Source organism: Streptomyces longisporoflavus (assembly GCF_014649775.1).
Classification (GTDB): domain Bacteria; phylum Actinomycetota; class Actinomycetes; order Streptomycetales; family Streptomycetaceae; genus Streptomyces; species Streptomyces longisporoflavus.
This window is the reverse complement of the sequence record NZ_BMTR01000009.1, coordinates 56342-284131: the sequence shown is the minus strand read 5'-3', so window position 1 is coordinate 284131 and position 227790 is coordinate 56342. Positions and strand designations below refer to the sequence as shown.

Genomic DNA, 227790 nt, shown 5'->3' with positions numbered 1-227790 from the left:
GAGGTGTTCAACCTGCCCGGCGCGGGCGGCACCGTGGGCCTGAGCCGCCTCGTCGGCGAGCACGGCAACGGCAAGCTCGCGATGTCCATGGGGCTTGGCGTCGTCGGCGCCGCACGCTCCAACGACTCGCCCAAGACCCTCGCCGACACCACGCCCATCGCCCGCCTCACCGAGGAGCCGGACGTCGTCGTGGTCGCCAAGGACTCCCCGTACAAGAACATCAAGCAGCTGATCACGGCCTGGAAGAAGAATCCGGGCAAGCTTCCGGTCGGCGGCGGCTCGTCCCCCGGCGGCCCCGACCACCTCGCCCCGATGCTGATGGCACGCGCCGCCGGGATCGCCCCGAAGAAGGTCAACTACGTCCCCTTCGACGGCGGCGGCGAACTCCTCGCCTCGATCCTCGGCAAGAAGGTCGCCTTCGGCGTCTCGGGCGTCGGCGAGTACCTCGACCAGATCAAGTCGGGCGAGCTTCGCCTGCTGGCCACCACCGGACCCAAGCGGGCCAAGGGCCTGGACGGGCCGACCCTCAAGGAGTCCGGCTACGACGTGGACTTCACCAACTGGCGCGGCGTCGTCGCCCCGCCCGGCCTCTCCGACGCGGAACGCAAGAAGCTCACCGGCCTGGTCACCAAGCTCCACGACTCCCCGCAGTGGCGCGAGTCCCTCAAGACCAACGGCTGGGACGACGCGTTCCTCACCGGCGACAAGTTCGGCGACTTCCTGGCCGAACAGGACAAGAGCGTGGTGTCCGTGCTGAAGGAGCTGGGACTGTGACGACGACGACCGACACCCCGCCGACCCCGCTGCCCCCGCCCGAGGGGAGCGGGAGCGGCCGCCGCGCCTGGCTGCGCGAGCACTCCGAACTCGGCGTGTCCGTCATGCTGCTTGCCCTCGGCGTGCTCGTTCTCGGTGACGCGCTCACGATGGACGTCGAGATCGCCCAGCGCGGCCCGATCGGCCCCAAGACGGTCCCGATCGCCGTGGGCATCGGCCTCCTGGTCGTCGCCGTCCTGCTCGCCGTCGACGTCCTGCGCGGCGGCCGCGGCGAGGCGGAGGGCGGCGAGGACATCGACCTGTCCGAACCCGCCGACTGGCGCACCGTGCTGCTCCTCGCCGGAGTCTTCCTCGGCGCCGCCGTCCTCATCGAACCGCTCGGCTTCCCCGTCGCGGGCGCCCTGCTCTTCTGGGGCGCCGCCTACGCGCTCGGCAGCCGCCATCTTGACCGCGATCCGCTCATCGCGGCAGTGCTCTCCCTGCTCACGTACGTCGTCTTCAACAACCTGCTCGGGGTGCCGCTGCCCGGCGGGCCGCTGATGGGAGTGCTGTGACATGAACGCCTTCAACTCCCTGATGGACGGCTTCGGCACGGCCCTCACCCCCGTCAACCTGCTCTGGGCCGCCGTCGGCGTGCTCCTGGGCACAGCGATCGGCGTCCTGCCCGGCATCGGCCCAGCGATGGCGGTGGCCCTGCTGCTCCCCGTGACGTACGGCCTGGAGCCGACCGGCGCGTTCATCATGTTCGCGGGCATCTACTACGGAGCGATGTTCGGCGGCTCCACGACCTCGATCCTGCTCAACACACCAGGTGAGAGCGCCGCGGTGGTGGCGGCGATGGAAGGCAATCCGATGGCCAAGTCCGGCCGGGGCGCACAGGCGCTCGCGGCCGCCGCCATCGGCCACTTCGCGGGCGGCATCATCGGCACGATCCTCCTGGTGGCGCTCGCGCCGACCGTCGCGGACCTCGCGGTCGACCTCGGGGCGCCCGACTACTTCGCCATCATGGTCCTCGCGTTCATCGCGGTCACCTCCGTGCTCGGCTCCTCGCGCGTACGAGGACTCGCCTCGCTCCTCATCGGCCTCACCCTCGGCCTGGTCGGCCTCGACCAGATGACCGGGCAGCAGCGCCTGACCTTCGGCTCGCTCCAACTCGCCGACGGTATTGACGTGGTGATCGTCGCCGTGGGCCTCTTCGCGATCGGCGAGGCCCTGTGGGTCGCCGCCCACCTGCGGCGCACCAGCGGCGAGGCGATCCCGGTCGGCCGCCCCTGGCTCGGCAAGGCCGACGTCAAGCGCACCTGGAAGTCCTGGCTGCGCGGCCCGTTCATCGGCTTCCCGTTCGGCGCGATCCCCGCGGGCGGCGCGGAGATCCCCACCTTCCTCTCGTACGTCACCGAGAAGCGCCTGTCCAAGCACAAGGACGAGTGGGGCAAGGGCGCGATCGAGGGCGTGGCGGGCCCCGAGTCGGCGTCGTCGGCATCGGCGGCCGGCACCCTGGTCTCGATGCTCACGCTCGGCCTGCCCACCACGGCGGTGGCGGCGGTCATGCTCGCGGCCTTCCAGCAGTACGGCATCCAGCCGGGCCCGCTCCTCTTCGAGCGCGAACCGGACCTGGTGTGGGGCCTGATCGCGTCCCTCTTCGTGGGCATGGTCCTGCTCCTTGCCCTGAACCTGCCGCTGGCCCCCGTCTGGGCGAAGTTGCTCCGCATCCCGCGGCCCTACCTCTACGCGGGCATCCTCTTCTTCGCCGCGGTCGGCGCGTACGCGGTGGGCGGCGAGGCCCTGGACCTGGTGATCCTGCTGATCATCGGCCTGATCGGTTTCGGCATGCGGCGCTACGGCCTGCCCGTCCTGCCCGCGGTCATCGGCGTCATCCTCGGACCCAACGCCGAGCAGCAGCTGCGCCGCGCCCTGCAGATCAGCGACGGCAGCGTCAGCGGCCTGGTCGACACGCCCTTCTCGATCACGGTGTACGCGGTCATCGCGCTGATCGTGCTGTGGCCGCTCCTGAGGAAACTGCTGGTGCGGGGACGGAGGAGTGACGCAGACGTAAAGGCATGAGCCCGCTCGCACCCGACGCCGTCCGCCCCGCCACCGCCGCCGACGTTCCCGCCGTGCAGGCGGTGACGGAAAACCCTCTGGCCGGTGATCGCTGTCGCGCGGCGTCCGGCGTCGTCCGCGCGCCGGATCTCACCCGTCGGGCCACCAGGTCCGCTGGATGTCCTTGCGGACCTCGGGGCGCTCGCGAAGCCGTTCGCGCTCCTCGGACTTCTCCCGGATCTGCCGATTGGTGGGCTTACCGACGGTCTTGTGCACGGTCACACGGCGCATGGCTGCCTCCCTGTACTACCGATGTCCAAGGTGGGACGTCTGTAGACCTCTGCCGGGAGGGTTTCTCGTCGAACATGGATTGTCAGTGGCGGGTGTCACCATCACCGGATGACGATCGAGCGCGACGAGGCCCTGCCCGCACCCCGCCGGCACAAGGAGGTGGTGGACGTCCACCTCATCGTCCGCCGCGGCGACGAGGTGCTCCTCACCCGCCGCGCCGACACCGGGTACGCCGACGGCCTGCTCCACCTCCCCTCCGGCCACGTCGAGCCCGGCGAGGACGTCCGTATGGCCGTCGTCCGCGAGGCCCGCGAAGAGATCGGCCTCGCCCTCGCCCCCGGCGACGTCACCGCCGAACTGGTCCTCCAGCACCGCGGCCCCGGCGAGGAACCCCGCATCGGCTGGTTCTTCGAGACGGCGTACGGCACGGGCGGAGAGCCCTTCAACGCCGAGCCGGACAAGTGCGCCGAACTCACCTGGCACAGGACGGACACGCTCCCGGACGACATGGTGGCGTACTGCAGGGCGGCCCTTGAGGCCTGGCGCTCGGGGGAGCGGTTCGCCCTGCACTGGCAGGAGGAGGGGGACGCGGTGGAGTTCGCGAGTGGCGGGGCCAAGCGGAGTGTCGCGCTCTCGTCCGCGCGGGGCGCGCACCACGTGGAGCTCTGGGTGCCCGACTTCGCGGCCGCCGAGGCGTCGTGGGGCTGGCTGCTCGGAGAGCTGGGGCATGTCCGCGAGCAGCGGTGGGAGCGCGGTGGGAGCTGGCGGCGGGGCGGGGCGTATGTGGTCCTCGAGCAGTCGCCGGACATGCGGGGCGGGCGGCACGACCGGCTGCTGCCCGGCCTGAACCATCTGGCGTTCCATGTGGCGAGCGGGCCGGAGCTGGACCGCATCGTGGCCGAGGCTCCCGGGCACGGGTGGTCGTTGCTCTTCCCGGAGCGGCATCCGTTCGCGGGCGGCGGGGAACACCGCGCGGCGTATCTGGAGGACGGGGCGGGATTCGAGGTGGAACTGGTGGCCAGGGGGTCGCGGACCGGGTGATCGCGGACCGGGTGATCGCCGGACGAGCCGGTTCTCCGGGCCCGTCCGGCGCGGACGGCGGTCCTAAGGCGCGAGGCCGGGGTCCGCGTCCGACAGGGACCGGGCAGGGGACAGCAGGGTTCCGGCGCGGGCCAGGTCTTCCAGTGTGTTCAGGGCGGACAGGGCCGCGGACGCCGCCCCGGGGTCCCTGCCCGCGAGGCCGCTCCCGGCGAACTCGTCCTCGTCCAGGCGCAGGATCGTCGCGCCGTCCGCCGAGCACCACAGGTCGAGGTCCAGGTCCTCCACCGTGAGCGTGGCGCCGTCCCGTACCGCGGGGCGCGTCACGTCGCAGTACCAGCCCTTCAGGACGCCCGCCGGGGTGCGGACCTCCTTCACGGCGTACCAGCGGTCGCGCCAGTAGTGCTCCGTGAAGACATCGCCGGGCTCGAAGCGTACGAAGCCGAAGTCCCGGACCCCGGCCGCCGCCCACGGGGCGCGGACCGTCACCTCGGTGCCGTCGTCCGCGACGACCTCCGCCGGATAGCGGATCTTCGTGCGTCCCGCCTTGGTCAGGACCACTTCGACCCTCTCGGCCGGCGTCTTCTCAGCCGAGGCTTCGGACATGGCGTACCTCCGTCGCGCAGATCTCGTAACCGAACCACTTGTTGATCGCCAGCATCGGCTCGTTCCCGGCGTCGTTGCCGGTGAACGCCTCGGCGTAGCCGGCGGCGCGTGCCCGGTGCAGGGAGTCGTTCTTGGCGAGCTTGGCGAGGCCGCGCCCGCGGAACGCGCGCGCGGTGCCGGTCATGCCGCTCGCGTAACGCGCCGCGTCGTCCGTGCGGGCCAGGGTGAACGCGGCGGGACGGCCGTCCACCACCGCCACCGAGGTCAGTCCGCGGTCCACCAGGGGGTGGTTCCAGGTCTCGGCGAGCCAGTGCTCGTAGTCCGTGAACTCCGCTGCCACATCGCCCGGTTCGTCCGCGACGGTCTCCGCGTCCAGGTCGAAGAGGGCACGCGGGTCGTCCCCGAAGTCCGCCCCCGTGCGCAGCTCCACTCTGGCGGGCGGCTCCTGGCGCGGCGGCAGCGGGCCGCCGGCCAGGTCGAGACGGAGGAAGTGGGCCGAGCGGCTCGCGCGGTAGCCGCGCCGCTCGGCGAAGGCGCGGTTCGCGGGGTCGTCGAGAACCCAGGAGAAGACCGTGACGGCACCCTCGCCCGCGAGGTACTCCTCCGCCGTCCGCAGGATCAGCGAGCCCGCCCCGAGCCCGCGCCGCCCTGGCAGTACGTAGACGTTGGCGAAGCCCTGGCCCGGCTCGGGGCTGTCGTGGGCGATGCCCACCTGCGCGGTGCCGATGATCTCCCCGTCGGCCTCGGCCGCCAACTGGCGGTAGCGGGAGCCGGGATGGGCGTGCGCCAGGTCGAACAGGACCGAGTCGGCGGTGGCGAGCATGGCGGGTACGCAGGCCCGGCGGACGGCGGCGAACGCCTCGGCGTCGGACGTGTTGCCGGGGCGCAGGGCGCGGACGAGGACGGTCATGGGGCCGCACGCTACGCGCGGGTGCGTCGGGGTGCCTCTTATTTTCCGTGGGTGCGGGACAATCGCCGCGTGACGTTGAAGATCGAGATCGACAGTGGCGCCGGCCCGGGCGGAGCGCCCCCCTACGAGCAGGTGCGGGCCCAGATCGCCGAACAGGCCCGGAGCGGCGCGCTGCCGGTGGGGTACAAGCTGCCGACCGTGCGGGCGCTCGCCGGGGAGCTGGGGCTTGCCGCCAATACGGTCGCCAAGTCCTACCGGCAGCTCGAGACGGACGGGGTGATCGAGACGCGGGGGCGCAACGGTACGTTCATCGCCGCCGCGGGGGATGTGGTGGCGCGGGAGGCCGCGGCAGCGGCCCAGTCCTTTGCCGGGCGGGCCCGCCGACTCGGTCTGACCGAGGACGAGGCGCTCGCCGTCGCGCGGGAGGCTCTGCGGGCGGCCTACGGGGACCCGGGATGAACCTGCCCCGGGCGGACGCGGCACGTGACGCCCGGTCAAACGCCCGCCCGCGGCGAGGGACCGCTACAGGTAGAGCCCCGAGTCCGCGCCTTCCCGGGGATCCGGGACCGACGTAGGGGCCGTACCGCGCCGCAACGCGTACAGCTCCGCCAGCGTCGCACCCTCGCGCGGGACCCCCTCCTCCGTGCCGAGCCAGTCGATGGACTCGGCGCGGGTCAGGCCCCCGACCTCGATACGGGCGAGACACCGGCCGGGCCTGACCACGGCGGGGTGGAGCCGCTCCAGATCCTCGTTCGTCGTGACGCCCACCAGGACGTTGCGACCCTGCCCGAGCAGCCCGTCCGTCAGGTTCAGCAACCGCGACAACGCCTGCCCCGCGGTGTGCTTCGCCTCGCCCCGGATCAGCTCGTCGCAGTCTTCGAGGAGCAGCAGCCGCCAGCGGCCCTTCGCCGTGCCGTCCTCCTCGCCGATCGCGATGTCCATCAGATAGCCCACGTCGCTGAACAGCCGCTCCGGGTCCAGGACACAGTCCACCTGGCACCAGTCGCGCCAGGACCGCGCGAGCGTCCGCAGCGCCGACGTCTTGCCCGTGCCCGGCGGACCGTGCAGGAGCAGGAGGCGCCCCGAGATGTCCTCGGGGCCCGTCTTCATCAGGGAGTCCATGGCCTCGGCGACCGGCGCGGTGTAGTTCTGCCGCACGTCCTGCCACGTACCCGCCGAGATCTGGCGCGTGGTGCGGTGCGGACCGCGCCTCGGGGACACGTACCAGAACCCCATGGTCACGTTCTCCGGCTGGGGTTCGGGCTCGTCCTGCGCGCCGTCCGTCGCCTGCTTCAGGACCTTGTCCGCGAGATCGGCGGTCGTCGCGGTCACCGTCACGTCCGCGCCGTGCTTCCAGCGGGAGACCAGGAGCGTCCAGCCGTCGCCTTCGGCCAGCGTCGCGCTGCGGTCGTCGTCGAGGGCCGCGCGCAGCACCGTCGCTCCCGGCGGGAGCAGGGAGACGCCGGGCTTGACGCGGTCGATGTTGGAGCTGTGCGAGAAGGGCTGCTCGCCGGTGGCGAAGCGGCCGAGGAAGAGGGCGTCCACGACATCCGACGGGGAGTCGCTGTCGTCTACGTTGAGCCGGATCGGCAGGGCGTCCTGGGGGTTCGCAGACATGCCGCCATGATCCGGCACGTATGTGCACTCGTGCATCCCGGTTTACGCACTCCGCATCGCTACGCGACCTGTCGTATCGCCAACCAACCCGGTTACGATTGCCCTTGATGGGACGTCATGGGTGGAATTCGGGGGCACAGCGGTGGCGGCTCATCGCGCTGCTCGGAGTAGGCGTGGCCGCACTGGCCCTGATCCTGACCGTCGTCACCACGCTCCCCGGTGACGACACGGGCACCGAGGGCACCACACGCGACGGGGACAAGGTGCACGGCACCCCGGCCGTCCCGCCCGGCGACGCGAAACCGGCCGTCGGCTGGGGCTTCACCCACACCCAGTACAGCGCGGACGAAGGCGGCGAGGCGGCCACGCGGCGCGCCGAGGAGATGCTCGCGGACCAGCCGCGTCCCCTGCCGCAGATCCAGCACATCATGGGCTGGGGCGCGGGCAACCCCGAGCCCGTCAAGGGCCGTTACGACTTCTCGGCGATGGACAGCCGGATGGACTTCATCCGCGCCACCGACGGCACGCCGGTCGTCACCCTGTGCTGCGCCCCGGACTGGATGAAGGGCGGCAAGCCCGGCGCGGACAACACCGACTGGAGCCAGCAGGCCCTGGAGACCGCCCCTGAGCGCGCCCACTTCAAGGACTACGCCAAGCTCGCGGCGACCGTCGCCAAGCGTTATCCGGACGTACGGCACTTCATCGTCTGGAACGAATTCAAGGGCTTCTGGAACAGCGAAGAGGCCCGCTGGGACTACGAGGGTTACACCGATCTCTACAACCTCGTCTACAAGGAACTCAAGAAGGTCAACAAGGACATCCTGGTCGGCGGCCCCTACCTCGTCATGGACAGCGTCGACCCGCGCCAGACCGAGGGGGCGTCGACGGAGGTCGAGGGCGCCTGGGGCCGCATGGACCAACGCGTGCTCGACGCCTTCGACTACTGGAACAAGAACAAGGCGGGCGCGGACTTCGTCGTCGTGGACGGTTCCAGCTACACCGTGGACGACGAGATGCTCCCCGACGAGTTCAAGGCCACCGACAAGCTCACGGCGGTCGGAAAGTGGGTCCGCGAACGCACCGGCGACCTGCCCCTGTGGTGGGCCGAGTACTACGTGGAACCGGGCGACAGCAACGACGACCGCGACGACTGGTCCGAGCCGCACCGCGTCGCCGTGCAGGCCTCGGGTCTGATGGCGATGGCGCGCGGCGGCGCGAGCAGCGGCTTCTACTGGAACCCGCAGAAGAGGGGCGAGGACTGCGCGGGCTGTCTGTGGCGCTCCACGGAACTCGACGACGGCGGCACGGAACTGCCGATGCTGGAGATGCTCTCCCGGTTCAGCGCCGCGTTCCCGCCGGGCACGCAGTACGAGAAGGTCTCCGTCGCCGCCGACGACGTACCGAACGTACGTGTCCTCGCGGACCAGGACACGGTCCTCGTCGTGAACACCCTCGACCGCCCGATCAGCGCGAAGATCGACGGCAAGAGGTTCCCGATGAAGGGGTACGGGGTGAAGTGGCTGAAGCGTTGACCCGCGTCAGCCGCTCCCGCCCGCGCCCCCACCGCAGCCCCCGCCCCCGCCAGAGCCCCCGCTCCGCCGCCGGGAAGAACGTCAGGCCATCGTCAGGAACCGCTGGATCAGCGAGGCGAGCAGCACCGCGAGCAGCGGCAGCGAGAACCAGAAGCTGCTCTGCAGCCAGCGCAGCTGCCGCACGCTCGGCTCCACCGCCACCCGCACGACCTCACGGGTGAGCAGCAGCAGGATCACCGCGATCGCCGCGAGCGCGCCGACCACCGACCAGGGAGTCCAGGTCACCTGCGGGCCGATCGGGCCCGGATCGGCCTTCTCGACCTGGCCGTTCGGCTGCTTGCGCAGGGTGTAGAGGGTCGCGTCGTCGTTCGTGAGGACCTTCTTCAGCTCCTGGCGGTTGTCGAGGTTCGTGATCAGCCGGGAATCCCAGGACTTCGGGTAGCCGACGTCCATCTGGAGGTAGACCGTCTGGCTCTTGTTGATCATCAGATACGAGTTGGGGCCCGCGTCCTTGAGCGCCTTCACCAGGCTGGAGACCAGGACGGGATCGGCGGGGGCGAGGGTCGGGACGTACTCCACCTTCTCCATGTCCCGGGTGCCCCAGGGCATCGCGGGCGTCACGTTGTTGATCGTGTCGTCGCTCATCCACAGGAGCCGCACCGTCGGGTCGTCGTGCTCGTACACGTAGTCCATCGCGGCGATCTCCCCGGCCCGGGTCCGCTCGAAGGGCTCGTTGCCCCAGCGCGCCACCAGGAAGCCGCCCATCAGGACGAGCCCCGCGAGGAGCGCGGCGAGCGGCGCCAGGCTCACCCGGTCGCGGTCCCGTTCCTTCGCGGTGATGCCCGCGCGCGGGAAGAGCGCGAGACCGGCGAGCAGGGCCGCGCCGGGCAGGGCGAACATGAAGACGCGCAGCGCCATCTCGCCGCCGTACGACTGCATGCCGAAGCCCAGGAACGGCACGAAGGTCAGGACGAGCAGCGAGCGCTCGGTGTACTTGTGGTCGCGCCGGCGCCACCAGCCCCAGCAGGCGAGCGCCATCACGCCGCCGGCAAGGGCCACGCGCGCGTAGAGCACGAGTTGATGGGTCGAACTGCCGCCCTCGATCCGGCCCGACACCGACGAGGTCACATTGCCGCCGACGCCGCCGATGCCGCCGAACAGCTCGTCGAAGTGCCCCGACCAGTACGGCTCCGCGAGGAAACCGAGCCATACGGCGACGAAGACCGCGAAGAGGATCGGAAGGCCGCGCAGCTCCGAGCGGCCCACCAGGACGAGCGCGGCGAGGACGCCGAGCATCACGAACGGCGTGAGCTGGTGTGCCGGGACCGTCGCCGCGAACAGGGCGATCAGGATCACGAGCAGCACCGCGCGCTGGCGCCGGTCGGCGGGCTCGACCTCAAGCTCGCCGGGGCGGCGCTTGGCCCACAGCACGTGGGGCGCGCGGAACCACACGAGGAGCACCGCGACGAACACCAGATAGAGCAGGTACGTGAAGCCCTGCGGGGAGAAGTAGTCCTGGCCGACCCAGCCGCTCAGGGCGAAGATCCACACGCCGGCCCACTTGGCGCGCCACGACGCCCGCATGGCGCGCACGAGCAGCAGCATCGGGGCGAGGTAGAGCAGTTGCATGGCCAGCGGCCACCAGCGGATGACCTCGGTCATGTCCGAGACGCCGCACGCCTTCGCCACGAACGTGGCCGCGGCGAAGAACCCGGGCCAGCTCCAGCGCGCGTCCAGGTCGGGCACCGCGGAGCCGGTCCTGTCGATGTACTCCATGAAGCCGAGGTGCTGCCAGGCCGTCGCGAACCGCGGTTCGTTCTCCAGCACGGCGGGCAGCGCGTGCAGGCACACCACGGTGGCGACCAGGGTCGTCAGGAGCAGGGCCTGGTGCGGTCGTTCCGTCCAGAGCAGCGAGGCGAAGACGACGACGAGCAGCGCGGCCCCGAGCAGGGTCGACATGGGCAGGACGGAGATGAGCCCGAGCCCGCCCATGTCGTCCAGGTCCGCCTCGGTGATGCCGAGCGCGGGCAGCCAGTAGAGGGTGAGCGCGAAGGCCAGGAACAGTGCCATGAAGAGGGTGCGGCGCCCGGGGAACGGCTTCGGGGCGGCGGGTCCGGGTGGGGCCTGCGGCACGCGTGCGTCGGTGCCCGGCTCCTCCGCGGGCGCCGTCACGGCCGACGACACCGAGGGGGGAACCGGCGGAGGCGGTGCCGGGTCCCGCGGCTTGACCGGCGTTCTCAGCGCCCAGGTCGGCCTGCGCTCCACGTCGTCCACCTTGACCCCCTCGTCCCCCGTACCCGCGGGCTTCCCGTCAGCGGGTTTCCCGGCAACGGCCCGCCCCGAATCGCCGGTCCTCCCCGCGGCGGCCCTCCCGAAGGCCGGCGTCCCGGCAGCCGGTGTCCCCGGCCCCGGACGCATGTCCGGCCTGCGCTCCGGATGCTCGAAGTCGGTCTGCACCGCCAGTTGAAGCGTGTCCGAGTCCAGCGTCTCGCGCAGCGCCCAGGCGGGCCCCCGCCGCTCCTTGTGCTGCCCCGGCTCCACGGCGGGGGGCGGGGGCGCCGCCTCGGGCGTCCCCAGATCGGCGAGATCGCCGTCCGGTGCCGCGTCGGACGGCTCGGAGGAGGGAGCTCCCCGCGCCACCCGGTACAGCTTCGGCGCCGCGATGGCCACGATCACCGCGAGGCTGGAGATCTCCGCGACGCCCGCCCCCGTGAGCCCCATCCGCGGCAGCAGGATCAGCGTGAGGCCGAGCACGAGGACGCACAGCAGGCCCTGCATCCAGGCGATCCCGGACGTACGGCTCTGCGCGCGCTGCACCGCGAAGTACGTCTCCATGACGACCCGCAGCGCCGCGCCCACCGCGAACCAGCGAAGCAGCGGCGTCGCCGCGTCCGCGTACCCCTGGCCGAAGACCCGCAGGACGTAGGGCGCGCAGACGAAGAGCAGGCCGCACACCGGCAGCATGATGCGCGCCATGCGGCGCAGCACGGCCCTGGTGTTGGCCGCGAGCCGCGCCGGGTCGTGAGCGCCCTCGACGGTCAGCGACGCGCCCATGTTGATGGCGAGGAGATTGACCGTGCCGCCGATCGTGGTGGTGATGTAGAAGTACGCGTTGTCGACCGAGCTGACCTGCGAGGCGACGATCACCGGCACGAGATAGACCACCGCGAGCGAGAAGAGCGAGCCCGTGTAGTCGCCGGCCAGAAAGCGCCCGATCTCGCGCAGCGTCGGCGGCTGCGCCTTGTCCCTGGTCGCCTCCACGTGCCGTGGCACGAGGCGCCGGAACACCAGCCAGCCGAGCGGGACCACCGACACCGCGATGGCGGCGACCCACGACACGAAGACGCCCGCCGTCGGGATCGCGGCGGCGATCGCGATGAGCAGGCCCAGCTTGACGACCGAGAAGATCGTGTTGCCGACCGGCACCCACAGAGCGCTGCGCAGCCCCGTGAGGACCCCGTCCTGCAAGGTGAGCAGCGACCAGGCGATGACCGCGGCGACGAAGCCGAGACCGTGCAGCGGGCCGTGCAGGAATCTGTACGAGGGCCCCCACAGATCGAGCGTGAGCAGGAAGATCAGCGCGGCGCACGCGACGACCAGCGAACTGCCCGCGTAAGTACGGAAGATGAGCCTTCCCGTGGCGCGCCCCGCGACGGGTATGAAGCGGGCGAGGGCCCCCATCAGCGTGAGGGCGGTGAGCCCCGCGAGGAACTTCATGGCGGCGATCGCCGCCGAGCCCTGACCGACCGCCGACTCGGAGTAGTACCGGGCGGCGGCCAGCCAGAAGCCGAGACCGAGCACGCCGGAGATGCCGGTGTTGAGCATCAGGGCGTAGGCGTTGCGGAACAGCGGGCTCCCGCCGTCGGAGCCGCCGCCCCTGCCGGGCAGGCGTAACCTGCGCGGCCTGCCCGGCTTGCCGGACGGCGGCTGCTGTTCGGTCGCGGGAGACCCGGAGACGTCTGCCCGGGCGGTCGACGTGTCAGACACGGGTACGAGTTGCCTTCCGGCGGGCCTGTCGTGCTCTGCGGACCACGGCGTATCCCTTGGTGAGGGCGCGGTCCCTGGCGAAATTCCGGGTGATCGCGCGGCCCTCGACGAGCCGCTCGAACTCGTCGATGCCGGTGGAGTGCCGGACGGTCACCCGCTTCAGGGCGTACGGCCCCTGGGAGCGGCGCGCCAGGCCGTTGTTGACCGCGAGCGACTGGGCGAATCCGGCGCCGCGCACCGTGCGGCGCACCCGGCGGCTGGAGTAGCCGTACGGGTAGGCGAAGGAGACGGGGCGGGTGCCGAGTTCGTCGGTGACGATCTCCCGGCAGCGCAGCAGCTCGAACCAGAGGTCGTCGTCGTCCAGCTGGTCGAGCTCCGGGTGGGTGTGGCTGTGGCCGCCGATCTCCGTGCCCGCCGCGGCCAGTTCGCGCACCTGGTCCCAGTCGAGCATGAGATCGAGGCCGCCGCCGGTGTCGTGCGCCCCGCGCAGCCAGCCCGTGGAGACGAAGAGCGTCGAGGCGAAGCCGTGCTTGGCGAGCACGGGCAGGCCGTGCCGGTGCACGCCTTCGTAGCCGTCGTCGAAGGTGATCAGGACCGGCCTCGTCGGCAGCGAGCGGCCGGGAGTACGCCAGATCGCGCCGAGTTCGGCCGTGGTCAGCGGCGTGAACCCCCGCTCGCCGAGCAGCTCGAGCTGCTCGGCGAAGGCCTCCGGGGACACCGAGAGGTCCCGGGTCTGCCGGGTCGGTGCGGGGGAGATGGAGTGATACATGAGTATCGGAACCGGCGCGCTCATGACGGCCCCCCTCGGCCGATCGGTGCCGTGCTCATGCCGCAGCCCCCTCACCGTCCGCTTCCTCCCCGGTCCGCACGACCGGGGTCCCGGTCTCCGCGACCGAGAAGGTGGTGCCTCCCCTGCGCGCGCGGACACTGCCGAGGACGTACCCCCCGGCCGCCGCGACCACGCCCGCCACAATGGCTCCCGCGCGGCCGGCGCCGCCCGGACGCGCGAGCAGCGCGTCGCGCAGCCCGCGTCCGACGCCGGCGGGCAGGACACGCGTGGTGTAGCGCCGCTCGGACTCAAGGCCCTTCCCGGCGCCGACGCTCCGGGCCACGAGTGCCTTGGAGAGGCCTTCCGCGTACGTCCGCGTGCGGAAGTAGTCGAAGCGCTGCCGCGCCGCGGGAACCCGGTGGTGGATCACCGCGCGGTCGTCGATGAGCAGGATCGCGTCCGGTCTTGCCCGGCTGAGCCGGATGCACAGCTCCGTCTCCTCGCCGCCCAGCGGCCGCTTGTCGCCGTCGCGTCCGATGCCGGTCGCGAAGCCGCCCGCGGCCTCGAACGCGGTGCGGCGGAAGGAGGCGTTGCCGCCCAGGACGTTGCGCACCCGCACCCGGCCCGCGGGCAGCCCCTTGTACGTGCAGCCGACGACCCAGTCGAACTCCTCGGGGAACCAGGCGGGCCTGCGCCCGGAGTCCCAGGCGGGCAGGGTGCGCCCGCCCACCGCGAGGACCCGCGGGTCGGCGTACCCCTCGGCGAAGTGGCGCAGCCAGTCCCGCTCCGCGACGGCGTCGTCGTCGAGGAACGCGATGATCTCGCCGCGGGAGGCGGCGATCCCGGTGTTGCGGCCCGCGGAGAGGCCGCGGGGGCCCGCGTTCGCGAGCACCCGCACCTGCCCGGTCTCCTTGTACTCCTTGGCCAGCCGGTCGAGGAGCGGGGCGTTGTGGTCCACCACGAGCAGCGTCTCCAGGGCCGTCAGGGACTGCGCCCGCACCGAGGAGACCGCCGCGAGGATGTCCTCCCAGCGGTCTTCGGTGTAGACGCAGATGACGACCGAGATGCCCGCCACCGTGCTTCCCCCGTGCCGGTCGGGAGCGCTCAAGACGCCTCTCCCTGACGCGTGCGGAAGGGAACGCCACGGGCGCGGCGCGGCTGTCCGCGGCGGTTCGAGCGCTCCGTGAGGATCACCTTCAGGACCCGCAGACCGTCGCGCACGGCGCTGAGGTTGCTGACGCCGTGGATGCGCAGGTACTCGTGGCTGGGGATCTCCTGCACCTTGAGCCCGGCCTTGACGACCCGGATGTTCATCAGGGTCTCCACCTCGAAGCCCGTGCAGTCGAGCTCTATCTTGTCGAGGCAGTGCCGCCAGAACGCGTTGTAGCCGTAGCACAGGTCGGTGTAGCGGGCGCCGAACTTGGCGTTCACGACGGAGCACAGGACGTGGTTGCCGAGCTTGCGGATCGGCGTCATGTCGTCCGTGGCACCGCCGTTGGCGAAGCGCGATCCCTTGGCGAAGTCCGCGCCCGAGACGAGGGCGGAGACATAGCTGACGATCTCGTGCCCGTCGGCCGAGCCGTCCGCGTCGACCATCACGATGATGTCGCCGGTGCACGCCTCGAATCCGGTGATCAGGGCGTCGCCCTTGCCCTTGCCGAGCTGTCGGACGACCTTCACGTCCGGCCACAGCTCGCGGGCGACGGCGACCGTGTCGTCGGTGGAATTGCCGTCTACGAGCACGACTTCATGGATCCAGTCGGGCAGTGTCTTGAAGACGTACGGAAGATTCTCCGCCTCATTCATCGCGGGAATCACGACACTCACCGGCGGTGCGATCGCCAGGTGCGTGGAAATCGGCCGGTAGTTTACGGCCGGCGGCGGATTGTCCAATGGGTCTTGGCCCGGCTCGGCGGCCGGGCGCACAGCGGAACTCATGAGTCTGATCCCTCTCGTCCGGTGGACCACCCACCCCCGGGCGGTCCGGCTATGTATCCGGTTCGAAAGGGGGGTTCTCACTTGTGCATGACGAAATAGATCTCCGTACATGCCGAAGTGGGCTGGCATTGCGCGGGACGTGACTCGGCGATGATTCAGTGACCGAGCACGGCACCCCCCTACCGCGCCCCGCGCCGGCCCCATCGCGATCTTGAGCCCTCCCCTAGATCGCATTACGTGATGGGCCGATGCGGGTGGATGTAAGACGGTATTGATGATTGAGACCTTATGGCAAGACCTGGAACGTGGCCTCACGTTTTTAATGATTTGGCCGGTCTTGGCGGGCACATGCGGAGTGCTCTGTTCCTACCCGGCCTTTATTCCTTCTTTCTTGATCGTATTTTTCCCATCTGTTTCAGCAGCTTGTCCGCCGGCTCAAAGAATTCCGGCCGCGACAAGACCGTGTTGCGCAGCGCCCTGACCGGAGCGCGCCGCGCCCGGTAGCCGATCGCCGCCGGATGGCGCAGAGCCACCCACCCCTCGGACACGGTGAGTTCGCGTGTCTTGAGGGAGTCCTTGTACTGCTTCTGGCCCCGTCCGAGATCGAGATACGCGATGCCGTCTGCGGCGGCGGCCTCGGCCATGCGCAGATGCATGATCAGACCGGGCGAGTATTTGGCGTACTGCGGGTCGTAGGCCGGGAACCACTGGGCGATGACCCGTTCGGAGCGCATCCCGAAGTGCGCGGCGACCGGGATCTCGTCGACGTAGAGCACGGAGAGCAGGCCGGCGAACTGATCGAACCGGGTGTGGAAGAGCTGCCCCACGAGTTGCTTGATCCAGGGCTGCGAGAAGCGGTCGCTGCGGCCGGTCCTGCGGTACTGGGCCGACTTCCACTCCATCAGGGTGCGAAGGACGGCGGGGTCGCGCTCGTCGTGGACGTAGCGGACGGTGCCGTGGTCGCGGCCGAGCCTGCGCTCCTTGGCGAGGGTCGAACGGGTGAACTTCGGCGACTTCGCCTTGAGCTGGCCGAGATACGCCTCGTACCCCTGATCGATGTCCATGACAGGGGAGGCGAAGGAGCCGGAGGCGCCCGCCTCGAACGGCCCCTGGCCGCCGGCCAGATGGTCGAACTCGTACATCGCGAGCCCGCAGGCCCGCAGCAGCTCTCGCGCGTCCCAGGTGAAGCCGGGCCGGTGGACAAGGCCCTGGCAGTCCGAGACGCCGAGGCCGATGGCCCGGCCGACGCCGGTGATGGATCTCTGGAACGGGAAGAACGCCGCGGGCTCGCCGTCCTCGCGCGCGACCGCGATCCGCACCCCGCGACGGCAGCGGGCCACCGCGAGAGTGAACTCGGGGGAGAGGAAAGGATTGGCCAGCTCCGGCGAGCCGTGGAGGTGCGCCTTGGACTGCAGCGCCGTCCAGACCGCCCGGTCCGCGGCGGTGAGCTCTCCGGGGCGGTGCACGGTGATGTCCACGTCAGGGGGTCCGCCTCGTCGGGGTACGGCGTCGCAACCTCCGTACCAGTACCAGCAGATGGATGAGGGTGCCGATCACGGTGATGGCCGCGACCCCGCCGCGCACCGACCACACGTGCAGCGCCAGCATCGCCTGGGCCACCAACAGGTTGACCGCGACGGCCCCGGAAACGGAAGCCAGGATCCGGCCCCATGGCTCGAGCCCGCGCAGCGCGGCGGCTATGGCGGTGGCCGGAGCGGCAAGCAGGAAGAACAGGGTGAAGGGGGCGCGCAGCGGCGTTTCGATGTCCGTGAGCGCGAGCACCAGGCCGACCGCGCCGACCGTGACGGCCGTGCCCGCGAGCAGTGGCAGCGCGTCCTCGTGCCGGATCGACGGGCCCCCGGAGCCGCGTCCGGTGTCTGATGACGGTGCCTTGATCCTGATCGTCTGCATTGGCGACTTTGCCCCCCGACGCGCCGGATGCCGGGCTTCAATGTCGCGCAGTCGACGGCGGCGCGTCAAGATGCGGAGGGGGTGTGCAGATGTTCCCATTCGGGGTTTGAACGGGACGACAACTCGCCGTGCCAGCAGGGGAATTGCAGGCGAACACGTTGACATGAACACTATCGGCGGCCGGAGGGGAGTGGTACCAAAGTCGTGGCAGAAATCCTGCTAAGGGAGGTTCCATGAGATTGTCCCGAATCACGGCATACGCTTCCTCACTCCTCCTCACCACCGCCTTCGCCCTCACCGGGGCCACAGCGGCACAAGCGGACCCATCCGACCGGCAGGCCGCCGCCACCGGCTATGTGGCACTCGGCGACTCGTACTCGTCCGGTGTCGGAGCCGGCGGATACGACAGCGGCAGCGGCGCCTGCAAGCGCACCCCGCGCGCGTACCCCGCGCTCTGGGCGGCGGCGAACTCACCCTCAAGCTTCCACTTCACGGCTTGCTCGGGCGCTCGTACGGGTGACGTCGTGGCCAACCAACTCGGCCCCCTCGGCTCGGGAACGGGCCTCGTCAGCCTCTCCGTCGGCGGCAACGACGCCGGCTTCGCCGACGTCATGACGACCTGCGTCCTGCAGTCCGAGAGCAACTGCCTCGCACGCATCGCGACGGCGCGCAGTTACGTCCAGACGACGCTGCCCGGCAACCTCGACAAGGTCTACACGGCGATCAGCGCCAAGGCACCGGCCGCCCGGGTCGTCGTGCTCGGTTACCCCCGCTTCTACAAGCTCGGCGGCGGCTGCCTCGCCGGGCTCTCCGAGAAAGAGCGCAGCGCCATCAACGACGCGGCCGACTTCCTCAACTCCACCACGGCCAAACGCGCCGCCGACCACGGCTTCGCCTTCGGCGACGTGACCACCACCTTCACCGGGCACGAGATCTGCTCGGGCTCCCCGTGGCTGCACAGCGTGAACTGGACCAACATCGGCGAGTCCTACCACCCCAAGGCCGCGGGCCAGTCCGGCGGCTACCTACCCGTGTTCAGGGCGGCGGCGTCCTGACCCGCTGAGTTCGGCGCATAGGAGGAGGAGCCCCCGCCCGTCGTCAGGGTCTCCTCCTCGCACGTCACCGCATACGCGACGGAGTTGGAGGAGGCCTTCACCGGGCTGCGCACCTCCACGCCGATCGAGTTCTCATACGTCGTGCCCGGCTCGCCCGCGACCGTCTCCGTGTGCTGCACCTGCTTGGTCTTGCCGCCTCCCGACGCGAAGCTGAGCTGCTTCCAGCCGGGGTCGCTCGGCTCGCCCGACTTGGTCACCCAGCGGTAGTCGACGGTGACCGGTACCCGTCCCACGGTGAACGTCGCGGTGAACGAGGGGGCTTGCCCGGCGGCGGGCGGACAGGCGCCGTTGTACTGCGTGTGCGAGCCGACGACCGAGATTTTGACGGTCGGCGGCGTGTGCGTGGTCGACCCTCCGCCGTTGCCCCCGCCTCCGCCGTTCGTGGAGCCGCCGTCGCCGCTGCCGCCGTCCGACCCGCCGTCGCCGGACCCGCCGTTGTTCGAGCCGCCGCCGTCGTTTCCGCCCGACGTGTTGTCACCGCCGGTCTTTCCCCCGTCGGAGCCGCCGTCCGAGCCTCCGTCGTTGCCGTTTCCTTCGTTGCCGCCGCTTCCGCCGCTGCCTTCGGAGGCACCGCTGCCGTTTCCGCCCCCGCCCCCGCCGTCGCGGTTGATCAGCGCGTAGGCGAGCCCGCCCAGAGCCAGTGCGAGGGCGACCAGGCCCGCGGCGAACACGAGGACCGAGCGGCGCGAGCGCGTCGGCGGGACGGTGGTGGTCGTGGTGACGACCGGTTCCTGCTGGCCCGGTAGTGGCGGAGGCGGCGCGGGGTATTGCTGTTGCTGCTGTGACGTGACGGTCGGCATGTACGGAAGGGGCGTCTGGACACTGGGAGTGCCGCCGGCCGCGACGAGCCGCAGCTGGTTCTCGGCCTCCGCCGCGGAGATCCGGGCGGCCGGGTCCTTGCGCAGCAGCCCCTCGATGGCCGGGGCCAGCGGGCCCGCGTTCCGGGGCGGCGGCAGCTCCTCGTCGACGACCGCCCGCAACGTACTGAGCGGGGTGTCCTGCCGGAACGGCGAACTGCCCTCCACCGCGGCGTAGAGCAGGACGCCCAGCGACCACAGATCGGACTCGGGGCCCGGCTTGCGCCCCAACGCCCGTTCCGGGGCGAGGAATTCGGGCGAGCCCACCACCTCGCCCGTCATGGTGAGCGCCGAGCTGCCCTCCACCACGGCGATCCCGAAGTCGGTGAGGACGATCCGCCCGTCGTTCGCGACCAGTACGTTGCCGGGCTTGACGTCGCGGTGCAGTACCCCGGCCTCGTGGGCGGCCCGCAGGGCGGCGAGCACCTCGGCGCCGATGTGCGCGGCGCGCCGGGGCGGCATCGGCCCCTCCGCGTCGAGGACGTCGGAGAGCGAGAGTCCCCGCACGATCTCCATGACGATCCACGGGCGCCCGTCCTCGCTCGCCACGTCGTAGACCGTCACGACATTGCGGTGCGGGATGCGGGCCGCGGCCCAGGCCTCCCGTTCCAGGCGGGCGTACAGCCGCTCGACGTCGGCGGCCGGCAGCCCGGCGGGGGCGCGCACCTCCTTGACCGCGACCTCGCGGCCGAGGACTTCGTCGCGGGCCCGCCACACCGTGCCCATGCCGCCCTCGCCCAAGGGGGCGAGGAGGCGGTAGCGCCCTGCGATCACACGCTCGTTCCCGCTCACGGGCGTCCCCCATCCGCAGCCGTGCGATTCTCCACAAAACTACCTCAACCGAGCGCTGTTGCCGCCCCCTTGAACACCAATCCACACCCGAGGGCGACCACGACACAGGCGGAGCCGAGCGGCAGGAACCGCCGCGTGGCCCGGTGCAGCCACCGGGGCCCGCGGACCACCCGCCGTCCGGCGATGGATCCGACCCGCACCACGAGGATCCCCGCCGCCGTCAGCGTGACGGCGAGCCCCACCCCGTACGCGAGGACGAGCAGCAACCCGAACCAGGCCTCGCCCAGGGCGGCTGCGCCGACGAGCACGACGACGGCGGACGGGCTGGGCACCAGACCACCGGCGAAGCCGAGGAAGAGGGCGCCGCGCAGGGTGGGCGGCGCGTGCTGATGATCGTGCCCGTGGTGAGGCCCGTGCTCGTGGTGATGCCCGTGCCCGTGGTGATCACTGTGCCCGTGGTGATGGTGCCGATGGTGTTCGCGCCGCCGCCAGGCTCTGCGCAGGAGCAGGGCTCCCGCCCCGGTGACGAGAACTCCGCTGACCACTCCGAGCCAGGCGATGACGGACGGGGCGGCGACCGAGCCGCCCGCCACGAGCAGCCCGAGGGCGGTCACCCCCAGCGTGTGCGTGACGGTCACGGAGGCCGCCAGGGGGAGGACGTCGCGCAGGGAGGCATGGCCCCGCGCGGCGGCGGTGGCGGCCATCAGCGTCTTGCCGTGCCCGGGCGCGAGGGCGTGCAGCGCCCCGAGCAACAGGGCGGTGGCCAGTGCGAGTCCGGCGAACGCGGGGGTGAGGTCGTGCCGGGCGACGAGGCCGGTGAGGGCCTGCGTCCACCGGTCCGCGCCGCGCGGCAGCACGGACGCCGGTGCCTCCGGACGCTCCTCGCTCAGGGCGGGGCCGCCGGGGGTGACGCGCAGGGCCGCGGCGTCCTCGCCGGGCGGCGAGTCGAGCAGCCTCTCCGGATAGCGGGTGAGGCGCTTCGACACCGACGTCCGCGGTACGTCGGACGCGCTCAGGGTCATCCGGTCGCCCCGCGCGGTGACTTCGCGCCAGCCGGGGCCCGGCTGTCCCGCTGCCTCGAAGCGGGCGGCGAACTCGGTGCCCCGGGGGAGCGGGGCACCGAGCTCGCACTCCACGCGCAGGGTGGGCAGTCCGGCCTGCCCGTCCCGGCGAACCGCCCGGGCCCGCTCCACGCGGAGTTCCGCCGCTCGCCCGTCCACCCGCAGCAGGCTGCCGCGGGCGGCGTCCGCACACCGGCCTTCGGCCCAACTCCGCATCCCTGCGCGCTTGATGCGGGGCCCGGCCTGGGTGGCGGGGATCTCGGCGAGGTCCTCGACGTGGTCGACCCGCAGGTGCCCGGGCCTCACCACGAGTCCGTCGTACCGATTGACGGTGAAGTTCCCCAGGGGATGGGCGTGCGCCTCGGCGGCGGGCAGCAGCGTGATCATGAGTGCCGCGAGCAGAGCGGCCCCGCGGCCGACCGCCCGCCACTTCACAGCGGCCCCGCGACGCCGGTACCCCGAGCGGACATTTCCCGCCCACCCAGCCGATTGCCCCGCGACGAGACACCGCCCCCACAGACGAAGCAGACCCGCGCCCGCACACCCCCGGCATCGAGATGCGAGGGTCGGTATGGCGGGGACGGGCATCCCGGCGCGCCCCCGCCCCCACCACGACGCAAAAGTGACCTCACGACCCTCCCCCCGTTTCCCTCGGTGCTCGCGCCGCCGCCGTCGGAGAGAACCCGGGGTTCAAGTCCAGCGCCGCCGACTTCCAGCGACGGGCTGCCGACGCGTGGCCCGTCGCCCCCTCGATCACACCCCGGTGGTGCATGAAGGAGGCCTCGCGGAACCCCGTGGCCGTGGACCGGCGTGCGTACGGCAGGGCCTCCTCGGAGCGGCCGTCGACGTGCAGGGCCCAGGCCAGCGCGTCCGCGGTGTGGACGGTGTGCCGCCGCCCCCACTCCGCCCGCGCAGCCCGCAGCGCCGCCCTCCGCTCGGCCCGCGTCCCGTGATCCGTCAACGCCACCGCCGCGTCCAGATCCGCGTTCACCCCGTTCGCCCGGGCCAGGGAGACCCACGCGGAGACCAGCCCGTACTGCTGCCGGGCCTTCGCCGCGTCACCCCGCCCGGCCCGCGCCTCGTACAACTCACCGAGCGCGACCAGCGGCCCCGGCAACGGCGCCCGCGCGACAACCTCCCGCAGCCCCCGTATCGCCCGCTCCGTATCACCCTGCCCCGCCCACGCCCGGGCCCGGCACTCCAGCGCGGGAAGATGCGAGGCATCGGCCCGCAACGCCTTCCCGCACTGCTTCAGCGCCTCCCCGTACTGCCCCTGACGCCAGGCGAGCTGCCCCAGGGCAGTGGCGACGTACGCCACGTCCCCGCCGCCGGACCCCGCACCCGCACCGGAGCCGAGCGCCAGCGACAGTGCCCGCCGCGCCCCCGCCACATCGCCCCGCAGCTCCCGCACATACGCGTACCGCGTGAACACCGGAACCCCGGGTCGCCGGGCGTCGGCCTCGTCAGCGGCCCGTGCGGCGGCGCCGTACCGCCCGAGCTCGACCAGCGCGTCGATCCGCGAGGCCAGCGCTCCCTCGCTGCGCGGGTTCACGTCGAGCGCGGCCTGCGCGTACCGCAGCGCCCCCGCGAAGTCGTGCCGGGCGGCGGCCAGCGCGGCCCGCCCCGCGAGACCCGCGTCGTTGCGGGGCCGGATCTCCAGGGACCGGTCGAGGGCGCGCGCCGCCTCGCGGTACCGCGACGGGTCACCCCGCGTGCGGGCCTGCTCGACATAGGCGGTCCCCAGCGTCGCCCACGCCCCGAAGTCGCGCGGCTGGTCCCGCAGATGAGTTTGCAGGGCCTCCACACCGCGATCCAGGTCCGCGCCTCGCAGCGCGCCCGGCGCCACGGCGACGGACGACGACGACGGCGACCGGCCGGGCCCGTCCGCGCCGCCGACCACGACGGCACCCCCGGTGATCGCGAACGCGAGAGCGACGGCCGCCACCACGGACCGGCCGGCAGGACGAGGCAATGCCATCACTGGACCTTCCACGAGAAGTCAAGAAGAAGTCGATGAGCCAGGAGGGAAGGAGTGGCGCGGCCCGCAGGGGGATTGGTGCGGGCCGCGCCGGTCATGGGCGGGGAGGAGGGATCAGCCCAGCGCCCCGCGGGCCCCGCGCCTGCGCCACCACGCGAGCCCCAGCCCGACGAGGAGCACACCGGCCGCCCCCGCGGCCGCGGAAGCGATCAGTACGGCATCGGTGTCCTGACCGCCGCCGGAGTCGGGCCGCCCCGGCACCGCTCCGCCGTTCAGCGCGTCACGCGCCGCGCTGTTGTCCGCGTCGCCGCCCTTGGCCAGCGGCCCGCGCGAGCCCGACGTGGGCAGCGCCACGTACGGGAAGGTCCCGCCGAACTTCCGGTCGTTGACGTTCACCGCGTCGCCCAGGTCGTTCTTGTTCCCGACGAGTTCGCCCTCGACGGCCTGCAGTTCGATGTCGACGACGTCATCGGCGAGCCGCCGCCCGTTCGGGAACCCGGCGTTGTCGCCGTCGAGCACCCCGAGCCGCTTCGGCGTGTCCGCCGGCTCGACGGACGTGTTGAGCCGCAGTGCCTCGGCGGGCCGGACACCGGGCGGCTGGTTGAGATCCTTCACGCCCGTCAGGAACACCGACACGAGGTCGTCGCGCGGCTCGGCGGGAGCCTTCAGCTTGTAGATCTTCTCCAGGAGCTTCGGCAGCTCGGGCTTGGTCACGTACTTCAGGAAGTCCGCGTCGTTCCAGGGCGAGGACGCGTTGAACTTGTCCTTGTCCTTCTGCGGCACGACCACCTCGTTGACCAGCGGATTGCCCATCCGCGAGACCTGCGTCCACTTGCCGCCCGCGGTCTTGCGCTGGGTCGTGGACCAGATGCCGACGGTGGGCTGCTTCGCCGACTGCCGTATGCGGGAGGTCGGCACCTGAAGGGCCAGGGAGTTCACGTTGTAGCCCTTGAGGGTGTCCCTCCCGACCTCCGACAGGTCGCCGCCGTACAGCAGGTCGAACACCCGCAGATCCAGGAAGAACGGATCGTCGGCCTGCCCCGCGAACGTCGAGCCGCCGCCCTTGACCGGCGTCACGGACTGGTCGCGCAGCTTCTTGTAGTCCGGCATGGAGGCCTTGCCGACGTGCGACGGCGCCGCGGGCACGTCGTCGGCGACGGTCGTGGTCGAGACGACCTTCTGGTCCTTGAGCTTGATCAGTTCGAGGTCGTACGTCTGCGTCACGTTGAGGTCGGGATCGTCGAGGCTCGTGACGGGCCCGGTGTTGTAGAGGAACGTGTCGCCGTTCTTGGTCTTCGTGTCGAACGTCCACCGGTAGAGAAGGTCGCCCTGCGCGTCGCCGTCGCTGTCGATGTGGACGTCGTACTGGGCGTCGTCGGCCCACGGATAGAAGTTGGGACCGCCCGCCGGCTCCTCGAAGGGCAGCCAGTTCGCAACGATCGTCGTCGAGTCGGGCTTGTCCGGGCTCACGAACGCGTACACGTCCGTGTTGTCGTACTGAGGCTGCCCCGAGATCAGCGGGGCCTCCCGGTGGCTGGCGGCGCCCGCCTGCCCCGGTTCCAGTGCCGTCACGCCGGCGGCTGCGAGCCCCCCGGCTGCCAATGCGCCGCAGACGAGCGCGGCGAGAGAGCGCCTGCTGCGCCGCCCCGTCCGGCTCTTGGCGGTAGCTGTCATCGCGTCCGTCCTCAACTCTCCTTGCGCGACCCGGCGCCGTGCGCGGGGACCGCCTGACGAACGCCATTCGGGACGGCGGGCCCTGCGGATTGCCCCTGTTCCCAATCCGCTGCGTCCCCCCGCCCCGAATCCGTGGTCGACCGGACAGGGAGTGACCCGGCCCCGGAAGAGACGAGCCGCCGGGGACCGGCAGGAGGGGACGAGGGGACACGCATGGAGCCCGACGAACTGCTTCCACTGGTCGCCAAGGGCGACCAGCGGGCCTTCGAGGAGCTGTACGGCCTGGTCTGCGGACCGGTCTACGGACTGACCCGGCGCGTCCTGCGCGACCCGGCGCAGTCCGAGGAAGTGGTCCAGGAGGTGCTGCTCGAACTCTGGCGGACGGCGGGCCGCTTCGACCCGGCGCGCGGCAGCGCCCTGTCCTGGATCCTCACGCTCGCCCACCGCCGGGCGGTGGACCGGGTGCGCAGCGTCCGCGCGGCGAACGACCGGGAGCGGCGCGTGGCCGAGCGCGGCGAGGTCCCCGCCTTCGACCAGGTCGCCGAGGCGGTCGAGGGCAGGCTCGAACGGGAGTGGGTGCGCCGCTGCCTCAGGCGCCTGACCGACATCCAGCGCCAGGCCGTCACCCTCGCCTACTACGACGGCTATACGTACCGCGAGGTGGCCCGGCGTCTGTCCGTCCCGCTCGGCACCGTCAAGACGCGGATGCGGGCCGGACTGCTGCGGCTGCGCGAATGCCTGGGCGCGGCGCCGGGCGGCGCGGCATGAAGCACACCGTGATCCGGCGGGTGCACTCGCTGGCCGTCCCCTACGCCCTGGACGCCCTAGCGCCCCGCGAACTGCTCCGCTTCGAGCGGCATCTGCCCCGCTGCACGCCCTGCCTGGCGGAGACCAGGGAGCTGGCCGAGGGCGCCGTACGACTGGCGCGTGCGGCGGCGGCACCGCCACCGCCCGGACTGCGCGAGCGGGTGCTGACCGCCGTACGCGCCACGGAGCAGGAGCCGCCCCCGCGGGCGCCCGTGATCCCGAGCGCGCCCCCGCGCGCCCATGTGCTTCATCTCCCCGCCGCTGCCGTCGCCTCCGTCACCGCGCTCGCGGCGTCGGTGTTGTTGGTGTTGTCGGTGTTTCTCGCTCGCCAACTGACGAGCGCCGAGGACCGACTCGACCGGGAGCGCGCCGGGGCACGTGAGATCGCCCACGTCCTCGCTGCTCCGGACGCCCGCGCGGCCGGGGAGCGGGACGCTTGGGGGCGCGGCATCGGCGTCGTGGCGTCGGAGTCCAGGCGGCGCGCCGTGGTGACCGTCACGGGGCTCGGGCCGCCACCACCGGGGCGCGTGTACCAGTTGTGGCTCGTGCGGCCCGCCGCCGCGCCCCGCTCCATGGGGCTGATCGACGGCGAAACGCCCGTGATCGTCTCCGGTGTCAGTGCGCCCGGTCGATCACTGGCAGTGACCATCGAACCCGACGGAGGCTCAAAGCGGCCCACTTCTGCCCTTCTTGTCCAACTCACCCTGGAATCAGTCGGATTCGGAGAGTAATCGTCAACCTCCTTACGGGGTAGGTGAATCCCGTGACCGGGATACACGAGTGTCGTGCGGGGGCGATAGGGTTAACCTGCCCTGGGCCGGGTGCCCTCGTACGGGTGGGGAGTGACATGGAACAGATAACGGTGCGCAGCAGGGCGCGTGTCCCTGCGATCACCTGCGGGAGCAGCGCGTCCAGCTCGCGTCTCGACCGCCATCTCTCAGTGCTGGGCGGTCCCGCCGTTCCGCAGCGTGAGGCGGCGGAAGCGACTCTGCTGATGCGTGAGCTGACCTCACGGGGTGCGCATGACCACAGCGGCCGAGGTGCACGTGTGCGAAGGGTCTCCCTCTTCGCTCCCTTGCGCAGGCTGCGGCGGTCACTTTTTGGGGGTCGCTGACCACGGGTGGTCGGGGGTTCGGTCGCCGCTCAGCGGCGGATTTGCTCCCATCCACCCGCCCCTTCCCTCTTTCCCTGCTGTACGCGTCACTCGTCACGCCCCCCTGCCATAACACCCGTGTCACGCACACCTGTTGATGCCGCAACTATCCGGCCCCGGCCACGGGGTGCGCCACCGGCCGGGATCAGATGAGGGCGAACTGGCCGCCGGGGCCCTCTTCGTGGTGGTCCAGGACTGATGCCGGGCGGCGCGCGGCGTCGGGCGCGGGAAGCACCCCCGCGTGACGCAATGCTTCCGGGGTGATGCGGGGGCCGAGGTCCGCGGTCAACTCGGCCAGCAGCGGCCGGAGTTCCGCGAGGAGCGCGAGCACCGTAATCAGTTCGAGGAGTTCGGACGTCCACGTCTGCGGCCACTCCGCGGGCCTGACCGCGTCGAGCGTGCCCGCCTCGCCCGCCGTCATGCGTCGCTCGAACCACAGTTCCAGGACCCGGACCCCGCTCACTTCGAAGTCCCACGCCTCCCGCGGCACCGGTGAGATGCGGCCCTCGTCCACGCACAGCGCCTCCTCGTCGGCGTCGTACGACAGCTCCGCGGGGCGGGCGGGCAGCGGAGCCCGGACGTAGGGACGCCGCCCGCCGGGGAGCTTCGGGCGTGCGCCGTCGCCGCGGGCCTGGAGCGCGAGGACGCGGCGCCCCAGCTCCGTACCCCGCGCCCAGACCCCGGCGTCGGACGTCAGCGGCACCCGGCACCCCGCCGGGGATGCCTGCGCCACGGCCAGCGTCCAGGCCGCCAGATCGCCGGCTCCGACGTCCTGGCCGAGCGTCGCCGAGAGGTGGGCGAGCAGGCCCGGAGCCACATTGGGTTCGAGTCCGCCGGGGCGGCGGAACAGCGGACGGATGCGTCCCGGCCGGCCCGCGGGGGAGCGGCCGTCGGGCAGTACGGCGGAGGCGAGCACCGCGGGCCCCGTGGTGCCGGTGACGTAACCCTGCTCGACGAGGAACAGCTGCCCCTCGCCCGCGACCCGCCACAGCTCCGGGCGCGCGGCGTCGATGAGCCGGTGGTCCGGGATCAGCCACTGCTCGTCGAAGGGGCCGTGCAGGACGCGTACGGGATCGGGGCAGGGGCCGGTCTCGGCGGCCAGGGGCAGTGTGCTGGCCTCGTGGCCGGGGAGTTGGGCGACCGCTGTGTGCAGGGTGCGGGAGCGGGAGGGGGAGAACAGGCGCTCGCGCTCCTCCGTGTCCGCCCGCAGGAACGCGGTCCAACGGGCTCTGAGGGATGCGGCGTCCGGTCCCATCGGCCACCCGCGGCCCGGCCGGAGCGGTGCGACGGACCACGGCATCAGGTCGGCGAGCAGCGCCGCTTCGTCGTGCGTCACGCCCGGCATCGTACGTCGAGACCCTTACGTCGCGTCGAGGGTGACCGTGAAGGAGAAGCGGTCGCCGCGGTAGTGGATGCGGGCGACGTCCAGGGCGCGCCCCTGATCGTCGTACGTGATGCCCGTGTAGTGCAGGATCGGGCTGAGCAGCGGCACTTCGAGGAGGCGGGCCGTCTCCGGGTCGGCGAGCGTGGCCTCGACGGTGTCCGTGATGCGGCTGATGCGGACGCCCACGACGTCGCGCAGCACCTTCGTCATGGGCCAGCGCGCCAGATCGTCGAGCTCGACGCGCTCGGCGAGCTCGGGGCGGATGTAGTTATGGGCGTGATTGGTCGGTTCGCCCGTCTTCTCGTCGCTGCGCAGCCGGTGGTACGTCGCCACCTCGGGCAGATCCGGGAAGTGCTCGGCGAGTTCGCCGGAGACCGGAGCCGTGCCGTGTGCGAGCAGTTCGGTGCTCATGCCCGACTGCTGGGCCACGATCGCGTCGACCGAGCCGAGCAGCCGGACCGGCGAGCCGCGCCGGGCGCTCGGCTCGATGAACGTGCCGCGCCGCCGGTGCCGGCTGATCAGGCCCTCGTCCTCGAGCTCCTTGAGCGCCTGGCGCATGGTCAGGACGCTCACCCCGTAGTGCCCCGCCAGCTGCTCCTCGGTGGGCAGCCGGAGCGGGGCGTCGGGTGTGCGGCCGAGTATCGAGGCGCGCAGGGACTGCGACACCTGATACCAGAGCGGCAGCTTGCGATTCAGGACGATCGAGTCCGGGGCGAAAGCGGTCACGGTCTCTCCGAATGAGTCAATCAGTCCGCATCGGCAGCGAAACGGGATCAGTTGCCCGATCAGTTTCGAAAATGGCGCTCCAGACCCTCCCACACATCGTCGTATCCGCGCTGCAGATGGGCGGCCTGAGCTGCCTGTTCCGTGGCCGTCACCGGCCAGCGTGTCTCGAACATGAAGGCAAGCCCGTCGTCGATCTTCTGCGGCTTCAGCTCGGCGGCCGAGGCCTTCTCGAAGGTGTCGCGGTCGGGGCCGTGCGCCGACATCATGTTGTGCAGCGACCCGCCGCCGGGCACGAAGCCCTCCGCTTTCGCGTCGTAGGCGCCCTCGATCAGGCCCATGTACTCGCTCATCACGTTCCGGTGGAAGTACGGCGGCCGGAAGGTGTCCTCGCCGACCAGCCAGCGCGGCGCGAACACCACGAAGTCGACGCCCGCCAGCCCCGGGGTGTCGGACGGCGAGGTGAGGACCGTGAAGATCGACGGGTCCGGGTGGTCGTAGCTGATGGTGCCGAGGACGTTGAAGCGGCGCAGGTCGTACACGTACGGGACGTGGTTTCCGTGCCAGGCGACGACGTCGAGCGGCGAGTGGTCGTAGGTCGCCTTCCACAGGTTGCCGCAGAACTTGTTCACCACCTCCACCGGGCGCTCGTCTTCCTCGTACGCGGCGACCGGAGCCCTGAAGTCCCGCGCGTTCGCCAGGCCGTTCGCGCCGATCGGGCCCAGGTCGGGCAGCTGGAAGGCCGCTCCGTAGTTCTCGCACACGTACCCGCGGGCGGTGTCGTCGAGCAGTTCCACCCGGAAGCGCACCCCGCGCGGGATCAGCGCCACCTCGCCCGGTTCGGCGCGCAGCAGCCCGAACTCGGTGCGAAGGAGCAGGCCGCCCTGCTCGGGGACGACGAGGAGTTCGCCGTCCGCGTCGCTGAACACCCGATCCGTCATGGAGGAGTTGGCGTGATAGAGGTGCACGGCCATGCCGGTGCGCTGGGTGGCGTCGCCGTTGCCGCCCAGTGTCCACAGGCCCGCGAGGAAGTCCGTGCCGGGGGCGGGCCCGGGGAGCGGGTTCCAGCGCAGGCGGTTGGGGTCGGGCGTCTCGGTGAACGGCGCCGTGCGGATCGCGCCGTTGTCGGTGCGGGTGAACTGCGGGTGCGCGGCGGAGGGGCGGATGCGGTAGAGCCAGGAGCGGCGGTTGTGCGCGCGGGGCTCGGTGAAGGCGGTGCCGCTCAGCTGCTCCGCGTACAGCCCGAGGGGTGCGCGCTGGGGGGAGTTGCGGCCGTGCGGCAGGGCGCCGGGCACCGCTTCGGAGCTGTGTTCGTTGCCGAAGCCGGAGAGGTACGTCAGTGCCTCCGCCGTCTTGCGCGCGCCGTTCGCGTCCGTACGGTCCGCGTCGCTGGTGTTGTCCCGGCTCATCATCGCTCCCTCGTCAACGATTCCTATGGGACACCGTAGGATTCGCGTTTTCCTTCCGCAAGGGGGATCCATGGATGTGAACGATGCTCTACTCTCCCGGGGGTGTCCCACCGTGATCGGCAGAAGCCCCCGCCGCCCCCGAAGACCCTGCGCCGCGTGCCCGTGCAGGAGCGCAGCGCCGAACGTCTGAGCCGCATCCTCGACGCCTGCGCCGAGGTCCTCGACGAAGTCGGCTACGAAGACCTGAGCACCCGTGCCGTCGCCCTTCGCGCGGGCGTACCGATCGGCTCGGTCTACCGCTTCTTCGGCAACAAGAGGGCCATGGCGGACGCCCTGGCCCACCGCAACCTCGACGCGTACGGAGAGCGCGTGGCGGCGCGTATGACCGGGGTGGAGCGCGGCGACTGGCGCGGGGCCGTCGACGCGGCCTTCGACGAGTACCTCGCCATGAAGCGCACCGTTCCCGGTTTCGGGCTGGTCGACTTCGGCATCCCCTCGGCCCCCGACGCGATGCCCGACGCCAACTCGGACGTCGCCGAGCGGGTGGCGGGACTGCTCGCCGCCCACCTCGACAGGGCCCTCGACGAGAAGCTGCGGCGCATCGTGCTCGTCGGCGTCGAAGCCGTGGACGCGGTGCTCCAACTCGCCTTCCGCGCCGATCCGTCGGGCGATCCCGCCCTGATCGACGAGACGCGTCACCTGCTGCACTCCTATTTCGCGGGCGCGCTGGACTGAACCCGATTCCCGCAGGGTCCTGACGGCATGCATACCGGTCGGTATGGTGAGAGCGCACGTGCGCTGTCGCCGCCGCCCCGGAGGGTCTTCCATGCCCAGCACCGCCCTGCGTATCTGCCCCCTCTGCGAAGCCACCTGCGGGCTCACGCTCACCGTCGAAGGCAGCCGGGTCACCGGTGCGCGCGGGGACCGGGACGACGTCTTCAGCCGGGGCTTCATCTGCCCCAAGGGCGCCTCCTTCGCGGAGGCCGACGCCGACCCCGACCGCCTGAAGGGACCGCTCGTACGCAAGGACGGCGTCCTGCGGGAGGCGACCTGGGACGAGGCGTTCGACGCCGTCGCCGCCGGGCTGCGCCCCCTGATCGAGCGGTACGGCGCGCAGGCGGTCGGCGTGGTCCTCGGCAACCCGAACGTGCACACCATGGCAGGCGGCCTCTACCCGCCCGTACTGCTCGGCTCCCTCGGCACCCGCAACGTCTTCACCGCGAGCACCGTCGACCAGATGCCCAAGCACGTCTCCAGCGGGCTCCTCTTCGGCGACGCCTTCGCCATCCCCGTGCCCGACCTGGACCGCACCGACCATCTCCTGCTGCTCGGCGCCAACCCCCTGGACTCCAACGGGAGCCTGTGCACCGCCCCCGATTTCCCCGGCAAGCTGAAGGCGCTGCGCGCGCGGGGCGGCACGCTCACCGTCGTCGACCCGCGCCGCACCCGCACCGCCAAGCTCGCGGACCGGCACCTCGCGATCCGGCCCGGCACGGACGCGCTGCTGCTCGCGGCCATGACCCACGTCCTCTTCGAGGAGAAACTCACCGATCTCGGCGCGCTCGAAGAGCAGGTGGAGGGGGTCGAAGACGTACGCGAGGCCGTACGCCACTTCACCCCCGACGCCGTCGCCGCGGCCTGCGACGTGCCCGCCGACACCATCCGCGCCCTCGCCCGCGACCTCGCGGCGGCGCCCACCGCCGCCGTCTACGCCCGGGTGGGCGCGAGCACCGTCGCCTACGGCACGCTCACCAACTGGCTGGTCGACGTCCTGAACGTACTGACCGGCAACCTCGACCGGCCCGGCGGCGCCCTCTTCCCCCTCTCGGCCACCGACCGCGAGCCCCGCCCGGCGGGCCCCGGCAAGGGCTTCGCCCTCGGCCGCTGGCACAGCCGCGTGAGCCGGCACCCCGAGGCCAAGGGCGAACTGCCGATCGCCGCGCTCGCCGAGGAGATCGACACCCCCGGCGACGAGGCGATCCGCGCGGTCGTGGCCGTCGCGGCCAACCCGGTGCTCTCCGCGCCGGACGGCGACCGCCTCGACAAGGCCCTGGCCTCGCTCGACTTCATGGTCAGCGTCGACCCGTACCTGAACGAGACCTCCTGCCACGCACACGTGATCCTGCCGCCGCCCCCGCCCTCCCAGAGCCCGCACTTCGACTTCGCCTTCAACGGCTTCGCCGTACGCAACCAGGTCCGCTACACCCGCGCCGCCCTGCCCCTCGCGGACGGCAGGATGCCCGAGACGGAGATCCTGGCCCGGCTCGTGCTCGCCGGAAGCGGTATGCACGGCGCCGACCCGGCGGCCGTCGACACCATGGTGATCGACCGGACCCTCGGCAAGGCCGTCACCGAGCCGCACTCGGCCGTGTACGGCCGTGACCCCAAGGAGCTGGCCGCCCTCCTCACCGGCGACAGCGGCCCCGAGCGGCGGCTCGACCTGATGCTGCGGCTCGGCCCGTACGGCGACGGATTCGGCGGGCGCGGCGACGGCGCGGTCGGGCTCACCCTCGACCGGCTCCTCGACCGCCCGCACGGCATCGACCTCGGCCCGCTGCAATCCCGGCTCCCGCAGGTGCTCAAGACACGCAGCGGGCGTGTGGAGCTCTTCCCCGCACCGATCGCTGACGACCTGCCCCGCCTCACGGACGCGCTGCGTGCCACGCCGGACGAGCTCGTCCTCGTGGGACGGCGCCATCTGCGCTCCAACAACAGCTGGATGCACAACGTCCGCACCCTCACCGGCGGCTCCAACCGCTGCACCCTGCACGTCCACCCCGAGGACGCGGCCCGCGCCGGCCTGGAGAACGGCGGCCACGCGCGCGTGCAGGCCGCCGGCGGCTCGCTCGTCGTCCCCGTGGAGGTGACCGACGCCGTGCGCCCCGGAGTGGTCAGCCTGCCGCACGGCTGGGGCCACGACCGCCCCGGCACCCGCCTGGCCGTCGCGGCCGAGAACCCCGGCGCCAACGTGAACCAGCTCCTGGACGGCACGCTGCTCGACCCGCTCTCCGGGACGGCGGTGCTCAACGGCTTCCCGGTGTCGCTGACGGCCCTGACGGACCTCGCGCCCACAGCAACTCGTTGACCTGGAGTTTTGCGCTTATTGCTCACACGTCAACATCTTGTTAACGCTCGAGAACGGGTCCTAACGTCAACCGGACCGCCAGACCTGGTGGGAGTTCGATGGTGAACGTTAGGTAGCCCCCATGCTGACAATCCTCGGATTCGTCATGATCGCCACCTTCCTGGTGCTGATCATGATGAAGAAGATGTCGCCGATCGCGGCACTCGTGCTGATCCCCGCGCTCTTCTGCGTGTTCGTAGGAAAGGGAGCCCATCTCGGGGACTACGTCCTCGAAGGCGTCGGAAATCTGGCGCCCACGGCGGCCATGCTCATGTTCGCCATCGTGTACTTCGGCGTGATGATCGACGTCGGCCTCTTCGACCCGATCGTCCGGGGCATCCTGCGCTTCTGCAAGGCGGACCCGGTGCGCATCGTCGTCGGCACCGCCGTGCTCGCCGCGATCGTCTCGCTCGACGGCGACGGCTCGACGACCTTCATGATCACGGTCTCGGCGATGTACCCGCTCTACAAACGCCTCAAGATGAGCCTCGTCGTCATGACGGGCGTCGCGGCCACCGCCAACGGCGTCATGAACACGCTGCCCTGGGGCGGCCCGACGGCCCGCGCCGCGACCGCCCTCAAGGTCGATGCCGCCGACATCTTCGTCCCGATGATCCCGGCGCTCGCCATGGGCCTCGTGGCCGTCTTCCTGCTCTCCTACGCACTGGGCCTGCGGGAGCGCAAGCGGCTCGGCATGCTCTCCCTGGACGAGGTCCTGGAGAAGGAGACGGCGAGCGAGACGGTTCTGGTGGGCGCGGGCGGCGGCACCGGTGACGGGCGCACGTCGCTCACCAAGAAGACCACCGGGGGAGCGGGCTCCGGCACGGACGCGGACGCCGCTTCCGGAGGCGCTGCTTCCGGTGGCGCTGCCTCCGACGACGCCGACGAGGACGAGGGTTTCCAGGGGCTCGACCCGAACCGCGCCACCCTGCGCCCCAAGCTCTACTGGTTCAACGCCGGTCTCACCGTGGTCCTGCTCACCGCCATGATCATGGAGTGGCTGCCGATCCCGGTCCTCTTCCTGCTCGGCGCCGCGCTCGCCCTCACGGTCAACTTCCCGCACATGCCCGACCAGAAGGCCCGCATCGGCGCCCACGCCGAGAACGTACTCAACGTCACCGGCATGGTCTTCGCGGCCGCCGTCTTCACCGGAGTCCTCCAGGGCACCGGCATGGTCGACAGCATGGCCAAGTGGCTCGTCGACGCCATCCCGGAGGGCATGGGCCCGCAGATGGGCCTGGTCACCGGCCTCCTGTCGCTGCCGCTCACCTACTTCATGTCGAACGACGGCTTCTACTTCGGCGTCCTGCCGGTCCTCGCCGAGGCGGGCCAGGCGCACGGCGTCGGCACCCTCGAAATCGCCCGCGCCTCGATCGCGGGGCAGGCGCTGCACATGTCGAGCCCGCTGGTGCCCGCCGTGTACGTCCTGGTCGGCATGGCCAAGGTCGAGTTCGGCGACCACACCAAGTTCACCGTCAAATGGGCCGTGCTCACCTCGCTCGTGGTGCTCGGCTCCGGCATCCTCTTCGGCATCATCTGATGCCATCGACACCGGGCCGGGCCTGGTTGCTGCGCCTCGTCATCGCCTTCAGCTTCGCGCAGGGGGCGGTGTCGATGGCGCGTCCGGCCGTTTCCTACCGGGCGCTGTCGCTGGGCGCCGACGAGCGGGCGATCGGTGTCATCGCCGGTGTGTACGCCCTGCTTCCGCTCTTCGCGGCCGTGCCGCTCGGGCGCAGGACCGACACCGGGCGGTGCGCGCCGCTGCTTCCGATCGGTGTCGTCCTGATCTCCGGCGGGTGCGCGCTCAGCGGTACGGCGGGGTCGCTCGGCGCGCTCGCCGCCTGGAGCGGTGTGATGGGCCTCGGGCACCTCTGCTTCGTGATCGGCGCCCAGTCGATCGTCGCCCGGCAGTCCGCCCCCGACGAACAGGACCGCAACTTCGGGCACTTCACGATCGGCGCCTCGCTCGGACAATTGGTCGGACCGATCGCGGCGGGGTCCCTCATCGGGGCGGACATGGGCCGTACGAGCGCTCTCGCGCTGCTGGTGTCGGCGGGGGTCGCCGCGGTCTCGTTCACTTCGCTGTGGCGGATCGAGCATGTGCGGTCGGCGGCGCCCGGCGCGGGGCGGGCGGGTCCCAAGGTGCCGGTGTTCGGCATTCTGCGTACGCGTGGTGTGCCCGCGGGGATCTTCATCAGCCTCGCGGTGCTCTCCGCCACGGACATCCTCACCGCCTATCTGCCGGTGGTCGGCGAGCACCGGGGCATCGCGCCCGCGACGGTCGGGGTGCTGCTCTCGCTGCGGGCCGCGGCGACGATCGCCTGCCGGCTCGTGATGACGCCGCTGATCAATCTGCTCGGGCGTACGGCGCTGATCGTCGTCACGTGTCTGCTGGCTGCCCTGTTGTGTGCGGGGGTCGCGCTGCCGGTGCCGGTGTGGGGCCTCGGGGTGATGCTGGTTCTGCTCGGGTTCTGCCTGGGGGTCGGGCAGCCGTTGTCGATGACGACCGTCGTGCAAGCCGCCCCGGACGGGGCACGGTCCACCGCGCTCGCGCTGCGACTGACCGGAAATCGGCTCGGGCAGGTGGCCGCGCCCGCCGGAGCCGGGTTGATCGCCGGGGTGGCGGGAGTTGCCGCGCCCTTCGTGATGCTCGGGGGCCTCTTGCTGGTGGCGGCCGGGTTGGGGCTGAGGCGTAGCCCTGCGGGGCATTCCCCGACCCCGCCCCTTCCCGAAGCTGAGGGCTCCGCCCCCAGACCCCCGCTCCTCAAACGCCGGAGGGGCTGAACCCCACACCTTCCCGCGCCTTGCTGTCCTTGGCGGCGAAGTCCCGGAAGGGCTCCGGAAATTATCGGTCGATGCGTACGCTCCTGGCGGGAAAGGGAGTTCGGGGGCGGTATGGCGGCAGGTCAGATTCGCGGCGCCGTGCTCGCGCGCACCACCAGCTCCGTGGCCAGCTCGATCCGGGGCGACGCGGGCTCCTCGCCGAGCGCGAGGCGCAGCACCGTGCGGGCGGCGAGTTTCCCCATGTCCGAGAGGGGCTGGCGCACGGTCGTCAGCGGCGGAGCCGACCAGCTGACCTCCGGCAGATCGTCGAAGCCGACCACGCTGAGGTCCTCGGGCACCCGCAGACCGCGCCGCCGCAGGGCCTCGATCGCGCCGAGCGCCATCTGGTCGCTGGCGGCGAAGAGCGCGGTCGGCGGCTCGGCGAGGGCGAGCAGTTCGCCCGCCCCGGCGAACCCGGACGCGTGGTAGAAGTCGCCCGGCACGATCAGCGTGTCGTCCACGGGCACCCCCGCGCTCTCCAGCGCCGCGCGGTAGCCGTCGAGCCTGGCACGGGAGCACAGCAGCCGCGGCGGGCCCGCGATGAAGCCGATCCTGCGATGGCCCAGGGAGAGCAGATGCTCCGTCGCGGCCATACCGCCGGCCCAGTTGGTGGCGCCCACGGTCGGTGCGTCCAGGGCGGGGGAGCCCGCCGGGTCGATCACGACGAGCGGCACGCCGAGCCGCCGCAGCTCGTCGTGGAGCACCGGTTCCAGGACGGAGGTCACCAGGATCACGCCGTCCGAGGCGCGGGCCCGCAGGTTCTTCATCCACTGCCGGGCCGAGCCGGACGCGCCGTGGATCGCGGAGACCACCGTGCCCGCGCCCGCCGCGTGCACCACTTCCTCGACGCCGCGGATGATCTCCACGGCCCAGGGGCTGTCGAGGTCGTTGAAGACCAGGTCGACGAGGGCGGCGCGGCTGCCGGGCGCGGTCGCCCGCCGCTCGTAGCCGTGCTCGCGCAGCAGGTCCTCGATGCGCGCGCGGGTCTCCTCCGACACGTCGGACCGGCCGTTGACCACCCGCGACACGGTCGGCACCGAGACGCCCGCCTGCCGGGCTATCTCCGTGATGGTCACCTTGCTCTTCGACCGGCTCACTTCCCACCTCCGTCGTACTCCGTCGGAATCTTTCAGCAGCCTTCCGGAACACCGGAGTTGAGGTGAAGCCTAGAGGAGAGGGCCGCCGGACGAGCGGACGCACGGAAGTTCCCCGGAGGCGCCGGCTGCCTCCGGGGAACGGGGTACTACGGGACAAGCGGGGCCGTTACGGGACGATCTTCAGCAGCCTGTTGGGCGAACCGCTGCCGGGGCTGGTGACCTTGCCCGTCGTGGCGCCGTTCACCAGCGCCGACGAGACCTGCGCCGGCGTGGCCGAGGTGTGGCCCGCCAGGTAGACCGCGGCGGCACCCGCGACATGCGGGGTGGCCATCGACGTACCGGAGATGGTGTTCGTGGCGGTGTCGCCGGTGTGCCAGCCCGCCTTGATGGAGACGCCCGGCGCGAAGATGTCCAGGATCGAGCCGTAGTTGGACCAGCTGGCCTTCGCGTCCGTGTTGCTGGTGGCGCCCACCGTGATGGCCGCGGGGACCCGCGCCGGGGACGACGAGGAGGCGTTGACGCCCTCGTTGCCCGCGGCGACCGCGTAGCTGACGCCGTCGGCGATGGAGTTCTTCACCGCGTTGTCCAGCGAGGTGGAGGCGCCGCCGCCGAGCGACATGTTGGCCACGGCGGGGGCGCCCGCCGCGTGGTTGCTCGTCACCCAGTCGATGCCCGCGATGACGCCGGCGGTGGTGCCGGAGCCGTTGTTGTCGAGCACGCGGACGGCCACGATCTTGGCCTTCTTGGCGACGCCGTACGTCTTGCCCGCGATGGTGGTGGCCACGTGCGTGCCGTGGCCGTTGCCGTCCTGGGCGGTGTTGTCGCGGTCGACCGCGTCATAGCCGTTCACCGCGCGCCCGCTGATCTCGGAGTGCGTGATGCGCACGCCGGTGTCGATCACGTACGCGGTGACGCCCGAGCCCGCGGTGTCCGGGTAGGTGTAGGTTCCGGACAGCGGCAGGCTCGTCTGGTCGATGCGGTCCAGGCCCCAGGGGGCGTTGGACTGGGTCGCGTCGGCCTGGACCCGCTGGTTCTGCTCGACCGTCGCGACCGCGGGGTCGGCGGCGAGGCGTCTCGCCTCCGCCGCGCTCAGCTTCGCGGTGTAGCCGTTGAGCGCGGACTTGAAGGTCTTGTGCACCGAGCCGCCGTACTCGGATATCAGGCCCTTGCCCTTGGCCGAGGTGGCCTTGAGGCCCGAGTCCTTCTTCAGCGTGACGATGTAGCTGCCCTGTACGGCGTCGGCCGAGCCGGCTCCGATCACGGTGCCCTCGGTGGGGGCGGCCTGGGCCGGAAGGGCGGTGACCGCACCGAGCAGAGTGGCGGCGGTGGCGGTCGAGATCGCCGCGGCGATCACAGTCTTCTTGCTGCGCAGCATTGCCATTACGAGGGAGTCCTCCTCATAGGCGTGCGCGCCCCGGGTCGGGCGGCGCAACTGTGGGGGCGTGTGCGTGATCGCACACACAGCCGGGAGCGGAGCGTTCCGCTCTCGGCGCGAACAGCAGAATGGCGGCTCTACGTGCGTAGATCAAGAGAAATGGCGCCTTGGCATGTGTCTGTCACATGCACGAAATCGAACTTCGGAAGAACCCGTGGGGGGTAGGTGTCGTGGCGCGGCGTATGTCCCCCGTCCCGACGCCCCTGGTGCCAAAAAACTATCAGCGCTAGTTTGGGGTGCGGACGCGGCGCGGACGCCCATCCGACACGCAGACCCGAGGAGAGCGATGAAGGCCCACGACGGCATGTACATCGGCGGCGCCTGGCGGCCCGCCGCCGGTACGGAAACGATCACGGTCCTCAACCCGGCCGACGAGCAGCCGGTGGGCGAGGTCCCCGCCGGTACGGCCGAGGACGTCGACACGGCGGTACGGGCCGCCCGCGAGGCGTTCCCCGCCTGGGCCGCGACCCCGCCCGCCGAGCGCGGCGCGCTCATCGGCGCGCTCCGCGACCAACTGGTCGCCCGCAAGGACGAGATCGCCGAGACGGTGACGGCGGAGCTCGGCTCGCCGCTCCAGTTCTCGCAGATGGTGCACGCGGGCGTGCCGATCCTGGTCGCGGGCTCGTATGCCGAGCTCGCCGCGACGTACGCCTTCGAGGAGAAGATCGGCAACTCCACCGTCTACATGGAGCCGGTCGGCGTGGTCGGCGCGATCACGCCCTGGAACTACCCCCTCCACCAGATCGTCAACAAGGTCGCCCCCGCGCTCGCCGCGGGCTGCACCGTGGTCCTCAAGCCCGCCGAGGACACCCCGCTCACCGCCCAGCTCTTCGCCGAGGCCGCGCACGAGGCGGGCATCCCCGCCGGCGTCTTCAACCTGGTCACGGGCCTCGGCCCGGTCGCGGGTCAGGCGCTCGCCGAGCACGAGGGCGTCGACCTGGTCTCCTTCACGGGATCGACGGCGGTCGGCAAGCAGATCGGCGCCATCGCGGGCGCGGCGGTCAAGCGCGTGGCCCTGGAGCTCGGCGGCAAGTCCGCCAACGTCATCCTGCCCGGCGCCGACCTGACCAAGGCGGTCAAGGCGGGCGTCGCCAACGTCATGTCCAACTCGGGCCAGACGTGCAGCGCGTGGACCCGCATGCTGGTGGACTCCGCGCGCTACGACGAGGCGGTGGAGCTCGCCGCCGAGGCTGCCGCCAAGTACGGCTCCCGCATCGGCCCCGTCGTCAACGCCAAGCAGCAGGCGCGCGTACGGGGTTACATCGACAAGGGCGTCGAGGAAGGCGCGCGCGTGGTGGCGGGCGGCTCCGAGGCGCCCCGCGAGCAGGGCTACTACGTCCAGCCGACCGTCTTCGCCGACGTCACCCCCGAGATGACGATCGCCCGCGAGGAGATCTTCGGCCCGGTCGTCTCGATCATCCGGTACGAGGACGAGGACGAGGCCCTGCGCATCGCGAACGGCACCGTGTACGGACTCGCGGGCGCCGTCTGGGCGGCCGACGACGCGGAGGCGATCGCCTTCGCCCGCCGCATGGAGACGGGCCAGGTCGACATCAACGGCGGAAGCTTCAACCCCCTTGCCCCCTTCGGCGGTTACAAGCAGTCAGGAGTGGGCCGCGAACTGGGTCCGCACGGACTCACCGAGTACCTCCAGACGAAGTCCCTGCAGTTCTGAACCCTCCGCCGGCACTCTGTGCCCGCCCCGAAGGAGTACGTCACCGTGGTCCGCGCCGCTGTTCTGCCCGCCGTCGGCTCTCCTCTGGAGATCACCGAGATCGACCTGCCCGAGCCGGGCCCCGGCCGGGTGCGGGTGCGTCTCGCCGCCGCCGGGGTCTGCCACTCCGACCTGTCCTTGACCAACGGCACGATGCGGTTGCCCGTGCCCGCCGTGCTCGGGCACGAGGGCGCGGGGACCGTGGTGTCCGTCGGCGAGGGGGTCACGCACGTCGCGCCGGGTGACGAGGTGGTGCTCAACTGGGCACCGTCCTGCGGGGATTGCCACCCCTGCTCGCTGGGTGAGGTGTGGCTGTGCGTGAACGCCCTCGCCGGTGCCGCCGACGTGTACGCTCACCGCGCCTCGGACGGCGCGGACCTGCACCCCGGCCTGAACGTCGCCGCGTTCGCCGAGGAGACGGTGGTCGCGGGCAACTGCGTGCTGCCCGCCCCGGCCGGCATCCCCCTCACGGACGCCGCGCTCCTGGGCTGCGCCGTGCTCACCGGGTACGGCGCCGTCCATCACTCCGCGCAGGTCCGCGAGGGCGAGACGGTGGCGGTCTTCGGGGTCGGGGGTGTGGGCCTCGCGACGCTCCAGGCGGCGCGGATCGCGGGGGCCTCGCAGATCATCGCGGTCGACGTGTCCCCGGAGAAGGAGGAGTTGGCGCGTTCCGCGGGGGCCACGGAGTACGTGGTCGCCTCCGAGAAGACGCCCAAGGACATCCGCAAGCTGACCGGCGGGCACGGCGTGGACGCGGCGGTGGAGTGCGTGGGGCGCGCGGTGACCATCCGTGCGGCCTGGGAGTCCACGCGGCGTGGCGGGCGTACGACGGTGGTCGGCATCGGCGGCAAGGACCAGCAGGTCAGCTTCCACGCCCTGGAGATCTTCCACTGGGGCCGGACGCTTTCCGGGTGCGTGTACGGCAACTCCGACCCGGCGGTGGACCTGCCGGTTCTGGCGGAGCACATTCGCGCGGGGCGCTTCGACCTGAGCGGCCTGGTGACCGATCAGATCGCGCTGGAAGGAATCCCGGCGGCCTTCGAGAACATGATCGCGGGTAAGGGGGGCCGGGCGCTGGTGGTGTTCTAGCCTCCGAAGACACGGGACGGGCTGAGAGGTTCAGCCCGTCCGGCGTTTGAGGACGAACTCGGCGGAGCCGGTGATGACGGCACGCAAGGCCCCCGCGCCCGTGCAAACCGTTGACCACATACCCACCGGTCGGTACGGTCCCTGGAATCACACGCCCACCCCCTGTCCCGTCCCCGGACCCACCGGAGTGTGCACCCCCATGGACCCCGCACCGACCTCCACGTCCCCCCTCTCCGCTCCCGCTCCTGCTCAAGCACCGGCGGACCCCCACCGCCGCAAGGTGGCCACCGCCGCCGCTCTCGCCTCTGCCGTCGAGTGGTACGACTACTTCGTCTTCGGCATCGCTGCCGCCCTCGTCCTGGGCGACCTGTACTTCCCCTCCGGCAGCTCGTCCGCCGGAGTCCTGGCCGCGTTCGCCACGTTCGCGGTCGGCTTCCTGGCCCGCCCCGTCGGCGGCATCATCGCGGGCCACCTCGGCGACAAGCGCGGCCGCAAGCCCATGCTGGTCCTCGCGCTGACCCTGATGGGCCTCTCCACCACCGGCATCGGCCTGCTCCCCACGTACGACACGGTCGGCATCGCCGCGCCCGTCCTGCTCGTCGCCCTGCGCGTGCTCCAGGGCATCGCGGTCGGCGCGCAGTGGGGCGGGGCCATGCTGATGGCCACCGAGTACGCCCCCGAGGGCAAGCGCGGCCTCTACGGCAGCCTGGTCCAACTGGGCGTCCCCATCGGTGTGGTGACCGCCAACACCGTCTTCCTGGTCGCCGGCGCCGTCACCAGCGAGAGCACCTTCGAGTCGTGGGGGTGGCGGGTCCCCTTCATGGTCGGACTCCTCGTGCTCGTACTCGCCTGGTACATCCACACGCGCGTGGAGGAGACGCCGGAGTTCCGCGAGGCGGAGCGGGCGCTCGCCGAGAAGGAGAAGAGCCACAAGGCCGCGGGCGGTGAAGGGGGCAACTCGCCCCTGCGCACCATCCTGCGCCACCACCTCGGCACGGTCTTCCTGGCCGGCGGATCCTTCGCCGTGAACACCGCGACCTTCTACATCATCATCACCGGCGTCCTCGACTACACCACCCGCGAACTGGACATGAAACGCAGCGCGGTCCTCACCGTCTCCCTCTGCGTCAGTCTCACCCAGCTCGCCCTGATCCCCGCGTCCGCCGCGCTCTCCGACCGCATCGGACGGCTGCGGATCTACGCGATCGGTGCCGCGGGGCTCGCGGTCTGGGCCGTGCCGATGTTCCTGCTCATCGACACCGGTTCGCTGCTGTGGCTGGCGGTCGGCACGTTCGTCACCAGCTGTTTCCTCAGCGTCATGTACGGGCCGCAGGCCGCGCTGTTCGCCGAGTTGTTCACGGCCGAGATGCGCTACACGGGAGCCTCGCTCGGCTACCAGATCGCGGCCGTGTTCGGCGGCGGGCTCGCGCCGTTCGTGATGGTGCTGCTCCTGGAGGCGACGGGCACCTCGATGGCGGTCTCCGCGTACATCATCGGGCTCGCGGTGATCGCCCTGATTTCCATCAAGGTGCTTGCGGAGCGGGCGCGTTCCCGCTGACGTGACCGGTCGGGAACGACACGTCCGGCGCCGTCTCCTCCGACGGCGCCGGAGCCGTCGTACGCAGCCGAGAGAAGGACTTGGCCGCCGCCAGGAACGCGAGCGTCGTCAGGACGAACGGCCAGGTGAACGTGTGCCCGCCGGAGGGTGCGAGCAGCGCCGACATGGCCGAACTGACGGCGGTGGCCGTGGCGGCGCCCGCAGTCGCGTACACGAGCGTCGCACCCCGCGCCGGAAGGAAGACCCCGCACAGCGCCAGCGCGACGAGCACCGAGTTGTATCCCATGGTGCCGTCCGCGATCTGCGCCGCGGGCGCCCCGAGCGCCCACGCCGTACCGATCCCGACCGCGCTGCCGAGGCACGCCACGGCCCCCGCGCGGCGGCTCGCGACGAAGAGACCGGCGAGCAGCACCGCGCCCACGTACCACTGCGGCATGAAGAAGATCTGCGCGAAGTCGGCGAAGAACGCCCGTGCCAGGTCGGCGGGTTGGAGCGAGGTCGGGCCCGTCGCCGCGCGCGTCAGCGCGGCGAGCGCGTCCCCGTGGTGCCAGACGCGCTCGAAGCCGGGTGCGGCGATGGTCGTCGCGCTCGCGAGCAGGCAGTACGGCAGGGTGAGCGAGGGCAGGTCCCAGACGGCAAGGAGATTGACCGCCGCCGCCGTCACGACCGTGACCACCACGCAGCCCGCGAGGGCGAGCGCGGCCGTGGACAGGTGCCCGGCGCCCAGGAACACCGCGAAACACAGGGCGGTGAGGCAGGCGTTGAAGCCTTCGAGCCCGGTCGCGACGCGGTCGCCCGGCGCCCCGAGCAGTCGAGCGGTGGCCGTGCCGACCGCCGTGCCCGCGAGCCCGTACAGGCCGTACTCCCAGCCCGCGGCGAAGAGCGCCACGCAGAAGACGGCGCCCGCTGCCGTGCTGGGCAGGAAAGTGACCTGGGCCTGGCCGCGCAGGACGTGAGCGGCGAAGGACCGCGCGGCGGGCATCCCCCTGGCTCCGAAAGGCAGTGCTCTGGCATCCGTTGAGTGCCGCACGGCTCACTCCCGTGTTACGTCCATGTTGCGCCCGGCAAGACGGATGCACCTTACATCTAGTTACTGGGGCGCGGCGATACCGAGGTGCGTCTCCAGGGCCCGCGCGCCCAGCGGCGTCACCTTCACCGCCCGCTCCGAACCGATCCGCACGCACCAGCCGGTCTTCAGCGCGTGCCGGCACAGCGCCGCGCCCGCGACCCCCGCCAGATGCGGCCTGCGCTCCGTCCAGTCGAGGCAGGCGCGGGCCAGCGGGCGCCTGCCGGAGCGCTCGAGGCCGATGCCCAACTCCCCGAACCAGCCGATCCCTTCGTCGGTCAGGGCGAACCCCGCGTCCTGCCGCAGCAGCCCGTGCTCCGTCATCGCCAGGGTGATCGTGATCCCCAGACGCCCCGCCAGATGGTCGTAACAGGTGCGGCCCCGCGCCATCGCCCCTCGCGCCCCGGCCTCCCGCAGCGTGCGCGGCGGCCGGGGCGCGGTCCCGTCCTGCCGTACGTACGCGGTCAGATCCTCCACCAACTGTGCGACGCGTGCGTCGGCGAGGCGGACGTAGCGGTGCCGACCCTGGCGCTCCTCGGCGAGCAGTCCGCCCGCGACCAGCTTCCCCAGGTGCTCGCTCAGCGTGGACGCGGCGACCCCCGCGTGCCGCGCGAGCTCGCCCGCGGTCCAGGCCCGGCCGTCGAGCAGCGCGAGCAGGCAGGCGGCGCGCGTCTCGTCGGCGATGAGCCCGGCGAGCGCGGCGAGGCGGGGCGTTGCGGGGTCCGTCATGGGTCAAGCATGCGCCGTGGACCGTTCGGCCGGCGCCGAACCGTCATCCGCTGACGGCGGCCACCTGCTCGTACTGGAGCGCGAGCCCGTCGAGCAGCGCCCGCAGGCCCGCCTCGAAAGCCCGCTCGTCGATCTCCTGCTGGCGCTCGGCGAGCAGGTGGGCCTGGCCCAGGTGCGGGTAGTCCGCGGGGTCGTACGCCGCCTCGTCGTCCACGAAGCCGCCGGCGAAGGAGCCGAGCGCCGAGCCCATGATGAAGTAGCGCATCAGCGCGCCGATCGAGGTGGCCTGCGCGGCGGGCCAGCCCGCGTCCACCATCGCCCCGAACACCGCGTCCGCGAGCCGGAGGCCGGCCGGGCGGCGGCCGGGTCCGCTCGCGAGCACCGGAACGATGTTGGGGTGCAGTGTGAGCGCGGCGCGGTAGGAGACGGCCCAGTCGTGCAGCGCCGTCCGCCAGTCGCGCTCGTCGTCCGCGTCGAACATCGACAGATCGACCTGCGCGCTCACCGAGTCCGCGACCGCTTCCAGGATCTCGTCCTTGGTGTGGAAGTGGTTGTAGAGCGAGGGTCCGCTGACCCCGAGCTCGGCGGCGAGGCGGCGCGTCGAGACGGCGGCGAGGCCCTCGGCGTCCACGAGCGCGCGCGCCGTCTCGACGATGCGATCTCTGCTGAGGAGGGGCTTGCGCGGTCGGGCCATGCGGCACATAGTAGGGCTGCCGCAAGAAACTAGCAGTGCTAATTTAAATCCGGTCCCCCGAGTCGATCCGAAGAGGTGCCCCCGATGAACCTGGAGCTCAGCGAGGAGCAGTCCGCCGTCCGGCAGCTGGCCAAGGACTTCGTCGCCCGCGAGATCGCCCCGCACGTCGTCGAGTGGGACCGCGCGGAGAGCGTCGACCGCTCGATCGTGAAGAAGCTCGGCGAGGTCGGCTTCCTCGGGCTGACCATCGACGAGGAGTACGGCGGCTCGGGCGGCGACCACCTCGCGTACTGCCTGGTGACCGAGGAGCTGGGGCGCGGCGACTCGTCCGTGCGCGGCATCGTGTCGGTCTCCCTCGGTCTGGTGGCCAAGACCATCGCGTCCTGGGGGAGCGAGGAGCAGAAGCGGCAGTGGCTGCCCGGGCTCACCGCCGGGGAGCTCGTCGGGTGCTTCGGGCTCACCGAGCCGGGCACCGGGTCCGACGCGGGGAACCTCTCGACGAAGGCCGTGCGCGACGGCGACGACTTCGTCGTCAACGGCTCCAAGATGTTCATCACGAACGGCACCTGGGCCGACGTCGTGCTGCTCTTCGCGCGGACCAACGACGCACCCGGCCACAAGGGCGTCTCCGCCTTCCTCGTGCCCACCGACACCCCCGGTCTGAGTCGCCGCACGATCCACGGCAAGCTCGGCCTGCGCGGCCAGGCCACCGCCGAGCTGGTTCTCCAGGACGTACGCGTTCCGGCGTCGGCGATGATGGCCCCCGAGGGCAAGGGCTTCTCGGTCGCCATGTCGGCGCTGGCCAAGGGCCGGATGTCGGTGGCCGCCGGGTGCGTGGGCATCGCGCAGGCCGCCCTGGACGCGGCGGTGACGTACGCGGGCGAGCGCGAGCAGTTCGGCAAGTCCATCGCGGGCCACCAGCTGGTGCAGGAGCTGATCAGCGACATCGCGGTGGACGTGGACGCCGCCCGGCTCCTGACCTGGCGGGTCGCCGATCTCATCGACCGCGGGCAGCCCTTCACCACGGAGTCCTCCAAGGCCAAGCTGTTCGCCTCCGAGGCGGCGGTGCGCGCCGCCAACAACGCGCTCCAGGTCTTCGGCGGCTACGGCTACATCGACGAGTACCCCGCGGGCAAGCTGCTGCGCGACGCGCGCGTGATGACCCTCTACGAGGGCACGAGCCAGATCCAGAAGCTGGTCATCGGACGGGCGCTGACCGGGGTCTCCGCGTTCTGAGTACCGGGAACCGAGTACGGGAACTGAGTACGCGAGCTGAGTACGGGGGCGGATGTGGCGTGGCCGCTCTCGGGTGAAGCTCTGACCATGAGTGAGACACCGGTCAAGCAGCAGAGCAGCACCGCCTACTACGGTCAGGCGATCGCGTCGTTCGCCGTGGCGCTCGGCGCGACGGCGATCGGCATCTACAGCCTCGACGTCAGCGGCTGGATCCGCGCCTTCCTCGCCATTTCCGTCCTGTACCTGACGACGTCCGCCTTCACCCTCGCCAAGGTCATCAGGGACAAGCAGGAGGCCGGGCAGATCGTCAGCCGGGTGGACCAGGCCCGCCTGGAGAAGATTCTCGCCGAACACGACCCGTTCAAGCCGGTGGCCTGACCGGCGTCCTAAGCGCTTGCTCACCGTCAGGGGTATGGTGTCCTCCCGACGGGCGGAAGGAGCGTGGACGATGAGCACGGCGGAGAAGACCGAGGGCGAGGACCTGCCATGGGGCGAGGTCACGCCTGATGCGGCGCGGCGGCTGCTGATCGCCGCCGTCGAGGCCTTCGCCGAGCGCGGGTACCACGCGACGACGACCCGCGACATCGCGGGCCGGGCCGGCATGAGCCCGGCGGCGCTCTACATCCACTACAAGACCAAGGAAGAGCTGCTCCACCGCATCAGCAGGATCGGCCACGACAAGGCCCTGCGGGTCCTGCGCACCGCGGCGAACGGCCCGGGCAGCGCGGCGGAGCGGCTCGCCGACGCCGTGCGCTCCTTCGTCCGCTGGCACGCCGACCACCACACCACCGCGCGCGTGGTCCAGTACGAGCTCGACGCGCTCGGCGAGGAGCACCGTACGGAGATCATCGCGCTGCGCCGCCAGTCGGACGCCACCGTGCGGGACATGATCAACGAAGGCGTGCGGGCCGGGGAGTTCGACGTTCCCGACGTGCCGGGCACCACGCTCGCCGTGCTCTCGCTCTGCATCGACGTGGCCCGCTGGTTCAACGTCGCGGGGCAGCGGACGCCCGACGAGGTCGGCGCGCTCTACGCCGACCTCGTGCTGCGCATGGTGGGAGCCCGGCAGCGGGGCTGAGCCCCGCCGCCCCCCGCGGGGGCGGCTCAGAAGTAGTAGCGGGAGACCGACTCCGCGACGCAGGCGGGCTTGTCGCCGCCCTCGCGCTCGACGGTGACCTTGGCCGTGATCTGTACGCCGCCGTCCTTGGTCTGCTCGACCTCCGTGAGCACGGCGGTCGCCCGCAGCCGGGAGCCCACGGGCACCGGAGAGGGGAAGCGGACCTTGTTGGTGCCGTAGTTGACGCCCATCTTCATGCCCTCGACCCGCATGACCTGCGGCACCAGGCTCGGCAGCAGCGACAGCGTCAGATAGCCGTGCGCGATCGTGGTCTTGAAGGGACCCCGGGCCGCCTTCTCCGCGTCCACGTGGATCCACTGGTGGTCGCCCGTGGCGTCGGCGAACAGATCGATCCGCTTCTGGTCGACCTCCAGCCAATCGCTGTGCCCGAGCTGCTCGCCGACCCCGGCACGCAGGTCGTCGGGCGACGCGAAGATCCTCGGCTCTGCCATGTCCCTGGCCTCCTCAAAGTAATCGAACTAAGCGCTTGCTCAGCATGCTGTGTGCGCCGTCGTGTGTCAACGGACAGACAGTGAGGGACGGCGGGCCGGCCATTAGGATCGGCGGGGTGCCCCAGATCCCAGAGAAGATCCACGAGCTCACGGTCGGCCAGCTCTCCGCCCGCAGCGGCGCGGCCGTGTCCGCACTGCATTTCTACGAGTCCAAGGGTCTGATCTCCAGCCGCCGCACATCGGGCAACCAGCGCCGCTACCACCGTGACGCGCTGCGCCGCGTCGCGTTCGTCCGCGCCGCCCAGCGCGTCGGCATCCCGCTCGCCACGGTCCGCGAGGCGCTCGACTCGCTCCCCGAGGAGCGCACGCCCACCCGCGAGGACTGGGCGCGGCTCTCGGAGACCTGGCGATCGGAACTGGACGAGCGCATCAAGCAGTTGGGCCGGCTGCGCGATCACCTCACGGACTGCATCGGCTGCGGCTGCCTCTCCCTGGAGAACTGCGTGCTCTCCAACCCCGACGACGTCTTCGGCGAACGCCTCACCGGCTCCCGTCTGTTGCCGGAGCGCCGCACGAAGTCGTGATGCGGTCGCGATGCGGGGGTGCCGTCGGAGAGGCTCCGGCGGCACCCGCGGGGATTACTCGTACTCCGTGCCGCCCTTGCGCGTCAGGTACGCGGGGCTGACCGCCTTGGCGATCGCGCGGCCCCCGGTCACGGGCGAGTACCGCTCGGTCGCGGGGCGGATCACGACCCCCTCGCGCAGATGCAGGTCACGGCCCGAGACCGTCTCCCGCCCGGAGGCGAGTTCCAGGACGCGCGCGGAGTCGTACGGGCCCTCGTACAGGCGCGGGACCAGCGGCAGGGCGCCGTCGAGCACGACCGCGGGGTCCAGCCACCGGACCTCGCCGTCGATCTCCGCACGTACGTCGAAGACCGCGTAGCCCAGCGTGTCGCGACGCCCGTCGGCCCCGTACGTCAGGTCCTGCACCCCCGCTCCGTACACCTCGCCGAAGATGCCGACCCGGCGCGCCCCGAGCCGCTTCGCCAGCGCGGCAGCCGCGTCCGCCGCCCCGTGCCCGCGGACCGCGCGCCAGTAGAGATTGCGCTCGTCCTCCTTCAGCGCGAGGGACTTGGAGCCGAAGCCCTTGGAGGACACATGCACCCGGCCGCCCTCGTCCGCGACGTACGTCAGCAGGCAGGCGGAGCCGTGCAGCTTCTCCGTGACGGTCACCGGCTCGCCGGGCGCGAAGATGTCCGGGTAGCGCTGGATGTTCTCGATGTCGACCCAAGGCAGCAGATCGGGCGCGGACTCGACGTCGCCGTTCATGGTGGGCGGGATCGGCGGCACCCACTTCACGACGCCGAGCCGCTCCGTGAAGTCGGTGCCCTGCGCCGCGGCCCGCACCAGGTCGACGTCCGCCACCGCACGCGGCCTGCACACGATGCCCTGCGACAGCTCGCCCCGCAGCCGTACAGCCTTCACCCGGTCCGACTTGCCGCCCGCGAGCCGCCCGGTGAGCCCGAGCTCCTCGATCAGCTCCGCGGGAAGCACGGACTGCTCGGGGATGTAGAGGGCCACGTCGCCGGTGCGGTACGCGCCCTTGGCCACCACCGCGCGATACAGGCCCACCTGGGCGAGTTCGAGGGCGTCGGCGTTGGGATGCTCGTGGATGGTCAGTACTTCGGCGGTGACGCGCAGCGTCGACATGGCTCGGACTCTCCCGGTTTCCGCGTACCGCGTGGGTACGTACACACGTCTGTCATCGACCTCGACTGTGCCGACGACAAAGCGCTGGAGCGAGCCATTTTGTGGCTGGTAGCGTCACGCGGGCGCGCTCAGCAGGGACAGCGCCGTCGTCACCAACTGGGCGTTCGACGTGGCCCGTTCCCCGTCCGGAAGCATCAGCGTGTCCTCGAAACCGATGCGGGTCGCGAGCCGCAGGCGCCCCGAGAGGCGCAGCACGGGCCAGGTGCCGCCCTCCTCGCCGTGCAGCAGTACGGGGCGGCCGTGCGCCGTGCCGATCGCCCCGAGGAGGGCGCGGGCCGAGTCGCGTGCCGTGGCGGGGTCGGGGTCCGTCACCTCCGCGAGGACCCGCAGGACGCGCGGGCCGAGCGCGGACGCCGTGAAGCGTTCCGCGCCGTCCGTGCCGGACCAGATGCCCGCCTCCACGCCCACCCCCCGCTCCAGGAGCGCCGCGGCCACCGCCTCCGCGCCCGGTTCGTGCCAGTTGACGGACGCGTGGTCCGGCAGGACCGACCACGCGCGGATCTGCGCCACCCGCCGCTCCGGGTCCCGCTCGGCCCACGCGCCGGTGGTCACACCGACGGGCACGGACGTCACGGACCGGACCGCTTCCAGCGCGGCCGCGACCGCTCTTGGCGTCAACGTGTCTTGCCCGCAGGGGGACTTGGGGTGTACATGGACATCCCGGGCGCCGACCGCGACGGCCTGCGCCACGGACTCGGCCATCGCCCCGGGCGACAACGGGATCAACGCACCATCGCCCGCGCCGCGGGCGCCGTTCACACATACCTGCATCACCACAGGACAGCACAGCCGACGACACAGGGGGAGGGCCGATGGGAATCGCCATCTGCTCGTTGAAGTGGGACGCCGCACGCACCGGGCCGCAGAAGATCAAATACGACAGCGACGGCTACCACCTCGTGCGTTTTCCGTACGAGCACGCTGAGGAGTCGTACGACCCGTGGCACATGCACGATCCCGCCAAGGGCGCCACCAGCCCGTCCCGGTTCCCCGACCCGCGCTCCGGGCTCATATGGCCGAGCCACGACGGCTGGGGCACCCTGTCGGCGATGATCTTCTGGGAGCCGAACTCCCGCGCCACCGAGCACCGCGCGCGCTATGTGCGCGATCCGCTCGGCGACTCCACGGGGTACGACTCCACGGCCACCATCGACTGGGCGACCACCAGGGGCGGGCAGTACCGCACGCACACCTGGCAGATGTTCGTCCACCCGCGGACACCGGTCGGCCTGAAGATATCGGCACGCGGCGCGGGCGACGTGAAGATCGCCGCGCCGCTCATGTTCGCCGAGTTCAAGCTGGCCATACAGACGGACGTGGTGAGGCCCTAGCCGCCGGGAGCGCGTCTCCCGGCGTCACGCGGACACCAGGGGCCGTTCCCGCAGCGAGCGCGCCCGTGCCATCGCCGCGGGCGTGAGCACCGGGTCCGGCACCACGATTCCGCAGCCCGTGCAGACGGCGCCCGAAGAGGGCTCGTGCGCCAGGCCGTGCGTCCAGACGAGACCGGAGCGGGTGCACACCGGGCAGACCGTGCCCGGCTCCCGCTCCAGCGCCGCGATCAGCCGCCTCAGGACCTCGGCGAGCGGTTCGGAGGGGTGGACACCGGGGTCGTCGCACCAGGCGACCCCGAACCCTCCCCAGGTGCAGCGGTGCCAGTCGTCCACGCTGCCGGGCCGGCGCAGCCCGTCGTGCTTCTCCTTGCGGCGGCGCTCCGCGAAGCCCTGCTCGTAGGCGAGCCAGACCGCTCGCGCCGCTTCCAGTTCATCGAGCGCGGCCACGAGCCGCGCCGGGTCGGGCGACCGGTCCTCGGGCCCGAAGCCCGCCCGGGAGCACAGATGGTCCCAGGTCGCCCGGTGGCCGTAAGGGGCGAATCTCTCCAGGCACTTGCGCAGTGAGTACCGTCGCAGTGCCAAATCGCTCAGCGGATCACGCACCTGTCTCGCGAGACTCCGGAATCCGGCCATCGCCCTGCACCTCCGTCGCACGTTCTCGGACGTTGCCGAGTAGACGTATCGACTTGCGATTCGGCTCCCTCGGTATCCATTCGATTTTCGATGGACGACATAAGACGGCGGTGAGCTGTAGCTATGTGGCGGTTCTGAAAAAGCGACGCATGCTCATCTTCCCGGTTCGGCAACCCGCCAGTAACCTCCGCCTCAACTCCACCCCACAGGAGCACAAGCGGAGCCCAGAGGAGCACACATGCGACGACGCATCGTCCGGCTCAGAACCCTCACCGCCACAGCGGCACTCGCGCTCGCCGCCTCCCTCCTCACGCCGCAGCCGGGGAGCGCCGCCGACGAACCGCCACCGGCCGCCGACTACTGCGAGGGGCAGTGCGCGGACATCCTGCCACCCGGCGCGAACGGCAACGCCACGCTCGCCGAGATACTCGCCCACCGCGTCTTCGGTACTCAACCGGCGCACGCGGACGACCAGTTGGGCCCGTATGACGCGCTCTCCGCAGGCTATCCGTCCCTCACCGACGACAAGCTGACGGAGTTCTTCAACGACGCGTCCTTCGGCGTACGCGACGGCCAGGTCGCCTCCGTCACCAAACCGCGCGACGACGTGACGATCACCCGGGACAAGAAGTACGGCATCCCGCACATCAAGGGCTCCACGCGCTACGGCACCGAGTTCGGCGCGGGCTTCGCGGCCGGCCAGGACCGGCTCTGGCTCATCGACCTGTTCCGGCACATCGGCCGCGGCCAGCTGACCTCCTTCGCGGGCGGGGCCCTCGCCAACCAGGGCCTGGAGCAGCAGTTCTGGCCGCAGGCCCCGTACACCGAGAAGGACCTGGAGAAGCAGGTCGAGTACATCAGGACGACGCAGGGCGAGCGCGGCAAGCAGGCGATGGAGGACGCGCAGGCCTATGTCGACGGGCTCAACGCCTACCGCGTGAAGTCGAAGAACGGCCGCTACTTCCCCGGTGAGTACGTCCTCACCGGAAAGATCGACGCGATCACCAACATCGGCGAGATCGAGCCCTTCAAGGTCACCGACATGATCGCGCTCGCGTCCGTCGTCGGCGGGCTCTTCGGCAACGGCGGCGGCGGAGAGGTCGACGCCGCGCTCTCGCTGCTCAAGGCCCAGGAGAAGTACGGCGTCGAGAAGGGCACGAAGGTCTGGGAGTCCTTCCGCGCCCGCAATGACCCCGAGGCGGTCCAGACGATCCACGACGGCACGAGCTTCCCGTACGCGGGCAAGCCGGAGAACGCGCGCGGTACCGCGATGCCCGACCCCGGCTCGGTCGAGCGCGAACAGCTCGTGTACGACCGCGAGGGCGGGGCCAAGACGGCCGCCAAGGACCCGGTGAAGGCACCCCGGAAGCTCAAGCCGCTCCAGGGGATGTACGACAAGGGCGTCCTGCCCTCGGATTTCTTCAAGCGGGACGGCCAGAGGAAGGGCATGTCGAACGCTCTCGTCGTCTCCGGGAAGCACACCGCGAGCGGCAATCCGGTCGCCGTCTTCGGCCCGCAGACCGGCTACTTCGCCCCGCAGCTCCTCATGCAGCAGGAACTCCAGGGCCCCGGCATCAGCGCGCGCGGCGTCTCCTTCGCGGGCGTCGGCATGTACGTCCAGCTGGGGCGCGGCCAGGACTACGCCTGGTCGGCGACCTCCGCAGGGCAGGACATCACCGACACGTACGCCGTCGAGCTGTGCGAACCGGGCGGCGGCGCCCCCACCAAGCAGTCCGCCCACTACCTCCACCACGGCACCTGCACCCCCATGGAGAAGATGGAGCGCAAGAACGCCTGGAAGCCGACCCTCGCCGACTCCACGGCCGCGGGCTCCTACCGCATGCAGGTGTTCCGCACGAAGTACGGCGTCGTGACGCACCGCGCGAGCGTCGAGGGCAAACCCGTCGCGTACGTCTCGCTGCGCTCCACCTACCGCCACGAGGCCGACTCGATCATCGGCTTCCAGATGCTGAACGACCCCTCGTACGTCAAGGACGCGGCCACCTTCAAGAAGGCCGCCGAGAACATCAGCTACGCCTTCAACTGGTTCTACGCCGACTCGCGCGACACCGCGTACTACAACAGCGGCGCCAACCCCGTGCGCGCGAAGGACATCGACCCGGCCCTGCCCGTCAAGGCACAACAGGCGTACGAATGGCGGGACTTCGACCCGGAGAACAACACCTCGGCGCAGACGCCGGCCGCCGAGCACCCGCAGTCCGTCAACCAGGACTACTACATTTCCTGGAACAACAAACAGGCCAAGGACTTCAGTGCGGCGGGCTTCGGGCTGAGCGCCGTGCACCGCGGTGACCTGCTCGACGGACGGGTCAAGAAGCTCACCGAACGGGGCGGCGTCACGCGGGCCGAGCTGACGCAGGCCATGTCCGAGGCGGCGGTCACCGACCTGCGCGGCGAGCAGGTGCTTCCCGAGCTCCTGAAGGTGGTGCGCAGCAAGCCAGTCACCGATCCGCGCCAGGCCGAGGCCGTACAGCGGCTTGAGGCCTGGCAGCGGGACGGGGCACAGCGCAACCAGACGGCGGCGGGCTCCAAGAAGTACGCCCACCCCGACGCCGTACGCATCATGGACGCCTGGTGGCCCCTCCTGATCGAGGCCGAGTTCAAGCCGGGCATGGGCAAGGATCTCTACGACTCGCTGACGGCGCAGCTCGGCACCGACGAGGCGCCGTCGGCCGGGCACGGCCCGACCGGCGCGCACGCCGGATCGGCCTTCCAGTACGGCTGGTGGGGCTTCGCGGACAAGGACCTGCGGTCCGTGCTCGGCGAGCCCGTGAAGGGCGGGCTCGGCGAGAAGTACTGCGGCGCGGGGAAGCTGGACGCGTGCCGTGACGCGCTCCTGACCACCCTCACGCAGGCCGCCGCCAAGCCCGCGAACGAGGTCTACCCCGGCGACGAGAGCTGCTCGGCGGGCGACCAGTGGTGCGCGGACTCGGTCATCCACCGGGCGCTCGGCGGCATCACGCACGGGCCGGTCCAGTGGCAGAACCGGCCCACGTACCAGCAGGTCGTCGAGTTCCCCCGGCACCGCTAGCGGCAGGGGCGTTCAGCGACGGGCGATCCGCCCTGCGGCGAACACGACACGCGCCAGTTCCTCGTGGCAGATGTCGCTGTGCGCGCCGGAGGGCGGACCGCCGCGCCGCACCACGGCCGACACGTCGACGCTCACGCACCCCTTGGCGGGGATGGCCCGGCCCAGCTTGACGCGCTTGGCGCCGTCCACCGCCCGGATGCCGTCGTACCCGATGGCGCCCCAGCGTTCCCACAGACCGAGGAAGGTCGAGGAGTCCCCGGCGAGCTTCGACGCCAGGGGGTAGATCTTGCCCAGGGCGTCGTCGTGGCGGGAATGGCAGGACACCAGCGGGCCGTCGATCCGCCGCTGCATTCCGTTGAGGGCGCCGCTGCGGGAGGGGGCGTGCGGCAGGCGCTTGGAGAACGCGTAGTGCGAGAAGGCCCCCTGGAGCAGCGTCGTGGACTTCACGGTGCGCACCGGAGCGGGCATCCCGCGCAGCGCGTACGACACGAGCCGCGCACCGAAGCTGTGCCCGATGAGATGCACCCGCACGTCCGGCGCCTCGCGGGCGAGCAGCCCGATCGCCGGACCGAGGCCCAGCTGGCCGACCGATCCCGCCCGGCGCTTCATGGCGTAGTAGCTGGCCTGGCGCAGGAGTTCGTGCGCCCCGTTCCACAGGCGTTTGCGCAGGCTGCCGAAGAGCTCCTGCTGCCCGGTCTCCTCCATCGCGGCGGCGAACACCTGGCACACCTCGACGGCGTCGTCGGTGAGCATGGCGGGCTCGCCCGTCCAGATGTCGTTGGCGAAGCGCTGGGCCGCGCTGTTCTGGTGCACGGCCACCAGGTTGCGTACGAGGCGTCCGTACTCGTAGAGGCGCGTGGGCACCTCGGAGCGGTCGGCGAGGAGCGCGCCGATCCGTCGCAGTTCGGCTCCGCCGTCGGGAAACGTTCCTGCAAGCAGGCGCATGGTCGGTTCGTCGAGCAGGGGGCCCGCGCCCGGCACGGGTCCGGGACCGGTGGCCGTCACCGAGGGTTCGAAGTCGGGGATGCGTTCGTCGGGGAAGCGGATGGCGGGCCAGAGCACGCCCACATAACCCAGGCGCACGCGCGGGCCCGCGAGTTCCCGGCACGGCGCGAAGAAGCGCCGGTAGAGGTCGGTGGCCATGTCTTGGTCGTTGTTCCAGCCGTGCGCCAGGACGAGGAGATCGGTGATGCGCTCGCGGCCCGCCTCGGCGAGGAGGCGGTCACGCTGCGTGGTGTTGACGTCCCCGTCGGCGTCGAAGGTCAGTTCCCAGTAGGGCTCCACGCGGTCATCGTCCTGCGGCGCCGGTGTACTGACCAGATGTCCCGCAGGGGAAGCTACGCCAGTTCCCGCTCGCGCGTTTCCGGCAGCGCGAGAACACACACCAGGGACACGACCGCCATGGCGCTCACGTACCAGCCCACCGAAGAGGAGCCGAACGCGGACTGCAGCCGGGTCGCCACCAGCGGCGAGACCGCGCCGCCGAGCACGCCGCCCAGGTTGTAGGCGAGCGAGGCGCCCGAGTAGCGCACGTTCGTGCCGAACAGCTCCGGCAGGTAGGCGCCCATCGGCCCGTACACCACACCCATGCAGAACAGCGCGCCGCCGAGCGCGAGCGCCATGAGCACCGGCTGCTCGGTGTCCAGGAGCGGGAAGAGCACCAGGCCCCACACCACCGCGAGGCCGGCGCCCGCGAGGACCAGTTTGCGGCGGCCCGCACCGTCGGAACGGGTCGCGGCGAGCCAGGTGCCGGCCGCCAGGAAGAGACAGGCGATCAGGGAGAGGCCCAGCATGGTGTTGCGGGAGACGCCCAGGGTGCCGGTGGAGTAGGCGAGGCAGTACGTCGTCGCCGTGTAGAAGAGGCCGTACGCCACGATCATCCCGCCCGCGCCGAGCAGCAGTTCGCGCGGGTGGCGCCGCAGGACGTCGAGCGTGGGGACCTTGCTGGCCTCCTGCGCCTCCATGACCTTCGCGAAGACCGGCGTCTCGCTGATGCGCAGCCGTACGAAGAGCCCGACGCCGACGAGCAGGAAGGAGAGCAGGAACGGCACGCGCCAGCCCCAGGAGCGGAACGCGTCGTCGGACAGGACGGAGGAGAGCAGCCAGAAGACGCCGGTCGCCGCGAAGAACCCGACGGACGGGCCGAGTTGCGGGAAGGCGGCATACAGCCCGCGCTTCTTCTTGGGCGCGTGCTCCACCGCGAGCAGCGCGGCCCCGCCCCACTCGCCGCCGAGGCCGATGCCCTGGAGGAAGCGCAGCAGGATCAGCAGGACCGGCGCCCAGACGCCCAGCGTGCCGTAGCCGGGCAGGAGCCCCACCAGCGCCGTCGAAAGCCCCATGAGCAGCAGCGAGGCCACGAGCACCGACTTGCGCCCGACCCGGTCGCCGAAGTGCCCGAAGACCACGGAGCCGATGGGCCGCGCCGCGAACGCCACCGCGTAGGTGGAGAAGGAGGCAAGGGTGGCGTTGACGGGGTCCAGGGTCGGGAAGAACGCCTCGTTGAGGACGAGGGCCGCCGCCGTGCCGTAGATGTAGAAGTCGTAGAACTCGATGGCAGTCCCGATGAAGGACGCCACGGCCACCCGGCGCATGCTCTCGGGGCTGCCGCCGTCGCCGGCCTCGCCGCCTTCTCCCCGGACCTGCTGCTTCTCTGCTGCTGTCGATTCGCTCCGCACGACCGGCACTGTCGCGTTAGATGTAGAGGGCAGTCAATACCCGGGACGGTCTGTCCCGGGTATTGAGACTCGGTCGCCGCGGCTGCTTCACCGGGACTGGCGGCGGGCCGCCGTGACGTCGTGCAGATGGACGAGGACGTCGTGCGAGGGAGCGAGCCGGATCTTGTAGGGCCCGTCCGGATACGCCGTGCCGATGCTCCGGGTCGGCCGGCCCTTGGCGAGCCACGTGCGGGCGGCGGCGGGAGCGGTCCGCATGTCCAGGAAATAGTCGTCGTGACGCACCTTGTCGAGCGTGTACTCGTTCATGCCGCGCGTCGCCGCGCCCACCGAACGCGGCTTCCACACCTCGGACTCCGCGCTCTGCGCCATGAACGACCCGCGCTCGAAGGTGAACCCGACGCTGACGTACCGCCCGCCGAGCCGGTCCCGCAGAAAGGCGCCCTGCATCTTCGGATAGCGCGGGTCATAACTCTCGTACGAAACATGGGCGTTGTGGGCCGAAAGGAGCACCTTGTCGCCGGTGTGCCGCTGCCACCAGGCGGTGTTCTGCGCCATGAGGCGGTCGCGGAAGAGCATGGCGTCCTTCTGGCCCTCGGGGGTGTCCAGGGGAAAGGCGTAGATCGTGGCGGTCTGTGAGACGGACCGGGCGTGGTGCAGCGCCATGGTGTACTCCCGGTCGGCCGACCGGGGTCGCAGGTCCTTCAGGAGCCCCAGCGCCTCCCGCGCCTTCCCGGCCAGTTTCCGCCGCTCCTCCAGGGGCCTGGCCATGTACGTGTCGCCGTCGGCGAGGCGGCGGATCGGCGCGTAGAGCTCGTCGATCCGGAGCAGCAGGGCGGGCTCGTGCGCGCGAACGTAGTCCTCGATCCCGTCGAACAACTCATGCCCGATCTCCGGGTAGTTGAGGTCGTCGCCCATGAAGCGCAGCCGACGGTCCGGGTGCTTGTCGTTGTACGCGCGCATCCACGTCAGAAGCCCGACGTACTCCTCGGTGTCCCAGGGCGTCTTGGCCAGCTCCTTGTGCACGAGCGCGCGCACGTCTCCCTCGCCCCCGCGCACGTACGCGTCGAACCGCAGCCCCGTGGTCCAGCTGACCTCCTGCGCGAAGGTGGTGAACCCCTTCTCCTCCACGAGATAGCGGAACACCCGGTCCTTCATCGTGAAGAACTCGTGCGAACCGTGGGTGGCCTCGCCCAGGCCCACCACCTTGGCGTCACCCACCATCCGGCCGAGCGGTCGCAGGTCCTTCGCGGAGCCGCCGGGGTCGGTCGAGCGCAGGGGATGGGCGGCGCGTTCGATCGCCCGGACCGGGTCCGCGGGGGCGGCCCGGGCCGTCTGGGGTGCCACAAGCACCCCGAGGCCGAGCGTGCCCGCCAATGCCAGGGGGATGGTGCGCCGTGCCGCCGATGTCATCAGGGACCTCCTCAACTCGGGTGCGGGGAGCTGGAGATCACGATTCCGGACCGCGGCGGGCACCTGCCATCCGGCAGGCACCCCTCTCGCCGGTGGGGACTGCCCCCTGCCGGTCGTGCGGGCACCGGCCGCGCACGCTCTACCGGTAGTGCGGGTACCGCCCGCGCACGCTCTACCGGTAGTGCAGATACCGCCTGCGCACGGCGCGGAAGCGTGCGAGGTCGTCCTGCCAGGCGGCCACCACCTCGTCCGTGCCCGCGCCCGCGTCGATCATGGTGCGCACCCGCGTCGTGCCCGTCAGCTTGTCGATCCAGTTGTCGGAGCGCCAGGCGAAGCCGCTCCACGCCTTCTTGGCCGTCACCAGGAGCGCGATGCCGGTGCGCACCGGGTCGTACGCCTCGCGGTCGTGCACGTGCAGCTGGACGCCGCCGATCGTCTTGCCCTGGAACTTGGAGAACGTCGGCGCGAAGTACGCCTCCCTGAAGCGCACGCCGGGCAGACCGGCGTCATTGGCGGCGACGGCCCACTTGCGGTCGATGCCCTCCGCGCCGAGCAACTCGAAGGGACGGGTCGTGCCGCGCCCCTCGGAGAGGTTCGTGCCCTCGAAGAGGCAGGTGCCGCTGTAGACCAGGGCGGTCTCCGGCGTGGGCATGTTGGGGCTCGGCGGCACCCACGGCAGCTCGGAGGCGTCGTAGAAGTCCGAGCGCTTCCAGCCCGTCATCCGTACGGTCTCCAGCTCCACGGGGCGCTCCAGGAACTCCCCGTTGAAGAGCAGCGCCAGCTCCGTCACCGTCATCCCGTGCGCCTGCGCTATCGGCTGCCGCCCGACGAACGTGGCGAACTCCTTGTGCAGGACGGGCCCGTACGCGCCGCGCCCCGTCACCGGATTCGGCCGGTCCAGGACCACGAAACGCTTGCCCGCCAGCTCCGCCGACTCCATGCAGTCGAAGAGCGTCCAGATGTACGTGTAGAAGCGCGCGCCCACGTCCTGGATGTCGAAGACGATCGTGTCGACCCCGGCGGCCGTGAAGATGTCGGCGAGCGCCTTGCCGCTCTTCTGGTACGTGTCGTAGACGGGAAGGCCGGTCGCGGGGTCGTCGTAACGCCCTTCGGAGCCGCCCGCCTGCGCCGTCCCCCGGAAGCCGTGCTCGGGGCCGAACACCGCGACCAGGTCCACGCGCTCGTCGGCGTGCATGACGTCGACGATGTGGCGCACGTCCCTGGTGATGCCCGTCGGGTTGGTGACGACGCCCACCCGCTCCCCGTCCAGGAGCGCGTAGCCGTCGGCGGCCAGGCGCTCGAAGCCGGTGCGCAGCCGCCGCCCGCCGGCTGAACCGCCGGGGCCGCCCCCGCCTCCCGCGGCGGACGCGGGGACCGCCGATGTGAGGGCCGTGGCCGTGGTGGCGGCAAGGAGGCCCCGTCTGGACAGGCTGCCTCGGGACAGGTTCATGCAGAGACCTCCGTGAGCGCGGTGGCTGTCATGGCCACGCACGCTAGCGCGCGGACCCCGCGCCGGGGAACGAACCCGGCGGCCCGACCCTCTTCCATCCGAACATACCGACTGGTTAGTCTGCGACCACATCTGCGACCACAGCGGAGCCGCAGTCGAAGGAGACTGATCGTGGAGAGCCTGCAGGACAAGGGAGTTGTCGTCACCGGTGCCGGAGGCGGGATCGGGGCCGCGCTGGCCCGCCGGTTCGCCGCCGCCGGGGCGCGCGTCGTGGTCAACGACCTGGACGCCGTCAAGGCCAAGGCGGTCGCCGACGAGATCGGCGCCGTCGCCCTGGCCGGAGACGCGTCCACGATCGTGCCGGCGGCCAGAGAGGCCCTGAGCGGGACCATCGACGTGTACTGCGCCAACGCGGGCCTCGGCTCCGGCGGCTCCGAGGCCGCCCCCGAGGAGGTCTGGGCCACCGCCTGGGACGTCAACGTCATGGCCCACGTCCGGGCGGCGCACGCGCTGATCCCCGAGTGGCTGGAGCGCGGCAGCGGCCGCTTCGTCTCCACCGTGTCGGCGGCGGGCCTGCTCACCATGATCGGCGCCGCGCCCTACAGCGTCACCAAGCACGGCGCGTACGCCTTCGCCGAGTGGCTCTCGCTCACCTACCGCCACCGCGGGATCGACGTCCACGCGATCTGCCCGCAGGGCGTGCGCACCGACATGCTCGCCGCCACCGGCACCGCGGGCGACCTCGTGCTCACGCCGACCGCGATCGAGCCGGACGCCGTCGCCGACGCGCTCTTCGCCGGGATGGCGGAGAACCGCTTCCTGATCCTGCCGCACCCCGAGGTCGCCGAGTACTACCGCATTCGCGCCGCCGAGCCGGACAAGTGGCTGACCGGCATGAACCACCTCCAGCAGAAGTGGGAGGCGGCGGAGCGGTGAGCGATTCCTCCACGGCCGCCGGTGCCTCCATCTACGCCGCCAAGCCCTGGCTCGACCGGCTCTCCGAGGCCCAGCGCGCCCCGATCGAGCCCGCGGCCTCCGTCGTGCACGCCTTCCGTGCCTCGGTGCTCAGGGCCCCCGAACACACGGCCCTCGCCTATTTCGACGGTCGCCTGAGCTACCGCGAGGTGGACGCACTCTCCGACTCCGTCGCCGGGTACCTCGCCGCGCGCGGGCTGGCGCGGGGCGACCGTGTCGCGATCCTCCTGCAGAACACCCCGCACTTCGTGATCGCGCTGCTCGGCGCGTGGAAGGCGGGCGCCACGGTCGTGCCGGTCAACCCCATGTACAAGTCGGCGGAGGTCGGGCACGTCCTCGCGGACGCCGACGTGACCGCGCTGATCTGCTCGGACCGCGCCTGGGAGACGTATCTGCGCGAGACGGCCGCGGCCTCTCCGGTCCGCGTCGTGCTCACCGCCTGCCAGCTCGACCTGCAATCCCGCAACGACACCCGCGTCCTCGATTTCGAGCGCCTCCCGCAGGCCGCCGACGCCGACGACCTGGTCACGGTCGCCCGGCAGGGGCTCGCGGCGCCCGGAGACCGGGTGCTCGGTCCGTCCGACGTCGCCCTGATCAGCTACACCTCGGGCACGAGCGGCACCCCCAAGGGCGCCATGAACACCCACGGCAACATCACCTACAACGCCGAGCGGCAGCGCACGGGCTCCGGCATCCCGGAAGGCGCCTGCTACTTCGCGATGGCGCCGCTCTTCCACATCACCGGCATGGTCGCGCAGGTCGCCGCCTGTCTGACCAACGCGGGCACGCTCGCGCTCGCGTACCGCTTCGAGGCCGGGGTCGTCCTCGACGCCTTCGCCGAGCACAAGCCGGCGTACACGGTCGGCCCCTCCACGGCTTTCATGGCGCTCGCCGCCCACCCCGCCGTGACGCGGGAGCACTTCGACTCCTTCCTGATGATCTCCTCGGGCGGCGCGCCGCTGCCGCCCGCCCTGGTCGAGAAGTTCCGCGCGGGCTTCGGCCCCTACATCCACAACGGCTACGGACTCACCGAGTGCACCGCGCCCTGCGCCTCCGTGCCGCCGGGCCAGGAGGCGCCGGTCGACCCGGTGTCCGGCACGCTGGCCGTCGGTGTGCCCGGCCCGGAGACGGTCGTCAGGATCGTCGACGACCTGGGCGCGGACGTCCCCTTCGGCGAGCAGGGCGAGATCACCGTGCGCGGGCCGCAGGTCGTGCCCGGCTACTGGAACCGCCCGGACGCCACGGACGAGGCGTTCCCCGGCGGCGAGCTGCGCACCGGCGACATCGGCTTCATGGACGCCGAGGGGTGGCTCTATGTGGTGGACCGCAAGAAGGACATGATCAACGCGTCGGGTTTCAAGGTCTGGCCCCGTGAGGTGGAGGACGTCCTCTACAGCCACGCGGCCGTCCGCGAGGCGGCCGTGATCGGTGTCCCGGACAGCTACCGCGGCGAGACGGTCAAGGCCTTCGTCAGCTTGCGCCCGCAGGCCGACGTCGCGCCGGACGACCTGGCGGCGTACTGCAAGGAACGGCTCGCGGCGTACAAGTACCCCCGCGCGGTCGAGATCCTGCCGGAGCTGCCGAAGACCACAAGTGGGAAGATCCTCCGGCGGGAACTGCGTTCCCGCAACGACGCGGGCTCTCGGCACGACGAGAGCCAGTAACCCCGAAAGGCAGGTGGCGGCAGTGGCAGCCAGGACGACGGACGGTGACGGCACGCCCGTCCCGCAGCGGCTGCTCGCCGCCGCCACGCGGCTCTTCGCCGACCGCGGCTACGACCGCACGTCGGTGCAGGAGATCGTGGAGTCGGCAGGCGTCACCAAAGGCGCGCTGTACCACTACTTCGGCTCCAAGGACGATCTGCTGCACGAGGTGTACGCGCGTGTCCTGCGCGTCCAGCAGGAGCGGCTCGACGCCTTCGCGAACGCCGACGCCCCCATCGAGCAGCGGGTGCGGGACGCGGCGGCCGACGTGGTGGTCACGACCATCGACAACCTCGACGACGCCTCGATCTTCTTCCGCTCCATGCACCACCTGAGCCCCGAGAAGAACAAGCAGGTGCGCTCCGAGCGCCGCCGCTACCACGAGCGGTTCCGCGCCCTGATCGAGGAGGGCCAGGACGCCGGCGTCTTCTCCAAGGCGACCCCCGCGGACCTGGTGGTGGACTACCACTTCGGCTCCGTCCACCACCTGTCCACGTGGTACCGCCCGAACGGCCCGCTCACCCAGCAGCAGGTCGCCGACCACTTGGCGGACCTGCTGCTGAGGGCGCTGCGGCCGTAGCGGCCCCTACAGGTACTTCTTCAGCTCCCGGCGGGCCAGCGACCGCTGGTGCACCTCATCCGGGCCATCCGCCAGACGCAGAGTCCTCGCAGACGCCCACAGCTCGGCGAGCGGGAAGTCCTGACTGACACCGCCCGCGCCGTGCAGCTGGACGGCCTGGTCGAGGATGTCGACGACCGTGCGCGGGGTGGCGATCTTGATGGACTGGATCTCCGTGTGCGCGCCCTTGTTGCCCACGGTGTCCATCAGCCACGCGGTCTTCAGGACGAGGAGCCGAAGCTGCTCCACCGCGACCCGGGCGTCGGCGATCCACTCCTGTACGACACCCTGCTGGGCCAGCGGCTTGCCGAAGGCCGTACGCGCCACCGCACGCCGGCACATCAGCTCGATGGCACGCTCGGCCATGCCGATCAGGCGCATGCAGTGGTGGATGCGGCCGGGGCCGAGCCGCGCCTGGGCGATGGCGAAGCCGCCGCCCTCCTCGCCGATCAGGTTGCTCACGGGGACCCTGGCGTGGTCGAAGACGACCTCCGCGTGCCCGCCGTGGGAGTGGTCCTCGTAGCCGTACACCTGCATCGCGCGCCGCACCTCGACACCCGGGGTGTCGCGCGGCACGAGCACCATGGACTGCTGACGGCGCGGGTCGGCGCCCTCGGGGTCCGTCTTGCCCATCAGGATGAAGATCTGGCAGTCCGGGTTCATGGCCCCGGAGATGTACCACTTGCGCCCCGTGATGACGTACTCGTCACCTTCGCGCTCGATCAGCGTGGTGATGTTCGTGGCGTCGGACGAGGCCACCTCCGGCTCGGTCATCGCGAACGCCGAGCGGATCTCGCCGGCGAGCAGCGGCTCCAGCCACTGCTTCTGCTGCTCGGCGTTGCCGAACTGGGCGAGCACCTCCATGTTGCCGGTGTCCGGGGCCGCGCAGTTCAGCGCGGTGGGCGCCAGATGCGGGGAGCGCCCGGTGATCTCGGCGAGGGGGGCGTACTGGAGGTTGGTGAGCCCGGCGCCGTGCTCGGCGTCGGGAAGGAAGAGGTTCCACAGGCCCTGCTTGCGGGCCTCGTTCTTCAGCTCGCCGACGATGGCCGGGGTGTCCCAGGGCGAGTCGAGGAGAGCGCGCTGCTCCTCGGCGACCTTCTCCGCCGGGTAGACGTGCTCGTCCATGAAGGTCAGGAGCCTGTCGCGCAGCTCCTCGGTGCGGGCGTCGAATGCGAAGTCCATGGCTGTCTCAGCCTTCCTGTCGTCCCTGGAGGGTGGTGAGGCCGTGCTCGATGAAGACGGGGACCAGCTCCCCGATGCGGTCGAAGCCCGCGCCGACCGTCTGGCCGAGCGTGTACCGGTAGTGGATGCCCTCCAGGATCACGGCGAGCTTGAACCACGCGAACGCCGTGTACCAGGAGACCGCGGAGACGTCGCGCCCCGAGCGCGCGGCGTACCGCTCGACCAGCTCGGCGGCGTCCGGGTGCCCGGGTGCGCCCGCCGTGGTGCTGATGGGGGAGTCGGGCAGCTCCAGCCTGGTGCTGTACATGACGAGCAGACCCAGGTCGGTGAGCGGATCGCCGAGGGTGGACATCTCCCAGTCGAGGATCGCCTTGATCCGGTCGTCGTCGCCGATCAGTACGTTGTCGAGGCGGTAGTCGCCGTGCACGACGGTGGCCGCGGGCGACGCCGGCAGCCGCCGGCCCAGAGCGGCGTGCAGCTCGTCGATCCCCGCGAGGTCGCGGTTGCGCGAGGCGTCCAACTGCTTGCCCCAGCGGCGCAGCTGCCGGTCGAGGAAGCCGTCGGGGCGCCCGAAGTCACCGAGGCCGACCGCTCCGGGGTCCACGGAGTGCAGGTCGACGAGGGTGTCGACGAGGCCGGTGACCGCGGCCCGGGTGCGCTCGGCGCCCAGCGGGGCAAGCTCCTCGGCGGTGCGGTACGGAGTGCCGTCCACGAACTCCATGACGTAGAAGGACGCACCGATCACGGCGTCGTCCTCGCAGAGCAGCAGCGGCGCCGGTACCGGCACGTCGGTGCCGTGCAGCGCGCTGATCACCCGGTGTTCGCGCTTCATGTCGTGCGCGGTCGCGAGCACGTGCCCCAGCGGTGGCCGCCGTACGACCCAGCGCGTCGCGCCGTCCGTCACGGCGTACGTGAGGTTCGACCTGCCGCCCTCGATGAGCCGGGCGGTGAGCGGCCCGCCCACGAGGCCCGGCCGCTCGCGGTCCAGATGGCCGCGCAACTGGTCGAGATCGAGGCCTGGTGGATGGTCTGAGCTCATCTTCGCTCCTGGTCGGACGGTCGTCGTCGGATGCCGCGCTGCGTCGCGCTGACGTTCATGATGCCGACCAGTCGGTATGTAGTCCAGAGCGCAGGGCGAACGTGATCGGGGTCGCGGTGGCGCCAGGCCCCCCGGGCAACGACCCCCGGACAAGACGATCCCCCGCCGCGGACCGCCGGTCGGCGCCCGCGCGGGGGAAGTCGGCGACGAGCCTCAGTGATCGTCCCAGTGGCCCTCGTGCGCCGCGTGCCGGTGGCCGTCGTGGACGTAGTCGACGTGGTCCCCGTGCAGCACCGAGGCGTGCCCGCAGCCCTCGCCGTGCTTGTGGTCGTGGCCCTCGTGGACGGCGTGCTCCGCGGGCTCGCACTCGTCCCAGTGGCCGGAGTGCAGGCGGTGCATGTGACCGTCGTGCGCGTAGTCGACGTGGTCGCCGTGCGGCACCTCGGCGTGTCCGCAGGCCGGGCCGTGGACGTGCTCGTGTACGGGGTGTTCGTGGTGGAGCGTGGTCATGGCGCGTGCACCTTCTGTGGGAGCTGCGGTAGGGGGGTGACCCTCTCAGGCTAGTACTCGATGCCCGTTTGATGGGGATATGGAAGCCTTGTTGATGTTTCAGCTTCCGACCACCGCCCCACCCCCACGCGGGCCGTCCCACGAAGGCGCTCCCCATGAAGCCGATACCGAAGCCGACACCGAAGCCGACCCCATGAAGGCGATCAGCTACCTCCACTACGGAGGACCCGAAGTCCTGGAGTACGGCGATGTGCGCGATCCCAAGGTCGGCCCCGACTCCGTCCTGGTGAAAGTCCGCGCCGCGTCGGTCAATCCCGTCGACTGGAAGTGCATGGCCGGTCACCTCGACGCCATCCTCGACCCCGTCTACCCGGTGATCCCCGGCTGGGACGTCGCGGGCGTCGTGGTGCAGCCGGGCGTCGCCGTCCCGGAGTACGCGGTGGGGGACGAGGTCATCGGTTACGTACGCGAGGACTTCCTCTCGCGCGGCACCTTCGCCGAGTACGTCGCGGCCCCGGTGCGCACCCTCGCCCGCAAGCCGCGCAACCTCACCTTCGAGGAGGCGTCCGGTCTGCCGCTCGCCGGGCTCACCGCCTTCCAGGTGATCACCAAGACGCTCGCGGTGACGGAGGGCGACGTCGTCCTCGTGCACGCGGCGGCCGGCGGGGTCGGCTCGATGGCCGTCCAGCTCGCCCGGCACGCGGGCGCCCGCGTCATCGGCACCGCGAGCGAGCGCAACCACGACTTCCTGCGCGAACTCGGCGCGGAACCCATCACCTACGGCGACGGCCTCATCGAACGGGTACGGGCCCTCGCCCCGGAAGGCGTGGACGCAGCCTTCGACACGGTCGGCGGCGACACCCTCAGGGCGTCCGCCGCGCTCCTGGCGCCCGGCGGCCGTCTCGCGTCGATCGCGGACGGAGCGGTGATAGGCCTCGGCGGCCACTACTGCTTCGTGCGGCCGGACGCCGACGACCTCCAGCGCCTCGCGCAGCTCGCGGAGCAGGACGTCGTCACGGTCCACGTCTCCGAGACGTTCCCGCTGGAGCGGGCGGCGGACGCCTACCGCCTGAGCGCGGAGGGGCGTACGCGCGGCAAGATCGTCGTCACGGTGGACTGGACGTCCGAGGACGGGCCCGCCGGGCACTGAGGGCGCTGTGGGGATCGTGTGCTCAGAACACCATGGCCGTCGCGCACACCGCGAGCGCCATCGTGCACAGCGCGGCCGTCGCCGCGGCCCGCGCAGGGAGCCGCGACGGCCGGTTGGTGGCCGCGAGGTCGGTCATCCTGCGGTGCGCCACACCCAGGAACCCGAGCCACAGCAGCAGACAGAGGGCGCAGGCGACGACGGCCACCGCGCCGGTGCCCTCCTGCAACGCGGCCCGCGCGGCGAGGACCGCGGCGACGGTGCAGGACAGGGTCGTACGTCGCCACGCGAGCCGCGTGCGCTCCGGCTGCAGCCCCGGATCACGCTCCGGCACCCGCACGTCGCCCCGGTCCGTCACCCCTCCCACCCGAAGAGCACGACGACGACCATGGCGAGCGCCACGACCGCCACGGCCAGGCTCAGGACGGTCGGAAAGCGCGAGACGGGCAGATCCTCGCCGCGCCGCATCGCCCGTTCGCAGCGCACCCAGTGATTGACCGCGCGCAGGGAGCTGAGCACGCCCGCGGCGAGCAGGGCGAGGGCGAGCCCGATGCGCCACCCCCAGCGCAGGTCCGGCAGGAACTGGTCCACCGCGAAACCGCCCCCGATGAGGGCGAGCGCCGTCCGCAGCCAGGCGAGGAAGGTGCGTTCGTTGGCGAGCGAGAAGCGGTAGTCGGGGGTGTCGCCCTCGTCCCGGATCCGCTCGGGCGCGAACCACAGGCGAAGGCTTTGTACGAAATTGCTCACCAGCCGACCCTAGCTGGCGCGATATTCCCGCAGCCGCTCGTACGCCGCGAGCCCGTCCGGCACCCACGCCCACTCGCCGAGCCGCTCCGCCAGCTCCTCCTCGCTGAGGAAGGCGTGCCAGGCGACCTCCTCGACCTGCGGGTTCACGGGCAGGTCGCAGCGCACTTCGTAGAGGTACGACCACCAGGTGTGCCCCGCGCCGTCGTCGTAGAGGAACTTGAACAGCGGCGTGGGGCGCGGGAGTCCGTCGACCCCGAGCTCCTCCTCGGCCTCGCGCAGGGCCGCGTCGTCGTAGGACTCGCCGGCGCCGACGACCCCGCCGACGAACATGTCGTACATCGAGGGGAAGACCAGCTTGGTCGGGGTGCGCCGGTGCACGAAGACGCGGCCCTCCGCGTCCCGCGCCTGGACGAACACGCAGCGGTGGCGGAGTCCGCGCGCGTACGCCTCGCCGCGCGGGGCCTCGCCGACGACCTCGTCGTTCTCGTCGACGATGGAAAGGATCTCTTGGCTGGGGTCGGGCACGGGCCGGCTGTTCGTGGTCATACGGGAATCCAACCCCAACTCCGGACCGCCGGTCTCACTGACCCATGACGTACTTCACCGTGGGCCCCGCGGTCCAGCCGCCGTCGACGGCGAGCTCGGCGCCGGTCACGTACGACGCGGCGTCCGAGAGCAGGAAGATCATGGCGCCCGCGATCTCGTGCGGTTCGCCGACCCGGCCCATCGGGGTGTTGGGGTACTTGCCCTCGCCCTTCTCGATGCCCACCTGCGCGGTCATCGGGGTGTACGTCATGCCCGGGTGGACGGAGTTGACGCGGATGCGGGCGGTGCCGAGCTCCACGGCGCCGGTCTTGGTCAGCCCGCGGACGCCCCACTTGGAGGCGCCGTATCCGGCGGTGAGCGCCAGGCCCATGAGTCCGGCCGCCGACGAGATGTTGACGATGGAGCCGCCGCCGGCCTCCTTCATGGCCGGGATGACGCTCTTCATGCCGATGAAGACGCCGGTGAGGTTGATGTCGACGACCTTGCGGAAGTGCTCGACCGACTCCGACTCCAGGAACTGGCCGGTGGATATGCCGGCGTTGTTGACCAGGCCGTGCACCCCGCCGAACTCGCCGACCGCGAGCTCCACGACGCGCCGCCAGTCCGCCTCCGACGTCACGTCGTGGCGGGCGAAACGGGCGCGCTCGCCGAGCTCGGCGGCGGTGGCCTCGCCCTCCTTGTCCAGGACGTCGGTGAGGACGACGTTGGCGCCGGCGGCCACCGCCTGCCGCGCGGCCTCGGCGCCCAGGCCGCGGGCGGCGCCGGTGATGATGACGGTCTTGCCGGTGAGGTCGTGCGCGTCGCTCATGGTTCTCTCCGTGGGGCCGGGGCCCGCAGCAGGGCCGTGGTGGTTTCTACGAGGTCGGCGAGGAACAGTTCCTCGCCGGTCAGGGGGGTGGTGCCGGCCAGGTACTGCCCGGCGCGGTCGGCCATGGCGGCGCCGACGAGGGTGAGAACCAGGTCGAGCCGTTCGAGCCGGACCGGTTCCGGCAGCGAGCTGAGGCAGTCCTCGGCGCGGCCGATCAGCTCCCAGTAGACGGTGCCGTCGATCGTGGGGTGCGGAGTGCGGGTGCGGACGCCGCTCTCGTGGCTGAGCTGGGCGGAGATGCGCAGACAGCGGCGGCCCCGCTCGGTGCGCAGCTCGCTGGCCTCCGCCGCCACGAGGGCGGAGAGCAGCCCGCGCAGTCCGTCCGGCGCCCGTTCCAGCTCGGCGGTGAGCACCTTCTCCGTACGCGTCTGGCGCTCGGCCATGACGGCGTCCACCAGGGCGGCGCGGCTGCCGAAGTGGTACTGCACGGCCGAGGGGTTGCTCTGCCCCGCGAGCCGGACGATGTCCCGCAGCTGCGCGCCGTGCACGCCTTGGGCCGCGAACACTTCCTCGCCCGCGCGGATCAGTTTGTCGCGGGTCGCGGGTCCTGAGGTCCTGGCCATGAGCGCATGGTAATGCTGGCCATTATTAAAAGCGAGGCAGTGATCTTGAGGTTCCGGGGCCCAGACGGTTGACGCCGCTCCCGCGGTTACTCAGGATCTGAACTCACCAGTAAGTCCCTGCTGAGGAGGAACCCCCGGATGGCCCACGACGCAGACGTCATCGTGATCGGCGCGGGTCTCGCGGGCCTCGCGGCCACCGCGGAGCTCGTCGACGCGGGCCGCCGGGTCATCCTCGTCGACCAGGAGCCCGAGCAGTCGCTCGGCGGCCAGGCTCACTGGTCCTTCGGCGGGCTCTTCTTCGTCGACTCCCCGGAGCAGCGCAGGCTCCGCATCAAGGACTCGCACGCCCTGGCCCTCCAGGACTGGATGGGTACGGCCGCCTTCGACCGCCCCGAGGACCACTGGCCGCGCAAGTGGGCCGAGGCGTACGTCGACTTCGCGGCGGGCGAGAAGCGATCCTGGCTGCACCGGCAGGGGGTGCGCTTCTTCCCCGTGGTGGGCTGGGCCGAGCGCGGGGGTTACGACGCGCAGGGGCACGGCAACTCCGTGCCGCGCTTCCACATCACCTGGGGCACCGGTCCCGGCCTGGTCGCCCCCTTCGAGCGCCGGGTCCGCGAAGGCGTCGCCCGCGGCCTCGTCCAGCTCAAGTTCCGCCACCGCGTCTCGGGCCTGTCCCGCAGCGCGGGCAGCGTCGACACCGTCACCGGCGAGATCCTCGAACCCTCGGGCGTCGAGCGCGGCAAGGCCAGCAGCCGCGAGGTCACCGGGTCCTTCGAGTTCAGGGCCCAGGCGGTCATCGTCACCTCCGGCGGCATCGGCGGCAACCACGATCTCGTACGCGCCAACTGGCCCGAGCGGCTCGGCACTCCGCCCGAGCGGATGGTCTCCGGCGTGCCCGCGCACGTCGACGGCCGGATGCTCGGCATCACCGAGGAGGCGGGCGCGCGCCTCATCAACCGCGACCGCATGTGGCACTACACGGAGGGCATCCAGAACTGGAACCCCATCTGGGACAACCACGGCATCCGCATCCTGCCCGGCCCCTCGTCCCTCTGGCTCGACGCGCGGGGCGACCGCCTCCCCGTGCCGCTCTTCCCCGGCTTCGACACCCTCGGCACGCTCGAACACATCATGAAGTCGGGTTACGAATACACCTGGTTCGTGCTCAACCAGCGCATCATCGGCAAGGAGTTCACGCTCAGCGGCTCCGAGCAGAACCCCGACCTCACCGGCAAGTCCGTGCGCGGCGTCATCGACCGGGCACGCGCCGACGTGGCCGCCCCGGTGAAGGCGTTCATGGACAACGGCGCCGACTTCGTCGTGGAGAAGGACCTCTCCTCCCTGGTGCGCGGCATGAACGCGCTCACCAAGGAGCCCCTCATCGACGAGACCGCGCTGCGGCGCACGATCACCGCCCGCGACCGCGAGATCGCCAACCCCTTCACCAAGGACCTCCAGGTCACCGCGATCCACGGCGCCCGCAAGTTCCTCGGCGACCGGCTCATCAGGGCCGCCGCCCCGCACCGCATCCTCGACCCCAAGGCGGGCCCGCTCGTCGCGGTGCGGCTCAACATCCTCACCCGCAAGACCCTCGGCGGCCTGGAGACCGACCTGTCCTCGCGCGTCCTGGCCCAGGGCGGCGAACCACTGCCCGGTGTGTACGCGGCGGGGGAGGCGGCCGGTTTCGGCGGCGGGGGAGTGCACGGCTACCGCTCGCTCGAAGGCACCTTCCTCGGCGGCTGCCTCTTCTCGGGGCGCACGGCGGGCCGCGCCGCCGCCAAGTCGGTGAGCTGAAGGGCGTGTTCGCCGCGGCACGGTGTGATCGCCGCCGCTTGTCCGAATCGTGTCCTGGCGGGTAACCCCGCAGGTCGGGAGTGAATTCCGTAGATTTTGAAACGAGTTGGTGAAGGGCTTGGCCGAGGGCTGACCTTGACTGGAGGGCTACCGACCGGTTTGCTGTGCGTGATCATCCGTACGCGAGCCGCGCCGGGGAGGAAGTCCCGCGGTGTCACCACCCCCACCCCCCCTGGGCCGATCCCGCAAGCGGGCGGCCCACGCCTTCGACCCCGCGCTCGACGACGCCGAACTCGCGGGCGCCCGCACCGCACTGACCCAGGGCCGCTGGACCGAGGTCCGCGCGCTGCTCGCCGCGACCGGCGACGACTGGGACCGCAGGGGCCACCGCTTCGACGTACTCGCGCAGGAGCCGACCGCCGCCGCCTGGGTCCGTGACTGGCAGCTCGCCGAGCCGGAGAGCACCGACGCCGTCCTGCTGCTCGCCTACGCAGCCGTGCACCGCGCCCTGCGCGGCAAGGGACGCTCGGAGAAGGCCAGGGACGCCTGCCGTGAAGTGGCCGCACTGCTTCCCGCCGACCCCACGCCGTGGCTCGCGCTGCTGACCCTGGAGCGCTCCCTGGGCCGCGAGGAGGACGTGGTCCGGCTCTTCGACGCGGTGCGCCACCGGCACCCCGAGCACCACCACGCCCACCACCTGATGGTGGCCAGGCTCGCCGAGCGGCGCCCCGCGGCGGGGCAGGACCCGCTGCACGAGGTGTACGACTTCGCCGCCTGGGCCGCCGAACAGGCGCCGCAGGATTCGCCGTTGGCGGTCCTGCCCGTCGTCGCCCACGCCGAGCGCTACCGCGTCCTCGCCACCGCGGGCAGCGAGCCCGCCGACCCCGTGGCCTCCGGGCACTGGACCGGACGCCGGGCCCGCCAGGTCATGAAGGCCGCCTTCGACTGGTGGCTGGAGTGGGAGATGCCCGGCAGCCCCGGGAACACGGACCACCCGCGCTGCCGCGTCGACCTCAACTTCCTCGCCCACGCCAAGTTCTGCGAGGGCAGGGCGGCGGAATCGGCCGCGCTCTTCCACCGCATCGGACGCCACGCGACCCCAGCCCCCTGGTCGTACCCGGACCGGGACCCGTACAAGGCGTTCACCGCCGCGCGCGGCGCCGCGCTCGGCTCCGCCTGACCCACCGCACACCGACCGGCCCACCCGAAAGGACAACCGCGCCATGGCGACGGGCAGTTCGAGCAGCACGAGCGACACAAGACCCGCGAGCGAGGCCGCCGGCGGCAGCGGGATCAGTACCTACAAGGGCCAGGAGACGGCACTGCGCGCGGGCCGCCTCGGTACGGCGGGTCTCCTCCTGTCCGTGCTCGCGGCGACCGGACCGCTCATGGTCGTCGCCGGTGTCATGCCCACCACATACGGCGTGATGGGTGTCGTCGGACAGCCGCTGCTCTTCCTCATCCTCGGCGTGGTCCTCGGCCTGTTCAGCTTCGGCTACGCCGAGATGAGCCGCCACGTCCACAACGCGGGCGCCTTCTACGCGTACATATCGAGGGGCCTCGGCGGGACCGCGGGCGCGGGTGCCTCGCTCGTCGCGCTCGTGGCCTACAGCGTGCTGCAGGCGGGTCTCTACGGCCTTCTCGGCTTCGAGGTCTCCGGGCTCCTGAACACGTACTTCGACGTCGAAGTCGCCTGGTGGATACCGGCACTCGTCACCGTCGCCGTCGTCGCCGTACTCGCCTGGCTGAAGATCGACCTGAACGCGCGCGTGCTCGGCGTGCTGCTGCTGATCGAGGTGGCGCTCGTCGTCATCTTCGACATCGCGGCCATCGCGGACCCGGCCAAGGAGGGCCTGTCCCTGCACGCGTTCAACCCGGAGACCCTCACCGGCGCGGGCGTCGCCACCTCGCTCTGCTTCTGCATCGCCGCCTTCACCGGCTTCGAGCAGGCTCCCGTGTACGCGGAGGAGACCAGCCGCCCGCAGGTCGTCGTGGCCCGCGTGATGTTCTTCGCCGTCGGCTTCGTCGCGGTCTTCTTCGCCATCAGCTCCTGGGCGCTGACGGTCGCGGCGGGCCCCTCCGGCATCGTCCCCGCCGCACAGGAACAGAGCGCGGGGCTGCTCTTCGGGCTCACCGAGTCCCGGCTCGGCGGTACCTTCACCGACGTACTGCACGTCCTGTTCGTGACGGGCATGTTCGCGGCGATCCTCTCCTTCCACAACGTGGTCGCGCGCTACGCCTTCGCCATGGGCCGCGAGGGCCTGCTGCCCGCCGCCTTCGGCCGGACGAACACCTCCACCGGCGCCCCCGGCACGGGTTCGCTGCTCCAGACGATCGTCTCCGTCGTCGTCGTGATCGCGTTCGCGGTGACCGACGACGGCGAGTTCGGCGACCCGACCGCCCCGGTCCTGCACCTGTTCACCTGGGGCGGCAACGTCGGTGCCCTGGGCGTCATCCTCCTGATGGCCACGGCGTCCGTCGCCGTCATCGTCTTCTTCGTACGCCGGGGCGCGGCGCGCGTGCAGGTCTGGCGCATCACCGCGTCGGCGCTGGCCGCGGTCGGCCTGCTCGTCATCGCGGGCTACACCATCAAGGACTTCGACGTCCTGGTCGGCGCGGGCCCCGGCTCCGCGCTCAGCTGGGTGCTGCCCGGCATCATCCTGCTCGCCGCGGTGATCGGCGTGGTCTACGGCGCGATCCTGCGCTCGACCAAGCCGGAGGCGCACGCGCGGATCGGCCTGGGCAACGAGGCGTTCCAGCTGGAGAAGGCGGCCGAGGAGCCGCCCGGCCAGGTGTGAGGACCGTCCGGCCAGGTATGACGAAACGCTGACGGACACCCGCGGCCCCTGTACCCCCGGTGCCGCGGGTGCTCGAATCGGAGGGTGACGACTTCCCCTCCGCACCGGCCCGAAGAGGACCGCGGCGGCGCCCCTGTCGGCCGCCGCCTGGTCCTGGGCATGCTCGGCCTCGGCATCGCGGGCGTGGCCGCCGCGCCGCCGCTCCAGCGGGGCCTGGAATCCTTCCTGGGCGCCGCGTCCGACAAGGACCCCACGGGCCTGACGGACCTGCTCCCCAACGGCGGCGGCTTCCGCTACTACTCCGTCGCCGCCTCCGTCCCGCACAAGAGCGCGTCGACGTACCGCCTGAAGATCGACGGCCTGGTGGACCGCCCCGCGACGTACTCCCTCGCCGAGCTGCGCTCCCTGCCGCAGACCCGCATGGTGCGCGACGTCCAGTGCGTGACCGGCTGGCGGGTTCCGGGCACCCCCTTCGAGGGCGTATGGCTCTCCCGCCTCCTGGACGCGGCAGGGGTACGCCCGGCCGCCCGGGCCGTCCGCTTCACGTGCTTCGACGGCACGTACAGCGAGAGCCTGACGCTGAAGCAGGCCCGGCGGAAGGACGTCCTGGTGGCCCTGCGCATGCAGGACAAGGACCTGGCCCACAGCCACGGCGGGCCGGCCCGCCTCTATGTCGCTCCCATGTACTTCTACAAGTCGGCGAAGTGGCTCTCCGGGATCACGCTCACCGACGAGGTGGAGCCGGGCTACTGGGAGAAGCGGGGCTATGACGTCGACGCGTGGGTGGGTGATTCCAATGGCAGGGACGACGAGCCCACGGCTTGAGGCGGCCGCGGCACGGGTGCGCAGGTTCAGCCCGGCCGAGCGGTGGGTGCACCGCATGACGGCGATCCTGATGGGCGTGTGCGTGGCGACCGCCGCGTGCCTGTACGTCCCTCAGCTCGCGGAGCTGGTGGGCCGCCGCGCCTTGGTGGTGACCGTCCACGAATGGTCGGGCCTGCTGCTCCCGGCCCCGTTCCTGGCGGGCCTGGCGTCCCGCGCCTTCCGCGGCGACCTGCGCCTCCTGAACCGCTTCGGCCCGCACGACAGGGCCTGGCTGCGGCGGCGCACCCGGCGGGCGGGCAAGTTCAACGCGGGCCAGAAGCTGTATGCGGGCTGGCTGGCCGGAGCGGTCCTGGTGATGCTGGGCACGGGCCTGCTGATGTGGTTCACGCACCTGGCCCCCCTGTCCTGGCGTACGGGAAGCACGTTCGTCCACGACTGGCTGGCCCTTGCCCTGGGCGTGGTGATCGCGGGCCACGTGGGCATGGCGTGGGCGGACCCGGAGTCGAGACGGGGGATGCGGACCGGGTCGGTGGACCCGGAGTGGGCGGAGCAGGAGCATCCGCTGTGGCGTAGGTAGACGCAGATGCCGGCCGGGCTGGATCAGCCCGGCCGGCATCTTTCAGCCTGTCCGGCGTTTGAGGACGAACTCGGCGGAGCCGGTGATTGACGGCAACCAAGGCCCCCGCGCCAGCGGGTTTTCGGGAAGGGGCGGGGTTGGGGAAAGAGAAGTAGCTCTGACCCCGCCTAAATGACAAGCGAAAGCAACAGCACCAGCCCACCCGCGACAACGGAGATGATCGTCTCCATCACGGACCAGGTCTTGATCGTCTGCCCGACGCTCAGCCCGAAGTACTCCTTCACCAGCCAGAACCCCGCGTCGTTCACGTGCGAGAAGAAGAGCGACCCGGCCCCGATGGCCAGCACGAGCAGCGCGGTGTGCGAGTCGGACATGTCCGCGGCCAGCGGAGCCACGAGCCCGGCGGCCGAGATGGTCGCCACCGTCGCGGACCCCGTGGCGAGGCGGATCACCACGGCGATCAGCCACGCGAGCAGGAGCGCCGGAATCGACCAGTCCTCGGAGATCTCCAGGACCATCTGACCGACACCCGAGTCGATGAGGGTCTGCTTGAAGCCACCGCCCGCACCCACGATCATCAGCACACCGGCGATCGGCGCGAGCGACTTCTCGACGGTGGTCGAGAGCCGGTCCTTCGTGAAGCCGGCCGCACGGCCGAGGGTGAACATGCCCACGATCACCGCGGCGAGCAGCGCGATCAGCGGCGAGCCGACGACGTCGAAGACCCGCTGGACGGTGTGGTCGGGGTTGTCGACGATGATGTCGACAAGCGCCTTGGCCAGCATCATCACGACGGGAAGCAGCACGGTCGCGACCGTCACGCCGAACCCGGGACGCTTCTCCAGGTCCTCGGAAGGACGCTGCGGCATCATCTTCTCGGGGGCGGGGACATCCACCCACTTCGCCGCGTACTTCGAGAAGACGGGGCCCGCGATGATCACCGTAGGAATGGCGACGAGCACACCGAGAGCGAGAGTGATGCCCAGGTTGGCGTCCACCGCGTCGATCGCGACCAGCGGGCCGGGGTGCGGCGGGATGAGCCCGTGCATCACGGACAGACCGGCCAGGGCCGGGATGCCGATCCGCATCAGCGAGTAGTTGCCGCGCTTGGCGACCATCAGGACGACCGGGATCAGCAGCACGATGCCGACCTCGAAGAACAGCGGAAGCCCGATCACCGAGGCGATGAGGACCATCGCCCAGGGCATCGCACGCCCACCCGCCTTGGCTAGGATGGTGTCGACGATCTGGTCCGCGCCGCCGGAGTCGGCGAGCAGCTTGCCGAGGATCGCGCCGAGAGCGATCAGTACACCCACGCCCGCGACCGTGTCGCCGAGACCCGCGGTGAAGCTTTCGATCGTCTTGTCGAGCGGGGCACCCGCGAAGGCGCCGAGGGCGAGCGACCCGATGGTCAGGGCCAGGAACGCGTGCAGCTTGAACTTCGTGATGAGCAGAACGATGACGGCGATGCCCGCGAGAACGGCGATGCCCAGCTGGGCATGGCCAGCGGAGGTGATCGGCTCGGCGGCGTCCGCTGCCAGCATCTCAACGCTGAGACTGGTCACGGTGTCTTCCTTGAACGTCAGGGGAGGGGGGTGCGGGGGTGCGAGGGGTTCGGGGGCGCGAGGGGAGGCGCCTACGGGGAACTACCGGTCGAGCGCGCCCAGCGCCTCGAAGGCGCGCTCGCTGATCTCTTCCGGACTGCCGGAGACGTCGACCGCGACGCCCGCCTCGTCCGCGCCGAGCGGCTGAAGCGTGGCGAACTGCGAGTCGAGCAGGGCCGTCGGCATGAAGTGGCCCTCGCGGTGCGACATCCGGTCCTCGATGAGGGCCCGGTCGCCGGTGAGGTGGACGAAGACGATGCCGGGGGCCTCGGCCCGCAGGCGGTCGCGATAGCTGCGCTTCAGCGCCGAGCTGCTGACCACACCGCCGAGCCCGGCCCTGCCGTGGGCCCAGGCGCCGATGGCATCGAGCCACGGCCAGCGGTCGTCGTCGGTCAGCGGGGTCCCGGCCGACATCTTGGCGATGTTCGCAGGGGGGTGGAAGTCGTCGCCCTCGGCGTAGGGAACGCCGAGCTGTGCCGCGAGCAGGGGACCGATCGTTGTCTTGCCGGTTCCTGCCACGCCCATCACTACGACGACGTGGGGGGTGCTCATCGCTGTCGTGCCTCGCTGTCTTCTTCGACATCGGTCCGGGAACGAGCCACGGGACGGGGGAGGCCCGTGGCTCGTTCACGTCACTGAAACCTATTAGGTCTGACAAATTCAAGAGTCTGTGACACAAAAGTCTGACTTTTTGTTCCCGAGGGCCGCCGCATACCCTGACGTCATGACCGCACAGGCCCGTGGGCTGCACGCTCGTGTACTGGAAAGCCTCGGGCCCGCCATCACCGGCGGCGAGTACCCGCCGGGCAGCGTGTTGCGCACGGACGAGCTGGCCCAGCGGTTCGAGGTCTCACGCTCCGTCGTACGGGAAGCGGTGCGGGTCCTGGAGTCGATGCACCTGGTCGAGTCCCGGCGCCGGGTCGGTGTGACCGTACTGCCCACGGCCGAGTGGAACGTCTACGACCCGCAGGTCATCCGGTGGCGTCTGGCCGGCGCCGACCGGCCGCGCCAGCTGCGCTCCCTCACGGTCCTGCGCTCGGCGATCGAACCCGCCGCCGCGGGCCTCGCCGCCCAGCACGCCACCCCCGAGCAGTGCGCGGCCCTCACCGAGTGCGCCCTCGGCATGGTCGCCACCTCGCGGGGCCAGCAGCTGGAGGGCTACCTCTTCCACGACGTCAACTTCCACCGCATCGTCCTGAACGCGTCGGGCAACGAGATGTTCGCCCGCCTCGGCGATGTCGTCGCGGAGGTCCTCGCGGGCCGTACCCACCACCAGGTCATGTTCGAGGACCCGGACCCGGCAGCCGTCACCCTGCATGTCAGGCTCGCGGAGGCGGTGCGCGAGGGGGACGCCGCCGCCGCGGAGGCCATTACGCGGGAGATCGCAGTGGGGGCGCTGCACGAGCTGGACATTCTCGCCCCGTAGTGGACGCCTCCTTCCGGGGCTCGGATGCCTTCCGCGGGCGCGTCGTGGCTGGTCGCGCAGTTCCCCGCGCCCCTGCGGGGCGCTCCTCCCCCCGTCGTCGGGGACAATGGTCCGCATGTCCCGACGCGCCCCCCGTGCCCAGTCCTGCCCCTGCGGCCACCCCGAGCCGTACGAGAAATGCTGCGGACGGCTGCACCGGGGCGAGGCCGTGGCCGCCGTGCCCGAGGAGCTGATGCGCTCCCGCTACTGCGCCTTCGCCGTCAGGGACGAGGCGTATCTCCTGCGCACCTGGCACCCGCGCACCCGGCCGCCGCGCGTGGAGTTCGACCCGGGGCTGCGCTGGGTCGGCCTGGAGATCCTGGACACCGCCGACGGCACCGCGTTCCACACCACCGGCACGGTCGAGTTCCGGGCCCGCTACACCGACGGCGGGCGCAAGGAGTCCCTGCACGAGCGCAGCCGCTTCGAGCGCCTCGACGGGGCGTGGGTGTACGTCGACGGCGCCTTCATCGCCTAGCTCGCCCGGCGCGCCTCGGCGGACCCGTCACGGACCGGCCATCGGCGTACTCGGCTCCCGGGGCTGCTGTGAGAGGAGACTTCGGGAGGGACACCCGGACGATCACCCGATCCGCGCCGCTCGAACGCCCCGGTACGCCCGACGGGCCCGAATACCCTGCCTTGCCTGCCTGTTCGACGTACGCAGCTCACCCCGCACATAGGCGAGAACCCGCGCTGCGGCCGTCCCGCGCCGCCAGTAGCGTCCAAGGGCCTGTCCCGTCCCGTACGCCTGCGTGCGAAGGAAGAGCCTGATGGCCGACAGCGGAGAGTACGAGCAGACCTACGAGCGCTACGCGGGCGGCAGCCCCGAGGCGGAACACCGCCTCTTCGAGCGCCTGGCCCGCGAAATCATGAAGGTCCAGGCGAAGAACCGGCGTGCGGCCGGCGCCGGTTCCCTCGCGCGCACCCAGCACGCCAAACCCGCGCTCGGCGTGGAGAACGCCCGCCTCACTTTCCACGACGACCTGCCCGAGGCCCTGCGCGGCGGTTTCGCCCAGCCGGGAGCCGAGTACCCGGCGACCGTGCGGCTCTCCAACGCCGGCGGCACCCGGCAGCCCGACGCCGCGGCCGATCTGCGCGGCGTGGCCGTGCGCGTGACGGTGTCGGACGAGGAGAGCCACGACCTGCTGGCCACCAACTTCCCGGTGTCGCACGCCCGCGACGCCCGTGAGTTCGTCGCCTTCGCCAAGGTCATGGCGGGCGCCACCAGTCGGCTGCAGAAGGCCATCGGCCTGTTCGTGAAGCTCCCGCTGGCCGTCGGCCTCTCCACCGCGACCCGCATGCGGCGCAACATCCAGTCCGCCACCCGGCACACGGTCAACAGCCTGGCCAGGGAGACGTACTGGAGCCGCGGCGCCATCCTCTGGGGCGAGGCAGGACCGGTCCGCTACCTCCTGCGCCCCGTCGTGGGCAGCGCCCCCGAACCGAAGCCCGAACGCCGCGACCCCGGCTTCCTCCACCGCGAACTCGCGCACCGCCTGGTCACCTCGGACATCGCCTTCGACCTGTGCGTCCAGCGGTACGTGGACGAGAAGCGCACGCCCGTCGAGGACGGCTCCGTGGAGTGGAGGGACACCATCACGCCCGCGGTGCCCGTCGCACGCCTCACCGTGCCGCGCCAGGACCTGGCCACCGTCGAGGCCATGGCCGCGGCCGGGCGGGTCGAGGAACTGGCCTTCAACCCCTGGTACACGACCGAGGAGTTCCGCCCCCTCGGCAACCTCAACCGGGCCCGCAAAGCCGCGTACGAAGCCAGCGCCGCCCACCGCAAGGGCCTGCGTTTCGACACCGCGGAGCCGCTGCGCAACACCGTCCTCGGCATCCCGGTCGGACGTTTCTTCGGCGCGCTCAACCGCTATGTGCCGTGGCACAGGCTGCCGGTGTCGGCGAGCCTGCTGAACCTGGTCTTCCTGCGCAAGGTGCTGCGGCGCCTCAACCTCATCGACACCGACGTCCACGAGGCACCGCCGAAGGCCGTCCCCGTGCCCGCGCCGGTCGACGAGCGGCTGCGCACGGCCCGGTCCTACGACGGGTCGTACAACGACCTCTCCGCGCCCTCCATGGGAGCCGTGGGCGCTGCCTTCGGACGCAACCTGAAGCCGGACTACCGGCCCGACCTCTTCGACACCCCGAACCCGGTCACCGTCAGCCGCACGCTCCTGCAGCGCGAGACCTTCGTGCCCGCGACCTCGCTCAACATCCTGGCCGCGGCCTGGATCCAGTTCCAGGTCCACGACTGGGTCAACCACCGCCGCTACCCGGCGGGCACCAAGTCGGTCGAGGTGCCGCTGCCGCCCGGCAGCATCTGGCACAACACCCCCGGCGGGCCCGCCGAGAACGTGATGCGCTTCGCCGAGAACGAGGGCATCGAGGTCCCCGGCAACCAGCCGCCCATCCTCTTCGCCAACAGCGCGTCCCACTGGTGGGACGGCTCGGAGGTGTACGGCGCCGACGAGCAGACCGCGAGGTTCCTGCGCGAGGCCGACGGCAGCGCCGACCTGCGCCTGGAGGACGGCCACCTGCCCCTCGGCCCCAACGGCGTCCCGCTCACCGGCTTCAACGAGAGCTGGTGGCTCGGCCTCAGCGCCATGCACACGCTCTTCGCCCGCGAGCACAACGCGGTCTGCGCGGCCATGCGCCGCGAGTACCCCGCGATGAGCGAGGACAGCATCTATCACGCGGCGCGTCTGGTCGTCTCCGCCCTCATCGCCAAGATCCACACGGTGGAGTGGACCCCGGCGATCCTCGCCACCGAGGCCATCGACCTGGGTCTGCACACCAACTGGGAGGGCCCGCCGGACAACTGGCTGAACAAGCTCGGCCTGTGGCTCCTGGAGGCCCACTCGCTGACCGGCATCTCCAAGACGCTGCCGGACCACCACGCGGCGCCGTACTCCCTCACCGAGGACTTCGTCACCGTCTACCGCATGCACCCGCTGATCCCCGACGACTACGTGATGCGCGAGCACCACTTCGGGCGGCCCCTGGAGACCCTCGGCTTCCGGGACATCCAGGGCGTCGCGGCCGAGGCCGCCATCCGCAAGACGGGCCTCGCCGACACCCTCTACTCGTTCGGCATCGCCCACCCCGGCGCGATCACCCTGAACAACTTCCCGCGCGCGCTGCAGAACTTCGAGCGCGACGGCGAGATCATCGACCTGTCGGTCGTCGACCTCGTGCGCACCCGCAGGCGGGGCGTGCCGCGCTACAACGACTTCCGCGCCGGCCTGCACAAGCCGCGCATCAGCCGCTTCGAGGACCTGAGCCAGGACCCCGGGACCGTCGCGCGCCTCAAGGACGTCTACGACTCGGTCGACGAGATCGACACCGTGGTCGGCCTGTTCGCCGAGAACCCGCCGACCGGCTTCGGCTTCAGCGACACGGCCTTCCGCATCTTCATCCTGATGGCCACCCGGCGCCTGCAGAGCGACCGCTTCCTGACCGTCGACTACCGGCCCGAGATCTACACCCCGCTGGGCATCGACTGGGTGGAGCGGGGCGGCATGAAGTCCGTCATCCAGCGGCACGCCCCGGACCTCGCGGGTCTGCTGCCGCGCGGCGCGAGCGCGTTCGCCCCGTGGAGGCAGGTGCAGCCGATGCGGGACGGAGGCACTGATGCCGCAGGCTGACGGCGGCTCCGGCGGCCGGGCGGACGGGCACCACCCCGGCCTCGCCGACCTCTTCGCACGACCGCTCCTGGAGACGGTCTGGCGCCGCCGCACCCACCGGGTGAGCCGCGGCGCCACCGTCCCGGCGGGATCGATGAGCTACGTCTCCAAGGAAGCGCCGCAGCCGCTGACCGAGCTGGAGGAAGCGGTCCTGATCGCCCTCACCGGCTGCACCGGGCTCACGATGCCGGACCGCCCCTTCGACGATCCGCGAGACGGCAAACCGATCATGGCGAAGCCGAACCTGACCATGGCGGGACGTACGGCGGGCAGCCCCGACAACGCGCAGGGCACGCACTTCTTCCTGATCAACGACACCGGCACGTACTACCTGCGGAAGCTGCCCCCGGCGCCGGAGGAACCCTTCGACGGCCCGACCCTGACCGCTCGCGCACGGGAGGCCAAGGTCAGGGTCCTCGACCACCGTCTGGACGTGGCGGAGGGCCTGCGCGACTTCCCGGCCTACCTGGACTCGAACCGCTTCCTGTCCAACCTGCCCGGCACGACGGTCCTCTTCCCGGTGGTGGACCTGTCCCACCAGTACATCAACGCCGTGATGTATCTGCTCACCCAGCCGGACGGGGCGCGGCCCACGCTGGTGGACGACCGGAACTTCTACCGTCCGGCGGGCGTGAAGAAGTGGGTCAAGAACGGCTTCCTGAACGGGAAACTGAAGCTGCCGCTGGGCGCGCTCGGCCCGCTGCGCACCCAGATCGAGGCCGACCTGCTGCTCCAGAACCTGATGCTGGTGGCCGAGGCGATGGGCCTCGGCGCCTGGATCCACGCGTCCGTCAACCCGCAGATCGCCCTGGGCGACCCGAAGTTCTCCCGCGTCTACGGCAGGATGCTCGGCTTCACCTTCGTCACCCCGCGCTGGCGCCCGGCCGACGTGTGGCGCTGGCACATCCCGCTCCCCAAGTACGCGAACGTACGCTCGCACCCGGTGGGCCTGCGGGCGCCGGACGGCGAGCCGCTTATCTCCGCGACCTGCCCGCCCGCGTTCGCGTCGATGTCCGACGCGGTGGACGCGGTGATCCGCGAGAAGTTCGGCCCCGGCGGCGTCTACGGCGACAAGGACGTCTTCAGCCGCATCTACCGCGAGGACTACGGCCGCCGCTACCTCGCCGAGGCGAGCGAGTACGAGGAACGGGTGGTCGAGTGCGCCCGCGACATCTGCACGTACATCCTGCGCACCCACCGCCGCTTCCCCGCGCACACGGACGCGATCCACGTCCCCGGGATCTGGCTCCAGGCGCATCACGTGGAGAACGAGTACTACGACAGATTCTTCAACAGCGGCCTGACCCCGGCACACCGGCGGCACGAGGAGCTGTGGGACGGCTAGGGGGCCCCTGACGGGTCCGGCCGCCTTTTGACGGGCCCCGTTCGGCGGTACGGCGGACTGCCTCCGCGGCGATTGCGGGTAGGCGATCCGACATGCCCCAAGCACCCGGTACGCCCGATCGCGGCGGCCCCGCCCAGCACGGCCGGTGGTTTCCGCGCCCGGACCGGCGGGCCCCGGCCCCGCTCGTGGGCCTCGCCTGGAACCGCGGCCGCGAGATGGAGCTGATGCACCGCGCCATGGGCTTCGCCGCGCTCAGCTTCCTCACGCTCGTGCCCCTCCTCGTGGTCGTCGCCGCCGCCGATCTGGCGAGGGGAGAGGGCTTCGCCCGGTGGCTGGTGCAGGGTCTCGGGGTCTCCGAGGTGCCGGAGGAGGAGATCAAGAAACTCTTCGGCGCACCGGGCCAGGCTCTGCAGCGGACCACGGCGCTCGGCCTCGGCGCGCTCGCGGCATTCGGCGTGACCTTCGGGTCGGCCGTACAGACCGGCTACGAGCGGGTGTGGGACCTGCCCGCGGCGCGCTGGCACACGATGTGGCGGCACGTGGTCTGGCTGGCGGTGCTGGTCTTCTTCCTGCTGCTCTTCGTCACGACGCCCACACCGGAGGAGTCGTCCGCCGCGGAGACCGCCCTCGTCACCACGGCCGACACCATCGGCGTCTTCCTCTTCTTCTGGTGGTCGCAACGCTGGCTGCTCTGCGGCCGCCTCCGCTGGCGGGCCCTGGCCCCCGGAGCCGCCGCGACGGCCCTCGGCCTGCTGGGGCTGCGGGTCTTCTCGCAGTTCGTCTTCTCACCGCTGATCGCGTCGAACGCGGTGACGTACGGCCCGTTCGGCACCGTGCTGATCCTGCAGTCCTGGCTGGTGGGCGTGGGCTTCGTCGTCTACGGCGGAGCACTGGTGGGCCGCCTCGCCCACGAGCGGTGGGTGCGGCGCGGGCTGCCGGGCTACGGGGAGGACTCAGGCGACTGACGGCGACTGCCGGGGGGCAACGCAAACGGTGCCGGCCGAAAGTCGGCCAGCACCGGCTGTGTACTGATTGCTCTGCGTTGTGTCCGAGGGGGGACTTGAACCCCCACGCCCGATAAAGGGCACTAGCACCTCAAGCTAGCGCGTCTGCCATTCCGCCACCCGGACCGGTGGTCTGTCGCGGTTTCCCGCGGCGACGTGGAAAACCATAGCAAACATTCGGGGGCCTCCGTTCACACAGGTCAGGTGCGTGAACGGCGTATGTCGACGGGTGCCCGGCCTTGGGCGTCGGGGGTGGGCGCGGGAGGATGAACGTGACCACCAGCAGCGATAGCGGGAGGAACCATCGTGAGCGAGTCGAGCAGGGCCGACAGGGCGGGCGACGCGGACCGGGCGCGGACCGTCACCGGTGAGGACGAGGTCGTCGATCTCTGCCGCGATCTGATCCGCATCGACACCAGCAACTACGGCGACCACTCGGGCCCGGGCGAGCGCAAGGCGGCCGAGTACGTCGCGGAGAAGCTCGCCGAGGTGGGGCTCGAACCGCAGATCTTCGAATCGCACCCGGGCCGGGCCTCCACGGTCGCCCGCATCGAGGGCGAGGACCGCTCCCGGCCCGCGCTGCTCATCCACGGCCACACCGACGTCGTACCGGCGAACGCCCAGGACTGGACGCACCACCCCTTCTCCGGGGAGATCGCGGACGGCTGTGTGTGGGGCCGCGGCGCCGTCGACATGAAGGACATGGACGCGATGACCCTCGCGGTCGTCCGGGAGCGCATGCGCACCGGGCGCAAGCCTCCGCGCGACATCGTGGTGTCGTTCATGGCCGACGAGGAGGCCGGCGGCACGTACGGCGCGCGCTACCTCGTCGACAACCACCCGGAGCTCTTCGAGGGCGTCACGGAGGCCATCAGCGAGGTCGGCGGCTTCTCCTACCAGGTCAACGAGGACCTGCGGCTCTACCTCATCGAGACGGCCCAGAAGGGCATGCACTGGATGAAGCTGACCGTGGACGGCACCGCGGGCCACGGTTCGATGATCCACAAGGACAACGCCATCACCGAACTGTCCGAGGCGGTCGGCCGGTTGGGGCGGCACGAGTTCCCGGTGCGGGTGACCAAGACGCTGCGGCACTTCCTGGACGAGCTCGGCGACGCCCTCGGCACCGAGCTCGACCCCGAGAACATGGACGAGACGCTCGCCAAGCTCGGCGGCATCGCCAAGCTCATCGGCGCCTCGCTCAAGAACACCGCCAACCCCACCCAGCTGGGCGCGGGCTACAAGGTCAACGTCATCCCCGGGCAGGCGACCGCGCACGTCGACGGCCGCTTCCTGCCGGGGTACGAGGAGGAGTTCCTCGCCGACCTGGACCGGCTCCTCGGCCCGCACGTCAAGCGCGCGGACGTGCACGCGGACAAGGCCCTGGAGACGTCCTTCGACGGCGCGCTCGTCGACGCCATGCAGACGGCGCTCCAGGCCGAGGACCCGATCGCCAAGGCCGTGCCGTACATGCTCTCCGCGGGCACCGACGCCAAGTCCTTCGACGACCTCGGCATCCGCGGCTTCGGCTTCGCGCCGCTGAAGCTGCCGCCGGAGCTGGACTTCGCGGGCATGTTCCACGGCGTGGACGAGCGGGTGCCGGTGGACGGTCTCAAGTTCGGTGTGCGCGTGCTCGACCGGTTCATCGACGCGTCCTGAGACGCGCCCCGGAGCGCGCCCCGAGGGGAAACTCCAATAATCGTCAGCGCGTGCGTACTTGACTGAAAAGAGTGAAAGGAACAATAGGCTCGTAGCTCCGTCACCCCCTCCTCGTTACAGGTGATGCGGTCCGCGGCTGGGATCGCATTGCCAACAAGGAGGAAAAATGATCAAGAAGATCGTCGCTGCTGTGGCTGCCACGGGTGGTCTCGTGCTCGCGGGTGCGGGTATCGCTGCTGCCGACGCCGGCGCCCAGGGTGCCGCCGTGAATTCCCCCGGCGTGCTCTCGGGCAATGTCGTTCAGGCGCCCATCCACATTCCGGTGAACGTCTGCGGCAACACGGTCTCCGTGATCGGGCTGCTGAACCCCACCTTCGGCAACGCCTGCGTCAACAAGTGACGTTGCTGTGCCTCACCCCATGAGGGGCTGAGCCCGCCGGTCCCGGAGTGCGCCCCATGCACTCCGGGACTTTCGGGCATTCCGTGTACGCGTCGTGGGGGGCGTACGCATTCCTGAAGGTCACAAGACAGGGAATACCTATGCGACAGGTCACTCGAAAGGGCCTGATCACGGTGGCGGCCGCGACGGGCGTACTCGCCATCAGCGGTGGATACGCGCAAGCCGACTCGGGCGCCGGTGGGGGTACATCGGATTCTCCGGGCGTACTCTCCGGCAATTCGGTCCAGCTCCCGGTGCACGTGCCGGTGAATGTCTGCGGCAACAGCGTCAACGTCGTCGGGGTGCTCAACCCTGCGATGGGCAACAACTGCGCCAACACCTCCGACGGGGGCGGCAACGGCTCGCACAAGCCCTCGGGCGGCGGATCCTCGGCGCACGGGCACAGCAGCGATTCGCCCGGCGTCGGCTCGGGCAACGACGTTCAGCTGCCGGTCGACGTGCCGGTGAACGTCTGCGGAAACAGCGTCACCATCGTCGGTGTCGGCAACGCGACCGCCGGTGACGACTGCGTCAACGACTCGGGTGACGCGCAGCCGCCGGGCGGCGAGAACCCTCCCGGGGGGCCGGAGCAGCCGCCGGGTGGTGAGAACCCTCCCGGGGGGCCGGAGCAGCCGCCGGGTGGTGAGAACCCTCCCGGGGGGCCGGAGCAGCCGCCGGGTGGTGAGAACCCTCCCGGGGGGCCGGAGCAGCCGCCGGGTGGTGAGAACCCGCCCGGGGGGCCGGAGCAGCCGCCGGGCGGCCCGCAGCAGCCCGAGCATCCGGGGAAGCCGGAGCAGCCGGGGAAGCCCGGGGAGCCCGGGCAGCCCGGAACGCCGGGCGAGAAGCCCTCGGACGACCGGGCGATGCCGAACCAGCCGGGGTCACCGAACGAGCCGGGGACCCCGAACCAGCCGGGGGCGCAGATCATCGCGCAGCCGAAGGGCTCGGAGACGCTCGCTCAGACGGGCGGCGAGCTGCCGATCGGTGTCGTGCTGCCGGTGGGCGCGGGCATGCTGCTCGCGGGGACGGTGCTCTACCGCAGGGCGCGGTCGGCCGCCTGATCCGGGCGGATACCGCCGCTTGATCCCGTACGTAGAACGGAGGGTGTCCCGCTCGGCGGGGCGCCCTCCGTTCCGCTGTTCCTTTCGTTTCCCCGCTCGCTCCCTCACGTCACCAGGTGGCCCGCAGCTGGCGGATGATCCGCCGCTTCAGCCGCACCCTGCGACTGCCGTCCGCGTGCAGGCTGAGACGGTCCAACTCCCAGTGTCCGTACTCCGCATGGTCCGTCAGCAGGCGCGTCGCTTCCTTGCGGGTGACCCCGCGCGGCACATACACGTCGACAAATTCGTATTCCGGCATCGCATCTATTGTGCAAGTACGGGCCCGCTACGGATAGCGTCTGCACTATGTCTGATGCTGCGCAGCCAACCGCTGCCGAGGTACGCGCCGCCGCCGAGGCGGTCAAGACCGCGCTCGACCGTCACCTTGCCGCGGTCGAACGCAGGTCGGGGGAGGACGACCCGGCCGTCTATGAGGCGTTCAACGAGCTGGCCGCCGCGGCCGAGGAGTACGACGAGCTCCTCTACGACCGATACGACGAGGTCACCCCCTTCGAGATCCCCGGCTCGGACAGCGATGTGCTGCCGCCGTACCAGGGCCCGGAAGAGGCGAACGCGCTGAGCGTGCTGATCCGCAGGGACTACGCGGTGGCGGAGCCGCAACGGCTCCTCGCGCAGGCCCAGCGGGTCGCGGACCTCGACGCGGACGCGGTGGACGGGAGTCCGGCCGCGGAGGCGGCGGGCAGCAGCGTACATGCCGCGCTCGGAGTCCTCTTCGGGGAGTTCGAACCGGACGAAATCGCCTCCCGGCACAAGGAGTTCGGCCTGGAGGAGGGCGACTCCACGCTCTGGGTCACCGCGGCGGACGAACCCGCGGAGCCGGGGGAATGGCTCGACACCCCCTTCGACGCGGCGGACCCGCACCGGGTCGTGTGCCGCTTCGACGTCAGCGCGGTCTTCGACGACGAACGGGACGACGATGATCGCGTCGGCCCCGTCGGCGCCGATGTCCGTGTGCGCGTCGATCCCGACGCGGTGGCGGTCCTCGGGGAACTCGACGATATCGACGAGGCGGACGACGTGGACGACGTGGACGTCGTAGATGTCGCGGATGTCGTGGACGTAGACGACGACAGAAGCCCCTTGGACGCCGATCGCTGACCCCCGCAGGCGTGTGGAGCGGCCCCTGCCGGCCGCCCCACCGTCTCCGTGGCCCTGTGCGCGGGGCGGGCACGGAAGTGCGGGGCGGTCCGGGGGCGGCTCAGGGCGTGGCGGGGGCCTCGGGCCGGGTCAGGGCGTGGTGGGGACCTGGGGGCGCAGGAGGGTCTGGAGGCGGGTCGTGCGGGGCTTCGGGGGGATCTCCGACACCGCGCGCGGCAGCGCCTGCTCCGCGCCCTGGACCACCGACAGGTGCCGCTCGCCGCGGCCGAACGCGGTGTAGACCCAGGGCCTGCTCAGGGCCGCGGTCGCGTCGCCCGGCAGTACCACGACCGCCGCGGGCCAGCTCAGGCCCACGGCCTGGTGCGCGGTGAGCGCCCACGCGTGCCGCACCGTCTGCTCGACCTGCTCCTTCGGTACGACGACGGGGGCGCCGTCACACTCCAGGTGCAGCCCCTCCGCGTCGGCCCGCACGACCCGGCCCGGCGTCGTGCGCCCCGGCGCGGGGACGTGGGCGACGCGGTCGCCGGGGTCGAAGCCGCCGAACCGGCCGGGGCCGGGGTTCAGCCGCTCCTTGAGCGCGGTGTTCAGCGCCCGGGTGCCCGCGGCGCCGCCATGTCCGGGAGTGATCACCTGGGTGTCCTGCGGCGGCACCCCGATCGCGCGGGGCACCGAGTCCGCCACGAGCTGCACCGTGCGGTGGACCGCCTCGCCCGCGTCGCGCACGGGGACGATCACGACCTCCTTGCCCGGCGCCTCGACCTGGTTCAGCTCGCCGATGCCGATGCCGGAGACCAGTTCCCCGATGGGGCCGGGGTCCGGGACGCGCGAGACGACCTGCGGGCAGCAGCGCGCCGCGAGGAGGTCCGCGAAGACCCGGCCGGGGCCCGCCGACCACAGCAGTCCCGGATCACCGCTGAGCACGAGACGGGCGCCGTCCGGCAGGGACTCCACCAGCATCGCGGCGGTCTCCACGTCCAGCTGCGGCGCGTCCAGGACCACCAGGAGGTCGAGCGCGAGTGCTCCGTCCCTGTCGCGGCCGGGGCCCTCGGCGCCGGAGAGCAGCCCCGCCACGGTGGCGGTGCCCGCCTCGTCCGAGCCGATGAGTCCGGCGACGCGCCCGCGCCCCGCGGAGCTGTGCGTGGCCGCCCATACGCGCAGGCCCAGGCCCGCCGCGGCAGCCGCAAGGGCGGCGGGCTCGGCGCGTGCCGCCTCGCCTCCGGTGTGCAGGACGAGTCCGTGCCCCGCCACCGCGCGGATCAGCTCGGCGGTGGAACCGGACGCCTCGCCCGCGGCGGTCTCCCAGTCTGTGGCGGGTGAGCCCGGACCCTCGTCTTTGGACAGGGAGTTGATCACTCGGGCGAGGCCGTCGGCGAGGCTCTCCTCGGCGAGCGCGTACTGCTCGAGGCCGACCAGGACACGGACCGGCTGTTCGGCCTCCGCGCCCTCGCCGTCGCCCTCTTCCTGTACGGGGGCCGGGGCGCCCGGTGTCTCGACGGCGTCCTGGAAGACCAGGATGTCGCCCTCCGCGATGGCGCTCTGCACCGCCGCGTCCGGATCGGGCACGGCGCGCTGACCGAGCGCCGCGGTGAGCGCCGCCGCGTCCAGGGCGGTGTGCCCCGCGACAGCCGCCTGCTCCAGGAGCCAGGCGGTGATCGCGCGCCCCCGCCGCTCGTCGTCGGGCCCGCACTCGGCGCCGAGCAGTGCCCGCGCGAAGCCGTCGGCCTGTTCCGTGCGCACGCCGCCGACCCGCAGCAACTGCCAGGGGTCCTCCCGCAGCAGGGCGTCGGCGCCTTCGCCGAGCGCCGCCGCCGTCCGCTCGGCGAGGGCGGCAGGCGCCCCGCCTTCGGCGAGCACGGCACGGACCGCGCCCACGGCTTCGTCGCCGGGTCCCGACGGGGCCGGGGCGACGGGCTGCGGCCGGCGCACGGGCTCGGGCGCGGCCTTGCGCGGCGCGGGTCCGGGCTCGCTGAAGGCGCTGTCGACCGGCTTCTCGCCGCTCTCCACCGCGCGCACGGCGGCCAGGAGATCGGCGGCCGTGCCGCTCAGCTTGGCCCCGGCGTCGACCGGCCCCTGCTTGGCGGCCTTCCGCTCGGCGATCCGCTCCCGCAACTCCCGCTGCGCGGCGATCTCGGCCTCGGTCTCCGAAAGCTCTTTGCTCTCGGCGGCGGCACCCTCGACGGCATCGGTTGCGGCGGAGCCTTCCGTCGCGGCCGTCGCTTCGGTCTCCGGTACGGCGGGAGCCTCCACGTGTTCCGCGGAAGGGGACTGCGGGCGGTCCTCGGTCTCGGCGGCGTCGGGACCGGCGGAGTCTTCCGGCCCGGGCGTCGCTCCGGTCTCCGGTACGGCGTGAGTTTCCGCCTGCTCCGCCGACGCGGTCTGCGGGCGGCCCTCGGCCTCGGTGGCGTCGACCTCGGCGGAGCCTTCCGTCGCGGCCGTCGCTCCGGCCTCCGGTACGGCGGGAGCCTCCGCGTGTTCCGCGGAAGGGGACTGCGGGCGGTCCTCGGTCTCGGCGGCGTCGGGATCGGCGGAGTCTTCCGGCCCGGGCGGCGTGCCGTCGGGGGCGGCGGTGTCGGGGTCGGCCGCGTCCCCGGCCTCCGGTGTGACCGCCCCGGTCTCCTGTGCGGCAGCGGCTTCCGCTTCCTGCGCGGCAGCGGTTTCCGGCTCCGTACTCACAGCGTGCTCCAGTCGTGATCGGGGTAGCGGTGCACGGGCGCCGACACATCGTCGAGCGCCTGGCAGATCTCGTCAGGAAGACTAAGGGTCTCCACTGACAATGCGGCCGTGAGCTGCTGCGCGTTGCGCGCGCCGACGATCGGCGCGGTCACTCCGGGGCGGTCCCGCACCCAGGCGAGGGCGACCTGGAGAGGCGTCGCCGCCAAGCCGTCCGCGGCCGTGGCGAGCGCGTCGACGATGCGGCTCGCGGCATCGTCGAGGTAGGGCGCGACGAACGGCGCGAAGTGCTCCGAGCCGCCGCGCGAGTCGGCCGGGGTCGAGGTGCGGTACTTCCCGGTGAGCACGCCGCGGCCCAGCGGCGACGAGGGCAGCAGGCCCACGCCCAGGTCCATCGCCGCGGGCAGCAGCTCCCGCTCGACGCCGCGCTGCAGCAGGGAGTACTCCATCTGCGCACTGGCCAGGCGCGTGCGCGTGCCCGGCGCCGCGAGCTGCCACGTCGCCGCCTTGGCCAGCTGCCAGCCGGAGAAGTTCGAGATGCCCGCATAGCGCGCCCGGCCGCTGCTGACGGCGATGTCCAGGGCCTGGAGCGTCTCTTCCAGAGGCGTACTGAGGTCGAAGGCGTGCAGCTGCCACAGGTCCACGTAATCCGTGCCGAGGCGGGCCAGGGACGCGTCGAGCGCGGACAGGAGGTGGCCCCTGGAGCCGTCGAAGCGCCGGTCGGGGTCGGGCACGCTGCCCGCCTTGGTCGCGACGACCAGATCGCGGCGCGGAACGAGCCGTTCTATGAGACGGCCGAGCAGATACTCCGCCTCCCCGTCGCCGTACACATCGGCCGTGTCGACGAGGTTGCCGCCGGCTTCCCAGAACACCTTCAGCAGGTCGGCGGCGTCGCTCTCCTGAGTGTGTCCCCAGGTCAGGGTGCCGAGTCCGATCCGGGACACGCGAAGGCCGGTACGGCCGAGATGCCTCTGCTCCATGGGCGCTGAGATTACTGGCCGTGCTCCGGCGGCGTGAGGGGCTGTGGACAAACCCGCGCCCGTGGACAACCCGGCCACCCGCGCGCCCGCCGCTGACGGCGCGCCGAGCCACGCGCTACAGTCCCCGGCACAGGTACGTTACTGCTCAGTAAGGGGATTCGGCCATGCAGCTCGGGATCAACCTCGGCTACTGGGGCGCGGGGATGGACGCGGACAACCTCGCCGTCGCCAAGGAGGCCGACAAGCTCGGCTACGCGGTCTGCTGGGCCGCGGAGGCGTACGGCTCGGACGCCGCCACGGTGCTGTCCTGGGTGGCCGCGCAGACCGAACGCATCGACATCGGATCCGCGATCTTCCAGATCCCGGCCAGGCAGCCCGCGATGACCGCGATGACGGCTGCCACGCTCGACTCGCTCTCCGGCGGCCGCTTCCGCCTCGGCCTCGGTGTCTCCGGGCCGCAGGTCTCCGAGGGCTGGTACGGCGTCAAGTTCGACAAGCCGCTCGCCCGCACCCGCGAATACGTCGAGATCGTCCGCAAGGCGATGACGCGCGAGCGCCTCAGCTACGAGGGCGAGCACTGGACGCTTCCGCTGCCGGACGGACCGGGCAAGCCCATCAAGCTCACCGTCCACCCGCAGCGCGAGCACATCCCGCTGTACGTCGCCGCGATCGGCCCCAAGAACCTGGAGCAGACCGGCGAGATCGCCGACGGCGCCCTGCTGATCTTCCCCTCGGCCGAGCACCTGGAGGAGACCGCCGTCCGCCACCTGCGCGCCGGGCGCGAGAAGGCGGGCAAGACGATGGAGGGCTTCGACGTCGTCCCGACGGTGCCGCTCGCGATCGGCGACGACGTCAGCGCCCTCGCGGACATGTTCCGCCCGTACACCGCCCTCTACGTGGGCGGCATGGGCAGCCGCAAGCAGAACTTCTACAACCAGCTCGCCCAGCGCATGGGCTACGAGAAGGAAGCCGCCGAGATCCAGGACAAGTACCTGTCCGGCGACAAGGACGGTGCGGCGGCCGCCGTGCCGCGCGAGCTGATCGACTCGACCACGCTGCTCGGCTCCGTGGACCGCGTCGCCGAGCGGATGCAGGCCTACGCGGCCGCCGGGGTCACCACACTCACGCTGGCGCCGGCCGGCTTCACGCTCGAGGAGCGGATCACGGCCCTGCGCGCGGGTACGCAGGCGCTGGAGCGCGCCGGTCTCGCGTAACAGGAGGGGGAAGTTCTGCGGCCGTGGTGGGGGCTCGGGGGTCTTCCCCGCCACGGCCGTCACGGAGCACAACGCGTCGCGCGGCCCCTCGGTTACGGCCCCGTCCGGGGCAGCTGTCCTTCGTTTGGCGGAGCTGTACCTGACAGCTGTTGCCACACTCGTGCCCGCGCATTTGACTTGCTCTTTGCGGAGTCCGCGCGGTGTTCTCGCGGAGGGCATGGAGGTGCCAGTGATGCTTTCGGCCAGGAGTGTCTTCGAGGAGATCCTCGACAACGACGAGTCGTTCCGGCTCTTCTGTTCCATCGCGGCCAGCGGGGAGACACAAGGCGGCTGGGAGAACGGGCGCATCGCCGCGCTGCTCCCGGAGGGACGGCGCGCGCTCGGCCCCAAGGTCGCCCGGCACGGCGCCGACGAGGACAAGCACGGACGCATCTTCAACGCCCTTCTCAAGAAGCGCGGCCTCGAGCCCGTCCCGGTGCCGCCCGAGACGGACTACACGATGCTCCTGGAGCGGCAGGGGATCGGCCTGGCCCACGACAAGCTGCGCCGCGAGGAGCCGTTGACCGAGCGGGACGTCGTCGTCTACCTCTCGCACAGCCGCGTCACCGAGCAGCGCGCCGCCGACCAGATGGACATGCTGGTCACGTACTTCGGCGACCACCCTGAGGTCGGCAAGGCCATCAGGATGATCTGCCACGACGAGGAGAACCACCTGGCCTACTGCCACGAGGAGTTGCTGCGCCTCGCGGCCGAGGGACACGGGCGGACGATCCTCGACGCCCTGCACGAGTGCGCCCGTGCCGAGACGCGCGTGTACCGGGACGTGAGCCTCGCCGTGATGGGCCACATGGGACGCATCCTGAACTGGCCGAAGCCCAAGTCCGCCGCGCTCGCCTCGGGCATCCGCGCCATCTCCGCGTACGAACGCCTCGGCGGCTGGCGGCGGATGGTGTCCCTGAAGATGCCCGAGCGGCGCGACGCCCTCGGCGGGCCCGCCGAGCCCGCGCCCGGCTTCGCCTGAGCGCGGGGCGGCCCGCCCGCTAGAGCCAGCCGCGGCGCTTGAACAGCTGGTAGAGGAAGACCTCGAGCGCGGCCATCAGGAGGATCACGGCGGGGTAGGCCCACACCCAGTGCAACTCGGGCATGTGGTCGAAGTTCATGCCGTAGACCCCCGCGATCATCGTGGGGACGGCGGCCATGGCCGCCCACGCCGAGATCTTCCGCATGTCGTCGTTCTGCCGCACGCTCATCTGCGCCAGATGCGCGGAGAGGATGTCGGAGACCAGGCGGTCGAGGCTGTCCACCCAGTCGTTCACGCGCGTCAGGTGGTCGCTGACGTCCCGGAAGAACGGCTTCGCCGTGTCCTTCACGAAGGGCACGTCCGGAGCGAAGGGCCCCGTTCCGGAGAGGCGCATCATGGGCATCGCCAACGGACCCGTGGCGCGGCGGAACTCGACGATCTGACGCTTGAACCGGTAGATCCGGGACGCCGTGTTGCGGCTGCCCCCGCTGTCGGGCGAGAAGACCTCCGCCTCCAGCTCCTCCAGGTCGGTCTGCAACTCGGCCGCGACGTCGAGGTAGTGGTCGACCGTGGCGTCGGCGACCGCGTACAGGACGGACGTCGGGCCGTGCCGCAGCAGGTCCGGCTCCGCCTCCAGGCGATGGCGTACGGCGCCCAGGGGCGAGCCCTCGCCGTGCCGGACCGTCACCACGAAGGCGTCGCCGATGAAGACCATGACCTCGCCCGAGGAGACCGCGTCGCTGTCCGGCTCGTACACGACCGGTTTCAGGACCACGAAAAGCGAGTCGTCGAACACTTCGAGCTTGGGCCGCTGGTGGGCCTTCAGGGCGTCCTCCACCGCCAGCGGATGCAGCCCGAACTCCTCGCTGACCTCGTCGAACTCCGCTTCCGTCGGTTCGTGCAGGCCCACCCAGACAAAGGCGTCCCCCGCCGTACGCGCCTGGTCGACGGTGTGCGAGAAGTCCTCGCCGCACTCGGTCCGGCGCCCGTTCCGGTACATCGCGCAGTCCACGATCACGGAGCGCATTCTCCCCGACCTGGGCTCGGGGCGCACCCCGTCGGCGGCTTAGGCTGGCTCGCATGCCCACGCTGATCCTCGTCCGGCACGGACGATCCACCGCCAACACCGCGGGTCTGCTCGCCGGGTGGACCCCCGGCGTGGCCCTGGACGAGCGCGGCGCCGCACAGGCCGCGGCGCTGCCCGGACGCCTCGCGGACCTGCCGCTCGCCGAAGTCGTCGCCAGCCCGCTCCAGCGCTGCCAGGAGACCCTCGCGCCGCTGCTCGCGGCGCGCCCGGAACTGCGGCTGCACAGCGACGACCGCATCGGGGAGTGCCACTACGGAGACTGGTCCGGCCGCAAGCTGGCCGAGCTGTCCGACGAGCCGCTGATGGAGGTCGTACAGCAGCATCCGTCGGCCGCCGCCTTCCCCGGCGGCGAGTCCATGCGGGCCATGCAGACGCGCGCGGCCGAGGCGGTACGGGAGTGGAACGCGCGCGTGGAGCGCGACCACGGCCCCGACGCCGTGTACCTGATGTGCTCGCACGGCGACATCATCAAGTCGCTTGTCGCGGACGCCATCGGACTGCATCTGGACCTCTTCCAGCGCATCTCCGTGGAGCCCTGCTCAGTCACCGTCATCCGCTACACGCGGCTGCGGCCCTTCCTCGTGCGCCTCGGGGACACCGGCGACTTCGGTTCGCTCGCTCCCCGCGCGGAGCCGTCCGGCAGCGACGCGGCGGTGGGTGGCGATGGGGGGGCGCCGTGATCGTCGCCCGAAGTAGGGTGCATTCGTCGCGTACGAACAAGCGCAAGTGATCAATCGCAGTCGATCCCAATGGAGACAGGACGTGTCGCGTCAGGTGTTCCTCTACGACCCGCCGGAACGCTTCGTGGCCGGAACGGTCGGGCTCCCCGGCCGGCGTACCTTCTTCCTCCAGGCCTCCGCCGGAGTCCGGGTGACCAGTGTCGCCCTGGAGAAGACCCAGGTGGCCGCGCTCGCCGAACGCATGGAAGAGCTGCTCGACGAGGTCGTGCGCCGCAGCGGCGGCAACACGCCGGTGCCCGCCGTCGCCTCCGCCGACGTCACCGACAGTGCGCCGCTCGACTCGCCCGTCGAGGAGGAGTTCCGCGTCGGCACGATGGCGCTCGCCTGGGACGGCGACGAGGAGCGGATGATCGTCGAGGCGCAGGCCCTCGTCGAGCTGGACGCCGAGTCCGACGAGGATCTCGCGGAAGCCGAGGAAAGGCTTCTGCAGGACGAGGAGAACGGGCCGCCGATGCTGCGCGTGCGGCTCACCGGGGCGCAGGCGCGCGCGTTCGCCAAGCGCGCCCTCGACGTCGTGAACGCGGGGCGGCCGCCGTGCCCGTTGTGCAGCCTCCCGCTCGACCCGGAAGGACACGTATGCCCGCGGCAGAACGGATACCGGCGGGGCGCGTGAGCGTCGCCTCCGGCACCGACGTCATGGAGCTGCTCACCCGGGGTGAGCTGACCGTGCGCGGGCGGATCCGCGAGGCCTCGAACGCGGTGCTCTACTGCTCCGTCTCGTACGACGGCCGGGAAGCCGCCTGCGTCTACAAGCCGGTCGCCGGTGAGCGTCCCCTGTGGGATTTCCCCGACGGAACACTCGCGCAGCGCGAGGTGGCGGCGTACGAGGTCTCCGAGGCGACGGGGTGGGGCCTTGTCCCGCCGACCGTGCTGCGGGACGGGCCCGCCGGCGAGGGCATGTGCCAGCTGTGGATCGAGGGCTCCGACACGGACCCCGAGTCCGCCGAGGACGGCGGGGAGCTGCTCGCCCTCGTCGAAGGCGCGGAGCCCGGCGAGGGCTGGAAGGCGATCGGCTTCGCCGATGTGGGGGAGGGACGGACGGCTCTTCTCGTGCACGCGGACGACGAGCGGCTGCGGCGGCTCGCCGTGCTCGACGCGGTGATCAACAACGCCGACCGCAAGGGCGGGCATCTGCTGACCGATGCCGGCCGGCTGTACGGGATCGACCACGGGGTCACGTTCAACGCCGAGGACAAGCTGCGGACGCTGCTGTGGGGGTGGGCGGGGGAGCCGCTGACCGCCGAGGCGGTGGGGGTCCTGGAGTCCCTGCGGGACGGCCTCGCGGCGGATGCGCCGCTGGCCCTGCGCCTCGGGGAGCTCATCACGGGCGCCGAGGTGGACGCGGTCCGCGCGCGGGTCGCCGCGCTGCTGGCATCCGGAAAGCATCCCGTACCCGGCGGGGAGTGGCCAGCCATTCCGTGGCCGCCGGTTTAGCCCTGGCGTGGGTGGCGGGTTGGCTCTGCCGGGTCTGCCGGGGCGGCCCTGCCGGGTTCTGTTTGCGTACCGCCGGTTCGCCTGTGCCCTGCGGCTTCGATTGCGCCCGGCACTCTGCCTTCCCCGAGATCTCGGCTTCGCCCGATCAGGGGAGGCAGCCCGAATGCTCTGCGGGACGCCTGTCCGCGATGAGGCGGAGGGGGGTTGTCGGGTCTCGATGCGAGGGGAACAGGCGGGTGGGCGGGAGGAAAATTTCCGGCCCTCGGGGGTGTGGCTGCTGGTCCGAGGCGTTCCCGACCGGATAAACCTAGATCCCCCGCTCGTATGCGGACGCTCCGTCCGGTTAGGCTCATGGCATGCATGCCTGGCCCGCTTCTGAGGTCCCCGCCCTGCCCGGCAAGGGCCGCGACCTCCGGATCCACGACACCGCGACCGGCGGTCTCGTCACCCTTGACCCCGGTCCCGTCGCCCGTATCTACGTCTGCGGCATCACTCCGTACGACGCGACCCACATGGGTCACGCGGCGACCTACAACGCGTTCGACCTCGTGCAGCGCGTGTGGCTCGACACCAAGCGGCAGGTTCATTACGTCCAGAACGTGACCGACGTGGACGACCCGCTCCTGGAACGCGCCACCCGCGACGGAAAGGACTGGGTCGAGCTCGCCGAGGGCGAGACCGCCCTGTTCCGCGAGGACATGACCGCCCTGCGGCTGCTTCCGCCGCAGCACTACATCGGAGCCGTCGAGGCGATACCCGGCATCGTGCCGCTCGTCGAACGCCTCCGGGACATGGGCGCCGCCTATGACCTGGAGGGTGACGTCTACTTCTCCGTCGATTCCGACCCCCACTTCGGTGAGGTCTCCGGCCTCGACGCCGCCGCGATGAAGCTGCTCTCCGCCGAGCGCGGCGGTGACCCGGAGCGTCCGGGCAAGAAGGACCCGCTCGACCCGATGCTCTGGATGGCGGCCCGCGAGGGCGAGCCGAGCTGGGACGGCGCATCCCTCGGCCGTGGCCGCCCCGGCTGGCACATCGAGTGTGTGGCCATCGCCCTCGACCACCTGGGAATGGGCTTCGACGTGCAGGGCGGCGGATCCGACCTGGCGTTCCCGCACCACGAGATGGGCGCCTCGCACGCGCAGGCCCTCACCGGTGAGCACCCGTTCGCCAAGGCGTACGTCCACGCGGGCATGGTCGCCCTGGACGGCGAGAAGATGTCCAAGTCCAAGGGCAACCTCGTCTTCGTGTCGAAGCTGCGGCGGGACGGCACCGACCCGGCCGCCATCCGCCTCGCGCTCCTGGCCAACCACTACCGCGCGGACTGGGAGTGGACCGGCTCCGTCCTGACCGAGGCCGAGGAGCGGCTCGCCCGGTGGCGTGCCGCCGTCTCACGCCCCGACGGCCCCGGCGCCGGGGAACTGGTCGAGGAGATCCGCGAAGCCCTCGCGAACGACCTGGACTCTCCGGCCGCACTCGCCGCCGTGGACCGCTGGGCCGCCCGCCAGGACGCCGAGGGAGGCACGGACGAGGGCGCCCCCGGCGTCGTGTCGCGCGCCGTCGACGCACTGCTTGGCGTGGCCCTGTAGGCACCGAGCCAGACAGCGGCGCCGGGCGGGGAGGTCTCCGCCCGGCGCCGCCGTCTGTTCACGCTTCACGCGACGGCGGTGACCGTCACTTGGTGACCACGATGGCCAGCAGGTACGCGGGGTTGTTGGTGTCGTAGTAGCCGATCACCGTCTGCCCGAAGGCGAACGCCTCCTGGACCTCGTCGTGGGTCTGCGGGCTGGGGTTGACGAACACCCGCCAGTCGTTGTCGACGAACAGATGGAGCATCGAAGCCTGGCCGGGGAGGGGCTGGACGACGTCCCAGAACGACGTGGCGACGTTCGAGGCGAGCGCCTGCGTGGAGATCTGGGGCGCCCGGGCCTGCGGGACCTGCTCCTGGCCGAACTGCTGGAGCAGTTGCTGGAACGGCTGCTGCCGGCCGAGCTGCTGCAACTGCTGGTGCAGTTGCGGCGGCACGTGCTGCGTGCCTTGCTGCCCCTGCATGCCCGGCATACCGGACGTGCCCTGCATGCCCTGCTGCCCCTGCATGCCCGGCATACCGGACGCGCCCTGCATGCCCTGCTGTCCCTGCATCCCCTGCATGCCGGACATGCCCTGCCGGCCGAACGGCTGCTGGCCGGCCTGCTGCCCGAACTGCTGCTGCCCGAACTGCTGCGGCGGCGCGGTACTCGGTTCCTGCTGCTGACCTTGCTGCTGTGCCTGCTGCTGGCCCTGCTGGGGGCCGAACTCCTGCTGAGGTCCGTACTGCTGGCCTTGCTGTTGCACGGGACTCATGTACGGGGTGGTGCTCATGCGGGTGCCACCTTCCCTCAATGGTTGGGGTGCTTCAGCGATGCGCGTGGTGCTCCGGCGTCACGCGTCACGCGGGTGCCTCAGCCCGTGACGACCAGGCCGACGACCTCGTCGTCCGAGAACCAGACGCGTACGTCGGGGTGCCCGCCCGCGAAGGCGGCGTGCACCGCCTGACGGATGTCGGCGGACGGGTTGTTCAGGTTGCGCCACTCGCCGGCGACGAAGAGCCGCAGGCGGGGCGGGAGTTCGCGGGGATAGGGGATCAGCTCGTCCCAGTAGCGCTCGGCCTGCCCGGAGCCCACCGCCGAGGGCAGCAGGTTCGTGACCGCCGACCTGATGTCGGGGCGGTTGCCGATCCGCTGGGAGGCGGGCCGGCCCGGCGCGTCCTGCTGCGGTGAGCCCGTCGAGCGCAACATCGCGCGCGCCCGGTCCGGCGACATCAGCTGCTGGCCCGCGGCCTTCAGCATGCCCTGCAGACAGGCAAGGGCGCCGACGACGACCGGCGAGGCGGACGAGGTGCCGGAGAACGTGTCCGTGTACCAGGCGATCTCCTCGGCGCCGCCCTGCAGATCGCCCGGCTGGTTCCAGGAGCCGCCGGTCGTGGTGGTCTCGCGACCCCAGCCCTGGGCGTCCACGCGGGCGCCGTAGTTGGAGAACGCCAGGCGCGAGCGGTCGGGGCCGTGGTCGCGGCCGTGCGTGCCGGGCGGCGGTGCGCCCGCGCCGACCAGGACGGCGCGCGAGGGCCGGTTGGAGGGGTTGAAGGGGTTGCGCCAGTACCCGGGGAACTCGTCGGGCCTGCGCTCGTACACCGCGTCGTCCAGGGAGTCCGCGCCGTTGCCCGCCGCTTCGACGACGATGACGCCCTTCGCGGTGGCGTGGCGGATCGCCGCGTAGTCGTCCGGCCACCACTCGAGCGCGATGTAGCCCCGCTGGTCGTCGCGCGGCTCGAAGTCGAAGCGCGGTCCCGGCCGGTGCAGTTCGATCAGCACGATGTCACCGGGGCCGAGCCGCTCCGCCGCCGCGTGGATCGTGGCCGCGGTGCCGAGGGGCTGGAAGGAGGCCGCCGCGGTCGTGGCCTCGGGCGCGATGCCGCTGATGCCCATGTGGTTGCGGTCGCCGCCGATCACGCCGATCACCGCGGTGCCGTGATTGCGCCAGGCCAGGTCCTGGATGGGGGCGCCGATGACCACGCCGGAGAGCTTGCCGGTCAGGTCCTCGTGACCCAGCTGCCAGGCGCCCTCGATGTCGATCACCGTGATGCCCTCGCCGGAGCCGCCGAGCCGCTGCCACGCCCAGTGCGCGTCCACGCCCTCGGGCGCCGGGCGCAGATAGCCCTGGCGGCCGGTGAAGTCGGGGGTGACGGGGGCGCCTTCCTTGCGGTTTCCGCCCTCGCGGATGTCGGGCGAGTCGATCGTCGCCGGCACGGCGCCCGGTTTGACGTACGCCGTGTCGATCCCCGGCAGCGCCGCCATCCGCGAGCGCAGCTCCGGGGCCCTGCTCTCGCCGCCCCGCACCCGGTAGAAGAGCGCCAGGTCCGGCAGGTCGGCGCCGTCGTCCGTGCCGGCGCGGTCACGGGCCGCGGAGTGCAGGCGTTCCTCGTTGCCGAACAGCGGCTCCAGGGTGAGCTGTTCGTCGCCGAGGAACATGTTCAGGGCCGATACGTCGGAGCCCGCCGCCGAGCGGACGCCCTCGCTCCCGGCACGCAGCCGGGCCTCGGGCCGCGCGACGACGATCAGCTCCTGCTCGGACGCACGGTAGGTGAATCCCGCCCCGTCGGGGCCGGGGCCGCTTTCTCCCGGTCCCCCTGCGGGCGTTACCTGGTCGGTCATCGCTTCACCGCTCCCTTCGGTCCTGGGGATGCCGTGCTGTGCGCTGTGGCCGCGCACTCCGGGGCACACCCTGCTACCGCCGGGCGGGCTCGTCCACCCCCTTTGCCCCAACTACGTTTGAAATCAAGGCTTTGAGGGAACCCCGTGCAATTCGTCCGGAAGGAGATGTCACGCCTGATACCGGCCATACGCCACCGGGCACAGAGCAGTGACGGGGTAAAGCAGTAACGGGGCGGAGCAGTAACGGGGCAAAGCTGTGGGGCGGCATCCCTCCGGATGCCGCCCCACACGATGCCGTCGCTCTCGTCAGTCCTCGCGGTCCTCGGAGGAATCAGACGGTCCGGATTCGCCGCTGCTTTCCTCGTCCAGCTCCGGCCCCGGATGCGGTTCCGGCTCCTGCCGCTGCTCCTGCACCGGCTCTTCCGGACCCGGGCCCGGCTCGGTGCGGGGCTGCCGCTTCGGCGGCCGTGTGCGCTCGCCGCCGTCCGTGGCGTGTCCGCCCGCCTGCGGCGGACCGCCGCCGCCGTCGCGCCGCCGCAGATAGCGCTCGAACTCGCGGGCGATCGCCTCGCCGCTCGCCTCGGGCAGCTCGGCCGTGTCCCGCGCCTCCTCGAGCGACTGGACGTACTCGGCGACCTCGCTGTCCTCGGCCGCCAGCTGGTCCACGCCCACCTGCCAGGCGCGGGCGTCCTCGGCGAGGTCGCCCAGCGGGATCCGTAGCCCGATGAGGTCTTCGAGGCGGTTCAGAAGCGCGAGGGTGGCCTTCGGGTTCGGCGGCTGCGACACGTAGTGCGGGACGGCCGCCCACAGGCTCACCGCCGGGACGCCCGCGTGCGTGCACGCCTCCTGGAGGATGCCGACGATGCCCGTCGGGCCTTCGTACTTGGTCTCCTCCAGGTCCATGGTGCGCGCCAGGTCCGGGTCGGAGGTGACGCCGCTGACCGGCACGGGGCGGGTGTGCGGGGTGTCGCCGAGCAGCGCGCCCATGATCACCACGAGCTCCACGCCGAGCTCGTGGGCGAAGCCCAGGATCTCGTTGCAGAACGACCGCCAGCGCATCGACGGCTCGATCCCGCGGACCAGCACGAGGTCGCGCGGTTTGTCGCCGCCCACGCGGACCACCGAGAGCCGGGTCGTCGGCCAGGTGATCTTGCGGACGCCGCCTTCCAGGAAGACCGTGGGGCGGTTGACCTGGAAGTCGTAGTAGTCCTCGGCGTCCAGTGCCGCGAAGACCTCGCCCTTCCACTCCTTGTCGAGATGCGCGACCGCGGTGGAGGCGGCGTCGCCGGCGTCGTTCCAGCCCTCGAACGCGGCCACCATGACCGGGTCGACCAGCTCGGGAACTCCCTCGAGCTCGATCACCCAGGCCTCCTTCCGATGTCCTTTACGTACGCCCCAACCTTACGGCGTCCGGCGGGGCCCTCCGCAGCCCCCTCGCGGGGGCTCCGGTGACCGGATCACTGCCCCGCGGGAGGCCGGCGCACTCCCTCGGCGCCCTGCTTCACAGCGTGGAACGCAGCCACTGCTCCACGCTCGCGATGTGCACCGTCGCCCACGACCTGGCCGCCTCGGCGTCGCGGTCGCGCAGTGCGGCGAGGATCGCGCGGTGCTCGTGCAGGGTCCTGCTGACCGCGTCCTCCTGGGTGAGGCCGCGCCAGATGCGGGCCCTGGTGGTGGGCCCGGAGAGGCCGTCCAGGAGGGAGCAGAGCACGGAGTTGCCCGACGACTGGACGATGCCGCGGTGGAACTCCAGGTCACAGGCGACCAGTTCCTCCACCGACGGCGCCGCCCCGAGGGCGTCCAACTGGGCGCTCAGCACGTCGAGTTCGGCCTCGGTGATGCGGGCGCTGGCCATGGCCGTGGCGGCCGGCTCCAGGATGCGGCGCACCGCGAGGAACTCGAGGACCGTGTCGTCGCGGTGGAAGTCGACGACGAAGCTCAGCGCCTCCAGAAGCAGCTGCGGGTCCAGGCTCGTGACGTACGTGCCGTCGCCCTGGCGTACGTCGAGGATGCGGATCAGCGAGAGGGCGCGTACCGCCTCGCGCAGCGAGTTGCGGGAAAGGCCGAGGTCGGCGGCGAGTTCGCTCTCTTTGGGCAGTCGGTCGCCGGGGCGCAGCGCACCGGAGACGATCATGCCCTTGATCTTTTCGATGGCCTCGTCGGTGACAGCCATGGGGACCTCGCCTCGCAAGCCAGAAGACATCCGATGTATCGGACGAGTATGGCTTGTTCCCGCGCTGTCGTGCACGAGGTCCCGCGAATACCTACTTCTCCCGGGGCCAAGATCTCCGTACACCGGCTCGGCCGAGCTCGTCCTCAAGCGCCGGACGGGCTGAAATCCAAGCGCCGGACGGGCTGAAGCGCCGTAACCGCACCGCTACCCGAACCGCTCGATGCGGATGCGGTCGACCGGCTGGCCGCCGGTCACCAGTAGTCGCGACGCGTGCTCGGCGAAGCCGTTCGAGCCGCAGATGTATGCCTCCCAGCCCCCCGGCGGCTGCCCGGCGCCGAGCAGTGGCGCCAGGTGCTCTGCGCTCAGCCTGCCCTCCGTCCGCGTAAGGACGACCGTGGTCTCGTCGCCGTACTCGTCCGGATAGATCAGGTCCTCCTGCGTACGCGCCGAGACCAGGAGCCGCAGCGGCACCGGACGCGCCGCTTCCCGCCAGTGCCGCAGCATCGACATCAGCGGAACCACACCGGAGCCCGCCCCGAGGAGCAGCGCGGGACGGTCGCCCGGCCAGGCGAAGAAACCGGACAGCGGCCCCCGCACCTCCACCACGTCACCGACGCGCGCGACCGTGTGCAGATGCCCGGACACCTCGCCGCCCGGCACGTGGTCCAAAGTCAGCTCGATCTCGCCGCCGCCCGGGCCCGCGTCCCGGGGAGGAGAGGCGATCGAGTAGTGGCGCTGGGCCACGTACCCGTCCTGTGCCGTCAGCCGCAGCATCAGATGCTGGCCCGGCAGATGCCCGTGCCAGTGCGGCACCTTGAGACGGAAGCTCGACACCGTGCCCGCCGCGTTCTCGCGCCGGACGTCCACCACCACCGCCCGCTGCCACTGGGCCGCGGCGCGCTCGCTCACCTCGATCCGCCCCGGCACGGCGAACCGCGTCGGGGGGACGAAAGTGCCGGTCAAGTCGGTCACGGAGTCAGTCACCGGCGTAACGCTCCTCGCGCCAGGGGTTTCCCCGGTGGTGGTAGCCGTTCTGCTCCCAGAAGCCGGGCTCGTCGTGGTCCAGGAGCCGCAGGCCCGCCACCCACTTCGCGCTCTTCCAGAAGTAGAGGTGCGGGACGATCAGGCGTGCCGGGCCGCCGTGCTCGGGAGGCAGCGGGCCGTCCCCGTACTCCCAGGCGATCCACGCCTTGCCGCCCGTCACGTCGGAGAGAGGCAGGCTCGTGGTGTACCCGGTGTGCGAGTACGCGACGACGTGCGTGGCCTCCGTGCGCGGGCCCGCTGCCTCCAGGAACGCGTCCAGGCTCACCCCGCCGAAGCGCACCCCGAACTTGGACCAGCTGGTCACGCAGTGGATGTCCCCGCGGTACTCCGACGCGGGCAGCGCGTGCGCCTCGTCCCATGTCCAGGTGCGGGGGGACGTGACGAGGCCGTCCACGCGGAACGTCCACTCCGCCGCCGTCAGCTGAGGGGTCACCTCGGCGGACAGGACGGGCCAGCCGTCCGCCGCGTCGTACTGCCCGGGAGGCAGTCGCGGGTCGCGGTCGGCGGCGCGGGCGCGGCCGGTGAAGCCGCGGGTGGGTTCGATGGTCATACGGTGCTCGTTGTCATGCGGTGCTCGTTGTGCTGCGGTGCTCGTTGTCGTGCGGTGCTCGATGGTCATACGGTGCTTGCCGCTTCGGAGGTGCTTGTCCTGCTCGCGGGGACGGGTGCCGCGCAGGCCGCCGCGTCCCGCAGGGCTCGCAGCGCCCGCCGCTCGTCCAGTGTCTCCAGCGTACGGCCCCGCATCAGGACACGACCGTCGACCACCGTGTCCCTGACGTCGGAGGACGCTGCCGCGTACGCCAGCATCGACCACGGGTCGTGCCGCGGGGCGAGATGCGGACGGCTGAGGTCGAGGACGATCAGGTCGGCTCGCTTGCCCCGCTCCAGGGAGCCCAGCTGGTCGGCCAGGCCGAGGGCCCGCGCGGACTCGACGGTCGCCATCCGCACGGCCTGCTCGGCGCCGACCGCGGTCGGGTCGCCGCCCGCCTTGTGCACGAGCGCGGCGAGCCGCACCGCGCCGAGGAGGTCCAGCGTGTTGGAGCTCACCGCGCCGTCCGTGCCGAGGCCCACCGTGACGCCCGCCTCGAACAGGTCGGGGACGCGCGCTATGCCGCAGCCCAGCTTCAGGTTCGACACCGGGCAGTGCGCGATCGCCGTACCGGTGCGGGCGATGGCCGCTATCTCCCCGTCCGTCAGGTCGACCGCGTGGGCGAGCAGCGTGTCCGGGCCGAGAATGCCGAGCGAGTCGAGCAGCTCCACGGGGCGCATGCCGTGCTGCTCGGTGACCATCTCCACCTCGCCCGCGTTCTCGGCGGCGTGCAGGTGCAGCAGGGCGCCGTGCTCGCGGGCGAGCGCGCTGATCGCCGTCAGCTGCTCGGGCCCCAGGGTGTACGCCGAGTGCGCGAAGATCACCGGGCGGGTGCCCGGCGCGGGGGTGCGGGCGGCCAGGTCCGCCGCCGCCCAGCCGAGCCGGTCGGCGTAGGCGCGGCCGTCCGGCGGTCCCGGTACGTCCATGAAGGTGGGCCCTGTCAACAGCCGCCATCCCGCGTCGCGTGCCACCGCCTCGGCCGCCTCGTGGAACCAGTACATGTCGAGGGCGGTGGTGACCCCGCCCCGTACGGACTCCGCGATCGCGCCCCGGATGCCCGCCTCCACCGTCTCCGGCGAGAGGCCCGCGGCCTCGGCCGGGATCACCCGCGCCAGGAAGCCCTGGAGCGTGACGTCGTCGGCGATGCCGCGGAACAGCGTCATCGCGAGGTGGGTGTGCGTGTTGATCAGACCCGGCAGGACGAGACAGCCGCGGGCGTCGAGTTCGTCGGCGGCGTCGTAGGCGGCCCGCAGCCGCTCGGCCGGCCCACCTCGACGATCCGGCCGTCGCGGACGGCGACGGCACCGTCGGGCACGATCGTGCCCGACGCGTCGACGGTGAGGATGTCGCCGCCGTGCACCAGGAGATCCACGGAGCTTGAGCTGCCCCGGTCCCGGGCCGGCAGGTCAGTGGGGTGCATCGGTTCAGATCTCCGTGAGGTGGTTCGAGTACGGCTCCGGTGCACTGCCGCGGCTCGGTGCCGTGTCGCGGGTCAGTGCTCCGTCGCGGGCCGGTGTGCCGCCGCGGGTCAGTGTTCCGTGGTGGGTCAGTGTTCCGTGGCGGCCAGCAGGCGCAGGGCGTCCAAGGTTATCCGGGCGCCCCGGCGGACTCCCTCGGCCACCACATCGCGGTGCGGGTCGTAGCCGCCCGTCGAGAGCGGGGCTTCCTCGTCGACGAGTTCATCGGCGTTGGCACCGTCGACGACCAGCGCGCCGCCCGCCGTGAGGCCGTGCGTGGACGCGAAGACGTAGAGCGCGGCGACCTCCATCTCGATGGCCGCGATTCCGGCCGCCGCGTACGCCTCGCCGGGCAGCGGCAGAAAACCGGGCTGGAACGCGGCCCGCGTCCACACCACGCCGCGGTGGCAAGGGGCGTCGGCCGCGCGGGCCGCCCGCTGGAGCGCGATGACCGCCTCGGGGGCGGCGAACGCCGGGTACTCGGCGGGGATCAGCTGGTGGGTCACGCCGTCGTCGCGTACCGCCGCGTCCGCGATGACCAGGTCGCCGTCGCGGATGCCGGGGCGGATCGCGCCCGCCGTGCCGAGCCGCAGCATGGTGGTGACGCCGGCCGCGGCGAGCTCCTGGAAGAGGAGCATCGCGCCGGGCGCGCCGACGCCGTGCGAGGCGACGACGACGGGGGTGCCCTGCCAGGTGCCGGTATAGGTGCGGTACTCGCGCTGGTACGACACCTCCTTCGCGTCGTCGAGGAGGTCGGCGACGGCGGTGGCGCGCGCCGGGTCGCCGACGACGACCGCACGGGTGGGCAGGCCGGTGCGGGGGACGCGGGTGATGGGCAGCGCGTCGGTGAGCGTACGGGCGTCCGTCGTCATGAGGGGGTTCTGCTCCTACCGGGGGCGGCTCGCGGCGCCTGCGGGCGCGTCAGAAAGAGGGGCGACCAGGCCACCACGTACGGGCCAGGATCGTAACGCGCGGCCCGCCGGCGCCTGCGCGCGGCGTCCGCGAGCGGGGGACGGCGACCCACCGGCGCGCCCCCGGTGAGCCGCTGCCGCCGTTTCGGTCCGGGCCGTCCGGTGGCCACCTGGGCCGGGGTACGCCGAGGGGTGTCCCCGAGCGGGGGCGGGGCAGCCCCGCGGCGGGCCACCGGCGCGGCCTCCCCGGCGAGCCGCTGCACCGTCTCGGTCCGGGCCGCCCCTGGCACGCCGAAGGGCGGCCCCGAACGGAGCCGCCCCTGCGTCAAGCCATTCCTACTTGCCGTCGAGCACGTCCTGGACCCTGGCGCGGACGTCGTCCGTGGCAAGGCCGCGGATCGTCAGCGTCGTACGGCGGCGCAGGACGTCGTCCGCCGTCTCGGCCCACTCGTGGTCACGGGCGTAGACGACCTGGGCCCAGATCTCCGGGGCGTCCGGCGAGACGCGCTCGGCGAGCTCCGGGTTCTCGTTCGCCAGGCGGGCGATGTCGAAGGAGAGCGAGCCGTAGTGCGTCGCCAGGTGCTTGGCGGTGTCGGCCGCCATGCGCGGGCCGGGGGCCGGGCCGTCGACCAGGAGACGGTGCGCGACCGCGCGCGGGTTGGCGATACCGGGCAGCGGAAGCCGCTTCTGCAGCTCGGAAATCGGCTCGTAGTCGTCCCCGAGCGGGTGGCCCGGCAGCGACTCCAGCTTCTTCATGACCGTACGGCCGATGTGGCGGAAGGTCGTCCACTTGCCGCCCGCGACGGAGAGCATGCCGCGCGCGCCCTCGGTGACGACGGTCTCGCGCTTGGCCTTCGACGTGTCGCCGGGACCGCCGGGCAGCACGCGCAGACCCGCGAAGGAGTACGTGATCAGATCACGGGACAGCTGCTGGTCGCGGATGGAGAACGCGGCCTCGTCCAGGATCTGCGCGGTGTCGGCCTCGGTGACGCTCACGTCGGCCGGGTCGCCCTCGAACTCCTCGTCCGTCGTGCCGAGAAGGAGCATGTCCTCCCACGGCAGGGCGAAGGTGATGCGGTACTTGTCGATCGGCGTGGCAAGCGCGGCCTTCCAGGGGGCGGTGCGCTTGAGGACCAGGTGCGCGCCCTTGGAGAGGCGGATGGAGGGCGCCGCGTCGGGGTTCTCCATCTTGCGCAGGTGGTCGACCCACGGCCCGGTCGCGTTGAGCACGAGACGGGCGTTGACGCCGAACTCGTCACCGCTCATGCGGTCCTTGAGCTCCGCGCCCGTGACCCGGCCGCTGGTGAAGCGAAGGCCGGTGACCTCGGCGTGGTTGAGGACGACGGCGCCGGCCTCGACGGCCGCGCGGACCGTCATCAGGGCCATGCGGGAGTCGTTCATCTGGTCGTCGCCGTAGACGGCGACGGCCTTGAGGTTGTCCGTGCGCAGCTCCGGGACGTCCTGCGCGGCCTTCGAGGGGCTGAGCAGGTGGCCGACGCCGTCGCCGAAGGCGGACAGCGCGCTGTAGGCGAACACGCCCGCGCCCAGCTTCGCGGCGCCGTGCGGGCCGCCCTTGTAGACGGGCAGGTAGAAGGTGAGCGGGTTCGCCAGGTGGGGGGCCACCTGACGGGAGACCGCGCGACGCTCGAAGTGGTTCTCCGCGACCAGCTTCACCGCGCCGGTCTGCAGGTAGCGCAGACCGCCGTGGAGCAGCTTGGAGGAGGCGGAGGAGGTGGCGCCGGCGAAGTCACCGGCGTCCACCAGGGCCACCCGCAGTCCCGACTGCGCGGCATGCCAGGCGGTGGAGATGCCCAGGATCCCGCCGCCGATCACCAGGAGGTCGTACGTCGCCTTGGAAAGCTGCTCCCGGGTCTCGGCGCGGCTCGGGTTGGAACCGGCAGCCGGATGCGTCCCGAGGGCAGGGACGCTCTGCAGGGTGGTCATGTTGATTTACTCCTCGCCACTTTCGTCGAGCCAGCCCATGGAACGCTCTACGGCCTTGAGCCAGCTCTTGTACTCACGGGCGCGGGTGTCCGCGTCCATGCGGGGGGTCCATTCCGCGGCCCGGCGCCAGTTGGCGCGCAGCTCGTCGGTGCCGGACCAGAAGCCGACGGCGAGACCGGCGGCGTAGGCGGCGCCGAGGCAGGTCGTCTCGGCCACCATCGGGCGCACCACCGGCGCGTCGAGGAAGTTCGAGAGCGTCTGCATCAGCAGGTTGTTGGAGGTCATGCCGCCGTCGACCTTGAGGGCCGTGAGCTCGACGCCGGAGTCCTTCGTCATGGCGTCGGTGATCTCACGGGTCTGCCAGGCCGTGGCCTCCAGGACGGCGCGCGCGATGTGCGCCTTGGTGACGTACCGGGTGAGGCCGGCGATCACACCGCGGGCGTCGGAGCGCCAGTACGGGGCGAAGAGGCCGGAGAAGGCCGGTACGAAGTACGCGCCGCCGTTGTCCTCGACCGAGGACGCGAGCGTCTCGATCTCGGCGGCGGAGTTGATCAGACCCATCTGGTCCCGCATCCACTGCACGAGCGAACCGGTGACGGCGATGGAACCCTCGAGGGCGTAGACCGGCTTCTGGTCGCCGATCTGGTAGCCGACGGTGGTCAGCAGGCCCGAGTAGGAGTTGATGGCCGACTCACCGGTGTTCATCAGCATGAAGGTGCCGGTGCCGTACGTGGACTTGGCCTCGCCCTTGGCGAAACAGGTCTGGCCGAAGAGGGCCGCCTGCTGGTCGCCGAGCGCGGAGGCGACGGGGATGCCGGGCAGGAGGTCGCCGAGCTTGCCGCCGGTGACCTCGCCGTAGACCTCGGCGGAGGAGCGGATCTCGGGGAGCATCGCCATCGGCACGCCGATGGACTCGGCGATCTTCTCGTCCCACTGCATCTTGTGCAGGTTCATCAGCATGGTGCGCGAGGCGTTGGTGACGTCGGTGACGTGCTTGCCGCCGTTGACACCGCCGGTCAGGTTCCAGATGACCCAGGAGTCCATGGTGCCGAAGAGGATGTCGCCCGCCTCGGCGCGCTCGCGAAGGCCCTCGACGTTGTCGAGCAGCCAGCGGGCCTTGGGACCGGCGAAGTAGCTGGCCAGCGGCAGGCCCGTCTCGCGGCGGAAACGGTCCTGGCCGACGTTGCGGCCGAGCTCCTTGCACAGGGCGTCGGTGCGGGTGTCCTGCCAGACGATGGCGTTGTGCACCGGCTCGCCGGTGTTCTTGTCCCAGAGCAGCGTGGTCTCACGCTGGTTGGTGATGCCGATCGCCTTGATGTCCTCGTGGGTGATGCCCGCCTTCGAGATGGCGCTCGCCACGACTTCCTGGACGTTGGTCCAGATCTCGGTGGCGTCGTGCTCGACCCAGCCCGGCTTCGGGAAGATCTGCTCGTGCTCCTTCTGGTCGACCGAAACGATTCGGCCGTCCTTGTCGAAGACGATGCAGCGGCTGGAAGTGGTCCCCTGGTCGATGGCCGCGATGAAGGGGCCTGCGGTGTGTGCGTCGGTGGTCACGGTGTGCTCCTGGTCTTCTTGGCTCGGCGGTCTGTCTCAGACGGTCATCGGCGGCGTTCGCGGTCCTACTTGAACGCGAGGTTGTAGAGGCCGCCGGCGATGGCGCCGCCGATCAGCGGACCGGCGACCGGCACCCACGCGTAGGCCCAGTCGGAGCTGCCCTTGTTCGGCAGGGGAAGCACCGAGTGCACGATGCGCGGGCCCAGGTCACGGACCGGGTTGATGGCGTAGCCCGTGGGGCCGCCGAGCGAGAGACCGATGCTCACCACGACGAGGGCGGTGATCAGCGCGCCGAGCGTGCCGAGGCCGTTGCCGTCGTCGTTCAGGCCCTGGGTGAGGATCGCGAGGACGAGGACGACCGTCGCGATGATCTCGGTGAGCACGTTCTGCGCGTAGTTGCGGATCTCGGGTCCCGTGGAGAACACGCCGAGCACGGGGCCGGCCTTCGGCGCGGCCTTCTGGTCCACCAGGCCCTCCTCCATCGGCTGCGCCGCGAGGATCTCCGGGTCGGTGAGGTGCGCCTTGAACTGGCCCAGGTAGGTGAGCCAGACCAGGACGGCGCCGATCATCGCGCCGAGCAGCTGGGAGGCGAGGTAGAGCGGGACATCGCTCCACTTCGTGCCGCCCTCGATGGCGAGGCCGATGGTGACCGCCGGGTTGAGGTGGGCGCCCGAGACGCCGCCTGCCAGGTAGGCGCCGGTCAGCACCGCGAAGCCCCACCCGAAGGTGACCGCGAGCCAGCCGGCGTCCTTGGCCTTGGAGGCCTTGAGCGTGACGGCGGCGCAGACACCACCGCCGAGCAGGATGAGAATGGCGGTACCGATGGTCTCGCCGATGAAGATGTCGGAGCTGGACACCCGCGACTCCTTTGTCCTTCGTCCAGGGGAAGGCGAACCCCGGGTCCCTCCGGTGGTCCGCGACCTCAGGTGAGGTCGTTGCCGGCCCTTGGCCTTGTCACACTCTAGCGCGTAATGCCGGTAGGTGTTCGACAATGCCGACCGATGGACGCGAGTCTCGCCCCGTGGTTACTTGCCCGTCAAGAGTTCTGTTATTGAAAACACGATCGTTATTGATCGTTTCGGGCTATCGGTGGAGGCAGCGGTCGCCGCCGGGCGAAATGTGGTGCATTGATCGTCGCGCAGAAGAATGCCCCCTGCATGTCGAGCAGGGGGCGCGTGCGGCTGCGGGCGGGCGGCGTCGGCCGGAGGCGGACGGGCGGCGTCGGCTTGGGGGCGGACGGGCCTAGAAACGCCCGGCGCCCAGGTCCCGCGACACGGCGCGGGCGCAGTCCCGTACGGCCGCGATCAGATCGGGGCGCAGCTCGCCGTCCCTGCGGACCCGCTCCACGGCGCCGGTGATGCCGACGGCGCCGACCGGCATGCGGCGCCGGTCGTGGATGGGCGCGGCGACGGAGGCGATGCCCTCCCACGTCTCCTCGACGTCGGCGGCGTACCCCCGCGCGCGGGTGAGATCCAGGATGCCCTCGAAGGCCTCGGGATCCACCAGGGTGCGCGTGGTGAAGGCCTGCCAGTCGGCCTCCGCGGCCTCGCTGTGCGCCACCGGGTCGTAGGCGGCGAGCACCTTGCCGAGCGCCGTGGAGTGCAGCGGCTGCATCGCCCCCACCTCCAGGACCTGGCGGCTGTCGTCGGGCCGGAAGACGTGGTGCACGATCAGAACGCCCTGCTGGTGCAGAACGCCGAGATAGACGCTCTCGCCGCTGGAGCGGGCCAGGTCGTCGGTCCACACCAGGGCGCGGGCCCGCAGCTCGTGCACGTCGAGGTAGCTGTTGCCCAGGCGCAGCAGCTCGGCGCCGAGCTGATAGCGGCCCGACGCGGAGTCCTGCTCGACGAAGCCCTCCGCCTGCAGCGTGCGCAGAATGCCGTGGGCCGTGCCCTTGGCGAGGCCAAGAGCGGACGCGATCTCCGAGAGGCCGAGCCGTCGCTCACCGCCCGCGAGCAGCCGCAGCATCGCGGCAGCCCGCTCGAGCGACTGGATGTTGCGTGCCATCGCAGCCCCTTCCTCCGTCCCTCTGACTCCAACGCTGATCCAACGCTGACTCCAACGTTCGACAATGCTGAACACTATCGGTCGTTGTCGACCTCCCGCGACAGAGCGGGCAGCGGTGTTTCTCGCCGTTTTCCGTCCTGCACCGAATCACACCCCTCAAGAGGGGGCGGACGGGGGCGGGGCGTCCGCCCCGTGAACACTCGCGCGCTGTCGACCTTCGTCCCGCTACCCTGACCGAGTGCGCCTTCCTCCGAAGCGCAAAGCCGACAGCCGTCGCACCTCTGGGAGCTCATTCATGGCCTCGTTGCCTACCCCCTCGTCCGGTTCCTCGAACAGCTCGAACGGAACCCGAGCCGATGCCCTCCGCGAAGCCCTCGCCACCCGCGTGGTGGTGGCCGACGGCGCGATGGGCACGATGCTCCAGGCCCAGGACCCCACTCTCGAGGACTTCCAGAACCTCGAGGGCTGTAACGAGATCCTGAACGTGACACGCCCGGACATCGTCCGCTCGGTCCACGCGGAGTACTTCGCGGTCGGCGTCGACTGCGTCGAGACGAACACCTTCGGCACGAACTTCGCCGCCCTGAGCGAGTACGACATCCCCGAGCGGAACTACGAGCTCTCCGAGGCCGGCGCCCGCATCGCCCGCGAGGTCGCCGACGAGTTCACCGCGTCGACCGGGCAGCAGCGCTGGGTCCTCGGCTCCATGGGCCCCGGCACCAAGCTGCCGACCCTGGGCCACGCCCCGTACACCGTGCTTCGCGACGCCTACCAGACCAACGCCGAGGGCATGATCGCGGGCGGCGCCGACGCCCTCCTGGTGGAGACCACCCAGGACCTGCTGCAGACCAAGTCCGCGATCCTCGGCGCCCGCCGCGCCCTGGACGCCACCGGCGCGAACCTCCCGCTGATCTGTTCGGTCACCGTCGAGACCACCGGCACGATGCTGCTCGGCTCGGAGATCGGCGCCGCGCTCACCGCCCTGGAGCCGCTCGGCATCGACATGATCGGCCTGAACTGCGCCACGGGCCCGGCCGAGATGAGCGAGCACCTGCGCTATCTCGCCCGCCACTCGCGCGTGCCGATCTCCTGCATGCCCAACGCGGGCCTGCCGGTCCTGGGCAAGAACGGCGCCCACTACCCGCTGACCGAGGCGGAGCTTGCCGACGCCCAGGAGACCTTCGTACGCGAATACGGCCTCTCCCTGGTCGGCGGCTGCTGCGGCACGACCCCCGAGCACCTGCGCCAGGTCGTCGAGCGCGTGCGCGGCATGGAGACGGTCCGCCGCGAGCCGCGCCCCGAGCCGGGCGCCGCCTCGCTCTACCAGACCGTGCCCTTCCGCCAGGACACCTCCTACCTGGCCATCGGCGAGCGCACGAACGCCAACGGCTCGAAGAAGTTCCGCGAGGCCATGCTGGAGGGCCGCTGGGACGACTGTGTGGAGATGGCCCGCGACCAGATCCGCGAGGGCGCGCACATGCTCGACCTGTGCGTCGACTACGTCGGCCGCGACGGCGTCCAGGACATGGCGGAGCTCGCCGGGCGCTTCGCCACCGCCTCCACCCTGCCCATCGTCCTGGACTCCACCGAACTGCCGGTCATCCAGGCCGGGTTGGAGAAGCTGGGCGGCCGTGCCGTCATCAACTCCGTCAACTACGAGGACGGCGACGGCCCCGAGTCCCGCTTCGCGAAGGTCACCGCACTCGCCAGGGAGCACGGCGCCGCGCTGATCGCGCTGACCATCGACGAGGAGGGCCAGGCCCGCACCGCCGAGCACAAGGTCGCCATCGCCGAGCGGCTCATCGACGACCTGACCGGCAACTGGGGCATCCACGAGTCGGACATCCTCATCGACTGCCTGACCTTCACCATCTGCACCGGCCAGGAGGAGTCCCGCGGCGACGGCATCGCCACCATCGAGGCGATCCGCGAGCTCAAGCGCCGCCACCCGGACGTGCAGACCACCCTGGGCCTGTCGAACATCTCCTTCGGTCTCAACCCGGCCGCCCGCGTCGTCCTGAACTCCGTCTTCCTCGACGAGTGCGTCAAGGCGGGCCTGGACTCGGCGATCGTGCACGCCTCCAAGATCCTGCCGATCGCGCGCCTGGACGAGGAGCAGGTCAAGGTCGCCCACGACCTGATCTACGACCGCCGCGAAGAGGGCTACGACCCCCTGCAAAAGCTCATGGAGCTCTTCGAGGGCGTCAACATGAAGTCCATGAAGGCGGGCAAGGCCGAGGAGCTCATGGCCCTGCCGCTGGACGAGCGCCTCAAGCGGCGCATCATCGACGGCGAGAAGAACGGCCTGGACGCCGACCTCGACGAGGCCCTGCTGACCCGCCCGGCGCTCGACATCGTCAACGACACCCTCCTTGAGGGCATGAAGGTCGTCGGCGAGCTGTTCGGATCCGGCCAGATGCAGCTGCCCTTCGTGCTGCAGTCCGCCGAGGTCATGAAGACCGCCGTCGCCCACCTCGAACCGCACATGGAGAAGTCGGACTCCGAGGGCAAGGGCACCATCGTCCTGGCCACCGTCCGCGGCGACGTCCACGACATCGGCAAGAACCTCGTCGACATCATCCTGTCCAACAACGGCTACAACGTCGTCAACCTCGGCATCAAGCAGCCGGTCGCCGCGATCCTGGACGCCGCCGCCGAGCACCGCGCCGACGTGATCGGCATGTCCGGCCTCCTGGTGAAGTCGACCGTGATCATGAAGGAGAACCTGGAGGAGCTCAACCAGCGCAAGATGGCCGCCGACTTCCCGGTGATCCTCGGCGGCGCCGCGCTCACCCGCGCGTACGTCGAGCAGGACCTCCACGAGATCTACGAGGGCGAGGTCCGCTACGCCCGCGACGCCTTCGAGGGGCTGCGCCTGATGGACGCCCTCATCGCGGTCAAGCGCGGCGTCCCCGGCGCCACGCTGCCCGAGCTCAAGCAGCGCCGCGTGGCCAAGCGGGACACCCCGGCCCTGGAGGTCACCGAGGACGAGGGCCCCGCGCGCTCGGACGTCTCCACCGACAACCCCGTCCCCACCCCGCCGTTCTGGGGCACCCGCGTCGTCAAGGGCATCCAGCTCAAGGAGTACGCCTCCTGGCTGGACGAGGGCGCCCTGTTCAAGGGCCAGTGGGGCCTCAAACAGGCCCGGACGGGTGACGGGCCCTCGTACGAGGAGCTGGTGGAGAGCGAGGGGCGGCCCCGGCTGCGCGGCTGGCTGGACGAGCTGCACACCAAGAACATGCTGGAGGCGGCCGTCGTGCACGGCTACTTCCCCTGCGTCTCCAAGGGCGACGACCTGATCATCCTGGACGACCAGGGCAACGAGCGCACCCGCTTCTCCTTCCCGCGCCAGCGCCGCGGCCGGCGCCTGTGCCTCGCGGACTACTTCCGCCCGCAGGAGTCCGGCGAGACCGACGTGGTCGGCCTGCAGGTCGTCACCGTCGGCTCGAAGATCGGCGAGGCCACGGCCGAGCTTTTCGCCGCCGACTCCTACCGCGACTACCTCGAACTGCACGGCCTGTCCGTGCAGTTGGCCGAGGCGCTCGCCGAGTACTGGCACGCGCGGGTGCGCGCCGAGCTCGGCTTCGGCGGCGAGGACCCCGCCGACGTCGAGGACATGTTCGCCCTGAAGTACCGCGGCGCGCGCTTCTCGCTCGGCTACGGCGCCTGCCCCGACCTGGAGGACCGCGCGAAGATCGCCGAGCTCCTTGAGCCGGAGCGGATCGGCGTGCAGCTCTCCGAGGAGTTCCAGCTGCACCCGGAGCAGTCCACGGACGCGATCGTCATCCACCACCCCGAGGCGAAATACTTCAACGCGCGCTGAGCGGGCAAGTCGTACACTTGTCGGTCCAGTGCAGGCCGGTTGCCAACCCTGTCAAAAGGGCGCAACCGGCCTTTCCGTCCCTCATGGAGGTGTGCCCGGATGACCAGTACGGTTCCCGCGCTCGATACCCGAACGGCCGAAGGCAGCGACCTGCAGGCGGTCCTCCTCGACATGGACGGAACCCTCGTGGACACCGAGGGATTCTGGTGGGACGCGGAGGTCGCGGTGTTCGCCGCACTGGGCCACAGACTCGACGAGGCCTGGCGTGATGTGGTCGTCGGCGGCCCCATGACGCGCAGCGCCGCCTTCCTCATCGAGTCCACCGGCGCCGACATCACGGTCCCCGAGCTGACCGTGCTGCTCAACGACGGCTTCGAGGAGCGCATCGGGCGCGCCCTGCCGCTGATGCCGGGGGCCGCGAGGCTCCTTGCCGAGCTCGCCGCGCACGAGGTGCCCATGGCCCTGGTCTCCGCCTCGCACCGGCGCATCATCGACCGCGTGCTCGACTCGATCGGCTCCCACCACTTCGCGCTGACCATCGCGGGCGACGAGGTGACCAGGACCAAGCCGCACCCCGACCCCTACCTCCTCGCGGCGGCCGGAGTGGGCGCGGAACCGGCCAGATGTGCCGTCATCGAGGACACCGCGACCGGTGTCGCGGCGGCCGAGGCGGCGGGCTGCCGTGTCGTCGCGGTGCCGTCCGTCGCGCCCATCGCCCCGGCGGCGGGCAGAACCATCGTGCCGACCCTCGAACACGTCGACCTGCCTTTCCTGCAAGGCCTGATGGCCGGAAAGCGCTGAACGGTTGAAGATGTGACCTTTCCCACTCCAAGGGGGGTCGACAGTCGATCGGGGCTGTGCGGGAGTGGCGATTTGCGCGAGTTGTTCGGTGGCGTTGTGTCCTGATTAAGGGGAACCTCACGAAACCTTCCCGTGTCGGGGTATCGGTGCGTCCGCGCCCGGTTTCGCTGTGTGATGGGGGGTCAACTCCGGTGCTTACCGGCCCGCCTGGCGGCGCGGACTAATGTCTTCGCGAGAACATCGCCACACCCCACGGACCGAACTGACCCCACCCCTCGTTGTCGGTCCGGACGGGACCAACAGCTCTGGAGAACGTCGAGCATGAACCGTAAGACTTTGGTGCTGCCGGCCGTCGTAGGTCTGCTCGCTTCGGCGCTCGCGGCCTGCGGAGGGGCGGGCGACGACGGGGGAGACGACGCGATCACCGTCGGCACCACGGACCGGTTCGCCACCTCACCCGAGATACCGGCGCCCTTCGATCCGGCCTACGCCTATGACGCGGGTTCCTGGAACGTCGTGCGCCAGACGGTCCAGACGCTGATGGCCGCCCCGCGCGGCGGCGGCGAGCCGGAGCCCGACGCCGCCGAGAAGTGCGGCTTCACCGACACCGGCAACGAGCGCTACGAGTGCACGCTGCGCAAGGACCTGAAGTTCGCCGACGGTGAGCCGCTGACCGCGGCCGATGTGAAGTTCTCCATCGAGCGGGTGCGGGACATGAAGATCAAGGACCCCAGCGGCTCCGCCGGCATGGTGTCCAACGTCGACGCGATCGAGACCGAGGGCGACCGCAGCGTCGTCTTCCACCTCAAGAGCCCCGACGCGACCTTCCCGTACAAGCTGGCCACGCCCATCGCGGGCATCGTCAGCTCGGACCACTACGCGAAGAACAAGCTGCGCGACGGTTTCGACCTGGACGGCTCGGGCCCGTACACCGCCAAGCAAGAGGTCGAGGGCAACAAGCTCGTCAAGACAACGTTCTCCAAGAACCCCAACTACAAGGGTGTTCTCAAGCCCAAGAACGACAAAGTCGAGATGCGCACCTACGAGTCCGCCGACGCCATGGGCAAGGCCCTGGAGAGCGGCGACCTCGACATGATGACGCGCACCATGTCGCCCGAGCAGATCAAGACGCTCAAGGAAGACACGAGCGACAACATCGAGCTGGTCGAGACGCCCGGCCTCGAGATCCGCTACCTCGGCTTCAACACGGACGCCACCACCGTCAAGTCCAAGGCGGTCCGCCAGGCCATCGCGCAGCTCGTCGACCGCGGCGCCCTCGCGGCCGGCGTCTACGGCGACGCGGCCGAGCCGCTCTACTCCCTGGTGCCGGCCACGATCACGGGCCACACCAACTCGTTCTTCAACCAGTACAACGACCCGAGCGAGACCAAGGCCCGCACACTGCTGCAGAAGGCCGACATCAGCACGCCGGTCAAGCTCACCCTGCACTACACGACGGACCACTACGGCCCGGGCACCAAGAAGGAGTTCCAGCTCCTGCAGAAGCAGCTCAACGCGAGCGGCCTGTTCGACGTGTCGATCAAGGGCACGGACTGGAACACCTTCCGCCCCGCCGAGCAGAAGGGCGCGTACGACGTCTACGGCATGGGCTGGTTCCCCGACTTCCCCGACGCCGACAACTTCCTCACGCCGTTCCTCGACAAGGACAACATCCTCGGCTCGCCGTACGTGAACAGCACGATCAACGACGAGCTGCTGCCGCACTCGCGTCGTGAGGCGGACCGGCTCACCGCCTCCAAGAGCATCAAGAAGGTCCAGGACATCGTCGCCGAGGACGTGCCGGTGCTTCCCCTCTGGCAGGGCAAGCAGTACCTCGCGGCCCGGGACGACATCACGGGTGTCGAGTGGGCGCTCAACTCCTCCTCGAACCTCCAGCTGTGGGAGCTCGGCCGCGGTGTGAGCGGCTGACCTCCGCGCACACCGTTGTACGCCCCGCCGGGCTTCGCTCCACCGATACACATCAACGACAAGGCACGTTCGTGAATTTGCGTAACCAGTGGCTGGCCCTCCCCCTTACGGGAGGGCTGGCCGCCGCCCTGCTCACCGGCTGCGGCACGGAAACGGGTGGCGCGGGGGAGAACGAGGACGCGGTGGTGATGGGGATGTCGGACGACGTCCTGGCCACCGACCCGGCATCCGGCTATGACCCGGGGTCATGGCTCCTGTTCAACAACGTCTTCCAGTCCCTGATGAGCTTCCCCAACGGGGCCACGGAGCCGCAGCCCGAGGCCGCCAAGGAGTGCGGCTTCACCGGCTCGAAGACCAGAGTCTTCGAGTGCACGCTGCGCGACGGCCTGAAGTTCAGCAACGGCAACGCACTGACCTCGAAGGACGTCAAGTACTCCTTCGACCGCATGATGAAGATCAATGACGACGCCGGACCGGCGCTCATGTTCCCGATGCTCGACCGCGTCGAGACACCGAGCGCCAAGAAGGTCGTCTTCAAGCTCAAGTACGCCGACGCCACCTTCCCCAGCAAGATCGCGTCCGGTGCGGGATCCATCGTCGACCACGCGTCGTACGACATGGACGGGCTGCGCGAGGACGGCCAGGCCACGGGCTCGGGGCCGTACAAGCTCGACTCGTTCGACGACGGTCAGGCGGTCTTCTCGGTCAACCCCGACTACAAGGGCACCGCCAAGGTGAAGAACAAGGGCGTCACCCTCAAGTTCTTCCACGACGACCAGAAGGGCCTGAAGAAGGCGCTCCTGAACGACGAGATCGACATCGCGTACCGAGGTCTCGCCGCCCACGACATCGCGGAGATCGAGCAGGACACCTCCGACGCCAGCCAGGGCATCGACGTCGTCGAGGGAACGAGCGCCGAGGTCCAGCACCTGGTCTTCAACATGAAGGACCCCGTCGCGGGCAAGCTGGGCGTCCGCAAGGCCATGGCCTACCTCCTCGACCGTGACGCCCTGGTCCAGGACGTCTACCGGGACACGGCCACGCCGCTGTACTCGATCGTCCCGGCCGGCATCGGCGGCCACAACACCGCCTTCTTCGACACCTACGGCGCCCGCCCGCAGCGCTCCAAGGCCGCCGCCGCCCTGCGCGCGGAGGGCCTGACCGGCAAGGTCAAGCTCACGCTCTGGTCCACGCCCTCGCGCTACGGCCCGGCGACCGACCAGGAGATGAAGGCGATCGCCAAGCAGCTCAACGCGAGCGGCCTCTTCGACGCCGAGGTCAAGTCGGTCGCGTTCGGCCAGTACGAGCGGGACATCAAGTCCGGGAAGTACGGCGTGTACGTCAAGGGCTGGGTGCCGGACTACCCGGACCCGGACAACTTCACGCAGCCCTTCTTCGGCAAGGGCAACGTCCTGGACAACAACTACCGCAACAGCGAGATCACCGGGAAGATCATCCCCGGCACCGCCGCCGAGACGGACCGCACCAGGACCGACGGGGACTACTCGAAGCTCCAGGACATCGTCGCCGACGAGCTGCCGATCCTGCCGGTCTGGCAGGCCAAGCAGTACGCGGTCATCAGCGACGACGTGTACGGCGTGGAGTCGTGCCTCGACGCGTCGACGGTGTTCCGCTTCTGGGAGCTCAGCAAGGCCTGACCGACATGCATGAAGGCGGCCACCCCTCCCGGAGGGGTGGCCGCCTTCATCTGTCCTGCCGCACCGGTACTACCCGGTGTCCTGCTGTACCGGTACTACTGGGCGCCGGGGCGCACCAGACCGCTCTCGTACGCGTACACCGCGGCCTGCACGCGGTCGCGCAGCCCCAGCTTCGTGAGCACATGGCCCACATGTGTCTTGACGGTCGTCTCGCTCACGAACAGGTCCGCCGCGATCTCCGCGTTCGACAGGCCGCGCGCCACCAGCTTGAGGACCTCGACCTCCCGCTCGGTGAGCGTGTGCAGGGTGTCCGGCACCGGCTCGTCGCCCGAGGGGAGATGCCCGGCGTACTTGTCGAGGAGCCTGCGGGTGATGCTCGGCGCGAGCATCGCCTCGCCGGACGCGACCACGCGGATCGCCTGCACCAGTTCATTCGCCGGGGCGTCCTTGAGCAGGAAGCCGCTGGCCCCCGCGCGCAGCGCCTCCACCACGTACTCGTCGAGGTCGAAAGTGGTCAGGACGAGGACCTTCGCCGGTCCGTCCCGGCCGGGCCCGGTGATCTGCCGGGTCGCCTCGACACCGTCCATCCTCGGCATACGGATGTCCATCAGGACCACGTCCGGCTGCAGTGCCCGCACCTGGTCGAGAGCCTGCAGGCCGTCCCCGGCCTCCCCGACGACCGCGACGTCCTGCTCGGCCTCCAGGATCATCCGGAACCCGGTGCGCAGCAGTGGCTGGTCATCGACCAGTAGGACACGGATCGCCACGTAACTCTCCTTCGCTAGCCCGGGGCCATTCTGCCCTGCGTGCCCTCCTCGGACTCGGGCACCCTCACCGCAAGGGGGTACGGCGGGGGAGTCCCGCCGAATTCCGGACATACGGCCTGGTGGTCGCACCAGCCGCAGAGCTTCGTCGGCCGCGGCCGCCAGTCACCCGTCTCGGTGGCGAGCGTGATCGCCTCCCACAGCGCGTGCAGCTTCCGCTCGACCTGCTCCAGGTCCTCGATCCTCGGGTCGTACGTGATGACGTCGCCGCTGCCCAGATAGACGAGCTGGAGACGGCGCGGGACGACACCCTTCAGACGCCACACCACCAGGGCGTAGAACTTCATCTGGAAGAGCGCGCCCTCGGAATACTCGGGGCGCGGGGCCTTGCCCGTCTTGTAGTCGACGATCCGCACCTCGCCGGTGGGCGCCACGTCCACGCGGTCGATGATGCCGCGCAGCTTCAGGCCCGACTCCAGCTCCGCCTGCACGAACAGCTCACGCTCGGCGGGCTCGAGGCGGGTGGGGTCCTCCAGGGTGAACCACCGCTCGACCAGCTTCTCCGCGTCCGCGAGCCAGCGCGCGAGCCGCTCCCCTTGCTCGTCGCCCGCGAACAGCTCCGTCAGCTCCGGTCTGGCCTCGCGCAGCCGGTCCCACTGGCCAGGGATCAGCGACTTGGCGCTCGTCGCCGTCCGCTCGCCCGCGGGCGCGTCGAAGAGCCGCTCAAGGACGGCGTGCACCAGCGTGCCGCGGGTCGCCGCCTCGCTCGGCTTCTCGGGCAGCTTGTCGATCACCCGGAACCGGTAGAGCAGCGGACACTGCATGAAGTCACTGGCGCGCGAGGGCGAAAGAGACGCCGGACGCGCGGCCGTCACGGCACCGTCGGTGCTTGTTTCCATGAGGTAAGACCCTACGACCCGCCACTGACAACGGCCGCATACCATCGACGGCAGACCCTCTCGCCCTGCATGATCGTGCGTGTACCGCGCCGGACAGGGGCGAGGGACGCTTCGAACAAGGGGACATCGTGGACGAGAGCGCCGGGAGCGGCAGGCCGCAGCCCGACGGGACGGACGGTCGGCGGCCGGATGCCGCCGACGGCTCCGGCCACCCCGAAACGCCACGTCCGGCGGACACGGCCGGCTCCGGGAGCGGTGCGGCCACCGGCAGCACGGCCGGTGCCGATGGCGCCGCCGGCACTGCCGGGTCCGGAAACGGCGGGGAGGCGACGCGCCCCGGGGGCGAACCCGGCGGGGACGCCGACCGCCTCACCAAGGCCCCGCAGGCCTCCCGGCCTCCGCAGACCCCACAGCCCCCGCACGACACGCCGGGGACGACAACGAACGACACCCACCCCCAGTACGCGCACGCCACCCACGGCCCCGCCCCGAAGACACCGCCGCCCGACGGGAAGAAGGGGCCCGGGGGAGGGCTGCTCATGGGGCGCCCCTTCGGCGTGCCCGTGTACGTGGCACCCAGCTGGTTCCTCGTCGCCGCCCTCATCACCTGGGTCTTCGGCGGCCAGCTCGACCGCGTCCTGCCCGAACTCGGCGCCGCCCGCTACCTCGTCTCCCTCTTCTTCGCCGTCGCCTTCTACGCCTCCGTGCTCGTCCACGAACTGGCGCACACCGTCGTCGCCCTGCGCTACAAGCTGCCGGTGCGCCGCATCCAGCTGCAGTTCTTCGGCGGCGTCTCGGAGATCGAGAAGGAGTCCGAGACGCCGGGACGCGAGTTCGTCCTGGCCTTCGTCGGCCCGCTGCTCTCCCTCGTGCTCGCCGGCCTCTTCTACGGGGCCATGCGCCTGGTGGAGCCCGGCACCGTACCCGGCGTCCTGCTCGCCGGACTGATGATCTCGAACCTCATCGTCGCCGTCTTCAACCTCCTGCCCGGCCTGCCCCTGGACGGCGGCCGCATGCTCCGCGCCGTCGTCTGGAAGATCACCGGCAAGCCCATGAGCGGCACCGTCGCCGCCGCCTGGGTCGGCCGCGCGCTCGCCATCTCCGTCCTCATCGGCCTGCCCATCCTCAACCAGTCCGGCGCGCTCGGCGGCGAGACGCAGGAAATCGGCGGCATGGACACCGTCACGGACGCCCTGCTTGCCGCCATCCTCGCCGCGATCATCTGGACCGGCGCCGGAAACAGCCTCCGCATGGCCCGCCTGCGCGAACACCTGCCCGAGCTCCGCGCCCGCGCCCTGACCCGCCGCGCCGTCCCCGTCGAATCCGCCACGCCGCTCTCCGAGGCGCTGCGCCGCGCCAACGACGCCGGGGCCCGCGCCCTGGTCGTGGTCGACGCCGACGGCGACCCGATGTCCGTGGTCCGCGAGGCGGCCATCGTCGGCGTGCCCGAGCACCGCCGCCCCTGGGTCACCGTCAGCGGTCTCGCCCAGGACATCACGGAGGGCATGCGGATCTCCGCCGAGCTCGCCGGCGAGGAGCTCCTCGACACGCTCCGGGCGACGCCCGCCACGGAGTACCTCGTGGTCGAGGCGTCCGGCGAGATCTACGGAGTGCTCTCCGCCACCGACGTGGAGCGCGCCTTCGTCAAGGCCATGGCCCGCCCCAGCTGACGGCCGCACCCTGGTCTCCGGGCCCCGCGGGGGCCGGTAGGCTGTTCACATGTCCGAACCGACCGGTGCCGCCCGCCGACGCGGGCCCTTCAAGGTCGGGGACCAGGTTCAGCTGACCGACCCCAAGGGCCGCCACTACACGTTCACGCTCGAGGCCGGGAAGAACTTCCACACCCACAAGGGTTCCTTCCCCCACGACGAGCTGATCGGCGCTCCCGAGGGCAGCGTTGTCCGCACCACGGGGAACGTCGCCTACCTCGCGCTGCGCCCCCTGCTCCCCGACTACGTCCTGTCCATGCCCCGCGGCGCCGCCGTGGTCTACCCCAAGGACGCGGGGCAGATCCTGGCCTTCGCCGACATCTTCCCCGGCGCCCGCGTCGTCGAGGCGGGGGTGGGCTCGGGATCGCTCAGCAGCTTCCTCCTGCGCGCCATCGGCGACGAGGGGATGCTGCACTCGTACGAGCGCCGCGAGGACTTCGCCGAGATCGCCCGGCAGAACGTGGAGCGCTACTTCGGCGCCCCGCACCCCGCCTGGCAGCTCACCGTCGGCGACCTCCAGGACAACCTGAGCGACACCGACGTCGACCGCGTCATCCTCGACATGCTCGCCCCCTGGGAGTGCCTGGACGTCGTCTCCAAGGCGCTCGTCCCCGGCGGCATCCTCTGCTGCTACGTGGCGACCACCACCCAGCTCGCACGGACCGTCGAGTCCATCCGCGAGATCGGCGGCTTCAACGAGCCGACCGCCTGGGAATCGATGATCCGCAACTGGCACGTCGAGGGCCTCGCCGTCCGCCCCGACCACCGCATGATCGGGCACACCGGCTTCCTGCTCACCGCCCGCCGCCTCGCGGACGGCGTTGAGCCGCCCATGCGCCGTCGCCGCCCCTCCAAGGGCGCCTACGGCGACGACTACACGGGCCCGAACGCCGACGGCGGCACACCCCGCGCCGAGCGCTGACGGCGCCGCGGGTGCCGGCATCCGCGTACAACCGATGAACGCACGGGCGCCGCCGCCGAGTTCCCCACTTCGAACGGGGAACTCGGCGGCGGCGCCTTTTCGTTCACCGGCCCCGGTGTTCCGCCTCACTGTGAGGTATGGCACGATGCTGGCCACCTCCCCCACCGGCACAGCCCTCACAGGAGACACTCCTCGTGCAGCACCCAGCCGTCCCGGAACTGGCACACAACTCCACCCGCCCCATCCACTGGCTGGCCACAGCGGCCGCGCTCGCCGCCGTCATCGCGGGCTCGTCCTTCCTGCAGCCCGACCCCGCGAACGCCGCACAGGCGGGCTCCGGTCCGTCCGGCAGGACCGCGGCGGCGGCCCCCGCGCCGCCTCCGGACGCGGCCGCCGTCACGTACCCCATCACCTGCGGCAACGTGAAACCCGTGGTCAAGAAGAAGGCCACCGGAGACCTCGACGGGGACGGTTCCCCCGAGACCGTGGCCGTGGTGCACTGCGCCGCCGGTTCCGGCACACCGCCCGACGGCGTGTACGTCGTCACGCGCGCGACGGGTGGCAAGTCCCGGGTCGTCGCCACCCTCGTCGACCCCAAGGACCGTCAGAACGTCAGCGACTTCGCCGTACGCGCGGGCGTGATCACCGCCACACTCCACGGGTACTCGTCACCGGACGTGCCCAGCTGCTGCCCGGACCTGAAGGATGAGGCCAAGTGGCAGTGGAAGGACGGCACGTTCGCGCGGTCCGCGCCGGCCGGAGCGCACAGCGTGTGACCCGAAAGGCAATGAACAAGGGCCTGTACCCGCCGTCGACCGGCGGGTACAGGCCCTTGTTCGCGGCCCGGTCACGGCGTCATGCCGCGTCGGGGCCGTAGACCTCCACACTGTCCGAAACGCGGCGCACGTGGATGCAGTCCCCGGGGCACTCCTTGGCCGAGTCCGCCACGTCACGCAGAAGCGTCGGCGGAACGGGTGTTGTGGCGCCCGGCGTCTGCAGGAGCTCGTCGTCGCCGCTCTTCACGTAGGCAAGGCCGTCGATGTCCAGCTCGAAGACCTCGGGCGCGTACTGCGCGCAGATGCCGTCGCCGGTACAGAGGTCCTGGTCGATCCAGACCTCAAGGAGATCGCGGCCCTCGGGGTCGGCCCCAGCCTCGTTCTGCACGGTCATCTCTCCTGCCGATCGCTGCGTCGAGCCATCGACTTGCGGGCAAGTCGGGCCAGCTCTGACGGGTGTTGAACGCTTCGACGATACAACCGCCCGCTTTCCGATGTTGTTGGGTGGGTATCCCCCTGATGTGAGGGAGAGCGCAAGGGTGAAGATCGGACACACCTCGACCGTCTTTGTGATCTAGGGGTTTCAATCGACACCCACCCAGGTAGGGTCTGGAAGCGTCCAGCTCCCCTTGGAGGAGGTGAGGACCGTGGCAGCCCACGACGACGACATCAACCGCGGCATCCGGCCGGGACGAGGGTCTGAGGACCCCGCCGGTCAGGTTGCCTATCTCGAGCAGGAAATCGCCGTCCTGCGACGCAAGCTCGCCGACTCTCCGCGGCATACGAGAATTCTCGAAGAGCGGATCGTCGAGCTGCAGACAAATCTGGCCGGCGTGTCCGCGCAGAACGAGCGGCTCGCCAACACGCTCCGTGAGGCCCGCGACCAGATCGTGGCCCTCAAGGAGGAAGTCGACCGGCTCGCGCAGCCGCCGGCCGGCTTCGGAGTCTTCCTCGAGGCGAACGAGGACGGCACGGCCGACATCTTCACCGGGGGCCGCAAGCTCCGGGTGAACGTCAGCCCGGGCGTGGAGCTCGAAGAGCTCAGGCGCGGCCAGGAAGTAATGCTCAACGAAGCGCTCAACGTGGTCGAGGCCATGGAGTACGAGAGCGTGGGCGACATCGTCACCCTCAAGGAGATCCTCGAGGACGGCGAGCGCGCCCTGGTGGTCGGGCACACCGACGAGGAGCGGGTGGTCCGGCTCGCCGAACCACTCCTCGACGTCACCATCCGTCCCGGCGACGCACTGCTGCTCGAACCCCGTTCCGGCTACGTCTACGAAGTGGTTCCCAAGAGCGAGGTCGAAGAACTCGTCCTCGAAGAGGTACCCGACATCGGCTACGAGCAGATCGGTGGTCTGGGCAACCAGATCGAGCTGATCCGCGACGCGGTCGAACTGCCCTACCTCTACCCGGACCTCTTCAGGGAGCACGAACTGCGGCCGCCCAAGGGCGTCCTGCTGTACGGGCCTCCCGGTTGCGGCAAGACGCTCATCGCGAAGGCCGTCGCCAACTCCCTTGCCAAGAAGGTCGCCGAGGTGACCGGACAGGCGTCGGGGAAGAGTTACTTCCTCAACATCAAGGGCCCCGAGCTCCTCAACAAGTACGTCGGCGAGACCGAGCGCCACATCCGTCTGGTCTTCCAGCGTGCGAGGGAGAAGGCGAGCGAGGGCACCCCCGTCATCGTCTTCTTCGACGAGATGGAATCCCTCTTCCGCACCCGCGGATCCGGTGTCAGCTCGGACGTGGAGAACACCATCGTCCCCCAGCTGCTCGCCGAGATCGACGGCGTGGAAGGCCTGGAGAACGTCATCGTCATCGGTGCCTCCAACCGTGAGGACATGATCGACCCGGCGATCCTGCGGCCAGGACGTCTCGACGTGAAGATCAAGATCGAGCGTCCGGACGCCCAGGCGGCGAAGGACATCTTCGCCAAGTACCTCACCGAGCGGCTCCCGCTGCACGCGGACGACCTCGCCGAACACAGCGCCGACCGGCGCACCACCGTGGACGGCATGATCCAGTCCGTCGTGGAGCAGATGTACGCGGAGTCCGAGGAGAACCGCTTCCTCGAGGTGACGTACGCCAACGGCGACAAGGAAGTCCTGTACTTCAAGGACTTCAACTCCGGCGCCATGATCGAGAACATCGTCGGGCGTGCCAAGAAGATGGCCATCAAGGCCTTCCTCGACGCCGACCAGAAGGGCATCAGGGTCGCTCACCTCCTGCAGGCTTGCATCGACGAGTTCAAGGAGAACGAGGACCTGCCCAACACCACCAACCCGGACGACTGGGCCCGCATCTCCGGCAAGAAGGGCGAACGGATCGTGTACATCCGTACGCTCGTCACCGGAAAGCAGGGCGCGGACACCGGACGCTCCATCGACACGGTGGCGAACACCGGTCAGTACCTGTAGAAGACAGGGCGGCTGCGGGTGTCCTTCACGGGTACCCGCAGCTGTCTGTTTTTCAATGAAGGCAATGATCTCCCCACCAGCGCAAAGGCGCTCTAGGCTCTTCGGTACCGCCGAGTCGCGCAGTGCGGGGACGGGCACCGCACACGCACCGGAGAACCAGCGGTACTTGAGCGCCGTTCCCGAAGGGGAGCGCCGCCGGGCAAGGAGGGCCGCATGACCGTACGGCGAGTAATGGGCATCGAGACGGAGTACGGCATCTCCGTCCCCGGCCACCCGAACGCCAATGCCATGCTCACCTCGTCCCAGATCGTCAACGCCTACGCCGCGGCGATGCACCGGGCGCGACGCGCCCGCTGGGACTTCGAGGAGGAGAACCCCCTGCGGGACGCACGGGGCTTCGACCTCGCTCGTGAGACCGCCGATGCCAGCCAGCTCACGGACGAGGACATCGGTCTCGCCAATGTGATCCTCACCAACGGGGCGCGCCTCTACGTGGACCACGCGCACCCCGAGTACAGCTCACCCGAGGTCACCAATCCCTGGGACGCCGTCCTGTGGGACAAGGCCGGCGAACGCATCATGGCGGAGGCGGCCGAGCGGGCCGCGCAGTTGCCGGGCGCCCAGCCGATCCACCTCTACAAAAACAACACCGACAACAAGGGCGCGTCGTACGGCACGCACGAGAACTATCTGATGAAAAGGGAAACCCCCTTTTCGGACATCGTGCGCCACCTGACGCCGTTCTTCGTCTCCCGGCAGGTCGTCACGGGCGCGGGCCGCGTCGGCATCGGCCAGGACGGCCACGAACACGGCTTCCAGCTCAGCCAGCGCTCCGACTACTTCGAGGTCGAGGTGGGCCTGGAGACCACACTCAAGCGGCCCATCATCAACACCCGGGACGAGCCGCACTCCGACGCGGAGAAGTACCGCCGTCTGCACGTCATCATCGGCGACGCGAACCTCTCCGAGATCTCGACCTATCTCAAGCTCGGCACCACGTCGCTGGTCCTCGCCATGATCGAGGACGGCTTCATCGCGGTGGATCTCGCCGTCGACCAGCCCGTGCGCACCCTGCACCAGGTCTCCCACGACCCGACGCTCAAGCGCCTCATCACGCTCCGCAGCGGCCGAACACTCACCGCTGTACAGCTCCAGATGGAGTACTTCGAGCTGGCCCGCAAGTACGTGGAGGAGCGCTACGGCTCGGACGCCGACGCGCAGACCAAGGACATCCTCAGCCGCTGGGAGGACGTTCTGGGCCGTCTGGAGAGCGACCCGATGAGCCTGTCCGGAGAGCTCGACTGGGTGGCGAAGCGGGAGCTCATGGAGGGCTACCGCCGCCGTGACAGCCTCGACTGGGACGCGGCCCGGCTGCACCTGGTCGACCTGCAGTACGCGGACGTACGGCCCGACAAGGGCCTGTACAACCGTCTGGTGGCCCGCGGCAAGATGAAGCGGCTCCTGGAGGAACCTCAGGTCGAACGCGCCCAGACGAAGCCTCCTGAGGACACGCGCGCGTATTTCCGCGGCCGCTGCCTGGAGCAGTACGCGGACGACGTGGCCGCGGCCTCCTGGGATTCGGTCATCTTCGACCTGCCGGGCCGCGACTCCCTCCAGCGTGTGCCCACACTGGAGCCGCTGCGCGGGACACGGAACCACGTGAAGGAGCTCCTGGACCGCTGCCGCACGGCAGAGGATCTGGTACGGGTGCTCTCCGGAGGCTGAAAGACCCGGCGTGTGGGAATCATCGAGGTGGTGCCCGGACGTTGCAGTAACTACGGGGCCGATGTCAGACCTGGCTTATAGGGTCTGATCAAGTGCATCGAACCGAACGAGCGGGGTGAGGTAGATGGCGACCAAGGACACCGGCGGCGGACAGCAGAAGGCGACGCGTTCCACCGAGGAGGTCGAGGAGCAGGCAGCGGAAGCACAGGGTTCCGAGGACCTCAAGGAGCGCCAGGAGAAGCTGAGCGACGACGTGGACTCCGTCCTGGACGAGATCGACGACGTGCTCGAAGAGAACGCCGAGGACTTTGTCCGGTCCTTCGTGCAAAAGGGCGGGCAATAACGGGCATGACGGGCGAGGCCATGTGCGGTGCCGGCAATGCGTGACGGATTGCCGGGCCGCCGCCCAAGCGCCTCGGCCGCACATGTGGATCACCGCCAAGAGGCGGGTAGGGTCCCTGACGTACTGTGCTTCAACTGCAATCCGGCCATCGGCAAGTTGGGGGTCCATCCCGACACCGTCCGCCGTGCGGCCGCATACGTGGAAGGAAACGCGTGGAAGCCAACACTCGTAGCACCGGGCGTCTACCGGCTGCCTTCCTGACGCCCGGGTCCTCGTCCTTCATGGACTTCCTGTCCGAGCACCAGCCCGAGATCCTGCCGGGCAACCGGCAGTTGCCGGCCACGCAGGGTGTGATCGAGGCGCCGCACGGCACGACGATCGTCGCGGTGACGTTCCCCGGTGGCGTGGTGCTCGCCGGTGACCGGCGGGCGACCATGGGCAATGTCATCGCCCAGCGCGACATCGAGAAGGTCTTCCCGGCCGACGAGTACTCGGCGGTCGGCATCGCCGGCACCGCCGGTCTCGCCGTGGAGATGGTCAAGCTCTTCCAGCTGGAGCTCGAGCACTTCGAGAAGGTCGAGGGAGCCACGCTCTCCCTGGAGGGCAAAGCGAACCGTCTCTCCACGATGATCCGGTCGAACCTGGCAATGGCCATGCAGGGCCTGGCCGTTGTCCCGCTCTTCGCCGGGTACGACGTGGACCGCGAGAAGGGGCGCATCTTCAGTTACGACGTCACGGGCGGCCGTTCCGAGGAGCACGGCTTCGCGGCCACCGGCTCCGGTTCGGTCTTCGCGCGTGGTGCGATGAAGAAGCTCTACCGCGGCGATCTGACGGAGGAACAGGCGACGACGCTCGTCATCCAGGCGTTGTACGACGCCGCGGACGACGACTCGGCGACGGGTGGTCCGGACGTGGCTCGCCGGATCTATCCGATCGTGACCGTGATCTCCGACGAGGGGTTCCGGAGGCTGACGGACGACGAGTCCTCCGAGATCGCCCGCTCGATCCTCGAGCGGCGCCTGGAGCAGCCCGACGGCCCGCGGGCCTCGCTGCTCTGATCGATCCGTATTCGCCACTGACTGAGTCACTGACAGAAAGGGACGGATAGCCGGTGTCGACGCCGTTCTATGTCTCACCCCAGCAGGCCATGGCCGACCGGGCGGAATACGCCCGCAAGGGCATCGCCCGTGGTCGCAGCCTTGTTGTGCTGCAGTTCGCCGATGGCATCGTGTTCGTCGGCGAGAACCCGTCCCGTGCGCTGCACAAGTTCAGCGAGATCTATGACCGGATCGGCTTCGCGGCCGCCGGCAAATACAACGAGTACGAGAACCTGCGCATCGGCGGCGTGCGGTATGCCGACCTGCGAGGTTACACCTACGACCGTGACGACGTGACGGCCCGTGGTCTGGCGAACGTCTACGCCCAGACTCTCGGCACGATCTTCTCGAGCCAGGCGGAGAAGCCGTACGAGGTCGAGCTTGTCGTCGCCGAGGTGGGTGCCACGGCGGACGCCGATCAGATCTATCGCCTGCCGCATGACGGTTCGATCGTGGACGAGCACGGCTCGGTCGCGGTCGGCGGCAATGCCGAACAGATCAGCACGTTTCTCGATCAGCGGCACCGTGACGGGATGTCGCTCGCCGAGGCGCTGAAGCTGGCCGTGCAGTCGCTGTCCCGTGACACCAACGGCACCGAGCGGGAGATCCCCGCGGAGCGGCTCGAGGTGGCGGTCCTCGACCGTACGAGGCCGCAGCAGCGGAAGTTCAAGCGGATCGTCGGACGGCAGCTCGCGCGGCTGCTCGAAGGCGGCGCGTCGGCGCCCACGGACGCCGCGTCCGACAACGAGGAGCCGGAAGCCGAATCGGGGTCCGGCCAGGAGTAGTCCGGATTTGTCGTGCGCCCTCTGTCCCGGCCCTGCGGCCGGGACAGAGGGCGCACGCGTGCGTGTAGGGGTCAGCGGGCGGCGGGGGCCGTCGAGCCGCGGATCACCAGTTCGACGGGGAGGGTGTCGGTCCGGGGCGTGCGCCCGTCCAGGACGGCGAGCAGGGACGTCATGCCGTGTTCGCCGAACCGTTCGGCCGGCAGCCGCACGGTGGTGAGTTCGGGTTCCACGGCGGTCGCCAGGGTGAGGTCGTCGAAGCCGGTCACCGAGAGGTCCTCGGGCACGCGCAGGCCGAGGCGGCGGGCCGCCTTGCAGGCGCCGGCGGCGAGGATGTCGTCGTCGCAGACGAGTGCGGTGGGGCGGGGCCCGGGGGCGCGGAGGGCGGCTTCGGCGGCCGTGCGGGCGTCGTCGACGGTGAGGAGCGCCCGGACGGTGCGTACGGCCGCGTCGGTGCCCCTCAGCGCCGTGGCGAGGGCCTCGGAGCGCACGTCGAAGGTCCAGGAGTCGACTCCGGCGGCGAGATGCAGGAATTCGCGGTGGCCCAGGGCGAGGAGGTGCTCGGTCGCCTGGCGCATGCCGTCGCCGATGTCGAGGTTGACGGTGGCCGCGCCGAGGCTGCCCGCCGGATCGCTGTCGAGCATGACCAGGGGGAGTTCGTCGCCCTGGATGGTGGCCAGCGCGTCGGAGGCGATGGAGGAGGCGAGGATGCCGTCGAGGGCGGCGCGGCTGGAGTCGAAGGGATCGCGGGCGGGGCCGATGCCGTCGGGGGAGGGGTAGAGGACGACGCCGAAGCCGTGCTCGGCGGCGACGCGGGCGGCGCCGGTGTAGACACGGGCGAAGAACTCGTTGGTGAGGGCGGGGACGACCAGGAGCGCTGTCCTGGTGCGGCCGAGGCGGAGGTTGCGGGCCGCGAGGTTGGGGCGGTAGCCCAGTTCGCGGGCGGTGGTCCGTACGCGCTCGGCGGTGCGCTCGGCGACCCGGCCGCGCCATTTGTCGCCGAACACGAGGGAGACGGTGGCCTGGGACACCCCGGCGGCCCGTGCGACGTCGCGGCTCGTGGGGCGTGGCCCCGCGGCCTCGTGCTGTGGCCCGGCCACTCCTGGTACCTCCCCGGTCGGCTCCGCGGGGGCGTTTTCCGGATGGACCCGCGGTGAGCGCTCATGGTACGTATGACGCTAGACGTTATACGTAAAACCTCGGCGCGTCGGTGCAGGGGGAAGGGGCGGGAAGCATGGCTGCCGGATATGCGGAGATCCTCCGGACGAGATACGCGGCACGGTTGCTCGCGGGCACGCTGGTGGGCCGGCTGCCGAACGCGACCGCCCCGATCGCCATCGTGCTGTTCATCCGCGCCGAGGGCGGGACCTACAGCCTGGCCGGCGCTCTCGCCGCGGTGTACGGCGTGGCCAACGCGGTGGGGCAGCCGCTGCTCGGCCGCCTGGTGGACCTCTGCGGACAGCCGCGGATCCAACTCCCCGCGGCGGTCGTCTCCGCCCTCGGCATGGCCGCCTTCGCCTTCACCGGTCCGGATTCACTGGCTCTCGCGTACGTGTCCGTGGGCGTGGCGGGTCTCTTCACGCCGCCCCTGGAGGGGGGCTTGCGCGCACTGTGGCCGAGCGTGCTCGGCAAGGAGGGACAGGTGCACACGGCGTACGCCATGGACGCCATCGCCCAGGAGGTCATGTTCACCGTCGGACCGCTGCTCGTCACGGGCTGCGTGGCGCTCTGGTCGGAGCAGGCCGCGCTGCTCGTCGTGAACGCCATCGGTGTGCTCGGTGCCCTCTCCGTAGTGGTGTCCCAGCCCTCGCGCGCGTGGCGCTCGGCGCCCCGGGGGGCGCACTGGCTCGGCGCGCTGCGCTCGCCCGGGCTCATCGCGCTGCTCGGCGCGTTCCTCTTCATCGGCATGGCCCTCGGCTCCATCACCGTCGCCGGTGTCTCGTACGCCGACGGAAACGGCGGCGACGCGGTGTACGGCTGGCTGATGGCGGCGATCGGGCTCGGCGCCCTCGTCGGCGGCTCCGTGTACGGGGCGCGGCAGTGGGCCGGCGTCCCGGAGAAGCGCCTCACCGTCCTGGTGGCCCTGCTGGCCCTGTGCTACTGGCCGTTGACGCTGACGCCGGGGGCCGTGGCCATGACGGCGCTCGCTGCCGTCGCCGGCCTCTTCCTCGCCCCCGCGCTCGCGTGCGCGTTCATCATCGTCGACCGGCATGCCCCGCGAGGCACCGTCACCGAGGCGTTCTCCTGGCTCGTGACGACGTTCGGGGTCGGCGCGTCGCTCGGCACGGCGGTGGCGGGCCCCGTCGTCGAGTGGGGCGGGACCGTGTGGGGCTTCGCCGTTCCCGGCGCCGCGGGCGCCGCCGCTCTGCTTGTCCTGCTGGCCACGGCGCGGGTACTCGTGCTCCCCGCTGATTCGGCGGTCGTTGCGGGTTCATCGGAAAATGATCGAAACGGTGCCGTCGAACCCGGTTTCAGCGCAGGGCATCAGGCGTAATGTTCAGTCATGGACCGCCGCATTTTCGGGCTGGAGAATGAGTACGGCGTCACGTGCACGTTTAGGGGACAGCGCCGTCTGTCGCCTGACGAGGTGGCGCGCTACCTCTTCCGCCGTGTTGTCTCATGGGGCCGCAGCAGCAACGTCTTTCTGCGGAACGGCGCCCGCCTCTATCTTGACGTCGGGTCACATCCGGAATACGCGACACCGGAATGTGACAACGTGACCGAGCTGGTCACGCACGACAAGGCGGGCGAGCGCATTCTGGAAGGCCTGCTCGTCGACGCCGAACGCCGCCTGCACGAGGAGGGAATCGCGGGCGACGTCTATCTCTTCAAGAACAACACCGACTCGGCGGGAAACTCCTACGGCTGCCACGAGAACTATCTGGTGGCCCGGCACGGGGAGTTCTCGCGGCTCGCGGACATCCTCATTCCCTTCCTCGTCACGCGACAGCTGCTCTGCGGCGCGGGCAAGGTGCTGCAGACTCCGCGCGGCGCCGTGTACTGCGTCAGTCAGCGTGCCGAGCACATCTGGGAAGGGGTCTCCTCCGCGACCACCCGCTCCCGGCCGATCATCAACACCCGCGACGAGCCGCACGCGGACGCCGAGCGCTACCGCAGGCTGCACGTCATCGTCGGTGACTCGAACATGTCCGAGACGACCATGCTCCTGAAGGTCGGAGCCACCGACCTCGTCCTGCGCATGATCGAAGCGGGCACGGTGATGCGGGACCTGACCCTGGAGAACCCGATCCGGGCCATCCGCGAGGTCAGTCACGACATCACGGGCCGCCGCAAGGTGCGCCTGGCCAGCGGCCGTGAGGCCTCCGCCCTCGAAGTCCAGCGCGAGTACTACGAGAAGGCCGTGGACTTCGTGGACCGCCGCGGCATCCGCACGGGCACGGTCGAGCAGGTCCTCGAACTGTGGGGCCGCACGCTCGACGCGATCGAGGCCGAGGATCTCGACCGCATCGGCACCGAGATCGACTGGGTCATGAAGTACAAGCTCATCGAGCGGTACCGCGCGAAGAACAACATGACCATGTCGCATCCGCGGGTCGCGCAGATAGACCTCGCGTATCACGACATCCACCGACGTCGCGGGCTGTACTACCTCCTGGAGAAGAAGGGCCAGGCCGCCCGTATCTGCAACGACTTGAAGATCTTCGAGGGCAAGTCGGTGCCCCCGCAGACCACTCGCGCACGGCTGCGCGGCGACTTCATCCGCCGGGCCCAGGAACAGCGCCGCGACTTCACGGTCGACTGGGTGCACCTCAAGCTCAACGACCAGGCGCAGCGCACCGTGTTGTGCAAGGACCCCTTCCGGTCGGTCGACGACCGGGTGGAGAAACTGATCGCCGGTATGTAACCCCCGATACAGGAGAGGCGTTGCGGGAACGCAACGCGGGGCGCCGTACGTTCCTCGTACGGCGCCCTTCTCCATGCGTAGAGTTGCGCGCACGCCCACCGACAAGATCGACCGATACGAGGCCCCCACCGTGCGCCGACGCTCACTTCTCCTTGCTGTTCCGGCCGGCCTGCTCACGCTGGCCGGCTGTGGCGACGACAAAAAGGCCGACAAGGCCAAGCCCAGCGACAGTCCGGCCCCTTCCAACTCGACCTCGGCCGCGCCGACGGCGAAGATCGTGGACGGGCCGCTGCCCGAGATCACGAAGGGGACGAAGTTCGGTCAGAAGCCGACCGTCGCCAAGGGGCCCGGCAAGCCGTCCTCCGACCTCGCGGTCAAGACCCTGGTCGAGGGCAAGGGCGCCGAGGTGAAGAAGGGCGACTACCTCCAGGCGAACTACCTCGGTCAGATCTGGGCCACGGCCAAGGTCTTCGACAACTCGTACGACCGCGGCAACCCCACCGTCTTCCCGATCGGCGTCGGTCAGGTCATCCCCGGCTGGGACCAGGCCCTGGTCGGCAAGAAGCTCGACAGCCGCGTGCAGCTCGCGATCCCGCCGAAGATGGGTTATGGCACCGAGGGCAACAAGCAGGCGGGCATCAAGGGCACGGACACCCTGGTGTTCGTCGTGGACCTCGTGGGCACCTTCAGCAACAAGAGCTCGGCCAAGGGCAAGGAGGTCGCGCAGTCCAACATCGACCTGCCCAAGGTCGGCACGAACACGGACGGCAAGGCTCCCTCGATCGACGTCCCCAAGAAGGACGCCCCCAAGAAGCTCGTGGCGAACTACATCCTCGAGGGCGACGGCGACGAGATCAAGGAGACCGACAGCCTCCTGTGCCAGTACAAGGGCGTGCTGTGGGCCGACGGCAAGGAGTTCGACTCCTCGTACAAGAGCGGCCAGCTCGCCTCGTTCCAGCTTGCTCAGGTCGTCAAGGGCTGGGCGCAGGGGCTGACCGGCAAGAAGGTCGGCAGCCGCGTCCTGGTCGTCGTCCCGCCCAAGCTCGGGTACGGTGACCAGCCGCCGCAGGGCAGCACCATCAAGAAGGACTCCACGCTGGTCTTCACCGTGGACATCCTCGCGAAGATGTAAGACTGTGCCCGCCGGCATTCGTATCAAGCAGGAGCATTAAACGTGAGCATCGAGAAGCCCGAGATCGACTTCCCCGACGGTCCGGTCCCCACCGACCTCGAGATCGTGGACATCTGGGAGGGCGACGGCCCGGAGGCCAAGGCCGGCGACACCGTCCAGGTCCACTACGTGGGAGTTTCCTTCTCCAGCGGTGAAGAGTTCGACGCCTCCTGGAACCGCGGCAACCCGCTCGCGTTCCAGCTCGGCGCCGGTCAGGTCATCGCAGGCTGGGACCGGGGCGTCCAGGGCATGAAGGTCGGCGGCCGCCGCAAGCTGACCATCCCCTCGCACCTGGCGTACGGCGAGCGGGGTGCCGGTGGCGGCCGCATCGCCCCCGGCGAGACGCTGATCTTCGTCTGCGACCTCATCGCCGTCTGAGCGACGACCGAGCGACGATCGGGGGCAGGGTCTGATCAGATCCCGCCCGTCGAGGCCCATGCCGGTTCCGGCATGGGCCTCGGCTTTTCCCACGACACCCCGGGGCGGTACGGTCGGCGGTCGGAAGTCATGTTGAGAAAGGGCGTCGATGGCCATTGCCAAGGCCGAGCGGCTGATGAACCTGGCGCTGTGTCTGCTCGGGACGCGGCGGCCGCTCAGCAAGCGCGAGCTGCGCGAGTCCATCGAGGCCTATCTGGAGGCGGGGTCCGACGACTCCTTCAACCGGATGTTCGAGCGCGACAAGGACGATCTGCGCGAACTCGGCCTGGTCATCGAGACGGTGGAGAACCTCGACGGCGAGGTGGGCTATCTCGCGCGCCGCGACAGCAACCGCCTGCCGCCCATCACCATCGACGCAGAGGAAGCCGCCGCGCTCGGCCTCGCGGCCAAGGTCTGGCAGCAGGCCCGCCTCGCCGGAGCCGCCAGCGGTGCCCTGCAGAAGCTGCGCGCCGCCGGACTGCCGGAGGACGTCGATCCGTACGAGGCACACAGCGCCCTCGAACCGCGCATCCCCGTGCACGAGGCCTCCTTCGAGCCGCTCATGCTGGCCTGCCGCGACCGCCGCCCCGTCGTCTTCGACTACCGCAAGGCCACCGCGGCCCGCCCCGAGCAGCGCCACGTCGAGCCGTGGGCGCTGGAGTGCTGGCGCGGCCACTGGTACCTCGCGGGCTGGGACCGCGACCGAGGCGCCGAGCGCGTCTTCCGGCTCTCCCGGATCACCGGGAAGGTCCGCGCCCGCGCCGGCAAGTTCACCGTCCCCGTCCCGGACGTGGTCACGGTGCGCGAGACCGTCGCCGGCTGGGCGGGGGAGAGCGCCGACCGCTCCGCGCTGATCAGACTGCGTTCGGGCGCGGGCTACCCGCTGCGCGCCAAGGCCGCCCGCATACGTGCGGCGGGCGAGGGGTGGGACGAGTTGGAGATTCCGTACGGGCACGGGCTCGATGCCTGGCTGGTGGAGTTCGGGCCCGACGTGGTGGTGCTCGAGCCCGCCGAGCTGCGGGCCGACGTCGTGGACCGGCTGCGCGCCGTGGCCAAGGGCTGAGGGGGACACAGATCATGGCCACGAACGCCATCGACCAGACCCGGCGGATGCTCTCCCTGGTCACGTACCTCCGCGAGCGCCCCGGCGCCCACGTCAGTGACGTGGCCCGTGCCTTCGGCATCACCGAGGACGAGCTGATCTCGGACCTGGACGTGCTGCCGCTGTGCGGGACCAGCTTCCGCGGCGGCGACCTCCTCGACATCGACACCGACGGCGACCGCATCTGGTGGCACAACCCGGACGACGTGGCGGCCCCGCTGCGCCTCGCCGCCGACGAGGCCACCGCGCTCCTGGTGGCCGCCCGCGCGGTCTCCACCCTTCCGGGGCTGCGCGAGAGCGACCGGCAGGCGCTCCTGCGCGCCACCGCGAAGCTGGAGGCCGCGGCCGGCGAGAACGCGGGCGCCAGTGCGCGGCTCTCGGTGACCTTCGAGTCCGAGGGCGGTGTCTTCGCCGACGTCGACCGGGCCATCTCCGAGCGGCGCCGGCTCTGGCTGCGCTACTACTCGCCCGCGCGCGACGAGCTGACCGAGCGCGAGGTCGACCCGATCCGGCTCTTCGCCGTCGGGCACACGTACATGGAGGCGTGGTGCTACCACTCCGAGGCGCGCCGCACCTTCCGCCTCGACCGCGTGGCCGAGATCAAGATCCTGGACGAGCCGTCGTCGCCGCCCGAGATCGAGCTGCGTGATCTCTCCGAGGGGCTCGTGCAGCCCGCCGCGGAGGACCCCGAGGTGGTCGTCGAGGTCGGGCCCGGCGGCCGCTGGGTCGCCGAGTACTACCCCCACGACAGCGCCGATGAGCTGCCCGACGGCGGGCTGCGGATCACCCTGCGCACGCCGGACCCCACCTCGCTGCGCAGGCTCGCGCTGCGGCTCGGCGGGGACGGGCACATCGTCTCCCCGACGGACCTCGCGGACAGTGCACGCCAGGCGGCACGCGTGGCGCTCGCGGCCTATGACGAGCACGACAAAAACCCCGGCGGGTCGTACGACAGGCAGGAGCAAGGGCGTTGAACACAAGGATCATGTCCGAGATTCCCGGAATGTCGAGAATCGGCCCTGTGCTCTTCAAGGCCGCCTGCCCCGACTGCCGCGCCCGCTTCGAACTCTCCGCGGGCGCGCTGCGGTTGGCCATCGGCGCGTCGGCCCGCACCACCTTTTACTCCTTCACGTGCCCCGAGTGCGGCACGGCGGTACGCAAGCCCGCGGGTGAGCGCATCGTCGAACTGCTCACCGGCGGCGGGGTGCGGACACTGCGTCTGCACTCGACCGTCTAGGCTCGGCGCATGTTCTGGGCGATGGTGGCGATTGCCGCGGGGTTCTGCGGCCTCGCCGTACTGGGCGTACTGGCGATCAGGGTCTTCGTCGAGGCGCAGCGCCTCAGCAATCAAGTGACGCGGACCACACAGCGGATCAACCGTGCCGCGGAGGATCTCGAGGCGGCGGCGACGGGTGCGGCCCGTGCGGGCCGGGACGTCCTCTAGTCCCTGTGCACCCCTTAGATACGGCCGTGGTCCGCATCGATGCCGCGGCCTGTCAACTTCCCTTGTCCGGCAGGTACGCTGCTGCAGTGGCCCGGAGTGCGAGGCGCGGGCCGCAACTGGGAGTACGCACAGGGATTGCCCTGCGTTCACCCCTGAGCGTTACGATCGCTGCCAGCACGGTGGCCGGACAGCCAAGTCCGGCCTGTCCGGCAGCCCCGCCCCTGCCGCCTCGGTGAGAAGGTAAAGACCTATGTTCGGAAAGATCGGCGCCCCCGAGATCATTCTCATTCTCGTCGTCATCGTTCTGCTGTTCGGCGCGAAGAAGCTTCCCGACATGGCCCGGTCGCTCGGCAAGTCCGCGCGCATCCTCAAGAGCGAGGCCAAGGCGATGAAGACGGACGGCAAGAAGGACGAAGCCGTCCCGGCCGACCCGCCCACCGACCCCGCCGCCTCCGTTCAGCCGCGTACCATCAAGGCCGCGCCCGGCGACGTGTCCAGCTCCCGGCCGGTCACCGAGCCCACCGACAGCACCACACAGCGCTGATCCAAGGCCGGCGAGGGCCGGCCTGCCGCACGAGATGAGGACGTGGGTTGCTCAAGTCTGCCCGCAAGAAGGAACAGGATCCCGAGGGGCGGATGCCGCTTGCGGAGCACCTGCGCGAGCTCCGCAACCGGCTCGCGAAGGCCGTGCTGGCCATCATCGTCGTCGCGATCGTCGCTGCCTTCTTCTACAAGGACATCATCGAGTTCTTCACGAACCCGATCCTGAACTCCGTGGGGTGCGAGAAGAGCTTCGCCGAGCTGGCGCAGAAGGAAGACGGCACCTGCGCGCGCATCGTGCTGAACGGCCTGCTCACGCCGTTCACCCTCGCGCTGAAGATCTCCCTGATGGCCGGCGTGGTGCTCGCGTCGCCGATCTGGCTCTACCAGCTGTGGGCCTTCGTCGCCCCCGGACTGCACAACAGCGAGAAGAAGTACGCCTACGGCTTCGTGGCCGCCGGTTTCCCCCTGTTCCTGGGCGGCGGATTCTTCGCGTACAAGACGCTGCCGACGATGGCGCGGGTCCTGCTGGAATTCTCGCCCGTCGGGATCGACAACCAGCTCCCCCTTGACGAACTGATCGACCTGGTCACCCGCATGGTGGTCGTCTTCGGGCTCTCCTTCGAGCTGCCGCTGCTCCTGGTGATGCTGAACCTCACCGGGGTGCTCACCGGCAAGCGGATGCTCGGCTGGTGGCGCGGCATGATCATGGGCATCACGGTCTTCGCGGCCGTGGCGACGCCCAGCACGGACCCGCTGACCATGATCGCTCTCGCCGGGCCGATCTGGGTGCTCTACTTCGCCGCCACCGCCTTCTCGCTCCTCAACGACCGGCGCAAGGCAAGGATCGAGGCGGCCGGACCCGATGACGACGAGGCCTCCGAGCTCGACCTGACTCCCGAGGACGTCGGCGAGATCGAGCCCGTGTCCGCGAACCGCGCGCTGCCGGGGCAGGCGAGCGGCGACGGCGCGAACCGAGATCGGGTAAACGGTTTCGACGACGTGACCTGATCTTGTAGGGTCCTCCCGCACACGACGTCCGGGGGCCCCAGTGACCAGCGAGATCACTCTCTTCGTCAATCCCACCGCGGGACGCGGCCGGGGCGCCCACGCGGCGCAGCCGGCCGCTTCGGCGTTGCGGGCGGCGGGTTTCTCCGTGCGCACGGTCATCGGCGAGGACTCCGCCGACGCGCTGCGCCGGGCACGGGACGCGGTCGACGCCGGTACGCGCGCGCTGATAGCCGTCGGCGGTGACGGCATGGTGAGCCTCGCGCTGCAGGCCGTCGCCCGGACGCCGACGCCGCTGGGGGTAGTCGCCGTGGGCACCGGCAACGACTTCGCGCGCGCTCTTGGGCTGCCGGTGCGCGATCCGGCCGCGGCGGGGGCCGTCATCGCCGACGCGCTCGACACGGGGCGTACCCGCGACGTCGACCTGGGGCGGGTCGGCAAGACGTGGTTCGGGACCGTGCTCGCCTCCGGCTTCGACTCGCGGGTCAACGACCGGGGCAACCGGATGCGCTGGCCCTCCGGACGCCTCAAGTACGACCTGGCGATGATCGCCGAACTGGCCGCGTTCAGGCCCGTCCCGTACCGCATCACGCTGGACGGCAACGAGGTCCGCGAGGTCGACGCGACGCTCGTCGCCGTGGGGAACGGACCGTCGTACGGCGGGGGCATGAAAATCTGCGCGCGGGCCGACATGCACGACGGCCTCTTCGACGTCACGGTCGTCGGCGACTGCAGCCGTACGACACTCCTGAAGGTCTTCCCGAAGGTGTACAAGGGCACGCACCTGGACCATCCCGAGGTCACCGTGGTCCGGGCCGCGAAGGTGGAGCTCGCCGCGCCTGACGTCACCGGGTACGCGGACGGGGAGCAGCTCGGCGGCCTTCCGCTGACGGCGGAGTGCGTGCCGGGAGCCGTGCGGGTCCTCGGGCCGGGCGGGCCGTAGAGACCGCCGGACCGTAAGGCAGATAATGATCGTCCGTTGTCAGTGGTGGCCGGTAGTCTCGAAAGCACGATGACAGAGGACCTCTCACCGGCCGAGCGGTACGCGGCGGCGCGCGAGCGCGCTGCCGAGCAGGCCACCGCACTCGCTGGCTTCCGCGAGATGTACGAATTCGGCCTCGACCCCTTCCAGATCGACGCCTGCCGGGCGCTCGAGGCGGGCAAGGGTGTACTCGTGGCCGCCCCCACGGGCTCGGGCAAGACGATCGTCGGCGAGTTCGCCGTGCACCTGGCCCTGCTGCAGGGCAAGAAATGCTTCTACACCACGCCGATCAAGGCGCTCTCCAACCAGAAGTACGCCGACCTCTCCAAGAGATACGGCGCGGACAAGGTCGGTCTGCTGACCGGCGACAACAGCGTCAACTCCGATGCCCCGGTGGTCGTGATGACCACCGAGGTGCTGCGGAACATGCTGTACTCGGGCTCCAGGTCGCTGCTCAACCTCGGCTATGTGGTGATGGACGAGGTGCACTACCTCTCCGACCGCTTCCGCGGCGCCGTCTGGGAAGAGGTGATCATCCACCTCCAGGAGTCGGTGACACTGGTCTCCCTGTCGGCGACCGTCTCGAACGCCGAGGAGTTCGGCGACTGGCTGGACACCGTGCGCGGTGACACCCAGGTGATCGTCTCGGAGCACCGGCCCGTGCCGCTGTTCCAGCACGTTCTCGCCGGGCGCCGGATGTACGACCTCTTCGAGGAGGAGGGCGAGGGCCGGCGCAAGACCGTCAACCCCGACCTCACCCGCATGGCGCGGATGGAGGCCAGCCGTTCGTACAACCCGCGTGACCGTCGCAAGGGCAAGATGGTCCGCGAGGCCGACCGCGAGCGGGAGCGCAGACAGCGCTCGCGGATCTGGACGCCGGGCCGGCCCGAGGTCATCGACCGTCTCGACTCCGAGGGCCTCCTCCCCGCGATCACGTTCATCTTCAGCCGCGCGGCCTGCGAGTCCGCCGTGCAGCAGTGTCTGTACGCGGGGCTGCGGCTGAACGACGAGGACGCGCGGGCGCAGGTGCGCGAGATCGTCGAGGAGCGTACGGCCGCCATCCCGGACGAGGACCTGCACGTCCTCGGGTACTACGAATGGCTGGAGGGTCTGGAGCGCGGCATCGCCGCGCACCACGCGGGCATGCTGCCGACCTTCAAGGAGGTCGTCGAGGAGCTCTTCGTGCGCGGGTTCGTGCGCGCGGTCTTCGCCACCGAGACCCTCGCGCTCGGCATCAACATGCCCGCGCGGAGCGTGGTCCTCGAAAAGCTCGTCAAGTGGAACGGCGAGCAGCACGCGGACATCACGCCGGGTGAGTACACCCAGCTGACCGGCCGTGCCGGACGCCGCGGCATCGACGTCGAGGGCCACGCGGTGGTCCTGTGGCAGCGCGCCATGAGCCCGGAGCACCTCGCGGGGCTCGCGGGCACGCGCACCTACCCGCTGCGGTCCAGCTTCAAGCCGTCGTACAACATGGCGGTGAACCTCGTCGAGCAGTTCGGGCGGCATCGCTCGCGCGAGCTCCTGGAGACGTCGTTCGCGCAGTTCCAGGCCGACAAGTCGGTCGTCGGGATCTCCCGGCAGGTGCAGAAGAACGAAGAGGGTCTCGAGGGCTACAAAGCCTCGATGACCTGTCACCTGGGCGACTTCGAGGAGTACGCCCGCCTGCGCCGCGAGCTGAAGGACCGGGAGACCGAGCTCGCCAAGCAGGGCGCCAACCAGCGCAGGGCGGCCGCCGCCGCGGCCCTGGAGAAGCTCAAGCCGGGCGACGTCATCCACGTGCCCACGGGGAAGTACGCGGGCCTGGCGCTCGTCCTCGATCCCGGTATCCCCGCGGGGCGGGTCAACGGCCACCGTGGTTTCGAGCACCAGGACGGGCCGCGCCCCCTGGTCCTCACCGCCGAGCGGCAGGTCAAGCGGCTGGCTTCGATGGACTTCCCGGTGCCGGTCGAGGCCCTGGAGCGGATGCGCATCCCGAAGTCCTTCAACGCGCGCTCGCCGCAGTCGCGCCGCGACCTCGCCTCCGCGCTGCGCACGAAGGCCGGGCACATCGTGCCCGAGCGCCATCGCAAGGGCCGCGCGGCTGCCGCCGACGACCGCGAGATCGCCCGCCTCCGTACGGAACTGCGGGCGCACCCCTGCCACGGGTGCGACGAGCGCGAGGACCACGCCCGGTGGGCCGAGCGCTACTACCGCCTGCGGCGGGACACCGCGCAGCTGGAGCGGCGGATCGAGGGGCGCACGAACACCATCGCGCGGACTTTCGACCGGATCGTCGCGCTCCTTACCGAGATGGACTATCTGCGGGGCGACGAGGTCACGGAGAACGGCAAGCGGCTCGCCCGGCTCTATGGCGAGCTGGACCTCCTCGCGAGCGAATGCCTGCGGGAAGGCGTCTGGGAGGGGCTCGGCCCGGCCGAACTGGCCGCGTGCGTCTCGGCGTTGGTGTTCGAGGCGCGGATGGCGGACGACGCGCTCGCCCCCAAGCTGCCCTCCGGCAAGGTGAAGGCCTCGCTCGGCGAGATGGTGCGCATCTGGGGGCGGCTCGATGCCCTGGAGGAGGAGTTCAAGATCAACCAGGCGGAAGGGGTCGGGCAGCGGGAGCCCGATCTCGGGTTCGCCTGGGCCGCGTACATGTGGGCGTCCGACAAGGGCCTCGACGAGGTCCTGCGGGAGATCGAGATGCCGGCCGGGGACTTCGTGCGGTGGTGCAAGCAGGTGATCGATGTCCTCGGGCAGATCGCCGCCGCGGCCCCGCGGGAGAACTCGACCGTGGCGAAGAACGCCCGCAAGGCCGTGGACCAGTTGCTGCGGGGAGTGGTGGCCTACAGCTCCGTCGGCTGAGGGTCGGGAGGTGTCGGCGGAGGGCTGACGGCCTACGCCGGGAAGAAGGGCGGGCTCAGGGGTTTCGACCCCCTGAGCCCGCCCTTTTTCGTATCCAATTACGCCTGTTCGACGCCATCACTCCATGTGTTCGATTGATCGCCCGGCGTGCAAATGGGGCCGAGTGTATGCCCGCCGGTGCGGCCGATGCAGAGGGTTGCTGAATGTGACTCGGCGCTGATTCCGGCGCACTAAGCTCGCCCGGAGCGCGGCGAGTTGCAACGAGTTGCGCTGTATTCGCGCGCTTGTTCCCAGATTATTCGAATAGTTCGCATACGTCGACAGCTCGCAACAACCCCTAAAATCCCCCGATTTCACGGAATCAATCCCCCCATCCTCCCCCAAGACGAGTGTTCAGAGGGCATACATGGTGAGTGTTCAATCGCCTCCCGGTGGCCGAGAAATCCCTTACGCACGTGTGCTGTTGCTGCCCGCCATGCTGATGGCGGCGGCGACCGGAGCCGCCGTCGCGGCGGTGGCGGAACCCGCCCGCGTCGCGGTGGCCTGCTGCGGCGCGATCGCGACCCTCGTGGTCGTCGCGGTGGGTGCCGAGGTGGTGCGCCGCGGCCGGGCCATGCGGGAGCTGCGCGCGCAGTACGCGCAACGGCTCGCCTACCTGGATCGGCGTATCGCGTCCCACGACGACGAGACAATCCGCCTGGGCAGGGAGATCATCCCCGAGGCCGTCTACCGGCTCCGGTCGGGCGAAGCGCCCTCGGAAGTGATCCGTCACCTCGTCGACGGCGACGAGTCCTTCGCCGAACTCCCCGACTCACAGCGCCAGATGCTCCGCTACGTCCTGGAAACCCTGGACACCGGAGAGGCGATGCGTGAGTCCTCGCAGCGCGCCTTCGTCAACATCGCCCGCCGCGTCCAGACCATCGTCCACCAGCAGTCCGCGGAGCTGCGCGAGATGGAGGAGTTCCACGGCCGCAACCCCGAGGTCTTCGACGACCTGCTCCGCATCGACCACGGCACCGCCCTGATCGGCCGCCTCGCCGACTCGATCACCGTCCTCGGCGGCGCCCGCCCCGGACGCCAATGGCCCAAACCCGTACCGCTGTTCAGCGTGCTGCGCGGCGCCATGTCCCGGATCCTGGAGTACCAGCGCGTCGACCTGCACTCGATCGCCAAGGTCGCCATCCGCGGCACGTCCGTGGAACCGCTCATCCACGCCTGCGCCGAACTGCTCGACAACGCCACGCGTTACTCGCCGCCGCAGACCCGCGTGCACGTCACCGCCGTCGAGGTGCAGACGGGCATCGCCGTCGAGATCGAGGACGGCGGCGTCAGTCTCAGCGAGGAGGCGCGGGCACGGGCGGAGCGGATGCTCGCGCAGGCGCAGGCCGGCATCGACCTGAACGACCTCGGCGAAACCCCCCGTCTGGGCATGGCCGTCGTGGGCCGGCTCTCGCAGATGTACAACCTGCAGGTCTCGCTGCGGCAGTCCGCGTACGGCGGCGTCCGCGCGGTGCTCATCGTCCCGCACGAGATGATCACCACCGGACCCGCACCCGGCCTCGCGCACGGCATCGGCGCGTCCGCGGTGCCCCGGGTGAACGCCGAGGGCGTGCCCATCGAGGAGCCCCACGGCATCCGGCGCAAGAAGCCCCGCGTGATGACGGCGGGGCCGCCCCTCCCCAAGCCGCTCACCTCGGCCATGGAGGACGACATCCCCGAGGTCACCGAATGGACGTCGAACGGTCTGCCGCAGCGCCGCAGCCGGGTCCGCACCTCGCTGGCCGAGCGCATCGCCCAGGAGGCCGAGGACGCGAAGTACGCCGCGCAGCGCGCCCAGTACGCGCCGCAGGCGAAGGCACCGGTCGCTCCCGAACCGGTGAAGAAGGAGGAGAAGGAGCCCGGTTTGTGGATCGAGGCCTTCATGAAGGGCGTCAACGGCGACGACACCGCGGCCGATGACCCGTTGTTCCCCAAGGGACACAGCGGAAACGACCACGGCAGTGCCGACAACGCCGACGAGGGAGGCTGCAAATGATCCAGCAGCGGGCCAATTTCGACTGGATGCTCAAGGAACTCGCCGACGGGGTGCCGCAGACCCGGCAGATCGTCGTGCTCTCCGCGGACGGCCTGCGCATCGCGCGCTACGGCGGAGACCCCGACGGAGCCGACCGGGTCGCCGCGGCCTGCGCGGGACTCCAGTCCCTGGCCGCCGCGGTCGCCACCGAGATCCCCGGCAGCGGTGGCGGGATGCGCATGGTGATCATCGAGGTCGACGGCGGCTACTTCTATCTGATGGCCGCGGGAGCCGGCGCCTACCTCGCCGTGCTCGCCGACGAAACCGTCGACGCGGGCCTCATCGGCAACCGCATGCGGGACCTCGTGGTGCGGATCGGCGCCCATCTGACGAGCCCGCCACGGCGAGACGGGCAGGTCGTATGAGTCCTCCGGAAGGCGAGAACCCCTCCCACCGAGACGACCCTCCCCAACGGGAACGGCGCACCCCGGAGAATCCCGAGCGGCTGTACATCCTGACCGGTGAGGACACGGAGCGTGCGCCCCTCGACCTCGTCACGCTGATCGTCGCGCACGGCGAGGCACCGCCGACGGCCGAGCCGGAGCACGCCGACGTCCTGCGGCTCTGCGGTGCGCCGCTGTCCGTCGCCGAGATCTCCGCGTATCTCGCGCTGCCGTTCAGCGTGGTGACCATCCTGCTGACGAAGATGCTCGGGGCCGACCTGGTACAGGCCCGGGCGCCGATCGTCCGCTCCACGCTCCCCGACCGTTCCCTTCTCGAAGCGGTGATGCATGGACTTCAAAAGCTCTGACACGATCACCGGGCCCAGCCAGGAAGAGGCCCTGCCGCACACGGCCACGGCCGCCGTGAAGATCGTGATCGTGGGCGGCTTCGGGGTCGGCAAGACGACGATGGTCGGCTCGGTCAGCGAGATCCGTCCGCTGACCACCGAAGAGACCATGACCCAGGCGGGCATCGGCGTCGACGACAACTACGGCTCCGAGAGCAAGACGGCCACCACCGTCGCCATGGACTTCGGCCGGATCAGCCTCTCCGAGGAACTGGTGCTCTACCTGTTCGGCACCCCCGGCCAGGAGCGCTTCTGGTTCCTGTGGAACGGCCTCTTCGAAGGTGCGCTCGGCGCGGTCGTACTGATCGACACACGCCGTCTCGAAGTCAGCTTCGACGTGATCGGCCGACTCGAGGAGCGCGGTGTGCCCTTCGTCGTCGCCGTGAACGACTTCCCCGACGCGCCCCACCACTCGATGGACACGCTGCGCCGCGCCCTCGACCTGGACGAGGTCGTGCCGATGGTCAAATGCGATGCCAGGCAGCGCGCGTCGAGCCGGGACACCCTGCTGACCCTCATGCGCTACCTGCACTCCCTGACCGTGGCCCGCGTCTGACGCCTCACCTCATCCGCGACCCCGGAAACTCCCCGGAATCTCTTTCGCAACCCCGGAGCGACGAACGTGACGACCCCTCCCCCCTCCCACTCCGGCACGGACGACCCGGCCGTGCCGCCGCCCGGCTGCCCCGCGCACGGCCTCGGCCCCGGCGGCCCGCGCCGTCTCTACGGGCCCGAGGCGGACACCGACCTCGCGGGCGTGTACGAGAAGATGCGCGCCGACCACGGCGCGGTGGCCCCGGCCCTGCTCCACAACGACGTACCCATCTGGGCGGTCCTCGGCCACAGCGAGAACCTCCACATGGTGCGCACCCCCTCGCAGTACACCCGCGACGCGCGCCAATGGCGGGCCGTCCAGGACGGCAGCATGGGCGCCGACCACCCGCTCGCCCCCGTCGTCACCTGGCAGCCCATGGCCAGTTTCGTGGAGGGCGACGAGCACAAGCGGCTGCGTGGCGCGGTGACCGGCGCCATGGCGGGCCTCGACCACCGCGGCATCCGGCGCTACATCAACCGCTACAGCAACCTCCTGCTCAACGACCTCTGCCAGGTCGGCAAGGCCGACCTGGTGAGCGACTTCGCCGAGCATCTGCCGATGATGGTGATGTGCCATGTCATCGGCATGCCCGAGGAGTACAACGAGCGGATGGTGCAGGCCGCCCGCGACATGCTCCGCGGCACCGAGACCGCCATCGCCAGCAACGCGTACATCATGGACGCGCTGATGCGCCTGGTGGCGCGGCGCCGGGCGAAGGCCGAGGAGGACTTCACCAGCAACCTCATCGCGCAGCCGGAGCAGCTCACCGACACCGAGGTCGGCGCGCACCTGCGGCTCGTGCTCATCGCCGCGTACGAGGCGACGGCCAACCTGATCGCGAACGCCCTGCGCATGGTCCTCACCGACCCGCGCTTCCGCGCCCAGCTCAGCGGCGGCCAGATGACGGTCCCGGAGGCGATCGAGCAGTCCCTGTGGGACGAGCCGCCCTTCAGCGCCATGGTCGGCTACTTCGCCAAGCAGGACACGCAGCTCGGCGGCCAGGAGATCAAGGCGGGCGACGGTCTGATCTTCGGTATCGCGCCGGGCAACGTGGACCCCGTCGTACGTCCGGACCTCGCCGCCAACATGCAGGGCAACCGCTCCCATCTGGCCTTCGGCGGCGGACCGCACGAGTGCCCGGGGCAGGACATCGGCCGCGCCATCGCCGACACCGGCGTCGACGCGCTGCTCATGCGCTTCCCGGACGTGGAACTCGCCGTGGACGAGAGCGAGTTGAGGTGGAATTCGTCGATCCTCTCCCGGCACCTGGTGTCGCTTCCCGTGCACTTCGCGCCGCGGCCGCCGCAGGACGTGATGGCGCGGCCGATGGCGCGGGTGCCCAGTGCGCGGGACGACTGGCAGGTGTCCTCGCCGGCGCCGCGGCCCGCGACGCCCGCGACACCCAAGGCGGCGGCGCCCGCCGGGCCGCCGCCCGTGCCGGAGTCCGCGCCGGTGGCGGCGCCCGTGCCGCGGCAGGGTGCGTGGCGGCGTCTCGTCACCTGGTGGCGGGGTTACTGACCGCCCGCCGCGTCCGGTGACGGGCCCGCCCAGGAGTCGTACGAGGTCCAGGCGTCAAGATCGCGGGTGCTGACGAAGCGGTGCTCGGCGCCCGTGACCGGGTCGGTGAACTCCATGACGCGGGACAGGAGTTGCAGGGGCCGCCGGAAGTCGTCCGGCGGCACCGGGCCCGTCACCCGCGGATAGAGCGGATCGCCGAGGATCGGCAGGCCCAGGGCGTTCATGTGCACCCGAAGCTGGTGGGTGCGGCCGGTGTGCGGGGTGAGCCGGTAGTGCGCCAACCCGCCGCTGTGCGCGAGGAGTTCGACGTGGCTCTCGCTGTTGGGCTCGGCGCCGGGGACTTCGTACGCGGCGATGACGCCGCGCTCCTTGACGATGTGGCTGCGCACGGTGCGGGGGAGTCCGGCCGCGGGATCGTGGGCGGCCACGGCCTCGTACTCCTTGCGTACCCGCCGCTCACCGAACAGCGTCTGGTACGCGCCGCGTTCGGCGGGCCGCACGGTGAAGAGGACCAGGCCCGCGGTGAGCCGGTCCAGGCGGTGCGCGGCGCCGAGCGCGGGGAGGTCGAGGTCCCTGCGGAGCCGGGCCAGCGCGGTCTCGGTGACATGGCTGCCGCGGGGTGTGGTCGCCAGGAAGTGCGGTTTGTCGGCGACGACGATGTGCTCGTCGCGGTAGACCACGTCGATGCCGAAGGGCACCGGGACCTCGTCCGGCAGATCCCGGTGGAACCACACGAAGGCGCCGGGCACGTACGGCGCGTCCGGCGTCACGGGGAGCCCGTCCGCGCCGACGAAGAGACCGTCCCGCAGCATCGCGTCGATCACCCCCGGCCCCGGCTTGAGCCGCTCGGCGAGATGATCCCGTACGGTCGCCCACGCCCCGTCGGCCGGCAGCTTGACCCGAACGGGGTCGACGCCGCGGCGCTGCGGCAGGGGAGCGGGCGGGATGCGGGGCTTACGGGTCACAACCGGCAAGGGTACGGGGCCCGGCGTGGCGGGGGCGCCTTGCCGTACTTCCCGGGTTCTGCCAGGTCAGGGACCCGTCGGCGCGTCGCCCCGGATGCGGGCGTGCAGATGTACGTCGTGCCAGCCGTCCGCGTGCAGCAGCGCGCTGCGCTTGACGCCCTCCGGGGCGAAGCCCGTTTTGAGCGCGACGCGGCAGGAGGCCTCGTTGGCCGTCGAGTGGGTGAGTTCGAGGCGGTGCAGGCCGACTTCGGTGAACGCCCAGTCGCTCAGGGCCGTGAGGGCGCGCGGGGCGATGCCCCGGCCGCGGGCCGCCGGCATGGTCCAGTAGGCGACTTCGGCCTGGCCGTCGGCGAGCACGACGAGGCGCAGCGCGATCCGGCCCACCACCGCGTTCGTGCTGGCGTCGGCGATGGCCCAGAACGCGTCGCGCTCCTCGGACCAGGCCTTGCCCCAGTCCTCGATCCAGCCGAGGGCCTCGTCGACGGAGTCGGCCACGCGGGCGTGCCAGCGCTGCATCGCCGGGTCCTGGAACGCCTCGTACACGGCGGGGGCGTCGGCCGCCTGCCAGGGGCGGATGAGGAGCCCTCCGGGTACGGGGATGCGGGGTTGGTCTCTACGGGCGAGGGCACCCGGCGGCACGATGTCCGAGATCTTGGAGGGCATCCCGGCATGGTGCCAGCGGGCGGCGGTCGGGGACACCGGATTTGGGTCCGACGGACCCGCGAGCCGGTGGAGGCCGAGCGCGCAGTTCCCCGCGCCCCTTCCGGGGCTGTCCTCAACCGGGGGCGCGCCGTCACATCCGCACACTCAAGCCGAGGGCGCCGACTCCTGTTCCGCCTCCACCTGCGCGTTCCAGTCGCGCTTGGACGCCTGCCAGCCGTCCTCGTTGTGGCCGAGGCGCCAGTAGCCGGAGACCGAGAGGCGCTCGCGGGGGATCTGGCGGTCCATGCGGAGGTAGCGGCGCAGTTCCTTCACGAAGCCGGCCTCGCCGTGCACGAACGCCTGGACGTCGCCCGCGGGGAAGTCCAGGGCGCGCACGGCCTCGACGAGTGCCTCGCCGACGGGGCGCTGCCCGCGGTGCAGCCACACGATCTGGGCGGCCGAGTCGATCTTCTGCTCCTCGTCGGCGTCGGCGACCTCCACGAACGCGTACGCCGTGGCGCCGGCGGGCAGCGCTTCGAGGGAGGCGGCGATGGCGGGCAGCGCGCTCTCGTCACCGGCGATCAGGTGCCAGTCGGCGTCGGCGTCGGGCGCGTAACCGCCGCCGGGGCCGAGGAAGTGGATGGTGGCGCCCGGCTCGACGTTCTTGGCCCAGGGGCCCGCCAGGCCCTCGTCGCCGTGGACGACGAAGTCGATGGCGAGCTCGCGGGAGCGTGGATCCCAGGAGCGCACCGTGTACGTACGCGTCACGGGCCACTGCTCGCGGGGGAACTCCTCGCGGATGCGCTGGATGTCGAAGGGCTCGGGGTACGTCACGCCCTCGGCGCCGAAGAGCAGTTTCACGTAGTGGTCGGTGGAGTCGCCCGCCGTGAATTCGGCGAGACCCTCGCCGCCCAGGGTCACGCGCTGCATGTGCGGGGTGAGGCGCTCGGTGCGCACCACCTGAGCGACGTGGGCCTTCGGTGCCTTGCGTGCCGGACGTTCTGCCATGGCGGCGTCCTCCCCTGATCAAATGTTGCTTAGGCTTACCTAAGCTAACACCTCAGCCCTGGAGAGTCGTGAGCAGCCGCTTCAGCGCCCCGCCGAGGTTCCAGCGCGCGGCGAGCTCGTCCAGGGCCGCGGGGTCGCGGGGCTCGGCGGGCAGCGCGAGGTCCACGTCCGGCAGCGGCACGTCGCCCGCGACGCGGACCACCTTCGGCGCGACGGCCACATAGGCGCGGGACTCGTCGAGCCGCTTGCGCTGGGAGGGCGTCAGCTTGCTCGCCGGGTCGTCCACGGCGGCCATGATTCCGGCCAGGTCTCCGTACGCGTCGAGGAGCTTGGCCGCCGTCTTCTCGCCGATGCCGGGCACGCCGGGCAGGCCGTCGCTCGGGTCGCCGCGCAGCAGGGCCAGGTCGACATAGCCGGAGCCGTCCACTCCGTACTTCTCGCGGAGCCAGGCCTCGTCGGTGAGCTGGGGGGAGCCGACGCCCTTGATGGGGTAGAGGACGCGGATGCCGCGCTCGTCGTCGACCAGCTGATAGAGGTCGCGGTCGCCGGTGACGATGTCGACCGGGCCCGAGGCACGGCCGGCGTACGTACCGATCACGTCGTCCGCCTCGTACGACTCCACGCCCACGCGGGCGATGCCGAGCGCGTCGAGCACGTCCTCGATGATCGGGACCTGGGGCGCGAGCGTGTCCGGGGTCTCCTCGGCGTCCGGGCCCTGCTCGACCTCCTCGGCGACGCGATGCGCTTTGTACGAGGGGATCAGCTCGACCCGCCAGTGCGGGCGCCAGTCCGCGTCCATGCAGGCGACCAGATCGTCCGGGCGGTGGTCCTGGACGAGCCGGGCGATGAAGTCGAGCAGACCGCGCACCGCGTTGACCGGTGTGCCGTCCGGCGCCTTCACCGAATCGGGGACCCCGAAATAGGCCCGGTAGTACAGGGACGCCGTGTCGAGCAGCATGAGCCGTCGCGTTTGCTGAGTCACCTTCGCATCATGCCGCACGGCACTGACACAGCCGATGGCAGATAGTCGACAGAAGTGAATGAAATGTGAACTGGGCCACTCTTCCGTTTGTTCTGTGTAAGTCGGGGCAGGCGCCGAGCCGGAGCGCCTTCGGTCGAGATTTCAACTATTTCACCGGCCACGTAAGCGGGCGGAACCCGCGTCGCTCCACGGCCCGCCGGCGGGGGAGGCGGGCCGTCTTGGTTCAACCCGAGAGGTGTATGTGTCCAGGCTGCAAGCCGAACACCTGTACAAGGTATTCGGCAGACGACCCGCTGACGCGGTGGAGAAACTCCGCCACGGAACCGACCGAGAGGAGCTGCGCGCCGAAGGCACCACTGCCGCGGTGATCGACGCCTCCTTCACGGTCGAGCCGGGCCAGATCTTCGTCGTGATGGGTCTCTCCGGATCCGGCAAGTCCACGTTGCTGCGCATGCTCAACGGTCTGTCGGAGCCGACGGCCGGACAGGTGCTGTTCGACGGTCAGGACCTGACCGGACTGAGCGCCCGTGAGCTGCGCGAGGTGCGCTCCAAGAAGATCAGCATGGTCTTCCAGCACTTCGCGCTCTTCCCCCACCGCAGCGTCCTGGAGAACGCCGGTTACGGCCTCGAGGTGCAGGGCGTGCCGCGCGCCGAGCGCGAGGAGCGCGCCACGGTCGCGCTCGAACTCGCCGGGCTCAAGGGCTGGGAGAAGTCCTGGCCCGACGAGCTCTCCGGCGGCATGCAGCAGCGCGTGGGCCTGGCCCGCGCACTGGCCACCGACGCGGACCTGCTCCTGATGGACGAGTCGTTCAGCGCGCTCGACCCGCTGATCCGCCGCGACATGCAGGACCAGCTCCTCGAACTCCAGAAGCGGCTGAAGAAGACCATCGTCTTCATCACCCACGACCTGAACGAGGCCATGCGCCTTGGCGACCAGATCGCCGTCATGCGCGACGGCGAGATCGTCCAGATCGGCAACGCCGAGGACATCCTCGTCACCCCGGCCAACGACTACGTCGCCGCGTTCACGCAGGACGTCGACCGCTCCCGGGTCCTCACCGCGGGCGCGATCATGGCCGAGCCCGAGACCGTGTTCGGCACCAGGACGGCCGGGGGCAAGGAGCTGCTGACCGCACAGGACGTGCTGGCCGCCGCCCCCGCCACGGTCAAGGCGGAAACGCCGATCATCGAGCTGTTCACCCCGTGCTCCACCAGTGACGCGGCCGTCGCCGTGACCGACGACGACGGCAAGCTCGTCGGCGTGGTGCCGCGGGCACGGCTGCTCGCCGTGCTCGGCGAGCCGATGTCAGGTGAGAACGAGCCGCAGGACGCCGTCCCGCTCGACAAGACGCAGGAGAACGGCGAGCAGGCCGTGGGCAAGGTGGTCAGCGGTGCCTAGGATTCCCTTCGGCGAGTGGGTCAACGACGGCGTCGACTGGCTGCTCAGCCACATGGCCTGGTTGTTCGACTTCTTCCAGACCGTCTTCCAGGGCGCGTACGACGGCATATCCGACCTGCTCCAGGCGCCCGAGCCGCTGCTCCTCGCGGGCATCTTCGCGGTCATCGCCTTCTGGCTGCGCGGTGTGGTCGCCGGTGTCCTGACCTTCGCGGGCTTCGCGTTCATCGTCTCGCTGGAACTGTGGGACCACGCGATGATGACGCTGTCCCTGGTGCTCGTCTCGACGATCATCGCGCTGATCATCTCGGTGCCCGTGGGCATCTGGGCGGCGCGGTCGAGCACGGTCAGCGGCATCGTCCGCCCGGTGCTCGACTTCATGCAGACGCTGCCGGCGATGATCTACCTCATCCCCGCCATCCTCTTCTTCGGGATGGGCGCCCCCGCGGGCATCGTCGCCACCCTGATCTTCGCCCTGGCACCCGGCGTCCGCATGACGGAGCTGGGCATCCGCCAGGTCGACAAGGAACTGGTCGAGGCCGCGGACGCGTTCGGCACCACGCCGCGCAACATCCTGCTGCGCGTCCAGCTGCCCCTCGCGCTCCCCACGATCATGGCCGGCGTCAACCAGGTCATCATGCTGGGCCTGTCCATGGCCGCCATCGCGGGCATGGTCGGCACCGAGGGCCTGGGCGCCGACGTCAACGAGGCCATCGGCCAGCTGAACGTGGGCCTCGGCTCCGAGGCCGGCGTCGCGATCGTCATCCTGGCGATCTACCTGGACCGCATGACCAGCTCGCTCGGCACGCAGGTCTCCCCGCTCGGCCGTCGCGCCGTCGCGAAGCTGCGCGCCGCGCACGGTCTGAACATCTGGACCTACCGTCCGCAGGCCTCGGTCGCGGTCGTCGGTGTCGTCGTCCTCGCGCTCGTCGCGGGCGGCATGGGCGTCTTCGGCGGCTCGAAGACCGAGGACACCGCCGCGGACGCGAAGAACGTCGGCCAGGGCAAGGAAATCAACATCGGCTACATCCCCTGGGACGAGGGCGTGGCCTCCACCTTCCTCTGGAAGGAGATCCTGGAGCAGCGTGGCTTCAAGCCGCAGACCAAGCAGCTCGAGGCCGGCCCGCTGTACACCTCGCTCTCGCAGGGCAGCATCGACTTCCAGACCGACTCCTGGCTGCCGACGACGCACGCCTCGTACTGGAAGAAGTACGGCAAGGAGCTCGAGGACATGGGCTCGTGGTTCGGCCCGACCTCGCTCGAACTCTCCGTGCCCTCGTACGTGAAGGGTGTCGACTCGCTCGAGGACCTCAAGGGCAAGAGCGGCAAGTTCAAGGGCAAGATCGTCGGCATCGAGCCGAGCGCCGGCATGATGGGCCTGCTCAAGGACAAGGTCCTCAAGGAGTACGGCCTCGACAAGGAGTACAAGGTCGTCGACGGCTCCACGCCCGCGATGCTGGCCGAGCTCAAGCGCGCGTACGCCAAGAAGGAACCGATCGTCACCACCCTGTGGTCGCCGCACTGGGCGTACAGCGACTTCAAGCTGAAGAAGCTCGAGGACCCGAAGGGCTCCTGGGGCAAGGGCGACGGCGTGCACAGCCTCGCGCGCAAGGGCTTCTCCAAGGAGAACCCGCAGGTCGCCAAGTGGCTCAAGGACTTCAAGATGAGCGAGAAGCAGCTCACGAGTCTTGAGGCGGAGATCAACAAGGCGGGCAAGGGCAAGCAGCAGGAAGCCGTCCGTGCCTGGCTGAAGAAGAACCCGGGTGTCGTCAACAAGCTGGCGCCGCTCCCGAAGAACACGACCCCCGCCGAGGCGAAGCGTCCGCTGAACGCCGCGTACTTCGCGTGGGACGAGAACATCGCCGTCACGAATCTCTGGAAGCGTGTCCTGGAGAAGCGCGGCTACAAGATGAAGCTGACGCCCTCGGACGTCGGCCCGGTCTACACCGCTCTCTCGCAGGGCGACCTCGACCTGGATCTCGACGCGTGGCTGCCCACGGCCCAGAAGCAGTACTGGGAGAAGAACAAGGCGAACCTCAAGGACCTGGGCTCGTGGTACAGCCCGACGTCCCTGGAGATCGCCGTCCCCTCGTACGTCAAGGGCGTCGACTCGCTCGCGGACCTCAAGGGCAAGGGCGACAAGTTCAAGGGCAAGATCATCGGCATCGAGCCCGGCACGGGCGTGATGACGGCCCTGAAGAACAAGGTCCTGCCGGGCTACGGCCTGGACAAGGAGTACAAGATCGTCTCCGGTTCGACGCCGGCGATGCTGTCCGAGCTGAAGTCGGCGTACGCCAAGAAGGAGCCGGTCGCGGTCCTGCTCTGGTCGCCGCACTGGGCGTACAACGAGTACGAGCTCACCAAGCTGAAGGACCCCAAGGTCGCCTTCGGCAAGGGCGACACCATCCGCACGATCTCCAGCAAGGAGTTCCCGAAGCAGTACCCGCAGCTCACGAAGTGGCTCAAGAACTTCAAGATGAGCGAGCAGGAGCTGGCCAGCCTGGAGAACGAGATCAACAAGGCGGGCAAGGGCAATGAGCCCAAGGCCGTCGACACGTGGCTGGAGAAGAACCCGGGCTTCGAGCAGAAGATGACTCCGCAGTCATAGCTGCGTAGTCATAGCTCCGCAGTCATAACCGCGCAGTCCCGGCTGTTCGTCGCTGGATCACCCCGAGGGGTGGGCCTCGCCCTTGTGGCGAAGCCCACCCCTCGCGGCGTTCCCCGGAGCACCCCCGCTCCCTAGGCTGGGCAGCCTCCCCGCTGCTCGAACGTAAGTGCCCCTCCGTGACCGTCCATGCCACGCCTCGCCTCCTCGTCTCCGTGGCCCTGGCCCTCGCCGCCGCTCTCTTCCTCGCGCACCTGGCCGACGCCGGCCCCGCACCGGCCTCCGCGGGCACCGCACGCCTCGCCGAACTCGCGGGCGACGTGCGCGCCGCCGAAGGCCACCGCTACGACGCGCGGGACGACACCGGGCGCACCATGGACGCCGCGCAGATCACGCAGAGCTCCGACGGCACGTACCTGGCCGTCTACCACACGCTTCTGGCCGACGGCCGCTTCCATGCCGCCGTCGCCACCTCCGCCGACCTGCGCCACTGGCACCGCCGCCACGACTTCGGACCGGGCACCCATCAGGCCTCGCTCGCCGCCGACGGGCGCGGCGGATACGTCCTCGCCTACGAGAAGGACCCGCGCAACCACATCGCCGTGCGCGCCTATCCCGGCGAGGCCGCGCTGCTCGACGGGCGCGCGGCACACGCCTTCGACGCGCCGCGCACCCTCTCGCGGTGCGCCGAGGGCACGCCGAGCATCAGCGCCGTACGCGGCGACACCATCGAACTGACCGGGCACTACCGCGCCGACTGCGACACCGATCGCCAACTGCGCGCCACCCTGACCGGGTTCCGCGACTGGCACGCGGTGCCGGACCGGCGGCTCGACCGGGCGCTGCGGGCGTGGGGCAACAGCGGAAATCTCGGGGACCGCGCCCCCGTCGAGCTCGACGGGCAGCGCCTGCTCTTCGTGGAGGGACAGCGGTGGCGGGGTGACTTCGGGAGCTGGCGGCCGTACGCGTACGACCCGGCGAGCGGCCGGGCCGACCGGATCGACGTCTCGACGCACGGCGGGAGCCGTGCCTTCGCCAATCCGTCGGCGACCCTCCTCACCGACCCCCGCGGCAGGCCGTCCTTGCTGGTCAGCGTGTTCATACCGGCAGAGGGGGCGGCTCCCGGAGAGGCCGGGCAGCTTGTCTACTGGCGCAAGCTGTAGACAGCGGTCCGCGCAACGGGGCGAAACCGTTTGGCGAACATGCGTAGGGTGCAGAAAACCCCTCAGGGTTGAGAGTGGACCGACGCGCAGAAGGGAGCCGAGGCGATGGACGAGCAGAAGGAAACCCTCCGGGTGGGCTCGGCCGTGCGGCGCCGCCGCCGGCAGCTGGAGCTCACCCTCGCCGTGGTGGCCGAGCGCAGCGGTCTCTCGGTGCCCTTTCTGAGCCAGGTGGAGAACGAGCGGGCGCGGCCCAGCAGCCGTTCCCTGCAGCGGGTCGCCGACGCGCTGCGCACGACCGACGTCGAACTGCTCGCCGCAGCCGACCCCGCGTGCACGGTCGACCTGACGCGCGCCGAGCAGGGCGACGCCGAGAGTCCCTCCCCGTCCTCGCCCGACGCCCGCATACGCAATCTGGTGCGGGGTCACCACCAGCTGCACGCCATCGAGTTCACCGGCGACCACGACGAGGGACGCGAGTTCCAGCACCGCAACGACGAGTTGATGTACGTGGTGGGCGGCGCCGTCGAGGTCGAGGCCGAGGGCAGGGCGTACCGCCTCGGGCGCGGCGACAGCCTGTATCTGACGGGCGGGGTGCGCCACCGGTGGCGGGCGACCGTGCCGGACAGCCAGGTGCTCGTGGTGGCCGTCGGGGACCACATCGACGCCGTGGACGACTCGCGGCGCTGAGGGGATCGCACTGTGGCGGGAGCAGGAGCGGCACAAGCGCGGGTCGTCTCGCTGGTGCCCTCGCTGACCGAGGCGGTCGCCGTCAGCGTGCCGGGAGCACTGCTGGGTGCCACGGAGTGGTGCAGCCATCCGGTGGACCTGGACGTCGTCCGCGTCGGGGGCACGAAGAACCCTGACGTGCGCCGGATCATCGGCCTCGCTCCGGACCTGGTGATCGCCAACGAAGAGGAGAACCGCGAACCGGACCTCGCCGCGTTGCGGGCGGCGGGTATCGAGGTGCTCGTGACCGAGGTACGCGATCTGCCGGGCGCCTTCCGCGAACTGGCCCGGGTGCTCGCCGCCTGCGGGGCGGGGCGGCCCGGCTGGCTGGACGACGCCGAGACGGCGTGGGAGCGAGTACCACCGCCGGAGGCCCGGTTGACGGCGGTGATCCCCGTCTGGCGGCGCCCCTGGATGGTTCTGGGCCGCGACACGTTCGCCGGGGACCTGCTGGGGCGCCTGGGCATCGACAACGTGTACGCGACGCACGCCGAGCGCTATCCGCGCATCCCGGTGGAGGAACTGCGGGGCGCCGGAGCGGACTTGACGGTGCTGCCCGACGAGCCGTACCGCTTCACCGCCGACGACGGCCCCGAGGAATTCACCGCCCCCTCGGCGCTGGTCAGCGGCCGCCACCTCACGTGGTACGGCCCGTCACTGGCACAGGCGCCTGCCGTGCTGGGCGCGGCGCTGCGAGCAGCCTGCCGCTGAGCAGGCCGCGCAGGGTCTGGGTGGACGCCACTGCCCAGGCCGTCACCAGGAGGACGTACAGGGCGATCGCAAGGCCGTCGTAGACCGCGAGGCCCGTGTGCTTGCCCAGGCCCTCGGCGCCCGTGACACAGGTGCCGACGGGGAACGTGAACGCCCACCAGGTCATCGAGAAGCCCATGCCCCGGCGCCGGGCCCGCACCACCATCGCCGCCGCGAGCGCGAGCCACAGCAGGGCGAAGCCGGTCACCGGGACGCCGTAGAGCACGGCGAAGACGGCGAAGCCCTGGTCGTACGGGGCGGGGACCACGCCCGTCGCGGCGGTGTCGGCGAACTTGTTGACGGCGGTCGTCGACTGGCCGAGCGGGCCGAGCACCAGGAACAGCGTCGGCGTGAGCGCGAGCGGGAACGGGCCGCCGGTCAGCAGACGGGCGAAGATCATCGGCAGCATGACCAGCGTGGCGAGCAGGCTCAGGCCGAACATCGCGAAGCAGCCGAGCAGGAGCGTCTCCTGCGCCTGACCTGCGGGGAGGTGCGGCACGAGGAGCGGGCCGAGTGCGGCGGACACCATGGGCGCGACCAGGGGCAGCAGCCAGACCGGCGATGCCTGGCCCGGCTCCGCGCGGTGCTTCACGACCATCAGGTACGGGATCGCGACGGCCGCCGCGAGCCCGATGACCGTACCGGCGGTGAAGAGCACGGCGTCGAGCGCGACCGCCGCGCCCGTGCCGATCCAGTCCTCGCCCACGAGGAGCGCGCCGCCGCCGACCGCGAGCAGGGCCATGGAGAGACAGCCGTAGAAGGGCGCGACGGCCGGGTCGAGGAGGTGGGCGCGGGCCTGGTCGCGGTGGTGGACCCAGTGCAGGGTGCGGGCGGCGACGAGCGCGGCCAGCATCAGGAGGGAGAGCGCCCAGACGGCGGTGCAGGCGGTCCGTAGTCCGGGGACGTGGACCGGCAGGGTCGCACCCGCGCTCGCGATGATCGCCGTGCCCATGACGGTGGCGTACCAGTTCGGGCCGAGGTGGCGGGTGGCGGGCGCCGGGGTGATGCGGGCCGTGGGCGGGGTGGTGACGGTGTTCGGGGGTGCCTGCGGGTGGGCGACGGTGACCATGAGCCCACGGTCTCTGCCCGGCGGGGCCCCCGCCAGGAGGCATTTTCATATGAGGGCATAACCTGGACTTATGAGTGCGACGTCTTCTGCTGGTTCCGCCGGTGCGTCTGGTGTGCCTGGTCCGTCTGGTGCGTCCGATGCGTCCGGTACGTCGTCGGGAGCGCCGCTCGCGCACAGGGTGCCGGATCTCGGGGCGCTCGAACTGCTGCTCGCCGTGGCGCGGCTCGGAAGTCTGGGGCGGGCAGCGAAGGAGCTCGGCATCACGCAGCCCGCCGCGAGCAGTCGCGTCCGGTCGATGGAGCGGCAGCTCGGGGTCGCCCTCGTCGACCGGTCGCCGCGCGGTTCGCGGCTCACGGACGCGGGGGCGCTCGTGACGGACTGGGCGCGGCGGATCGTGGAGGCGGCGGAGGCGTTCGACGCGGGGGCGCAGGCGTTGCGGGACCGGCGGGACTCGCGGCTCCGGGTCGCGGCGAGCATGACGATCGCCGAGTATCTGCTGCCGGGCTGGCTGATCGCGCTGCGGTCGCAGCGGCCGGACACGGCGGTGTCGCTGACGGCCGGCAACTCGACCGCGGTCGCGGAGCGGCTTCTCGCGGGGGACGCGGACCTCGGCTTCGTGGAAGGGCTCACGGTGCCGACCGGCCTCGACTCGGCGGTCATCGCGCACGACAGCCTGATCGTCGTCACTGCGCCGGGCCATGCGTGGGCGCGGCGCGGAAAGCCGCTGGGCGCGGAGGAGCTCGCGGCCACGCCGCTGATCCTCCGGGAGGAGGGTTCGGGGACGCGGCAGGTCCTCGACACGGCGCTGGGCGGTCTCGCCCGCCCGCTGATCGAGCTGTCGTCCACCACGGCGGTGAAGGCGTCAGCGGTGAACGGGGCGGGGCCTGCCGTGCTCAGTGAGCTCGCGGTGGGGGAGGAGCTGTCGGCGCGCCGCCTGGTGGGCATCCCCCTGGAGGGGGTCGAGCTGCGCCGCGCGCTGAGAGCGGTATGGCCCACCGGCCACCGCCCCACGGGCCCGGCACGAGACTTGCTTTCGCTTACGCGGGCGGGGGTGGGTTAGAGGCGGGGGTGCGGACGGCGTCCTTCGGCCGGGGGTGGATGCGGGGTGCTCGGGCGGGTGGGTGGGAGATGTCCTGCCGGGGGGCGCGACCCCGGGCGCGGATCGCCGGGGCCAGGGCAGCACACTCCGCCCCGCCGGCCGCAGGCCTACCCCCTCGCCGCACCGACCAACGCCGCCATCACCCGCAGATCGTCCCCCATCTCAGGGTGCCACTGGACGCCCAGAACCCAGCCGGCGGACGGAAGTTCCACCGCCTCCGGGGTACCGTCCGCCGCGTACGCCGACACGACGAGGCCCCGGCCGAGGCGGTCCACCGCCTGGTGGTGGTACGTGGGGACGGCCGAAGCCGCGGGCACGATGGACTCGTACAGCGTGCCCGGCACCGGCTTCACCTCGTGCGTGCCGAAGACGCCCACCGACTCGACATGCCCCTCCATGTGCTGCACCAGTGTCCCGCCGAGCGCCACGTTCAGGAGCTGCATCCCCCGGCAGATGCCGAGCAGCGGCGTCCCGGACCTCAACGCCGCCTCGATCAGCGCCAGTTCCCACGCGTCCCGCTCCCGCGCCGGAGGGCCCGTACGTTCCTCGCGCTCCGCGCCGTAACGCACCGGCTCGACATCGGGTCCGCCCGCGATGACCACGCCGTCGAGACGGGCGACGACCTCGTCCGCGTACGAAGGATCATCCGGCGGCAGCATCGCGGCGATGCCGCCCGCCCCCTGCACGAGCCGCGGATAGCCGACCGGGAGCAGGGCCGCGGGCAGCTCCCACACGCCCCAGCTCGCCTTCGACTCCAGGTAGGTGCTGACACCGATCAGCGGTCGGCCGGTGGTCGTCGCGCTCACCCTCGTCTCCTTCACGCTCAGCCGCGACATGCTCAGTCGCGTTCCAGTTCCGCCTCCGCGGCGGCCAGCGCCGCGAACTCCTCCTCCGGCGCCCGCGCCACCAGGTGCTTGCGGCTGTAGACGCCGAAGTAGGCGATCGCCACCACGTATACCGCGAGCGCGATCAGCGCCGCCGTCACGTCCACCAGGAACGTCGCGACCAGCGCCGCGCAGGCCAGGACCAGCGCCACGGACGAAGTCAGCATGCCGCCCGGCGTGCGGTAGGGCCGTTCGAGGCCCGGCTCCCTGCGGCGCAGCACGATGTGCGAGAGCGACATCAACGCGTACGAGATCGTCGCCCCGAACACCGCGACGTTCAGCATCCGCGCCCCGTCCCCGGTCGCCGCCGCCAGGCCGAAGCCGATCGCTCCGGGGACCAGGAGGCCCAGGTACGGAGCCTTGCGGCTGCTGGTGAGGGAGAGGAAACGCGGCAGATAACCCGCCCTCGACAGGGCGAACAGCTGGCGCGAGCCCGCGTAGATCAGGGAGAAGAAGGACGCCACCAGACCGGCCAGGCCCGCGTAGTTGACGATGCGGCTGAGCGCCGTCGCGTCGCCCCCCGGCTGCAAGGCCTCCACCAGCGGGTTGCCCGCGTCCTGGATCGCGTTCGCGCCGCGCGCCCCGGCCGACGCGAAGAACGTGAGCAGCGCGAGCACGACGAGGATGGCCATCGACCAGCGGATCGCGCGCGGCAGCGTACGCGCCGGGTCCCTCGTCTCCTCGGCGGCGAGCGGTACGCCTTCCACGCCCAGGAAGAACCACATGCCGAACGGGAACGCCGCCCAGATGCCCAACAGACCCATCGGAAGCCAGGAGTTGGAGCCGAAGGCGTCCGCGTCCACCGCGATGTCGTTCAGTTTCGACGCGTCGAAGTCCATGAACGCGCCGACCGCGAAGACGAGCAGCGCCGCCACCGCGATGCCCGTGACGACGAAGCTGAAGCGCAGCGCCTCGCCCACACCCCACAGATGGATGCCGATGAAGACCACGAAGCAGGCGAGATACACCGGCCAGCCGGAGGTGAGGCCGAACAGGCCGAGCGACTCGACGTAGTCACCGATGAAGATGGAGATCGCGGCGGGCGCCAGGATGTACTCGATGAGGATCGCCGTGCCGGTGAGGAAGCCGCCCCACGGGCCGAGCGCCCGGCGCGCGAAGCCGTACCCGCCGCCCGCGGTGGGCAGCACCGACGACAGTTCCGCCAGCGAGAACACCATGCACGCGTACATCACGCCCATGAGCGCCATGGCGATCGCGAGGCCGCCGAAGCCGCCTTCCGCGAGGCCGAAGTTCCAGCCCGAGAAGTCGCCGGAGACGACGTACGCGACACCGAGGCCGGTGAGCAGCAGCCAGCCCGCGCTGCCGCGGCGCAGCGCTCTGCGCTCCAGGTAGTCGTCCGCCGGTTCGGCGGTACCGCTCGTACTCGGCTTGGGGGACTCCATGGTCATGGCGCGACTCCTGGGGACGGCGAATCGATGCGACGGGCGGCGCGATGGGGCGGGCGACTCGATGGAACGGGCGACTCAATGGAACGGATCCATACCTTTGTCGTGTCCGGGGCGAGAAAGCAATACCCCTGCGTTACGCCGCCGTAAATCCCCGCGGGCCCCGCCCCTTATGTCAGGAACCCCCGCAGCAGCGCGGCCGTACCCGCGCAGTGCTCGCGCATCATCTCCCGCGCCCCGTCCGCGTCCCCGTCGAGCACCGCCTCCACGAGCGCGGTGTGCTGGCGCTGCGAATGCTCCAGGTTCCGCACCAGGAGCGGGATGCAGTCCAGGAGGTCGTTGACGCGGGCGCGCACCGCCGCGTACTGCGCGGTCAGCGAGGGCGATCCGCACAGCTCGGCGAGGGTCAGGTGCAGGAGGGTGTCCAGGCGGCGGTACTCGGAAAGCGGCGCCTCGTGCGTGCGGGCGAGCGCCGTGCGCAGCCGCTCGCGCTGCTCGCCGGTCAGGCCGTGCGCCGCGCAGAGCCCGGCCGCGCCCACCTCCAGGACCTCGCGGAACCGCAGCGCGTCCTCGACATCGACGTCCGCCACGCGCCGCCGCAGTTCGTCCTCGCCGGGCGCCTCGGGGCGCGGACGCACGAACGTGCCGCCGTACCTGCCGCGCCGCGACTCGACGAGCCCCTGGTCCTGGAGCACCTTCAGGACCTCGCGCAGCGTGACCCGGCTGATGCCGAGGCGGTCGGCCAGCTCCCTTTCCGAGGGCAGGCGTTCGCCGCCGGGCACCAGGCCCAGGCGTACGACCTGGAGGATCTGCTCCAGGGCCTCCTCGAAGCCGTTGCCCGCCCGTACGGGACGCAGGACCGGCGTGAGCCGGTCGTCGGCACCCGCCCCAGCCGTATCGGCACCCGCCTCAGCCGTATCGGCGGTCGCCCCAGCCGTGTCAGCGTTCGCGTCGGCATCCGTGTGCGACATCTGGCCGTACCCCCTTCCCAATCAAAGGTTCTCGGCAATACCTTATGGCTCTCGGCTGACCCAAGGAGGACTTTCCCGTGGCAGACCGCACACCCCCGCTCGGGATCGAGGAACTGCGTGCCCTCGTCGCGAGCGGCGAGATCGACACTGTCGTCCTGGCCTTCCCCGACATGCAAGGGCGGCTCCAGGGCAAGCGGTTCGCCGCCCGCTTCTTCCTCGACGACGTCCTGGAGCACGGCACGGAGGGCTGCAACTACCTCCTGGCGGTCGACGCGGAGATGAACACCGTCGAGGGGTACGCGATGTCCTCCTGGGACCGCGGCTACGGCGACTTCGCCATGCACCCCGACCTGAGCACCCTGCGCCGCGTCCCCTGGAACGAAGGCACCGCGATGCTGATCGCGGACCTCGCCTGGAACGACTCCTCGCCCGTCGTCGCCGCGCCCCGCCAGATCCTGCGCCGCCAGCTCGACCGGCTCGCCGAGCTCGGTTACACCGCCAACGTCGGCACGGAGCTCGAGTTCATCGTCTTCAAGGACACCTACGAACAGGCCTGGGACGCGGGCTACAAGGCCCTGACGCCAGCGAACCAGTACAACATCGACTACTCCGTGCTCGGCACCGGACGCATCGAACCCCTCCTGCGCCGCATCCGCAACGAGATGGCCGCCGCCGGGCTCGTCGTCGAGTCGGCCAAGGGCGAGTGCAACCCGGGCCAGCACGAGATCGTGTTCCGCTACGACGACGCCCTCGTCACCTGCGACCAGCACGCCATCTACAAGACCGGTGCCAAGGAGATCGCCTCCCAGGAGGGTGTCTCGCTCACCTTCATGGCCAAGTACAACGAGGCCGAGGGCAACTCCTGCCACATCCACCTCTCGCTCGCGGACGCGGACGGCACGAATGCCATGGCCGGGGACGGCCCCGGCGGCATGTCGAGCGTCATGCGGCACTTCCTTGCCGGACAGCTCGCGGCGCTGCGGGAGTTCTCGCTGCTGTACGCGCCCAACATCAACTCGTACAAGCGGTTCCGTCCCGGCTCGTTCGCGCCGACCGCCGCCGCCTGGGGTTACGACAACCGCACCTGCGCCCTGCGCGTCGTCGGCCACGGCCGCTCGATGCGCTTCGAGAACCGGCTGCCCGGCGGCGACGTGAACCCGCACCTCGCGGTCGCCGGACTCGTGGCCGCCGGGCTGCACGGCATAGAGCAGAAGCTCGAACTGCCCGACGAGTGCACGGGCAACGCCTACACCGGTGAGTACGCCCATGTCCCCACCACCCTGCGCGAGGCCGCCGAGCTCTGGGAGAACAGCGCCATCGCCAAGGCGGCCTTCGGCGACGAGGTCGTCGCGCACTACAGCAACATGGCGCGGGTCGAGCTGGACGCCTTCGACTCCGCGGTGACCGACTGGGAGCTCCGCCGCTCCTTCGAACGCATGTGAGGCACCCTTGCTCGAGGTATTGAATCCGGCGACCGAAGAGGTCGTCGCGACCGTCCCCGCCGCCACCGCGCAGGACGTCGACGCCGCTGTCGTACGCGCCGCCGGGGCCCAGACCAAGTGGGCCGCCACCGCCCCCGCCGACCGCGCCCGGCTGCTCCGCCGCTTCGCGGCCGTCGTCGACGAACATCTGGAAGAACTCGCCCAGTTGGAGGTCCGCGAAGCCGGTCACCTCATCGGCAACGCCCGCTGGGAGGCCGGCAACGTCCGCGATCTCCTCGACTTCGCGGCCGGGGGAGTGGAGCGGCTGAGCGGCCGTCAGATCCCCGTGCCCGGCGGCCTGAACGTCACGATCCTCGAACCCCTCGGGGTCGTCGGCGTCATCGCCCCCTGGAACTTCCCGATGCCGATCGCCGCCTGGGGCACGGCCCCCGCCCTCGCGGCAGGCAACGCGGTCATCCTCAAGCCCGCCGAGACGACCCCGCTCACCGCCCTGCGCCTGGCCGAACTCGCCCTGGAGGCAGGTCTCCCCGAGGGCCTCTTCCAGGTCCTGCCCGGCGCCGGGGACGTCGCGGGAAACGCCCTCGTCGAGCACCCCGGCGTAGCCAAGATCGTCTTCACCGGCTCCACCCGCGTCGGCAAGCAGATCATGGCCAAGTGCGCCGACCGCGTGAAGCGCCTGACGCTCGAACTCGGCGGCAAGAGCCCCAACATCGTCTTCGCCGACGCCGACGTGGAGGCCGCCGCCCTCGCCGCCCCCATGTCGTACCTCGACAACTCCGGCCAGGACTGCTGCGCCCGTACCCGCATCCTCGTCCAGCGTTCGGTCTACGACCGCTTCCTGGAGATCGTGCGGCCCGCGATCGAGTCGGTCGTCGTCGGTGACCCGTCCGACGAGAAGACCCAGATGGGCCCGCTGATCTCCAGGGCCCAGCTGGAGCGCGTGCGCTCGTACGTGCCCTCCGGCGCCGGAATCCGCGGCACGGCACCCGAAGGTCCCGGCTTCTGGTTCCCGCCGACGCTCCTCACCGAAGCCGACGCCGACGCCGGCCCCGAGTCCCCGGTGGCGACGGAGGAGGTCTTCGGACCCGTCGCCGTCGTCCTGCCCTTCGACGACGAGGCCGACGCGATCCGCCTCGCCAACGCGACCGAGTACGGCCTGTCCGGGTCGATCTGGACGCGGGACGTCGGCAGGGCGCTGCGCGTGTCCGGGGCCGTCCAGGCCGGGAACCTCTCCGTCAACTCGCACTCCAGCGTGCGCTATTGGACCCCGTTCGGGGGTTACAAGCAGTCCGGTCTCGGCCGCGAACTGGGCCCGGACGCGCTCGCCGCATTCACGGAAACCAAGAACGTCTTCATCAGCACGGAAAGCCCGGAGGCCTGAGCACCATGACCGACGCAAACATCTGCCGCCGCCTGGTGGGCCGCACCGCCGTCATCACCGGCGCGGGCAGCGGCATCGGCCTGGCCACCGCGCGCCGCCTCGCCTCCGAGGGTGCGCACGTCGTCTGCGGCGACATCGACGAGAGCGCGGGCAAGGCGGCGGCCGACGCGGTGGGCGGGATCTTCGTCAAGGTCGACGTCACCGACGCCGAGCAGGTCGAGGCGCTCTTCAAGACGGCGTACGACACCTATGGCTCGGTCGACGTCGCCTTCAACAACGCGGGCATCTCGCCGCCGGACGACGACTCCATCCTGGACACGGGCCTTGAGGCCTGGAAGCGCGTCCAGGAGGTCAACCTCACCTCCGTCTACCTGTGCTGCAAGGCCGCCATCCCCTACATGCGGCGCCAGGGCAAGGGCTCGATCATCAACACCGCCTCCTTCGTGGCGAGGATGGGTGCGGCGACGTCCCAGATCTCGTACACGGCCTCCAAGGGCGGCGTCCTCGCCATGTCCCGCGAGCTGGGCGTCCAGTTCGCCCGCGAGGGCATCCGGGTGAACGCCCTCTGCCCGGGCCCGGTCAACACCCCGCTGCTCCAGGAGCTCTTCGCCAAGGACCCCGAGCGGGCCGCCCGGCGCCTCGTCCACATCCCCGTGGGCCGTTTCGCCGAGGCCGACGAGCTCGCCGCCGCCGTGGCGTTCCTCGCCAGCGACGACTCCTCGTTCGTGAACGCCACGGACTTCCTGGTCGACGGCGGCATCTCGGGCGCGTACGTCACGCCCGTGTAGTCCGACCGCCCGTGTGATCCGACCGCCCGGGCAGTTCATCCTCCGGCCACCACCCCGTCAGCCGGGCGTCGCACGACGCCCGGCTGACCTGCGTAAACACGGGAGTGTGTTCGTGAACTTCAAGCGCCGCGCCGTCGCGGCAGCAGCAGTGATCGCCGTCGCCGGAGCCGGTCTCGTGACCGTCCAGGCCACCGCGGAAGCCACCCAACCGGTGCGGTCCCGGGCCGAGGACTGCCCCTCGCTCACCCTCACCAAGGGTTGGTACGGCGAGAACAGGGCCAGGCTCCAGCAGATGATCGACGCGTACGGGCGCTGCGGCGACAGCGGGAACAAGGGAACGCACACGAGCACGTACAAGGGCACGCACGGCGCGAAGCCCGTCGCCGTCTTCGACTGGGACAACACGGTCATCAAGAACGACGTGGGCGACGCCACCATGTTCTGGCTCCTGCGCAACAGCAAGATACGTACGCCGCGGAACGCCGACTGGCACACCACCAGCCGTTATCTCACCGATCCGGCGGCCAAGGCCCTCGCCAAGGCCTGCCCGGCCACCCGGACCACCCTCCCCACCGGGCGCGACACGGACTGCGCCGACGAGATCGCCTCCGTCTACGGCGAGGGCACCACCACCGGCGGCGGCGCGGCCTTCGCCGGCTACGACCACCGCCGCATGGAACCCCAGTACGCCTGGCTCGCCCAGCTCACCCGCGGCTGGTCCACTCAGCAGATCAAGGGGTTCGCCGCCGCGGCCCGCAAGGAGAACCTCGCCGCGCCCGTCGGCACCGAACAGCGCGTCGGCACGGGCAAGTTCACCGGCTGGGTCCGCTACTACGACCAGCAGCGCGATCTGATCCGTACGCTCAAGAGGGCCGGATTCGACGTCTACGTGGTCTCCGCCTCGCCCGAGCCGGTCGCCGAGGTCTGGGCGAAGAGCGCAGGCGTCGACGCCCGGCACACCATCGGTATCCGCAACACCACCGCCCACGGAAAGCTGACGGCTCGTCTGAAGGGCTGCGGCACCGTCCGGGACGGCGACGACTCGATGATCACGTACATCGACGGCAAGCGCTGCTGGATCAACCAGGAGATCTACGGAGTCCGGGGCGCGGCGGCCGAGCAGGTCCGGCCGGCAGGCAAGCGGCAGGTGTTCGCCGCCGGCGACTCCGACACCGACATCTCCTTCCTGCGCGACGCCACGGCCCTGCGCCTCGTCCTGAACCGCAACAAGAACGAGCTGATGTGCCGCGCCTACGACAACGGCGACCGGCGCTGGCTGGTGAACCCCATGTTCATCGAGCCCAAGGGCAAGCTCGCGAAGCCGTACCCGTGCGCCACCACCGGATACACCGAACGGGACGGCACGGCAGGCCCGGTGCGCCGCGCCGACGGGTCGGTCATACCCGACCAGAAGGACACGGTGCACGGACCCTGACCGGGCCCACGAGATTGATGTACGGTCCATGCGCATGCGTAACAGACATGCCCTGGCGTTGACGCTGGCCGCGGCCGCCACCCTGGTGGCCGCGCCCGCGTCGCTCCCCGCGGCCGCCGCCACGACCGCGAACCCCGCCCCTGCGAAGGCGCATTGCCCGCAGCTGTCCAAGAAGCTGACCTGGTACGGCGACAACCGTGACCACCTCCAGCAGGTGATCGACGAGCGCGGACGCTGCGGCTCCCACCGCGGGCACGACCAGCAGCGTCCCGTCGCCGCCTTCGACTGGGACAACACCGTCGTCAAGAACGACATCACCGACGCGACGATCGCCTGGTCGCTTCGCCACGACAAGATCCTGCGCCCCGCGAGCTGGAAGTCCACCAGCAAGTGGATGACGGACGCGGCCGACAAGGCGCTCACCAAGGCCTGCGGCACGAAGGTGCCGGTCGGCAAACCGCTGCCCACCTCCACCGACACCGACTGCGCCGACGAGATCTTCGAGGTCCGCGAGGACGGCAAGACGATGAGCGGCGCCGCCGCCTTCGCCGGGAAGTGGAACCACCGGCACACCGTCCCGCAGTACGCCTGGGTGCCCCAGCTCTTCGCCGGGCACACCGTGCCCGAACTCAGGTCGTACGCCGCGAAGGCCCGGGAGCAGGTCCTGGCCGCCCCGGTCGGCGCCACCCAGACCGTCGGCACGCACGAGATCCCCGGCTACGCCCGCTACTACGAGCAGCAGCGCGACCTCATCCGCACGCTCAAGAAGGCCGGGTTCGACGTCTACATCGTCTCGGCGGGCTCGGAGCCGGTGACGGAGGTGTGGGCCGGCGGCAAGGGGGGCGTCGGCATCGACCGCGAGCACACCATCGCCATCCGCTCCGTCCTCGACCGCAAGGGGCGGATCACCGCCTGGAACCAGGGCTGCGGCGACGTACCGGTGAACAAGGGCGAGGCCATCCCCTACATCGACGGCAAGCGCTGCTGGATCAACCAGGAGATCTACGGCGTCAAGGGCAAGTCGGCCTGGGACAAGCAGGACCCCTCCCACCGCATCGCCCTCGGCGGCGGTGACGCCGACACGGACGTGACGTTCGTCGGCGACGCCACGGGCGCGCACCTCGTCCTGAACCGCAACAAGGACGAGGTCATGTGCCGGGCGTACGACGACGCCGACGGCCGCTGGGTCGTGAACCCCATGTTCATCGAGCCCCTGAAGCAGAAGCCGGATCCCTACCCCTGCTCGACGACCGCGTACAACGAACCGGACGGCAGCAGGGGCCCGGTCCTGCGGGACGACGGCTCCGTGGTGGCCGATCAGGCGGACGCGGTGTACTGACTGTCCTGATCTTCAGGGCACGTCCTAGAGTGCCGGGATGAGCATGACGCCTCCGCCCGGCTGGTACCCGGACCCGTCGGCCCCGCCGGCCCAGCCCGTCGAGCGCTGGTGGGACGGCTCGGCGTGGACCGAGCACCGGCGTGCGCCCGAAGCCCCGCTCATGGGCCGGGCGCAGCCGGGGTTCGGTCCGCCGCAGGCACCGACCGGGGTGCGGCCGGTTCCGGGGACCCGGTCGGGCGGCCGGGCCAAGGTGGTGGCACTGGCCACCGCCGGGGTCGTCCTTGTCGCCTCGATCGTCACCGGCGTCGTGCTCCTGGGCAAGGACGAGGGTGACCCGCGGAGCGGCCCGGTCGCGCCGACCACGGCGGAGCCGGAGGAATCTCCCACGACGACCTCGCCGACGCCCACCACGTCGGCGCCCGACCCGGACCCCTCCACCCTCGTCGACCAGCTCAACGGCATCACGATCCCCGTGCCCGAGGGCTGGGAGAAGGCCGACAGCACGGTCGGCGGCGATCCGACCGTCCGCACTCCGGACGTCTACGACTGCCCCGGCGAGGGCAGCCTCTGCCGCCACGGCACGGTCTACTCGCGCACGTCGACGGCGACCGACGAACGCTCGGCCAAGGCGCTGGCCGAGAACGACATCAAGGACGCGGCGGACCGGGCGTACGAAGAGGACCGGGTCGGCCAGCAGCCCTTCGGCGGCATCAAGCGCCACGAGACCGTCAAGGAGGGGACGGTGGCGGTGGCGGGCCGCGCGGGCTATCTCGTGCGCTGGCGTGTGCACACGGAGAAGGGCGAGGGCGGATACGTCCAGTCCCTCGTCTTCCCCTCCAGCGTGGGGTCCGAGGCGCCGGTCATCATCCGCTTCGCCATCGACGCCGCGGACGGGGCGCCGCCGCTCTCCGACATGGAGAAGATCACCAAGGGGATCCGCGCCGTCGGGGACAGCGACACGGGCGGCGGCGTGGGCAACAGCGTGGGCGCGACGCCCTGACGACCCGTCACGCGTTACGCGTCACAGGAAAGTGTGGCCCTCTCCTCTGTACGTCGGCGCGGTGGCCGTCACGCGGTCGCCCTCGACGAGGTGGAGCGTGTCGAACCGCTCGCACAACTCCCCGGCCTTGGCGTGCCGGAACCACACCTTGTCGCCGATCAGCAGATCGTCCGCGGGCGAACCGAGCAGCGGGGTCTGCACCTCGCCCGCGCCCTCCTGCGGGTCGTAGCGCAGCCCTTCCGGGAGGTACGGCACAGGGGACCGGTCGGGGCCCGCGGCACCCGAGGCGGGGTAGCCGCCGCCGAGTACGGTCACCGTGCCCACGCCGGGGCGGCGCACGACGGGCTGGGCGTACAGCGCGGCCGGACGCCCGCTGAACGACGTGTAGTTGTCGAAGAGGCGCGGTACGTACAGGCCCGACCCGGCGGCGATCTCGGTCACCGCGCGTTCGGCCGCGGTGTGCTGCACGCTGCCGGTGCCGCCGCCGTTGACGAACTCCAGGTCCGGCGCGACCGCCCGCACCGCGCGGATGGTCTCGGCCCTGCGCGCGGCGAGCTCCCTGCGGGCCGCGGCCTGCATCAGCCGGATCACCCGCGAGCGCGCGGGCCGGCCGGCGACCGCGTCACCGACCCCGGCCACATGCCCTTCGTACGCCATCACGCCCACGAGCCGGAAACCCGGCCGCCGGTTCACGGCGCGGGCGAGCGCGGCGACTTGGGCGGGGGAGTGCAGAGGGGAACGCAGCGCGCCGATCCGCACCCGCCCCCCGAGCACCTTCAGCGAGGTGTCCAACTCCAGGCAGACGCGCACCTCTTCGCGCCCGCGCCCGCCTCCGCCCTGGTCCCTGGCCTCGTCGATGAGCCGCAGCTGCGCCGGGTCGTCGATCATCACGGTCACCGATGACGCGAGCTTCGGGTCGGAGGTCAGCTCGGCGAAGGCGGCGCGGTCGGCGGAGGGGTAGGCGAGCAGGACGTCGTCGAACCCGGACCGGGCCAGCCACAGGGACTCGGCGAGCGTGTAGGACATGATCCCGGCGAAACCGTCACGGGCCAGGACGCGTTCCAGCAGCGCCCGGCAGCGCACGGACTTGCTCGCGACCCGGATCGGCTTGCCCGCGGCCCGCCGTACGAGGTCGTCGGCATTGGCGTCGAATGCCTCCAGATCGACGATCGCGACGGGGGCGTCGAGGTGTGCTGTGGCCCGCTCGTAGCGGGCCCGGTCTGCTGCACGGGAGGTCATGGCCGAAGCCTGCCAGACGGGATTACCCGAGGGTAGGGGGATGATCCGGGCAGATCGCCCGAGGCTCCGGACTGGTTCCCTCGGGACCGGAATCTGCCTTTAGAGTTACGCGCAGAAGAGCGAGGAAACGGGGGGTGCATGAGCACGGAAGCGCGACGGGCTCCCGTCCCGCCACGTCCCACAACACCCCCTCGCCCCACGACCCCGCCCACCCGCTCCCCGGAAGCGCGCGCACCGCACTCCCCCCCACCACCCGACAAAACCCCCGAACCCCCCACCCCACCACAGGCACCCACGGGCTCCCCGACCACGCCCCCGGCGTCGTCGACGGCCGACCGGAACGCCGAGCCCCCCGCACCCGCAGAAGCCCCACCCATCGCCTCCACCCGCTTCCCGGACACGCACCCGCCGGCGTCGTCGGCGCAGGACCGGCCCGCTGGACAGCGCCCCTCTGCGGAGGTGCCCCCTATCCCGCGAATGCGTCCGACGGACTTGTCATCGACGAGCGACCGGCCCGCCGAGCCCCCCGCCCCGACGGAGCCCCCACCGCCCGCCTCCGCCCGCTTCCCGGACACCCCGCCGCCCGGCCCGTCGTCCGCGGACGACGACGGCGATGAGCAGTCCGTGTCGGGTGAAGGGGATCGGGAGTCCCTGCTCGGGGAGCTTCTTGCTCCCTTTGATCGGGTGCGGAAGCCCGAGCCCGTGGTGTCCTCTGATGTCGGCGTAGACGCGGAGGCCTCGCCGCCCCCGCCGCCCGCGTCCGCGCGCTTTCCCGATACGCCGCCGCCGTCAGCGATGACCCCCGCCCCGGCAGCAGCGGGGGGCAAGCGGCCCGCCGCGGACGTTCCGCCCCGGCCGCCGGTGCCCCCGGCGACCGGGGGCATATCCGGGCGCCCCGAGTCCGAGTCCATATCCGCCCCGGCACGGCGGACCGCCGCCGCTCGCCGCGCGGTCGGCGCCGTCGACCTGACGCCCGGGCCCGGAGCGGGACGGCCCTTCGTGTCGTTCGCCCGGCCCGCGATGTACGACGACAGCACCACGCGTCTGCGGCCCGTCCGCGGCTGGGCGCAGCCCCGCGTGACTGCGGCCGCCGCCTGCTTCGTGCTCGGCCTCGGACTCATCGGGGGCGCGGCCACCGGGAGTTGGCTGACCGGGAGTGACGAGGGGCCGGGCGTCACACGTGACGCGTACGCCGTCGCGGGACAGCTCTGGCACAGCGTGCCCGTCGACGAGCTCTTCCCGACCACCATCAAGGGAGAGGGCGCGGGCCCCGGCGGAGCCGACCGCGCCTGGACCCGGATCGCCGTCGCCCCCGACAGCACCTGCAAGAACGCCTTCGACCCGCTCCTGCGCAAGGCCCTCGCCCCCGCGGGCTGCCTCCGGCTGCTTCGCGCCACGTACACGGACGCGACCCGTAGCCATGTCACCACCGTGGGCCTGCTGTTCACCAAGGCGGACGCCGACGCGATGCGCTCCCTGCGCACCCGCTTCACGGAGGAGGGCCTCGACCGGCGCCCCGACCTTATGCCACGGCCGTACGCGGCCAAGGGCACCCCGGCCGCCGGCTTCGGCGACGCCCAGCGCGCCTCCTGGACCGTGTCCGTGCTCCCGGACGCCCCCGTCGTCGCCTTCTCCGTCTCGGGTTTCGCCGACGGCCGCACACTCACCGAACCCGAGCCCGCCGAAGAGGCCATGAAGACCTCCGCCACCACTGCCCCCGCCCAGGCGGGCCTCGGCCACGAGGCCCAGGGCATCGCCGACCGCGTGGAGCGGCGCCTGCGCAAGACCATCGCGGCCACGGAGAAGCCCTCATGAGATCCCGCAGGCCGGCCATCGCCGCCGCACTCGCCGCGGCACTCGTCCTCATGCCCGCCACCGCGCACGCCGACGACGGCATACGCGCCCAGCAGTGGGCCCTCGACGCCATGCACACCGACCGCGCCTGGCAGACCACCAAGGGCAAGGGCATCACCGTCGCCGTCCTGGACACCGGCATAGACCGCGACCACCCCGACCTGACCGGCAGCGTCCTCGAAGGCAAGGACATGGTCGGTTTCGGGGCCAGGAAGGGCGACCGCTCCTGGGCCCGGCACGGCACCGCCATGGCCGGCATCATCGCGGGTCACGGACACGGCGCGGGCAACGGCGACGGCGTGCTCGGCATCGCCCCGGAGGCCAGGATCCTGCCGATCCGCGTGATCCTGGAGGACGGCGACCCGCACCGCTCCAAGGCCCGCAACACCCGGGGCAACGCCCTGGCCGAGGGCATCCGCTGGGCCGCCGACCACGGCGCCGACGTCATCAACCTCTCCCTCGGCGACGACTCCAAGTCCGCCCACCCCGAACCCGCCGAGGACGCCGCGGTCCAGTACGCCCTGAAGAAGGGCGCCGTCGTCGTGGCGTCGGCGGGCAACGGCGGGGAGCGCGGCGACCACATCTCGTACCCCGCGGCCTACCCCGGAGTCATCGCCGCCACCGCCGTCGACCAGGACGGCGACCGTGCCTCCTTCTCCACCCGCCGCTGGTACGCCACCGTCAGCGCCCCCGGCAAGGACATCGTCATCGCCGACCCCGACCGCGAGTACTACGAGGGCTGGGGCACCAGCGCCGCGTCGGCGTTCGTCTCCGGCGCCGTCGCCCTGATCCGCGCCGCCCATCCGGGCCTGACCCCGGCGCAGATCAAGGAACTCCTGGAGGACACCGCCCGTGACGTGCCCAGCGGCGGCCGCGACGATTCACACGGCTTCGGCTTCATCGACCCGGCGGCGGCGATCGCCGAGGGCGGCAAGAAGAAGCCTCAGGGGCTGAGCTCCGCGGCGTACGGAAAGAAGTATTTCGGGCAGGGGCCGGACACGGACGACGGCGACGGCGGACCCGCGGGGTGGGTCGGCCCGGCGGCGGGCGGTCTCGGCGTGGCGCTCCTGGCCACGGCGGTCTGCCTCTGGCGCGGCCGCAGGGGGACCCGTCCCGGCACCGCCCCGTAGGGACCCGACCGCGCCCGGCAGCGGCGCGACCCCGGTCGATAGGGTCGGGAGCGTGGCGAACAAGAACATCCCGGACCCCGGCTTCTCCGATGACGACGGCTCTGCCGACCCCCGGCTCACCGCGGCCCTGACCGCGTGGGCCGCGGACCGCACGGCCCACGGCCCCGTCCTCGAGGCGCTCACCGGCGCCCGGCTGCTCGTCCCGGTGGTCGCCGTCCTCGGCGAGGTCGAGGAGGACGAGAACGGACTGCGCCGCGAGAAGACCAGCGACATGGCGGTCCCCACCCTCAAGGCCGGCGACCGCAAGGCCCTGCCCGCGTTCACCTCCACCGAGGCCCTCGCCCTGTGGGACCCGGAGGCCCGGCCGGTCGCGGTCCCCCTGCACCAGGCGCTCCAGGCCGCGGCGCACGAACAGGCCGACACGATCGTGCTCGACCTCGCGGGCCCGGTCCCGTACGAGATCAACCGCCCGGCCCTGATCGCCCTCTCCGAGGGCCGGCACACCAGGGACCCGCTCTCCGACCCGGCCGTCACGGCCGCCGTGCGCACGGCCGTCGCCGCCGACCCGGCCGTCCTGCGCGCCTACCTCGGCGCGGGCACCGCCGACGGCACCCTCGCGCTCGTCATCGACCCCGCGGCGGACCCGGCCGAAGCCGCCCGGCGCGTCGCCCGGCACATCGCGGCCGACGAAACACTGAGGGCCCGCCTGGTCCGCGGCCTCGACCTGGCACTGCTGCCGACCGAGGCGACGCCACCGGGCGAGCCCCTCTACGTACGTACGGCGTGAAGCGGCCGGCTCAGCCGAAGACCGGGCCCGTGTACTTCTCGCCCGGACCCTGACCCGGCTCGTCCGGCACGTCGGACGCCTCGCGGAAGGCCAGCTGCAGCGACTTCAGGCCGTCGCGCAGCGGGGCCGCGTGGAACGAGGAGATCTCCGTGGCGCTCGCGTCCATCAGGCCGGCGAGCGAGTGGATCAGCTTGCGTGCCTCGTCCAGGTCCTTGTGGGTCTCGCCGCCCTCGGCGAGGCCCAGGTTCACGGCCGCGGCGCTCATCAGGTGGACGGCGACCGTGGTGATCACCTCGACCGCGGGGACGTCCGCGATGTCACGGGTCAGGGTGTCGAAATCGGGGGAGTCACTGCTGCCGGACTCGGGGGCGGGGGTCGCGTCGCTCATGTCCCACACGATAAGCGGAGGCCCGTACGACGTGCGCCGCGGGAGTCCGTGAGCGCGCCGGTTAGCCCCACCCCGGTGGAGCTGCTAACCTTGTGTAACGACCGGCCGGACACTCGCGTGCCACGCAGAGACCCGGCCCACAAGTGGAGGCTCCGCTTCCCACCTGGCCGCTCCAAGAGCGGCGGGTCACCGGTCAGGCGGCCGCAGTCCCCGAGACTACGGCAGGCCCGATTTTGCGCCCCGCGATCACCGCGGAGGTGCTCCGGTAGTAATGGAGCCCCTGCCTGTGATCGGTAGGGGCATTTTTTATGCGCCCGCTCGGTTGGTCTCTACAACAGACGTAACGCGGCTGTCCGCCAGACCGCCGCGTGGTGCTACCGAGGAGGATCCATCAGCGCCGAGCCCCGCATCAACGACCGGATTCGCGTTCCCGAGGTGCGACTTGTCGGTCCCAGCGGCGAGCAGGTCGGGATTGTTCCGCTTGCCAAGGCCCTGGAGCTCGCACAGGAGTACGACCTCGACCTGGTCGAGGTGGCGGCTACCGCCCGTCCGCCCGTGTGCAAGCTCATGGACTACGGGAAGTTCAAGTACGAGTCGGCCATGAAGGCCCGTGAGGCGCGCAAGAACCAGGCGCACACGGTCATCAAGGAGATGAAGCTCCGGCCGAAGATCGACCCGCACGACTATGACACCAAGAAGGGTCACGTCGTCCGGTTCCTCAAGCAGGGCGACAAGGTCAAGATCACGATCATGTTCCGTGGTCGCGAGCAGTCCCGGCCGGAGCTCGGCTACCGACTGCTGCAGCGTCTCGCGAACGACGTCGAAGACCTCGGGTTCATCGAGTCGAACCCGAAGCAGGACGGCCGAAACATGATCATGGTCCTCGGTCCGCACAAGAAGAAGACCGAAGCCATGGCCGAGGCCCGCGAGGCCCAGGCGGTCCGCAAGGCGGACGCCAAGGCCAACCCGGGCCGCTCGCAGAACGCCGTCGCGGAGGAGGCCGACAAGGCCCCCGCCGAGGATGTCGTCGAGGCCGACGCGCCCGCCGAGGAGCCCGCAGAGGCCTGATCCGGAACGCGCCTCCCACGCGCGCCCCGGATGACAACCGATAGATCTGACGCTCCCTGCCAACGGTTCGCAGGAACCGGTAACGGCAGGGAGTGCCAATGACGAGGAGAGAACGGCGCTATGCCGAAGAACAAGACGCACAGCGGTGCCAGCAAGCGCTTCAAGATCACCGGCTCCGGCAAGGTGCTCCGTGAGCGCGCCGGCAAGCGCCACCTGCTCGAGCACAAGTCGTCCCGTCTGACGCGTCGCCTCACCGGCAACGCCGAGATGGCCCCGGGCGACGCCAAGAAGATCAAGAAGCTTCTCGGCAAGTGAGTCCGGGCGCACACCGCGCCTGAACTCTGAACCGGGACCCAATCGATACCGGGTCGTGTGAGTCCAACCACGGCCCCGCTACAAGGAGTTAACAAGTGGCACGCGTCAAGCGGGCAGTCAACGCCCACAAGAAGCGTCGGGCGATCCTCGAAGCGGCCAGCGGCTACCGCGGCCAGCGCTCGCGCCTGTACCGCAAGGCCAAGGAGCAGGTCACCCACTCCCTGGTCTACAACTACAACGACCGCAAGAAGCGCAAGGGCGACTTCCGTCAGCTGTGGATCCAGCGCATCAACGCCGCTGCCCGCGCCAACGGCATCACCTACAACCGCTTCATCCAGGGTCTGAAGGCCGCCAACATCGAGGTGGACCGCAAGATCCTCGCGGAGCTCGCCGTCAACGACGCCAACGCTTTCGCGGCGCTCGTCGAGGTCGCGCAGAAGGCGCTGCCGTCGGACGTCAACGCGCCCAAGGCTGCCTGACGCTGCGCTGTACCTGAGCGTTACTCGCGGACCCGCAGGCCCTCTGGCCTGCGGGTTCTCTTGTGTCCGGCCTCGCGTGTGCCGTCGTCCGTCGTGTGCCGTCCGCCGGCTGTCCCTGGCTGGTCGCGCAGTTCCCCGCGCCCCTGAAGGGGCGCTCTCCCCGAGGTGAGTTTCATGGTTGCCAGCCCCGAGTTGATCTCTCCCAGGTCGTCCCGCGTCAGTGCCGCGCGGCGGCTCGCCAAGCGGAACTTCCGGGGGAAGGAGCGGCTGTTTCTCGCCGAGGGGCCGCAGGCCGTGCGGGAGGCCGCCGCGTACGGTGACACGGCCGCCACGCTCGTCGAGCTGTTCGCGACCGTCGAGGCCGCCGAGCGCTATGCCGACATCGTCGGCGAGGCCCGGTCCGCCGGCGCCCGGGTGCATCTGGCGGACGAGGACGTCATCGCCGACATCTCGACGACCGTCACACCCCAGGGGCTCGTCGGCGTCTGCCGGTTCCTCGACACCCCCTTCGACGACATCCTCGCCGCGAAGCCCAGGCTGGTCGCCGTCCTGGCGCACGTCCGCGACCCCGGCAACGCCGGCACCGTGCTGCGGTGCGCGGACGCGGCGGGGGCCGACGCCGTCGTTCTGACGGACGCCTCCGTGGACCTCTACAACCCCAAGTGCGTGCGCGCCTCGGTCGGCTCGCTGTTCCATCTGCCCGTGGCCGTCGGCGTACCGGTCGAGCGGGCCGTGCAGGGGCTCAAGGACGCGGGTGTACGCATCCTCGCGGCCGACGGATCGGGCGAGGACGACCTCGACGACGAGCTGGACAACGGCACCATGGGCACGCCCTCCGCCTGGGTCTTCGGCAACGAGGCCTGGGGGCTGCCGGAGGAGACCCGCGCACTCGCCGACGCGGTGGTGCGTGTTCCGATCCACGGCAGAGCCGAAAGCCTCAACCTCGCGACGGCGGCGGCCGTGTGCCTCTATGCGTCCGCCCGTGCACAGCGTGCGGCTGGAGGGTGCCGTTCCGTCACGCCCAGCTAGTAGGGTGACGGGCTCGGAGGCCTCCTGCGCCGGTCCGAGAGGTGGGGTACGGGGAATGAGCATCGGCACGAGCAGATCACCGGGAGTACGGGGTGTCCCGTCCACTCGCGCGGACCATGGCGCCCTCGGTGACCTCGGCGGCGGGCTCGGCATCCACCCGGACGATCTGCCCGACGGCTTCGTCGTCGCGGACGAGACCGGGCACGTCATCTGCTTCAACGCCGCTGCCGAGCGCATCACCGCGGTCCCCGCCGCCGAAGCCCTCGGCAGGCCGCTGGACCAGGCGCTCCCCTTAGAAGACCTCGAAGGCCGCCGCTGGTGGCGCCTCACCGATCCGTACGGCGGGCTCGCCACCCGCTTCGCCCAGCCCGAGCGCAATCTGCTGCTCCCCGGCGGACGCGAGGTCCTCGTCTCCGCGCGCTACGTGCGCACCGTGCCCACCGGACCCGTCCGCCGCGTCGTCGTCTCCCTCCGCGACACCGAGGCCCGCCGCCGCACCGAGCGCAGCCACGCGGAGCTGATCGCCACCGTCGCCCACGAGCTCCGCTCGCCCCTCACCTCCGTGAAGGGCTTCACGGCGACGCTGCTCGCCAAGTGGGAGCGCTTCACCGACGACCAGAAGAAGCTGATGCTGGAGACGGTGGACGCCGACGCCGACCGCGTCACACGGCTCATCGCCGAGCTTCTCGACATCTCCCGGATCGACTCCGGACGGCTCGAACTGCGCCGCCAGCCCGTCGACATCGGTGCCGCCGTCGGCCGCCACATCCAGGCCCATGTGGCCTCCGGCCAGGACGCGGACCGCTTCCTCGTGCGGATACAGCAGCCGATGCCCGATCTCTGGGCCGACCCCGACAAGATCGACCAGGTGCTCAGCAACCTGCTGGAAAATGCCGTGCGGCACGGCGAGGGAACCGTCACCATTGACGTGGCGCCCTCGGCGTCCCCGCGCGAGCGGGGCGGGGCCGAGACGGCCGTGACCGTGAGCGACGAGGGAGCCGGCATTCCGGAGGAATCGATGGGCCGTGTCTTCACCCGCTTCTGGCGGGGCAGCAAGCGCGGCGGGACGGGACTCGGCTTGTACATCGTGAAGGGCATCGTGGAAGCGCACGGCGGGACGATCGTCGTCGGCCGCGCGCCCGGTGGCGGCGCCCAGTTCCGATTTACGTTGCCCGTGGGCACTCCGGCGTATCTTCTCTGATCTTCCTGGTCTTCTCTGATCAGCTCTGATCACTCCTGATCCGCCCGAGCGCGGCCCGCGGGCTCATTCACCTGCGCCACCCCCGTTAGACTCGATCCTTGGCACGTTTGCGTCCCTGATCTGTGGACGATTCGTCTCCGAGTCGTAGACGGGGACCATCACCAGCCAACCGGAAGCACGGGAAGAGATGTCGGCACCGAACAAGTCGTACGACCCTGTTGAGGTCGAGGCACTGAAACCTGAAGAGATCGAGCGCATGCGGGACGAGGCGCTCGCCGCCTTCGCCGCCGCGGGCGACCTCGAACAGCTCCAGGAGGCCAAGGTCGCGCACACCGGCGGCACCTCGCCGCTGGCCCTCGCCAACCGCGAGATCGGCGCGCTGCCCCCGCAGGCCAAGGCCGAGGCCGGCAAGCGCGTCGGCATGGCGCGCGGCATGGTCAGCAAGGCGCTCGCCGCCCGCCAGACCGAACTCGAGGCCGAGCGCGACGCCCGGGTGCTCGTCGAGGAGGCAGTGGACGTCACGCTGCCGTACGACCGCGTCCCGGCCGGTGCACGGCATCCGCTGACCACGTTCATGGAGCGTGTCGCGGACGTCTTCGTCGCCATGGGCTACGAGATCGCGGAGGGCCCCGAGGTCGAGGCGGAGTGGTTCAACTTCGATGCCCTGAACTTCACCCCGGACCACCCGGCCCGGCAGATGCAGGACACCTTCTTCGTCCAGGGCCCCGAGGGCACCGATGGGGACGAGTCGGGTGTCGTGCTGCGCACGCACACCTCGCCGGTGCAGGCCCGCGCGATGCTCGACCGCGAGCCGCCCGTCTACATCGTCTGCCCCGGCCGCGTGTACCGCACGGACGAGCTGGACGCGACGCACACCCCGGTCTTCCACCAGATCGAGCTGCTCGCCGTGGACGAGGGCCTGACCATGGCCGACCTCAAGGGCACCCTCGACCACATGGTCCAGTCGCTCTTCGGCGCGGACATGAAGACGCGCCTGCGCCCGAACTACTTCCCGTTCACCGAGCCGTCCGCCGAGATGGACATGGTCTGCTACGTCTGCCGCGGCGAGTCCGTGGGCAACCCCGACCGCCCCTGCCGCACCTGCGGCAGCGAGGGCTGGATCGAGCTCGGTGGCTGCGGCATGGTCAACCCGAAGGTGCTCACCGCCTGCGGCGTCGACCCCCAGAAGTACAGCGGATTCGCCTTCGGGTTCGGCATCGAACGGATGCTGATGTTCCGCCACAACGTCGAAGACATGCGAGACATGGTCGAGGGTGACATCCGGTTCACCCGGCCGTTCGGGATGGAGATCTGATGCGGGTCCCGCTTTCCTGGCTGCGGGAGTACGTCGATCTCCCCGCCTCCGAGACCGGCCGTGACGTACAGGCCAAGCTGATCGAGGTCGGCCTCGAGGTCGAGACGGTCGAGCAGACGGGCGCCGGCCTCACCGGCCCGCTCGTCGTCGGCAAGGTCCTCACCATCGAGGAGCTGGAGGGCTTCAAGAAGCCCATCCGCTTCTGCACCGTCGACGTCGGCTCGGCCAACGGCACCGGCGAGCCGCAGGAGATCGTCTGCGGCGCACGTAACTTCGCCGTCGGCGACAAGGTCGTCGTCGTGCTGCCCGGCGCCGTCCTGCCCGGCGACTTCAAGATCGCCGCGCGCAAGACGTACGGCAAGACCTCGCACGGCATGATCTGCTCCGGCGACGAGCTGGGCATGGGCGACGACGGCAGCGGCGGCATCATCGTCCTGCCGCCCGAGCACGAGGCCGGTACCGACGCCATCAAGCTGCTCGAGCTGGTCGACGAGGTCCTGGACATCGCCGTCACGCCCGACCGCGGCTACGCGCTCTCGATGCGCGGCGTCGCCCGCGAGACCGCCATCGCCTACGGCCTGCCGCTGCGCGACCCCGCGCTCCTGGACGTGCCCGCGCCGAACGCCTCCGGCTACCCGGTCAAGATCTCCGACCCGATGGGCTGCGACCGCTTCACCGCGCGCACGGTCAACGGCCTGCGGCCCGAGGCCCGCTCGCCGATCTGGCTGCAGCGCCGCCTCCAGAAGGCGGGCATGCGCCCGATCTCGCTCGCCGTCGACGTCACGAACTACGTGATGCTGGAGCTCGGCCAGCCCCTGCACGCCTACGACCGCTCCCGCATCCAGGGCACGATCGGTGTCCGCCGCGCCGAGCAGGGCGAGAAGTTCACCACGCTCGACGGCGTCAAGCGCGTCCTGGACGCCGAGGACCTGGTCATCACCGACGACCGCGGCCCCATCGGCCTCGCGGGCGTCATGGGCGGCGCCAACACCGAGATCGCGGATCACGAAGAGGCGGCCGGCACCACCGACGTCGTCATCGAGGCCGCGCACTTCGACGCGATCTCCATCGCCCGCACGGCCCGGCGCCACAAGCTGCCCTCCGAGGCGGCCAAGCGCTTCGAGCGCGGCGTCGACCCGCAGGCCGCGTCCGCCGCCGCGCAGCGCACGGTCGATCTTCTCGTCCTGCTCGCGGCCGGTACGGCCGAGTCCGGGGTCACCGAGGTCATCGCGCCCTCCGCGCCGCACACGATCAGCATGCCCGCCGACCACCCGGACAAGGTCGCCGGCGTGACCTACGGCCGCGAGACCGTCGTGCGCCGCCTCCAGGAGGTCGGCTGCGACGTCTACGGCCAGGATGCCCTGACCGTCACCGTGCCGTCCTGGCGTCCCGACCTCGCCGAGCCGAACGACCTCGCCGAAGAGGTCATCCGCCTGGAGGGGTACGAGAACCTCCCCTCGACGCTGCCCAAGCCCCCCGCGGGCCGCGGCCTGACCGACCGGCAGCGCCTGCACCGTCGCATCGGCCGCGCCCTCGCCGGCAGCGGATTCGTCGAGGCGCCGAACTACCCGTTCATCGGCGAGCAGGTCTTCGACCAGCTGGGATTCGAGGCCGGCGACCCGGTGCGCCGGGTCGTGAAGCTGGTCAACCCGCTCTCCGACGAGGAGCCCGCTCTCCGTACGACGCTGCTGCCGGGCCTGCTCGGCGCGCTGCGCCGCAACGAAGGCCGCGGCAGCCACGACCTGGCCCTCTTCGAGACGGGCCTGGTCTTCAAGCCCCGCGAGGAGGCCAGGGTCGCGGTGCGTCTTCCCGTCGACCGCCGTCCCACGGCCGAGGAGATCGCCTCCCTGACCGAGGCGCTCCCCGTGCAGCCGCGGCACGCCGCCGTCGTTCTCGCGGGCGCCCGTGAGCAGGCCGGCTGGTGGGGCAAGGGCCGGCCCGCCGAGTGGGCGGACGCGATCGAGGCCGCGCGCGCCCTGGCCGCCGAGTCGGGCACCGAACTCCTCGTGCGCCAGGGGCAGTACGGCCCGTGGCACCCGGGCCGGTGCGCCGAGCTCGCCGTGGTGATCGACGGCGTCGAGCAGGTCATCGGGCACGCGGGGGAGCTGCACCCGCGGGTCGTCAAGGCGCTCGGTCTTCCCGCGCGTACCTGCGCGATGGAGCTGGACCTGGACCGGCTGGAGGCCGCGAGCGCGGGAGTCCCGCAGGGGCCGAAGATCTCCACCTTCCCGGTCGCCACGCAGGACGTCGCGCTCGTCGTCGACGGGGACGTCCCCGCCGCCGCCGTCGAGGACGTGCTGCGCGAGGGCGCGGGCCCGCTCCTCGAGTCCATCCGGCTGTTCGACGTCTTCACCGGCGAGCAGATCGGTGCGGGCAAGAAGTCCCTCGCGTACGCGCTGCGCTTCCGCGCGGCCGACCGCACGCTGACCGTCGACGAGGCCTCCGCGGCCCGTGACGCGGCCGTCGCCCTGGCGGCGGAGCGGACGGGCGCGGTGCTGCGCGGAGCTTAGTCACCGCCAGTAGTCGCCACCAGGCGCACAAGAGGCGCAAAGAAGGGCGTATCCGGGTCACCGGGTGCGCCCTTCACTCGTTTGAGTGACTAGTGCGCTCTCCCTGGCCTGATCGGGGCAGGCGGTCGACAGAATCAACCCGGCCGCGGGGGCAGTGATCTGCGCGGCCTGCGGGGCCAGCACGCTGTACCGGGCCTTAGGGGGGCCGTCGGCATGATCGGTATCAGAACTGGCGCTGTGGACCCGCCGCGGTTCCGGCGCGTCATCTCGCTCGGCCTTCCGGCCGCGTGGGGCGCGGCCGCCGTCACGTACAAATTCGTCTGCCCGCTCGCCCGGCAGGACACCCTCGAAGCACGGCTCATCACCAGTGCGGTCTTCCTCGCGGTCGGCTCCGGTCTGGTGCTGCATGTCCGGGGCGCGCTGCTGCGGGAGTTGCGTCAGCTCCGCGAGGTCGCGGGCGCCGCACAGAACGTCCTGCTGCGACCGCTGCCGCCCCGCGTCGACGGCCTCACGGTGGCGGCCGCACGGATCTCCGCGACGCGCGGTGCCTCGGTCGGCGGCGATCTGTACGAGGTGGCCGCCACGGAGCACGGCGTCCGCGTCGTCATGGGCGACGCGCGCGGACACGGCCTGACCGCGCTCGCCACGGCCGCCGCCGTGCTCGGCAGCTTCCGCGAGGCGGCCCACGAGGAGGCCGAACTGCCGCACGTACTGCGGAAATTGGAGCGCGCTCTGGGCCGGCACCTGCGGGAGCGGTCGCGGGCCGAGCATCCGGCGTACGGCGGCGTGGTCGCGGACAGTCCGCCGGCCGAGGAATTCGTCACCGTACTCCTGATGGAGATCGGCCCGGACGGCGGGATGACCGCGCTCAACTGCGGGCACCCCTGGCCGTACCGTCTGAGCGGGCGCGCCGAGCCGGTGGCCGACGGAGAGCCGCTGCCGCCCCTCGGCCCCTTCCCGCTCCCCGCCGAACTGCCCGTGACGCGGCTCGGGCCGCTGCTTCCGGGGGAGGCGCTCGTGCTGCACACGGACGGCATGGAGGACGCGCGGGACGCGGCCGGGCGGTTCTTCCCGCTCCAGACCGCGCTCACCGAAGCCGTGCGGGCCGCGCCGAACTCGCCGGGGGCCGTGATCCGCGCGGTGTACGACCGGCTCAGGCGCCATACCCGGCGGCTGCCCGCCGACGACGCCGCGCTGCTCGTCCTGCGCAACGACCGCCGCAGGGTGCCCCCGCAGCAGGGAGAGTCGGTGTGCCGGGAAAGCACCATGACGTGACGCTCCGTCAGCTTCCGCCGGCCGTGCGCCGCCCGTCCCCGCCCTGGAGCTGTCGGGCAGACGGCGGGCGGGCGGCGCCAGTGAGGACCGCCGTACTTTTCGAGGGGGAGCCGACGGCCCGGCCGGCCTCTGTGTGAGGAATCCCAGTCAAGCGTGACAGGAGTGGCGACGGCAGAGCACACACCCCCCGGATTCGCGCACTCCGTTCACACCCCGTGTGAAGTCACCTCTACTAGGCTGGCCACACCGAGTGACCGGAGGGCCTTCATGCAGCCCAATACCCTGCTCGACGCCATCCTCGACGAGGCGGGAATCTCCCACGCGGGCCTGGCCGCCCACGTCAATCAGGCAGGGAAGAGGCGCGGCCTCGCCCTGCGTTACGAACACACCGCCGTCTCCCGGTGGTTGAAGGGCCAGCGCCCGCGCGGTCAGGTGCCCGACCTGATCTGCGAGGTCCTCGCCGGGCGGTTGCAGCGCACCGTCACCCTGGACGACATCGGCCTCGGCGTGCCGGGCCTGCCGTCCGTGGGGATCAGCTCCATGGCCTCGACGCTCTCCGGATTCGTGGAGAGAGCCACGGCCCTGTGGCGCTCGGACGAACAGCAGCGCCCGCATCTCCTGGGCGCGCCCGCGGTCACGGGAACACCCGCGGTGATGCCGGTCTGGGAGTGGGAGAACCCGCCCGAGGACGTGGACGTCTCGCGCGGCGGCAGACACCAGGTGAGCACGGCCGACATCGACATGATGCGCGCGGCCCGCGCCCACTACGAGCAGATGTACCGCAAGACCGGCGGCATCGCGACCCGCACCCGCATCGTCGGCTTCCTCAACGCCGAGGCCGCGCCCCTGCTGCGCGGCAGCTACACCGACGAGACGGGACGCCAACTGCACAGATCCACCGGCGGGTTGGTGGCCATCGCGGGCATCTGCGCCTACGACTCGGACGCGCACGGCCTGGCCCAGCGCTACTTCCACCAGGCCCTGCGGCTCGCCAAGGCGAGCGGTGACCGGGGGCTCGGCGCCTATGTCATCGCGCTGCTCGTCAACCAGTCCCTGTTCATGCGCGAGTACCGCCAGGCGGTGGCCTTCGCGGAGGCGGCGCTGCGCTCCGCGGGACGCGATCTCACCCCGGCCCTCGCCTCCGACCTCTACGCGATGCAGGCGAAGTCGTACGCACACCTGGGCGACGGCAGCAGCGCGCTGTCCTGCATCCGGCGTGCGGAGGCCGCCGCGGAACGCATCAGGCGCGGCCGCGAGCCGGACGAGACCGGCTATGTCCAGCCCGGACTCGTCAACGTACAAGTGGCGGAGGCCCTGCTGAGCCTGGGTGACCTCTCGGGGGCGTACGAGCACGCGGCCGCAGCCGTGGACACTCCGGCTCACGACCGGGGCAGGGTCCATCGGCTCGCCATGCTCAGCCAGATCGAACTGCGTCAGGGCAACACCGACGAGGCGGTCGCCACGGCGGTGGAAATGGCGGAGCAGGCGCGGGGGATGGAGTCCCAACGGCTGCGCGACCGGCTGCGGGCCGTGCGCGAACACCTGGTGCGCAGCGACTGCGCGGGCACGGCCGAGGCGGCCGAACTCATCGACGGAGCGCTGCGCGTACCGCTGTGATGCGCACCCTGCGTACGCCGGTGACGACACTCGGCGAGCCCTGAACCGCGGCGTCGTTCACACGCTGCTCTGACCATCCGCCTGCTGCGATATTGCCATCTACTCGGCGGAAGGTGGCAGAACCGTGCAGTGGACGAAACAAAGCGAACAAACTGTGTATGGAAATCGATGGTTCTCGGTCAATCTGGCAGATGTCGAATTGCCCGACGGCCGGCACCTCGATCACTTCCTGATACGGCTGCGGCCTGTCGCCGTGGCCACCGCCGTCAACGGGGCCAACGAGGTGCTCCTGCTGTGGCGGCACCGCTTCATCACCGACAGCTGGGGCTGGGAACTCGCCGCGGGGGTCGTCGAGGACGGGGAGGACATCGCCTACGCGGCCGCCCGGGAAATGGAGGAAGAGACCGGCTGGCGGCCGGGCCCGTTACGACACCTGATGAGTGTCGAGCCGTCCAATGGGCTCACCGACGCGAGGCACCACATCTACTGGTCGGATGAGTGCACCTACATCGGTCATCCCGAAGACGACTTCGAGTCCGACCGCCGTGAGTGGGTCCCTTTGAAACTCGTCCCCGACATGGTGGCGCGCGGGGAAGTACCGGCCGCCAACATGGCGGCGGCGCTCCTGCTCCTGCACCATCTGCGTCTTGGTCAGGACGCGCACTAATGGCCGATGGCCTGCCAAATCGCCACGGCGAGCGCACCGACCGCCGTGATGGCGAGAAGGGCGGGCAGCGGCCAGCGTGTGTGCTCGAGTGCGGCGATCCTTGAGGTCAGTTCGTCCTGATTCTTGACGCTCTGCTCGTCGTGCTGGGTGAGCAACGCCAGCTGTCCGTCGACGCGGGCAAGACCCACGTCCAAGCTTCGGCGTAACTCCGCGAGTTCTTCCGGGACCACGCGAGGTTCGGGGTCGGCGGTCACAAGTCCGTTCCTTTCCGTAGCTGTCGATCCCCCTGATGCGCACAGAAAGTCAACTCCCCTGGTGGCCAGGGCGGGAGAGTGTGCGACAGGCATATGCGAGCCCGGAGTGCACACGGTGTGTGAACGCCGCGGGCCCGGCACTCGATCGAGTGCCGGGCCCGCGTGCGGTGCGAAGTACCGGATACCGGTGTGAGCGGTGTCAGGCGTACGGGTAGAAGCCCGAGCCGGTCTTGCGGCCGAGCCTGCCCGCGTCCACCATCCGCTGCAACAACGGCGGAGCGGCGTACAGCGGCTCCTTGTACTCGGCGTACATGCTGTCCGCCACCGAGGCGACGGTGTCGAGGCCGATCAGATCGGCGAGCTTGAGCGGGCCCATCGGGTGGGCGCAGCCGAGCTCCATGCCGTTGTCGATGTCCTCGCGGCTCGCGATGCCCGACTCGAACATCCGGATCGCGGAGAGCAGGTACGGGATGAGCAGGGCGTTGACCACGAAGCCCGAGCGGTCCTGGGCGCGGATCGCGTGCTTGCCGAGCACCTTCTCGACCATGGTCTGCGCGCGGCTGATCGTGCCCTCGGACGTCGTGAGCGCGGGGATCAGCTCGACGAGCTGCTGGACCGGGGCCGGGTTGAAGAAGTGGATGCCGATGACCGCGTCGGGGCGGGACGTCGCGACGGCCAGCTTCACCAGCGGGATCGACGAGGTGTTGGAGGCCAGGATCGCGTCCTGGCGCGTCACCACCTGGTCGAGCACCTGGAAGATCTCGGTCTTGACCGCCTCGTTCTCGACGACCGCCTCGATCACGAGGTCACGGTCGGAGAACTCCCCGAGGTCGGTCGTGAAACTGAGGCGGGCGAGCGTCTCGTCGCGCTCCTCCTCCGTGATCTTGCCGCGTTCGGCGGCCTTGGAGAGGGAGTTGTAGAGGCGGGTGCGGCCGATCTCCAGGGCCTCGCCGGTGGTCTCCGCGACCTTCACGTCGAGTCCGGAGCGGGCGCAGACCTCCGCGATCCCGGCGCCCATCTGGCCGCAGCCCACTACTCCGACGCGTGCGATGTCGGGCATAGAGTCGGTCACCTCGTGCCTTTCGCTGATCAACGGGCGGGCAGTCTCCGTACGGTTTCGGCGTCTGCCCCGGCGGTGAACGTTACTCCCGAACCTCCCGTGCTCGAGGTGCCGGGTCGGGCATGCTGTCACCTACACACTGCGGTTCTGGCGGAGTAGCGGCCCAGGGGGCGAGCGGATGAGGCGTATGTCACGCCGAGGGTTCACGATTGCGGCGGCTGCGATGGTGGCCGGTCTCACAGCGGCGGGGGACGCGGCTGCCGTCCCCGGGCGGGCGCCCTCGCGCCGCGAGCTGCGGGGCATGTGGCTTGCGACCGTCGCCAACCGCGACTGGCCCTCGAAGCCCGGCCTGACGCCGGCCCAGCAGCGGGCCGAGCTGATCGGCCATCTCGACACGGCCGTGCGGCGCAGGCTGAACGCCGTGATCTTCCAAGTGCGCCCCACCGCCGACGCGTTGTGGCCCTCGCCCTTCGAGCCGTGGGCGGAGTGCCTCACCGGTGTGCAGGGCAAGCACCCCGGCTGGGACCCCCTGGGCACCGCCGTGGCCGAGGCGCACCGCAGGGGGCTTGAGCTGCACGCCTGGTTCAACCCCTTCCGTATCGCCAACCACACGGACCCCTCGCGCCTGGTCCCCACGCACCCGGCGCGGCTGCACCCCGACTGGGTCGTGCCGTACGGCGGGAAGCTCTACTACAACCCCGGCCTGCCCGAGGTGCGGCGGTTTGTGCAGGACGCGATGCTCGACGCCGTGCGGCACTACGCCATCGACGCCGTGCACTGGGACGACTACTTCTACCCCTATCCCGTCGCCGGGCAGGTCTTCGACGACGACGACGCCTTCGCGCGCTACGGCGGCGGTTTTCCGGACCGGGCCGCCTGGCGGCGCGACAACATCGACCGTCTGGTGCGCGAGATGGCGGGGCGGATCAGAAAGGTCCGCAAGCACGTGCAGTTCGGGATCAGCCCGTTCGGGGTCTGGCGCAACGCCTCGACCGACCCGCTCGGCTCGGACACGCGGGCGGGCGTGCAGACCTACGACGATCTGCACGCCGACACCCGAGGCTGGGTCAAGAAGGGCTGGCTGGACTACATCTGCCCGCAGCTCTACTGGAACATCGGCTTCACCGTCGCGGACTACGGCAAGCTGCTGCCCTGGTGGGCCGACACGGTCGAGGGGACGGACGTGCGGCTCTACGTGGGGGAGGCCCTCTACAAGGCCGGCGACCCCGCGCAGCCCGCGGCCTGGCAGGACCCGGCCGAACTCTCCCGCCACCTCACCTACGCCAAGGGCTTCCCGCAGGCCCGCGGACATGTGTACTTCTCGGCCAAGGAAGTGGGCGTGGACAAGATCGGCGCCATGGCGCGCGTGGTCGCCGACCATTACCGGAAGTCGGCCAAGCCGCCCCGCTGAATCTCCCGCCGGGAGCTACGAGGCCGGGTCCTGATGACGTACGACGGTGTCGGGGCCCGGTGACAACAGCGTCTCGTGGCCGTCCTCGAAGCGGACGCGGAACGGCGGGCCGCCGTTCGCGCCGAGCACCTCGACGACCTCCGCGATCCGGTCGTGCTGCCCGACGGTCCTGCCGTGCAGCACCAACTCGTCGCCTACGGTTGCACGCATCTGGAGCGACCTCCTCGTCCCACCCTGCGGTTGCTTTCCGTGGCGGCAAGTGTACGTCCGGTGGCGTCAGCTGGGGCCGGGCCGTCGGCTGCTAGCCGCGCGCCCGTTGGGTGACCGCGATGCACACGAGGACGGCCGCTGCCGTCAGCGGTGCGGCGGGTGTGAGGTGCTCGCCGAGCAGGAACACCGACCAGACGAGCGTCAGCAGCGGCTGCGCGAGCTGGAGCTGGCTGGCCTTGGGGACGCCGATCGCCGCCATGCCGCGGTACCAGACGACGAGGCCCAGGAACTGCGAGCCGAGGGCGGCGTAGAGCAGCCCCGCGCTGCTGTGCCCGGTGAGCCGGAAGGGCTCGTACTGCAGGGCGATGACAGCCCCGGCCAGGGCGAGCGGCAGGCACAGGATCAGCGCCCAGCCGATGACCTGCCAGCCCGGCATCTCGCGGGCCAGACGCCCGCCCTCCGTATAGCCGGCCGCGCAGATCAGGAGCGAGGCGAAGAGGTAGAGGTCGGCGGTCGACAGGGCGCCGCCGCTCTGCTGGACGGTGAACGCGATCACGGCGGCCGCGCCCGCCAGAGCCGCCGCCCAGAAGGTCCGCGAAGGTCTGGCCCCGGTGCGCAGCGCCGAGAACACGGCGGTCGTCAGCGGGAGCAGGCCGACGACCACGGCCGCGTGGGCGGTGGTGGAGGTCTGCAGGGCGAGCGTGGTGAGCAGCGGGAAGCCGACGACGACTCCGGCACCGACGACCGCGAGCCCGCCCCAGTGGCGGCGCGCTGGCAGCGGAACGCGCAGGGCGAGCAGTGCGCCGCCCGCGACGATCGCGCTCAGGACGCCGCGCAGGGCCACGAACGACCAGGGGCCGATGCCCTCGAGGCCCCAGGCCGTGGCGGGAAAGGTGAGCGAGAAGGCGGTGACGCCGAGCGCGGCCATGACGGTGCCTGCGCGGCGGGAGCCGGGCCGGGGGCCTGCGGCCGGGGGAGCGGTGACTGCTATCCGACTGGGGAGAGTAGCGCTATCCTGTGCTGTCATGCATGAGAGTAGCAGTGTCGCCGAGCTGGCAAACAGGCTGCGGGGTGAGCTTGACCGCTACTCGCCTGGTGGAAAGCTGCCGTCCAGTCGGGCGCTGGTCGACCGGTTCCGGGTGAGCCCGGTGACCGTGTCGCGCGCCCTGGGGCAGCTGGCCGCGGAGGGCCTGGTCGTCACGCGCCCCGGCGCCGGCGTCTTCCGCGCGGAGCCGCAGACCGCCGCCGCGCCCGCGGGCGACACCTCGTGGCAGGAGGTGTCGCTGAGCGCGGACACGGCGACGGAACTGGTGCCGCGCGCGGTCGACGCCTCGGGGGTCCTCGCCACGCTCGCGGCGCCGCCGCCCGGCGTCATCGAGTTCAACGGCGGCTATCTGCATCCCTCGCTCCAGCCCGAGCGCGCGATGGCGGCGGCCCTCGCCCGGGCGGGACGGCGGCCCGGCGCCTGGGGGAGGCCGCCGATGGACGGGCTTCCCGAGCTGCGGGAGTGGTTCGCGCGGGGTATCGGCGGCGCGATCACGGCCGCCGAGGTGCTGATCACAGCGGGCGGCCAGAGCGCGCTGACCACGGCACTGCGCGCGCTCGCCCCGCCGGGAACGCCGGTTCTGGTGGAGTCCCCGACGTATCCCGGCATGCTGGCGATCGCCCGCGCGGCGGGGTTGCGGCCGGTTCCGGTGCCGGTGGACGTGGACGGCGTACGTCCCCAACTCCTCGCCGCGGCGTTCAAGGCCACGGGGGCGCGGGTGTTCGTCTGCCAGCCGCTGTTCCAGAATCCGACGGGGGCGGTCCTTTCCGCGGCCCGCCGCCCCGAGGTGCTGCGCATCGCCCGTGAGGCCGGGGCCTTCGTCGTCGAGGACGACTTCGTGCGCCGCCTGGTCCACGAGGACGCGGGTCCGCTGCCCCGGCCCCTGCAGTCCGAGGACCCCGACGGAGTCGTCGTACACGTCTGCTCGCTCACCAAGGCCACGTCACCGAGCTTCAGGGTGAGCGCGCTCGCGGCCCGCGGCCCGGTCCTCGAGCGGCTGCGCGCCATCCAGATCGTCGATCACTTCTTCGTGCCGCGACCGCTCCAGGAGGCGGCACTCGAACTGGTCGGGTCCCCGGCCTGGCCGCGTCATCTGCGCCAGGTGGCGGGCGAGTTGAAGGACCGCAGGGACGCGATGGCGGCGGCCCTGCGCCTGCGGCTCCCCGAACTCGGCCTGCCGCACGTCCCCGCGGGCGGTTACCTCCTGTGGCTGCGCCTGCCCGACGGCACGAACGAGGCGGACCTGGTGGGCGCGGCCCTGCGCGCGGGTGTCGCGGTGGCCCCCGGCCGCCCGTACTTCGCGGCCGAACCCACGGCGGCGTACCTGCGCTTGAGCTTCGCCTCGGTCGCGGGCGCGACGGAGATCACCGAGGGGGTACGCAGACTGCGGGCGGCTTGTGACGAGGTGTGGGGGTCCTCCGGGCGGGGGGCCGGCTGAGGCCGCGCCGGAGGACCCCCCACAGCTGCGCCCGGTGAAATCCGTTCGACGGTCCTGCGGGCGGCTGCCAGCGTCCATCAGTGGCTCTCCACCGACGCGTACTGGGCGATGGGGCGGACCCGTGAGAAGCAGGACCGGGCGATCGCCGGGTCGCTCAACTTCGGTGTGTACCAAGCCGCTTCCGGTGTCGCGTACGCCCGGGTGGTGACCGACCATGCGACCTTCGCCTGGCTCTGCGACGTGTACGTCGACCGGACCACCTGGAGCCGGGCGGTCTGGGGCGGATTCTGCTGGGTACGGCCGATGCGCACGGGGTGTACGAGAAGATCGGGTTCCGCGTTCTCGACGACCCGTCGAAGTGGATGGCGCCCATCCGGTAGCTCCGCGGCGACGCACGCGCGCACTCCCGGCGTCACGCGGATCGAGTGTACGCCGTCGTCAGGATCAAGTCCTTCGCGGGTCCCGCCACCCGCCACCGCATACGCCAGCGCTCCTCGTCGTACACCTCGAACTCGCCGCGGTAGAGGTCGAGCGCGCAGGGGTGGTCGGCGGTGTGCCTGCCGGTGCGCAGGTCCAGGTCGTGGAAGGGGCGCCCGTCGGCGAAGGTGACCCGGGCGGTGCCGGGCTCCTCGCCGGGCAGGAAGCGCAGGGTGCGTTCGGCGGGGCGCGCGGTGCCGCGCCAGACGAACGTGCCGGACTCGTGGTGCAGCAGTCCGCCGCCGGGTTCGTCGTCGAGCCGCGTGAACACCGTCGTCCCCGTGAAGCGACCCTCCGCGTTCCCGGCCAGGTCCCGTGCGGTGCGGTCCACGGCCCACTTCCCGGCCAGATACGCCAGTACGTCGGGCACCGAGTGGTACGCGTCGCTCACCGCGGCGGGCGCGTCGGCGGGCTCATCCGGAAAGGGCATGCCCGCAGGTTACGTCCCCGCCCGCCGCCGCCACTCGTCGGCTGGTCGGGGGCCCGGCGACTACTCGTGGCTACTCGTCGATGAGGCCCAGATGCCCCTTGTCGTAGCGCGTCCCCGCGACCGCGCCGGCAGGGGCCACCGCGTCGATCGCCGCCAGTTCGTCCACGGAGAGTTCCACGGCGAGCGCGCCCAGATTCTCCGTGAGGTACTTCTCCCGGCGCGTCCCCGGAATCGGCACCACGTCCTCGCCCCGGTGCTGCACCCAGGCCAGGGCGAGCTGGCCCGCGGTGACCCCCTTCTCGGCGGCGAGCGCGTCGAGGGCGGTCACGACGGCCAGGTTCCGTTCGAGATTCCCGTCGGCGAACCGCGGCTGCCCGCGCCGCATGTCACCTTCCCCGAGGCTGTCGAGCGAGGTGTAGCGCCCGGTCAGGAAACCGCGTCCGAGCGGCGAGAACGGCACGATGCCGATGCCGAGCTCCCGGCAGACCGGCGCGATCTCCGCCTCCAGGTCCCGCGTCCACAGCGACCACTCGCTTTCGAGGGCGGCGATCGGATGCTCCGCGTGCGCCCGCCGGATCGTCCGCGCGCTCGCCTCGGAGAGTCCGAGGTGGCCCACCTTCCCGGCCTCGACGAGTTCGGCCATCGCGCCGACGGTCTCCTCGATCGGCACGCTCCGGTCGACACGGTGCAGGTAGTACAGGTCGATGCGGTCGATGCCCAGACGCCGCAGCGATGCCTCGCACGCCTGTCGTACGTAGGACGCGTCGCCCCTGATCCGGGGCGGTTCGTCGGGTCGGTTGGCGAAGCCGAATTTCGTGGCGACGACGGCCTGCTCGCGCCGCCCGGCTTTCAGCGCCCGGCCGATCAGCTCTTCGTTGTGGCCGTCGCCGTAGACGTCGGAGGTGTCGAGCAGGCTGACGCCGAGATCGAGGGCACGGTGGATCGTCGCGATCGACTGCGCGTCGTCCGCGGCGCCGTACGCGTCGCGGCTCATCCCCATGCAGCCGAGCCCTTGAGCGGAGACGCTCAGCGCACCGAGGCGGCGCGTGGGGATGCCGGTCATGGCGTTACCTCCGGTGGAGCCGGGGCCCTGCCCGGGCGGGCGGACGGCTCCAACCCTAGGAGGTTGAATCGAGACCAAGTCAAGTCATACGGGCGGGAGTTCGGCGTCCACTGGCGGCTACTTCCGGTCCGCCGCCGCGTACAGCGCCGCCACGTCGATCTTCTTCATCCCGAGCATGGCCGCCATCGCGCGCTGGGCCCGCCCCTGGTCCGGGTCGGACGTGAGCGTGCCGAGGGCGGCGGGAACGACCTGCCAGGACAGTCCGAACCTGTCCTTGACCCAGCCGCACGGGCCTTCCTCGCCGCCCTCGGAGAGCTTCGCCCAGTAGTGGTCGACCTCTGCCTGGTCGGCGCAGTCGATCGCGAGGGAGACCGCCTCGTTGAAGGTGAACTGGGGGCCGCCGTTGAGCGCGCGGTACGGCTGTCCGTCGAGCTCGAACTCGACGGTCATGACGGTTCCGGCGGGCCGCGGCCCGGCTTCGCCGTAGTGGGCGACGCTTGTGATCTTCGAGTTCGGGAAGATCGATACGTAGAACTGCGCGGCGTCCTCGCCCTGCGTGTCGAACCAGAGGTTGGGCGTGATGCGGGGCATGGCTCTCTCCTGTCGTCGCTTCGGCTGAGTGCGGGTCCGGCCAGTGCCGGCCGGGTGCGGGTCTGCCTGTACAGACCCTCGCCGCCGCGGAAACTCATCGCTGCCGGGTGACTCCGTCGCTACCGGATGACCCCGGCTTTCGTTGCATAAAACTGCGGCGATGCGTATAGTCATGCTCTCCGAGGAGGAGGGTTCCATGGCGGTACGTGCAGCAGTGGCAGGAGCGAGCGGGTACGCGGGCGGTGAATTGCTGCGTCTGCTGCTCGCCCACCCCGAGGTGGAGATCGGCGCCCTGACCGGCAACTCGAACGCGGGCCAGCGCCTGGGCGCGCTGCAGCCGCACCTGATGCCGCTCGCCGACCGCGTCCTGGAGCCGACCACCGCCGAGGTCCTCGCCGGTCAGGGCCGACGGCATGATGTCGTCTTCCTCGCCCTGCCCCACGGCCAGTCCGCCGCCGTCGCCGAGCAGCTCGGCCCGGACGTCCTCGTCGTCGACATGGGCGCCGACTTCCGGCTGACGGACGCCGCCGACTGGGAGAAGTTCTACGGCAGCGAGCACGCCGGAACCTGGCCCTACGGCCTGCCGGAGCTGCCGGGCGCCCGCGCGGCGCTCGAAGGGTCCAAGCGCATCGCGGTGCCCGGCTGCTATCCCACGGCCGTCTCGCTCGCGCTCGTTCCCGCGTACGCCGCCGGGCTCGCCGAGGCCGAAGCGGTGATCGTCGCCGCGTCCGGGACCTCGGGCGCGGGCAAGGCGGTCAAGCCGCACCTGCTCGGCTCCGAGGTCATGGGCTCCATGTCGCCGTACGGCGTGGGCGGCGTCCACCGGCACACCCCGGAGATGATCCAGAACCTTTCCGCCGCCGCGGGCACCCCCGTCACCGTCTCCTTCACGCCCACCCTGGCCCCGATGCCGCGCGGCATCCTCGCCACGTGCAGCGCGAAGGCGAAGGAGGGCGTCACGGCCGAAACCGTGCGCGCCGCGTACGAGAAGGCCTACGCGGACGAACCGTTTGTGCACCTGCTCCCCGAGGGGCAGTGGCCCGCGACGGCCGCCGTGTACGGCTCGAACGCCGTACAGATCCAGGTCGCGTACGACGAGGCCGCCGGGCGCGTCATCGTGATCAGCGCCATCGACAATCTCACCAAGGGCACCGCCGGCGGCGCGGTGCAGAGCATGAACATCGCCCTCGGCCTCGACGAGGCCACCGGGCTCTCTACGATCGGAGTCGCGCCGTGAGTGTGACGGCAGCCAAGGGATTCACGGCGGCGGGTATCGCCGCCGGGATCAAGGAGAACGGCAACCCGGACCTGGCCCTCGTGGTCAACACAGGGCCCTGCCTTGCCGCCGCGGGCGTCTTCACCTCCAACCGCGTCAAGGCCGCCCCGGTCCTCTGGTCGGAGCAGGTCGTCAAGGGCGGGCTCGTCTCGGCCGTCGTCCTCAACTCCGGGGGCGCCAACGCCTGTACGGGACCGCAGGGCTTCCAGGACACGCACGCCACCGCGGAGAAGGTCGCCGAGACCCTCGACCTGAACGCGGGTGAGGTCGCCGTCGCGTCGACCGGACTCATCGGCGTGACGCTCCCCATGGACAAGCTGCTGCCGGGAGTCGAGAGCGCGGCCGGTGAACTCTCCGCGCACGGCGGGGAGAAGGCCGCCATCGCGATCAAGACCACCGACAGCGTGCACAAGACCGCCGTGGTCGCCAAGGACAGCTGGACGGTCGGCGGTATGGCGAAGGGCGCGGGCATGCTCGCCCCCGGCCTCGCCACCATGCTCGTCGTCCTGACCACGGACGCCGACGTCGAGGCCGACGTCCTGGACAGGGCGCTGCGGGACGCCACGAAGGTCACCTTCGACCGGGTCGACTCCGACGGCTGCATGTCGACGAACGACACGGTGCTGCTCCTGGCCTCCGGCGCCTCCCAAGTCACCCCGGAATACGCCGAGTTCGCCGAGGCCGTCCGTACCGTCTGCGACGACCTCGCACGCCAGCTCATCGGCGACGCCGAGGGCGCGAGCAAGGACATCCGCATCGAGGTCGTGAACGCCGCGTCCGAGGACGACGCCGTGGAGGTGGGCCGCTCCATCGCCCGCAACAACCTCCTCAAGTGCGCCATCCACGGCGAGGACCCCAACTGGGGCCGGGTGCTCTCCGCCATCGGCACGACGAAGGCCGCCTTCGAGCCCGACCAGCTGAACGTCGCGATCAACGGCGTCTGGGTCTGCAAGAACGGCAGCGTGGGCGAGGACCGCGACCTCGTCGACATGCGCTACCGCGAGGTCAGGATCACGGCCGACCTGGCGGCGGGCACCGCCGAGCCGGTCGTTATCTGGGCCAACGACCTCACCGCCGACTACGTCCACGAGAACAGCGCGTACTCCTCATGAGCGGCAACACGAGCGACAAGAGCGACAACAAGAGCGACAACACCGGCGGCAACCCCACCGCGCGGAAGCACACCGCGCTTCCCAAGGCGCAGATCCTCATCGAGGCGCTGCCCTGGCTGACCCGGCACCGCGGCAAGACCGTCGTCATCAAGTTCGGCGGCAACGCCATGGTCGACGAGGAGCTGAAGGCCGCCTTCGCGCAGGACGTCGTCTTCCTGCACCACGCGGGACTCAAGCCCGTCGTCGTGCACGGCGGAGGACCGCAGATCAGCGCGGCCCTCGACCGGCACGGCATCGTCAGCGAGTTCAAGGCGGGCCTGCGTGTCACCACCGAGGACGCCATGGACGTCGTACGGATGGTGCTCGCCGGGCAGGTGCAGCGCGAGCTCGTCGGGCTGCTCAACCAGCACGGTCCGCTCGCCGTCGGCCTCACCGGCGAGGACGCGCACACCATCACCGCCACCAAGCACCAGCCCCGTATCGAGGGCGAGTTGGTCGACATCGGCCGCGTCGGCGAGATCACCGAGATCGACACCGGCGCCATCGAGGCCCTGCTCGCGGACGGCCGCATCCCGGTCGTCTCCTCGATCGCCCGCTCCCGGGATGACGGACATGTCTACAACGTCAATGCTGATACGGCGGCTGCGGCACTTGCGGCTGCGCTGGACGCCGAAACCCTGATGGTCCTCACGGACGTCGAGGGCCTATACGAGGACTGGCCCAACAGTGACGAGGTGATCAGCCGCCTGACCGCCAAGGAGCTGGAGAAGCTGCTGCCCGAGCTGGCCAGCGGCATGGTCCCGAAGATGGAGGGCTGCCTGCACGCCGTCCGCAACGGCGTCGAGACGGCCCGCGTGATCGACGGACGGGTCCAGCACTCGATCCTGCTCGAGATCTTCACCGACGAGGGCATCGGCACGATGGTCGTGCCGGATGGCCCCGACGACGACACAGGCGACATGGAGGGGGAAGCGGCATGACCGGCAACGAGGAGCTGACCCGGCGCTGGCAGGACGCGCTGATGGACAACTACGGCACCCCCAAGCTGCCCCTCGTGCGCGGCGAGGGCAGCAAGTTGTGGGACGCCGACGGCAAGGAATACGTCGACTTCGTCGGCGGCATCGCGGTCAACGCGCTCGGCCACGCCCACCCGGCGGTCGTCGAGGCGGTCAGCACGCAGATCGCGTCCCTCGGCCATGTGTCGAACCTCTTCATCGCCGAGCCGCCGGTCGCGCTCGCCGAACGACTGCTCCAGCTCTTCGGGCGGCCGGGCCGGGTGTACTTCTGCAACTCCGGCGCCGAGGCCAACGAAGGCGCCTTCAAGATCGGCCGGCTGACCGGGCGTTCGCACATGGTCGCCACGGACGGCGGCTTCCACGGCCGGACCATGGGCGCGCTCGCGCTCACCGGCCAGCCCGGCAAGCAGGAGCCGTTCCTGCCTCTGCCCGGCGACGTCACCCACGTCCCGTACGGCGACGCGGAGGCCCTGCGCGCCGCAGTAACCGACAAGACGGCCCTCGTCATCATCGAACCCATCCAGGGCGAGAACGGCGTCATCGTGCCGCCCACGGGCTATCTGAAGGCGGCCGGCGACATCACCGCGGCCACCGGAACCCTCCTCGTCCTCGACGAGGTGCAGACCGGAATCGGCCGTACCGGCCACTGGTTCGAGTACCTCGCGCACGAGGGCGTGGAGCCCGATGTGGTCACGCTCGCAAAGGGTCTCGGCGGCGGGCTGCCGCTCGGCGCGACGGTCGCGTTCGGGGCGGCGGCCGGGCTTCTCAAGCCCGGTCAGCACGGCACGACGTTCGGCGGCAATCCGGTGGCGTGCGCCGCGGGACTCGCCGTGCTCGACACGATCGAGGCCGACGGACTGCTGGAGAACGCGAAGCGGGCGAGCGAGAAGCTGCGCGACGGAATCGAGTCACTCGGACACCCGCTCGTGGGCCATGTCCGGGGTGCGGGCCTGCTGCTGGGTATCGTGCTCACCGAGCCGCTCGCGCCCCGGGCGCAGCAGGCGGCTCAGGACGCCGGCTTCCTGGTGAACGTGCCCGCTCCCGATGTCGTACGGCTGATGCCGCCGCTGAACGTGCGCGACGACGAGGTGGACGCGTTCCTCCGGGCCCTGCCCGGCGTGCTTGACCAGGCCACCGCGGCCAACGGGGACGGACGATCCGGAGAATGAGACGACGATGAGCCAGGCGCAAGGCAATGAGCAGGCGGAGTACCCGGATCACGCCGGGCCCGCCGTGCCGCAGACCCGCACCGCACGCCACCGCCGGATCGTGGACATCCTCAACCGGCAGCCCGTCCGCTCCCAGAGCCAGCTGGCGAAGCTGCTCGCCGACGACGGGCTGACCGTCACGCAGGCGACGCTCTCACGGGACCTGGACGAGCTGAACGCGGTGAAGATCCGCAATGCCGAGGGTGATCTCATCTACGCGGTGCCGAGCGAGGGCGGTTTCCGCACTCCGCGTGCGCCGCTCGGGGAGTCCGCCAAGGAGGAGCGGATGCGCCGCCTCTCCGCGGAGCTGCTCATCTCCGCGGAGGCCTCGGCCAACCTCGTCGTCCTGCGGACGCCGCCGGGGGCCGCGCAGTTCCTCGCCTCGGCGATCGATCAGGCGGAGCTGCACGACATTCTGGGGACCATCGCGGGGGACGACACGCTGATGCTGATCAGCCGGGAGGCCGCCGGGGGGCAGGCGCTGGCCGATCACTTGCTGCGGCTGGCGTCGAACGAGCACTGATTCATCCCCGACCCCGCCCCTTCCCGAAAACTCGCAGGCGCGAGGGCCTTGTGCGTGCCGTTATCACCGGCTTCGCCGAGTTCGTCCTCAAACGCCGGACGGGCTGGATATTCCAGCCCGTCCGGCGTTTGAGGACATCCCCCCTACCCCAGCAACCCACCCAGCGGATCATCCCCGAGAAACGCCACAAGCTCCCCGAGCCCCGGCGCCGTGGCCGGCCCCCGCCGCGTCACCGCGTACGCCGCCGCAGCGTTCGCGCCCCGCGCGGCTGTCAGAGGGTCGAGCCCCCGCCCCAACAGGGCGATAAACGCCCCCACATGAGCGTCCCCGGCACCATTGCTGTCCACGGCGTCGACGGGGAACCCGGGCACATGCACCACATCCCCCGAGCCCGGCGCAGCCAGCCAGCAGCCGTCCTTGTCGGCCCGCACGAGAACCCCCGCCCCCGGCGCCAGCCGCCCGCGCAGGGCGGCGGCAGCAGCCCGCGGCTCGGAGTGACCGCTCATCAGGCGGGCCTCGCGCGCGTTGCAGCTCAGCCAGTCCGCCCGCGCGAGGACCGGGTCAAGGACGGCGGCAGGGATGTCGGCGACCAGCGGTCCGGGGTCGAAACAGAGCCGCACATCACCCGGAAGCCCCGCCGCGAAGGCGGACAGCAGCGGGCCGTTGACCTCCATCACGAGGCTGTACCCCGACAGCTGCACCGTGTCGCCCGCCCGCAGTGCCCCCGCAACGGCATCCGTCTCCGCGGCCGTCATCCGCGCGTCCACCCCGAAACTGGTGACGAACGTCCGCTCGCCGCCCGCGTCGACGAGGGCCACACAGAACCCGGTGTCCCCGTCCGCCCGCACCGGGTGGAGGGTCGAGATGCCCTCCTCGGCGAGGGAGCGGCGGACGAGATCCCCGTACGGCCCGGTCCCGTGCAGCCCGGTGTACACCGCCTCGGTCCCCAGGCGGCGCGCGGCCGTCAGCGCGTTGAAGCCGCCGCCCGCGTACAGCCGCGTACGGGAGCCGATGACGTCGCCGCCGCGTTCGGGCAGCGCGGGGACCTCGATGACGAGGTCGGCGATGACGTTCCCCGCGAGGACGAGACGCGGGGCGGATGCGGGCGTGTTCATCGGACTGTCTCCTCAAGTGCCGGGGAGGAAGCGGGGGCCGGGGTCGGACGGCCGCGCCCGCCGAAGGCCGCGTACACCGCGCCGCCCACCACGATGGCCACCGCCCAGCCCAGGCCGTTGGCGCCGAACCAGGTGTCGGCGAGCGGCCCGGCGAACCACACGTCGTCAGAGCCCGTGCCGGCGGTCGTGAAGAGCAGCCCCGACACGATCGACGCCACCCAGGCGAGCACGGCGGGCAGCCGGAAGCCGCCGGTGTACCAGTAGCGGCTGGTCCGGGAGGTGTCCATCAGGCCGTCGGGGTCGTAGTCGCGGCCCCGCATCATGTCGACCGCGATCACGCCGATCCAGGCGGAGATCGGCACGGCGAGCAGTGTCAGGAAGGCGGAGAAGGGGCCGTAGAAGTCGTCCGCGATCAGCATGAAGTAGATGCCGCCGAGGAACATCAGCACGATGTCGATGACCACGGCCCAGGCCCGCGGCACCCGAAGACCCAGCGTGATCATGGTGAGGCCCGCGGAGTACGTCGACAGGTGGTTCGACATCAGCAGGCCGCCGAAGGCCGCGATCAGATACGGGATCGCCATCCAGGACGGCAGCATCGCGTTGATCGCGGAGACCGGGTCGGAGGACGTGGCGAGCGACGGGTCGCCCGCAGTGAGCAGGGAGCCGAGGGAGATGAGCAGTACGAGCGGGATGCCCGCGCCGAAGGCGGACGCGGTGATCAGGCGGCGCCCCGGGATCGTACGAGGGAGGTAACGGGCGTAGTCCGCACCGGCGTTGGCCCAGCCGATGCCGGTGCCCGCGGCGATGAAGCCGATGCCGGCGACGACACCGCTGGTCGGGCCCGCCGGGGTTTCGAGGACCTTCGACCAGTCGACGGTCGCGACCAGGAAGCCCATCACGATGAGGTTGAGGACGCCGAACAGGACGGTGGCCCACTTGTTGATCCACATGATCGTGGCGTGTCCGAGGCCGCTGATCAGCAGCGTGCAGGCGATGAAGACCAGGAGGCACAGGACGGTCAGGAAGTTGTTCCGGTCGACGTGGAAGGCCACCCCGAGCAGGGCGAGCAGCGCGTAGGCCGCCGTGGTCGTGGTGATCGTCTCCCAGCCGACCCGGCTCAGCCAGGAGACCAGGGTCGGGCCCGCGTTGCCCCGCTGTCCGAACACCGCGCGGGAGAGCGTGAGCGCCGGCGCGCCGCCCTTCTTGCCCGCCAGGCTCAACGCCCCCACCAGCGCGAACGAACCGAACGCGCCGACGACCGCGACCAGCGCGGCCTGCCAGATGTTCAGCCCGCGGAAGGCGACGAGGGTCGCGCCGAGCGGCAGCCCCAGGATCGAGATGTTGGCGGCGAACCAGGTCCAGAACATCTGGCCGGCGTGGCCATGACGCTCACTGTCGGGGACCGGCTCGATCCCTCGGGTCTCTACGGTGCCGACCGAGACGTTCTTCGTCGAAGCGTCCATGACGGAACCTCCTTGCGCGATACGTGGGGCTGGGACGGGGGAGTGGGGTGCGGGGACGGACGGCGGAACTCAGCGGTGGGTGAGCAACTGGGCCGTCAGAGGCGCGAGTTCGAGGCTGTTGACCGTGCGCAGGGTGCGTACGGCGTCGGCGGGCAGGCCCGAGAGGCCGTGCACCGAACCGGCCACCGCGCCCGCGATCGCGCCGATCGTGTCGCTGTCGCCGCCGAGGTTCGCGGCCAGGAGCGCGCTGCGCCAGGGGTCGCCGCCGGTCAGTGCGAGCACCGCGAACGCGGCGGGCACCGACTCCTGGCTGGCGACGCTGGTGCCGATGAGGGCGACGATGCGGTCAAGGGCCGTGGCCTCGTCCAGGCCCGCCACCAGCTCGCGGGCCCAGGCGATACGCGCGGAGATATCGGCTCCGGCGATCCAGTTGCCGCGCCGGGCGCCGGCCTCCGCGGCGGTGATCGCCGCTTCGAAGGCCTCGTCGAGGGTGCCGCCCGCGACGCCGGTGCTCACCGCGGCCGCGACGGCCGCCGCGCCCGCGATGCCGACGTTCGTGTCGTGGGTGACCTGGCAGGACTCCACGACCCGGTCGAGGAAGTCCGGCAGCGGATCGGCCGCGAAGGCGATGCCGACCGGCGTGACGCGCATCGCGGCGCCGTTGGTGGTGCCGTTCTTGCCCGCCTCCTTGGGGTCGGTGCCGCCCGCGACGGCGTCCAGGGCGGCCTTGGTGGACGGGCCGAGCAGGTCGAAGGAGCCCTTGTCCTTCATCTCCCGCTCCCAGGAGAGGAGTTCGTCGGCGAACCGCAGCGGTTCGATGTGCCCGCCGCCCTCGACGAGGAGCCGCGCCACGATGACCGCCTGGTCGGTGTCGTCGGTGACGGCACCGGCGGGCATGCCCGCGCTCACCGGGTTGTCGGACCTGGAGGCCTCGAATCCGGTGACGGTGCCGTAGACCCGTACGACGTCCTCGCGGGACATGATCTGGGTCGGCATGCCCAGGGCGTCGCCGAGCGCGAGTCCGTAGAAGGCGCCGAGCGCCCGGTCGAGAAGGTCGGGCGGAGCGGTGGTCATCAGTGGCCTCCTCGGCCGGTGCGTACGTGCAGTTGGAACCGGGACGGGTCGAGCAGACTGGCCACCTGCTCCACGACCTCTCCGTCGGCGTCGCGGAAGACCTGGGCGAGCCGGATGAACGGCTCGCCCGGCGAGCGGCGCAGGAGCCCCGCGTCCTCGTCGCCGAGGCCGGACACCGTGATGTGGGCGTCGCTCGACGCGGCGACGTGTCCTGCGGCGAGCAGGGTCCGGTTCAGGGAGCCGCCTTCTAGGCCGCGCTCGGGCAGATCGGCGAGGGCGGGCACGGCCGGGACGCGGCTGCGCTCCAGGGAGATGCCGGCGCCGTCGGGCAGGCGCCTGACGCGGTCGAGCGCGATGAAGTGCGCGTCCGCGAGGCCGAGTTCGGCGGCAAGCCCTGGGTCGGTGATCCGCTCGAAGCGCAGCGTGTCGGTCGAGAGCTCGGTGCCCTGGTCGGCGAGCGCCCTGGTCCAGCCGAGCTTCTGGTCGAGCGGGGTGCCGTCGAAGGTGACGAGCGAGCCGATGCCCGCGTGCGTCTCGATGAGGCCCTGCTCGCCGAGCACGCTCAGCGCCTGACGGACGGTGGTGCGACTGACCCCGAACCGCTCGCGCAGGGCGTGCTCACCGGGGAGACGGCTGCCGTCGGCGTGGACACCGGCGCGGATCTCGTCGGCGAGCACGTGCGCGACACGGTGATGTTTATGAACCTGTCCAGGCATGTCTAGACGGTAAGCGGAGCTGATCCCTCCCGTCTATGGTTCGCGGCAGATTATTTGCTCGGTGAACTTTGCCGGGAGCTTCGCAGTGGACTTTTCGGCATACCGCCTGAGGGCGCTGCCCGGGTCCCTCAGGCCTGCTCGGCCGCCCGCTCCTCGGTGCGCCGCGCCCGGTAGGACATCCAGGCGGCGACGAGGGCTCCCGAGACGTTGTGCCACACGGAGAACACGGCGGCTGGCAGCGCGGCGAGCGGGCTGAAGTGGGCCGTGGCGAGTGACGCGGCGAGGCCCGAGTTCTGCATGCCGACCTCGAAGGCCATGGCGCGCGAGGCCGGCGGGCCCAGGCGGGCCAGCTTGCCCGCGCCGTAGCCGAGCGCGAGGCCGAGGCCGTTGTGCAGTACGACGGCGAGGAACACGAGAAGGGCGGCCGACTTGATGGCCGCCGCGCTGCCCGCGACCACGACGGCCACGATGACGGCGATGGTCAGCGCGGAGAGCCACGGCAGGGCGCTGAGGACCCGCTTGATGTAGCGCCCGAACAACAGGCGCACGACGAGGCCGGCGAACACCGGGAGCAGCACCGTCTTGAGGATGTCCGTGACCATCGAGCCCGCGTCCACGGGCAGGTACTCGCCCGCCAGCAGCAGCGTCAGCGGCGGCGTGATGAGCGGCGCGAGCACGGTGGAGACGGTGGCCACCGAGACGGACAGGGCCACGTCGCCGCGCGCCAGATACGTCACGACGTTGGACGCGGTGCCGCTCGGCGCGCAGCCGACGAGGATGACGCCGGCCGCCAGTTGCGGCGAGAGCCCGAGGGCGTGGGCTATCAGCCAGCCGAGGCCCGGCATGATCACGTAGTGCGCGACCAGGCCGAGCGCGACGGCCCAGGGCCGCTTGACGACGCCCTGGAAGTCGAGCGGGGTCATGGTGAGCCCCATGCAGAACATGACGAGCCCGAGCAGATACGGGACGTTCGTGCCCCAGCTCTTGAAGGTGTCCGGCGTCATCAGGCCGAGCGCGCCCGCGACGAGTACGAGGACGGGGAAGACCGTGACGGCGAGGCGGGCCGCCTTGTCGCCGGCCTGCGTGGAGCTGGGGATCGTCTGTTCGGTCTGCACCCGGCGATGCAACGCCGCCGTGCCGTGCGGACGCAAACCCGTCTCGATATGTGGTCGCTACACGCAGCTGCCGCGGCCCGGATGCCCAGGTGCCGGTCGGCGTCAGTAGCGCGAGATCGCCGTCGCGCCGGAGTCCGTGCCGATCGCCATGTGCGGGCGCCGCTTCTCGTCGGCCCACGCGAGAATCCGCCGCATCGCGTCCACGGGCACCGACACACAGCCCGCCGTCGCCCCGCGCCCGTTGACGTGCAGGAAGATCCCGGCGCCGCGCCCCCGCACCGGACGGTCGTAGTTGAAGCCGATCACCAGGGCGTGCGTGTACTGGGGGTCGTACGTGATGAGGTGCTCGGACTCGGCGGCGCGGCAGTCGCGGGGGCGGGGCTGGGTCCAGCGGTTGTAGGAGCGCGAGTCGTTGTCCTGGCACCACCAGGAGTTCTTCGCGACGCGGCGGTACGTGTAGTCCGTGCCGGTCGGCGCGGGCTTGATCCCGAAGGCGTACGGGAGGCGGAAGAGGCCCGTGGGCGTCGTGTTCGTCCCCTGCTTGCGCGAGCCGCCCTCCACCAGGCCGTTGGCCCCGAACCGCGCCGCCGCCGATCCGGCCCGCACCCACCGCCCGCCGCCGCGGTCCCACCACGTCACCGTGCCGGTGGTGGACCCGGTGCGCGCGGCCCGTGCGGTGATGAGCTGGGTGCCGCCGCCCGTGTCGGCCATGCGGTCCGGCAGCGAGAGGCCCGTACGCGGCGGCGCGGCGCCGAGTGTGCCGGTGGCGGCGAGAGCGAGGGCGGCTGCGGACGCGAGGGCGACGGCACGGGGGCGCATGGCTCAGACCGTACTGGGAGGCAGGGGCAGCGGCAGCCCGGGCAGGCCGTCGATGCTCCGTGCGATGTGCTCCTTCTTGGTGAAGTACTCGCTCAGCGACGCGTCGTCCTCGCGCGCGAAGCGCTTGGCGTGCAGGTCGCGGTCCTCGTCGTACGTCATGAAGGGCACCGCGTATCCGCAGGTGTCACGGACGAGTTCGGCCGTCACGACGATGATGGCGCGCAGGCCGTGCGGGGTCGGGTCGATGTCGGGGAAGTGCCCGAGCAGTTCCGCCCAGCGTGGGTCGTCGCGGAAGACGGGTTCGCCGCGGCCGTGCACCCGGACGATGTTCGGCGGCCCCTGGAACGCGGTCCACATCAGAGTGATGCGCCCGTTCTCGCGCAGGTGCGCGACCGTCTCCGCGTTGCTGCCCGCGAAGTCGAGGTAGGCCACGGTGTGTTCGTCGATGACGGCGAACGAGCCGGTGAGACCTTTGGGGGAGAGGTTGATCGTGCCGTCGCCGGAGAGGGGCGCGGTCGCGGTGAAGAAGACGGGCTGGGCCTCGATGAAGGAGCGGAGCCTGCCGTCTATGCGTTCGTAAGTCTTTCCCATGCCGGGGATTATTCGTCCCGGTAGTTCGCCTGTCTAACGGCTTACCGCGCCGCTCACCCGCCCCGCCCCCCGCAACCCGCCACGCACCGTGACTGGATTGACGAAACATACGGAGCACTGCATACTCATGCATGACGGTGAGATGTACGACGGCGGATGCGGTTATGCGGGCTAAGGAGTACGTGAAGTGAGCAGCAACAACGGCGGGGACGTCCGGCTCTGGGGCGGCCGGTTCGCGGACGGCCCGGCAGAGGCCCTGGCCAAGCTGTCGGCGTCGGTCCACTTCGACTGGTGCCTCGCGCCGTACGACATCGCCGGTTCCCGCGCCCACGCGCGCGTGCTCCACAAGGCGGGGCTGCTCACCGAGGACGAGCTGACCCGCATGCTGGCCGGGCTCGACCAACTTGAGGCCGACGTGGCCTCGGGCGAGTTCGTCGGCACCATCGCGGACGAGGACGTGCACACCGCCCTGGAGCGCGGTCTTCTGGAGCGGCTCGGCCCGGACCTCGGCGGCAAGCTGCGCGCGGGCCGCTCGCGCAACGACCAGGTGGCGACGCTCTTCCGGATGTACCTGCGGGACCACGCCCGGATCATCGGCGGTCTGATCGCCGACCTCCAGGGCGCGCTCGTCGGTCTCGCCGAGGCGCACCCGGACGTCGCCATGCCGGGGCGCACGCACCTCCAGCACGCCCAGCCCGTGCTCTTCGCGCACCATGTCCTCGCCCACGTCCAGTCCCTCTCCAGGGACGCCGAACGCCTGCGGCAGTGGGACGAGCGCACGGCCGTGTCGCCGTACGGCTCGGGCGCCCTGGCCGGCAGCAGCCTGGGCCTCGACCCCGAGGCCGTCGCCGCGGACCTCGGCTTCGAGCGCGGCTCGGCGGCCAACTCCATCGACGGCACGGCGTCGCGCGACTTCGCGGCGGAGTTCGCCTTCATCACCGCGATGATCGGCGTGAACCTCTCCCGGATCGCCGAGGAGATCATCCTCTGGAACACCAAGGAGTTCTCCTTCGTCACGCTCCACGACGCCTTCTCGACCGGCTCGTCGATCATGCCGCAGAAGAAGAACCCGGACATCGCCGAGCTGGCGCGCGGCAAGTCGGGCCGCCTCATCGGCAACCTGACGGGCCTGATGGCGACCCTGAAGGCGCTCCCCCTCGCGTACAACCGCGACCTCCAGGAGGACAAGGAGCCGGTCATCGACTCCTGCGACCAGCTGGAGGTCCTGCTCCCCGCCTTCACCGGCATGGTGGCGACGCTCACCGTGCACCGCGAGCGCATGGAGGAGCTGGCTCCCGCCGGGTTCTCGCTCGCCACGGACATCGCCGAGTGGCTGGTCAGGCAGGGTGTGCCGTTCCGTGTGGCGCACGAGGTGGCGGGCGAGTGCGTCAAGGAGTGCGAGGCGCACGGCATCGAGCTCGACCAGCTCACGGACGAGCAGTTCGCCAAGATCTCCGAGCACCTCACCCCGGAGGTGCGGACCGTCCTGAACGTCCCCGGCGCCCTGGCGTCCCGCAACGGCCGCGGCGGCACCGCCCCTTCGGCCGTCGCCGTCCAGCTCGCCGAGGTCAAGGCCGATCTGACGGTGCAGCAGGAGTGGGCCGCGGCGCGCAAGTGACGCCGGGGCAGCGCACGCCGCGTTGACCCGGGCATCGCGGGTTACGTTGGTCGTTCTTCCGCAAGAAGCCGAAGGAGCCGACCGAACGGAGCCCGCGATGCCTTTCTCCCGTCTGGCCGCAGCGACGACCCCCACCGCCCACATCGGCTTCGGCCTCGCGGCCGTCGGCAGACCCGGCTACATCACGCTCGGCCGCGACGCCGACCTGCCGCCCTCACGCAGCGTGGAGGCCCTGCGCGAGCGGACGTTCGAGCTCCTCGACGCCGCCTACGCGTCGGGTGCCCGGTACATCGACGCGGCGCGCTCCTACGGCCGCTCGGAGGAGTTCCTCGCCGACTGGCTGCGCGCCAGGCCCGACATCGGCGACGTCGTCATCGGCAGCAAGTGGGGCTACACGTACACGGCCGCCTGGAACGCCGACGCAGCGCCGCCGCACGAGGTCAAGGACCACAGCGTCGCCGCGTACGTCCGGCAGCGCGCGGAGAGTGCCGCGCTGCTCGGCGAACGGCTCGACCTCTACCAGATCCACTCGGTGACGCCGCAGAGCCCCGCGCTCAACGACAAGGAACTGCACGCCGAACTGGCCCGGCTCGCGGCGAGCGGCGTGACCGTCGGGCTCTCGGTGAGCGGTCCGGAGCAGGCCGCCGCGATCCGTGCCGCCCTGGAGGTGACCGTCGACGGCGAGCCGCTCTTCCGCACCGTCCAGGCCACCTACAACGCCCTGGAGACCTCGGCGGGCCCCGCCCTCGCCGAGGCGCACGACGCCGGGCTCACCGTCCTGGTCAAGGAGGGCATGGCCAACGGCCGGCTCGCCGACCCGCACGCCCCCGCCGCGCTGCGCGAGATCGCCGGGGCGGCCGGGCTCGGCAGCGACGCGGTGGCCCTCGCCCTCGTCCTGCGCCAGCCGTGGGCGGGCGTCGTCCTCTCCGGGGCCGCCACCACGGTCCAGCTCGTCTCCAACCTGCACGCGGCGGCCGTCGACCTCGACGACGGGCAGCTGGAACGCCTCGCGGCGCTCGCCGAGGAGCCCGGCGCGTACTGGGAGCGGCGCGGGCAGCTGCCCTGGCACTGAGCCGCCCCGGCCCCGCACCGAGAAACCTCCCGACCTACCTCCGGGTGACCGTCACGCGTATCTCGTGAGACAAATTTGTCTCACCTGGTTTACAGTTGTCTCATGTCAGTCGATCGAGACCAGGTGCTGCGCAGCGCGGCGGCGCTCCTCACCCGCAAAGGCTCCGCCACGATGGACGAGGTGGCGCGCGCGGCGGGGATCAGCCGGGCCACCCTGCACCGCCACTTCGCCGGGCGCGACGCTCTCGTACGCGCCCTGGAGGAGCTCGGCATCCAGGAGTGCGAGACCGCCCTGGCGGCGGCACGGCTCGGCGAGGACAGCGCCGAGGAGGCGCTGCGCCGCCTGGTGAAGGAGATCCAGCCGGCCGCGGGCCTTCTCGCGTTCCTCGTCACCGAGAACCAGCTCTTCGAGGACGACGCGCAGCACGAGGGCTGGTCCCGGCTCGACGACAACATCGGCGCGCTCTTCCGGCGCGGCCAGGAGAGCGGCGAGTTCCGCATCGACCTGACCCCCGTCTGGTTCACGGAGGCGCTGTACGGACTCATCGGCGCGGCCGCCTGGGCCGTACTCGACGGCCGCGTGGCCGCCAAGGACTTCACACACATGATCGCCGAGCTGCTGATCGGCGGCGCACGACGGAGAGTGGAACCATGACCAGCATCGAACAGCGGACCGCGTCGGCGGAGGTCGAGCGCAGCCCCGGCCGCTGGCTCGCGCTCGCCGTGCTGGTCCTTGCCGTACTGCTCGTCGCCGTGGACGCGACGGTGCTCGGCCTGGCGACGCCGTACATCAGCGAGGACCTCAAGCCCACCGGCACGCAGCTGCTGTGGATCGGCGACATCTACTCGTTCGTCATCGCGGGACTGCTCGTCTCCATGGGCAGCCTCGGCGACCGCATCGGCCGCAAGAAGCTGCTGCTGATCGGCGCCGTCGCCTTCGGCGGGGTCTCGGTCCTCAACGCCTACGCGACCACCCCCGAAATGCTCATGCTGGCCCGCGCGCTGCTCGGTGTCGCGGGTGCGACGCTGATGCCCTCCACGCTCGCGCTGATCCGCAACATCTTCCACGACCCGCGCGAGCGCAGCCTCGCGGTCGGCATCTGGGGCGCGATGGCGTCGGCCGGTGCCGCCGTCGGTCCCGTCGTCGGCGGCTTCCTGCTCGAACACTTCTGGTGGGGCTCGGTCTTCCTGATCAACCTGCCGGTGATGGCGGTCCTGGTCCTCGTCGGCATCAAGTTCCTGCCCGAGTCGAAGAACCCGGCGCCGGGCCCGTGGGACCTGGTCAGCGTCGTGCTCTCGCTCATCGGCATGATCGCCGTCGTGTACGCCATCAAGGAGGCGGCGGCGCACGGCATCCGCTGGGACGTCGCGGCGGCGAGCGTGCTCGGCGTAACGGCGCTCACCTGGTTCGTACGACGCCAGCTCACGCTGAGCGCGCCGCTCCTGGACATGCGGCTCTTCCGCAACCGGGGCTTCTCCGGTGCGGTGCTCGCCGATCTCCTCACGGTGCTCGGGCTCTCGGGCCTGGTCTTCTTCCTCTCCCAGTTCCTGCAACTGGTCCAGGGGAGGCGGCCGTTCGAGGCGGGCCTCGCCGAGCTGCCCGCCGCGGTGGGCGCGGTGGCGGCCGGACTGGTCGCGGGCCTGGTCGCGCGGCGGTTCTCGGTGCGCGCGGTAGTGGCAGGCGGGCTCGCGGCGGTGGGAATCGCCCTCGCGGCGCTCACCACCCTGAGCCAGAGCACCGGCTATCCGCTGCTCGGGGCCTCGCTCCTGGTCGTCGGCATCGGCGCGGGCTTCTCGTTCACGGTGACCGCCGACGTCATCCTCTCCAGCGTGCCCAAGGAGCAGGCGGGCGCCGCGTCCGCGGTCTCCGAGACCGCGTACGAACTGGGCGCGGCACTCGGCATCGCCCTGCTCGGCTCGATCGTGACCGGCGTCTACCGCGGCTTCACCGCCCCGGCGGGCACCCCGCCGGAGGTGGCATCGGCCGCGCACGAATCACTCGGCGGCGCGGTGGAGTCCTCGGCGGCCCTCCCCGCCCACGAGTCCGCGGCTCTCCTGGCCTCGGCCCAGGACGCCTTCGTGGACGGCCTGCGCATGGCCGCGGGCGTGGGCGCGGCGGTGCTCCTCGTTACGGCGGTGGCGGCGTGGTTCCTCCTGAAGGGCTCGAAGCTGGAGGACGGCATCGAGCACTGAGGGGAGCGCCCCGTAAGGGGCGCGGGGAACTGCGCGCTCGGCCACGGGCGACCCGCAGGCAACACGAAAACGCCCGCCCGGCATCGGGGAATCCCCGACGCCAGGCGGGCGCACTGCCAAAGACCGAGCCCCGGGCTACGCCGCCTTCGCCTTCGTGGCGTACATGTCCACGTACTCCTGCCCGGAAAGCCGCATGACCTCCGTCATCACGGAGTCCGTCACCGCCCGCAGGACATAGCGGTCGCGGTCCATGCCCTCGTACCGCGAGAACTCCATCGGCTCGCCGAACCGGACCGTGACGCGCCCCGGACGCGGGAGCCCCTTGCCGCCGGGCTGGAGCTTGTCGGTGCCGATCATCGCGAAGGGGACCACGGGCGCGCCGGTCATCAGGGTCAGCCGGGCGATACCGGTACGGCCGCGGTAGAGGCGGCCGTCGGGGGAGCGGGTGCCTTCGGGGTAGATGCCGAAGAGCTTGCCCTCCTCCAGGATGCGCCGGCCCGTCATCAGGGCGGCCACACCGCCGTGACCGCCGTCGCGGTCCACGGGGATCATGCCGGAGCCGGTGAAGAACCAGGCCATCAGGCGGCCCTTGAGCCCCTTGCCCGTGACGTACTCGTCCTTGCCGATGAAGTAGACGGGACGCGGGCAGACGAGAGGCATGATCATCGAGTCGATGAACGTGAGGTGGTTTCCGGCCATGATGACCGGACCGGTGCCCGGAATGTTCTCTGCGCCTTCCACCCGGGGGCGGAACATCAGACGCAAGATCGGTCCGAGCACAGCCTTGATGAGCGCGAGACGGGACAACGGGCCCTCCGGTGTCAACGGGTCGACGACGGGTATGTGCAGGTGAGGACGATACTCGCGGGTCCCCGCTCACCGCACATCGGGTTCACGCACTCGATACGCAGAGTTGACGTGCACGCGCGTGGTGCGGGCCTTGAACCACCCTCCCTGTGACGACGTTATCCCTCCGTGAGGCATGTGGCGCGCCCTAGTGGTCCTTGTCACGCTTTGCGGTCACACGCTGCCACGGAGTGGAAAGCCCCTTCGGCCGGCTCGTAGGCCACCGGCCTGACCCGCCTCGCACACCAGTGGCCATCTGGCGTCACCCTTCCGTTCGGTCCGGGGTCTCCCTTCCGTCACGTGCGGCCACCTACGATCGTGCCGCTTTGTCAGGTTCAAGGCAGCACATCGGGAGGAGCGCTCAATGGCTACGCAAGAGTCGGGTCGGTCGGGGTCGGGGGAGCGGCGGCCGGGACGGCGGGCGCTCCTGGGAGCGGCCGTCCTCGGAGCGGGCACAGCCGTAACAGGACTGCCCGGCGTGGCGAGAGCCGACGCGAAGCACGGGCACGGGGGGTACAAGGACCTGCCGGTGCCCACGGTCGTAGCGCACCGCGGCGCCAGCGGCTACCGGCCCGAGCACACGCTCGGCGCGTACCAACTCGCCCTCGACATGGGCGCCCACGTCATCGAGCAGGACATCGTGCCCACCAAGGACGGCCACCTCGTATGCCGTCACGAGAACGACATCACGGCTACGACGGACGTCGCCGCGCACCCCGAGTTCGCGGACCGCAAGACCACCAAGTCCGTGGACGGCACCTCGCTCACCGGCTGGTTCACCGAGGACTTCACGCTCGCCGAGCTGAAGACGCTGCGCGCCAAGGAGCGCATCCCCGGCACCCGCCAGCGCAACACCCTCTACGACGGCCGCTGGGACGTGCCCACCCTGGAGGAGGTCTTCCGCTGGGCCCAGAAGCAGGAGCGGAAGCACGGCAAGCGGATCTGGCTGCACATCGAGACCAAGCACCCCACCTACTTCCGCAAGCTGGGCCTCGGCCTGGAGGAGCCGCTCGCCAAGCTGCTTCGCAAGTACGGGCGGCACAAGAAGAACTCGCCGAACTTCCTCCAGTCCTTCGAGCCCAGCAGCATCCAGCGCCTGAACAAGCTGGTCGACCCGCCGCTCGTGGTGCTCCTGTCGTCCGCGGCCTCCCGGCCCTGGGACTTCGTCGAGGCGGGCGACCCGCGCACCGTCGCCGACCTCATCAAGCCCGAGGGCCTGCGGTGGATGGCGTCGTTCGCGCAGGGCATCGGCCCCACGCTCGACCTGATCATCCCGAGGAAGCCGGACGGCAGCCTCGGCACCCCGACCACCCTGGTCAAGGACGCGCACAAGGCGGGCCTGATCCTGCACCCCTACACGATGCGCAACGAGAACACCTTCCTGCCCGCGAACTTCAGGAAGGGCACCGACCCGGCGGCCTACGGCGACGCCTTCGGGGCCTTCAAGGCGTACTTCGAGACGGGCATCGACGGGATCTTCTCCGACAACTGCGACACCGCGCTGCTCGCCCGCGAGGACTTCGTCAACGGCTGACCGGCGGGCCCCGGTTGGGGTGACAGACGGCCGCTCCGGCAACCTCGTGCCGGGGCGGCCGCGTCACGCCTTGCATGACCCGGCCCTGCGTGACTCATCCCCTCATCCCCGCCCTGCGTCCGCTGCTCGCCGCCGAGGCCTCCGCCGCCGCGCACGGCTCCGGCACCGACCCCGGCGACCTCGAACAGGCCGTCTGGCTGCGCCTCCTCGAACGCATGGACGCCGCCGACCCACCCGCCGACCCGGCCACCTGGCTGCGCGCCGCCGTCGCCTCCGAGGCGCGCCTGACCCGGCGTACGGCGGAGCGGGAAGTGGCGTACGCGACCGAGCCCGCCGACGACGCCGACGCCGACCCCGAACAGCGCGCCCTGCGGGCCGACCGCGACCGCACCCTCTACGCGGCGGTGCGCAGACTGCCCGGCCGCTGCCCCGGTCTCATGGCGGCGCTGCTGTCCCCCAAGGACCTCACCTACCGGGAGATCGCAGGCGAGTTGGGAATGTCACAGGGCAGTCTGGGGCCCGAGCGTTCCCGTTGCCTGGGATGCCTGCGCAGAATGCTCGCGGCGGAGGTTGCAGCTCCCGCGCCGCGGGGAAGGGAGCGATAGACAACCGGCGGAGCAGGTGAGCGGGAGGCATGCACACATGGGCATGAGCGTGACCATCTCGGAGGCGGGCGAACAGGACGCCGAGAAGATCCTCAAACTGCAGTACCTGTGCTACCAGAGCGAGGCCGAGCTGTACGGCGACTACTCCATCGAGCCGCTCACGCAGTCCCTCGACTCCATCAAGGCCGAACTGACCACCGGCCGCGTGCTGGTGGCCCGCCTCGGCGACGAGGTCGTCGCCTCGGTGCGCGGCACGGTCGGGCCCGACGGCACGGCGCGGATCGACAAGCTCATCGTCCACCCCAGGATGCAGCGCCACGGCCTGGGCGGGCGGCTCCTCGACGCGATAGAGCAGCGGCTCACAGCGGGCGGCACGGCCAAGTACTTCCAGCTCTCCAGCGGCCACCGCAGCGAGCAGAACCTCCAGCTCTACCGCAAGCATGGTTACGTGGCGGTGGGCGCCCAACAGGTGAACGAACGGCTCACGGTGGTCACCCTCGCCAAGGAGATCGGCGCGAGCGCCTATGCGACCAGCGTCTGAGCGTACGCCGGGCGACTGCGGGCCGGCTGTGGCTGGTCGCGCAGTTCCCGGCGCCCCTACGGGGCGCTCGTCCGCCGCGCCTTGTTCAGCCAGAAGATCGCGGTGACGGGCAGGATCACCGGGATGAACAGATAGCCCATTCCGAAGTCCGACCACACCGTGGCGTCGGGGAAGGCGGACGGCTCAGCGAGCGTCCAGGCCCCCACCGCCAGAACGCCCACCAGCTCGGCGGCGCAGCACACCAGCGCCGCCTTGCGGGCCTTCTCGCCGCCGCGCACGAGCGAGTACGTGATGAAGCCGTAGACGAGACCCGCGAGCGCGGACAGCGTGTACGCGAGGGGGGCCTTGTGGAAGTCCGTCGAGATCTGCACGGCGGAGCGCGACACGGCGCCGACCACCATCACCCCGTACAGCCACACCAGCACGATGCCGGGCCCGCCGATCAGTCGCTTGCGGGCGGCACCGGTCTCCTGCTCGTCGGGCTCGGTCACCGTCACCTCAGCCTCCCCAGATGTCGTAGAGCCGCACCTGGAGCACGGCGAGGACCACGCCGCCCGCGGCGACCGTGACGGAGCCCCAGCGGGTGCGCTCGGCGAGGGACATGAAGCCCGCGGCCGGGATGCAGGCGAAAGAGCCGACGAGATACGACACGAAGATCGTCGTGCCCTGCTCGGGCTTGTCGCCCTGCGCCAGCCGGACGATGCCGACGATCAGCTGGACGGCGGCCAGGAACGTCACCACGGCCATGCCGATGAAGTGCCAGTCCTTGGTCGGCTGATCCCGGTAGGCGGCGAAACCGCACCACGCGGCGAGTACGAGCGCGGCCACGGCGGTCGCGATCGTCAGGGCAACAAGCATGCCGTGACTTTATTACGGGCCCTATGACCCGATGCGCGCACCCCGGGGGTGCCCCGTACGCTCGGACACCATGAAGATCCACGCTGAAGCGCTCCTGTTCGACAACGACGGCACCCTCATCTCCTCCATGGAGTCGGTGTACCGCTGCTGGAGGCGCTTGGCGCAGGAGTACGGGATCACCGCCGAGGAGTTCGAGCAGGTCGAGCTGCACGGCCGCCCCGCCGCCGAGATCATCGCCGACATGCTGCCCGCCGAGCGCGTGGCCGGGGCCGTCGCGCGCATCGAGGAGCTGGAGGTCTCGGACGTCGCGGGCGGCGTCGTGCTCCTTCCCGGCACCCTCGAACTGCTCACCTCCCTGCCGCCCGGGCGCTGGGCCGTCGTCACCTCCGCCGGGCGGCGCCTGGCCGAGGCCCGGCTCGCGGAGGTCGGCATCGACCCGCAGATGCTGATATCCGCCGACGACATCACGCGCGGCAAGCCCGACCCGGAGCCCTTCCTGCTCGCGGCCGCGAAACTGGGCGTCGACCCGGCGCGCTGCGTGGTCTTCGAGGACGCCCCCGCGGGTCTCACGGCGGGCCGCGCCGCCGGGATGACCACCGTGGCGTTGGCCACAACGCACACCGCGGGCGAGCTCTTTGCCGATGTCGTCGTGAAGGACCTCTCGGCCGTGTCCGCACAGGCCATCGAGGGCGGCGTGGAGATCACCGCCGCGGTCTGAGCACCTGCCGCGCGGCGTTCGCACCTGTCCACGGGCTGTCCGTATAGCGGACTGCCGGGGCGGGTTGCGGACGCACGCGTGTTTTACTGGTCCACATGACCACGACGAGCAGCCGCACCCCTGCGACCGAGGCGATCACGACGCCCGGTGCTCGTTGTATGTGTCGAATGTGCGCCTTCTGAGGGCCCCCGCACCACCCCTGAGCATCGCGCCCCGAAGCGAAGCCGCTGTGCCGCGCCCCTGTGCCACGTACGCCTTACCGGCGGACGAGACGTAGGAAGCGAGCCTGCCCCGCGCACACCTCCTCCGGTTCTTTTCGCCACCGCGAGAAACCGTGCCGCGTTCCCCACGAATGCCCCGTGCCCGGCGAGAACCGCGCCGCGCACTCGACAGTGACGGAAACCCCTGTGATCACCACTTCCGGCCTCACCAAGGTCTACCGCTCACGCGGTCGTGAAGTAACTGCCCTCGACGGCGTCGATCTGCATGTACGCGAAGGCGAGGTGTACGGCGTCATCGGCCAGTCCGGCGCCGGCAAATCCTCGCTGATCCGCTGCGTGAACCTCCTGGAGCGCCCCACCGCCGGCACCGTCAGCGTCGCCGGCCAGGACCTCACCGCCCTCGCGGGGCGCGGCAGCCGCGCGAGCAAGGACCTGCGCCGGGCGCGCAGCCGCATCGGCATGGTCTTCCAGCACTTCAACCTGTTGTCCTCGCGCACCGTCAAGGACAACATCGAGCTGCCCCTGGAGATCCTCGGTCTCAGCGGCGCCGAGCGCTCGCGCAAGGCCCTCGAACTGCTCGACCTGGTCGGCCTCGCCGACAAGGCGAAGTCCTACCCGGCGCAGCTCTCCGGCGGCCAGAAGCAGCGCGTCGGCATCGCCCGGGCGCTCGCCGGCGACCCGAAGGTGCTGCTCTCGGACGAGGCGACCAGCGCCCTCGACCCGGAGACCACCCGCTCCATCCTGAAGCTCCTGCGCGACCTCAACCAGCAGCTCGGCCTGACCGTCCTGCTGATCACGCACGAGATGGACGTCGTCAAGAGCGTCTGCGACTCCGCCGCCCTCATGGAGAACGGACGGATCGTCGAGTCCGGCACCGTCACCGAGCTGCTCGCGACGCCAGGATCCGAGCTGGCCGCCGCGCTCTTCCCGGTCAGCGGCGCCGCGACGGGCGATGACCGCACCGTCGTCGACGTGACCTTCCACGGCGAGGCCGCGACCCAGCCGGTCATCTCGCAGCTGTCGCGCACGTACAACATCGACATCTCGATCCTCGGCGCCGCGATGGACACCGTCGCGGGCAAGCAGGTCGGCCGTATGCGCATCGAGCTGCCGGGACGCTTCGAGGAGAACGTCGTGCCGATCGGCTTCCTGCGCGAGCAGGGACTTCAGGTCGACGTCGCGGACAGCGCGGGCGAAGCCCCCGCGACCACCCCGGAGGACAGCACGCTGCTGGTCAAGGAAGGTGCCAAGTGACCTGGTCGGAGATGCAGCCCCTGCTGGAGCAGGCCTGTTGGGACACCCTCTACATGGTCGGCTGGTCGACGCTGATAGCCGTCGTCGCCGGACTTCCCCTCGGCATCCTGCTGGTCCTCACCGACCGCGGCGGGCTGTTGCAGAACACGGTCCTGAACAAACTCATCGGGCAGATCGTGAACATCGCGCGCTCGATGCCCTTCATCATCCTCATGGTCGCCCTGATGGGCTTCACACGCTGGATCACCGGCACCACGATCGGCCGCGAGGCCGCCATCGTGCCGCTCGCGATCGGCGCGACGCCGTTCTTCGCGCGGCTCGTGGAGACCGCGGTGCGCGAGGTCGACGGCGGCCTCGTCGAGGCCGTGCAGTCGATGGGCGGCAACACCTGGACCGTCGTACGCAAGGTGCTCGTGCCGGAGTCGCTGCCCTCGCTGATCTCCAGCACCACCACGACGATCGTCACGATCATCGGCTACTCGGCCATCACCGGCGCCGTCGGCGCGGGCGGCCTCGGCGACATCGCCATCCGCTACGGCTACCAGCGCTTCGAGACCGAACTGATGTGGATCACCGTCGGCGTCCTCGCCGTCGTCATCTCGATCATCCAGTTCGCCGGCGACTACGCGGCCCGCAGGCTGCACCGGCGCGGCGGCCACTCGGGCGCGGCGCCGCGCCTGCGCTTCCTCAAGCTCGCGCCGTCGAAGGCTTCCTGACCGGCGAAAGCTTCCTGAAACTCACCCCGCACACCCCATCGCGGGGCGTACCACCCATGGAGAAAGGCACTTTTCGTGCGTAACACCGCCAAGATCACCACCGCTGTCCTCGCCACCGGAGCCCTCACCCTCGGGCTCTCCGCCTGCGGCTCCGACAAGGGCTCCGCCGCGGGCGACAAGGACGGCCCGCTCGTCGTCGCCGCGACCCCCACGCCGCAGGGCGAGATCCTCGACTACGTCAAGAAGAACCTGGCGAAGAAGGCCGGTCTCGACCTCGACGTGCGGGAGTTCACCGACTACGTCACGCCGAACACCGCCGTCGAGCAGGGCGAGGTCTTCGCCAACTACTTCCAGCACAAGCCGTACCTGGACGACTTCAACAAGAAGAACGGCACGGACATCGTGCCCGTCCCGAACGCGACGGTGCACCTGGAGCCGCTCGGCGTCTACTCCAAGAGCGTCAAGAAGCTCGACGGCCTGAAGAAGGGCGCCACGGTCGCCCTCCCGAACGACACCACCAACGAGGCCCGCGCGCTCAAGCTCCTGGCCGACAACGGCCTGATCGAGCTCAAGAAGGGCGTCGGCTACGAGGCCACCCCCAAGGACGTCTCGAAGAACCCGAAGAACCTCAAGTTCAAGGAGATCGAGGCGGCCCAGGTGCCCCGCTCCCTCGGTGACGTCGACGCCGCGGTGATCAACGGCAACTACGCCCTCGAGGCCAAGCTCAGCCCGGCCAAGGACGCACTCGTCGCCGAGCCCGCCAAGGGCAACCCCTACGGCAACTTCCTCGCCGTGAAGAAGGGCGACGAGAGCGACCCGCGCGTCAAGAAGCTCGCCAAGCTCCTCACCTCGCCCGAGGTCAAGAAGTTCATCGACGACAAGTACGACGGTGCCGTCGTCGCGGCGTTCTGATCATGCGCAGGCACGTCCCCCGCAGGCACGTCACGGCCGCCGTCACCGGCGCGCTCGCGCTCACGCTCGGCCTGACCGCGTGCGGCGGTGACTCCGGGTCGGCGGGCGGCGACACGCTCACCGTCGGCGCCACCCCGACCCCGGCCGGCGAAGTCCTCACGTACATCAAGGAGAACCTCGCGAAGAAGGAGGGGCTCGACCTGCGGATCACGGAGTTCACGGACTACGTCACGCCGAACACCGCGCTCCAGGAGGGCTCCCTCGACGCCAACCTCTACCAGCACACCCCGTACCTCGAGGACTTCAACAAGTCCAAGAAGACGGAGCTGAAGCCGGTGACCGAGGTCTATCTGCCGCCGATGGGGGTGTACGCGAAGAAGACGAAGGACGTCACCCGGCTGCCGGAGGGTGCGACCGTCGCCGTTCCGAACGACACCACCAACGAGGGCAGGGCGCTCGAACTCCTCGCGTCCAAGGGCGTCATCGGGCTCAAGAAGGGGGCCGGTGCGAACGCCACCCCCGAGGACATCACGTCCAACCCGAAGAAGCTCACGGTCAAACCGCTGGAACCCGCCCAGCTGCCCCGCTCCCTGGACGACGTCGACGCCGCGGTCATCAACAACAACTACGCGCTCGACGCCGGACTCAGCCCCAAGAAGGACGCCATCCTTCTGGAGTCGCCCAAGGACAATCCGTACAACAACGTGCTCGCCGTCAAGAAGGGCGACGAGGACGATCCGCGGATCAGGAAGCTGGCGAAACTGCTCACCTCACCCGAGGTGAAGCAGTTCATCGAGGACGAGTACAAGGGCTCCGTGCTGCCCGTCAAAACGAACTGACGCACAGTCCGTTTCCGTCCCCACCACGGGGTCCTGTCCCGATACGGGAGAGGACCCCGTGGTGGGTTTGCGCGCCGACATGCTGCATGCTGGGCTCTTCAGCAGGCCCGAGGGTTCCAGGTTACGGAGCAGCGCATGACTACCAGCTTCCCCGATGTCTCCATCAGCACGGAGCGGTTGGTGCTGCGCCCGTTCGAGGACGCCGACGTCTCCGCCTACGCGGAGATGATGAACGACGAGATGGTCATCGCCTGGACCTCCGCGCCCCAGCCCTACACCGAGGACGACGCCCGCGACTGGATCACCCGGGTCGCCCCCGCCGAGCGCACCGAGGGGCGCGGGATCGCGCTTGCCGTCACCGAGTTCCTCACCCAGCGCCTGGTCGGCATAGTGCAACTGCGGGACACCGACTGGCGGGTGCGCTCCAGCGAACTCAGTTACGTCGTCGCCCCCTGGGCCCGCGGCGAGGGTTACGCCTCGGAAGCGGCGCTCGCCACCGCCCAGTGGCTCTTCGGCGACCAGCGCTTCGAACGCATCGAACTGCGCACCGCCGCCGACAACACCGCGGCCCAGCAGGTCGCGCAGAAGATCGGCTGCATCAGTGAGGGAGTGCTGCGGGGCGCCTGGATAGCGCGTACGAGGAACGGCGGAGACCCCTTCGGCGGCTGGATCGACGTCCGCACCGACCTCATCGTGTGGAGCCTGCTCCCCGAGGACCTGGAAGGAGTCGGCGAACAGCTCGCCGACAGCGGCTTCAGCGCCTACTCCGACTGGAACTGATCCCTCCC

Annotated in this window: 206 protein-coding genes, 1 tRNA gene and 4 pseudogenes (1 of these 211 running past the window's edge); 123 read left to right on the top strand and 88 right to left on the bottom strand. The window is 70.9% G+C overall.

The window, feature by feature from the left end; all coding sequences use genetic code 11:
- The 3 genes in view from IE226_RS20400 to IE226_RS20390 are tightly spaced (at most 1 nt apart) and all read left to right on the top strand, a layout consistent with a single transcriptional unit that may run on beyond the window.
- Positions 1-774: the 3' portion of a Bug family tripartite tricarboxylate transporter substrate binding protein gene (locus IE226_RS20400; protein WP_190082809.1), read on the top strand. Its footprint begins 210 nt before the window's first position; 774 of the gene's 984 nt are visible here — the last part of the coding sequence; its start codon lies beyond the left edge, outside the window; its stop codon occupies positions 772-774.
- Positions 771-1328, top strand: coding sequence for a tripartite tricarboxylate transporter TctB family protein (locus IE226_RS20395; protein WP_373307000.1), 558 nt, complete (start codon positions 771-773; stop codon positions 1326-1328). The genes IE226_RS20400 and IE226_RS20395 overlap by 4 nt, the downstream gene beginning before the upstream one ends.
- A gap of 1 nt (position 1329) precedes the next feature.
- A complete protein-coding gene (locus IE226_RS20390) occupies positions 1330-2838 on the top strand; it encodes a tripartite tricarboxylate transporter permease (protein WP_190082725.1) in 1509 nt (502 codons plus the stop codon).
- 129 nt (positions 2839-2967) lie between these two features.
- On the opposite strand, the gene IE226_RS20385 is transcribed toward IE226_RS20390, so the two are convergent.
- On the bottom strand, positions 2968-3108 hold the full coding sequence (locus IE226_RS20385) for a hypothetical protein (protein ID WP_190082724.1): 141 nt from the start codon (positions 3106-3108) through the stop codon (positions 2968-2970).
- Between the two features lie 141 nt (positions 3109-3249).
- On the opposite strand from IE226_RS20385, the pseudogene IE226_RS20380 reads away from it, so the two are divergent.
- Positions 3250-4149: pseudogene (locus IE226_RS20380) on the top strand (NUDIX domain-containing protein); the annotation flags it as partial.
- 63 nt (positions 4150-4212) lie between these two features.
- Here the strand turns inward: IE226_RS20380 and IE226_RS20375 are convergent.
- Positions 4213-4752, bottom strand: a complete 540-nt coding sequence (locus tag IE226_RS20375; protein ID WP_190082722.1) for a ribonuclease FAU-1 family protein — start codon at positions 4750-4752, stop codon at positions 4213-4215.
- On the bottom strand, positions 4733-5662 hold the full coding sequence (locus IE226_RS20370; RefSeq protein WP_190082721.1) for a GNAT family N-acetyltransferase: 930 nt from the start codon (positions 5660-5662) through the stop codon (positions 4733-4735). The genes IE226_RS20375 and IE226_RS20370 overlap by 20 nt, the downstream gene beginning before the upstream one ends.
- A gap of 69 nt (positions 5663-5731) precedes the next feature.
- Here IE226_RS20370 and IE226_RS20365 point away from each other — a divergent pair, with 69 nt between their 5' ends.
- Complete coding sequence (locus IE226_RS20365) at positions 5732-6121, top strand: GntR family transcriptional regulator (protein ID WP_190082720.1); 390 nt, start codon at positions 5732-5734, stop codon at positions 6119-6121.
- 63 nt (positions 6122-6184) lie between these two features.
- Here IE226_RS20365 and IE226_RS20360 read toward each other — a convergent pair whose 3' ends face one another.
- Positions 6185-7279 carry a DUF5925 domain-containing protein gene (locus IE226_RS20360; RefSeq protein WP_190082719.1) on the bottom strand — a complete coding sequence of 365 codons (1095 nt, stop codon included), beginning with the start codon at positions 7277-7279 and terminating at the stop codon, positions 6185-6187.
- A gap of 107 nt (positions 7280-7386) precedes the next feature.
- Between IE226_RS20360 and IE226_RS20355 the strand changes: the two genes are divergently transcribed.
- Positions 7387-8811: a GH39 family glycosyl hydrolase gene (locus IE226_RS20355; RefSeq protein ID WP_190082718.1), complete on the top strand. Its 1425-nt coding sequence runs from the start codon at positions 7387-7389 to the stop codon at positions 8809-8811.
- Between the two features lie 81 nt (positions 8812-8892).
- Here IE226_RS20355 and IE226_RS20350 read toward each other — a convergent pair whose 3' ends face one another.
- The 6 genes from IE226_RS20350 to IE226_RS20325 form a co-directional block, all read right to left on the bottom strand.
- On the bottom strand, positions 8893-12798 hold the full coding sequence (locus IE226_RS20350) for a polysaccharide biosynthesis protein (protein WP_190082717.1): 3906 nt from the start codon (positions 12796-12798) through the stop codon (positions 8893-8895).
- Positions 12791-13591: a polysaccharide deacetylase family protein gene (locus IE226_RS20345; RefSeq protein WP_190082716.1), complete on the bottom strand. Its 801-nt coding sequence runs from the start codon at positions 13589-13591 to the stop codon at positions 12791-12793. Before IE226_RS20345 ends, IE226_RS20350 begins: the two co-directional genes overlap by 8 nt.
- Positions 13592-13622: 31 nt before the next feature.
- Complete coding sequence (locus IE226_RS20340; protein ID WP_229871289.1) at positions 13623-14675, bottom strand: glycosyltransferase family 2 protein; 1053 nt, start codon at positions 14673-14675, stop codon at positions 13623-13625.
- Positions 14672-15505, bottom strand: coding sequence for a glycosyltransferase family 2 protein (locus IE226_RS20335; RefSeq protein ID WP_190082715.1), 834 nt, complete (start codon positions 15503-15505; stop codon positions 14672-14674). The genes IE226_RS20340 and IE226_RS20335 overlap by 4 nt, the downstream gene beginning before the upstream one ends.
- A gap of 377 nt (positions 15506-15882) precedes the next feature.
- Positions 15883-16983, bottom strand: a complete 1101-nt coding sequence (locus IE226_RS20330; RefSeq protein ID WP_190082714.1) for a GNAT family N-acetyltransferase — start codon at positions 16981-16983, stop codon at positions 15883-15885.
- Between the two features lies 1 nt (position 16984).
- Positions 16985-17416 (bottom strand): hypothetical protein, encoded by a 432-nt coding sequence (locus tag IE226_RS20325; RefSeq protein WP_190082713.1) that lies wholly within the window; start codon positions 17414-17416, stop codon positions 16985-16987.
- 233 nt (positions 17417-17649) lie between these two features.
- On the opposite strand from IE226_RS20325, the gene IE226_RS20320 reads away from it, so the two are divergent.
- A complete protein-coding gene (locus tag IE226_RS20320) occupies positions 17650-18471 on the top strand; it encodes an SGNH/GDSL hydrolase family protein (RefSeq protein ID WP_190082712.1) in 822 nt (273 codons plus the stop codon).
- On the opposite strand, the gene IE226_RS20315 is transcribed toward IE226_RS20320, so the two are convergent.
- From IE226_RS20315 to IE226_RS20300, 4 genes are all read right to left on the bottom strand, one after another.
- Positions 18438-20114, bottom strand: a complete 1677-nt coding sequence (locus tag IE226_RS20315) for a serine/threonine-protein kinase (protein ID WP_229871344.1) — start codon at positions 20112-20114, stop codon at positions 18438-18440. The two genes, IE226_RS20320 and IE226_RS20315, sit on opposite strands and share 34 nt — an antisense overlap.
- 110 nt (positions 20115-20224) lie before the next feature.
- Entirely contained in the window at positions 20225-21628 is a 1404-nt protein-coding gene (locus IE226_RS20310) for an urease accessory protein UreH domain-containing protein (protein WP_190082807.1), read from the bottom strand.
- Positions 21629-21869: 241 nt separating this feature from the next.
- Positions 21870-23219 carry a tetratricopeptide repeat protein gene (locus IE226_RS20305; protein ID WP_190082710.1) on the bottom strand — a complete coding sequence of 450 codons (1350 nt, stop codon included), beginning with the start codon at positions 23217-23219 and terminating at the stop codon, positions 21870-21872.
- A 114-nt stretch (positions 23220-23333) separates the two neighbouring features.
- Positions 23334-24893 (bottom strand): DUF4331 domain-containing protein, encoded by a 1560-nt coding sequence (locus tag IE226_RS20300; RefSeq protein ID WP_190082709.1) that lies wholly within the window; start codon positions 24891-24893, stop codon positions 23334-23336.
- A gap of 213 nt (positions 24894-25106) precedes the next feature.
- Here IE226_RS20300 and IE226_RS20295 point away from each other — a divergent pair, with 213 nt between their 5' ends.
- The 3 genes from IE226_RS20295 to IE226_RS44135 all read left to right on the top strand — a co-directional run bounded on the left by IE226_RS20295 (position 25107) and on the right by IE226_RS44135 (position 26814).
- Entirely contained in the window at positions 25107-25661 is a 555-nt protein-coding gene (locus IE226_RS20295) for a sigma-70 family RNA polymerase sigma factor (RefSeq protein ID WP_190082708.1), read from the top strand.
- A complete protein-coding gene (locus IE226_RS20290) occupies positions 25658-26431 on the top strand; it encodes an anti-sigma factor (protein ID WP_190082707.1) in 774 nt (257 codons plus the stop codon). Before IE226_RS20295 ends, IE226_RS20290 begins: the two co-directional genes overlap by 4 nt.
- Positions 26432-26547: 116 nt before the next feature.
- Positions 26548-26814 (top strand): hypothetical protein, encoded by a 267-nt coding sequence (locus tag IE226_RS44135; RefSeq protein ID WP_229871286.1) that lies wholly within the window; start codon positions 26548-26550, stop codon positions 26812-26814.
- A 184-nt stretch (positions 26815-26998) separates the two neighbouring features.
- Here IE226_RS44135 and IE226_RS20285 read toward each other — a convergent pair whose 3' ends face one another.
- Genes IE226_RS20285 through hmgA form a run of 3 tightly spaced genes read right to left on the bottom strand, consistent with a single transcriptional unit; the run spans position 26999 to position 30369 of the window.
- Positions 26999-28198 carry a type ISP restriction/modification enzyme gene (locus IE226_RS20285; RefSeq protein ID WP_190082706.1) on the bottom strand — a complete coding sequence of 400 codons (1200 nt, stop codon included), beginning with the start codon at positions 28196-28198 and terminating at the stop codon, positions 26999-27001.
- A gap of 15 nt (positions 28199-28213) precedes the next feature.
- Positions 28214-28963: a GntR family transcriptional regulator gene (locus tag IE226_RS20280; RefSeq protein ID WP_190082705.1), complete on the bottom strand. Its 750-nt coding sequence runs from the start codon at positions 28961-28963 to the stop codon at positions 28214-28216.
- Between the two features lie 59 nt (positions 28964-29022).
- On the bottom strand, positions 29023-30369 hold the full coding sequence (gene hmgA / locus IE226_RS20275) for a homogentisate 1,2-dioxygenase (protein WP_190082704.1): 1347 nt from the start codon (positions 30367-30369) through the stop codon (positions 29023-29025).
- Between the two features lie 102 nt (positions 30370-30471).
- Between hmgA and IE226_RS20270 the strand changes: the two genes are divergently transcribed.
- The 4 genes from IE226_RS20270 to IE226_RS20255 all read left to right on the top strand — a co-directional run bounded on the left by IE226_RS20270 (position 30472) and on the right by IE226_RS20255 (position 36277).
- Positions 30472-31104 carry a TetR/AcrR family transcriptional regulator gene (locus tag IE226_RS20270; RefSeq protein WP_190082703.1) on the top strand — a complete coding sequence of 211 codons (633 nt, stop codon included), beginning with the start codon at positions 30472-30474 and terminating at the stop codon, positions 31102-31104.
- A 91-nt stretch (positions 31105-31195) separates the two neighbouring features.
- Positions 31196-33454: a molybdopterin-dependent oxidoreductase gene (locus IE226_RS20265; RefSeq protein WP_190082702.1), complete on the top strand. Its 2259-nt coding sequence runs from the start codon at positions 31196-31198 to the stop codon at positions 33452-33454.
- Positions 33455-33575: 121 nt separating this feature from the next.
- Positions 33576-35033, top strand: coding sequence for a CitMHS family transporter (locus tag IE226_RS20260; RefSeq protein ID WP_190082701.1), 1458 nt, complete (start codon positions 33576-33578; stop codon positions 35031-35033).
- A complete protein-coding gene (locus IE226_RS20255) occupies positions 35033-36277 on the top strand; it encodes an MFS transporter (RefSeq protein ID WP_190082700.1) in 1245 nt (414 codons plus the stop codon). The genes IE226_RS20260 and IE226_RS20255 overlap by 1 nt, the downstream gene beginning before the upstream one ends.
- 122 nt (positions 36278-36399) lie before the next feature.
- On the opposite strand, the gene IE226_RS20250 is transcribed toward IE226_RS20255, so the two are convergent.
- Complete coding sequence (locus tag IE226_RS20250) at positions 36400-37413, bottom strand: LacI family DNA-binding transcriptional regulator (RefSeq protein ID WP_190082699.1); 1014 nt, start codon at positions 37411-37413, stop codon at positions 36400-36402.
- Between the two features lie 166 nt (positions 37414-37579).
- A complete protein-coding gene (locus IE226_RS20245) occupies positions 37580-38794 on the bottom strand; it encodes a S8 family peptidase (RefSeq protein WP_190082698.1) in 1215 nt (404 codons plus the stop codon).
- 340 nt (positions 38795-39134) lie between these two features.
- Between IE226_RS20245 and IE226_RS20240 the strand changes: the two genes are divergently transcribed.
- The 3 genes from IE226_RS20240 to IE226_RS20230 all read left to right on the top strand — a co-directional run bounded on the left by IE226_RS20240 (position 39135) and on the right by IE226_RS20230 (position 43209).
- Positions 39135-40523, top strand: coding sequence for an aldehyde dehydrogenase family protein (locus IE226_RS20240; protein WP_190082697.1), 1389 nt, complete (start codon positions 39135-39137; stop codon positions 40521-40523).
- Between the two features lie 45 nt (positions 40524-40568).
- On the top strand, positions 40569-41651 hold the full coding sequence (locus IE226_RS20235) for a Zn-dependent alcohol dehydrogenase (protein ID WP_190082806.1): 1083 nt from the start codon (positions 40569-40571) through the stop codon (positions 41649-41651).
- Positions 41652-41850: 199 nt separating this feature from the next.
- Positions 41851-43209, top strand: coding sequence for an MFS transporter (locus IE226_RS20230; RefSeq protein WP_190082696.1), 1359 nt, complete (start codon positions 41851-41853; stop codon positions 43207-43209).
- Here the strand turns inward: IE226_RS20230 and IE226_RS20225 are convergent.
- The 3 genes from IE226_RS20225 to IE226_RS20215 all read right to left on the bottom strand — a co-directional run bounded on the left by IE226_RS20225 (position 43175) and on the right by IE226_RS20215 (position 45698).
- Positions 43175-44191, bottom strand: a complete 1017-nt coding sequence (locus IE226_RS20225; RefSeq protein WP_190082695.1) for an urea transporter — start codon at positions 44189-44191, stop codon at positions 43175-43177. The two genes, IE226_RS20230 and IE226_RS20225, sit on opposite strands and share 35 nt — an antisense overlap.
- Before the next feature lie 108 nt (positions 44192-44299).
- On the bottom strand, positions 44300-45004 hold the full coding sequence (locus tag IE226_RS20220) for an ArsR/SmtB family transcription factor (protein WP_190082694.1): 705 nt from the start codon (positions 45002-45004) through the stop codon (positions 44300-44302).
- Positions 45005-45047: 43 nt separating this feature from the next.
- A complete protein-coding gene (locus IE226_RS20215) occupies positions 45048-45698 on the bottom strand; it encodes a TetR/AcrR family transcriptional regulator (RefSeq protein ID WP_190082693.1) in 651 nt (216 codons plus the stop codon).
- Between the two features lie 84 nt (positions 45699-45782).
- Here IE226_RS20215 and IE226_RS20210 point away from each other — a divergent pair, with 84 nt between their 5' ends.
- From IE226_RS20210 to IE226_RS20200, 3 genes are all read left to right on the top strand, one after another.
- The gene (locus tag IE226_RS20210; RefSeq protein WP_190082692.1) at positions 45783-46934 is read left to right on the top strand and encodes an acyl-CoA dehydrogenase family protein; all 1152 of its coding nucleotides are present in this window, start codon (positions 45783-45785) and stop codon (positions 46932-46934) included.
- 87 nt (positions 46935-47021) lie between these two features.
- The gene (locus IE226_RS20205; protein WP_190082691.1) at positions 47022-47312 is read left to right on the top strand and encodes a YiaA/YiaB family inner membrane protein; all 291 of its coding nucleotides are present in this window, start codon (positions 47022-47024) and stop codon (positions 47310-47312) included.
- 70 nt (positions 47313-47382) lie between these two features.
- Positions 47383-48012 (top strand): TetR/AcrR family transcriptional regulator, encoded by a 630-nt coding sequence (locus tag IE226_RS20200; protein ID WP_190082690.1) that lies wholly within the window; start codon positions 47383-47385, stop codon positions 48010-48012.
- Between the two features lie 26 nt (positions 48013-48038).
- Here IE226_RS20200 and IE226_RS20195 read toward each other — a convergent pair whose 3' ends face one another.
- The gene (locus tag IE226_RS20195) at positions 48039-48503 is read right to left on the bottom strand and encodes a MaoC family dehydratase (protein ID WP_190082689.1); all 465 of its coding nucleotides are present in this window, start codon (positions 48501-48503) and stop codon (positions 48039-48041) included.
- A gap of 116 nt (positions 48504-48619) precedes the next feature.
- On the opposite strand from IE226_RS20195, the gene soxR reads away from it, so the two are divergent.
- Positions 48620-49087 (top strand): redox-sensitive transcriptional activator SoxR, encoded by a 468-nt coding sequence (gene soxR, locus IE226_RS20190; protein ID WP_190082688.1) that lies wholly within the window; start codon positions 48620-48622, stop codon positions 49085-49087.
- Between the two features lie 54 nt (positions 49088-49141).
- Here soxR and IE226_RS20185 read toward each other — a convergent pair whose 3' ends face one another.
- Together IE226_RS20185 and IE226_RS20180 are read right to left on the bottom strand one after the other, a co-directional pair.
- On the bottom strand, positions 49142-50212 hold the full coding sequence (locus tag IE226_RS20185) for an RNA ligase (ATP) (RefSeq protein ID WP_190082687.1): 1071 nt from the start codon (positions 50210-50212) through the stop codon (positions 49142-49144).
- A gap of 114 nt (positions 50213-50326) precedes the next feature.
- Positions 50327-51046 (bottom strand): 3-keto-5-aminohexanoate cleavage protein, encoded by a 720-nt coding sequence (locus IE226_RS20180; protein WP_190082686.1) that lies wholly within the window; start codon positions 51044-51046, stop codon positions 50327-50329.
- 38 nt (positions 51047-51084) lie between these two features.
- On the opposite strand from IE226_RS20180, the gene IE226_RS20175 reads away from it, so the two are divergent.
- Positions 51085-51603 (top strand): hypothetical protein, encoded by a 519-nt coding sequence (locus IE226_RS20175; protein ID WP_190082685.1) that lies wholly within the window; start codon positions 51085-51087, stop codon positions 51601-51603.
- Between the two features lie 24 nt (positions 51604-51627).
- Here IE226_RS20175 and IE226_RS20170 read toward each other — a convergent pair whose 3' ends face one another.
- Positions 51628-52236 (bottom strand): hypothetical protein, encoded by a 609-nt coding sequence (locus tag IE226_RS20170; protein WP_190082684.1) that lies wholly within the window; start codon positions 52234-52236, stop codon positions 51628-51630.
- Between the two features lie 238 nt (positions 52237-52474).
- On the opposite strand from IE226_RS20170, the gene IE226_RS20165 reads away from it, so the two are divergent.
- Positions 52475-55288, top strand: coding sequence for a penicillin acylase family protein (locus IE226_RS20165; protein ID WP_190082683.1), 2814 nt, complete (start codon positions 52475-52477; stop codon positions 55286-55288).
- Between the two features lie 12 nt (positions 55289-55300).
- On the opposite strand, the gene IE226_RS20160 is transcribed toward IE226_RS20165, so the two are convergent.
- The 4 genes from IE226_RS20160 to IE226_RS20145 all read right to left on the bottom strand — a co-directional run bounded on the left by IE226_RS20160 (position 55301) and on the right by IE226_RS20145 (position 60823).
- Positions 55301-56572: a serine-threonine protein kinase gene (locus IE226_RS20160; RefSeq protein ID WP_190082682.1), complete on the bottom strand. Its 1272-nt coding sequence runs from the start codon at positions 56570-56572 to the stop codon at positions 55301-55303.
- A 53-nt stretch (positions 56573-56625) separates the two neighbouring features.
- Positions 56626-57879, bottom strand: coding sequence for an MFS transporter (locus IE226_RS20155; protein WP_190082805.1), 1254 nt, complete (start codon positions 57877-57879; stop codon positions 56626-56628).
- A gap of 171 nt (positions 57880-58050) precedes the next feature.
- Positions 58051-59373 carry an erythromycin esterase family protein gene (locus IE226_RS20150; protein ID WP_229871280.1) on the bottom strand — a complete coding sequence of 441 codons (1323 nt, stop codon included), beginning with the start codon at positions 59371-59373 and terminating at the stop codon, positions 58051-58053.
- Between the two features lie 172 nt (positions 59374-59545).
- Positions 59546-60823 (bottom strand): exo-beta-N-acetylmuramidase NamZ family protein, encoded by a 1278-nt coding sequence (locus IE226_RS20145; RefSeq protein ID WP_190082681.1) that lies wholly within the window; start codon positions 60821-60823, stop codon positions 59546-59548.
- A gap of 168 nt (positions 60824-60991) precedes the next feature.
- Here IE226_RS20145 and IE226_RS20140 point away from each other — a divergent pair, with 168 nt between their 5' ends.
- From IE226_RS20140 to IE226_RS20130, 3 genes are read left to right on the top strand one after another with little or no spacing between them, the layout of a single operon-like run.
- Complete coding sequence (locus IE226_RS20140; protein WP_190082803.1) at positions 60992-61759, top strand: SDR family oxidoreductase; 768 nt, start codon at positions 60992-60994, stop codon at positions 61757-61759.
- Complete coding sequence (locus tag IE226_RS20135; protein WP_190082680.1) at positions 61756-63462, top strand: class I adenylate-forming enzyme family protein; 1707 nt, start codon at positions 61756-61758, stop codon at positions 63460-63462. The genes IE226_RS20140 and IE226_RS20135 overlap by 4 nt, the downstream gene beginning before the upstream one ends.
- A 13-nt stretch (positions 63463-63475) precedes the next feature.
- Positions 63476-64081 carry a TetR/AcrR family transcriptional regulator gene (locus IE226_RS20130; RefSeq protein ID WP_190082679.1) on the top strand — a complete coding sequence of 202 codons (606 nt, stop codon included), beginning with the start codon at positions 63476-63478 and terminating at the stop codon, positions 64079-64081.
- 6 nt (positions 64082-64087) lie between these two features.
- Here the strand turns inward: IE226_RS20130 and IE226_RS20125 are convergent, their stop codons facing one another.
- The 3 genes from IE226_RS20125 to IE226_RS20115 form a co-directional block, all read right to left on the bottom strand.
- Entirely contained in the window at positions 64088-65302 is a 1215-nt protein-coding gene (locus IE226_RS20125) for an acyl-CoA dehydrogenase family protein (RefSeq protein ID WP_190082678.1), read from the bottom strand.
- A gap of 7 nt (positions 65303-65309) precedes the next feature.
- A complete protein-coding gene (locus tag IE226_RS20120; RefSeq protein ID WP_190082677.1) occupies positions 65310-66341 on the bottom strand; it encodes a phosphotransferase family protein in 1032 nt (343 codons plus the stop codon).
- A gap of 213 nt (positions 66342-66554) precedes the next feature.
- Positions 66555-66851 (bottom strand): hypothetical protein, encoded by a 297-nt coding sequence (locus IE226_RS20115; RefSeq protein WP_190082676.1) that lies wholly within the window; start codon positions 66849-66851, stop codon positions 66555-66557.
- Positions 66852-67044: 193 nt separating this feature from the next.
- Here IE226_RS20115 and IE226_RS20110 point away from each other — a divergent pair, with 193 nt between their 5' ends.
- Positions 67045-68001, top strand: a complete 957-nt coding sequence (locus IE226_RS20110; protein ID WP_190082675.1) for an NADP-dependent oxidoreductase — start codon at positions 67045-67047, stop codon at positions 67999-68001.
- A 22-nt stretch (positions 68002-68023) separates the two neighbouring features.
- Here the strand turns inward: IE226_RS20110 and IE226_RS20105 are convergent, their stop codons facing one another.
- Genes IE226_RS20105 through IE226_RS20085 form a run of 5 tightly spaced genes read right to left on the bottom strand, consistent with a single transcriptional unit; the run spans position 68024 to position 70722 of the window.
- Entirely contained in the window at positions 68024-68365 is a 342-nt protein-coding gene (locus IE226_RS20105) for a DUF202 domain-containing protein (RefSeq protein WP_190082674.1), read from the bottom strand.
- Entirely contained in the window at positions 68353-68745 is a 393-nt protein-coding gene (locus IE226_RS20100; RefSeq protein ID WP_190082673.1) for a YidH family protein, read from the bottom strand. The genes IE226_RS20105 and IE226_RS20100 overlap by 13 nt, the downstream gene beginning before the upstream one ends.
- A 9-nt stretch (positions 68746-68754) precedes the next feature.
- On the bottom strand, positions 68755-69291 hold the full coding sequence (locus tag IE226_RS20095) for an NUDIX hydrolase (protein WP_190082672.1): 537 nt from the start codon (positions 69289-69291) through the stop codon (positions 68755-68757).
- A gap of 34 nt (positions 69292-69325) precedes the next feature.
- Complete coding sequence (locus IE226_RS20090) at positions 69326-70099, bottom strand: glucose 1-dehydrogenase (RefSeq protein WP_190082671.1); 774 nt, start codon at positions 70097-70099, stop codon at positions 69326-69328.
- Positions 70096-70722, bottom strand: a complete 627-nt coding sequence (locus IE226_RS20085) for a TetR/AcrR family transcriptional regulator (RefSeq protein ID WP_190082670.1) — start codon at positions 70720-70722, stop codon at positions 70096-70098. Before IE226_RS20085 ends, IE226_RS20090 begins: the two co-directional genes overlap by 4 nt.
- A 138-nt stretch (positions 70723-70860) precedes the next feature.
- Here IE226_RS20085 and IE226_RS20080 point away from each other — a divergent pair, with 138 nt between their 5' ends.
- The 5 genes from IE226_RS20080 (at position 70861) to IE226_RS20060 (ending at position 76716) form a co-directional block, all read left to right on the top strand.
- Positions 70861-72516, top strand: a complete 1656-nt coding sequence (locus tag IE226_RS20080; protein WP_190082669.1) for an FAD-binding dehydrogenase — start codon at positions 70861-70863, stop codon at positions 72514-72516.
- 211 nt (positions 72517-72727) lie between these two features.
- On the top strand, positions 72728-73696 hold the full coding sequence (locus IE226_RS20075; protein ID WP_190082668.1) for a hypothetical protein: 969 nt from the start codon (positions 72728-72730) through the stop codon (positions 73694-73696).
- A 43-nt stretch (positions 73697-73739) separates the two neighbouring features.
- Positions 73740-75314, top strand: a complete 1575-nt coding sequence (locus IE226_RS20070; protein WP_190082667.1) for an APC family permease — start codon at positions 73740-73742, stop codon at positions 75312-75314.
- 159 nt (positions 75315-75473) lie between these two features.
- Positions 75474-76139: a molybdopterin-dependent oxidoreductase gene (locus IE226_RS20065; protein ID WP_190082802.1), complete on the top strand. Its 666-nt coding sequence runs from the start codon at positions 75474-75476 to the stop codon at positions 76137-76139.
- On the top strand, positions 76111-76716 hold the full coding sequence (locus IE226_RS20060; protein WP_229871273.1) for a cytochrome b/b6 domain-containing protein: 606 nt from the start codon (positions 76111-76113) through the stop codon (positions 76714-76716). The genes IE226_RS20065 and IE226_RS20060 overlap by 29 nt, the downstream gene beginning before the upstream one ends.
- 167 nt (positions 76717-76883) lie before the next feature.
- Here IE226_RS20060 and IE226_RS20055 read toward each other — a convergent pair whose 3' ends face one another.
- Both IE226_RS20055 and IE226_RS20050 read right to left on the bottom strand, forming a co-directional pair.
- A complete protein-coding gene (locus IE226_RS20055) occupies positions 76884-78281 on the bottom strand; it encodes a GntT/GntP/DsdX family permease (RefSeq protein WP_190082665.1) in 1398 nt (465 codons plus the stop codon).
- Positions 78282-78362: 81 nt separating this feature from the next.
- On the bottom strand, positions 78363-78872 hold the full coding sequence (locus IE226_RS20050; protein ID WP_190082664.1) for a gluconokinase: 510 nt from the start codon (positions 78870-78872) through the stop codon (positions 78363-78365).
- Positions 78873-79044: 172 nt separating this feature from the next.
- Between IE226_RS20050 and IE226_RS20045 the strand changes: the two genes are divergently transcribed.
- The 5 genes from IE226_RS20045 (at position 79045) to IE226_RS20025 (ending at position 85781) form a co-directional block, all read left to right on the top strand.
- Positions 79045-79746 carry a FadR/GntR family transcriptional regulator gene (locus IE226_RS20045; protein WP_190082663.1) on the top strand — a complete coding sequence of 234 codons (702 nt, stop codon included), beginning with the start codon at positions 79045-79047 and terminating at the stop codon, positions 79744-79746.
- Between the two features lie 115 nt (positions 79747-79861).
- Complete coding sequence (locus tag IE226_RS20040; protein ID WP_190082662.1) at positions 79862-80263, top strand: YchJ family protein; 402 nt, start codon at positions 79862-79864, stop codon at positions 80261-80263.
- A 292-nt stretch (positions 80264-80555) separates the two neighbouring features.
- Positions 80556-83432, top strand: coding sequence for a peroxidase family protein (locus IE226_RS20035; RefSeq protein ID WP_190082661.1), 2877 nt, complete (start codon positions 80556-80558; stop codon positions 83430-83432).
- Complete coding sequence (locus IE226_RS20030) at positions 83419-84816, top strand: hypothetical protein (protein WP_190082660.1); 1398 nt, start codon at positions 83419-83421, stop codon at positions 84814-84816. Before IE226_RS20035 ends, IE226_RS20030 begins: the two co-directional genes overlap by 14 nt.
- 92 nt (positions 84817-84908) lie before the next feature.
- Positions 84909-85781 (top strand): YhjD/YihY/BrkB family envelope integrity protein, encoded by an 873-nt coding sequence (locus IE226_RS20025; RefSeq protein WP_190082659.1) that lies wholly within the window; start codon positions 84909-84911, stop codon positions 85779-85781.
- Between the two features lie 80 nt (positions 85782-85861).
- On the opposite strand, the gene IE226_RS20020 is transcribed toward IE226_RS20025, so the two are convergent.
- Positions 85862-85946: transfer RNA gene (locus IE226_RS20020), tRNA-Leu, on the bottom strand.
- Positions 85947-86126: 180 nt separating this feature from the next.
- Here IE226_RS20020 and IE226_RS20015 point away from each other — a divergent pair.
- The 3 genes from IE226_RS20015 to IE226_RS45070 all read left to right on the top strand — a co-directional run bounded on the left by IE226_RS20015 (position 86127) and on the right by IE226_RS45070 (position 88979).
- Positions 86127-87479, top strand: a complete 1353-nt coding sequence (locus IE226_RS20015) for a M20/M25/M40 family metallo-hydrolase (RefSeq protein WP_190082658.1) — start codon at positions 86127-86129, stop codon at positions 87477-87479.
- Between the two features lie 166 nt (positions 87480-87645).
- Positions 87646-87879 carry a chaplin gene (locus IE226_RS20010; protein WP_190082657.1) on the top strand — a complete coding sequence of 78 codons (234 nt, stop codon included), beginning with the start codon at positions 87646-87648 and terminating at the stop codon, positions 87877-87879.
- Positions 87880-88019: 140 nt separating this feature from the next.
- A complete protein-coding gene (locus tag IE226_RS45070; RefSeq protein ID WP_190082656.1) occupies positions 88020-88979 on the top strand; it encodes a chaplin in 960 nt (319 codons plus the stop codon).
- Positions 88980-89088: 109 nt separating this feature from the next.
- On the opposite strand, the gene IE226_RS20000 is transcribed toward IE226_RS45070, so the two are convergent.
- Positions 89089-89277, bottom strand: a complete 189-nt coding sequence (locus IE226_RS20000) for a DUF5703 family protein (RefSeq protein WP_190082655.1) — start codon at positions 89275-89277, stop codon at positions 89089-89091.
- A gap of 47 nt (positions 89278-89324) precedes the next feature.
- Here IE226_RS20000 and IE226_RS19995 point away from each other — a divergent pair, with 47 nt between their 5' ends.
- On the top strand, positions 89325-90137 hold the full coding sequence (locus tag IE226_RS19995) for a hypothetical protein (RefSeq protein ID WP_190082654.1): 813 nt from the start codon (positions 89325-89327) through the stop codon (positions 90135-90137).
- 129 nt (positions 90138-90266) lie between these two features.
- Here IE226_RS19995 and IE226_RS19990 read toward each other — a convergent pair whose 3' ends face one another.
- Positions 90267-92810 (bottom strand): helix-hairpin-helix domain-containing protein, encoded by a 2544-nt coding sequence (locus IE226_RS19990; protein WP_190082653.1) that lies wholly within the window; start codon positions 92808-92810, stop codon positions 90267-90269.
- Positions 92807-93787: an aldo/keto reductase gene (locus IE226_RS19985; RefSeq protein WP_190082652.1), complete on the bottom strand. Its 981-nt coding sequence runs from the start codon at positions 93785-93787 to the stop codon at positions 92807-92809. Before IE226_RS19985 ends, IE226_RS19990 begins: the two co-directional genes overlap by 4 nt.
- 164 nt (positions 93788-93951) lie before the next feature.
- On the opposite strand from IE226_RS19985, the gene IE226_RS19980 reads away from it, so the two are divergent.
- Positions 93952-95001 (top strand): LLM class F420-dependent oxidoreductase, encoded by a 1050-nt coding sequence (locus IE226_RS19980; protein WP_190082651.1) that lies wholly within the window; start codon positions 93952-93954, stop codon positions 94999-95001.
- Positions 95002-95233: 232 nt separating this feature from the next.
- Entirely contained in the window at positions 95234-96022 is a 789-nt protein-coding gene (locus tag IE226_RS19975; protein WP_190082650.1) for a ferritin-like domain-containing protein, read from the top strand.
- 19 nt (positions 96023-96041) lie between these two features.
- Here IE226_RS19975 and corA read toward each other — a convergent pair whose 3' ends face one another.
- A complete protein-coding gene (gene corA, locus IE226_RS19970) occupies positions 96042-97040 on the bottom strand; it encodes a magnesium/cobalt transporter CorA (RefSeq protein WP_190082801.1) in 999 nt (332 codons plus the stop codon).
- Positions 97041-97102: 62 nt separating this feature from the next.
- Between corA and IE226_RS19965 the strand changes: the two genes are divergently transcribed.
- From IE226_RS19965 to mshC, 4 genes are all read left to right on the top strand, one after another.
- A complete protein-coding gene (locus tag IE226_RS19965; RefSeq protein ID WP_190082649.1) occupies positions 97103-97789 on the top strand; it encodes a histidine phosphatase family protein in 687 nt (228 codons plus the stop codon).
- Positions 97790-97871: 82 nt separating this feature from the next.
- Positions 97872-98462: a DUF3090 domain-containing protein gene (locus IE226_RS19960; RefSeq protein WP_190082648.1), complete on the top strand. Its 591-nt coding sequence runs from the start codon at positions 97872-97874 to the stop codon at positions 98460-98462.
- Entirely contained in the window at positions 98426-99283 is an 858-nt protein-coding gene (locus tag IE226_RS19955; RefSeq protein WP_190082647.1) for an SCO1664 family protein, read from the top strand. Before IE226_RS19960 ends, IE226_RS19955 begins: the two co-directional genes overlap by 37 nt.
- 356 nt (positions 99284-99639) lie before the next feature.
- A complete protein-coding gene (mshC, locus tag IE226_RS19950; RefSeq protein WP_190082646.1) occupies positions 99640-100869 on the top strand; it encodes a cysteine--1-D-myo-inosityl 2-amino-2-deoxy-alpha-D-glucopyranoside ligase in 1230 nt (409 codons plus the stop codon).
- 85 nt (positions 100870-100954) lie between these two features.
- On the opposite strand, the gene IE226_RS19945 is transcribed toward mshC, so the two are convergent.
- The 12 genes and pseudogenes from IE226_RS19945 to IE226_RS19890 all read right to left on the bottom strand — a co-directional run bounded on the left by IE226_RS19945 (position 100955) and on the right by IE226_RS19890 (position 115149).
- Complete coding sequence (locus IE226_RS19945) at positions 100955-101641, bottom strand: hypothetical protein (protein WP_190082645.1); 687 nt, start codon at positions 101639-101641, stop codon at positions 100955-100957.
- A gap of 80 nt (positions 101642-101721) precedes the next feature.
- Positions 101722-103470: a S8 family peptidase gene (locus IE226_RS19940; protein WP_190082644.1), complete on the bottom strand. Its 1749-nt coding sequence runs from the start codon at positions 103468-103470 to the stop codon at positions 101722-101724.
- A gap of 306 nt (positions 103471-103776) precedes the next feature.
- The gene (locus tag IE226_RS19935; protein ID WP_190082643.1) at positions 103777-104832 is read right to left on the bottom strand and encodes a PAC2 family protein; all 1056 of its coding nucleotides are present in this window, start codon (positions 104830-104832) and stop codon (positions 103777-103779) included.
- Positions 104833-104971: 139 nt separating this feature from the next.
- Entirely contained in the window at positions 104972-105643 is a 672-nt protein-coding gene (locus IE226_RS19930) for a FadR/GntR family transcriptional regulator (RefSeq protein ID WP_190082642.1), read from the bottom strand.
- A 204-nt stretch (positions 105644-105847) separates the two neighbouring features.
- The gene (locus tag IE226_RS19925; RefSeq protein ID WP_190082799.1) at positions 105848-106606 is read right to left on the bottom strand and encodes an FAD-binding oxidoreductase; all 759 of its coding nucleotides are present in this window, start codon (positions 106604-106606) and stop codon (positions 105848-105850) included.
- 13 nt (positions 106607-106619) lie between these two features.
- Positions 106620-107231: a sulfite oxidase-like oxidoreductase gene (locus IE226_RS19920; RefSeq protein WP_190082800.1), complete on the bottom strand. Its 612-nt coding sequence runs from the start codon at positions 107229-107231 to the stop codon at positions 106620-106622.
- Between the two features lie 71 nt (positions 107232-107302).
- Positions 107303-108696: pseudogene (locus IE226_RS19915) on the bottom strand (amidohydrolase).
- A 126-nt stretch (positions 108697-108822) separates the two neighbouring features.
- Positions 108823-109605, bottom strand: coding sequence for a nucleoside phosphorylase (locus IE226_RS19910; protein ID WP_190082641.1), 783 nt, complete (start codon positions 109603-109605; stop codon positions 108823-108825).
- Positions 109606-109980: 375 nt separating this feature from the next.
- On the bottom strand, positions 109981-111588 hold the full coding sequence (locus IE226_RS19905) for a glycerol-3-phosphate dehydrogenase/oxidase (RefSeq protein ID WP_190082640.1): 1608 nt from the start codon (positions 111586-111588) through the stop codon (positions 109981-109983).
- A gap of 6 nt (positions 111589-111594) precedes the next feature.
- A complete protein-coding gene (gene glpK, locus IE226_RS19900) occupies positions 111595-113142 on the bottom strand; it encodes a glycerol kinase GlpK (RefSeq protein WP_190082639.1) in 1548 nt (515 codons plus the stop codon).
- 65 nt (positions 113143-113207) lie between these two features.
- Positions 113208-113999 carry an MIP/aquaporin family protein gene (locus IE226_RS19895; protein WP_190082638.1) on the bottom strand — a complete coding sequence of 264 codons (792 nt, stop codon included), beginning with the start codon at positions 113997-113999 and terminating at the stop codon, positions 113208-113210.
- 385 nt (positions 114000-114384) lie between these two features.
- Positions 114385-115149 carry an IclR family transcriptional regulator gene (locus tag IE226_RS19890; RefSeq protein ID WP_190082637.1) on the bottom strand — a complete coding sequence of 255 codons (765 nt, stop codon included), beginning with the start codon at positions 115147-115149 and terminating at the stop codon, positions 114385-114387.
- Between the two features lie 295 nt (positions 115150-115444).
- Here IE226_RS19890 and metH point away from each other — a divergent pair, with 295 nt between their 5' ends.
- The 4 genes from metH (at position 115445) to IE226_RS19870 (ending at position 123360) form a co-directional block, all read left to right on the top strand.
- A complete protein-coding gene (metH, locus tag IE226_RS19885) occupies positions 115445-118972 on the top strand; it encodes a methionine synthase (protein WP_190082636.1) in 3528 nt (1175 codons plus the stop codon).
- Positions 118973-119071: 99 nt separating this feature from the next.
- The gene (locus tag IE226_RS19880) at positions 119072-119773 is read left to right on the top strand and encodes an HAD family hydrolase (RefSeq protein ID WP_190082635.1); all 702 of its coding nucleotides are present in this window, start codon (positions 119072-119074) and stop codon (positions 119771-119773) included.
- A gap of 321 nt (positions 119774-120094) precedes the next feature.
- A complete protein-coding gene (locus tag IE226_RS19875) occupies positions 120095-121702 on the top strand; it encodes an ABC transporter substrate-binding protein (RefSeq protein WP_190082634.1) in 1608 nt (535 codons plus the stop codon).
- Positions 121703-121773: 71 nt separating this feature from the next.
- Positions 121774-123360, top strand: coding sequence for an ABC transporter substrate-binding protein (locus IE226_RS19870; RefSeq protein WP_190082633.1), 1587 nt, complete (start codon positions 121774-121776; stop codon positions 123358-123360).
- Between the two features lie 95 nt (positions 123361-123455).
- Here the strand turns inward: IE226_RS19870 and IE226_RS19865 are convergent, their stop codons facing one another.
- Together IE226_RS19865 and IE226_RS19860 are read right to left on the bottom strand one after the other, a co-directional pair.
- Positions 123456-124127, bottom strand: a complete 672-nt coding sequence (locus IE226_RS19865; protein WP_135332738.1) for a response regulator — start codon at positions 124125-124127, stop codon at positions 123456-123458.
- Between the two features lie 14 nt (positions 124128-124141).
- A complete protein-coding gene (locus tag IE226_RS19860; protein ID WP_190082632.1) occupies positions 124142-125023 on the bottom strand; it encodes a RecB family exonuclease in 882 nt (293 codons plus the stop codon).
- 128 nt (positions 125024-125151) lie between these two features.
- Between IE226_RS19860 and IE226_RS19855 the strand changes: the two genes are divergently transcribed.
- From IE226_RS19855 to IE226_RS19845, 3 genes are all read left to right on the top strand, one after another.
- On the top strand, positions 125152-126693 hold the full coding sequence (locus IE226_RS19855; RefSeq protein ID WP_190082631.1) for a site-2 protease family protein: 1542 nt from the start codon (positions 125152-125154) through the stop codon (positions 126691-126693).
- Between the two features lie 49 nt (positions 126694-126742).
- Entirely contained in the window at positions 126743-127654 is a 912-nt protein-coding gene (locus IE226_RS19850; protein ID WP_190082630.1) for a tRNA (adenine-N1)-methyltransferase, read from the top strand.
- Positions 127655-127848: 194 nt separating this feature from the next.
- Positions 127849-128430, top strand: a complete 582-nt coding sequence (locus IE226_RS19845; RefSeq protein ID WP_190082629.1) for a hypothetical protein — start codon at positions 127849-127851, stop codon at positions 128428-128430.
- Positions 128431-128509: 79 nt separating this feature from the next.
- Here IE226_RS19845 and IE226_RS19840 read toward each other — a convergent pair whose 3' ends face one another.
- Positions 128510-128824, bottom strand: a complete 315-nt coding sequence (locus tag IE226_RS19840) for a ferredoxin (RefSeq protein ID WP_190082628.1) — start codon at positions 128822-128824, stop codon at positions 128510-128512.
- Between the two features lie 253 nt (positions 128825-129077).
- Here IE226_RS19840 and arc point away from each other — a divergent pair, with 253 nt between their 5' ends.
- The 6 genes and pseudogenes from arc to prcA all read left to right on the top strand — a co-directional run bounded on the left by arc (position 129078) and on the right by prcA (position 134794).
- Complete coding sequence (gene arc, locus IE226_RS19835) at positions 129078-130844, top strand: proteasome ATPase (protein ID WP_190082627.1); 1767 nt, start codon at positions 129078-129080, stop codon at positions 130842-130844.
- A gap of 213 nt (positions 130845-131057) precedes the next feature.
- On the top strand, positions 131058-132569 hold the full coding sequence (gene dop / locus IE226_RS19830; RefSeq protein WP_190082626.1) for a depupylase/deamidase Dop: 1512 nt from the start codon (positions 131058-131060) through the stop codon (positions 132567-132569).
- A gap of 124 nt (positions 132570-132693) precedes the next feature.
- Positions 132694-132912 (top strand): ubiquitin-like protein Pup, encoded by a 219-nt coding sequence (locus IE226_RS19825; protein WP_190082625.1) that lies wholly within the window; start codon positions 132694-132696, stop codon positions 132910-132912.
- Between the two features lie 66 nt (positions 132913-132978).
- Positions 132979-133173 (top strand): annotated as a pseudogene (locus tag IE226_RS19820) (endonuclease domain-containing protein); the annotation flags it as partial.
- On the top strand, positions 133125-133970 hold the full coding sequence (prcB, locus tag IE226_RS19815) for a proteasome subunit beta (protein ID WP_190082623.1): 846 nt from the start codon (positions 133125-133127) through the stop codon (positions 133968-133970). The pseudogene IE226_RS19820 and the gene prcB, both read left to right, overlap by 49 nt.
- 53 nt (positions 133971-134023) lie before the next feature.
- Positions 134024-134794, top strand: coding sequence for a proteasome subunit alpha (prcA, locus tag IE226_RS19810; RefSeq protein WP_190082622.1), 771 nt, complete (start codon positions 134024-134026; stop codon positions 134792-134794).
- Positions 134795-134865: 71 nt separating this feature from the next.
- Here the strand turns inward: prcA and IE226_RS19805 are convergent, their stop codons facing one another.
- Positions 134866-135891, bottom strand: coding sequence for a LacI family DNA-binding transcriptional regulator (locus IE226_RS19805; protein ID WP_190082621.1), 1026 nt, complete (start codon positions 135889-135891; stop codon positions 134866-134868).
- Positions 135892-136025: 134 nt separating this feature from the next.
- Between IE226_RS19805 and IE226_RS19800 the strand changes: the two genes are divergently transcribed.
- From IE226_RS19800 to IE226_RS19720, 17 genes are all read left to right on the top strand, one after another.
- Positions 136026-137285 (top strand): MFS transporter, encoded by a 1260-nt coding sequence (locus tag IE226_RS19800; protein WP_190082620.1) that lies wholly within the window; start codon positions 136026-136028, stop codon positions 137283-137285.
- Between the two features lie 9 nt (positions 137286-137294).
- Positions 137295-138656: a Pup--protein ligase gene (gene pafA / locus IE226_RS19795; RefSeq protein ID WP_150165878.1), complete on the top strand. Its 1362-nt coding sequence runs from the start codon at positions 137295-137297 to the stop codon at positions 138654-138656.
- 130 nt (positions 138657-138786) lie between these two features.
- Positions 138787-139788, top strand: coding sequence for an FKBP-type peptidyl-prolyl cis-trans isomerase (locus tag IE226_RS19790; protein WP_190082798.1), 1002 nt, complete (start codon positions 138787-138789; stop codon positions 139786-139788).
- Between the two features lie 42 nt (positions 139789-139830).
- Positions 139831-140205: an FKBP-type peptidyl-prolyl cis-trans isomerase gene (locus IE226_RS19785; RefSeq protein WP_190082619.1), complete on the top strand. Its 375-nt coding sequence runs from the start codon at positions 139831-139833 to the stop codon at positions 140203-140205.
- A 148-nt stretch (positions 140206-140353) separates the two neighbouring features.
- Entirely contained in the window at positions 140354-141307 is a 954-nt protein-coding gene (locus IE226_RS19780) for a helix-turn-helix transcriptional regulator (protein ID WP_190082618.1), read from the top strand.
- A 14-nt stretch (positions 141308-141321) separates the two neighbouring features.
- Positions 141322-142320 carry a helix-turn-helix transcriptional regulator gene (locus IE226_RS19775; protein ID WP_190082617.1) on the top strand — a complete coding sequence of 333 codons (999 nt, stop codon included), beginning with the start codon at positions 141322-141324 and terminating at the stop codon, positions 142318-142320.
- A gap of 11 nt (positions 142321-142331) precedes the next feature.
- A complete protein-coding gene (locus IE226_RS19770; RefSeq protein WP_190082616.1) occupies positions 142332-142583 on the top strand; it encodes a hypothetical protein in 252 nt (83 codons plus the stop codon).
- A 9-nt stretch (positions 142584-142592) separates the two neighbouring features.
- Entirely contained in the window at positions 142593-142790 is a 198-nt protein-coding gene (locus IE226_RS19765; RefSeq protein WP_190082615.1) for a hypothetical protein, read from the top strand.
- A gap of 250 nt (positions 142791-143040) precedes the next feature.
- Entirely contained in the window at positions 143041-143334 is a 294-nt protein-coding gene (gene tatA, locus IE226_RS19760; RefSeq protein ID WP_190082614.1) for a Sec-independent protein translocase subunit TatA, read from the top strand.
- 47 nt (positions 143335-143381) lie between these two features.
- On the top strand, positions 143382-144341 hold the full coding sequence (tatC, locus tag IE226_RS19755) for a twin-arginine translocase subunit TatC (protein ID WP_190082613.1): 960 nt from the start codon (positions 143382-143384) through the stop codon (positions 144339-144341).
- 40 nt (positions 144342-144381) lie between these two features.
- A complete protein-coding gene (locus tag IE226_RS19750; protein ID WP_190082612.1) occupies positions 144382-145281 on the top strand; it encodes a diacylglycerol kinase in 900 nt (299 codons plus the stop codon).
- Between the two features lie 69 nt (positions 145282-145350).
- Positions 145351-148164, top strand: a complete 2814-nt coding sequence (locus IE226_RS19745) for a DEAD/DEAH box helicase (protein WP_190082611.1) — start codon at positions 145351-145353, stop codon at positions 148162-148164.
- Positions 148165-148570: 406 nt separating this feature from the next.
- The gene (locus IE226_RS19740; RefSeq protein WP_190082610.1) at positions 148571-150199 is read left to right on the top strand and encodes an ATP-binding protein; all 1629 of its coding nucleotides are present in this window, start codon (positions 148571-148573) and stop codon (positions 150197-150199) included.
- On the top strand, positions 150196-150603 hold the full coding sequence (locus IE226_RS19735; protein ID WP_190082609.1) for a roadblock/LC7 domain-containing protein: 408 nt from the start codon (positions 150196-150198) through the stop codon (positions 150601-150603). Before IE226_RS19740 ends, IE226_RS19735 begins: the two co-directional genes overlap by 4 nt.
- Positions 150600-150989 carry a DUF742 domain-containing protein gene (locus IE226_RS19730; protein WP_190082608.1) on the top strand — a complete coding sequence of 130 codons (390 nt, stop codon included), beginning with the start codon at positions 150600-150602 and terminating at the stop codon, positions 150987-150989. The genes IE226_RS19735 and IE226_RS19730 overlap by 4 nt, the downstream gene beginning before the upstream one ends.
- Positions 150970-151584: a GTP-binding protein gene (locus IE226_RS19725; protein ID WP_190082607.1), complete on the top strand. Its 615-nt coding sequence runs from the start codon at positions 150970-150972 to the stop codon at positions 151582-151584. Before IE226_RS19730 ends, IE226_RS19725 begins: the two co-directional genes overlap by 20 nt.
- 66 nt (positions 151585-151650) lie before the next feature.
- Entirely contained in the window at positions 151651-153141 is a 1491-nt protein-coding gene (locus IE226_RS19720; RefSeq protein WP_190082606.1) for a cytochrome P450, read from the top strand.
- Here the strand turns inward: IE226_RS19720 and IE226_RS19715 are convergent.
- The 4 genes from IE226_RS19715 to IE226_RS19700 form a co-directional block, all read right to left on the bottom strand.
- Entirely contained in the window at positions 153135-154106 is a 972-nt protein-coding gene (locus IE226_RS19715) for an RluA family pseudouridine synthase (protein ID WP_190082605.1), read from the bottom strand. The genes IE226_RS19720 and IE226_RS19715 overlap by 7 nt on opposite strands.
- A gap of 66 nt (positions 154107-154172) precedes the next feature.
- On the bottom strand, positions 154173-154769 hold the full coding sequence (locus IE226_RS19710) for a GNAT family N-acetyltransferase (RefSeq protein ID WP_190082604.1): 597 nt from the start codon (positions 154767-154769) through the stop codon (positions 154173-154175).
- Positions 154770-154913: 144 nt separating this feature from the next.
- Entirely contained in the window at positions 154914-155756 is an 843-nt protein-coding gene (locus IE226_RS19705) for a siderophore-interacting protein (RefSeq protein ID WP_190082603.1), read from the bottom strand.
- Between the two features lie 52 nt (positions 155757-155808).
- Positions 155809-156714, bottom strand: a complete 906-nt coding sequence (locus IE226_RS19700; protein ID WP_190082797.1) for a 5'-3' exonuclease — start codon at positions 156712-156714, stop codon at positions 155809-155811.
- Between the two features lie 265 nt (positions 156715-156979).
- Here IE226_RS19700 and IE226_RS19695 point away from each other — a divergent pair, with 265 nt between their 5' ends.
- The 5 genes from IE226_RS19695 to IE226_RS19675 all read left to right on the top strand — a co-directional run bounded on the left by IE226_RS19695 (position 156980) and on the right by IE226_RS19675 (position 163339).
- The gene (locus tag IE226_RS19695) at positions 156980-158137 is read left to right on the top strand and encodes a quaternary amine ABC transporter ATP-binding protein (protein ID WP_190082602.1); all 1158 of its coding nucleotides are present in this window, start codon (positions 156980-156982) and stop codon (positions 158135-158137) included.
- Entirely contained in the window at positions 158130-160742 is a 2613-nt protein-coding gene (locus tag IE226_RS19690) for an ABC transporter permease/substrate binding protein (protein ID WP_190082601.1), read from the top strand. The genes IE226_RS19695 and IE226_RS19690 overlap by 8 nt, the downstream gene beginning before the upstream one ends.
- 176 nt (positions 160743-160918) lie before the next feature.
- Positions 160919-161902 (top strand): hypothetical protein, encoded by a 984-nt coding sequence (locus IE226_RS19685; RefSeq protein ID WP_190082600.1) that lies wholly within the window; start codon positions 160919-160921, stop codon positions 161900-161902.
- A 105-nt stretch (positions 161903-162007) separates the two neighbouring features.
- Entirely contained in the window at positions 162008-162589 is a 582-nt protein-coding gene (locus IE226_RS19680) for a helix-turn-helix domain-containing protein (protein ID WP_190082599.1), read from the top strand.
- A 12-nt stretch (positions 162590-162601) separates the two neighbouring features.
- Positions 162602-163339 (top strand): helical backbone metal receptor, encoded by a 738-nt coding sequence (locus IE226_RS19675; RefSeq protein WP_190082598.1) that lies wholly within the window; start codon positions 162602-162604, stop codon positions 163337-163339.
- Here IE226_RS19675 and IE226_RS19670 read toward each other — a convergent pair.
- Positions 163266-164447, bottom strand: coding sequence for a TDT family transporter (locus IE226_RS19670; RefSeq protein ID WP_190082597.1), 1182 nt, complete (start codon positions 164445-164447; stop codon positions 163266-163268). The genes IE226_RS19675 and IE226_RS19670 overlap by 74 nt on opposite strands.
- A 70-nt stretch (positions 164448-164517) precedes the next feature.
- On the opposite strand from IE226_RS19670, the gene IE226_RS19665 reads away from it, so the two are divergent.
- The gene (locus IE226_RS19665; RefSeq protein ID WP_190082596.1) at positions 164518-165507 is read left to right on the top strand and encodes a LysR family transcriptional regulator; all 990 of its coding nucleotides are present in this window, start codon (positions 164518-164520) and stop codon (positions 165505-165507) included.
- Between the two features lie 146 nt (positions 165508-165653).
- On the opposite strand, the gene IE226_RS19660 is transcribed toward IE226_RS19665, so the two are convergent.
- From IE226_RS19660 to IE226_RS19650, 3 genes are all read right to left on the bottom strand, one after another.
- The gene (locus IE226_RS19660; protein ID WP_229871342.1) at positions 165654-166325 is read right to left on the bottom strand and encodes a gamma-glutamyl-gamma-aminobutyrate hydrolase family protein; all 672 of its coding nucleotides are present in this window, start codon (positions 166323-166325) and stop codon (positions 165654-165656) included.
- Between the two features lie 59 nt (positions 166326-166384).
- Positions 166385-167839: an ethanolamine permease gene (eat, locus tag IE226_RS19655; protein ID WP_190082594.1), complete on the bottom strand. Its 1455-nt coding sequence runs from the start codon at positions 167837-167839 to the stop codon at positions 166385-166387.
- A gap of 167 nt (positions 167840-168006) precedes the next feature.
- Complete coding sequence (locus IE226_RS19650; protein ID WP_229871269.1) at positions 168007-168807, bottom strand: FadR/GntR family transcriptional regulator; 801 nt, start codon at positions 168805-168807, stop codon at positions 168007-168009.
- A 77-nt stretch (positions 168808-168884) separates the two neighbouring features.
- Between IE226_RS19650 and IE226_RS19645 the strand changes: the two genes are divergently transcribed.
- From IE226_RS19645 to IE226_RS19620, 6 genes are all read left to right on the top strand, one after another.
- The gene (locus IE226_RS19645) at positions 168885-170249 is read left to right on the top strand and encodes a glutamine synthetase family protein (RefSeq protein WP_190082593.1); all 1365 of its coding nucleotides are present in this window, start codon (positions 168885-168887) and stop codon (positions 170247-170249) included.
- A gap of 7 nt (positions 170250-170256) precedes the next feature.
- Positions 170257-171630, top strand: coding sequence for an aldehyde dehydrogenase family protein (locus tag IE226_RS19640; protein WP_190082592.1), 1374 nt, complete (start codon positions 170257-170259; stop codon positions 171628-171630).
- Between the two features lie 5 nt (positions 171631-171635).
- The gene (locus IE226_RS19635) at positions 171636-172418 is read left to right on the top strand and encodes a 3-oxoacyl-ACP reductase (RefSeq protein ID WP_190082591.1); all 783 of its coding nucleotides are present in this window, start codon (positions 171636-171638) and stop codon (positions 172416-172418) included.
- A gap of 112 nt (positions 172419-172530) precedes the next feature.
- Positions 172531-173853, top strand: a complete 1323-nt coding sequence (locus IE226_RS19630; RefSeq protein ID WP_190082590.1) for an HAD family hydrolase — start codon at positions 172531-172533, stop codon at positions 173851-173853.
- Positions 173854-173887: 34 nt separating this feature from the next.
- Positions 173888-175192 (top strand): HAD family hydrolase, encoded by a 1305-nt coding sequence (locus IE226_RS19625; RefSeq protein WP_190082589.1) that lies wholly within the window; start codon positions 173888-173890, stop codon positions 175190-175192.
- A 37-nt stretch (positions 175193-175229) separates the two neighbouring features.
- Entirely contained in the window at positions 175230-176192 is a 963-nt protein-coding gene (locus IE226_RS19620) for a DUF2510 domain-containing protein (RefSeq protein WP_229871265.1), read from the top strand.
- 21 nt (positions 176193-176213) lie between these two features.
- On the opposite strand, the gene IE226_RS19615 is transcribed toward IE226_RS19620, so the two are convergent.
- Positions 176214-177431 carry an amino acid deaminase/aldolase gene (locus IE226_RS19615; protein ID WP_190082588.1) on the bottom strand — a complete coding sequence of 406 codons (1218 nt, stop codon included), beginning with the start codon at positions 177429-177431 and terminating at the stop codon, positions 176214-176216.
- A 492-nt stretch (positions 177432-177923) separates the two neighbouring features.
- Here IE226_RS19615 and IE226_RS44130 point away from each other — a divergent pair, with 492 nt between their 5' ends.
- The 3 genes from IE226_RS44130 to IE226_RS19600 are packed head-to-tail and all read left to right on the top strand — an operon-like array spanning position 177924 to position 181202.
- Entirely contained in the window at positions 177924-179246 is a 1323-nt protein-coding gene (locus IE226_RS44130; RefSeq protein ID WP_229871259.1) for a hypothetical protein, read from the top strand.
- Positions 179243-180415, top strand: coding sequence for a type VII secretion-associated serine protease mycosin (gene mycP / locus IE226_RS19605; protein ID WP_190082587.1), 1173 nt, complete (start codon positions 179243-179245; stop codon positions 180413-180415). The genes IE226_RS44130 and mycP overlap by 4 nt, the downstream gene beginning before the upstream one ends.
- 52 nt (positions 180416-180467) lie before the next feature.
- Entirely contained in the window at positions 180468-181202 is a 735-nt protein-coding gene (locus IE226_RS19600) for an SseB family protein (RefSeq protein WP_190082586.1), read from the top strand.
- Between the two features lie 10 nt (positions 181203-181212).
- Here the strand turns inward: IE226_RS19600 and IE226_RS19595 are convergent, their stop codons facing one another.
- The gene (locus tag IE226_RS19595) at positions 181213-181590 is read right to left on the bottom strand and encodes a DUF1844 domain-containing protein (RefSeq protein ID WP_190082585.1); all 378 of its coding nucleotides are present in this window, start codon (positions 181588-181590) and stop codon (positions 181213-181215) included.
- Between the two features lie 390 nt (positions 181591-181980).
- Here IE226_RS19595 and infC point away from each other — a divergent pair, with 390 nt between their 5' ends.
- The 10 genes from infC (at position 181981) to IE226_RS19545 (ending at position 193066) form a co-directional block, all read left to right on the top strand.
- Complete coding sequence (gene infC / locus IE226_RS19590) at positions 181981-182658, top strand: translation initiation factor IF-3 (protein ID WP_190082793.1); 678 nt, start codon at positions 181981-181983, stop codon at positions 182656-182658.
- Between the two features lie 120 nt (positions 182659-182778).
- The gene (rpmI, locus tag IE226_RS19585; RefSeq protein WP_030560333.1) at positions 182779-182973 is read left to right on the top strand and encodes a 50S ribosomal protein L35; all 195 of its coding nucleotides are present in this window, start codon (positions 182779-182781) and stop codon (positions 182971-182973) included.
- Between the two features lie 95 nt (positions 182974-183068).
- Positions 183069-183452 carry a 50S ribosomal protein L20 gene (gene rplT, locus IE226_RS19580; protein WP_030356289.1) on the top strand — a complete coding sequence of 128 codons (384 nt, stop codon included), beginning with the start codon at positions 183069-183071 and terminating at the stop codon, positions 183450-183452.
- A 174-nt stretch (positions 183453-183626) separates the two neighbouring features.
- Positions 183627-184481, top strand: a complete 855-nt coding sequence (locus IE226_RS19575) for a TrmH family RNA methyltransferase (RefSeq protein ID WP_190082584.1) — start codon at positions 183627-183629, stop codon at positions 184479-184481.
- 55 nt (positions 184482-184536) lie between these two features.
- Entirely contained in the window at positions 184537-185682 is a 1146-nt protein-coding gene (locus IE226_RS19570) for a sensor histidine kinase (protein ID WP_190082583.1), read from the top strand.
- Between the two features lie 187 nt (positions 185683-185869).
- The gene (pheS, locus tag IE226_RS19565) at positions 185870-186997 is read left to right on the top strand and encodes a phenylalanine--tRNA ligase subunit alpha (protein ID WP_190082582.1); all 1128 of its coding nucleotides are present in this window, start codon (positions 185870-185872) and stop codon (positions 186995-186997) included.
- Entirely contained in the window at positions 186997-189507 is a 2511-nt protein-coding gene (pheT, locus tag IE226_RS19560) for a phenylalanine--tRNA ligase subunit beta (protein ID WP_190082581.1), read from the top strand. The genes pheS and pheT overlap by 1 nt, the downstream gene beginning before the upstream one ends.
- Before the next feature lie 213 nt (positions 189508-189720).
- Entirely contained in the window at positions 189721-190782 is a 1062-nt protein-coding gene (locus IE226_RS19555) for a PP2C family protein-serine/threonine phosphatase (RefSeq protein ID WP_190082580.1), read from the top strand.
- A 267-nt stretch (positions 190783-191049) separates the two neighbouring features.
- Entirely contained in the window at positions 191050-192399 is a 1350-nt protein-coding gene (locus IE226_RS19550) for a tetratricopeptide repeat protein (RefSeq protein ID WP_190082579.1), read from the top strand.
- A 124-nt stretch (positions 192400-192523) separates the two neighbouring features.
- Positions 192524-193066 carry an NUDIX hydrolase gene (locus IE226_RS19545; RefSeq protein WP_190082578.1) on the top strand — a complete coding sequence of 181 codons (543 nt, stop codon included), beginning with the start codon at positions 192524-192526 and terminating at the stop codon, positions 193064-193066.
- On the opposite strand, the gene IE226_RS19540 is transcribed toward IE226_RS19545, so the two are convergent.
- Positions 193063-193320 (bottom strand): hypothetical protein, encoded by a 258-nt coding sequence (locus IE226_RS19540; protein WP_190082577.1) that lies wholly within the window; start codon positions 193318-193320, stop codon positions 193063-193065. The two genes, IE226_RS19545 and IE226_RS19540, sit on opposite strands and share 4 nt — an antisense overlap.
- A 199-nt stretch (positions 193321-193519) precedes the next feature.
- A complete protein-coding gene (locus IE226_RS19535; RefSeq protein WP_190082576.1) occupies positions 193520-194380 on the bottom strand; it encodes a 3-hydroxybutyryl-CoA dehydrogenase in 861 nt (286 codons plus the stop codon).
- A gap of 178 nt (positions 194381-194558) precedes the next feature.
- On the opposite strand from IE226_RS19535, the gene IE226_RS19530 reads away from it, so the two are divergent.
- Positions 194559-195791 carry a glycoside hydrolase family 10-like protein gene (locus tag IE226_RS19530; protein WP_190082575.1) on the top strand — a complete coding sequence of 411 codons (1233 nt, stop codon included), beginning with the start codon at positions 194559-194561 and terminating at the stop codon, positions 195789-195791.
- Positions 195792-195806: 15 nt separating this feature from the next.
- Here the strand turns inward: IE226_RS19530 and IE226_RS19525 are convergent, their stop codons facing one another.
- Together IE226_RS19525 and IE226_RS19520 are read right to left on the bottom strand one after the other, a co-directional pair.
- Positions 195807-196001, bottom strand: coding sequence for a DUF1918 domain-containing protein (locus IE226_RS19525; RefSeq protein ID WP_190082574.1), 195 nt, complete (start codon positions 195999-196001; stop codon positions 195807-195809).
- Between the two features lie 91 nt (positions 196002-196092).
- Positions 196093-197028, bottom strand: coding sequence for a DMT family transporter (locus IE226_RS19520; RefSeq protein ID WP_190082573.1), 936 nt, complete (start codon positions 197026-197028; stop codon positions 196093-196095).
- On the opposite strand from IE226_RS19520, the gene IE226_RS19515 reads away from it, so the two are divergent.
- Together IE226_RS19515 and IE226_RS44125 are read left to right on the top strand one after the other, a co-directional pair.
- Positions 197027-198484: an aminotransferase-like domain-containing protein gene (locus IE226_RS19515; RefSeq protein WP_190082572.1), complete on the top strand. Its 1458-nt coding sequence runs from the start codon at positions 197027-197029 to the stop codon at positions 198482-198484. The genes IE226_RS19520 and IE226_RS19515 overlap by 2 nt on opposite strands.
- A gap of 39 nt (positions 198485-198523) precedes the next feature.
- Positions 198524-198864: pseudogene (locus IE226_RS44125) on the top strand (GNAT family N-acetyltransferase).
- Positions 198865-198896: 32 nt separating this feature from the next.
- Here the strand turns inward: IE226_RS44125 and IE226_RS19505 are convergent.
- From IE226_RS19505 to IE226_RS19495, 3 genes are all read right to left on the bottom strand, one after another.
- Complete coding sequence (locus IE226_RS19505) at positions 198897-199391, bottom strand: DUF6314 family protein (RefSeq protein ID WP_190082570.1); 495 nt, start codon at positions 199389-199391, stop codon at positions 198897-198899.
- Positions 199392-199461: 70 nt separating this feature from the next.
- Positions 199462-200454 carry an aldo/keto reductase gene (locus IE226_RS19500; protein ID WP_190082569.1) on the bottom strand — a complete coding sequence of 331 codons (993 nt, stop codon included), beginning with the start codon at positions 200452-200454 and terminating at the stop codon, positions 199462-199464.
- Between the two features lie 117 nt (positions 200455-200571).
- Entirely contained in the window at positions 200572-201045 is a 474-nt protein-coding gene (locus IE226_RS19495; RefSeq protein WP_190082568.1) for a VOC family protein, read from the bottom strand.
- Between the two features lie 196 nt (positions 201046-201241).
- Between IE226_RS19495 and argC the strand changes: the two genes are divergently transcribed.
- From argC to IE226_RS19470, 5 genes are read left to right on the top strand one after another with little or no spacing between them, the layout of a single operon-like run.
- Positions 201242-202282, top strand: coding sequence for an N-acetyl-gamma-glutamyl-phosphate reductase (gene argC / locus IE226_RS19490; RefSeq protein ID WP_190082792.1), 1041 nt, complete (start codon positions 201242-201244; stop codon positions 202280-202282).
- A complete protein-coding gene (gene argJ, locus IE226_RS19485; protein ID WP_190082567.1) occupies positions 202279-203433 on the top strand; it encodes a bifunctional glutamate N-acetyltransferase/amino-acid acetyltransferase ArgJ in 1155 nt (384 codons plus the stop codon). The genes argC and argJ overlap by 4 nt, the downstream gene beginning before the upstream one ends.
- Positions 203430-204413, top strand: a complete 984-nt coding sequence (gene argB, locus IE226_RS19480; protein WP_190082566.1) for an acetylglutamate kinase — start codon at positions 203430-203432, stop codon at positions 204411-204413. The genes argJ and argB overlap by 4 nt, the downstream gene beginning before the upstream one ends.
- Positions 204410-205618: an acetylornithine transaminase gene (locus IE226_RS19475; RefSeq protein ID WP_190082565.1), complete on the top strand. Its 1209-nt coding sequence runs from the start codon at positions 204410-204412 to the stop codon at positions 205616-205618. Before argB ends, IE226_RS19475 begins: the two co-directional genes overlap by 4 nt.
- Positions 205619-205625: 7 nt before the next feature.
- Positions 205626-206180, top strand: coding sequence for an arginine repressor (locus IE226_RS19470; protein ID WP_190082564.1), 555 nt, complete (start codon positions 205626-205628; stop codon positions 206178-206180).
- Positions 206181-206323: 143 nt separating this feature from the next.
- Here the strand turns inward: IE226_RS19470 and IE226_RS19465 are convergent, their stop codons facing one another.
- The 7 genes from IE226_RS19465 to IE226_RS19435 all read right to left on the bottom strand — a co-directional run bounded on the left by IE226_RS19465 (position 206324) and on the right by IE226_RS19435 (position 213076).
- Complete coding sequence (locus tag IE226_RS19465; protein WP_190082563.1) at positions 206324-207295, bottom strand: PfkB family carbohydrate kinase; 972 nt, start codon at positions 207293-207295, stop codon at positions 206324-206326.
- Positions 207292-208761, bottom strand: coding sequence for a purine-cytosine permease family protein (locus IE226_RS19460; RefSeq protein WP_190082562.1), 1470 nt, complete (start codon positions 208759-208761; stop codon positions 207292-207294). The genes IE226_RS19465 and IE226_RS19460 overlap by 4 nt, the downstream gene beginning before the upstream one ends.
- Before the next feature lie 69 nt (positions 208762-208830).
- The gene (locus IE226_RS19455) at positions 208831-209835 is read right to left on the bottom strand and encodes an ADP-ribosylglycohydrolase family protein (protein ID WP_190082561.1); all 1005 of its coding nucleotides are present in this window, start codon (positions 209833-209835) and stop codon (positions 208831-208833) included.
- Positions 209835-210551 (bottom strand): GntR family transcriptional regulator, encoded by a 717-nt coding sequence (locus IE226_RS19450; protein WP_190082560.1) that lies wholly within the window; start codon positions 210549-210551, stop codon positions 209835-209837. Before IE226_RS19450 ends, IE226_RS19455 begins: the two co-directional genes overlap by 1 nt.
- 128 nt (positions 210552-210679) lie before the next feature.
- Positions 210680-211666 carry a bile acid:sodium symporter family protein gene (locus IE226_RS19445; RefSeq protein WP_190082559.1) on the bottom strand — a complete coding sequence of 329 codons (987 nt, stop codon included), beginning with the start codon at positions 211664-211666 and terminating at the stop codon, positions 210680-210682.
- Positions 211667-211768: 102 nt separating this feature from the next.
- Complete coding sequence (locus tag IE226_RS19440) at positions 211769-212485, bottom strand: L,D-transpeptidase family protein (protein ID WP_190082558.1); 717 nt, start codon at positions 212483-212485, stop codon at positions 211769-211771.
- A gap of 3 nt (positions 212486-212488) precedes the next feature.
- Complete coding sequence (locus tag IE226_RS19435) at positions 212489-213076, bottom strand: pyridoxamine 5'-phosphate oxidase family protein (protein WP_190082557.1); 588 nt, start codon at positions 213074-213076, stop codon at positions 212489-212491.
- 187 nt (positions 213077-213263) lie between these two features.
- On the opposite strand from IE226_RS19435, the gene argH reads away from it, so the two are divergent.
- The 4 genes from argH (at position 213264) to IE226_RS19415 (ending at position 217958) form a co-directional block, all read left to right on the top strand.
- On the top strand, positions 213264-214694 hold the full coding sequence (gene argH, locus IE226_RS19430; RefSeq protein WP_190082556.1) for an argininosuccinate lyase: 1431 nt from the start codon (positions 213264-213266) through the stop codon (positions 214692-214694).
- Between the two features lie 97 nt (positions 214695-214791).
- Positions 214792-215766, top strand: coding sequence for an aldo/keto reductase (locus IE226_RS19425; RefSeq protein WP_190082555.1), 975 nt, complete (start codon positions 214792-214794; stop codon positions 215764-215766).
- A 102-nt stretch (positions 215767-215868) separates the two neighbouring features.
- Positions 215869-216420 carry a TetR/AcrR family transcriptional regulator gene (locus IE226_RS19420; RefSeq protein WP_190082554.1) on the top strand — a complete coding sequence of 184 codons (552 nt, stop codon included), beginning with the start codon at positions 215869-215871 and terminating at the stop codon, positions 216418-216420.
- Positions 216417-217958, top strand: a complete 1542-nt coding sequence (locus IE226_RS19415) for an MFS transporter (protein ID WP_190082553.1) — start codon at positions 216417-216419, stop codon at positions 217956-217958. The genes IE226_RS19420 and IE226_RS19415 overlap by 4 nt, the downstream gene beginning before the upstream one ends.
- Positions 217959-218093: 135 nt before the next feature.
- Here the strand turns inward: IE226_RS19415 and IE226_RS19410 are convergent, their stop codons facing one another.
- Positions 218094-218714 carry a lysophospholipid acyltransferase family protein gene (locus tag IE226_RS19410; protein ID WP_229871258.1) on the bottom strand — a complete coding sequence of 207 codons (621 nt, stop codon included), beginning with the start codon at positions 218712-218714 and terminating at the stop codon, positions 218094-218096.
- A 454-nt stretch (positions 218715-219168) separates the two neighbouring features.
- Between IE226_RS19410 and IE226_RS19405 the strand changes: the two genes are divergently transcribed.
- The 3 genes from IE226_RS19405 (at position 219169) to IE226_RS19395 (ending at position 221484) form a co-directional block, all read left to right on the top strand.
- Positions 219169-220338, top strand: a complete 1170-nt coding sequence (locus IE226_RS19405) for a glycerophosphodiester phosphodiesterase (RefSeq protein WP_190082551.1) — start codon at positions 219169-219171, stop codon at positions 220336-220338.
- A 74-nt stretch (positions 220339-220412) separates the two neighbouring features.
- Positions 220413-220943 (top strand): sigma-70 family RNA polymerase sigma factor, encoded by a 531-nt coding sequence (locus IE226_RS19400; RefSeq protein WP_190082550.1) that lies wholly within the window; start codon positions 220413-220415, stop codon positions 220941-220943.
- A 37-nt stretch (positions 220944-220980) separates the two neighbouring features.
- Positions 220981-221484: a GNAT family N-acetyltransferase gene (locus tag IE226_RS19395; protein WP_190082549.1), complete on the top strand. Its 504-nt coding sequence runs from the start codon at positions 220981-220983 to the stop codon at positions 221482-221484.
- A gap of 56 nt (positions 221485-221540) precedes the next feature.
- Here the strand turns inward: IE226_RS19395 and IE226_RS19390 are convergent, their stop codons facing one another.
- A complete protein-coding gene (locus tag IE226_RS19390; RefSeq protein ID WP_229871252.1) occupies positions 221541-221981 on the bottom strand; it encodes a hypothetical protein in 441 nt (146 codons plus the stop codon).
- A 1-nt stretch (position 221982) separates the two neighbouring features.
- Complete coding sequence (locus IE226_RS19385; RefSeq protein WP_190082548.1) at positions 221983-222342, bottom strand: hypothetical protein; 360 nt, start codon at positions 222340-222342, stop codon at positions 221983-221985.
- 70 nt (positions 222343-222412) lie between these two features.
- Here IE226_RS19385 and IE226_RS19380 point away from each other — a divergent pair, with 70 nt between their 5' ends.
- The 6 genes from IE226_RS19380 (at position 222413) to IE226_RS19355 (ending at position 227782) form a co-directional block, all read left to right on the top strand.
- Positions 222413-223060 (top strand): HAD family hydrolase, encoded by a 648-nt coding sequence (locus IE226_RS19380; protein WP_190082547.1) that lies wholly within the window; start codon positions 222413-222415, stop codon positions 223058-223060.
- 407 nt (positions 223061-223467) lie between these two features.
- On the top strand, positions 223468-224535 hold the full coding sequence (locus IE226_RS19375; protein ID WP_190082546.1) for a methionine ABC transporter ATP-binding protein: 1068 nt from the start codon (positions 223468-223470) through the stop codon (positions 224533-224535).
- Positions 224532-225251, top strand: a complete 720-nt coding sequence (locus IE226_RS19370) for a methionine ABC transporter permease (RefSeq protein WP_190082545.1) — start codon at positions 224532-224534, stop codon at positions 225249-225251. Before IE226_RS19375 ends, IE226_RS19370 begins: the two co-directional genes overlap by 4 nt.
- A 75-nt stretch (positions 225252-225326) precedes the next feature.
- A complete protein-coding gene (locus tag IE226_RS19365; protein ID WP_190082544.1) occupies positions 225327-226163 on the top strand; it encodes a MetQ/NlpA family ABC transporter substrate-binding protein in 837 nt (278 codons plus the stop codon).
- Between the two features lie 2 nt (positions 226164-226165).
- Positions 226166-227002 carry a MetQ/NlpA family ABC transporter substrate-binding protein gene (locus IE226_RS19360; protein ID WP_190082543.1) on the top strand — a complete coding sequence of 279 codons (837 nt, stop codon included), beginning with the start codon at positions 226166-226168 and terminating at the stop codon, positions 227000-227002.
- A 135-nt stretch (positions 227003-227137) separates the two neighbouring features.
- Complete coding sequence (locus IE226_RS19355) at positions 227138-227782, top strand: GNAT family N-acetyltransferase (protein WP_190082542.1); 645 nt, start codon at positions 227138-227140, stop codon at positions 227780-227782.
- The last annotated feature ends 8 nt before the right edge of the window (positions 227783-227790 follow it).

Excerpts from the sequence above, each read along its gene's own strand:
- IE226_RS19620 (WP_229871265.1), top strand. The coding sequence starts at position 175,230 with ATGAGCATGACGCCTCCGCCCGGCTGGTACCCGGACCCGTCGGCCCCG.
- IE226_RS19455 (WP_190082561.1), bottom strand. The coding sequence starts at position 209,835 with ATGACCACCGCTCCGCCCGACCTTCTCGACCGGGCGCTCGGCGCCTTC.
- IE226_RS20245 (WP_190082698.1), bottom strand. The coding sequence starts at position 38,794 with ATGGCAATGCTGCGCAGCAAGAAGACTGTGATCGCCGCGGCGATCTCG.
- tatA (WP_190082614.1), top strand. The coding sequence starts at position 143,041 with ATGTTCGGAAAGATCGGCGCCCCCGAGATCATTCTCATTCTCGTCGTC.
- IE226_RS20155 (WP_190082805.1), bottom strand. The coding sequence starts at position 57,879 with ATGCGCCGGGTGGCCGTGGCGTCCTTCATCGGGACTGCCATCGAGTTC.
- IE226_RS19840 (WP_190082628.1), bottom strand. The coding sequence starts at position 128,824 with ATGACCGTGCAGAACGAGGCTGGGGCCGACCCCGAGGGCCGCGATCTC.
- IE226_RS20070 (WP_190082667.1), top strand. The coding sequence starts at position 73,740 with ATGGCGACGGGCAGTTCGAGCAGCACGAGCGACACAAGACCCGCGAGC.
- IE226_RS19520 (WP_190082573.1), bottom strand. The coding sequence starts at position 197,028 with ATGACAGCACAGGATAGCGCTACTCTCCCCAGTCGGATAGCAGTCACC.
- IE226_RS19775 (WP_190082617.1), top strand. The coding sequence starts at position 141,322 with ATGGCCACGAACGCCATCGACCAGACCCGGCGGATGCTCTCCCTGGTC.
- IE226_RS19650 (WP_229871269.1), bottom strand. The coding sequence starts at position 168,807 with ATGTCGCACACGGATGCCGACGCGAACGCTGACACGGCTGGGGCGACC.
- IE226_RS20165 (WP_190082683.1), top strand. The coding sequence starts at position 52,475 with ATGCGACGACGCATCGTCCGGCTCAGAACCCTCACCGCCACAGCGGCA.
- IE226_RS19420 (WP_190082554.1), top strand. The coding sequence starts at position 215,869 with ATGTCAGTCGATCGAGACCAGGTGCTGCGCAGCGCGGCGGCGCTCCTC.
- IE226_RS20300 (WP_190082709.1), bottom strand. The coding sequence starts at position 24,893 with ATGACAGCTACCGCCAAGAGCCGGACGGGGCGGCGCAGCAGGCGCTCT.
- IE226_RS20260 (WP_190082701.1), top strand. The coding sequence starts at position 33,576 with ATGCTGACAATCCTCGGATTCGTCATGATCGCCACCTTCCTGGTGCTG.
- IE226_RS19710 (WP_190082604.1), bottom strand. The coding sequence starts at position 154,769 with ATGCCCTCCAAGATCTCGGACATCGTGCCGCCGGGTGCCCTCGCCCGT.
- IE226_RS19575 (WP_190082584.1), top strand. The coding sequence starts at position 183,627 with ATGGTTGCCAGCCCCGAGTTGATCTCTCCCAGGTCGTCCCGCGTCAGT.
- IE226_RS19985 (WP_190082652.1), bottom strand. The coding sequence starts at position 93,787 with ATGGAGCAGAGGCATCTCGGCCGTACCGGCCTTCGCGTGTCCCGGATC.
- IE226_RS20220 (WP_190082694.1), bottom strand. The coding sequence starts at position 45,004 with ATGACGGACCCCGCAACGCCCCGCCTCGCCGCGCTCGCCGGGCTCATC.
- IE226_RS19405 (WP_190082551.1), top strand. The coding sequence starts at position 219,169 with ATGGCTACGCAAGAGTCGGGTCGGTCGGGGTCGGGGGAGCGGCGGCCG.
- eat (WP_190082594.1), bottom strand. The coding sequence starts at position 167,839 with ATGACCATGGAGTCCCCCAAGCCGAGTACGAGCGGTACCGCCGAACCG.
- IE226_RS19500 (WP_190082569.1), bottom strand. The coding sequence starts at position 200,454 with ATGACCGGCATCCCCACGCGCCGCCTCGGTGCGCTGAGCGTCTCCGCT.
- argC (WP_190082792.1), top strand. The coding sequence starts at position 201,242 with ATGGCGGTACGTGCAGCAGTGGCAGGAGCGAGCGGGTACGCGGGCGGT.
- metH (WP_190082636.1), top strand. The coding sequence starts at position 115,445 with ATGGCCTCGTTGCCTACCCCCTCGTCCGGTTCCTCGAACAGCTCGAAC.
- IE226_RS19780 (WP_190082618.1), top strand. The coding sequence starts at position 140,354 with ATGGCCATTGCCAAGGCCGAGCGGCTGATGAACCTGGCGCTGTGTCTG.
- IE226_RS19995 (WP_190082654.1), top strand. The coding sequence starts at position 89,325 with ATGTCTGATGCTGCGCAGCCAACCGCTGCCGAGGTACGCGCCGCCGCC.
- IE226_RS19850 (WP_190082630.1), top strand. The coding sequence starts at position 126,743 with ATGTCCGAACCGACCGGTGCCGCCCGCCGACGCGGGCCCTTCAAGGTC.
- IE226_RS19875 (WP_190082634.1), top strand. The coding sequence starts at position 120,095 with ATGAACCGTAAGACTTTGGTGCTGCCGGCCGTCGTAGGTCTGCTCGCT.
- IE226_RS20050 (WP_190082664.1), bottom strand. The coding sequence starts at position 78,872 with ATGAGCACCCCCCACGTCGTCGTAGTGATGGGCGTGGCAGGAACCGGC.
- IE226_RS20045 (WP_190082663.1), top strand. The coding sequence starts at position 79,045 with ATGACCGCACAGGCCCGTGGGCTGCACGCTCGTGTACTGGAAAGCCTC.
- IE226_RS19980 (WP_190082651.1), top strand. The coding sequence starts at position 93,952 with ATGCAGCTCGGGATCAACCTCGGCTACTGGGGCGCGGGGATGGACGCG.
- IE226_RS20030 (WP_190082660.1), top strand. The coding sequence starts at position 83,419 with ATGCCGCAGGCTGACGGCGGCTCCGGCGGCCGGGCGGACGGGCACCAC.
- IE226_RS20345 (WP_190082716.1), bottom strand. The coding sequence starts at position 13,591 with ATGAGCGCGCCGGTTCCGATACTCATGTATCACTCCATCTCCCCCGCA.
- IE226_RS19380 (WP_190082547.1), top strand. The coding sequence starts at position 222,413 with ATGAAGATCCACGCTGAAGCGCTCCTGTTCGACAACGACGGCACCCTC.
- argB (WP_190082566.1), top strand. The coding sequence starts at position 203,430 with ATGAGCGGCAACACGAGCGACAAGAGCGACAACAAGAGCGACAACACC.
- IE226_RS19395 (WP_190082549.1), top strand. The coding sequence starts at position 220,981 with ATGGGCATGAGCGTGACCATCTCGGAGGCGGGCGAACAGGACGCCGAG.
- IE226_RS19440 (WP_190082558.1), bottom strand. The coding sequence starts at position 212,485 with ATGCGCCCCCGTGCCGTCGCCCTCGCGTCCGCAGCCGCCCTCGCTCTC.
- IE226_RS20110 (WP_190082675.1), top strand. The coding sequence starts at position 67,045 with ATGAAGGCGATCAGCTACCTCCACTACGGAGGACCCGAAGTCCTGGAG.
- IE226_RS19665 (WP_190082596.1), top strand. The coding sequence starts at position 164,518 with ATGAGTGCGACGTCTTCTGCTGGTTCCGCCGGTGCGTCTGGTGTGCCT.
- IE226_RS19825 (WP_190082625.1), top strand. The coding sequence starts at position 132,694 with ATGGCGACCAAGGACACCGGCGGCGGACAGCAGAAGGCGACGCGTTCC.
- IE226_RS20090 (WP_190082671.1), bottom strand. The coding sequence starts at position 70,099 with ATGAGCGACGCGCACGACCTCACCGGCAAGACCGTCATCATCACCGGC.
- IE226_RS19385 (WP_190082548.1), bottom strand. The coding sequence starts at position 222,342 with ATGCTTGTTGCCCTGACGATCGCGACCGCCGTGGCCGCGCTCGTACTC.
- IE226_RS19905 (WP_190082640.1), bottom strand. The coding sequence starts at position 111,588 with ATGACCACCCTGCAGAGCGTCCCTGCCCTCGGGACGCATCCGGCTGCC.
- IE226_RS20255 (WP_190082700.1), top strand. The coding sequence starts at position 35,033 with ATGCCATCGACACCGGGCCGGGCCTGGTTGCTGCGCCTCGTCATCGCC.
- IE226_RS19910 (WP_190082641.1), bottom strand. The coding sequence starts at position 109,605 with ATGACGACGGACGCCCGTACGCTCACCGACGCGCTGCCCATCACCCGC.
- IE226_RS20120 (WP_190082677.1), bottom strand. The coding sequence starts at position 66,341 with ATGAGCTCAGACCATCCACCAGGCCTCGATCTCGACCAGTTGCGCGGC.
- IE226_RS20285 (WP_190082706.1), bottom strand. The coding sequence starts at position 28,198 with ATGCCGGGCGTGACGCACGACGAAGCGGCGCTGCTCGCCGACCTGATG.
- IE226_RS20335 (WP_190082715.1), bottom strand. The coding sequence starts at position 15,505 with ATGAGTTCCGCTGTGCGCCCGGCCGCCGAGCCGGGCCAAGACCCATTG.
- IE226_RS19550 (WP_190082579.1), top strand. The coding sequence starts at position 191,050 with ATGCAGCCCAATACCCTGCTCGACGCCATCCTCGACGAGGCGGGAATC.
- IE226_RS19535 (WP_190082576.1), bottom strand. The coding sequence starts at position 194,380 with ATGCCCGACATCGCACGCGTCGGAGTAGTGGGCTGCGGCCAGATGGGC.
- IE226_RS20010 (WP_190082657.1), top strand. The coding sequence starts at position 87,646 with ATGATCAAGAAGATCGTCGCTGCTGTGGCTGCCACGGGTGGTCTCGTG.
- hmgA (WP_190082704.1), bottom strand. The coding sequence starts at position 30,369 with ATGAGCCGGGACAACACCAGCGACGCGGACCGTACGGACGCGAACGGC.
- IE226_RS20065 (WP_190082802.1), top strand. The coding sequence starts at position 75,474 with ATGCTCGGCCTCGGCATCGCGGGCGTGGCCGCCGCGCCGCCGCTCCAG.
- IE226_RS20225 (WP_190082695.1), bottom strand. The coding sequence starts at position 44,191 with ATGCCCGCCGCGCGGTCCTTCGCCGCTCACGTCCTGCGCGGCCAGGCC.
- IE226_RS20000 (WP_190082655.1), bottom strand. The coding sequence starts at position 89,277 with ATGCCGGAATACGAATTTGTCGACGTGTATGTGCCGCGCGGGGTCACC.
- IE226_RS19475 (WP_190082565.1), top strand. The coding sequence starts at position 204,410 with ATGACCGGCAACGAGGAGCTGACCCGGCGCTGGCAGGACGCGCTGATG.
- IE226_RS19945 (WP_190082645.1), bottom strand. The coding sequence starts at position 101,641 with ATGAGCACCACCCCGTACATGAGTCCCGTGCAACAGCAAGGCCAGCAG.
- IE226_RS20360 (WP_190082719.1), bottom strand. The coding sequence starts at position 7,279 with ATGTCTGCGAACCCCCAGGACGCCCTGCCGATCCGGCTCAACGTAGAC.
- IE226_RS20310 (WP_190082807.1), bottom strand. The coding sequence starts at position 21,628 with ATGATCACGCTGCTGCCCGCCGCCGAGGCGCACGCCCATCCCCTGGGG.
- IE226_RS44135 (WP_229871286.1), top strand. The coding sequence starts at position 26,548 with ATGGAACAGATAACGGTGCGCAGCAGGGCGCGTGTCCCTGCGATCACC.
- rpmI (WP_030560333.1), top strand. The coding sequence starts at position 182,779 with ATGCCGAAGAACAAGACGCACAGCGGTGCCAGCAAGCGCTTCAAGATC.
- IE226_RS19570 (WP_190082583.1), top strand. The coding sequence starts at position 184,537 with ATGAGCATCGGCACGAGCAGATCACCGGGAGTACGGGGTGTCCCGTCC.
- IE226_RS19505 (WP_190082570.1), bottom strand. The coding sequence starts at position 199,391 with ATGCCCTTTCCGGATGAGCCCGCCGACGCGCCCGCCGCGGTGAGCGAC.
- IE226_RS19670 (WP_190082597.1), bottom strand. The coding sequence starts at position 164,447 with ATGGTCACCGTCGCCCACCCGCAGGCACCCCCGAACACCGTCACCACC.
- IE226_RS45070 (WP_190082656.1), top strand. The coding sequence starts at position 88,020 with ATGCGACAGGTCACTCGAAAGGGCCTGATCACGGTGGCGGCCGCGACG.
- IE226_RS19740 (WP_190082610.1), top strand. The coding sequence starts at position 148,571 with ATGGTGAGTGTTCAATCGCCTCCCGGTGGCCGAGAAATCCCTTACGCA.
- IE226_RS20375 (WP_190082722.1), bottom strand. The coding sequence starts at position 4,752 with ATGTCCGAAGCCTCGGCTGAGAAGACGCCGGCCGAGAGGGTCGAAGTG.
- IE226_RS20295 (WP_190082708.1), top strand. The coding sequence starts at position 25,107 with ATGGAGCCCGACGAACTGCTTCCACTGGTCGCCAAGGGCGACCAGCGG.
- IE226_RS20095 (WP_190082672.1), bottom strand. The coding sequence starts at position 69,291 with ATGACCACGAACAGCCGGCCCGTGCCCGACCCCAGCCAAGAGATCCTT.
- IE226_RS19595 (WP_190082585.1), bottom strand. The coding sequence starts at position 181,590 with ATGAGCGACGCGACCCCCGCCCCCGAGTCCGGCAGCAGTGACTCCCCC.
- IE226_RS19415 (WP_190082553.1), top strand. The coding sequence starts at position 216,417 with ATGACCAGCATCGAACAGCGGACCGCGTCGGCGGAGGTCGAGCGCAGC.
- IE226_RS20320 (WP_190082712.1), top strand. The coding sequence starts at position 17,650 with ATGAGATTGTCCCGAATCACGGCATACGCTTCCTCACTCCTCCTCACC.
- IE226_RS19770 (WP_190082616.1), top strand. The coding sequence starts at position 142,332 with ATGTCCGAGATTCCCGGAATGTCGAGAATCGGCCCTGTGCTCTTCAAG.
- IE226_RS19530 (WP_190082575.1), top strand. The coding sequence starts at position 194,559 with ATGAGGCGTATGTCACGCCGAGGGTTCACGATTGCGGCGGCTGCGATG.
- IE226_RS19955 (WP_190082647.1), top strand. The coding sequence starts at position 98,426 with ATGCCCGCGGCAGAACGGATACCGGCGGGGCGCGTGAGCGTCGCCTCC.
- IE226_RS19450 (WP_190082560.1), bottom strand. The coding sequence starts at position 210,551 with ATGCCTGGACAGGTTCATAAACATCACCGTGTCGCGCACGTGCTCGCC.
- IE226_RS20085 (WP_190082670.1), bottom strand. The coding sequence starts at position 70,722 with ATGGCCAGGACCTCAGGACCCGCGACCCGCGACAAACTGATCCGCGCG.
- IE226_RS20210 (WP_190082692.1), top strand. The coding sequence starts at position 45,783 with ATGAACCTGGAGCTCAGCGAGGAGCAGTCCGCCGTCCGGCAGCTGGCC.
- IE226_RS20370 (WP_190082721.1), bottom strand. The coding sequence starts at position 5,662 with ATGACCGTCCTCGTCCGCGCCCTGCGCCCCGGCAACACGTCCGACGCC.
- IE226_RS19525 (WP_190082574.1), bottom strand. The coding sequence starts at position 196,001 with ATGCGTGCAACCGTAGGCGACGAGTTGGTGCTGCACGGCAGGACCGTC.
- IE226_RS20185 (WP_190082687.1), bottom strand. The coding sequence starts at position 50,212 with ATGTCGACGCTGCGCGTCACCGCCGAAGTACTGACCATCCACGAGCAT.
- IE226_RS19965 (WP_190082649.1), top strand. The coding sequence starts at position 97,103 with ATGCCCACGCTGATCCTCGTCCGGCACGGACGATCCACCGCCAACACC.
- IE226_RS19745 (WP_190082611.1), top strand. The coding sequence starts at position 145,351 with ATGACAGAGGACCTCTCACCGGCCGAGCGGTACGCGGCGGCGCGCGAG.
- IE226_RS20080 (WP_190082669.1), top strand. The coding sequence starts at position 70,861 with ATGGCCCACGACGCAGACGTCATCGTGATCGGCGCGGGTCTCGCGGGC.
- IE226_RS20150 (WP_229871280.1), bottom strand. The coding sequence starts at position 59,373 with ATGACATCGGCGGCACGGCGCACCATCCCCCTGGCATTGGCGGGCACG.
- IE226_RS19890 (WP_190082637.1), bottom strand. The coding sequence starts at position 115,149 with ATGGCACGCAACATCCAGTCGCTCGAGCGGGCTGCCGCGATGCTGCGG.
- IE226_RS19460 (WP_190082562.1), bottom strand. The coding sequence starts at position 208,761 with ATGGACGCTTCGACGAAGAACGTCTCGGTCGGCACCGTAGAGACCCGA.
- IE226_RS20200 (WP_190082690.1), top strand. The coding sequence starts at position 47,383 with ATGAGCACGGCGGAGAAGACCGAGGGCGAGGACCTGCCATGGGGCGAG.
- IE226_RS19470 (WP_190082564.1), top strand. The coding sequence starts at position 205,626 with ATGAGCCAGGCGCAAGGCAATGAGCAGGCGGAGTACCCGGATCACGCC.
- IE226_RS20215 (WP_190082693.1), bottom strand. The coding sequence starts at position 45,698 with ATGGCCCGACCGCGCAAGCCCCTCCTCAGCAGAGATCGCATCGTCGAG.
- IE226_RS19635 (WP_190082591.1), top strand. The coding sequence starts at position 171,636 with ATGACCGACGCAAACATCTGCCGCCGCCTGGTGGGCCGCACCGCCGTC.
- IE226_RS20230 (WP_190082696.1), top strand. The coding sequence starts at position 41,851 with ATGGACCCCGCACCGACCTCCACGTCCCCCCTCTCCGCTCCCGCTCCT.
- IE226_RS19705 (WP_190082603.1), bottom strand. The coding sequence starts at position 155,756 with ATGGCAGAACGTCCGGCACGCAAGGCACCGAAGGCCCACGTCGCTCAG.
- IE226_RS19495 (WP_190082568.1), bottom strand. The coding sequence starts at position 201,045 with ATGCCCCGCATCACGCCCAACCTCTGGTTCGACACGCAGGGCGAGGAC.
- IE226_RS20035 (WP_190082661.1), top strand. The coding sequence starts at position 80,556 with ATGGCCGACAGCGGAGAGTACGAGCAGACCTACGAGCGCTACGCGGGC.
- IE226_RS19975 (WP_190082650.1), top strand. The coding sequence starts at position 95,234 with ATGCTTTCGGCCAGGAGTGTCTTCGAGGAGATCCTCGACAACGACGAG.
- IE226_RS19435 (WP_190082557.1), bottom strand. The coding sequence starts at position 213,076 with ATGGGAAAGACTTACGAACGCATAGACGGCAGGCTCCGCTCCTTCATC.
- pafA (WP_150165878.1), top strand. The coding sequence starts at position 137,295 with ATGGACCGCCGCATTTTCGGGCTGGAGAATGAGTACGGCGTCACGTGC.
- IE226_RS20355 (WP_190082718.1), top strand. The coding sequence starts at position 7,387 with ATGGGACGTCATGGGTGGAATTCGGGGGCACAGCGGTGGCGGCTCATC.
- IE226_RS19465 (WP_190082563.1), bottom strand. The coding sequence starts at position 207,295 with ATGAACACGCCCGCATCCGCCCCGCGTCTCGTCCTCGCGGGGAACGTC.
- IE226_RS19700 (WP_190082797.1), bottom strand. The coding sequence starts at position 156,714 with ATGCTGCTCGACACGGCGTCCCTGTACTACCGGGCCTATTTCGGGGTC.
- IE226_RS20115 (WP_190082676.1), bottom strand. The coding sequence starts at position 66,851 with ATGACCACGCTCCACCACGAACACCCCGTACACGAGCACGTCCACGGC.
- IE226_RS20305 (WP_190082710.1), bottom strand. The coding sequence starts at position 23,219 with ATGGCATTGCCTCGTCCTGCCGGCCGGTCCGTGGTGGCGGCCGTCGCT.
- IE226_RS19940 (WP_190082644.1), bottom strand. The coding sequence starts at position 103,470 with ATGACCGACCAGGTAACGCCCGCAGGGGGACCGGGAGAAAGCGGCCCC.
- IE226_RS20060 (WP_229871273.1), top strand. The coding sequence starts at position 76,111 with ATGGCAGGGACGACGAGCCCACGGCTTGAGGCGGCCGCGGCACGGGTG.
- IE226_RS20145 (WP_190082681.1), bottom strand. The coding sequence starts at position 60,823 with ATGAACCTGTCCCGAGGCAGCCTGTCCAGACGGGGCCTCCTTGCCGCC.
- IE226_RS19880 (WP_190082635.1), top strand. The coding sequence starts at position 119,072 with ATGACCAGTACGGTTCCCGCGCTCGATACCCGAACGGCCGAAGGCAGC.
- pheS (WP_190082582.1), top strand. The coding sequence starts at position 185,870 with ATGTCGGCACCGAACAAGTCGTACGACCCTGTTGAGGTCGAGGCACTG.
- IE226_RS19410 (WP_229871258.1), bottom strand. The coding sequence starts at position 218,714 with ATGTTCCGCCCCCGGGTGGAAGGCGCAGAGAACATTCCGGGCACCGGT.
- IE226_RS20315 (WP_229871344.1), bottom strand. The coding sequence starts at position 20,114 with ATGGGCACGGTGTGGCGGGCCCGCGACGAAGTCCTCGGCCGCGAGGTC.
- IE226_RS20025 (WP_190082659.1), top strand. The coding sequence starts at position 84,909 with ATGCCCCAAGCACCCGGTACGCCCGATCGCGGCGGCCCCGCCCAGCAC.
- IE226_RS19625 (WP_190082589.1), top strand. The coding sequence starts at position 173,888 with ATGCGTAACAGACATGCCCTGGCGTTGACGCTGGCCGCGGCCGCCACC.
- IE226_RS19860 (WP_190082632.1), bottom strand. The coding sequence starts at position 125,023 with ATGGAAACAAGCACCGACGGTGCCGTGACGGCCGCGCGTCCGGCGTCT.
- IE226_RS19730 (WP_190082608.1), top strand. The coding sequence starts at position 150,600 with ATGAGTCCTCCGGAAGGCGAGAACCCCTCCCACCGAGACGACCCTCCC.
- IE226_RS19515 (WP_190082572.1), top strand. The coding sequence starts at position 197,027 with ATGCATGAGAGTAGCAGTGTCGCCGAGCTGGCAAACAGGCTGCGGGGT.
- IE226_RS19425 (WP_190082555.1), top strand. The coding sequence starts at position 214,792 with ATGCCTTTCTCCCGTCTGGCCGCAGCGACGACCCCCACCGCCCACATC.
- IE226_RS20040 (WP_190082662.1), top strand. The coding sequence starts at position 79,862 with ATGTCCCGACGCGCCCCCCGTGCCCAGTCCTGCCCCTGCGGCCACCCC.
- IE226_RS19555 (WP_190082580.1), top strand. The coding sequence starts at position 189,721 with ATGATCGGTATCAGAACTGGCGCTGTGGACCCGCCGCGGTTCCGGCGC.
- IE226_RS20170 (WP_190082684.1), bottom strand. The coding sequence starts at position 52,236 with ATGGCCGGATTCCGGAGTCTCGCGAGACAGGTGCGTGATCCGCTGAGC.
- IE226_RS20175 (WP_190082685.1), top strand. The coding sequence starts at position 51,085 with ATGGGAATCGCCATCTGCTCGTTGAAGTGGGACGCCGCACGCACCGGG.
- pheT (WP_190082581.1), top strand. The coding sequence starts at position 186,997 with ATGCGGGTCCCGCTTTCCTGGCTGCGGGAGTACGTCGATCTCCCCGCC.
- IE226_RS19355 (WP_190082542.1), top strand. The coding sequence starts at position 227,138 with ATGACTACCAGCTTCCCCGATGTCTCCATCAGCACGGAGCGGTTGGTG.
- IE226_RS19765 (WP_190082615.1), top strand. The coding sequence starts at position 142,593 with ATGTTCTGGGCGATGGTGGCGATTGCCGCGGGGTTCTGCGGCCTCGCC.
- IE226_RS19680 (WP_190082599.1), top strand. The coding sequence starts at position 162,008 with ATGGACGAGCAGAAGGAAACCCTCCGGGTGGGCTCGGCCGTGCGGCGC.
- IE226_RS20290 (WP_190082707.1), top strand. The coding sequence starts at position 25,658 with ATGAAGCACACCGTGATCCGGCGGGTGCACTCGCTGGCCGTCCCCTAC.
- IE226_RS20385 (WP_190082724.1), bottom strand. The coding sequence starts at position 3,108 with ATGCGCCGTGTGACCGTGCACAAGACCGTCGGTAAGCCCACCAATCGG.
- IE226_RS19800 (WP_190082620.1), top strand. The coding sequence starts at position 136,026 with ATGGCTGCCGGATATGCGGAGATCCTCCGGACGAGATACGCGGCACGG.
- IE226_RS19930 (WP_190082642.1), bottom strand. The coding sequence starts at position 105,643 with ATGGCTGTCACCGACGAGGCCATCGAAAAGATCAAGGGCATGATCGTC.
- mshC (WP_190082646.1), top strand. The coding sequence starts at position 99,640 with ATGCATGCCTGGCCCGCTTCTGAGGTCCCCGCCCTGCCCGGCAAGGGC.
- IE226_RS20205 (WP_190082691.1), top strand. The coding sequence starts at position 47,022 with ATGAGTGAGACACCGGTCAAGCAGCAGAGCAGCACCGCCTACTACGGT.
- IE226_RS20265 (WP_190082702.1), top strand. The coding sequence starts at position 31,196 with ATGCCCAGCACCGCCCTGCGTATCTGCCCCCTCTGCGAAGCCACCTGC.
- IE226_RS19360 (WP_190082543.1), top strand. The coding sequence starts at position 226,166 with ATGCGCAGGCACGTCCCCCGCAGGCACGTCACGGCCGCCGTCACCGGC.
- IE226_RS20325 (WP_190082713.1), bottom strand. The coding sequence starts at position 17,416 with ATGCAGACGATCAGGATCAAGGCACCGTCATCAGACACCGGACGCGGC.
- IE226_RS20195 (WP_190082689.1), bottom strand. The coding sequence starts at position 48,503 with ATGGCAGAGCCGAGGATCTTCGCGTCGCCCGACGACCTGCGTGCCGGG.
- IE226_RS20240 (WP_190082697.1), top strand. The coding sequence starts at position 39,135 with ATGAAGGCCCACGACGGCATGTACATCGGCGGCGCCTGGCGGCCCGCC.
- IE226_RS19735 (WP_190082609.1), top strand. The coding sequence starts at position 150,196 with ATGATCCAGCAGCGGGCCAATTTCGACTGGATGCTCAAGGAACTCGCC.
- IE226_RS20390 (WP_190082725.1), top strand. The coding sequence starts at position 1,330 with ATGAACGCCTTCAACTCCCTGATGGACGGCTTCGGCACGGCCCTCACC.
- IE226_RS19400 (WP_190082550.1), top strand. The coding sequence starts at position 220,413 with ATGACCCGGCCCTGCGTGACTCATCCCCTCATCCCCGCCCTGCGTCCG.
- mycP (WP_190082587.1), top strand. The coding sequence starts at position 179,243 with ATGAGATCCCGCAGGCCGGCCATCGCCGCCGCACTCGCCGCGGCACTC.
- IE226_RS19615 (WP_190082588.1), bottom strand. The coding sequence starts at position 177,431 with ATGACCTCCCGTGCAGCAGACCGGGCCCGCTACGAGCGGGCCACAGCA.
- dop (WP_190082626.1), top strand. The coding sequence starts at position 131,058 with ATGACCGTACGGCGAGTAATGGGCATCGAGACGGAGTACGGCATCTCC.
- IE226_RS20125 (WP_190082678.1), bottom strand. The coding sequence starts at position 65,302 with ATGGACTTCGCATTCGACGCCCGCACCGAGGAGCTGCGCGACAGGCTC.
- IE226_RS19725 (WP_190082607.1), top strand. The coding sequence starts at position 150,970 with ATGGACTTCAAAAGCTCTGACACGATCACCGGGCCCAGCCAGGAAGAG.